Raw genomic sequence first — 180827 nt, 5'->3', positions numbered from 1 at the left:
GCCCCTCCGGATCCGCGCCCGACAGCGTGTAGTAGTCGGTGTGGCAGATGCCCGTCGCCTTCACCTCGATCAGCACTTCGCCCGCGCGCGGCCCTTCCAGATCGACTTCCTCGATCGTCAGCGGGGCCCCGGCTTTCCACGCAATCGCGGCTTTCGTCTTCATCGTGTGACTCCTATCAAGTGTGTCGGCCTGAGTTAGCGCTTTAGCGCTTACTCAGGCCCCATGCTTCGCGGTCGGCCTGAGTTAGCCCTTTAGTGCTTACTCAGGTCCCATGCTTCGCGGTCGGGCCCGAGTTGGCGCTTTTGCGCCTGTCGACCGGAGTGAGTGCTTTAGCACTCGCTCCGGCCCCGCGCAAAGCGCGCTCGGGCTCCATGCAAAGCTGAACTGGCCGCGCCGCGCATCGTAGCGCGCAGCACGGCGAAAGAAAAACGTGCTCGCCATGATGGCCGATCGCCGCGCGCGCCGCGTGCGGGAAACGGCCGTCGGGTTGCCTGCATGCGTCATCGATGACGCAAAACGACAAGTGCCCGAGTTTAAAGATCTGTCACGAACCACGCATCCGTTCGCGCGTACAGATCGACGAACCGCGCGTAGCGCCCCGCCAGCGCGCGGTCGCCTGATGGCGCGGCGGCCGGCGAAGCGGCGGGCGCCAGCGTGCGCAGTTCGTCCTCTCGCCAGTGACCGATCGCGACGCCACCCAGCAGCGCCGCGCCGCGAGTCGCCGCATTCGGGCAGTCAACGGCGTCGAGCGACGCGTCGAGCGCGTCCGCGAGCAACTGGCGCCAGCGCGGATCGACCGAACCGCCGCCGGCGAGCCGCAGCGATGCAACCGGCACACGCGCGGCGGTCTCGGGTTCCGCCAGTCCCGACGCGCTGTCGGACCCCGATCCCGAACGGGAAGCAGCGAACCTCGGATCGCCCGCTGCACGCGCGGCCGACGCGTCGCCGCCGCCGGACAGATCGACCGCCCCCGGATGATTGGATCCCGGATGGCCATACCCCGGATGGCCGGATCCCAGATCGCCGTACCCCGGATGGTCGGCCCCCAGATGGCCGTACTCCGGATGGTCGGCCCCCCGATGGCCAGCCCCCCGAATCGCATCGAGCCCCGCGCGCAACGCAAATGCAACACCTTCGAACGCCGCGCGCATCATCGCACCGCGCGTGTCGCCGAGCCCGAGACCAAGCCAGCCGCCGCGCGCATCCGGATTCATCCACGGCGAGCGTTCGCCGGTCAGGTACGGCAGAAAGCACAGCCGTTCCGAAGCGGGCTGCGCGAACGCGTCGTCGTACGCGGCCGGCCAGTTCGCGTAGCCGAGCCAGCCGCGCACGGCTTCGAGCGCGAGCCCGACGTTCTGCATCGCCGCCATCGTGTAGTACCCGTCGCCTGCCGCCGCGCGGTAGCGATGCAGGCCGCGCCGCGTGGCCGGCAGACGGTCCGCGAGCACGACGATCTGCCCGCCGCTGCCGGTCGTCAGCAGGGCGTCGCCATCCGCGACGAGGCCGCTGCCGAGCGCCGCACACGCGGTGTCGGCCGCGCCAGTGGCAAGCGGCACGCCGGCCGGCAGGCCGAGCGCGGCGGCCGCGGCGGCGCCGATCACGCCGCACTGCGCGCCCGACGCGCGCACCGGCGCGAACAGCGCGTGCGGCAGGCCGAATGCATCGAGCCGCTCGGTGTCCCATGCGCCGTCCGGCGTCGCGAGCGCGGTCGCGCACGCATCGCTCGGATCGGCCGCGACGTCGCCGCCCAGCGCGATGCGCAGCCAGTCCTTCGGCTGCACGGCCCAGCGCGCAGCGCGCAACGCCGCCGGTTCGTGCGCGGCGACCCAGCGCAGCAGCGGGCCCGCCATCCCAGGCGCGACAGGGTTCGACGCGTCGGGCCAGTCGCGCGGGTCGGCATCGCGGATCGCGCGTGTATCGGGCCAAAGCAGCGCCGGCCGCACGGGATGGCCGGCCGCGTCGATCAGCACGACGCCGTGCATTTGTCCGGAGAAACCGATCGCCCGCACCTGCGCGCGCTCGTCCGCAGGCAGCCGCGCGGCCGCGCGCACGAGCGCCTGCCACCAGGTGTCCGGCGCGATTTCCGCCCAGCCCGGCTGCGGCGACGACAACGCATAAGGTTCGCTCGCGACCGAGCGTTCGACGCCGTCGGCATCGAGCGTGACGAGTTTCACCGAGCCGGTGCCGAGATCGATTCCGAGCAAGCGCATGACGAAGCGACGATACGAAGTAAAGGAGTCTGATGATAGCGGGATCGGCCGTCGCGCCCCATTAATTCCGATCACGACATTAACGATGACGACGGCCGGCGCCAACGCGGTTGCACATGCCGTCGAAAATCCGCGTTCGCGGGTTAACCCGTTGCGATTTTCCGCGACCCGAAATGCCCATTATTCCCGAAGTGCGATACACACCATAAGGCCGCCTATATTTGACAGGGGGGCCGACGCTATTTTGGAGGGCTATAAAACCGGGAAACGTCACTCCTGCGGCAGATCCCCGATGCACGACACCCTTCAGCATGCCGAATTGGCATATCGAACCTGCAAAGAACGGAATAGAACCCAGTGCTCTTGTTGGGAGGTGGCATTACGCATAACTTCGTACCACCCTGAAAACAAGATCATGGAGTGAGACAGATGCAATCGAACACGGTCCATCCGTGCGATGAAGTGTTGCCGACCGGCAAGCTTGTAACGCTTGGTCTTCAGCACGTCCTCGTCATGTACGCCGGCGCGGTCGCCGTGCCGCTCATCGTTGGCGGCGCGCTCAAGCTGCCGAAAGACCAGATCGCGTTCCTGATCAGCGCCGATCTGTTTTCATGCGGCATCGCCACGCTGATCCAGACGCTCGGCCTGTGGATCTTCGGCATCCGCCTGCCCGTGATCATGGGCTGCACGTTCGCGGCGGTCGGCCCGATGGTCGCGATCGGCACGAACCCCGGCCTCGGCATTCTCGACATCTTCGGCTCGACGATCGCGGCCGGCATCATCGGCATCGTGCTCGCGCCGATGATCGGCAAGCTGCTGCGCTTCTTCCCGCCGGTCGTCGTCGGCACGGTGATCTCGGTGATTGGCCTGTCGCTGATGGAGGTCGGGATCAACTGGGCCGCGGGCGGCGTCGGCAATCCCGAATACGGCAACCCCGTATACCTCGGCCTGTCGCTGCTCGTGCTCACGCTGATCCTGCTGATCAACAAGTTCGGCCGCGGCTTCATCGCGAACATCTCGGTGCTGCTCGGCATCGTCGCGGGCTTCGCGATCGCGTTCGCCATCGGCCGCGTGAACACGGACGGCGTCGCTGTCGCGCCGTGGGTCGGGTTCGTGATGCCGTTCCACTTCGGATTCCCGCATTTCGATCCGCTGTCGATCGCGACGATGGTCACGGTGATGTTCGTCACGTTCATCGAATCGACCGGGATGTTCCTGGCGGTCGGCGACATGGTCGAGCGTCCGGTCGACCAGCAGACGCTCGTGCGCGGCCTGCGCGTCGACGGCCTCGGCACGCTGATCGGCGGCATCTTCAACTCGTTCCCGCATACGTCGTTCTCGCAGAACGTCGGCCTGATCGGCGTGACGGGCGTGAAGAGCCGCTACGTCTGCGCGACGGGCGGCGTGATCCTGGTGCTGCTCGGCCTGTTCCCGAAGATGGCGCAGGTCGTCGCGTCGGTGCCGCCGTTCGTGCTCGGCGGCGCGGGGATCGTGATGTTCGGGATGGTCGCCGCGAACGGCGTGAAGGTGCTGTCGAAGGTCGACTTCGTGAACAACCATCACAACCTGTTCATCGTCGCCGTGAGCATCGGCATGGGCCTCGTGCCGGTCGTGTCGCCGCACTTCTTCTCGAAGCTGCCCGCCGCGCTCGCACCGATCCTGCACAGCGGCATCCTGCTTGCGTCGGTCACGGCCGTGATCCTGAACATCGTGTTCAACGGCGTGAAGGGCGAGAAGGAGGCGAAGTGCGACATCCGCCGCGCCGGCCACGATTTTGACGGGCGGCCGGTCGACATGCACTGATCACTGACGCGCGCATCGCGCCGCTTGACGGTGCTTCGTTCGATCGATGAAAACGCCACGGGCATCCCGTGGCGTTTTTCGTTGTGTGCGCCCGGCGTGACGTTCGGCATCGAACCGGCGGTCATGCAAACGACGGCATCACGTTGCGTGGACAACGAATTCGCGACGATGCGCGCGCAAAAAGAAAAACGCCACGAACTTTCGTCCGTGGCGTTGTTGCTTGCCGTGCATGGCGTGCGTGCCGCGTGACATCCCGCGCGCCCGACACCAGCAGGATCGACGCCGACGGTCGACGACCGTGGCGGTGATCCGTCGCGCTTACCCGTTCGTCGCAGCGGCCGACGCCGGCGCAGGCGCCGCCGCCTTGTCGTAGTCGACCGGCTGATCGGCCGGACGCGGCGTCTCGCCGGCCCGCTCGATCCAGCCGCCGCCCAGTGCGCGGTACAGGTCGACAAGGTTGGTCCAGCGCGCGAGCCGCGCGTTGATCAACGTCTGCTGCGCCGAGTACAGGTCGGTCTGCGCGGTCAGCACCGACAGGTAGCTGTCGACGCCGTTCTTGTAACGCAGGTCCGACAGGTCGAAGCGGCGCTGCTGTGCGTGCTCGTTGCGCTCGAGCGCGGCGATCTGCTGGTCGTACGTGCCGCGCGCGGCGAGCCCGTCCGACACTTCGCGGAACGCCGACTGGATCGCCTTCTCGTAGTTCGCGATCTCGATGCGCTTCTGCACATTCGCGAGATTCAGGTTCGCGATGTTCTGCCCGCCCTCGAAGATCGGCATCGTGATCTGCGGCGCGAACGACCACGCCGCGGTGCCGGCCTTGAACAGCCCTCCGAGCGTCGGGCTCGCGGTGCCGAACGCGCCCGTCAGCGAGATGCGCGGGAAGAACGCCGCGCGCGCGGCGCCGATGTTCGCGTTCGCGGCCAGCAGGGTCTGCTCGGCCTGCATGATGTCCGGACGGCGCGTCAGCAGATCCGACGGCAGGCCCGCCGGCACGTCGGCCAGCACGTTCTGCCCGTCGAGCGGCAGGCCCGGCGGCAGATCGTCCGGCAGCGGCTCCCCGATCAGCAGCGTCAGCGCGTTCACGGCCTGCGCGCGGGCTCGCGCCTGCGCCTGCTGGTTCGCGAGCGCCGTCTCGACGACCGTCTGCGCCTGGCGCAAATCGAGTTCCGTGCCGGTGCCGTTGTCGAACTGCAGCTTCGTCAGGTCGTACGACGCCTGCGCGGTCTTCAGCGTGTTTTCCGTGACCTTCAGCAGGTCGTCGGTCGACAGCAGCGTCAGGTACTGGTCCGCGACTTGCGACACGAGCGAGATTTCCGTCGCCTGGCGCGCATACGAGGTTGCGAGGTACTGCGCGAGCGCCTGATCTTTCAGGCTCTGCACGCGGCCGAACAGGTCGAGCTCCCACGACGCCGACAGCCCGACGTTGTAGGTGCGCGAGATGTACGGCGCGTTGAACTGCGAAACACTCTGCGGCACGCGCTGGATGCTGCCGCTGCCGGTGGCGTCGAGCGTCGGGAACAGGCCCGCGCGCGTGATCTGGTATTGCGCGCGCGACGCCTCGATGTTCAGCACCGCGACCCGCAGATTGCGGTTGTTCTTCAGCGCGATCTCGATCAGCCGCTGCAGGCGCGGATCGACGAAGAATTCACGCCAGCCGATGTCGGTCGCCGCCTGGCCGTTCGCGCTGCGCGCGCCGGCCGCGGTGGCCGGCTGCGTCGCATAGACGCCGCCCGACGGGAACGCACCCGCGACGGGCGCATCGGGCCGCTTGTAATGCGGCGCCATCGTGCAGCCCGTGGCGAAGAGCGCGGCGGCCAGTGCGACCGCGATTGCAGTCAAAGCATGTTTTTGCATCATCACTGCCCCTTCTTGTCGTCGTCGCCGTGGTCGCCCTTTTCCGCCTGATGCAGGTGATCCTGCGCAAGACGCAGCGCCTCGTCGACGTCTTCCTTCTCGCCGCTGAAGATCGCGCGGATCTTCACGAAGAACATCGGGATCATGAAGATCGCGAGGAACGTCGCCGTGATCATCCCGCCGATCACGCCCGTGCCGATCGCGTGCTGGCTCGCCGAACCCGCGCCGTTGCTGACCGCGAGCGGCATCACGCCGAGAATGAACGCGAGCGACGTCATCAGGATCGGACGCAGCCGCAGGCGCGCCGCTTCCAGCGCGGCCTCGATCGGCCCCATCTTCTCCGTTTGCTGCAGTTCGCGCGCGAACTCGACGATCAGAATCGCGTTCTTCGCGGACAGACCCACCGTCGTCAGCAGGCCGACCTGGAAGAACACGTCGTTCTCGAGGCCGCGCATCGTTGCCGCGAGCAGCGCGCCGATCACGCCGAGCGGCACCACCATGATCACCGAGAACGGAATCGACCAGCTTTCATACAGCGCCGCGAGACACAGGAACACGACGAGGATCGAGATCGCATACAGGATCGGCGCCTGCGAACCCGACTGGATTTCCTGGTACGACAGGCCCGTCCACGAATAGCCGACGCCGGCCGGCAGCTTCTTCGCGATCGTTTCCATCGCGGCCATCGCCTGGCCGGTCGACTTGCCCGGTGCGGCCTGGCCCTGGATTTCCATTGCCGAGATACCGTTGTAGCGCTCGAGCTTCGGCGAACCGTAGGTCCAGCGGCCGGTCGCGAACGCGCCGAACGGCACCATCCCGCCCGAGCCGTTGCGCACATACCAGATGTTCAGGTCTTCCGGCGTCATGCGGAACGGCGCGTCGGCCTGCACATACACCTTCTTGATCCGGCCATCGACGTCGAGGAAGTTGTTCACGTACTTCGACGCCCAAGCAATCGAGAACGTCTGGTCGATCGCATCAGCCGTCACGCCGAGCGCGTTTGCCTTCTCGCGGTCGATATCCACCTTGTACTGCGGCGTGTCGTTCAGGCCGTTCGGACGCACGCCCTGCAGCGTCGGATCCTTCGCCGCCATCCCGAGCAGCTGGTTACGTGCCGCCATCAGCGCATCGTGGCCGACCCCCGCGTTGTCCGTCAGCTCGAAGTCGAAGCCGGCGGCAGTGCCGAGTTCAGGAATCGACGGCGGATTGAACGGAATAACGATCGCGTCCTTGTAGCGCGAGTAGCGGCCGAACATCCGGCCGATCAACGCCTGGACCTTCTGGTTCGCATGCTGACGCTGCGCGTAGTCCTTCAGGCGGACGAACACGAGGCCCGAGTTCTGGCCGCGGCCCGCGAAGCTGAAGCCGTTCACCGTGAACGCGGATTCGACGATGTCCTTCTCGTCGTTCAGCAGGTAGTTCGAGATGTTCTCGAGCGTCCTGCCGGTGGTTTCCTGCGTCGAGCCGGACGGCGTCTGCACGATCACGAACATCAGGCCCTGGTCTTCATCCGGCAGGAACGACTTCGGCAGGCGCACGAACAGCAGGCCGACCGCGACGATCACGACCAGGTAGATGATGAGCCAGCGGCCCGAACGCTTGATCACGTGGTGCACGCCGACGTGATACTTGTCGCGGCTCTGGTTGAACGTGCGGTTGAACCAGCCGAAGAAGCCTTTCTTCTCTTCGTGGTGCCCCTGCGGGATCGGCTTCAGGATCGTCGCGCACAGTGCCGGCGTCAGAATCAACGCGACGAGCACCGACAGCACCATCGCCGACACGATCGTCAGCGAGAACTGACGATAGATCGCGCCGACCGAGCCGCCCGAGAACGCCACCGGCACGAACACCGCCGACAGCACGAGCGCGACGCCGACGAGTGCACCGGTGATCTGGCCCATCGCCTTCTTCGTCGCCTCCTTGGGCGACAAGCCTTCCTCGGCCATCACCCGCTCGACGTTCTCCACGACCACGATCGCATCGTCCACCAGCAGACCGATCGCGAGCACGAGACCGAACATCGACAGCGTGTTGATCGAGAAGCCCACGAGCGACATGATCGCGAACGTGCCGAGCAGCACGACCGGCACCGCGATCGTCGGGATGATCGTCGCCCGCAGGTTCTGCAGGAACAGATACATCACGAGGAACACGAGCACGATCCCTTCGAGCAGCGTCTTGACCACTTCCTCGATCGACAGGCGCACGAACGGCGTCGTGTCATACGGATACGAAACGACCAGGCCGTGCGGGTAGTACTTCGACAGCTCGTCGATCTTCGCGCGCACCGCCTTCGCGGTCGCGAGCGCGTTCGCGTTGGTCGCGAGCTGGATACCCAGCGCGGCGGACGGACGGCCGTTGAACTTCGTGTCGAAGTTGTAGTTCTCGCCGCCGAGGCCGATCTTCGCGACGTCCTTCAGGCGCACCTGCGAGCCGTCCTGGTTGACCTTCAGCAGGATGTTGCCGAACTGCTCGGGCGTCTGCAGCAGCGTCGACTCGGTGATCGTCGCCTGCAGCACGGTGCCCGGCACGGCCGGCGTGCCGCCGATCTGGCCGCCCGCGATCTGCACGTTCTGCGCGCTGATCGCCGACGAGACGTCCGACGGCGTGAGGCCGTAGTTGTTCAGTCGGGTCGGGTCGAGCCAGATCCGCATCGCATACTGCGAGCCGAACAGCGTGACGGTGCCGACGCCGTTGAGCCGGCTGATCGGATCCTTCACGTGCGACGCCACGTAGTTCGCGAGGTCGTACTTGTTCATGCTGCCGTCTTCGGACGTGAAGGCGAGCACCAGCAGGAAGCTGCTGCTCGACTTCGTCACCGACAGGCCGAGCTGCTGCACGACCTGCGGCAGAATCGGCGTCGCGAGCGACAGCTTGTTCTGCACCTGGACCTGCGCGATGTCGGCGTTGGTGCCCGGCGCGAACGTCAGCGTGATCGTCGCCGTGCCCGAGTCGTCACTCGTCGACGACATGTACAGGAAGTTGTCGAGGCCGCTCATCTGCTGCTCGATCACCTGCGTCACCGTGTCTTCCACCGTCTTCGCGGAAGCGCCCGGGTAGTTCGCGCTGATCTGGATCGATGGCGGCGCGATCGTCGGATACTGCGCGATCGGCAGCGTGAAGATCGCCGCGACGCCGGCCAGCATCAGGATGATGGCGATCACCCATGCAAAAATCGGGCGATCGATAAAAAACTTTGCCATGAAACAGGCTCCCTGTTATTGCGCGCCCGACGCAGCGGCGGACGAAGCCGCGGTGGCGCTTGCAGGCGCGGCACCCGATGCGGCGGCATTCGATGCGGCAGCGGGCGCACCCGACGACGCTTCAGCGGACGATCCCGCAGCCGGAGCACCCGACGCGGCGCCAGGCGCCGCCGCGAGCGTCGCCGGCACGGTCTTCACGGTCGCGCCCGGACGCACCTTGTCGATCCCTTGCACGATCACGCGGTCGCCCGCCTGCAGCCCGCCTTCGACCACCCAGTTCTGGCCCTGCATGCCGGTCGTCGTCAGCTGGCGCGGCGCGACCTTGTTGTCCGCCCCGACCACCATCGCCACCGCCTGACCCTTCTGGTCATGCGTGACGCCGATCTGCGGCACCAGGAACGCGTTCTCGTTCACGCCTTCCTCGATCCGTGCGCGCACGAACATCCCCGGCAGCAGCACGCGGCCCGCGTTCGGGAAGATCGCGCGGATCGTCACCGAGCCCGTCGCCTGATCGACCGTCACGTCCGAGAACTGCAGCTTGCCCGGCTCCGAATACGTCTTGCCGTCTTCCAGGATCAGCGACACTTTCGCCGCACCCGGGCCGCTCGTCTTGATCCGGCCGCTCTTCACGTCCTGGCGCAGCTTCAGCCCGTCGAGGCTCGATTGCGTCAGGTCCACATAGACCGGGTCGAGCTGCTGCACGGTCGACATCAGCGTCGCCTGGCTCGCCTGCACGTAGGCGCCCGGCGTGACCTGCGAGATGCCGACGCGGCCCGTGATCGGCGAGACGACGTCCGTGTAGCCGAGGTTGATCTGCGCGGTGTCGACCGCTGCCTTGCCGGCGGCGACGTCCGCCGCGGCCTGCCCTTGCGTGGCCACCGCGTTGTCGTAGTCCTGCTTGCTGACCGCGTTCGCGGCGACGAGCACCTTGTAGCGCGCCACGAGCGCGTTCTGCGTCGCGAGGTTCGCCTGCGCCTTCGCGAGCGTCGCCTTCGCGCTGTTCAGCGCCGCGATGTACGGCGCCGGATCGATCTTGTAGAGCCGTTGGCCGGCCTTGACGTCGCTGCCCTCGGTGAATTCGCGGCGCAGCACGATGCCGTCGACCCGCGCGCGCACCTGCGCGACGAGGAATGCATTGGTGCGGCCCGGCAGTTCGGTGAACACCGGTACGGTTTGCGGCTGGACGGTGACGACGCCGACTTCCGGCGTTTGCGGCGGCGGCGCCGCATCTTTTTTCCCGCACGCGGCCAGGAAAACGGCAGCCGTCGCGACAGTGATTAAGCGGTATGGAACCCGTTCGACGCGCATGGAGCGACCTCTGTGTGTAACCAATGGAATGAGTGCAGCGCCCGACAGGAGCGCAACACGGATGCGCCTCACGGCGCAGATCGAACACCTGAATTACTGGACTGCTAGATACAGCAAGCGGCACGAAACCTCCGTGCCGACGAGACGCCGCGAACTGCGGACAGGAACTTTGGCGGGAATCAGCAGAGTGGGATATTAACTGATTGCCACATTGGTCATTCGATCGTAGGGTGGCATTGTATATACATTCACGAATGTATGTAAAATGCCCCTCTCGCTGTCAGGACCGCCAAGTCTTACGAATTGTTACCAGCCGCAAGAATAGCCCGTTTGCGCGGCTGCGGCGAGGGTGCAAACCTTATTGTTCCGTCCCACTGATCGATCCATTCAGGCCTGCACATGGTCAGACGCACCAAGGAGGAAGCGCTTGCGACACGCAACAGCATCCTCGACGCCGCCGAACACGTCTTTTTTGAGAAAGGCGTGTCGCATACTTCGCTCGCCGACATCGCGCACCACGCCGGCGTCACGCGCGGCGCGATCTACTGGCATTTCGCGAACAAGGCCGAACTGTTCGACGCAATGTTCGACCGCGTCTTCCTGCCGATCGACGAGCTGAAGACGATGCCCGCCGACGCGCCGGGCGGCAATCCGCTCGACAAGATCCGCAAGATCCTGATCTGGTGCCTGCTGGGCGTGCAGCGCGACTCGCAGCTGCGCCGCGTGTTCAGCATCCTGTTCATGAAGTGCGAATACGTCGCGGACATGGAGCCGCTGCTGCAGCGCAACCGCGCCGGGATGAGCGAGGCGCTGCACGCGATCGACGCCGATCTCGCGGTGGCCGTGCGGCAGAAGCTGCTGCCCGAGCGGCTCGACACCTGGCGCGCGACGCTGATGCTGCATACGCTCGTCAGCGGTTTCGTGCGCGACATGCTGATGCTGCCCGGCGAAATCGACGCGGAACGGCACGCGGAAAAGCTCGTCGACGGCTGTTTCGACATGCTGCGGTACAGCCCGGCGATGCTGAAGGACGAGGATTGATCGAACCGCCGCCGGGCCGCCGCCGACAGCGGCCGGGGCCGGGGCCGGGGCCGGACGGACGTTCAGCCGCCGTTGAACCAGCGTGCCGCGTAGAGCAGCAACGCGACGAACACGATCATCGCCGCCCATGCCCACACGGGCAACGGGCCCGACCCGCGATGAGGGAGCGCGCTGGCCGCGCGCCCGGTCAGCGCGCTGCCGAGATGCTGCAACGATGAACGCTTCATCGCACCCGCCAGCGACGCGGGCCGCAGGAACACGTACTGGCGCCGCTGCGGGCTCGTGCGCGCACGGTTCGGCGCGAGACCGTGCTTGGCCTGCACGACCGCGCAGAATTCGCTGAAGAAATCGTCGGCCCATTCGCGCAGCGCGTTCTCGATCTGCCGCACCGGCAGTTCGGCAAGCGGCCCGGTCGCCGTCGCCCACACCACGTACTCGATGCGGGTGGCGTCCGCATCGTCCGACTCGGGAAACAGCACGAGCTCGATCTGGCCACGCAGCGCGCCGATGCCGTCCGCGCGCGCCTTGAAGCTCAGGACCCGGCGCGGCTGCCCTTCCGCATCGCCCTGCTCGCCCGCGACATGCGCACGTACGTCGTAGCGCGCCCGCAGCGGACCGAGCGGCACCGTCAGCGCCAGCGCGTACTCGCCGTGCGCGAGCAACGCGAACGATTCGCAATGGTCGAAGCTCGCGCGCAACAGCGCGATGTCCTCCAGCGCCTCCGTGACGACCGACGGCGCAAGCGGAATGCGTAATGCGTCGTTCAGTTCCATGATGCCTCCCCGATGAACGCTCGCCGCATCAGGACGTTTCGACCAGACTGTCGACCCGTGCGGCGTCGAAGGCGACATAGCGCGCGAGCGCCCTTGCCCCCTCCTCCGGTTCCTCGTAACTCCATGCGGCGTTTTCGATGACGCCGTCTTCCGTCTGCAAATCGAAGTAGCTCGCGTAACCCTTGATGCCGCCGACGGCCGTCGAGGCCGACCGCACGAGCCGACGCATGTTGACGTCGGTGCGGGGCAGGTAATGGACGTCCGGCATGCCGGCCTCGCGCACGGTCAGCGCGCCGACGGAATCGGCGTACGTAATCCCCCGATGGATCACGCGCACGCGATGGCGGTTCGGCACGATTTCGAAGCGAGGATCGGCTGGATCGGACATCGTTCTCCCCTGCGGACGGCCCGGCAGGCTGGCCAGGGCGGGCACCACAAACGAAAAAGCCACGGCACGAGCGCCGTGGCTTTCCATTATGGGCGAAAGTCGCACGAATTGCGCGACCGCGGCTATCGCCGCACGATATCGATTATTTCGCGCTCCACGTGAATGCCTGCTTCGTGCCGCCCTTCGCGCCGACCGTCACGTCGTGCGCCTCGTCCTTGCCTTGGTACGACGCATTCACCGTATAGCGGCCCGGCGGCAGTTTCACGAGCATGTACGGCCCGTGCGCGTCGGTCTTCAGCACTTCGGTGCCCTTCGCGTCGGTAATCCGCACGTGAACGTCGGCGACGAATTCGCCGCCCGCGCCCGTGAAGCGCAACGCGAGCGGCCACGCCGATTCGTTGCGCTGGAATGCGGTCGACTCGTCCTGTCCGATGCCGCCCGACACGAAGGTGACGTCGCCCTGTTGATGTGCGGCGGGCAAGCCGTCCGACTGCGCGTACGCGCCGGTTGCGCCGGCCGCGATGCCGGCGGCCAGCGCCGCGGCGATCGCGAATCGGGACAGTCTGCGTGGATGTTGCATGGCTCTCTCCTCTTGGGTCGGAAGCGATGCCGGGCACCACGGTGCGCGAAGCGGACGGCGCCGCCGCGCCCGGCCTGAGGCCTGTTCGCGCCGGCAAGGTGCCGAAAGGCGCTGGAAAGCGCCGGTCAGCTCAGGTCGACCGGCACGAAGATCTGCGCATTATCGCGCTGGATCAGCAGCGCCAGGCTGTTGCCGGCGTTCTTCACCGCGTCGCGCAGCTGCTCGGGGCTCGTGACCGGCCGGCCGTTCACCGCGAGGATCACGTCGCCCGGCTGGATGCCCGCGCTCGCCGCAGGGCCGCCGGCCTGCTGCACGATCAGCCCGTGCGACAGCTGCGTTGCATTGCGCTCCTGCGGCGTGAGCGGCCGCACCGCGACGCCGAGACGCCCCTGCTCGACCGGACCGCCATCGTTCGACGCGACCTTGGCGTCCGTCATCGAGCCGAGCGTCACGCTGACCGTCTTCTTCGACTTGTCGCGCCAGATCTGCAGCTCGGCCTTCGAGCCGGGCTTCAGGCCCGCGATCTGCGACGGCAGCGTCGTCGAATCGGCGACGGGCGAACCGTTGACCGACAGAATCACGTCGCCCGGCTGCAGGCCCGACTTCGCGGCCGGGCCGCTCGGGTCGACCGAGCTGACGAGCGCGCCGTCCGGCTTCGGCAGCCCGAACGAGCTGGCCAGCGTCTGGTTCAGCCCCTGCACCGCGACGCCGAGGCGGCCGCGGCTCACGTGGCCGGTCTTCACGAGCTCGTCCTTGACCTTGATCGCCTCGTTGATCGGGATCGCGAACGACAGCCCCTGGAAGCCACCCGTCTGCGAATAGATCATCGAGTTGATGCCGATCACCTCGCCCTTCAGGTTGAACAGCGGCCCGCCCGAGTTGCCGGGGTTCACCGGCACGTCGGTCTGGATGAACGGCGTGTAGTTCTCGTCGGGCAGCGCACGCGACTTCGCGCTGATGATGCCGGAGGTCACCGTGTTGTCGAAGCCGTACGGCGAGCCGATCGCGACCACCCACTGGCCGACCTTGCTCTGCGCCGGATCGCCGATCTTCACCGTCGGCAGCCCGCTCGCGTCGATCTTCAGCACCGCGACGTCGGACTGCTTGTCGGCGCCGACGACCTTCGCCTTGTATTCGCGCTTGTCGGTCAGCTTCACGGTCACGACGTTCGCGCCGTCGATCACGTGCGCGTTGGTGAGGATGTAGCCGTCCGGGCTGATGACGAACCCCGAGCCGAGGCTCGCGCTCGGCTGGTCGTCCGGCTGCGCGTCACCGCCCATGCCCGGCACCTGGCCGTAGAAGTGCTTGAAGAACTGGTAGAACGGGTCGCTGGGGTCGACCGGCAGCTGCGGCACGCGCCGCGACACCTGCTTCACCACGTGCTTCGCGCTGATGTTCACGACCGCCGGGCCATAGGTCTCCACCAGACCGGAGAAGTCCGGGATGCCGGTTTTCGCGGCCGCTTCGGCCGGCATCAGCGCGGCCGCCTGCGCGGGCGAGATGATCTGCGGATCGGCATGCCGGGTGCCCGCGACATAGCCGGCGGACAGCGCGGCCGCCACGGCGACCGCAACGGCACCGCGCGCAAGGAATCGGGTGTTCATCGTAGGACCTCCTCTTTCGTTACAACGCAGCGTAACGGCACTGACTTAAAGGAGGCTTAATCGGCCTCGAGCGGGGACCAAGCAGGGCCTGACCCGCTTGATCGGCCCGTTTGCACGGCATCGACGCGCCGGCCTGCGGCCGGCGCCCGCCACCCGGGGATCGATCCGGGATCCCCGGCCAGCCGGCCTCAGACGGCCGCGGGCGCCTCCACCGGCACCTCGGCGTCGCGGAACACGACGCTGACGAGCAGGCCGCCCGCCGCCGCGTCGCCGAGCGACACCGTCGCGCCCTGCTGCATCGCGACCCGCTTGACGATCGCGAGCCCGAGCCCGCTGCCCGACACGTCGGTGCGGGCGCGCGCGGCGCTGTCCCGGTAGAAGCGGTCGAACACGCGCTCGCGCTCGTCGGCCGGGATGCCCGGCCCGCTGTCGCCGATCTGCACGCATGCGCGGCCGGCCGCATCGCGCGCGAGCGACACGTCGATGCGGCCGCCGTCCGGCGTGTACTTGACCGCGTTGTCGAGCAGGTTGCCGAACATCACGCGCAGCGCGGCGACGTCGGCGACGACCTTTGCCGGCTGCGCATCTTCGAAGCCGAGGTCGATGTGGCGCCGCTGCGCGAGCGGCGCGTGCGCGGCCACGCACTCGACAAGCAGCGCCTGCAGGTCGATCGCCTCGCGCACGGTGCCGCCGTCCGGCTCCGCGCGGGCCAGCGCGAGCAGTTGCTCGGCAAGGCGCGTCGCGCGTGTCACGCCGTCCTGCAGGTCGACGAGCGCCTCGCGGCGCGCGTCGTCGTCCCGTGCACGGGCGACGAGCTGCGCCTGGATCTGCACGGCCGCGAGCGGCGTGCGCAGTTCGTGCGCGGCATCGGCGACGAACGCCTTCTGCGTGTCGAGCGCGGCCGACAGCCGCGCAAGCAGCCGGTTCAGCGCCTGCACGAGCGGCTGCACCTCGAGCGGCAGTGGCGAATCGGGCAGCGGATCGAGCGCCTCGGGCTGGCGCGCCTCGACCGCGCGGGTCACGCGGCGCAGCGGCGCGAGCCCGCGCCCGACGATCATCCACACGGCCGCGCCGAGGAACGGCAGCAGCACGATCAGCGGCCACAGCGTGCGCAGCGCGACGTTCGCCGCGAGCCGGTTGCGCACCGACACCGGCTGCGCGAGCTGCACGACGTTGTCGCCGACGATCGCGCCGTACACGCGCCATTCGCCGCGGTCGGTGCGCTCGGTCGAGAAGCCGAGCTCGGCGCGCGGCGCGATCGGCGCGCGCGGATGCGAGAAGTACATGAGCACGCCGTTGCGGTTCCAGATCTGGATCACGATGCCTTCGTCGCCGTTGGTGCGCGAGCCGAACACCTGCGAAAACGGCTCGGACGGCAGCGCCGCGGCAATTTCCTGCAGCTGGTAGTCGAACAGCTCGTTCGCCTCGGCGAGCGCCTGCCGGTAGATCAGCCAGCCGGCGAGACCGACGCCCGCGACGACGATCGCCAGCAGCCAGATCAGCAATTGATGACGGATCGACCTCACGCGTCAGCTTTCCTTGACGACCATGTAGCCGAGCCCGCGCACGTTGCGGATCAGGTCCGAGCCGAGCTTCTTGCGCAGCGCGTGGATATAGACCTCGACCGTGTTGCTGCCGATCTCCTCGCCCCAGCCGTACATCTTCTCCTCCAGCTGGCTCTTCGACAGCACCGCGCCCGGCCGCGCGAGCAGCGCTTCGAGCAGCGCGAACTCGCGCGCCGACAGCGCGACGGGCGCGCCGTCGAGCGTCACCTGGTGCGAAGCGGGATCGAGCGTCAGCGCGCCGTGGCGGATCAGCGACTCGCTGCGCCCCGCCTGGCGGCGGATCAGCGCGCGCATCCGCGCGCCCAGTTCGTCGAGGTCGAACGGCTTGACGAGGTAGTCGTCGGCGCCCGCGTCGAGGCCCTTCACGCGATCGGCAACCGCATCGCGCGCGGTGACGATCAGCACCGGCAGCGCCAGCCCGCGCGCGCGCAGCGTGCGCAGCACGTCGATGCCGTCGCGCTTCGGCAACCCGAGGTCGAGCAGCAGCAGGTCGTACGTTTCGCCGCCGAGCGCGGTGAGCGCCGCGTCGCCGTCCTGCACCCAGTCGACAGCGAAACCGTCCGAGCGCAGCGCCTTGCGCACGCCTTCGGCGATCATCCGGTCGTCTTCGACAAGCAATATCCGCATCTGGGTCGGCATCCATGGGACGAGTGAAACATGCCGACCATTGTAGCGCCGCGCATCGCGCACGCGGCACGTGGGTGGCACATGGGCGGCGCGCGGGGGCATGCGGGCGGCACGCGGACGACAAAGCGCGGGCCGAGCGGACGTGAGCGGGACGGCCGGCCCGGGGAACCCGCCCGCCCGGCCACGCTGAAGACGATTTCGTCGGACCGGTGCGCACTTGTCTCTACAATGTGCGCTTTGGCGCCGCGCGCGGCTTGCCCGTACCCCCGCTTTTCCGTATTCGTCCATGCCGATTTTCGCCCTTTCCGCCCGGCTCGCGCCGCGCGCCCGCCTCTGCGCGCGTGCAGCCGCCGTCCTCGCCACCTGCACCGCCCTCACCTTCGCGCCGCCCGCGCAAGCCCGCAAGAAGCCGCACCAGGCACCGCACAAAACGGCCGTCGTGTCTCCCGCCGCGCGCGCGGCCGGCCTGCCGCCGTCCGTGCTCGTCGCGCTGCAGCGCGCGAAGGTGCCCGCATCGGCGATGAGCGTCGTCGTCGAGCGGGTCGGCGATCCGGAGCCGCTCGTCGCATGGAACGCAAGCCGCCCGATGCTGCCCGCGTCGACGATGAAGCTCGTCACCACGTATTCGGGCCTGTCGATCCTCGGCCCCGACTTCCGCTGGCGCACGACCGCGTATGCGGACGGCCCGGTCGACCCGGACGGCACGCTGCAGGGCAACCTCTACGTGAAGGGCACGGGCGACCCGAAGCTCGTGCCCGAGGAGCTGATCGACCTCGTCGACAAGATCCGCAAGGCCGGCATCAAGCGCGTGAACGGCGGCCTCGTGCTCGACAAGACCTACTTCGCGGCGTCGACGCGCGACCTGCCGGCGTTCGACGACGATACGAGCGCGCCGTACAACGTCGGCCCGGACCCGCTGCTGTACGCATTCAAGGCGGTGTCGTTCACGGTGACACCCGGCGACGACGGCAAGGTCGCGGTCGACGTGCTGCCGCCGCTCGCGAACCTGTCGATCGACAACCAGCTTTACGAGGGCAGCGGCTCGTGCGGCGCGGCGGCGTCGGCCGCGCGCCCGACGCTGACGGCGGGCGACGGCATGCTGACCGCGTCGTTCGCGGGCGACGTCCCGCTGCGCTGCGGCGCACGCACGACGAACCTCGCGATCCTCGACCACACGACGTTCTTCGCGCGCGGCTTCCTCGCGCTGTGGCAGCAGGACGGCGGCACCATCGCGGGCCCGGTCAGCGAAGGCAAGGTGCCGACGACCGCGCGGCCGCTCGCCGTGCACCAGAGCCCCGTGCTCGGCAGCATCGTCTACGACATCAACAAGTTCAGCAACAACGTGATGGCGCGCAACCTGTTCCTGACGATCGGCGCGGTGACCGGCAAGCCGCCCGCGACGCCCGACCAGTCGAGCCGCGCGATCCGCGCATTCCTGCAGAAGAGCGGCATCGCGATGCCGGAGCTCGTGCTCGACAACGGCTCCGGGCTGTCGCGCGACGAGCACGTAAGCGCGCAGTCGCTCGCCGCGCTGCTGCAGGCCGCGAACGCGAGCCCGGTCGCACAGGCGTTCATCGATTCGCTGCCGATCGCCGGCATCGACGGGACGATGAAGAACCGGCTCACCAACGCAGGCGTGCTCGGCAACGCGCACATCAAGACCGGCACGCTGCGCGACGTGCGCGCGATCGCGGGCTACGTCGCAGGCGCGGACGGCCAGAGCTACGTCGTCGTCAGCTTCATCAACGACGAACACGCGGAAGCCGCGCGCGTCGCGCACGACAGCCTGCTCGAATGGGTGTACGCGGGCGCGCACTGACCTGAGGCGGTCGCACGCGACCGGACTCCCCCAAAAAACAGGGCCGCACCGCGCAACCCCGCGCGGCGCGGCTTCGGTAGAAACCCTGTCCTCAGAGGGAACCCTCTACGCTCCCCCCTCGCCTAGCGCGACCCGATTGCGTAGGCTGTTGGCCTGACCAATATTGAAAATCGGGCCGAACGCCCGGCCTCGAGGCTTGCAGGGGAAAGGAGGAGACACGCCCATGCGATTCGACGTCGAATTGCTACTGCTCGCGCTGGCGCCCGTCTTCCTGCTCTGCATCGGCTGGGAAGCCTGGCACCTCGCCCGCACCCGTCCGCAGGACGCCGTCTACGGCTGGCGCGACACGCTGTGCAACGCGGCGCTCGCGCTGATGCACCAGGGCGCGGACAAGCTCGCATGGCTGTTCGTCATTCCCGTGTATGCGTACTGTTACCGGCATTTCCGCCTGTTCACCTGGCAGGACGGCTGGCTGTCGTTCGCCGTACTGTTCGTCGGGCAGGACCTGCTCTACTATGTGTTCCATCGCGCGAGCCATCGCGTGCGCTGGCTGTGGGCCGCACACGTCGTGCACCACTCGTCCGAGCGGATGAACTTCTCGACCGCGTTTCGCCAGAGCCTGATGTACCCGGTCGCGGGCATGTGGCTGTTCTGGCTGCCGCTCGCGTTCCTCGGCTTCCCGTCGCAGCAGATCGTCGGCATCGTGCTGATCAACCTCGCGTTCCAGTTCTTCGTCCACACGCAGGCGTTCGGCAAGCTCGGCTGGCTCGAATACGTGTTCAACACGCCGTCGATCCACCGTGCGCACCATGCGCGCAACGCGCGCTACATCGACCGCAATTACGCAGGCGTGCTCGTGATCTGGGATCGCCTGTTCGGCAGCTATGTCGAGGAGACCGCGGACGATCCGCCGCAATACGGGATCGTCGAGCGGCTCGGCTCGAACAATCCGCTCGTCGCGACGTTCCACGAATGGGGGTCGATGGCCGCCGATGCGTGGCGCGTCGCGGGGTGGCGCAACAAGCTGCGGGCGGTTTTCGGTCCGCCCGAATGGGCGAGCGCCTATCATGCACGGATCGCCGATGCCGTGCTGGACGATCCGCGAGCCGCGGCCCCGATGGCCGCGAACCGGGGCAAATAGAACCATTTCAGCCAACGGCCGCCGCGTGACCCGAACCTGAGCGGGCGCGGCAGATGACAGACATCAGGCCATATCTACGAGGAGATCGATCCATGCAACAACAACGACGCGCACCGTCCCGCACCCGCCACCGCCTGCTGCGCACCGCGCAACTCGCGATCGCCGGCGCCGCGTTCGCGCTGCTCGCCGCATGCGGCGGCGGCGACGACAACAACAGCAGCGCGTCCAGTACGCCGCCGTCCGGCGTGAAGATGCAGATCGTGTCGTTCGGCGACAGCCTGTCCGACGCCGGCACGTATTCGCAGATCCTGCTCGGCTTCGGCGGCGGCCGCTTCACGACCAACCCGGGCCAGGTCTGGCCGCAGCTCGTCGCGACCTATTACGGCGACACGCTGCAGCCGGCCAACCAGGGCGGCTTCGGCGTGCCGCTGCAGGCAACGGGCGGCCTCGGCTACGCGCAGGGCGGCGCGCGCGTCACGCAGCAGCCGGGCATCGGCCACGCGGACGCAAGCGTGCCGAACTCGGATTATGCGCAAGCCACGACGATGCCGATCGCCGACCAGCTCAAGCAGTACCTGACGCAGCACGGCAGCTTCAACGCAGGCCAGATCGTGCTGCTCAACGGTGGCGCGAACGACATCTTCTATCAGGCGCAGGTCGCGCAGGCACAAGGCAACACGCCAGCCGCGCAGCTCGCGGCGGCCCAGGCGATCGGGCTCGCCGCGCAGCAGTACGCAGGCATCGTCCAGCAGATCGTCGCGGCGGGCGGCACGCACGTGTTCGTGTCGAACATGCCGGACATCGGCGGCACGCCGCTCGCGGTCTCGAGCGGTACGCAGGCCACCTTCACGCAGTTGTCGGGGCTGTTCAACCAGACGCTCGTCGCGGCGCTGCAGGCGCTCAAGGTCGACACGACCAAGTACGTGCTGATGGACGTTTTCACGTGGCAGGACGGCATCACGGCCAATTACCAGGCGAACGGCTTCACCGTGTCGAATACGGGCACCGCGTGCAACCTGCAGGCGATGATCAACGCGGCGAAGGCGTTCGGCGCGCCGATGCCGTCGGCATTCGGTTCGTCGCTGTTCTGCTCCCCGCAGACCTACACGACGGCGAACGCGGACCAGACCTACATGTTCGCCGACACGGTGCACCCGTCGACGCACTTGGGTCAGTTGACCGCACAGTTCGTCGAGAAGCAGATCGCGGCGACCGGCGTCGGCAAGTAAGCTCCGCGTCCGGTCCGCGCAGCTGCTGCGGACCGGACGACAGACGCTTCGCGCCTGCGAACGCAAACGAAAACGAAAACGCCCGACCGGGTTCACCGGTCGGGTGTTTGTGTTTCCGGGTGTCCGATCCTGACTTGCCGTGCGCTACGCGTTCGCCGGCCAGCGCAGACAAGTGACGACCCACGGCATCGCAACGTGTGTCGCTACCGCGATCACCCCTGCGCTTCGAACGCCGCCGCCGCGCGGCCGAGGCGATCGTTGACCGCGATCCATTCGACGGTATCCGGCAGCTTCTCGACAAGGATCCGCGCGACGTCCGCGCGGTCGAGCGTGCGCAGCATCCCGTACAGATCGCGCGCATAGGCCTGCGGATCTTCCGGCGCAGCGACGAAGTACACGCCGGCGGCCTGTGCCCAGCGGCCCGCGCGCGATGCGCGGGCGACGAGCGCGACCCGCTCGCCCGCCGCCTGCGCGGCCGCGAGCAGCGGCTCCAGTGCGTCGAACGGCAGCAGCGCGAGCGGCGTGCGCGGCGCGTAATGCGCCTTCAGCGTGCCCGACGCGCGCGGCGCGGTGGCGTCGCTGCCGTCCGGCAGCCGCGGCGCGCGGCCGAGCACGTCGGCGATCTGCTGCGGCGTCACGTGGCCGGGGCGCAGCAGCGCCGGGAAGCCGCGCGACAGGTCGAGGATCGTCGATTCGATGCCGACTTCCGACGGCCCGCCGTCGAGCACGTGCACCGTGTCGCCGAATTCGTCGCGCACGTGCTGCGCAGTCGTCGGGCTCACGTGCCCGAAGCGGTTCGCGGACGGCGCGGCGACCCCGCCGTGCCCGCCGCGCAGCGCGCTGAACGCGGCCAGCAGCGCCTGCGCGACCGGATGCGACGGACAGCGCAGGCCGACCGAGTCCTGCCCGCCGCTCACCGCGTCCGGAATGCGCGGATGGCGCTTCAGGATCAGCGTCAGCGGGCCGGGCCAGAACGCATCGATCAGCTTCTGCGCATCGTCGGGCAATTGCTCGACCCAGTAGCCGGGATCGCCGCCCGGCGGAAGGTGCACGATCACCGGATGATTCGCCGGCCGGCCTTTCGCCGCGTAGATGCGCGCGACGGCGTCGGGATTCGCCGCGTCGCCGCCGAGCCCGTAGACGGTTTCGGTCGGAAACGCGACGAGCTGCCCCGCATCGAGCAGCGCGGCGGCTGCGTCGATCTGCTCGCGCGTCACGGACTTCGGAAGGTCGGTGGACATCGGCACGGCTCTCAGTCGAGCGGCACGCGCAGCAGCTGTGCGCATGCGGTGGCCGCGCCGAGCGCTTCGTCGCGCGTCGCGGCCGTGAAGTTCACGTGACCCATCTTGCGGCCGACGCGTGCGTCCTCCTTGCCGTACAGGTGCAGATGCGCGGCCGGCATCGCCGCGACCTCGTCCCACGGCGGCGTGACGGAAGCATTCGCGCCGCCGTCCGGGAACCACACGTCGCCGAGGATGTTCAGCATCGCGGCCGGCGAATGCTGGCGCGGGTTGCCGAGCGGCATGCGCGTCATCGCGCGCACCTGCTGCTCGAACTGGCTCGTTGCGCACGCATCGACCGTGTAGTGGCCGGAATTGTGCGGGCGCGGCGCCATCTCGTTCGCGACGAACGAGCCATCTTCGAGCACGAAAAATTCGACGCACAGCACGCCGACGTAGCCAAGCGTGTCGGCGATCCGCACCGCGGCCTGCTGCGCCTTTTCGACGAGCGTCGCGTCCGCGGCCGGCGCGGGGACGACCGTCAGCGACAGGATGCCGTTGTGGTGGGTGTTCTGCGCAAGCGGGAACGCGGCCGAACGGCCGTCGGCGCCGCGCGCGATCAGCGCCGACACCTCGTACTTCAGCGGCAGGCGCTTTTCGAGCACGCACGCCACGCCGCCGAGCGCCGCGTGCGCATCGCGCGCCTCCTGCGCGGTGCGCACCCGCACCTGCCCCTTGCCGTCGTAGCCGAGGCGCGCGGTCTTCAGGATGCCCGGCAACACCGCGTCGAGCGCGGCATCGTCGAGCGCGACGAGCGCCGCCGCCGATTCGATCACGACGTGCGGCGCGACCGGCACGCCGGACGCCTCGATGAACCGCTTCTCCGCGATCCGGTCCTGCGCGACCGCGACGCAGCGGCCGGCCGGCGCGACGAACGTCGAGCGCGCGAGGAAATCGAGGCTTGCGGCCGGGACGTTCTCGAACTCGGTCGACACCGCATCGCACAGCTCCGCCAGTTCGGCGAGCGCGGCTTCGTCGTCGTACGCCGCGCGCAGGTGACGATCGGCGACCGCGCCGGCGGGGCTCGTCGGATCGGGATCGAGCACGGCGACGCGATAGCCCATCGATTGCGCGGCGAAGCAGAACATGCGGCCGAGCTGGCCGCCGCCGACCATGCCCAGCCAGGCGCCAGGCAGGATCGGGGAAGTGGATTCAGGAGTGGTCATGTCAGTGGTCGGTCACGGCGGGCGTCGCGCCCGCCGCAGTGAGGACAATGCGGATCGACGGTCCTAAGCTCGGCGGCCGTTTCCCGGGCCGCGCGTTCGGGGAAGGGAGCACCACCGGGAGGCCGACCGCGGCGGCCGCCCCGGATGGGGCCGTCCCATCATTCCAGCGGCGGCAGCACCATCGCGTGCGCTGCTTCGTTCTGGCGCACGCGGAACGCGGCGAGCCGGTTCGCGTAATCGACCGACGTGCCGGACAGGATCGATACCGCGAACAGCGCCGCGTTCGCCGCGCCGGCCTCGCCGATCGCGAAGGTCGCGACGGGCACGCCCTTCGGCATCTGCACGATCGAGTGCAGCGAATCGACGCCCTTCAGGTACTTGCTCGCGACCGGCACGCCGAGCACGGGCACCGTCGTCTTCGCGGCGAGCATGCCGGGCAGGTGCGCGGCGCCGCCCGCGCCCGCGATGATCGCGCGCAGGCCGCGCTCGCGCGCCTTCTCCGCATAGTCGAACATCTCGTCGGGCATCCGGTGCGCGGACACGACCTTCGCCTCGTACGGCACGCCGAACTCCTGCAGGATAGCCACGGCGTGTTTCATCACGTCCCAGTCGGAACTCGAACCCATCAGCACGCCGACGAGCGGCGCGCTGTGCGTGTGGGCGGTCTGGACTTCACTCATTTCGTGTTCCCGTGGATGCTCAGGCGAGCGGCTGGCCGGTGATGCGCTCGAGCGCTTCCTGGTACTTCGCGGCCGTCTTCTCGACGACGTCGGCCGGCAGCGCCGGCGCCGGCGCGGTCTTGCCCCACGGCTGCGCCTCGAGCCAGTCGCGCACGAACTGCTTGTCGAACGACGGCGGGTTGGTGCCGACCTGGTACTGGTCGGCCGGCCAGAAGCGCGACGAATCGGCCGTCAGCACTTCGTCCATCAGGTACAGCTTGCCGTGGTTGTCGAGGCCGAATTCGAATTTCGTGTCGGCGATGATGATGCCGCGCGTCGCCGCGTAGTCGGCCGCTTCCTTGTACAGCTTGATCGAGATGTCGCGGATCGTCGCAGCCAGCTCGGTGCCGATGCGGCGCTCGGTTTCCTCGAACGTGATGTTCTCGTCGTGCTCGCCCATCTCGGCCTTCGCGGCCGGCGTGAAGATCGGCTCGGGCAGCTTCTCTGCGTTCTGCAGGCCTTCCGGCAGCTTGACGCCGCACACGGCGCCCGACGCCTGGTATTCCTTCCAGCCGCTGCCGGCCAGGTAGCCGCGCACGACGGCCTCGATCATGATCGGCTCGAGGCGCTTGACCACCACGCCGCGGCCCTTGACCTGCTCGACCTCGTCGGCCGCGACGACCGCTTCCGGCGCGTCGCCCGTCAGGTGGTTCGGCACGATGTGCGCGAGCTTGTCGAACCAGAAGTTTGCCATCTGGTTCAGCACGCGGCCCTTGTTCGGAATCGGCTCGCCCATGATCACGTCGAAAGCCGACAGGCGGTCGGTCGTGACGATCAGGAGCTTGTCGTTGCCGACCGCGTAGTTGTCGCGGACCTTGCCGCGACCGAGGAGCGGCAGCGAGCGGAGCGTGGATTCGTAGAGGGTAGACATCGTCTTTTCGCAGATAAGGAGCCAAACAAAAAGGGAAACGCCGTTCCCCGCGGCTGGCGGGAACGGCGGCCTTGCGATACTTCGGCGGCCGGCCGGGCGGCAAGGCCCGGGCGGCGCCGGCCGGCCCTTTTTCGGCCGGCGGGACGGTCACGACCGGCGGACATCCGCCGGCCAGCTGCCCCGGATCGTACTACAGTCTCAGCGCACGACTTGCGCGAGCTCGCCGGCCTTGTACTTCTCGGCGATCTTGTCGAGCGAAACCGGCTTGATCTTCGCGGCCTGGCCTTCGCAGCCGAATGCGAGGTAGCGGTCGACGCAAACCTTCTTCGCCGCTTCGCGCGCGGGCTTCAGGTAGTCGCGCGGATCGAACTTGCCCGGGTTTTCGAACAGGTAGCGGCGGATCGCACCGGTGATCGCGAGACGCAGGTCGGTGTCGATGTTGATCTTGCGCACGCCGTGCTTGATGCCTTCCTGGATTTCCTCGACCGGCACGCCGTAGGTTTCCTTCATGTCGCCGCCGAACTGGCGGATTTCTTCCAGCAGCTCCTGCGGCACCGACGACGAGCCGTGCATCACGAGGTGCGTGTTCGGAATGCGCGCGTGGATTTCCTTGATGCGCTGGATCGACAGGATGTCGCCCGTCGGCTTCTTCGAGAACTTGTACGCGCCGTGCGACGTGCCGATCGCGATCGCGAGCGCATCGCACTGCGTGAGCTTCACGAAGTCGGCGGCCTGCTCCGGATCGGTCAGCAGCTGCTCGCGGGTCATCGTGCCCTCGGCGCCGTGGCCGTCTTCCTTGTCGCCCTTCATCGTCTCGAGCGAGCCGAGCACGCCGAGTTCCGCCTCGACCGTCACGCCGATCGAGTGTGCCATCTCGACGACCTTGCGCGACACGTCGACGTTGTACTCGTACGACGCAACCGTCTTGCCGTCCGCCTCGAGCGAACCGTCCATCATCACGCTGGTGAAGCCGCTGCGGATCGCCGCCATGCAGACCGCCGGCGACTGGCCGTGATCCTGGTGCATCACGACCGGGATGTGCGGGTACGACTCGACCGCCGCTTCGATCAGGTGCCGCAGGAACGGCTCGCCCGCGTACTTACGCGCGCCGGCCGACGCCTGCATGATCACGGGTGCGCCGACCTGGTCCGCCGCCGCCATGATCGCCTGGACCTGTTCCAGGTTGTTCACGTTGAAGGCCGGCAGGCCGTAGCCGTGCTCTGCCGCGTGGTCCAGCAATTGACGCATTGATACGAGAGGCATTGTGGAACTCCTTGGAATGAAAACCGGTGCGCCCTGTGCGCCGGCACGGCCCGCGCCCGGGCCCGTGGAACCCTGGGGCAGACCGGCGCGGCCGGGCGTCGAATAGCGGCATTTTATCGCGAAGCGCCTCCGATTCCGACCGCCCGGCGGCGCTCACTCGCATTTTGTTACGTTCGCACGGCACAATACGGACAAAATAAAGAAAAAAACCGCGCGGGGAATCGACCCCGTGCGGTTTTCAGCAAAAAACAGTACCCGATCGGATCGGGCCGCCAGCCGACTCAGTAATGCTCGCCGACCCGGACGATCTTCAGCGTGTTGGTGCCGCCCGCCTGCCCCATCGGCTCGCCGACGGTCAGCACGACCATGTCGCCGCGCGCGACGAGCCCGCGCTGGACGATCAGCTCGATTGCCTGCTGCAGCGCCGCGTCGCGGTCGCTGTTGAAGTCGACGTGCAGCGGCGTGACGTTGCGGAACAGCGACATCGCGCGCTCGCTGCCGACCCGCGGCGTCAGCGCGAAGATCGGCACGTGCGTGTAGTGGCGCGACATCCACAGCGCGGTCGCGCCCGATTCGGTCAGCGCGACGATCGCCTTCGCACCGAGGTGGTACGCGGTGAACAGCGCGCCCATCGCGATCGACTGGTCGATCCGCGTGAACGTGCGGTCGAGGAAATCCTTGTCGAGCTCGACGTGCTCGGACTTCTCGGCCTCGACGCAGACGGCCGCCATCGCCTCGATCGTCACCACCGGGAACTTGCCGGCAGCCGTCTCGGCCGACAGCATCACCGCGTCGGTGCCATCGAGCACCGCGTTCGCGACGTCCGACACTTCCGCGCGGGTCGGCACCGGCGCGTGGATCATCGATTCCATCATCTGCGTCGCGGTGATCACGAGCTTGTTCGACTCGCGCGCCATCCGGATCATGCGCTTCTGCAGCGCCGGCACGGCCGCGTTGCCGACCTCCACCGCGAGGTCGCCGCGCGCGACCATGATACCGTCGGACGCGTCGAGGATGCTCTGCAGCGCCGGGATCGCCTCCGCGCGCTCGATCTTCGCGATCATCTTCGGCTTGATGCCGTACGGCGCGCCCGCGATGTTCGCGAGCTGGCGCGCCATTTCCATGTCGGTTGCGTTCTTCGGGAACGACACCGCGACCAGGTCCGCGCCGAGCGACATCGCGGTGCGGATGTCCTCCATGTCCTTCGCGGTCAGCGCGGGCGCCGACAGCCCGCCGCCCTGCCGGTTGATCCCCTTGTTGTTCGACAGCTCGCCACCCACCTTGACGGTCGTGTGGATCTCCTCGCCGAGCACGCGCTCGACAGTCAGCACGATCAGGCCGTCGTTCAGCAGCAGCACGTCGCCCGGCTTCAGGTCGCGCGGCAGCTCCTTGTAGTCGAGGCCGACGCGATCGTCGTTGCCGAGCTCGCAGCCCGCATCGAGGATGAACGGCTGGCCCGGCACGAGCGTCGTCTTGCCGTTCTCGAACTTGCCGACGCGAATCTTCGGGCCCTGGAGGTCGGCCATGATCGCGATCTCGCGCCCGATCTTGCGGGCGGCCTCGCGTACCATCTCGGCGCGCTGGCGGTGATCATCGGCGGTGCCGTGCGAAAAATTGAGCCGCACGACGTCGAGGCCCGCCTGCATCATCTGCAGCAGAATCTCCGGCGAACTGGAAGCCGGGCCGATCGTGGCGACTATCTTGGTGGCGCGCTGCATGAAACTCCTCATCTGGATCAAGGTGGATGCGCTGGGTGAAACGCTGCGAGAGCCGGATGCGGCAGGCCCAGCGGCGGCCGCTCCGGGGGGCGCGCCGGTGCTTGCGCCCGGCGTCGCTTTGTTCTGAATCTCGTGTTGCAGCACGGCTGCGTCGCCAGCAGCCGCCGGTGCGCGCGGGGCTGTGTTCGCCCGCGCGGGCGCGCGTTTGCGCTTGCCCGCGCCGGCCGTCGGCTCCGCTTTCGCGGAGCGCGCGGCCTTCGTCACCCCTGCGCGCGCCGCCACGCTCAGGCCGCCCGCGTTTCCAGCACTTCCACCGCCGGCAGCTTCTTCCCTTCGAGGAACTCGAGGAAGGCGCCGCCGCCCGTCGAGATGTAGCTGACCTGGTCGTGGATGCCGTACTTCGCGATGGCCGCGAGCGTGTCGCCGCCGCCCGCGATCGAGAACGCGGACGATTTGGCGATCGCGTCCGCGAGCGTCTTGGTGCCGTTGCCGAACTGGTCGAACTCGAACACGCCGACCGGGCCGTTCCACACGACCGTGCCGGCCTTCTCGAGCTGGCTCGCGAGCGCCTTGGCCGTCTCGGGCCCGATGTCGAGGATCATGTCATCGGCTTCGATGTCGGCGACCTTCTTCACGGTCGCGGCGGCCGTCGGCGAGAATTCCTTCGCGGTGACGACGTCGGTCGGGATCGGCACCGACGCGCCGCGCTTGCGCGCTTCGTCGATGATCGCCTTCGCCTCGCCGACGAGGTCGGCTTCCGCGAGCGACTTGCCGATCGGCAGGCCCGCCGCGAGCATGAACGTGTTCGCGATGCCGCCGCCGACGATCAGCTGGTCGACCTTCTCCGCGAGCGACTTGAGGATCGTCAGCTTGGTCGACACCTTCGAGCCGGCGACGATCGCCACCAGCGGGCGCGCCGGGTTGCCGAGCGCCTTGCCGAGCGCGTCGAGTTCAGCGGCGAGCAGCGGGCCCGCGCACGCGACCGGCGCGTACTTCGCGATGCCGTGGGTCGTCGCTTCCGCGCGGTGCGCGGTGCCGAACGCGTCGTTCACGTACACGTCGCAGAGCTTCGCCATCTTCTGCGCGAGCTCGTCCGAGTTCTTCTTCTCGCCCTTGTTCACGCGGCAGTTCTCGAGCAGCACGACCTGGCCCGGCGCGACGCTCACGCCGTTCTCGACCCAGTTCGCGACGAGCGGCACGTCGCGGCCGAGCAGCTCGGCGAGGCGCTTCGCGACCGGCGCGAGCGAATCTTCCGGCTTGAACTCGCCTTCGGTCGGGCGGCCGAGGTGCGACGTGACCATCACCGCCGCGCCGGCGTCGAGCGCGGCCTGGATGGCCGGCACCGACGCGCGCACGCGGGTGTCTTCGGTGATGTTGCCGTGGTCATCCTGCGGGACGTTCAGGTCAGCGCGGATGAAAACGCGTTTGCCGGCGAGCTGGCCCGCGGCGATCAGGTCGGTAAGACGCTTGACTTGGCTCATGTTGGACAGATTGAAGTAGTGGATGGGGAAAGGGGGATGACGCAACACGTGCGCGGGCTGCCGCGGGGGCGCCGGGTGCGGGCCGTGGCTGGCGGTTCCGCATGACGCGCACGGGTAAAAAATCTGGAACGGGCATTCTAGCCGATCCGTCCGGCCGACTGCCCGCGCGGCGGCGAATTCCGCCTATTTGGGATGGCGTGGATTACCGCGATGCAACAATGGCCTGTTTTCATGTCAGGCGATCAGCCGCAGCACGGTAAATACGACCATTCCGACGACGATCGTGCCGAGCATGCTGCGCCGCCACATGAACCAGCCGAAGCCGGCGAGCGCCGCATAGAACTGATGATTGGCGAGCGAGAACGACAGCCCGGCCGGGGTTTCGAGCACGTCGGGCAGCACGACGGCGGCGAGTGCCGCCGCGGGCGCGTAGCGCAGCGCGCGTTGCACGCGCTCGGGCAGCACGGTGCGCTCGCCGCCGATCAGGAACAGCGCGCGCGTGACGGCCGTGACGACCGTCATCCCGACGATGACGATCCAGATGGCTGCGGCGCTCATTCGACCTCCTTCTGCTGCACGGTCTCGGTGCGGATGCGCCGCCAGTCGGCCCGCTCGACGAAGAAGTCGGCGGTGCAGCCGGCCGCGAGCGCGGCCAGCACGGCAAGCGGCAGCGCGAGCCGGTACGGCAGGTCGAACGCGACCAGCGATACGACGCCGGCCACCGCGACGGCGGCGAGCGTCGAGCGGTTCGCGACCGCCGATACCATGATCGGGATCAGCGCGAGCGTGCCGGCGAGTTCGAGCCCCCAGCTCACGGGAAAGAAGCTCGCGAGCAGGATTCCGGCGAGCGACGACACCTGCCACGACAGCCAGCTCGACAGCGCCATCCCCCAGAAATACGCCTCCTTGCCGGGCACGTGGCCGTTCGCGAAGCCCTGTTTCTGGAACAGCAGGTAGATCACGTCGCCGTTGAAGTAGCCGATCGCGAGGCGCCGCCACAGCGGCAGGTAGGAGAAATGGGGCGCGAGCCCGGCGCTGAAGATCACGAAGCGCGTGTTGACCATCGCGGCCGTGAGCAGCACGGTCCAGATCGGCAGCTTCGCCGCAAGGAGCGGCAGCACCGCGAGCTGCGACGAGCCCGCGTAGACGAGGAGCGACATCGCGCTCGCCTGCCCGATCGTCATCACCGACTTGCTCATCGCGATGCCGGTGACGAGCCCCCAGGACAGGATGGCCATCAGCGTGGGTGAATAATCGCGGGCGCCCTGGATCAGCGCGAAGCGGTCGGTGGCGGACAATCGAGCGAGCATGGGAAAGCGCCGCGGCGGGCGGATTGCCGGGGCGCCGGCGCCTCCTGCCGGCCTGCCCCGTCGTCATTGGAATCGGTGCCGGACGATTATAGCCCTGCCCCCTCGCCGACCGACCGGGATGTCGCCAAAAGACGCTAAAATATGCGTCTTTCCGGCTCAACGCTGCACACAACCGCACCGACAGGAGAATCCTATGTCAATGGCCGACCGCGACGGCAAGATCTGGATGGACGGCAAGCTGATCGACTGGCGCGATGCCAAGATCCACGTGCTGACCCATACGCTGCACTACGGCATGGGCGTCTTCGAAGGCGTGCGCGCATACAAGACGGCCGACGGCAGCACCGCGATCTTCCGCCTGCACGAACACACGAAGCGCCTGCTGAACTCCGCGAAGATCTTCCAGATGGACGTGCCGTTCGACCAGGAAACGCTCGAAGGCGCGCAGCGCGACGTCGTGCGCGAGAACAAGCTCGAGTCGTGCTACCTGCGCCCGATCATCTGGGTCGGTTCGGAAAAGCTCGGCGTGTCCGCGAAGGGCAACACGATCCACGTCGCGATCGCCGCGTGGCCGTGGGGCGCGTACCTCGGCGAGGAAGGCCTCGCGAAGGGCATCCGCGTGAAGACGTCGTCGTTCACGCGTCACCACGTGAACGTGTCGATGGTGCGCGCGAAGGCGTCGGGCTGGTACGTGAACTCGATCCTCGCGAACCAGGAAGCGACGGCCGACGGCTACGACGAGGCACTGCTGCTCGACGTCGACGGCTACGTGTCGGAAGGCTCGGGCGAGAACTTCTTCCTCGTGAACCGCGGCAAGCTGTTCACGCCGGACCTGTCGTCGTGCCTCGACGGCATCACGCGCGACACGATCATCACGCTCGCGAAGGATGCCGGCATCGAGGTGATCGAGAAGCGCATCACGCGCGACGAGGTCTACACGGCCGACGAGGCGTTCTTCACCGGCACCGCCGCTGAAGTCACGCCGATCCGCGAGCTCGACAACCGGACGATCGGCAGCGGCGTGCGCGGCCCGGTCACGGAAAAGCTGCAATCGGCGTTTTTCGATATCGTGTCGGGCAAGAACCCGAAGTACGCGCACTGGCTGACGAAGATCTGAGCGCGCGCCACACGCGAATGCCCCACAAAAGAGTGAACAAGAGAAAGACTCATGAGTGAAATCAAGGAAATGCCGCTGGTCGAGCTGACGGCCAAGGATCTTCCCGCCTACTGCCCGAACCCGGCGATGGCCCGCTGGAGCGCGCACCCGCGCGTCTTCATCGACGTGTCGCACGGCGAGGCGCGCTGCCCGTACTGCGGCACGCGCTACAAGCTGCGCGACGGCGAAGTCGTCAAGGGCCACTGAGCCCGGGTGGCCTGGCCTCGCGCGGATCGACCCGCGCGGCCCGGCTGACCGGACCATCGTCCTGCATGGCGGCGCGGCCGGCTGACCGGCGCGCTGCCGTTTCCCATTCTGGCAACCCGAACGCGGCGCCTGTGCGCCGTGTTTCATTACGACATCGGAAATCGACCTGATGCGTCGAGCGCTGGTTATCGCACCGAACTGGATCGGTGACGCATTGATGGCGCAGCCGCTCTTTGCGCTGCTGAAGAAACTCCATCCCCGCATCGCGATCGATGCCGTCGCGCCCTCATGGGTCGCGCCGGTGCTCGAGCGCATGCCGGAGATCCACGATGTCTACGCGACCGACCTCGCACACGGCAAGCTGCAGTTGCTGCGCCGCTGGCAGCTCGCGAGCGACCTGCGCGACAACGGCTACGACGCGGCCTACGTGCTGCCGAATTCGCTGAAGTCCGCGGTGATCCCGTGGCTCGCGAACATCCCGCTGCGAATCGGCTACACGGGCGAGCACCGCTATGGGCTGTTGAACGTGCGGCATGCGAATCCGGACAAGGCGCACGGCGAACGTCCGCCGATGACGGGCCACTACGCGGCACTGGCGTACGCGCCGGGCGCGAAGCTGCCCGAGTCGATGAAAACCCTGCCCCCGCCGCGCCTCGACGCCGACCTGAATGAAACGGCGCGCGTGTCCGCACGTTTCAATCTCGATACACGAATGCCGCTCGTCGTGTTCTGCCCGGGCGCCGAATACGGCCCGGCGAAGCGCTGGCCGCCCGAGCATTTCGCGTCGCTCGCGAAGATCGTCCATCAGTCTTTCCCGTATACGCAGATCGTCGCGCTCGGCTCGCAGAAGGACGCCGCTGCCGCGCAGGCGATCGCCGAGCACGCGCCGCACGTGCGCAACCTGTGCGGGCAGACATCGCTGTCCGAAGCGTGCGCGCTGATCGCGCGCGCGAACGCGGTCGTCACCAACGATTCGGGGCTGATGCACGTCGCCGCCGCGCTGCGCCGGCCGCTCGTCGCGCTGTACGGATCGACGGATCCGCGTCACACCCCTCCGCTGTCGGAGCTGGCGAAGGTACAATGGTTGCATCTCGAATGCAGTCCCTGCTTCGAGCGCGAGTGCCCGCTCGGCCACCTGAAGTGCCTGCGCGAACTCGGCCCGGAGCAGGTATTCGGCGATTTGCGCGGCATGCTCGTCGGGCAGCGCTGACCCTTTCCGGCAGCGTCGCACGACGCGCGCCGGGCAATCCGATTCACCGGTGTGCGGCGGCCTGTTGGCCGCCGTGCTGAATACGGCGCGCGACGCGCGCGAGAGACAAACCCGATGCCACGTTTTGCCCGCCTCTTCGAAGCCGCTGCCGATACGCTCAACGCCTACTACCAGGCCGTCGCGGATGCCAATCTCGACGCGCTGATGGCGCTGTGGATCGACGAGGATTTCGCCAGCTGCATCTGGGCGGACGGCGCGCATCTGCATGGCCTCGACCAGATCCGCAGCGGGCTCGGCGCACGGCTGTCCACGCAGCCCGTGACGATCGAGCCGCTCGACATCCGTGTTTACGACAGTCTCGGCACCGTCGTCTACACGATTGCCGAAGCGCATCAGCAGGCCGATCTCACTGCCGAGCCCGACATGGTGTTCGCGACGTACGTGATGATTCACGAACGCGGCGAATGGCGCATCGCGCACATCCATGCGAGCCCGATTCCCGAACAGGCGGCCGGGCAGTTCGCCGCCAAGATCCGCCACGGGCAAGGCCCGCTGCATTGAATGATTTGACGAAGACGCGGGGCGATCATGAGTACGGCTTCTCCGCCCACATCGCTTGCCGGGGCTCACGCCCCTGACGACGACACACTGCGCTATCGCGCACCCTACTGGCTGCCGAACAGCCATGTGCAAACCATCGTGCCGGCGCTGTTCGCGCGACGACCGGTCGTCGCCTACCGGCGGGAGCGATGGGAAACGCCCGACCACGACTTCATCGATCTCGACTGGATCGCGCATCTCGACAGCGCGGCACCGCCGCCCGACGCGCCGCTGTTCGTGCTGTTCCACGGCCTCGAAGGCAGTTCCGGCTCGCACTACGCGCTCGCGCTGATGGCCGCCGCGCGCGCGAAGGGCTGGCACGGCGTCGTCCCGCACTTCCGCAGCTGCAGCGGCGAGATGAATCGCAAGCCGCGCTTCTATCACCTCGCCGATAGCGCCGAGGTCGACTGGATCCTCAGGCGCCTTGCCGCGCAGCATCGCGGGCCGCTCGTCGTGGCCGGCGTGTCGCTCGGCGGCAACGTGCTGTTGCGCTGGCTCGGCGAGCACCGCAGCGACACGTCGATCGTGCGCGCCGCCGCCGCGATCTCGACGCCGCTCGACGTGCACGCGGGCGGCCGCGCGCTGTCGCAGGGCTTCGCGATGATCTACACGCGCAGCTTCCTGAAGACGCTCAAGCGCAAGGCGCTCGTGAAACTCGAGCAGTTTCCGGGCCTGTTCGATCGCGAAGCGATGCTGAAGGCCGTGACGATGCACGACTTCGACGACATCGTCACCGCGCCGCTGCACGGCTTCGCCGACGCGAACGACTACTGGACGAAGGCGACGACCCGCCCGCTGCTGCCCGCGATCGATGTGCCCACGCTGATCCTCAACGCCCGCAACGACCCGTTCCTGCCCGCGTCGGCGCTGCCCGGCCCGGCGGACGTGTCGCCCGCCGTCGAGCTCGACCAGCCCGCGGACGGCGGCCATGCGGGATTCATGACCGGGCCGTTCCCCGGCCGGCTCGACTGGCTGTCGGTGCGCGTGTTCGGTTACTGCTCCAAATTCGTCGACCATGGATGACATCGTCAAACAGGCGCTCGCCAAGTGGCCGAACGTGCCGCACTGCACCGGCTGGCTGCTGCTCGACCGGCGCGGCGACTGGCGCCTGCGCGACGACGCCGCGCAGGCCGCCGGCGAGCTCGGCTCGCCGATCCGCCACACCGCGCTGATCGCGTTCATCAACCGCAATTACGAAGCCGACGAGCACGGCCAGTGGTTCTTCCAAAACGGGCCGCAGCGCGTATACGTCGAACTCGCGTATACGCCGTGGGTCGTGCGGCTCGCCGAACGCGACGGGCGCCTCACGCTCGCCGACCACGCCGGCCAGCCGTTCGAGCCGCACGAAGCGTGGCTCGACGATGCGGGCGGCGTGCTGTTTCGCGACACCGGCACGACACCGCGCGTGGCCGTGCTGCACGACCACGACCTCGGGCTGTTCGCCGACCACGCGGATCTCGACGCGTCGCCGCCCGTGCTGCAGTGGCGCGACGGACGGGTGCTGCCGCTGCTCGACATCGCGCATGCCGACGTGCCCGCACGCTTCGGCTTCGTCGCGAGCCCGGCCGCGCACACCCTCGCGGCCACGCGCGACGCGCACTGACTCGGCCGCCGGCCGCGCCGGCGTCCGGTATCCGCGACGTGCGGCGGCTGGCCCGACCGTCGTGCGGCAGGTGCAAGCCGTGCCCGCGCGCGAGCGGCCGTCAGCTCCGGCCGTTCTTGTCGTCCTCGCGCTCTTCCTTGTAGCGCGCCTCGAATTCGAGCAGGCGCGCGTTGATCATCGACTGGTCGTAGAACGACACGTCCTTCGCGTCGCGCGCTTCCTTCAGCTGGCGGATGGCCGACGGCCACGCGCCGTCGAGCGCGAACTTCTCCGCCAGCGCGCGGCGCCGCGCGGGCACGTCGCCCATCCCGTCGCTCGCCTTCGCGAGGTAATCCCACCAGTCCGGTTGCTCCGGATCGGCCTTCGTCTGCGTGCGGGCCAGCGTCTGCGCGTCCGCGAAGCGGCGCGCGGCCAGCAGCGCCTGAAGGTGCGCGACGATCGCCGCGTGCGACGCGGGCCAGCGCCGCTGCGCGAGCGCCGCGAGCCGCACCGCGTCGTCGGTCCGGCCTGCGCGGCGCGCGAGGTCCACGGCCAGCACGTCGAGGCTCGGCGAGCTCGTCGCGGAGTCTTCGTCACGACGCGCCCGCGCGTCGAACGCGGCGCGCGCCGCCGCGAGCGCCTGGCCCGCCGCGTCGTACAGGCCGACCAGCGTATCCGCGAGCGCGATCCCATACCAGTTCGCCGCGACGTTCGGCGCGGTGCGGTCGTCGATCTCGAGCTGCATCCGGCGCGCCTCGGCCGCGATGTCGGTCGGCGCGCGATTCTGCAGGATCCTCAGCCGTGCGCGCACGAAGCCGTATTCCGGCGACTGGCGCGGCTGGCGGTACGGCGCGCGCCGCGCGCGGTCCTCCATGTCGGCGATCCGCTCGCCTGTCAGCGGGTGGGTGCGCGCATAGGCCGGCACGCCCGCGTCGCCCATCGACGCCCGCTCGAGCCGCTCGAAGAAGCCCGGCATCCCGTACGGGTCGTAGCCCGCGCCCGCGAGCAGCTGGAAGCCGACGCGATCGGCCTCGCGCTCCGCCGTGCGCGAGAAGCGCAGCTGGTTGTCGACGGCGTACGCCTGCCCGCCCAGCGCGATCGCGCTGCCGAGGTCGCCGCTGCGCGCGAGCACGCCGGCCAGCACGCCGAGCAGCATCGTCGCGAGCGCCGTGTAGCCGGTCTTCTCGCTCGCGCCGATCATCCGCGCGATATGCCGCTGCAGCACGTGGCCCATCTCGTGGCCGACGACCGACGCAAGCTCGGATTCCGTCTGCGTCGTGACGACGAGCCCGCTGTTGATGCCGATGAAACCGCCCGGCATCGAGAACGCGTTGATCTGCGGGTCGCGCACCGGGAACAGGTCGAAGTCCGGCATGTAGCCGCCGATGAAGCGCGCGGCCGCCGCGGCCGCAAGCCGCTCGGCCATCGCGTTCAGGTAGTCGCGCACGAGCCAGTCGTCGAGATAGTCGGGATCGCGCCGAACCTCGCGCATCACGCGCTCGCCGAGCTTGCGCTCGGCCTGCGGCGTGAGCGCGCCGCCGGAGCCGTCGCCGAGATCGGGCAGCTGCAGCGCCCTCAGCGGCGCACGCAGGCTCGGCGCCGCGCTCGACGCGCCGTCGTTGCCGGAGAACCGGCTCTCGGCGCCGCCATACGTGCCGAACACGCCGGGTGCAATGCCGGACGGCACGGTGGAGATCGACGGGGAGCCGGCAGGCGCCGCCTCGAGCGGCGCAGCAGCCGTGCGTTGCGCGAAACCGCCGGACGGCAGCGCGAGCGCAACCGACAGCACAGCAGCAAGCAACTGTTTGACACGCATGGCAGGATGATCGCGACGCCGTCCCGCGCGCAGCGCACGCATCGCGGCGATTGGTATGAATATCGTGGCCATTGTACCGGCGACGTTCCGGCTGTCCCGCACGGATCGATCATGATCTGCGCTCCGCCGCCGCGAACGCCACTGCTATGATAGGCGCCCGTTAAAGCCATGCATGCGACCGAACCGAGCGCCGAAGCGCCGGGTTCGATCGACAGGAGCACGACATGTCAGGACTGACCCACTTCGATGCCGCCGGCCACGCGCACATGGTCGACGTCGGCGGCAAGCAGGAAACGCAGCGCATCGCCATCGCGCGCGGCACGATCCGCATGCTGCCGGCAACGTTCGAACTGATTCGCGACGGCAAGGCGAAAAAAGGCGACGTGCTCGGCGTCGCGCGGATCGCGGCGATCCAGGGCGCCAAGCGCACCGCCGACCTGATCCCGCTGTGCCATCCGCTCGCGCTGACCCGCGTCGCCGTCGATTTCGAGCTCGACGACACGCTGCCGGGCGTGCGCTGCGTCGCGCAGGTCGAGACGTTCGGGCGCACGGGCGTCGAGATGGAAGCGCTCACCGCGGTGCAGGTCGGGCTGCTGACCGTGTACGACATGTGCAAGGCGGTGGATCGCGGGATGGTGATCACCGACGTGAGCGTCCGGGAAAAACGCGGCGGGAAGTCGGGTGACTGGAAGGCCGAGGACACCGACGCGCAACCGCAGTAACGGCCTCAACCCGCATCGAGATCGGGTTGACCGGCAAGTCAGGGCGAAACGTCGGGAAACGTTACGCCTTGATTTGCCAGCAACCCAACGGCTTCACGCTGCTCGCGTTGCGCGACGCGCCGGAGCCGACCTGTCGCGGCGCCAACCGGACGGCAAAGCACTGAGCGTCACTGGCTGCGGCGAGGCTCGAACACGAACGGCTGCGTCAGCAGCAACGGATTCGCGGCGGTCCCCGTCTGCGTGCAGGTTGCCCGGGACATCGCGTCGATCGCGGCGCGATCCGCTACGGCATTGCGGCTGCTTGTCGTCACCGTGACGTTCTGCGCGTCGCCCGACGTCGTCATCAATGCCCGCACGAGCACCGTCGCGGGACGTGTGAGCGGCTTCGCGGTATTCGGATAGACGGCGCGCGGAATGCGGCACGTCAGGCTGCTTTCCTGCGACGACGACAACATTGCGCAACCGGCGAACAGTGCGGCAACAGCGGGCAGGATCAGATAGGTCGAGCGAATAGCCATGGTCGAAGGTCGTTATTCGGCGTTCCGTCAGGACGCGCATCGACGAAAGGACGCGCGCGGAATACGGACGCTTGCGCGCATTGTGCACGCCCTTCCCCGGTGACGGCGGCGATTTGACAGTGCTTGACGGTGAATGCGCGGCCGGCCGCACGGAATCCGTACGATACGCGACGTAATCGCCGCCGCCGGCCCGGTGTCTGGCGTCTGCGGCATGCGTCGGCGCAGGCCATGGCGGCCCGCGCGGATCACTCCCGGTCGTCGCGAACCGGCTCGGCGATCATTGCGGACCGCGATGGCCCGGGTGAGTCACTCCGCGTCGTCGTCGTCGTCCGATTCGTCGAGCGCGTCTGCCGACACTTCTCCGTACTTCGCGACCACGGCCGCCTTGAACGCCTTCAGCGACGGCTGCTCGTCGCACAGCTTGTACAGCGCTGCGAGCTGCTGCGGCCAGTCCTTCAGCTCCTTCGCGAACACGGCGAGGCGTGCGACCGTATCGAGCGCGTCGGCTTCGCGGCCGTCCAGCGCCTGCAGCACCGCATAGCGGCGCAGCACCGTTTCACCGGGCAACAGCGCGATCGCGCGCTCGTGCGCGGCGAGCTTCGCCGGCAGCCCGTCGTGCGAGATCGTGAGCAGCGTCGCCGCGCCATAGTCGCCCCACGCACCGAACAGCATCGACGGCGCGTCGCGATACTGCGCGGCCGGATTGCTGCCGTAATACAGCACTTCCGCGCGCTGGTAATCGCGCAGCACCGGCAGCATCGCGACGAGCCCGCCGAACGACAGCAGCGCGAACAGCCCGAACGCCGCACCGCCCGCCGGCACGATGCGCAGCGGCTTCACTTCGAGCAGGCCGATCACGAACATCGCCGGCAGCAGGAAGAACATGTACTGCTGCGGATACTCGACGAGCGCATGCATCAGCAGGATGCCGATCAGCGCGAAGCCGAACACGCGCACGCTCGACTGCGGCGCGCGCAGCGCGCGCACGAACCAGAGCACGAGCGCGACGACCAGCACGCCGAGGCCGATCGCGCCGGACTTCGCGAGCAGGTCGATGAAGATGTCGTGCGAATTGTTCGCGATCTCGACGCCGCCGAGCGTGCGGGCGAGCGCGAGCTGATGCGACGGGAATTCGCCCCAGCCGACGCCGAGCACCGGATGCTCGCGGAACATCGCGAGCCCGTATTTCCACAGCGCGAGACGCGGCGCGATCTGTCCGGCGTCGCGCATCCGGTCGGCCGCCGACTCCGCGAGATTCAGGTGGAAATGCACGTTCGCCCAGCGCACGCCGCCGTTCACCGCAACGAACACGGCGACGAGCAAGACCGGCATCAGCCACGCACGCGCATTGCCCGGCACGCCCGGTTCGCGGCGCGCTTCGACCCGTGCCATCCAGAAGCCGGCGACCACCATTACCGCAACCTGCAGCCACGGCCCGCGCGACACGGTCAGCGCGAGCCCCGTGGACAGCACGACGGACAACGCGAGCCACGCCCACACCGCGAGGCGGCGTGTCTGCACGAGATACAACGCGCCGGCCAGCGCGAACGCGATATAGGTCGCCAGATGGTTCGCCTGCGCCATGTTGCCGTACGGCCGGCGCTCCACCGCGATGTTGTACACCACGACGAACGGCGACAGCGCCGATTCGAGCCGGAACAGCTGAACGATCTGGCAGAACACGGCGAACACGCCACCGATCAGCAGCGCGCCCGCCATCATCCGCGCGACCGATTCCGCGAGCCCCTCGCGCGCGAGCACGTAGCCCGCCTGCATCGCGACCAGCGCCGCGCCGAGATAGCCGATGGCCAGCCAGTTCATCGACGGCACCCGCAGCGGCATCAGCGCGATCTGCACGAACAGCACCGCGGCGAAGCCGAGCGGCGCGACGAACGCGGCCGGCGCGGCGAACGGCGCCGCCTGACGGCCCGTCCGCGCGAGCAGGACCACCGTCGCGCCGAGCAGCAGATACAGCACCAGCGCGGAAAACTCGGAATAGAAGGTCGGGATCGGGTACGTGTGATTCGTGATCGCGTAGGGCACGATCAACGCGACAGCCAGCGCGACGAGCGGCAACGAGCGGGAAAAAGAAGAAGGCATGAGCAAACCGGATGTCAGCAACCGGCGCACTATACAAAACTTTGCCCGCTCTGTGCGGCGCATGCGCGCCGGACGTGCCACCGCAGCGCGATGTGACCGGCCCGGCAAGCCGGGCGGCAGCCGCAACGGCCACCCCGCCGCCCACCTGCCGCCCGGCCCTGCTCATCCGGCTTTTCGCCCGCTATACCCGCTATACGCGCTATACCCGCTAGACCCGCTATGCCCGCCATTCGCCCGCGTTCATCCGCGTTCACCCGCTAGGCGCGGCACTCGGCCGGTGCGTACTTCGCCGGCAGCGTCGCGCCGTCGGTCGGCACCGGCCCGGCCCCGGGCGCCGGCAGCGATGACGCCGACTTGCCCGCCGCAAAGCACTCCCACGTGATCGCACCAGCCTGCGTCGCCCCCTTCTTGAGCGCCACGCGCGCGGTCGGCGAGTCGGCCTTGTCAGGCGCTGACGGCACCAGCACGAGCGTGTTCGTGCCGGCGGCTGCGACGCGCGCGCTAAAGGCGACCGAAATCTGGCCCGTGTCGTCGTCGATCCGCACCGACTCGACGTTGCGGGTCGCAGCCGGCGCGCTGTAGCCGCCGCCGAGCCCCGCGCCGCTCGCCGCGTTGTCCGCGACCGCAAGCCGCGCGGACGACGCGAGCGCGAGCCCTTCGCCGACCCGCGAACGCGCGAGGTAATCCTGGTACGCGGGAATCGCATACGCGGCGACGACGCCGACGATCGCGAGCACGATCATCAACTCGATCAGCGTGAATCCGCACGGGCGCCAGCGCGGCGGGCGGCGCGTTCGCTGCAGGTCGGCGGCGAAACGGCGGAACAGGGATATGGAAAAGGCTTCGAACATGACAGGCTCCGGAAACGAAAAACGCCTGCCGGAAAGGCAGGCGCTTCGATCGTAGCCAGCGGGCCGCGCGGCCGGCAGTCGGCCGGATGGCCAACGCGTCGATGTATCAGTGCGAGCCGGAGGCCCCCGATGCACGGTGGCGCTTTTTCAGCGCAGTGCCGGCCGCCACGACGAGCAGCGCGCCGGCGACGCTCGCGCCGTAGATCGCGGCCGGCGTGTCGAGCAGCGGCCAGCGGTCGCCGGCCGGGTCGTTCACCATCAGCCCGCCCGCGATCCAGCCGAGCAGGCCCGCACCGAACGTGACGACGATCGGAAAACGATCGAGCAGCTTCAGCACCAGCGTGCTGCCCCACACGATGATCGGCACGCTGACGACGAGCCCGAAGATCACGAGCGTGAGCCGGTGTGCGGGATCGGCCTGCTCCGCGGCGCCGGCGATCGCGATCACGTTGTCGAGGCTCATCACCGCATCGGCGATCACGATCGTCTTCACGGCCGCCCACAGCTTGTCGGCCGGCTTGATGTCGTCGTGCGCGTCGGTAGCAGGCGCCATCAGCTTGATGCCGATCCACAGCAGCAGCACGCCGCCCGCGAACTTCAGGAACGGCACGCCGAGCAGCACGACCGCGAACACGATCAGCACGACCCGCAGCATGATCGCGCCAGCGGTGCCCCAGATCACGCCGCGCAGGCGCTGGCTTGCCGGCAGGTTGCGGCACGCGAGCGCGATCACGACCGCGTTGTCGCCGCCGAGCAGGATGTCGATCACGACGATCTGGAACACGGCCCCCCAGTGGAGCGACGTCAGGTATTCGAGCATGGGCGGGAGCAGGCAGGAGAATCGGCCCGCCGGACGCGGGTACGGATTCGGGTACGGGCGCGGATACGCGGCCCCACGCATGATGCGCGCCGAGTCTTACGAAAATATTGCGCGAGCATAACAAAAAACGCCGGCTGGGCCGGCGTTTTCTGCAGGACGAACCCAGGCGGAATTTACAGCGCCTTCTTCAGCAGGCGCCCCATTTCCGACGGGTTGCGCGTGACGGTGATGCCGCACGCCTCCATGATTTCCAGCTTCGCTTCGGCCGTATCCGCACCGCCCGAGATCAGCGCGCCGGCGTGGCCCATGCGCTTGCCCGGGGGCGCCGTGACGCCCGCGATGAAGCCGACGACCGGCTTCTTCATGTTGTCCTTGATCCACTGAGCGGCGTTGGCTTCGTCCGGACCACCGATTTCGCCGATCATCACGACCGCATCCGTATCCGGATCGTCGTTGAACATCTTCATCACGTCGATGTGCTTCAGACCGTTGATCGGGTCGCCGCCGATGCCGACTGCCGACGACTGGCCGAGGCCGAGTGCCGTCAGCTGAGCAACCGCTTCATACGTCAGCGTGCCCGAACGCGACACGACGCCGATGCGGCCCTTGCGGTGGATGTGACCCGGCATGATGCCGATCTTCAGCTCGTCCGGCGTGATCGTGCCCGGGCAGTTCGGCCCGAGCAGCAGCGTCTTGCGGCCTTCGCGGCGCATGCGGTCCTTCACTTCGATCATGTCGCGGACGGGAATGCCTTCCGTGATGCAGATCGCGAGATCCAGATCGGCTTCGACCGCTTCCCAGATCGCAGCAGCTGCGCCTGCCGGCGGAACGTAGATGACCGACACGGTCGCGCCGGTTTCTTCCTTCGCTTCCTTGACGCTTGCGTAGATCGGAATGCCTTCGAAATCTTCGCCGGCCTTCTTCGGGTTCACGCCCGCGACGAATGCTTCGCGGCCGTTTGCGTATTCACGGCAGGCGCGCGTATGGAACTGACCGGTCTTGCCGGTAATGCCCTGCGTGATGACCTTCGTGTCCTTGTTGATCAGAATCGACATGTATTTTGACCTCTGTTCGATTGGCGTCGCGTGCAAGCCGCGCCGCCATGCGTGTTCAATAGCGCGCTTACTTGCCTTCGGCAGCCGCGACGACCTTCTGCGCAGCCTCTTCCATGCTGTCAGCCGAGATGATCGGCAGGCCCGAATCGGCCAGCATCTTCTTGCCGAGGTCTTCGTTCGTGCCCTTCATGCGCACGACGAGCGGCACGTTCAGGTTCACGGCCTTCGAACCGGCGATCACGCCTTCCGCGATCACGTCGCAGCGCATGATGCCGCCGAAGATGTTCACGAGGATCGCCTTCAGGTCCGGGTTCTTCAGCATCAGCTTGAACGCTTCGGTGACCTTCTCGGTCGTCGCGCCACCGCCGACGTCCAGGAAGTTCGCCGGCTCGCCGCCGAACAGCTTGATCGTGTCCATCGTCGCCATCGCGAGGCCCGCGCCGTTCACGAGACAGCCGATGTTGCCGTCGAGCGAGATGTACGCGAGGTCGAACTTCGACGCTTCGATTTCAGCCGGATCTTCTTCGTCCAGATCGCGGTATGCGACGATTTCCGGATGGCGGAACAGCGCGTTCGAGTCGAAGTTGAACTTCGCGTCGAGTGCGATGACCTTGCCGTCGCCGGAGACGTTCAGCGGGTTGATTTCAGCCAGCGACGCGTCGGTTTCCCAGAATGCCTTGTACAGGCCTTGCAGGATGGCACGCGCTTGCGGAATCGAAGCAGCCGGCACGCCGATCTTCGCGGCGAGGTCGTCGGCCTGGGCGTCGAGCAGGCCGGTCGACGGCTCGACGATGACCTTGTGGATCAGTTCCGGGTGCTTTTCGGCAACTTCTTCGATGTCCATGCCGCCTTCGCTCGAACCCATCAGAACGATCTTTTGCGACACGCGATCAACGACGAGACTGACATACAGTTCCTGCTTGATGTCGGCGCCTTCTTCGATCATCAGACGGTTGACCTTCTGGCCTTCCGGACCGGTCTGGTGGGTGACGAGCTGCATGCCGAGGATCTGGTTCGCGTATTCGCGAACCTGCTCGATCGACTTCGCCACCTTCACGCCGCCGCCCTTACCACGGCCACCCGCGTGAATCTGAGCCTTCACGACCCAAACCGGGCCGCCGAGCTCTTCTGCCACCTTGACGGCCTCGTCAACCGAGAACGCCGGCTTGCCGCGCGGTACCGCGACTCCGAATTTCCGCAGGATTTCCTTACCCTGGTACTCGTGAATCTTCATGCGTGATTCCCTTCAGTCTGAGAGTTGGATGAAAAGTCGCTTAAGACGCTTCTTCGAATGATTTCCGTTCATTCCTTCGTGCCATCCCGGACGGGCATGTCCCGGACGGGCATGTCCCGGACGGGCATGTCCGGCTCCAGCCGACTCGCGCCATACCAGCGCGGGTAGAACTGCTGCACCACGTCGCCGTCGAACCGCAGCGCCTGGCAGCGGCCGAGCTGGAACGGCGGCTCCGCCTGCGCGCCGTCATGATCCGGCCCTTCGCCGCCCTCCTCCCGCACGTTCCACACGTCGCCGGCGAACGCCTGGATCGCCGCCGTCGGCAGCACGGCGCACAGCTCGGTGAGATGGGAACAGCCCGCGACACCGGACAGAAGCCGGGTCGCATCGCGGCGGAAATTGCGGAAGAGATTGAGCCCGACGAGGGCCCGGTAGGCGGGATTGGCGGATTGGCAATGACCGGGATATGGCACCCATTCCGACGACGACTCGGCGTCGACGACATTGAGGTCACGATCGATGGTCACGCGCAGCCAGAGTTCGTGGATCGGCAGGCCGTTGGGCCGGATGCCCGACGCAAGCGCGACGTCGCGCGGCTTGTGATCGGTCAGGCAGGCTTCGATGTCCCACAAGCCGTCGCCGCGCTCGTAGGCTTCCGCTCGGATTGCGCGTCGATGTCGCAACTGACGGGGCACGGGCTCGGATAGCGGCATGCTGGAGGTTGAGGCCGAAGAGGAAAACCCGTGGATTTTAGCATATTGAGTATTTGAGACAGCCTGACGCGACGACGGGTATTCCCGCCTGTCAGGATGCGGTTGCGTTGCAGCAAAATCGCGCGTTGCGCGCGCACCCGGTGCGGTCAGTCGTCGCCGAACAATTCGTCGCCGCACTTGAGCAACTTCACGATGGTCGCGCTCGAGAAGCCGCGCGCCGCGAGGAAGCGCGCCTGCTTCGCGCGCTCGGCGGGCGTTTGCGGCAGTGCACCGAATTTCTTGCGCCAGACCGCCTGCGCACGTGCCCATTCGGTCTCGCGCAGCTGTGCATTCACCTCTTCGACGAGCGCGTCGCCGACCGCGTGGCGCTTCAGCTCGTTGACGATCCGTGCGGCACCGACGCGCGACGCGCGGCGATGCACGAGGCTCTCGGCGAAGCGCGCGTCGGACAGCCAGCCGTCCTGTTCCAGCGCGTCGAGCACCGGCTCGACGGATTCGTCCTCGCCGGCGTACGGCGCGAGCTTGCGCGCGAGTTCGGCGCGGCTGTATTCGCGCCGGGACAGGTAGCCGAGCGCGCGACCCTTCAGCGAACGGGCGGGCTTCGACGATGACGATGATGACGCGCGCGCAGATGCGCCGGTCTCCGCATCGGCAGCGGCGCCGGACGATCGGCGCGTGCGACGCGGGTTCTGGCTCGTGCGGGTATAGACGTCTTCCGGAGCCGCGGCAGACGCCGCCGCAGACGCGCGATCGCGCGGGAAGCCGATGCCGGACACGCGACGGCGCGCCCGGTCGTGTGCATCGAACGATTCGTCGTTATCGAACGGATCGTCCGGTGCGCTCACCTGAAACGAAACGAGGGCATCGTCGGATACCCTCGTCGCGGTGCGGCTCGCGGGATGCGCTGCGGGCCGCCGGCTGGCGCCGGAGGACACGGCACGCCGCCCGGAGCCGCCCGGCGCATCGCGCGCGTCGTGCTCCGCCGGCTTGCCCGTGTCATCCCGGCGCCTGACCATCACTCTTCTTCGTCCATCGCCTCGGCTTCGTTATCCGCGCCTTGCGGCATCGCGGCGACGCCGAGCGATTCGCGAATGCGGTTCTCGATCTCGCGTGCGATTTCCGGATTCTCGCGCAGGAATTCACGCGCGTTGTCCTTGCCCTGACCGATCTTCTCGCCGTTGTAGCTGTACCAGGCGCCCGCCTTGTCGACGATCTTCGCCTGCACGCCGAGATCGATGATCTCGCCCTGACGCGAAATGCCTTCGCCATACAGGATGTCGAAGATCGCTTCGCGGAACGGCGGCGACACCTTGTTCTTCACGACCTTCACGCGGGTTTCGTTGCCGATCACCTCGTCGTTCTTCTTGATCGAGCCGATCCGGCGGATGTCGAGACGCACCGACGAATAGAACTTCAGCGCGTTGCCGCCCGTCGTGGTTTCCGGGTTGCCGAACATCACGCCGATCTTCATCCGGATCTGGTTGATGAAGATCACGAGGCAGTTCGTGCGCTTGATCGTGCCCGTCAGCTTGCGCAGCGCCTGCGACATCAGGCGGGCCTGCAGGCCCGGCAGCGAATCGCCCATCTCGCCTTCGATTTCGGCCTTCGGCACGAGCGCCGCGACCGAGTCGATGACGATCATGTCGATCGAGCCCGAGCGCACCAGCGCGTCGGTGATTTCCAGCGCCTGCTCGCCGGTGTCCGGCTGCGAGATCAGCAGCTCCGGCACGTTGACGCCGAGCTTGGCCGCGTACTGGACGTCGAGCGCGTGCTCGGCGTCGATGAACGCCGCGGTGCCGCCGAGCTTCTGCAGCTCGGCAATGACCTGCAGCGTGAGCGTGGTCTTGCCTGACGATTCCGGACCGTAGATCTCGACCACCCGGCCGCGCGGCAGGCCGCCGACGCCGAGTGCGATATCAAGGCCCAGCGAGCCCGTGGACACGACCTGGATGTCCTCGGCCGCCTCGCCGTCGCCCATGCGCATGATCGACCCTTTGCCGAACTGCTTCTCGATCTGCGCGAGCGCGGCGGCCAGCGCCTTGCTCTTCTCGGCAGTCAGCCCGGAGCCTTTCTTGCTATCTTCCATGAATCGTCCTTTGCTATGATGAGCAGCGTCTGATATAGGCGCGCCGGTTTTCAAGCCGCTGCGCACGAATGCAGACACTGTATAAAAAAACAGTGTTTTATGCAAGCCCGCGATGTGGGCCGCACAACACACGAACCCCTTCGGAGACAGCCGCGCCGGCGCAAGCGCCCTGCCGGCCCCCGGTTACGCAACATGCGAATTCTCATCGCCGAAGATGACAGCATACTCGCGGACGGCCTCACCCGGTCACTCCGCCAGTCGGGCTATGCCGTCGACCACGTGAAGAACGGCGTCGAGGCCGACACGGCCCTGTCGATGCAGGCGTTCGACCTGCTGATCCTCGATCTCGGCCTGCCGAAGCTGTCCGGCCTCGAGGTCCTGAAGCGCCTGCGCGCGCGCAACTCCAACCTGCCCGTGCTGATCCTGACCGCCGCCGACAGCGTCGACGAGCGCGTGAAGGGTCTCGACCTCGGCGCCGACGACTACATGGCCAAGCCGTTCGCGCTCAACGAGCTCGAAGCGCGCGTGCGCGCGCTGACCCGGCGCGGCGCGGGCGGCGGCCCGACCGTCGTGCGCCACGGCTCGCTGGCGTTCGACCAGGTCGGCCGCATCGCGTACGCGAACGACCGCGTGCTCGACCTGTCCGCGCGCGAGCTCGGCCTGCTCGAGGTGCTGCTGCAGCGGATCGGCCGGCTCGTGTCGAAGGAACAGCTCGTCGACCACCTGTGCGAATGGGGCGAGGAAGTCAGCAACAACGCGATCGAAGTCTACGTGCACCGCTTGCGCAAGAAGATCGAGCCGAGCGGCGTGCGAATCGCGACCGTGCGCGGCCTCGGCTACTGCCTCGAGAAAACCGCCCCCGCGCCGGACCCGGCGGCGTCCCAGCCCGCGGCCGCCGGCACGCCGCGCTGACGGCCGGCCGTCGCCGCCATGGCCACGCCGGTCCACTCCCGCCATTCGGTCGGCGAGCCCGCGTCCGCCGCCGACGACGCGCGCGATGCGCGCTATGAAAACCCGTTCGCGCCGCCCGACGAAACCGACACCCCCGAAACCGCGCGCCCGCGTTCGCTGTTCGGCGAGATCCTCGACTGGATGCTCGCGCCGCTGCTGCTGCTGTGGCCGATGAGCATCGCCGTCACGTATCTCGTCGCGAAGACGATCGCAAACGGCCCGTTCGACCGCGCGCTGGAGACCAACGCCTACGTGCTCGCGCGGCAGATCCATCCCGTCAACGGCGTCGCCGAGCTGTCGCTGCCGCAGGCGACGCGCGACTTCCTGCGCGCGGACAACGTCGACAGCGTCTATTTCCAGGTGCTCGGCACGCGCGGCGAGCTGGTCGCGGGCGAGGCCGACCTGCCGCTGCCGCGCGACGAGGACCGGCCGCCGCCGGGCGTCGTCGTGTTCCGCGACGACCTGCTGCGCGGCAACGACGTGCGCGTCGCCTATACGACCGTCGCGCTGCCGCAGGCGAGCGGCACGCAGCCGGTGCTCGTGCAGGTCGGCGAGACGCTCGACAAGCGCAACGCACTCGCGAACGACATCATCAAGGGCGTGATCCTGCCGCAGTTCGTGATTCTGCCGCTCGCGATCCTGCTCGTGTGGTTCGGGCTGTCGCGCGGGCTCGCGCCGCTCAACGCGCTGCAGGCGCACATCCGCGCGCGGCGCCCCGACGACCTGTCGCCGGTCGAGGCGCAGCGCGCGCCGCCGGAGATCGAGCCGCTCGTCACGTCGTTCAACGACCTGCTCGCACGCCTGGAACAGAACATGGCGCTGCAGAAGCGCTTCATCGCCGACGCCGCACACCAGATGAAGACGCCGCTCGCCGGGCTGCGCACGCAGGCCGAGTTCGCGCTGCGCCATGAAGTGTCCGCGGACGTGCAGCGCTCGCTCGAACAGATCGCGACGAGCTCCGAGCAGGCCGCGCGGCTCGTCACGCAGCTGCTCGCGCTCGCGCGCGCCGAGAACCGCGCGAGCGGGCTGATGTTCGAGCCCGTCGACGTCGCGCCGCTTGCGCGGCGCGCGGTGCGCGACTGGGTGCAGGCCGCGCTCGCGAAGCGGATGGACCTCGGCTACGAAGGCCCGGACGACGGCGTGCCGCTCGATGTCGACGGCAACCCGCTGATGCTGCGCGAGATGCTCGGCAACCTGATCGACAACGCGATCCGCTACACGCCCGACGGCGGGCGCGTCACCGTGCGCGTGCGCGCGGATCGGGCGGCGCGGCTTGCATACGTCGAGGTCGAGGACACCGGCCCCGGCATCCCGGCCGCCGAGCGCGAGCGCGTGCTCGAGCGCTTCTACCGGATTCTCGGCCGCGAAGGCGACGGCAGCGGCCTCGGGCTCGCGATCGTGCGCGAGATCGTCGCACAGCACGGCGGCACGCTGACGCTCGACGATCACGTGTACCAGGCGATGCCGCGTCTAGCGGGCACGCTCGTGCGCGTGACGCTTCCGTTGCACGAACCCGCTCCGGAGTAACCCTGACGTGCGCCGCAGCATCGCGTCGCGACGGCGCGAATTGCGCGCATTTGCGCACCGTTCGGACAGCGATCGCGACGCGAAGCCCGCCATTCACCGCGGGTTAACATGGAACGATTTTGTCCGCGCGAGTCAGTGCGCCGTAAGTTTGCCCGCCAATAATCGTCGACAGGTTCGCCCCCAAGGCGGCCGTACATCAATATCAAGAGACTTGGAGACGATTCATGGCAACGTTAGGCGGGCAAATTGCGCACGCGCCGATGACGGGCGAAGAGAAGAAGGTGATCTTCGCGTCGTCGCTCGGGACCGTGTTCGAGTGGTATGACTTCTACCTGGCCGGTTCCCTCGCGGCCTACATCAGCAAGACCTTCTTCTCCGGCGTCAACCCGACGGCCGCGTTCATCTTCACGCTGCTCGGCTTCGCCGCCGGCTTCGCGGTGCGTCCGTTCGGCGCGATCGTGTTCGGCCGGCTCGGCGACCTCGTCGGACGCAAGCACACGTTCCTCGTGACGATCGTGATCATGGGCATCTCGACGTTCGTGGTCGGCTTCCTGCCCGGCTATGCGTCGATCGGCATCGCAGCACCCGTGACCTTCATCGCGATGCGGCTCTTGCAGGGCCTCGCGCTCGGCGGCGAATACGGCGGCGCGGCGACCTACGTCGCCGAACACGCACCGGCGCACCGGCGCGGCTTCTACACCGCATGGATCCAGACGACCGCGACGCTCGGCCTGTTCCTGTCGCTGCTCGTGATCCTCGGCGTGCGCACCTCCATCGGCGAGGAAGCGTTCGGCACCTGGGGCTGGCGCGTGCCGTTCGTCGCGTCCATCCTGCTGCTCGCGGTGTCGGTGTGGATCCGGCTGCAGCTGAACGAATCGCCGGTGTTCCTGCGCATCAAGGCTGAAGGCAAGACGTCGAAGGCGCCGCTGACCGAAGCGTTCGGCCAGTGGAAGAACCTGAAGATCGTGATCCTCGCGCTCGTCGGCCTGACGGCCGGCCAGGCCGTCGTGTGGTACACGGGCCAGTTCTATGCGCTGTTCTTCCTCACGCAGACGCTGAAGGTCGACGGCGCCAGCGCGAACATCCTGATCGCGATCGCGCTGCTGATCGGCACGCCGTTCTTCCTGTTCTTCGGCTCGCTGTCGGACAAGATCGGCCGCAAGCCGATCATCCTCGCGGGCTGCCTGATCGCCGCGCTGACCTACTTCCCGCTGTTCAAGGCGCTCACCCACTACGCGAATCCGCAACTCGAGCTCGCGACGCAGAAGGCGCCGATCACCGTCGTCGCCGATCCGGGCAGCTGCTCGTTCCAGTTCAACCCGGTGGGCACGTCGAAGTTCACGAGCTCGTGCGACATCGCGAAGAGCGCGCTCGCGAAGGCCGGCCTGAACTATGAAAACGTCGCGGCGCCGGCGGGCACGGCCGCGCAGATCAAGGTCGGCGACACCGTGATCGACACGTATGACGGCAAGGCGGCCGACGCGAAGGCAAAGGGTGCCGCGTTCGACAAGACGCTCGCGACCACGCTGAAGGCGGCCGGCTACCCGGCGAAGGCCGATCCGGCGCAGCTCAACTGGCCGATGACGATCGTGATCCTGACGATCCTCGTGATCTACGTGACGATGGTCTACGGCCCGATCGCCGCGATGCTGGTCGAGATGTTCCCGACGCGGATCCGCTACACGTCGATGTCGCTGCCGTATCACATCGGCAACGGCTGGTTCGGCGGGTTCCTGCCGGCGACTGCGTTCGCGATCGTCGCGGCGAAGGGCGATATCTATTCCGGGCTGTGGTATCCGATCGTGATCGCGCTGGTCACGTTCGTGATCGGGCTGCTGTTCGTCAAGGAGACGAAGGACTCGAATATCTACGCGCAGGATTGACGTAGCGGGTGCCGGGCGGCGGTGGACGCCGCCTTTCGGGCGCCGGGCCGGGTGGCGGACATGGGATGCAGGCACCCGGCCCAGCCCCCTCCCGGCAGGCTCGGAACGGGGTGCCTGCAACTTTTTTCGAGAAATATGAAAAAAGGTGTTGACACCCCAAAGGGACATCAGCATAATTCAAGTCTTCGGCGAATTAGCTCAGTCGGTTAGAGCGACGGAATCATAATCCGCAGGTCCGGGGTTCGAATCCCTGATTCGCCACCAAATGCGAAACCCCTGCAGGTCTTTGACCTGCAGGGGTTTTTCATTTCTGCTCTGCGTTTTTCCGCGAATCCTGTTCATTTACCGCCGCTCTGGCGGCGCAAGCGCAGCCAGCTCATCGGGCGTCCCGCCCTGCATCACCGCCTCGCTCACCAGCCGATCGACTGCCGCTGCCAGCGTAACGCGCGAGTGCATCGCCACCACGTACACCCCCTGCACACTCCGGCACCGACCAACGAGCGGCACGCGCGCGCGCCGACTCGCGAGATGATAGCGACCGATGCCCTGAAGATGCCCGCCCCACCACCACGATTTCATCTGCCGCACCCGTCACGCCGGCGCCTCATTTTCGTCGTTACGCCGCCACCGACCCGCGACTCACGTCGCTCGCATGCGCCTGCAACCTGCGACGCCAGTCCTCCCCGCCCTCCATCGCCGGCGTCGACTCGAACAGCTCCGCGATCCAGTCGGCGAACACGCGCACCTTCGCGGACAAATGCCGGTTGTGCGGATAGACGATCGAAATCGGCTTCGGCTTCGGGTTGCAGCCCGGCAGCACCTCCAGCAGCGAGCCGTCGAGCAGATGCGGCAACACCATGAACAGTGTCGGCTGGATCATCCCGAAACCCTCGAGGCCGCAAGTCACATAGGCGTCCGAATCGTTGACCGTGACGGTCGACTTCAGCCTGATCTCGACCGGCTTGCCGTCGATCACGAACACCCAGGGTATCGGCCGCGCGCCGTGGCTCGACCGGAAATTCACCGCGAGGTGCTCGGCGAGATCGGCGATCTCGTGCGGATCGCCGTGACGCTTCAGGTAATCGGGTGACGCGCAGGTCACGCGCTTGAGCATCCCGATCCGCCGCGCGACCATCGACGAATCCTCGAGCGGCCCGACCCGGATCATGCAGTCAATGCCCTCCTCGACCGGATCCACCGGCCGGTCGGACAGCCCGAGATCGAGCGTGATGTCCGGATAGCGCTGCCGGAACACCGGCAGTGCCGGAATCACGAGCCGCCGCCCGAGCGCGTTCGGCATGTGCACGCGCAGCACGCCGCTCGGCTTGCGGTTGCCGGTCTGGAAGCTCGCGTCGGTTTCCGCGATCTCCGCAATGATCTTCACGCAATGTTCGTAGTACGCGGCGCCTTCCGGCGTCAGCGACAGGCGCCGCGTCGTCCGGTGCATCAGCCGCACGCCGAGCAGCGCCTCGAGATTCTGGATGATGGTCGTCACCGACGCGCGCGGCATCCCGAGCGTGTCCGCGGCGCGCGTGAAGCTGTTCGCGTCCACCACGCGGGTGAAAACTTCCATTGCCTGGATACGGTCCATGCTATCCCCCTTCGAATCGCCAACAGGACAGGATAGAGCGCGCGGAAGGGCCGGCACAAGCCCCGCCCCATTGTTCAACTCCGCCGAATAGTCGAACGCTTCGCAGTCGAAAACGACAGCAATTCGTCCAGCCGGCGAGCATCCGCTTCCCGGCCGTTACACGCGGCGCCGGCCATGCGCACCGGTTTGATGCACGCGCGGCGCAGCGCGACCGGATTCGATGCGTCGCGTCGCAGGCACTCGGGCGCGCCGCAGCACCGTAGCGGATCACGCACGTCGCACGCCAAGCGCCGCTCAGCCCGCAAACCGCTCCCGGTACGCCTGCGGCGATACGCCCAGCATCCGCACGAAACTGCGCCGCAGCGTCTCCTCGGAACCGAACCCGCAGCGGGCGGCGATCCGTTTGAGCGGCCACGACGTCTCACCGAGCAGGCGCTGCGCAGCCTCGATCCGGATCTGCTCGACGGCGCGTGCGGGGGTGCGCCCGGTTTCGGCGCGATAGTGGCGCACGAAGCTGCGCTCGCTCATCCGCACGCGCTCGGCCAACGCAGGCACCGACAGATCCGCGTTCAGATGCTCGGTGATCCACGCATGCAGGTCGCCGAAGCGGTCGTCCGTGCGCTGCATCGACAGCGCCGCGCTGAATTGCGCCTGGCCGCCCGGACGCTTCAGGAACACGACGAGCTCGCGCGCGACGTCGAGCGCGATCGCGCGCCCGAGATCCTCCTCGACGAGCGCAAGCGCGAGATCGATCCCCGCCGTCACGCCGGCCGACGTCCACAGCGCCCCCTCGCGGATGAAGATCGGATCGGCTTCCACGCGGACCTTCGGATAGCGCGACGCAAGTTCATCGCAGCGCGTCCAGTGCGTGACCGCGCGGCGGCCGTCGAGCAGGCCGGCCTCGGCCAACAGGAACGCGCCGGTGCAGACCGATGCGACGCGCCGCGCCCGCTCGGCCTGCAGCCGGACCCAGCGGACCAGCCGCGGATCGCGCGACGCCGCATGCACGCCTTTGCCGCCGGCGACAATCACCGTATCGGGATGCCGCCCGGCCGAGCGCAGCGAATCGGCAACCACGACGAGTCCCGCCGACGTCGCGACCGGGCCCGCGTCGGCGGCCACGACGCGCGGCGCGTACGGTGCGGCCCGCCCGCGCTCGCGCGCGAGCTCGTTGACGGACGCGAACACCTGCAACGGCCCGGATACGTCCAGCAGTTGCGCGCCGGGAAACGCCAGCACCAGGATCGAACGCGGTTGGTCGGACATGTCGATTGGCTGAAAACGTGGGTGATATGGCAATTTCGCCAAACACTACCTGCCTAGAATCGATCTGTCCAATGCGCGTCGGCGACGGCGCTTCACCATCGTTTCGGGGATTTCACATGACTCTGCATATCGGCTTTCTCGTGTTTCCGGGCGTCCAGCAACTCGACCTGACGGGGCCGCACGACGTGCTCGCGTCGCTGCCGGATGCGGCCGTGCATCTGGTATGGAAGACGCGCGAGCCGGTCGCGTCGAGCAGCGGGCTCCTGCTGACGCCGACCCGCACGTTCGCCGATTGCCCGCCGCTCGACGTCATCTGCATTCCGGGCGGCAGCGGGATCACGGACCTGCTGCTCGATCCGGACACGATCGCGTTCGTGCGGGAGCGCTCGGCCACCGCCCGCTACGTGACGTCCGTCTGCACCGGCGCGCTGCTGCTCGGCGTGGCGGGCCTGCTGCGCGGCCGACGCGCGACGACCCACTGGGCATTCCATGCGCTGCTCGAGCCGCTCGGTGCGGTGCCGGTTCACGCGCGCGTCGTGCGCGACGGCAACCTGATCACCGGCGGCGGCGTGACGGCCGGCATCGACTTCGCGCTGACGATCGCGGCCGAGCTGGCCGGCGACGACGAAGCGCAGGCGATCCAGCTCGAGCTCGAATACGCGCCCGCGCCGCCGTTCGAATCGGGCTCGCCCGACACCGCGCCGGAACGGATCGTGAAGCGGGTCACGGAACAATCGGCGGCCGGCCTCGCGAGACGCCGGCACGCGATCGAGCAGGCGGTCGCCGCCGCGAACCGGTAGGCGGCACGTGCGGTTCGCGAAGTGCGGCAGCAAACGTTCGACAGGCTGGTGACCGAGCAAACAGCCGCTGCCGCGAATCCGCAGGCGATAGGTCCAGCGCCTGCGCGAAACGGCGCGGGCCTCATTCCGGTTGCGGCCTGCGTCGACGAACGCGCCGCAAACGACCGTCGCCGCGGTCTACATCCGTTCATCGAGACTCGACCATGAAGATCATCCGCAGCACCGCGTTCACCGCGGATCGCCCGTGGGGCGCGCTGGACATCGCCAACCTGCACGGCATCACGGTCCGCCTGCACTGGACCGACCAGCCGTACCGATGGCACGTGAACGACGGCGACGAAGTGTTCGCCGTGCTCGACGGCCGCGTCGACATGCACTACCGCGAAGCGGGCGTCGAACGTTCGGTGCTGCTCGCGGCCGGCGACGTGTTTCATGCGCCGGCAGGCACCGAGCACGTCGCGCACCCGGTCGGCGAAGCGCGCATTCTCGTCGTCGAAACCGAAGGGAGCGTCTAGCGCGCGGCAAGCCGGAGCGGCGGCGGCCACCGCAGTTTCTTGCGCACCGCCCGCTCGCGCCTCACGGCGCCGCGCGCACCGGCGCGATGCACGCCACCTGACGCGTGCCGCTCACGCGACGAGCGCAACGCACAGCGCCGCGCCGCACAGGTACGTGCCGAGCGCGCCGACGAAGCGCGCGGGGTTCGGCTTCGCCATCGTCGGCCACGCGAGCAGGCCGATCACGAGCAGGCACCGGCAGACGGTCGCGGCGACGATCAGCGACACGACCGCGCTCGAAGGCGCGTGCGCGCCATGGTAGAGAAACAGCAGTGCGAGGAACGGCGCGTATTCGGCCGTGTTGCCGTGCGCGCGCACGATCTTGTGCAGCAGGTTCGTCGGATCGGATGCGCAGCCGGACCCGGTGGTTTCACGAAACCGCGTGACCGAAACGGCAAGCCCGAGCCCGAACAGCAGCAGCCCGAGAATCGCTGCGCAGACGAGTGCGATGGGGTTCATGTGTATGGGATACCGGGCTGGAGTGAAAGGCGCTGCAACCTTCGGCGATCCTACTCGCGGCAGCCCCGTTCCGCCAGCCACACTGCGCTGGCGACATGCGACGCATGACCTCGGCATGACCGTCGCGCGGCCATCGCAGGTGAGACGGCACGCACCGCGGATCCGGTTGTGCACACATCGGCCGCGCGCATTTGTCGTGCCCGCGACCGGCGTCGACCATGCGAGCGACGTGCCGATCACACCGACGACACATCTCGATACACAAAAACAGACCGGACAACGGCGATATTTCGCTGCCTGTTTGCCGCACGGCCTGCGGGCCGGTAAAAACGCCGTGAGCCGCGGCAACCGCGCGGCTGCGATCGCCGCGCGCGCGACGATCGACGGGCGGCCGGGTTTCTTTTGCATGACAAATCGCGATACTCGGCGAGCGCGGCGGGAATGACTGGAGGAGCGCGCTCGCCGGCTTGACGGTGCATCGCACAAAATCACCCGAATCGTCGCCAGGACGCGCCATCAGCCGCTTCCGATCCGGCACGATTTGCGTGCATGTCGCACCGCTTGGCACCGAATGGCCGACGTGCCGCGCGCACTGGCGATTCCGGGACAACCGTTGCCATGCCTGTTTCGAATGCGACCGCCCAAACCCGCGTGCCACGGGTACGGAATGTGCGGTGCATGCGCCACGCCGGTGCAGGCTTGCCGTGCGCGTTTGCGCATCGCGCGCGACACGGGGAAACGCGCGTTGCGCGGTTGCATCTCCATGTCGAACCGTCCTTGGCAGCACGCGGTTGAGGACTAAACTAATCCTTAATGGGGTGCGGCCGGAGCCCGCCCCCCTGCAGGGAGACGCCGCCATGAATCGGCCGTTGAATCGCAATCTGCCACGCGTGACCGGTGCCGCATCGGTCTGGACGTGGATCAAATGGTCGCTGGTCGCCACGCTGCTGATCGCGATCGCGATCGTTGCACGGCTCGTGCAGGTCGAAATCGAGACCTCGCGGCTGCAGGCCCGCTATTTGTCGGAACTGACCCGCGACGTCGGCTATACGGTCGAGGCCGGTGCGAGCGACCACATCCGCTTTCCCGCCAACGGCCCGTACGACGTACGGTTCGGCTACGCGATGATTCCGGCGTTCCAGCAGCGGCTGCTCGCGCGCGGCTTCGTCGTCAGCAAACAGGCGCGCGATTCCGAGCGGATGCTGTCGCTCGCCGAACGCGGGCTGTTCCTGCCTTACGAAGAGAAAGACCAGACGGGCCTGATGCTGTTCGATTCGACGGGCGCGCCGCTCTTTGCCACCACGTTCCCGCAGCGCGTCTACCGCGACTTCGACGCGATCCCGCCCGTCGTCGCGAATTCGCTGCTGTTCATCGAGGACCGCTACCTGCTCGACGCGAACCAGCCGAACCGCAACCCGGCGATCGACTGGGGCCGCTTCGGCCGTGCGATCGCCGACCAGGGCCTGCACGTGATCAACCGTCATCAGGCGCGCCCAGGCGGCAGCACGCTCGCGACGCAGATCGAGAAATTCCGCCACTCGCCCGACGGCCGCACGGCGACGCCGCCCGAGAAGCTGCGGCAGATCGCGTCGGCGTCCGTGCGCGCATACCTGAACGGCCCGCAAACGATGGCCGCCCGCAGGGAGATCGTCGTCCACTACCTGAACTCGGTGCCGCTCGCGGCCCGGCCGCACATCGGCGAAATCACCGGCATCGGCGACGGGCTCGCCGCGTGGTACGGCCGCGACTTCAACGACGTGAATCGCATCCTGTCGGCGCCGACGACGGCCGAGAACATCGACGAACAGGGCGTCGCATTCCGCGAAGTGCTGTCGCTGACGATCGCGCAGCGCGCGCCGTCGTATTTCCTGAACAGCGGCTACCCGACGCTGCAGCGGCTGACCGACAGCTACCTGCGGCTGCTCTCGACCGGCGGCGTGATCTCGCCCGCGCTGCGCGATGCTTCGCTCGCCGCGCACATCGACCGCGCGAAGCCGCCCGAAGCCGCACGCGTGCAGTCGTTCGTGTCGCGCAAGGCCGTCACGTCCGCGCGCGCGTCGCTGCTCGCCGCGCTCGGCATCACCGATGTGTACCAGCTCGACCAGTTCGACCTGCAGGCGACGAGCACGCTCGACAACAGCGTGCAGCAGGCGGTCGCCGAACGGCTTGCCGAGGCGTCGACGCGTGCCGGCGCGCAGGCCGCGGGCCTGTACGGCTTCGAGATGCTCGCGCCGAAGGACGACCCGTCGCACCTGACCTACAGCTTCACGCTGTATGAACGGCGCAATGGCGCGAACGTGCTGCGCGTGCAGACCGACAGCGTGAACGAGCCGTTCGACATCAACCGCGGCGGACGCATCAACCTCGGCTCGACCGCGAAGCTGCGCACGCTCGTCACGTACCTGCAGATCGTGTCCGACCTGCATGCGCGCTACGGCATGCTGTCGAAGGCCGAACTCGCGCACGTGAAGCCCGACCCGATGGACGGGCTGTCGCTGTGGGCGCTCGACTACCTGTCGCATACGCAGGACCGCTCGCTGCAGGCGATGCTCGACGCGGCCGTCGAGCGCAAGTACTCGGCGAGCCCTGACGTGTTCTACACGGGCGGCGGCGCGCAGGTGTTCAGCAACTTCGAGAAGTCGGACAACCACCGCATCCTGACGCTGCACCAGGCGTTCGCGCACTCGGTCAACCTCGTGTTCGTGCGGCTGATGCGCGACATCGTCCACTACGAGATGATCCAGACATCCGGTCCGTCGACGTCGTGGCTCGACGATCCCGAGCAGCGCAGCCATTATCTGCAGCAATTCGTCGACGGCGAAAGCAAGGTCTACGTGAAGCGCTTCTACACGCGCTACGCAGGCAAGCCCGGGGACGACGCGCTCGCGCTGATGCTGAAGGACGTGCGCAAGTCGCCACCGAAGATCGCGACCGTGCTGCGCAGCGTCGCGCCGCACGAATCGCTCGCGTGGTTCGACGCGCAGATGCGCGTGCAACTGAAGGGCACGCCGGCCGCGACGCTGTCTGACGACGATCTCGCGGCGCTCTACGCGAAGTACGCGATCGACCGCTTCAACCTGAACGACCGCGGCTACATCGCGAGTGTTCACCCGCTCGCGCTGTGGACGCTCAACTACCTGCGCGCGCATCCGGACGCGCCGCTCGACGAGGTTGAACGAGCGAGCCACGACGCGCGCTTCTATACGTACACGTGGCTGTACAAGACCCGCTATCACGGCACGCAGGACCGGCGGATCCGCCGCATGGTCGAGCTGCGCGCGTATGCGGCGATCAGCAAGTCGTGGCGTGCGCTCGGCTATCCGTTCGCGGAGGTCACGCCGTCGTATGCGGCCGCGATCGGCGCCTCGGGCGACCAGCCGGACGCGCTCGCGAAGCTGATCGGCCTGATCGCGAACGGCGGCGACAAGGCGCCGACCGAGACGATCACGCGGCTCGACTTCGCGAAGGGCACGCCGTATGAAACGCGCTTCGTGCGCGCGGCCGCGCAGCCGCAGCCGACGCTGTCGCCGGAAATCGTCAGCGTTGCGCACCGGCTGCTGCGCGACGTCGTGCTCACCGGCACCGGCAAGCGGCTCGCCGACGGGATGACGCTGCCCGACGGCAAGACGCTCGAGGTGTATGGCAAGACCGGCACCGGCGACCAGCGCTTCAACGTCTATGCGCGCGGCGCGCGGCTGATCGAGTCGCGCAAGGTGAACCGCAGCGGCACGTTCGTGTTCGTGCTCGGCGACCGCTTCTTCGGCGTCCTGACTGCTACGGCACACGAGCCGTACGCGGCGCGCTACGACTTCACGAGCGCGATGGCCGTGCAGCTGCTGAAATCGATGGCGCCGGCGCTCGCGCCGCTGATCGAGCGGCCGGCCGCGGTCGGCCCGCAAGCCGAGGTGGCTGCGCCGTCTGCAGCCCGCGAGTCCCATCCGTCGTGACCCGGGCGGCACGCCGCAAGCGTGCCGCTTTGCATGCGGGGCGCTTGCGTGCCTTTGCGCCCCCTGAGCTTCGCTGCGCCGCCTGCCGGCGATCGGCGGTCAGTGCGAACGCCCGTCGTAATGCGTGACCGGCAACGCGTCGATGTCGACGTCCTCGAGGCAGCGCACGTTGATCGCGGCCATCTTGTTGCCCTTCGGATCGGTGCCCTCGCCGAACGTATGGATCCCGCAGCGCTTGCAGAAGCGATGCTGGATCACGTGCTTGTTGAACGTGTAGGTCGCGAGATTGTCTTCGGGCGTCATCAGGTACAGGTTCGCGCGCGGCACGAACCACATCAGCGCGCCCTTGCGCTGGCAAATCGAACAATTGCACGCCATCACGCCGTTCAGTTCGCCGTCCACCTCGAACTGCACGTCGCCGCAATGACAGCTTCCTCGGTAAAGCATGGTCGTCTCCTGGTCTGGCCCGCTTGATGCAGCACCGCATCGACGGGCATGCGTGAAGCGGTTACGATGCTGCGCTTACAGTAGCCTGCCGGCGACGCGCCTGCAACGTCGGCCCTCCATACCCATACCCACAATCAAGGAGACTGCCATGCTCGAACTCCGCCCCGGCTGCGAATGCTGCGACAAGGACCTGCCGCCCGATTCCGCCGATGCGCGAATTTGCACCTTTGAGTGCACGTTTTGCGCGACCTGCGCGGACGATGTGCTGAAAGGCCAGTGCCCGAACTGCGGCGGCGAACTCGTCACGCGCCCGCGCCGGCCGGCGAAGCTGCTCGCGAAGTACCCGGCGTCGACCCAGCGCGTCGTCAAACCGGGCGGCTGCGCGGCCGCATGATTGCGCGTGCGGGCGCCGTGCCCGGCGCCCTTCCTGACGCCCTTCCTGACGCCCGTCCTGACGTCCATTCAAACCACGCTTTCGCACGGCGCCTTCAAACTACACCCTCGCTCGGCGCTTTCGGGTTGCCCCGTCAGCCCACCTCGATCCGCGCGCGCGTGACGGCGAGCAGCGCCGCCATCGCGCGGCGCGCGCCGTCCGCGTCGCGCGCGCGGATCGCGTCGCACACGGCCAGATGCTCGGCAAGCGACGCGTTGAACACGTCCGCGCGCCGCGCATTCAGGTGCAGCTGCGCTTCGAGCGTGCGATCGATCAGCGCGCCGAGCGGCACCAGCAGCTCGTTGCCGCCCGCCTCGAGCACGCTCAGGTGGAACCGCAAATCGGCACGCACCCATTCGTCGACGTTGCGCGCGTCGGCCATCGCGCGCGCGGCCGCATCTATCCCGTCGAACGTCTGTGGCGTATGCGCCTGTGCGGCCAGCGCCGCCGCGTGCGGCTCGACCATCTCGCGCATCTCCTGCAGCTTCAACGCGAACGCGAGCGGCGGCGCGACGCGCGCGTACCAGTCGAGCAGGTCCGCGTCGAGCAGGTTCCACGCGCGCCTTGGCCGCACCCGCGTGCCGACCTTCGGCCGCGATTCGACGAGCCCCTTCGACGTCAGCGTGCGCAGCGCTTCGCGCAGCACCGTGCGGCTCACGCCGAACATCTCCATCAGGTCGGGCTCCCTCGGCAGCAGCGATTCGGGCGGATAGTCGCCGCGCAGGATCGCCGTCGCAAGCCGGAACGCCGTTTGTCCATGCAGGTCGTGTTGAATGGTGGTTCTCCCGGAACGCGGGCTCCTTGGCTCTGCATCGAGGCCGGACCGCCCACTATCTGCACAATAGTGCTATTAATACTATTTTTTGATCGCGTCCACTAGGATAGCCGCAAGGCCTTCCCCTGGAGACACGCGTCATGAAGATCACCCGCCTCGAAACCTTCGTCGTCCCGCCGCGCTGGCTGTTCCTCAAGATCGAAACCGACGAGGGCATCGTCGGCTGGGGCGAGCCGGTCGTCGAGGGCCGCGCGCACACGGTCGAAGCTGCCGTGCACGAGCTTGCCGACTACCTCGTCGGCAAGGATCCGCGCCTGATCGAGGATCACTGGCAGGTGATGTACCGCGCGGGCTTCTATCGCGGCGGCCCGATCACGATGAGCGCGATCGCGGGCATCGACCAGGCCCTTTGGGACATCTTGGGCAAGCATCACGGCGTGCCCGTCCATGCGTTGCTCGGCGGCCAGGTGCGCGACCGCATCAAGGTGTATTCGTGGATCGGCGGCGACCGGCCGAGCGACGTCGCGAACAACGCGCGCGCGGTCGTCGAGCGCGGCTTCAAGGCCGTCAAGATGAACGGCTCCGAGGAGCTGCAGATCGTCGATACCTACGACAAGGTCGAGCAGGTGATCGCGAACGTCGCGGCGGTGCGCGATGCGGTCGGGCCACACGTCGGCATCGGCGTCGATTTCCACGGCCGCGTGCACAAGCCGATGGCGAAGGTGCTCGCGAAGGAGCTCGACCCGTACAAGCTGATGTTCATCGAGGAGCCCGTGCTGTCGGAGAACGCCGAGGCACTGCGCGACATCGTCAACCAGACCAGCACGCCGATCGCGCTCGGCGAGCGGCTGTACTCGCGCTGGGACTTCAAGCACATCCTCGCAGGCGGCTACGTCGACATCATCCAGCCGGACGCATCGCACGCGGGCGGCATCACCGAATGCCGGAAGATCGCGACGCTCGCGGAAAGTTACGACGTCGCGCTCGCGCTGCATTGCCCGCTCGGGCCGATCGCGCTCGCCGCGTGCCTGCAGCTCGATGCGGTCAGCTACAACGCGTTCATCCAGGAACAGAGCCTCGGGATCCACTACAACCAGGGCAACGACCTGCTCGACTACCTGCGCAACCCCGAGGTGTTCCGCTACGAGGACGGCTTCGTCGCGATCCCGCAAGGCCCGGGCCTCGGCATCGACGTCAACGAGGAGAAGGTGCGCGAGATGGCGAAGACCGGCCACCGCTGGCGCAACCCGGTGTGGCGTCACGCGGACGGCAGCGTCGCCGAGTGGTGAACTTGATGCCGGCCGGACGCGGCGCGCGCGGCGTTCGTTCGCACGACGCGTTCGTCCGCGAGGTTCCGGCAAGCCGGCAACGTCGCGGCACCCGGCACGGCACCGGCCGCCTCGCGCCCGGCGCCATCGGCGGCACGGCCCCGATGGCGAGACGCCGGGCCTGGCGTCAGGAAACGTCCTCTCGACGCTTCACATCCGGCCGAGCGCGACGAAGCCCGGCACGCTGAACGACAGCACCGATGCCGCTACGATCACGCCGATCATCGTCAGCGCTTCGAGATGCAGGATGTTGCGGAACGTGTGCGCATCCTCGGTCGACGCGGTGCGGCGCAGGCGCGGCAGCGCGGAGAGGCGGTTCAGCCCGCCGAGCACCAGCGCGAGCGCGACGAGCATCAGCTTCAGCAGCAACACGCGGCCCCAGGTGCTGCCGTCGAGCGGCGCGAGCGAGCCGCCGAGCCCGCGCTCCGCATTGAGCGCGCCGGTCGCAAGCACGAACACGACCGCGACGATCGACATCTGCGACAGCCTTTGCCCGACGCGGATCAGCGCACCGCGCGCAACCGACGAGCCGAGCGCCGGCAGCACCGCGAGCCCACCCGCCAGCACGAGGCCGCCCCACACGGCGGTGACGAGCAGATGCACCGTCTGCACACCGACTGCCGCCGACAGCAGCCCCGTGTCGGCCGCATGCCCGATCGACGCCTTGCCGGCCGCGACGACGATCACCGCGAGCCATAGCAGCGCATAGGCGAGCGGGCCGTCCGGCCGCAGCAGCGCGACGATCGCGAGCAGCACCGCGCCGCCGAACGCGACACACCACGCGAACCCGACGTGGGTTTGCGCAAGCACGGTCGGGATCGCGCCGAAGGCGCCCGCGAACCCCGCGCCGCTCATCGTCGCGGCTTCGTAGACGAGCCAGCCGAGATCCGCGAGCACGAGTGCCGCGGCCGCCGCCGCGAGCGAATGTTGCGCGCGCAGCCATGCGGGATGCGACGGCGCGATGACCGGCCGCGCGCCGTCCTTCGCGAGCCATCCCTTGAGCAGCGCCGAGCCGACCGCCATCGCGAACGCGGCGTCCATCAATGCGGCGAGCGCCACCTGCCCGATCCACAAGCTGTCGATCCTCATTGCGCGCCCCCTTCGCAGCGGCCGCCACGGGACGGCAGGCCGGCGGCGCGGCGATGGAACGGACAGGAAGAATCGGGCAACGGCACGGTAGAAAACGTCATCGATGAATCCGGAAACAGGAGAAATGACACGATCTGCGGCGGAGGCGGCGCCGCGCGACCCGCGAGTGTACGGTCTTCGATGGGCAAAGCGCACGCGGGTTCACGGCGGCTTTATCGGGCGCGCGTCAAATTGTCGCAAGTCGGATACAGGCATGAACCTATGTCCATTTGTCAAATAGCCGTCATTACCCATCGATGATAGAATGCCGCGTCGCAGCAGCCCGGCTGTCCTGCCGTCATGCCGAGCCGATCGTAGCCCGGACAGGTCCCCGACGAATAAACATGGAGTCTCGTGTGTCTTCAAGACGCCTCTTCCGTCCGTTGCTCGCCGTTCTGATGATCGGTGGCGCGGGCCTCATGAGCACTGCCCAAGCGCAGACCAAGCCCACGGAGCAAGCCCAGGCCCAACAGGCGCCGCTCAAGGCACCCGATACCATGGCCGAGCGCGTGCGCGGCTGTACGGCCTGCCATGGCGTCCACGGCCAGGGTACGGACAACGATTACTTCCCGCGTCTCGCCGGCAAGCCGGCCGAGTACTTGTACAACCAGCTCGTCAACTTCCGTGACGGCCGGCGCAAGTACCCGCCGATGAACTATCTGCTGACGTACCTGAACGACGACTACCTGCGCGAGATCGCCGAGCACTTCTCGGCCGAGCGTCCGCCGTACCCGGCGCCGGCGAAGCCATCGCTGCCGGCAGCGACCCTCGCGCGCGGCAAGCAGCTCGTCACGCAGGGCGATCCGTCGCGCAAGCTGCCGGCCTGCGTGGCCTGCCACGGCGCGACGCTGACCGGCATGCAGCCGGCGATCCCGGGTCTCGTCGGCCTGCACGCCGACTACCTGAGCGCGCAGCTCGGCGCATGGCGTTCCGGCAACCGCCACGCGAAGGCGCCGGACTGCATGCACGACATCGCGTCGAAGCTTTCCGACGAAGACGTGACCGCCGTGACGGCATGGCTCGCCGCCCAACCGGCGCCCGCCAACCCCGTGCCGGCCCCGGCCCGCTCGATGAAGACTCCGCTCGCCTGCGGCAGCGAACCGCAATAAGGCAAGGGAGACACACGACATGAAACGCAAGTCCCTGTTTGCACTCTCGGCTGTCGCGATCGTCGCGGCAGCGGCTCTCGTGCCGGTCCTGTGGCCGGGCAACGACACCCTGCACGGCAACGCCGCCGTCGCGGCCACGCCGGCCGACCAGGCCGCGCTGATCAAGAAGGGCGAATACCTCGCGCGCGTCGGCGACTGTATCGCGTGCCACACCGTGCGCGGCGGCAAGCCGTTCGCGGGCGGCCTGCCGATGGCGACGCCGTTCGGCACGATGTACACGCCGAACATCACGCCGGACGACCAGGCCGGCATCGGCAAGTGGACGTCGGACGACTTCTACCGCGCGATGCACACGGGCCGCTCGAAGGACGGCAGCCTGCTCTACCCGGGCTTCCCGTTCGCGAGCTACACGAAGGTCACGCGCGCGGATTCGGACGCGATCTACGCGTACCTGCGCTCGGTTGCGCCGGTATCGGTGCCGAGCCGTCCGCACGAACTGAAGTTCCCGTTCAACAACCGCAACCTGCTGATCGGCTGGCGCACGCTGTTCTTCAAGGAAGGCGAGTACAAGCCGGATCCGACCAAGTCGGTCGAATGGAACCGCGGCGCGTATCTGGTCGAAGGCCTCGGCCACTGCTCGATGTGCCACACGTCGATCAACATGATGGGCGGCCCGGTGAGCTCGTCGGCGTTCGCAGGCGGCCTGATCCCGCTGCAGAACTGGTATGCGCCGTCGCTGACGAACGACAAGGAACTCGGCCTCGGCGACTGGCACGTGCAGGAGCTGTCCGACCTGCTGCAAGCCGGCGTGGCGAACAAGGGCGCGGTGTTCGGCCCGATGGCGGACGTGGTTCACAACAGCCTGCAGTACATGAGCGACGACGATACGCGCGCGATGTCGACGTACCTGAAGTCGATCCCGCAGAAGGCTGAAGCGCCGAAGAACATGCAGTACGAGCCGTCGAAGCAGTTCGGCAACACGCTGTTCGACCAGGGCAAGAAGATCTACGCGGACAACTGCGCGACCTGTCACGCCGCCAACGGCGAAGGCAAGCCGCCGGCGTATCCGCCGCTCGCGCAGAACCGTTCGATCATGATGGAATCGGCCGTGAACCCGATCCGCATGGTGCTGAACGGCGGCTATCCGCCGAGCACGCACAAGAATCCGCGTCCGTACGGGATGCCGCCGTTCGCGCAGTCGCTGTCGAACCAGGAAGTCGCGGCGGTCGTCACGTACATCCGCGCGTCGTGGGGCAACAACGGTGCGCCGATCTCGCCGCAACAGGTGAGCGACCTGCGTTCCGCGCCGCTTGACTAAATAACGCGTGACGCAAACGGGGCGCGGCTGCGGGAAACCGCGGCCGCGCCCTTTTGTCTTTTTGCGACGCTTTCCCCGCGCGGGCCGCGCGATGCGTCGCCGATCATAAAACTCAAGAGCCGTATCTATGTCTTTCGAATCTCTCGGCCTGGCCGAACCGCTCGTCAAGGCGGTCAATGAGCTTGGCTACACGTCGCCCACCCCGATCCAGCAACAGGCGATCCCCGCCGTGCTCGGCGGCGGCGACCTGCTCGCCGGCGCGCAGACCGGCACCGGCAAGACCGCCGGCTTCACGCTGCCGATCCTGCAGCGCCTGCATACGTTCTACGCGGAGCACCACAACGCGAAGCGCGCGGTGCGTGCGCTGATCCTCACGCCGACGCGCGAACTCGCCGCCCAGGTCGAGGAAAGCGTGCGCGCGTACAGCAAGTACCTGAAGCTGCGCTCGACCGTGATGTTCGGCGGCGTCAGCATCAATCCGCAGATCGATGCGCTCAAGCGCGGCGTCGACATCGTCGTCGCGACGCCAGGCCGCCTGCTCGACCACATGCAGCAGAAGACGATCGACCTGTCGCAACTCGACATCCTCGTGCTCGACGAAGCCGACCGGATGCTCGACATGGGCTTCATCCACGACATCAAGCGCGTGCTCGCGAAGCTGCCGCCGCGCCGCCAGAACCTGCTGTTCTCGGCGACCTTCTCCGACGAGATCAAGACGCTCGCCGACAACCTGCTCGACTCGCCGGCGCTGATCGAGGTCGCGCGCCGCAACACGACCGCCGAGACCGTCGCGCAGAAGATCCACCCGGTCGACCGCGACCGCAAGCGCGAACTGCTCACGCACCTCGTCCGCGAGCACAACTGGTTCCAGGTGCTCGTGTTCACGCGTACGAAGCACGGCGCGAACCGGCTCGCCGAGCAACTGACGAAGGACGGCATCAGCGCGATGGCGATCCACGGCAACAAGAGCCAGTCGGCGCGCACGCGCGCGCTGTCGGAGTTCAAGAACAGCACGCTGCAGGTGCTTGTTGCCACCGACATCGCCGCGCGCGGGATCGACATCGACCAGTTGCCGCACGTCGTCAACTTCGACCTGCCGAACGTGCCGGAAGACTACGTGCACCGGATCGGCCGCACGGGCCGCGCGGGTGCGACGGGCGAAGCCGTGTCGCTCGTGTGCGTGGACGAAAAGCAGTTGCTGCGCGACATCGAGCGGCTGATCAAGCGCGAGATTCCGCAGGAAGTGATTGCGGGCTTCGAGCCCGATCCGAATGCGAAGCCGGAGCCGATCCAGCAGCGCCGCGGCCAGCAGCCGCGCGGTGGCGGTGGCGGTGGTGGTGGTGGCGGCAACCGTGCGCCGCGCGCCGGCGGGTCAGGCCAGCCGGCCGCGAAGCGCGACGGCGGCGCGCCGAAAGCGGCTCAGCCCAAGGCGGCTCAGCCGAAGGCCGCGAAGCCCCGCAACTCGGGTAGCGCGGGTGGCGGTGGCGGCGCACGCCCGGCAGCCGGCAACGCGGCACGCCCGGCCAGCGGCAATGCCGCGCATGCGAACCGCAACCGTTCGTCGCGCAGCGGCCAGCGCGGTCACTGAAGCCGCGCGGCTGCGTGCCGCAGGTGCTCGACCTGGCGCTGCCAGCGAGCGAGCACCGCGGCGCGCGCCTCCTCCCCTTCCAGCCCGAACGTGATGCCCGTCGCCAGACGCGCATAGCCGACGCGCTGCGCATCGCCGTGCGCGATCGTCGCCGCGAATCCCGCGAGCCCGCCGAAGTCGCCTTCGAGCGGCTCGATCTCCAGTTGAGCCTGATGGAACGCGCCGTCGGCGACGAGGGTCAGCGCGGCCTTGCGCCGCTGCGCGAGCGCGCGCGCCGCACGCGACTGCGGCCACAGCGCGAGCAGCAGCACGCGTGCATCGCGCGCGTAGATTTCCCCGACGCTCAACAGCGTCGTGCGCAGCTGGCCGTCGTCGGTCGCGACGATCAGCGACACCGCGACATCGGCCTTGCGGTCGAGCGCGGTGCCGTCGAACAGCGATACGACGGCAGGCGGCCACGCGTCGAACGTCCATTGCTCGAGTGCGTGGCGATGCGAATCGGTCATGGTGGTGCGGCCTCGTGGAACGGCGGATGATGCGCAGCGGACCGCGGGTGCGGCGCGCTCGCAGGACGCGCTTCAGCGGCGGAACATCAACGGAAGAACACGTGCTGCGTGAGCTTCACGAGCGGGTAATGGACGCCCGGCTGGATCTTCGCGGGCAGGTCGAGCGGCTTCAGCAGCATCTTCACGCACATGTCCGCGGACAGGTTGTGCCGCACGAGCGCGTTGATGCGCGCGGCGCGCGCGCGATTGTATTCGGTGTCGCCGATGCGGCCCGGGTAGCGCATCGCGAACACGTGGCGCAGCGCGATCTCCGAATCCTCGTTCTTGATCTCCATCACGCGGCGCATCAGCGCGCCGAGCACCGCGAGCCGGCCGTTGCCTTCGAGCTGGTTGTACTTCTTGAAATATTTGAAGAAGTGCTTGTAGTGGCGCACTTCGTCCGTGCGGATGTTGTCGGTGATTTCCTTCAGCACGGGCTCGTCCGAGCACTCGTTGATCGCGCGATAGAGCGTGGCCGTGCCCGTCTCGACGACGCAGCGCGCGACCATCTCGAGCGCGCGGGTCTTCTCGAACGCGTCGACCGAGCAGGTCTTCGAATACTCGTCGAAGAAGTTCGCGAACGCGGTGTCCCAATCGAACTCGGGCCACACGTGCGCGACATAGGCCTTCAGCGCGCGGCCGTGCTGCAACTCTTCGTGCTCCCATGCATTGTTGAGCCACGCCGACACTTCCGGATCGTCGTTGAAGAACTCGCTCAGGTTGCTCGTGTAGAGATCCGAACCGCTTTCGATGAACGACGCCGCGCACAGCAGCAGCAGCAAATCCTCGTTCGCGGCGGCGCGTTGACGATCGATTCGGGTCAGGTCGATGTCCTCGATTCGCCACGGCATGACATGCATGGTTTCAGTCTGCATGGTGTTGCGCTCCCAGGCGCCCCATCCGTCAACCGCCCCACGCAAGCGGCGTGGGCTGCGGCCGTCTCGAATGCGGCTTGTTGCTTGACGTTGTAAGAATCGGTCCGGCCGAACCATTCTTGCATCTTAGCCGGACTTTGATGTTCATGCTTCAGAGCACTGACCATACCTGACAGGCGCAGTTCCGCATCTCAAATTGCCGTTCGTTAGACGAGTCATTCAAACGCGGACAGCACAGACAAAACGGGCGGCCGTGCGGCCGCCCGTCGGGCATGCAACTGGAAGCGAACCGTCAGAAACCGGCCGCCAGACCGTCGCGCCGGCTGTCGCTCGCCGCCACGTAGCCGTGCTCGGGATCGGTGCGATCGAGCCGCCACACAAACTGGCCGGAGCCGAAATCCATGTAAGGATCGTCGATCGACTTGATCGTATGGCCGCGCGCGGCGAGCGCGTCGACCGTCGCGCGATCCATGCTCGATTCGACGTCGAGCGTGAAGTCGCGGTTGACCTTCCAGCGCGGCGCGTCGCACGCAGCCTGCGGCTGCTGGCCATGACCGAGCATCCGCACGATGGTCTGCAGATGGCCTTGCGGCTGCATGTCGCCGCCCATCACGCCGAAGCTCATCACGGCCTCGGTGCGGCCGTCGATCTGCTCGGTGACGAACGCCGGAATGATCGTGTGGAACGGGCGCTTGCCACCCGCGACGACGTTCGGCGACGCAGGGTCCATCGAGAAGCCGTGCCCGCGGTTCTGCAGCGCGATCCCCGCGCCCGGCACGACGAGACCGGAGCCGAAGCCCATGTAGTTCGACTGGATGAAGCTCACCATCATCCCGCGCTCGTCGGCCGCCGACAGATAGATCGTGCCGCCCGAATGCGGCCGGCCCGCGGCGAAGTGCGTTGCGCGCGCGGGGTCGATCAGCTTCGCGCGCGCGGCGAGGTAGCAGTCGTCGAGCATCTGCGCGGGCGTCACGTCCATCGCGCGCGGGTCGGCTACGTAGCGGTAGACGTCCGCGAACGCGAGCTTCATCGCCTCGATCTGCAGGTGCTGCGATTCCGGCGAATCGACCGGCCATTCGGCGGCACCCGCATGCTCGGCGATGCCGAGCGCGATCAGTGCGGCGATGCCCTGCCCGTTCGGCGGGATCTCGTGAATCGTGCGGCCGCGAAAGCGCTTGCCGATCGGCTCGACCCATTCCGGACGGTACGCGCGCAGGTCCGCTTCGGTCAGCGCGCCGCCGCCATCGCGCGCGAACGCGGCGATCCGCTCGGCGAGTTCGCCCTCGTAGAAGGCGCGCGCGCCGTCCTTCGCGAGCGTGCGCAGCGTCTGCGCATGCCCGGGCAGGCACACGCGCTCGCCGACCTCGGGCGCGCGGCCGCGCGGCATGAAGGTATCGGCGAAGCCCGGCAGTCCTTGCAGCTCGGGCACCGCGGCTGCCCACTTGTGCGCGACGATCGGCGGCACCGCATAGCCGCGCTCGGCGATCTCGATCGCGGGCTCGAGCAGGTCGGCGAACGGCAGCGAGCCGAAATTCGCGTGCAGCGCCTCCCAGCCTGCGACGACGCCCGGCACGGTAACGGTGTCCCAGCCGCGCGTCGGCTTGCGCGCGAAGCCGTGCGCATCCTCGCCGTGACGCTTGCGGAAGTAGTCGACGTTCCACGCTGCCGGCGCGACGCCCGATGCATTCAACCCATGCAGCTTCGCACCGTCCCAGACGAGCGCAAACGCATCGCCGCCGAGCCCGCACGACACGGGCTCGACGACGGTGATCGCGGCCGCGGCGGCCAGTGCCGCGTCGACCGCGTTGCCGCCTTTCCACAGCATCCGCAAGCCTGCCTGCGCGGCCAGCGGATGCGACGTCGACACGACATTGCGCGCGAACACGGGGATGCGCGTCGTCGGATACGGGTTGTGCCAGTTGAAGCCGGTCATCGATTCCACCTCGTCGGAAACGGGTTGAGCGGGGTTGCGCGCGAACGCGGACAATCCGCCATTGCAGCGCGATCGGCGCGATCACGCAAATTCATTTGTCACATGAATCCATGCGCAGTCCGCATGAATTGTGCGGCCGCCCCGACCGGCCATGTCCAGCCACGCCCGGCACGCCGGCCGAACGCCCTTACAATACCGGCTCCGTCTTCACGACTTCGCCGACGACATGACCCGAGACCCCCGCCTCACCCTCAACGCGCGCCAGCAGGAACTGCTCGAATGGGTGCAGCGCGACGGCTTCGTGACCGTCGACGATCTCGCCGCGCACTTCGCGGTGACGCCGCAGACGATCCGCCGCGACGTCAACTGGCTCGCCGACCTGAACCTGCTGCGCCGCTACCACGGCGGCGCGAGCCTGCCGACGAGTTCGGAGAACGTGTCGTACACCGCGCGGCAGCGGATGTTCCACGACGAGAAGCGGCGCATCGCGGCACTCGCCGCGTCGCACATCCCCGACCAGGCGTCGCTGTTCATCAACCTCGGCACGACGACCGAGGAAGTCGCGCGCGCGCTGAACCGCCATCACGGGCTGCACGTGATCACGAACAACCTGAACGTCGCGTCGATGATGAGCGGCTACCCGGACTGCGAGGTGCTGATCACGGGCGGCATCGTGCGACCGTGGGACAAGGGGATCGTCGGCGAGCTCGCGATCGACTTCATCCGCCAGTTCAAGGTCGACTACGCGATCATCGGCACGTCGGCGATCGAGACCGACGGCACGCTGCGCGACTTCGACACCCGCGAAGTGCGGGTGGCCGAGGCGATCATGCAGCATGCGCGCACCGTCTACCTCGTGGCCGACCACTCGAAGGTCGGCCGGCCGGCGCTCGTGCGCCAGGGCCACCTGAGCCAGGTGCACGCGCTCTTCACCGACAAGCCGCTGCCGCCCGAAATGGCAGAGACGGTCGCCGCCGCAGGCACCCAGGTGTACGTCGCGGAGTAAGGAAGCTGTTTCCACGATGCTGCGCCGCACCCAAAACCTCAAGTGAAATCAAGAAGTTGGCGGCACGGCAAGACCGCTTCCGGAACACACGGCTGTCAAACGGAAAATTAATGGGGCGCGATTTGGCGTTGCCCGCGCGCTCGACTAGACTCCAGTTCCCCGGCCCGTTTGCCCGCCGCGCTCGTGCCACAGTGCAGGCGTGACGCAGGACCGGCGAATACAGCTTTCCCCCCAAGCCATACCCCGCGGGGTATCACGCACCGGTCTTCCGGCCGGACGCGTGGGCATTCCGATTGCCATGGAGAGAACGATGCTGAGTCCGCATGAATTCGCCACGCTACTGCTTGTGAAGGATGCTCCCGATCAGGCCGACATGGAACGCGATGAACTCGACGCGCTGCTCGAACAGCAGCTCGTCCGCCTGGAAGGCCTCGGATCGGGACGCAAATACTGCGTCACCGAGACGGGCGACGCGGCGCTGCGCTCCATCAAATACCGCTTTTCCTGACCTGACCGCGCCGGCCGCCTCACGGCCGCGCGCACCGATTCCCGCCTCGTTCGTTCGACGACGTTTAGCGCCTGCTCACGCTAATTGCAGGCTTGCGCCGGCGTTAACCGCCGCGCAGCGTCGGGTCGACGGCTGCGCGCCAGCTGACCGCCTGCGCGCGCGCATCGTTGAAATACGCGACCCAGCCGGCCCGCGCCGGCGCGTTCGGCGCCGCATAGCGCGTCGAGAGTTCGTTTACGAACGTGCAGTAGTTCGGCTCCGACAGCCCACGGTACCGTTTCGCGACATACGCGTCGTACATCGCCGAATAGACGGGCTGCGCGTCCGCGCCCCAGTCGCGCGCCGTGCCGCCGCACGACGTCTGCAGATCCGCGAATGACGGCGCACGCCAGTTGCCCCCGAGCGGCGGCGTGCCGCTGCACCCGGCCAGCATGACGGCCAGCGCGCCGGCCCACATCCCAATACGCATGATTCACCTCGCGAAACGGTCGATGCCAGGGCCTGTTCTCGCTAATTACGGGCTTGCGCTGGCCGCCAGAAGGGCCGAGCGCAAGGATTGCGACGAAGCGAATACTCAACGTATTCGCAAGGAGCATGACGCGGCGATCGGCCCTTCTGGCGGCCAGCCCCACACAGGAATTTTTTAATCACGGGAACGTACCTTGCCGGCCGCATTGCGGCGTCGCGCGTCACTTGTTTGGCGCGGCCAAACGGCGCTCCTTGCTCCTTGCACTGCAGCCGGCAAGGTACGTTCGCAAGCCCGTTATTAGCGAGAACAGGCCCTAGTATCGTCCGGGATCGCGCGCCGCGCCACCCGCCCTCTTTTTCGAACTTTACTTTTTCGAATCCGTTCGTTAAATTTCGAATTCGAACATTTTGTGTTCGCTCATTTCCCTCAGACGATAAGGACTGCAGTGACCCAACCGAATCGCTACGATCTGCTCGTCGTCGGCGGCGGCATCAATGGCGCGGGCATCGCGCGCGATGCAGCCGGCCGCGGCCTGTCGGTGCTCCTGTGCGAACAGGACGACCTCGCGTCGCACACGTCGTCGGCCAGCACGAAGCTGATTCACGGCGGCCTGCGCTATCTCGAGTACAAGGAATTCGGGCTCGTGCGCAAGGCGCTGCAGGAACGCGAGACGCTGCTGCGCGCGGCGCCGCACATCATGTGGCCGCTGCGCTTCGTGATGCCGCACATGCCGAACCTGCGGCCGGCGTGGCTGATCCGCATCGGCCTGTTCCTTTACGATCACCTCGCGAAGCGCGAGCTGCTGCCCGGCTCGCGCGGCATCGACATGCGCCGCCATCCGGCCGGCGCGCCGCTGATCGACTCGATCAAGCGCGGCTTCGTGTATTCCGACGGCTGGGTCGACGACGCGCGCCTCGTCGTGCTGAACGCGCTCGACGCGAAGGAGCGCGGCGCCGACATCCTGACGCGCACGAAACTCGTGTCCGCCGAGCGGACCGGCAACGAATGGGAAGCGCGGCTCCAGCAGGCCGACGGCTCGATTCGCGTCGTGCACGCCCGCGCGATCGCGAATGCGGCCGGCCCGTGGGTCGGCGACGTGCTGCACGGCGCGCTCGGCCGCGGCGCGCAGCATAGCGTGCGGCTCGTGAAAGGCAGCCACATCATCACGCGCCGCCTGTTCGACCACGACCACGCGTACATCTTCCAGAACCCGGACAAGCGGATCATCTTCGCGATTCCGTACGAGCGCGACTTCACGCTGATCGGCACGACCGACGTCGAATACACGAACGATCCGGCCAAGGTCGCGATCGACCGCGACGAGACGCAATACCTGTGCGACTCGATCAACCGCTACTTCAAGCGCAAGATCGCGCCGGCCGACGTCCACTGGACGTATTCGGGCGTGCGCCCGCTGCTCGAGGACGAGAACGCGGCGAGCGCGTCGGCCGTCACGCGCGACTATCGGCTCGAGATGGACAACGGCGCCGGTGCGCCGCTGCTGTCGGTGTTCGGCGGCAAGATCACGACGTTCCGCAAGCTCGCCGAGGAAGCCGGCGACATGCTGTGCCGTGCGCTCGGCCGTGATGCGGTGCCGTGGACCGCCGGCGCGCCGCTGCCGGGCGGCGACATCGCCAATGCGAAATTCGACGCGTTCGCCGAGCAGTTCGCGAAGCGTCATCCATGGCTGCCGGCCGCGCTCGCGCGCCGCTATGCGCGTGCGTACGGCACGCGAGCCGAACGCGTGGTCGGCAATGCGACGTCGCTCGCCGAGCTCGGCGCGGCGGTCGCGCCGGGCATCCACGAAGCCGAACTGCGCTACCTGCGGGACGTCGAATGGGCGACCTGCGCGCAGGACGTGCTGTGGCGCCGCTCGAAGCTCGGCCTGCACGTCGCGCCGGGCACGCTCGACGCGGTGACGGCCGCGCTCGACGCGTGGTTCGCCGCATGGTTTTCCGCCAGGCACGCGCATCACGCCTGACCGATTCACGACTCACCCAGACGCGCCGCCTTCGTGCGGCGCGCATCACAACTAAGCCAATCACGGATGGAGATGAGAGACATGCAGGATCAGTACATCCTCGCGCTCGACCAGGGCACGACGAGCTCCCGCGCGATGCTGTTCGATCGCCAGGGCAACATCGTGTCGATCGCGCAGAAAGAATTCGAGCAGATCTACCCGCAACCGGGCTGGGTCGAACACGACCCGCAGGAAATCTGGTCGACGCAGGCCGGCGTCGCCGCCGAAGCCGTCACCCGCACGGGCCTGAACGGCACGTCGATCGCCGCGATCGGCATCACCAACCAGCGCGAGACGACGATCGTCTGGGATCGCGAGACGGGCCAGCCCGTCTACAACGCGATCGTCTGGCAGGACCGCCGCACCGCCGACTTCTGCGACACGCTGAAGGCGCAGGGCCTCGAGGCGAAGGTGCGCGCGAAGACGGGCCTGCCGATCGATGCGTACTTCTCCGCGACCAAGATCCGCTGGATCCTCGACAACGTGCCCGGCGCGCGCGACAAGGCGCGGCGGGGCAAGCTCGCGTTCGGCACCGTCGACAGCTGGCTGGTGTGGAACTTCACGAAGCATGAGCTGCACGTGACCGACGTGACCAACGCGTCGCGCACGATGCTGTTCAACATCCATACGCGCCAGTGGGACGACGAGCTGCTCGAGCTGCTCGACATCCCGCGCAGCATGCTGCCGGAAGTGAAGGCGTCGTCGGAAATCTACGGCTACACGAAGACGACCGTGTTCGCGTCGAAGATCCCGCTCGCGGGCATCGCGGGCGACCAGCAGGCCGCCCTGTTCGGCCAGATGTGCACGACGTCGGGGATGGTGAAGAACACCTACGGCACCGGCTGCTTCCTGATGATGAACACCGGCGCCAAGCCGATCGAATCGAAGAACAACCTCGTGACGACGATCGCGTGGCAGATCGGCGACGACGTGCAGTACGCGCTCGAAGGCAGCATCTTCATCGCGGGCGCGGTCGTGCAGTGGCTGCGCGACGGCATGGGCATCATCAAGAGCGCGGCGGAAATCGAGGCGCTCGCGGAGAGCGTGCCGCATACCGACGGCGTCTATCTCGTTCCCGCGTTCGCGGGCCTCGGCGCACCGCACTGGAACGCCCGCGCGCGCGGCTCGCTGTTCGGCGTCACGCGCGGCACGACGTCCGCGCACCTTGCGCGCGCTGCGCTCGACGCGATCGCCTACCAGTCGCTCGACGTGCTCGCGGCGATGGAGGCCGACTCCGGCATCAGCATCGGCGAGCTGCGCGTCGACGGCGGCGCGAGCGCGAACAACCTGCTGATGCAGTTCCAGGCGGACCTGCTCGGCGTCGACGCGGTGCGTCCGCAGATCACCGAGACGACCGCGCTCGGCGCGGCGTACCTCGCGGGTCTCGCGATCGGCTACTGGAAGAACCTCGACGAACTGCGCAGCCAGTGGCAGCTCGACCGCCGCTTCTCGCCGCAAATGCCGAAGGAGCAGGTCGAACGCTGCATGTCCGGCTGGCAGCGCGCGGTGCGCGCCGCGAAGGCGTGGGCCGACGACACCCAGTAACCGTTCGACATCCGAAGCGAATACAACAACACCGGCGGACCGCGCGACGCGCGAGTCCGCCGCGACATACGAGAGACAACCATGTCACCTTATTTCGCAGAATTCATCGGCACCGCGATCCTCGTGCTGCTCGGCAACGGCGCGGTTGCGAACGTGCTCCTCGCCAAGACCAAGGGCCGGGGCGCAGACCTGATCGTGATCGTGTGGGGCTGGGCGATGGCCGTATTCGTCGCCGTCTACGTGACCGCGTCTTTCAGCGGCGCGCACCTGAACCCGATCGTGACGATCAGCCTCGCGCTCGCGGGCAAGTTCGCGTGGTCGAAAGTCGGCGGCTACATCCTCGCGCAGATGCTCGGCGGGATGGCGGGCGCGCTGCTCGTGTGGCTCGCGTATCGCCAGCACTTCGCGAAGGAGGCCGATCCGGACCTGAAGCTCGCGGTGTTCTGCACGGCGCCCGCGATCCGCAGCGTCCGGCACAACGTGCTGACCGAGGCGATCTGCACGTTCGTGCTGATCCTCGGCGTGCTGTATCTCGCGTCGCCGCAGGTCGGCCTCGGCGCGCTCGACGCGCTGCCCGTCGGCCTGCTCGTGCTCGGCATCGGCATCTCGCTCGGCGGCCCGACCGGCTACGCGATGAGCCCCGCGCGCGACCTCGCGCCGCGCCTCATGCACGCGCTGCTGCCGATTCCCGGCAAGCGTGACAGCGACTGGCGCTATGCGTGGATTCCGGTGGTCGGCCCGCTGATCGGCGGCTCGCTCGCGGCCGTGCTTTATCTGCAGCTGCACGTGCCGCACTGACGCGGCCCGTCGCACCATCGACGCAATACAGCCCGTGTGCCGGAAGGCCGCGGGCTGTTTTTCATGGTGAGTGCGCGCTAGCCGCCGGTGGAGATCGAGGTCGAGGTCTGACGGCGGAAACGACTGCGGCGGGCAGCGCGAGCCGCCCGCCACTGCGGGTTCACCGCACGATCGCGCGGAGGGTGCGCCGCCGTTGGCGGCGCGTGCATGAAAGCACGTATCATGGCGGCAATCAGGCGTCGCCGACGCCCCGCTTCTTCACCATCATGCTCGATCACCTCATCTGCGACTGCGACGGCGTGCTCGTCGACAGCGAAGTCATCGCCGACCGCGTGCTGCTCGACACGCTGTCCGCCACGTTCCCGCACATCGATTTCGAAGCCGCCGCGAAAACCGCGTTCGGCCAGCAGACGTCGCGCTTCCTCGCGGGGCTCGAAACGCGCTATGGGATCACGATGCCCGACAACTTCATCGAGACGATCGAACACAACATCGAGGTGGGTCTCGCGCAGTCGCTCGCACCGATCACCGGCGTACGCGATGCGCTGCTGAAGGTGAGCCTGCCTGCGGCGGTCGTGTCGAACAGCCGCCTCGTGCGCGTGCGCAGCTCGCTGAAGCGCGCGGCGCTCACCGAAATCTTCGGCGACCGCGTGTTCAGCTCCGAGCAGGTCGCACGGCCGAAGCCCTACCCGGACGTCTACCTGCATGCGGCGAGCACGCTCGGCGTCGAACCCGGGCGCTGCATCGTCGTCGAGGACAGTATTTCGGGCCTGAACGCCGCGCGCGCGGCCGGGATGAAGACGATCGCGTTCGTCGGCGCGAGCCACATCCCCGACAACTACGCGGATGCGCTGCGCGCGATGGGCATCACGCGGATCATGCGCAACATGGACGAACTGCCGTCGCTCGTCGCCGCCGGCATGCGCGGCGAATTCGGCGACGTACAGTCCTAGCGCCCGGTCAGGCCGGTTCGCAGCTCCGCTCTCGCGCGGTCGCGAGCGCCTCGCGGAATTCGACCAGCTCCGCGATCGTCAGCATCGGCAGGCCATGCTGTTGCGCGAAACGCGCGACGTCGTCGCCGCGCGTCATCGTGCCATCCGGATTCATCAGCTCGCACAGCACGCCGGCCGGCTTCAGCCCCGCGAGGATCGTCAGGTCGACGGTCCCTTCGGTGTGGCCGCGGCGCGCGAGCACGCCGCCCGGCTGCGCGCGCAGCGGGAACACGTGCCCGGGGCGGACGATGTCGTGCGGCGTCGCGTCGTCGGCGATCGCCGCGCGGATCGTCGTCACGCGGTCGGCCGCCGACACGCCCGTATGCACGCCTTCGCGCGCCTCGATCGACACGGTGAACGCGGTGCCGTTGCGGCTCTCGTTGGTCTGCACCATCGGCGGCAGCGCGAGCGCGCGCACCTTGTCGTCGGTCAGGCACAGGCACACGATCCCGCTGCATTCGCGGATCAGCAGCGCCATCGTTTCCGGCGTGATCCGCTCGGCGGCGACGATCAGGTCGGCCTCGTTCTCGCGGTCGTGATCGTCCTGCAGCACGACCGCGCGGCCTGCGCGCAATGCGTCGAGCGCGGCGGCAATGCGCGGCGGCACCGGTTCGGAATCGAGCAACGGGAGATCGGCAAAGGCGTCGGCGGGCGCCGACGAACGGGACGTGTAAGACGTAAAGGACATGTGAAACGCTCCTCGCAAAACGATATGGGCGAAAAACGTTTCAGGGCATTGCAAACAGACAGAACGACAACCCGCTTCGCACGCACGGCGAAGCGGCCCTGACGGACATGACTATCTGCACATCTTCTCTCATCCGGACTGTGACCGTCGGCTCTGGCATTCGACCAGATCTGCTGACCCCGCGCAGGCTGCGCGGGCGCTCGCGGGCTCGCCGGCTTACGCCAGCCTACCGCCGGTGGGGAATTTCGCCCCGCCCTGAAGACGCACTGATTGCCGGGAAAACCGGCCGGCAAAGCATACAACAGCTGCGCGCGCGGCGCAGCGAACAACACCTATAACCCTACTGAAGAAGCCGTCTAACGAAATCGTCCGAACGGACTGGCTGCGGCTGGCCGGCGCATGCATCCATCGGGAATCCGCCGTCGCCGGCGGCCACTGAGTCGGCCAGTTCGCGGGCCGACTCAGTAGCAGGCTCAGTAGCCGATTCCGGGGCCGCGCGGACCGCACCGGCCCGCCGCATTTCGTCCACGGAATCACGCCGATAACGGACCCTGGCCCGCCACGCGCGCCGCCTCCGGCACGAGCCAGCGGGGCGGCACCTCGGGGCTCACCGTCACACGGAACGCGCGCGCTTCGCTGTCTCCCGGATTGCGCAGGCTGTACGGCTGGTCGGCGTCGAACACGATCGCGTCGCCCGTCGCGAGCAACTGGCGGCGGTCGTGCACGCTCACCTCGAGCGTGCCCTCGCTGACGACGAGGTTGACCGTCGTGCCCGGCGCGCGGCGCGCACCGGGCTCCGTGTGCAGCGGCGCGATTCGCAGCTCGTGAAACTCGGCCGCGGCCGGCTCGGCTTCCGGATAAAGCGCGCGCGCCGAGAAGCGTCCGCCCGAGCTGACGACGCGCGCCGAGCGGTCGGCCGCGAGATGCTCGAAGCCGTTCACTGCGTGGCGGCGCAGGAACGCGGCGACCGACACTTTCAGCGCGGCGGCGATCTTGCACAGCACCTTGATCGACGGCACGCTGCGCGCGGATTCGATCTGCGCGAGCATCGCGCGCGACACGCCGGACAGCCGCGCGAGCGCATCGAGCGACAGCTGCCGCTCGGCGCGCAGCCGCGCGAGATTGACGCCGACGACCCGCTCGAGGACGTCGAACGACGCTTGCGCCCGGACGTCGGCCGCGTCGCCGGACTCGAAGGAAGACACATCGCGCACGAGCGCCAGGGGTGAAGACATTGCATTGCCTCCGGGCCGCGACGCGGCCCTGCGAATGGGTTGGAGCCGGATGGGAATCGAGGTTGCGCATCGATCGAGCGCGTGTCGAGACCGTATCACCGGGCCCCATGCGGGCAAACGAAGTTATCTTCACACCGTTATCAGCATCGCGGAGGAATGCGTTTCTGCGGGGTCCGAACCCGGGCGGCCGGCGCCGCCCGCAGGGCCGCCGCAACCGGCCAGCCGTCCGGGGCGGCACGAAAAGCTATAATGAAAAGCTTTCCCGACGGCTTCTTCTTCGCGTGCACCGAGTGCACGCACCGGCCCGCTGCGCGGCCCGGACGACGGCCGTCCCGATTCACCCTAGACGACGCCCCCAGGTCAACCACTGCGAACGGCGAATCCCCATGACCAAGAAAGTTTACGTAAAGACCTTCGGCTGCCAGATGAACGAGTACGACTCGGACAAGATGGTGGACGTGCTCAATGCCGCCGAAGGCCTCGAAAAGACCGACTCCCCCGAGGACGCGGACATCATCCTGTTCAACACCTGCTCGGTGCGCGAGAAAGCGCAGGAGAAGGTGTTCTCCGACCTCGGTCGCGTGCGCGAGCTGAAGGAAGCGAAGCCCGACCTGCTGATCGGTGTCGGCGGCTGCGTCGCGAGCCAGGAAGGCGCGTCGATCGTATCGCGCGCACCGTACGTCGACCTCGTGTTCGGCCCGCAGACGCTGCACCGCCTGCCGCAGATGATCGACCAGCGCCGATCGAGCGGCCGCGCGCAGGTCGACATCACGTTCCCCGAAATCGAGAAGTTCGACCATCTGCCGCCCGCGCGCGTCGAGGGTCCGAGCGCGTTCGTGTCGATCATGGAAGGCTGCTCGAAGTACTGCAGCTACTGCGTGGTGCCGTACACGCGCGGCGATGAGGTGTCGCGCCCGCTCGACGACGTGCTGACCGAAGTGGCCGGCCTCGCCGACCAGGGCGTGCGCGAAGTCACGCTGCTCGGCCAGAACGTGAACGCCTACCGGGGCGCGCTGACGGCGGGCTCGACCGAGATTGCCGATTTCGCGACGCTGATCGAATACGTGGCCGACATCCCCGGCATCGAGCGGATCCGCTTTACGACGTCGCACCCGAAGGAATTCACGCAGCGCCTGATCGACATGTACGCGAAGGTGCCGAAGCTCGTGAGCCATCTGCACCTGCCGGTCCAGCACGGCTCCGACCGGATCCTGATGGCGATGAAGCGCGGCTATACGGTGCTCGAGTACAAGTCGGTGATCCGCAAGCTGCGCGCGATCCGCCCCGACCTGTCGCTGTCGACCGACCTGATCGTCGGCTTCCCCGGCGAGACCGAGGCCGACTTCGACAAGATGATGGCGCTCGTGCACGAGATGAGCTACGACACGAGCTTCTCGTTCATCTACAGCCCGCGCCCCGGCACGCCGGCCGCGAACCTGCACGACGACACGCCGCGCGAGCTCAAGCTCAAACGCCTGCAACATCTGCAGGCGACGATCGAGGAGAACGTCGCACGCATCAGCCAGTCGATGGTCGGCAAGGTCGAGCGCATCCTCGTCGAGGGGCCGTCGCGCAAGGACCCGAACGAACTCGCGGGCCGCACCGAGAACAACCGGGTCGTGAATTTCCCGGCGCCGCTCGCGTCGCACCCGCGCCTGATCGGCCAGATGATCGACGTGAAGATCAATCACGCGTATCCGCACTCGCTGCGCGGCGAACTCGTGCTCGCGCACGACGACGCAAGCACGGCCACGCACTGACCTCCCAGAGGAGCCCGACGCCACTTTGAAAACCGCCCAAGCACTGGAATTCACCGCGCCGCGCGACGACAACGCGCGCCTCGCGAATCTCTGCGGCCCGCTCGACGAGAACCTGCGGCAGATCGAACAGGCGCTCGACGTCACGATGCAGCGGCGCGGCCACCGGATCACGATCCGCGGGCGCGGCGCCAAGCTCGCGCTCACCGCGCTCGAAAACTTCTACAACCGCGCACGCGATCCGCTGTCGGTCGACGACATCCAGCTCGCGCTCGTCGAGGTGCGTCACACGGGCGGCAACGGCCGCGTCGAAGACACGCTCGACGTGCGGTTCCGCGGCGACCCCGACCATCCGTTCGACGAGCCCGTGATGCGCGTCGACGACGAAGAGCTCGACGAACCCGCCCCGAAGCTCTACACGCGCCGCGCCGACCTGCGCGGCCGCACGCCCGCGCAGCGCGAGTACCTGAAGCAGATCCTGTCGCACGACGTCACGTTCGGGATCGGCCCGGCCGGCACCGGCAAGACCTATCTCGCGGTCGCGTGCGCGGTCGACGCGCTCGAGCGCGACCAGGTCAAGCGCATCGTGCTGACGCGCCCGGCCGTGGAAGCCGGCGAGCGGCTCGGCTTCCTGCCGGGCGACCTCGCGCAGAAGGTCGATCCGTACCTGCGGCCGCTGTACGACGCGCTGTATGACCTGCTCGGCTTCGACAAGACCGCGAAGATGTTCGAGCGCCAGATGATCGAGATCGCGCCGCTCGCGTACATGCGCGGCCGCACGCTGAACCACGCGTTCATCATCCTCGACGAGGCGCAGAACACGACGCCCGAGCAGATGAAGATGTTCCTCACGCGGATCGGCTTCGGCTCGAAGGCGGTCGTCACCGGCGACACGAGCCAGGTCGACCTGCCGCGCGCGCAAAAGAGCGGGCTGATCGAGGCGCAGCAGGTGCTCGGCGGCGTGCGCGGGATCGCGCTCACGCGCTTCACGAGCGTCGACGTGGTCCGCCATCCGCTCGTCGCGCGGATCGTCGAGGCGTACGACGAGTTCCACGCGCAGCACCAGGACGCGTGACGCCCCCCGAGCTCCCCACGCCATCCCGGCCCGGCCCGCCCGACAGCGCGCCGGGCTTTTTTTCGTCCGATCCCACCCGAATTCGACGGGCATCGTGCCGCACCGTCCAATTCGGGTGGGATCGGCCGTTTGGTGTATGCTCATCGCGTTCCAATTGCCTGCCGCGTCATGAAATCGTCCCGCTCCCGCAAGTCCGCCCGCGCCGAAAAGGCGACGTCCGAAACGCTCCGTCTTTCGCTGTTCGACGCGAAGGGCAAGGTCAAGTCAGTCGATGCGCAGGGGCTGCGGATCGATTTTCCCGACGGCCGCAGCCTGATGTTCGACCTGTCCGGCAGCTCCGGTGAAGCCGCCGTCGCGATCGTCGCGCAGCACGCCGATCCGGCGATGCGTGCGAAGCTCGCGCTGCAGCCCGAGCACTACGACAGCGTGACGTTGCACGTCGGCGCCGAGCCCGCGCCGCGCGACGTCGGCCTCGACGGCGAAGCGATCCGCGAACCCGAGCTCGACCTCGCCGTCCAGTACGGCGACGAGATCACCGGCGACGTGCGCAAGGCGTGCCCCAAGCGCAAGCTGATCGCCGAGTGGATCGCGCCCGCGCTGTTCGCCGACGCGCAGCTGACCGTGCGCTTCGTCGGCGACGCGGAAGGCCGCACGCTGAACGACAGCTACCGCCACAAGGACTACCCGACCAACGTGCTCACCTTCGCGTACGACGACGCGCCGGACGGCACCGTAATCGGCGACCTCGTGCTGTGCTGCCCGGTCGTCGAGAAGGAAGCGCGCGAGCAGGGCAAGCCGCTCGACGCACACTACGCGCACCTGCTCGTGCACGGCGCACTGCACGCGCAGGGCTACGACCATGAGACGAGCGACGAGGACGCCGCCGAAATGGAAGCGCTCGAAGTCGACATCCTCGCGAAACTCGGCTTCCCGAACCCGTACCGGTAAGCTGCTCCCCCTTCCCCCGATGCGCGACGCCGCCACGATCCTGCCCGCGTACCCGCCATCGCTCGGCGCCGGGCGGCTGCTGACGGAAGACGAGCTCGCGGCGTCGCTCGCGCACACGATGCGCGACTGGGACGGGCAGCAGGATCTGTGGCTGTTCGGCTATGGGTCGCTGATCTGGAACCCCGGCCTGCCGACCGTCGACGCGGTGCGCGGCAAGGTGCACGGCTATCATCGCGGCCTTTATCTGTGGTCGCGCGTGAACCGCGGCACACCGGAGCAGCCGGGCCTCGTGCTGGCGCTCGATCGCGGCGGCTCGTGCAGCGGCATCGCGTTCCGGCTTGCCGGCCCGACCGCGCAGCCGCACCTCGAGACGCTGTGGAAACGCGAGATGCCGATGGGTTCGTACCGGCCCGCGTGGCTGCCGTGCTCGCTCGAGAACGGCGAACGTGTGAACGCGCTCGCGTTCGTGATGCGCCGCGACGTGCCGACCTACACGGGCAAGCTGCCCGATCGCGTCGTGAAGGAAGTGTTCGGCTGCGCATGCGGGCGCTATGGCACGACGCTCGACTACGTGAGCCGCACGGTCGACGCGCTGCGCGCAAGCGGCATCCCGGATCGCGCGCTGGAAGCGCTGCTCGCGCGCTGCCGGTGACGCCCGCGCCGCATTCCCCCATCCTTTCGGCGGGCCTGCTGCGCTGGACGCAAACGAACGCACCCCGACGCAAACCGCTGCATTCCGATCTCCAAAGGACGCCAGACATGAAGCTGCCCGCTTGGCTGCGCCGCAGGACCGCCTTGTCGATCCTGCTCCTCGTCACGGGCCTGTCGCTGTCCGGCTGCGGCGTGCTCGGCTGCGGCGGCGCTGCGTCGAACGGGGTAGCCGCCGGCGGCTGCTCGGCCGGCGTGCGGTTCTGAGCGCGGCCGCGTTTGCCGCGCGTCGCGGCGAATCGTCGCGGCGCGCCGCCCGGCGTCCGCCCGTCCGCCCGTCCGCCCGTCCGACCGTCCGACCGTCCGACCGTCCCACCGTCCCACCGTCCGACTGTCCCACCGGCCAATCTGCCAACCGGCCAACCGGCCAACCGGCCGGGCCCGGATTTTGACCGCCGCTGCCCTGCCGCGCCTTTCTGCGATAGGATGGAAACCGAAGGACGGCTCGGCGCCCTCGCCCGCCTGTCCCCAAGCGGGGCCTGCACGGCCGCCGCCCCGGCCGTCCGGCCGGGGTGACACGGCCGTGCCATGCCCTTGGTGTATCCTTGCCTACTCCGTGACAGCGCGCTCCGATGTGAACCGGGCGCACCACCATGAACGATTCGTATCCCAGTCGAAAGCCAACCGACAAACCGCAAGAAAAGCGCTCGTTGCTCGAGCGCCTGACCGACTTCATTTCGCCCGAGCCCGAATCTCGCGGCGAGCTGCTGGAAATCCTCCAGGACGCCCACGAACGCAACCTGATCGACGCCGATTCGCTGTCGATGATCGAGGGCGTCTTCCAGGTCTCCGACCTGTGCGCGCGCGACATCATGGTGCCGCGCGCGCAGATGGACGCGATCAACATCGCCGACAAGCCCGAGGATTTCATCCCGTTCGTTCTCGAGAAGGCGCACTCGCGCTACCCCGTCTACGAAGACAACCGCGACAACGTGATCGGCGTACTGCTCGCGAAGGATCTGCTGCGCTTCTACGCGGAAGACGAGTTCGACGTGCGCGGGATGCTGCGTCCGGTCGTGTTCATTCCGGAATCGAAGCGCCTGAACGTGCTGCTGCACGACTTCCGGGTCAACCGTAACCACCTGGCGATCGTCGTCGACGAATACGGCGGCGTCGCGGGCCTGATCACGATCGAGGACGTGCTCGAGCAGATCGTCGGCGACATCGAGGACGAATACGATTTCGACGAGGAAGCCGGCAACATCATCGCGGCGCCTGACGGCCGCTACCGTGTACGCGCGCTGACGGAAATCGAACAGTTCAACGAGACGTTCGGCACCGATTTCTCCGACGACGAGGTCGACACGATCGGCGGCCTGATCACGCACCATTTCGGGCGCGTGCCGCACCGTGGCGAGAAGCTGCAGCTCGGCAACCTCGTGTTCGAGATCCAGCGCGGCGATGCGCGCCAGGTCCACGTGCTGCTCGTGCGCCGCAGCCCGCTCACGAGCCGCCGGGCGCAGACGTCGCACGAGGACTGACCGCCTCGCCGCCTGGCGGCGTCCCCCACGCTGCCCGGCGGCGCCCTTTCAACCCGTTCAACCGCCTCGCCCACTCCCGCTTCACATGGACGATCCGATCCCGTCCCGCCCGGCAGGCGGCCTTCTCGCGCCGGCGCCCGGCCTCACGCTGCCGCGCTGGCACTACCCGGCCGCGCTGCTCGCCGGCGCGGCCAATACCTTCACCTTCGCGCCGACGCCGCACGGCGGCTGGCTGCAGCTCGTCGTATTCGTCTGGTTTTTCGCGCAGCTCACGCGCACCGCGAGCTGGAAGAGCGCCGCGCTGACGGGTGGCGCGTTCGGCTTCGGCAACTTCATCACCGGCATCTGGTGGCTGTACATCAGCATGCACGTGTACGGCGAAATGGCCGCGCCGCTTGCCGGCGGCGCGCTGGTGCTGTTCTCGCTGTACCTGTCGCTGTACCCGGCGTTCTCGGCCGGGCTGTGGTCGTTCTGCGCGGGCCATGCGTGGCACCGGCGCACGCCCGACCCGCGGCCGTTCTCGCCGACCTGGCACGGCGCGTTCGCCTTCGCGAGCGCGTGGGCGCTCGGCGAATGGCTGCGCGGCACGGTCTTCACCGGCTTTCCGTGGCTCGCGAGCGGCTATCCGCAGGTCGACGGCCCGTTCGCGGGATTCGCTGCGATCGTCGGCGTGTACGGGATCGGCTGGGTGCTCGCGCTGTTCGCCGCACTCGTCGTGCAGGCGCTGGCCGCCACGCGGCCGTCGCCCGCGCACGCGGGCGGTGCCGGCAACGCTGGCAACGCCGGCGGCAATGCGCGCGTGCGCATCGCGGCGCCGGCCGGCGTCGCCGTCGCGCTGGTCGCGGCCGGCCTCGCGCTGTCGCAGGCCACCTGGACCGTGCCCGCGAACGCGCCGCTCACGGTCCGGCTGCTGCAGGGCAACGTGAAGCAGGACATCAAGTTCGAGCAGGAAGGCATCGACGCGGCGATCAAGATGTACCAGCAGATGATCGTCGAGAAGCCCGCCGACCTGATCGTCACGCCGGAAACGGCGATCGCGGTGATGATCCAGGAGCTGCCCGAGCCGTTCGCCGTCGCGATCCGCAAGTTCAGCGACACGACGGGCTCGGCCGTGCTGTTCGGCGCGGTCGGTGCGTCGGTGACCGAAGACGGGCGCTATGTCGACTACACGAACAGCCTGTACGGCGTGACGCCGAACTCGCGCGACATTTACCACTACGACAAGCACCACCTCGTGCCTTTCGGCGAATTCATCCCGTGGGGCTTCCGCTGGTTCGTCGACCTGATGAAGATGCCGCTCGGCGATTTCGCGCGCGGCGCGCCGGTGCAGAAGCCGTTCCTCGTGCGCAACCAGCCGGTGATGGCCGACATCTGCTACGAGGACATCTTCGGCGAGGAAATCGCCGCGACGATCCGCGACAATCCGCAGCCGCCCGGCGTGCTCGTCAACGTTACCAACCTCGCGTGGTTCGGCGACACGATCGCGCTCGACCAGCACCTGCAGATCGCGCGGATGCGTGCGCTCGAGACGGGCCGGCCGATGCTGCGCGCGACCAACACCGGGATGACGGCCGCGATCGACGCGCACGGCCGCGTGCTCGGCCAGCTCAAGCCGTTCACGATCGGCTCGCTCGACGTGCGCATCGAAGGTACGAGCGGCTTCACGCCCTATGTGACGAGCGGCAACGCCGCCGTGCTCGCGGTGTCGTTCATCCTGCTCGCGTTCGGGTTCACGTTCGGGCCGGGGCTGCGGCGACGCAACGGGCAGCAGAAGTAAGCGGTATCGGCGGCCCGTCTCCCGGCCGCCTGATGTGGCGCACGGACGAGCGCCCCAGTCGTCGCCTTGACGCTGCCGTGCACGCGGCGCACGGTTTTTCCAGTGCAGCTTCCCAGGCTACGGCGCCCGGCACCGCTGCCTGCTCGATCCGACGCTGCAAATCCCTTGCAACCTCGTCCATCACCGCCCCCCTGCGCGAACACCGGCTGCCGATACAACGTCGCGCTCGGATACCACGGACTGCCGCGCCGCTCGAGCAGCCACCGCCAGTGCGGGTTCACGTCGAGCAGCACCCACGTCGGCGCGCCGCGTGCGCAGTACGTTACGCGCATCCTAGCGGCGGTTCGACACCCCCTTCGACCCCGTTCCGGCCGCATCGCCGCGCCGATCCGGTAAAATTACGCGTTTCAGCACACTAACAAGCCGCGCCGCCGCGCGAGCCGCCCCCCGGTCACCGCCCGGGATGCCGCCCGCAACGGAGCGCCCGCGCCACGAAGGCTCTTCATGCTTACGTTTCAGCAAATCATCCTGACGCTGCAGTCCTACTGGGACAAGCAGGGTTGCGCTCTGCTCCAGCCCATCGACATGGAAGTCGGCGCAGGCACGTCGCACGTCCACACGTTCCTGCGCGCGGTCGGCCCCGAGCCGTGGCGCGCCGCGTACGTGCAACCGTCGCGCCGCCCGAAGGACGGCCGCTACGGCGAAAACCCGAACCGCCTGCAGCACTACTACCAGTACCAGGTCGTGCTCAAGCCGGCGCCGGAGAACATTCTCGATCTCTACCTCGGCTCGCTGGAAGCGCTCGGCTTCGACCTGAAGCAGAACGACGTGCGCTTCGTCGAGGACGACTGGGAGAACCCGACGCTCGGCGCATGGGGCCTCGGCTGGGAAGTGTGGCTGAACGGCATGGAAGTGACGCAGTTCACGTACTTCCAGCAGGTCGGCGGCCTCGACTGCAAGCCGGTGCTCGGCGAAATCACGTACGGCCTCGAGCGTCTCGCGATGTACCTGCAGAAGGTCGAGAACGTCTACGACCTGATCTGGACGGAATGGGAAGAGCAGGGCCCGGACGGCCCCGAGCTGCGCCGCCTGACCTACGGCGACGTGTACCACCAGAACGAGGTCGAGCAGTCGACCTACAACTTCGAGCACGCGAACGTCGACCTGCTGTTCACGTTCTTCAACAGCTATGAAGCGGAAGCGAAGCGGATGATCGACGCGCAGCTCGCGCTGCCCGCTTACGAACTCGTGCTGAAGGCCGGCCACACGTTCAACCTGCTCGACGCGCGCGGCGCGATCTCGGTGACCGAGCGCGCGGCGTACATCGGCCGCATCCGCGCACTGTCGCGCCTCGTCGCGCAGGCGTACTACGAATCGCGCGAAAAGCTCGGCTTCCCGATGCTCGGCAACCCGCCGGGCGTGCCGGGCCTCACCACCGATGCCCAGGAAGCCGCACAGCCGGCCTGGGTGCCGCCGCTGAAGGTCGAACGCAAGATCGATCAGGACTGACGAGACGAGATTTCCTCACATCATGACGCACAATCATCCCGCCCCCCTGCTCGTCGAACTGCTGACCGAAGAGCTGCCGCCGAAGGCCCTCGCGCGCCTCGGCGACGCATTCGCCGAAGGCCTCGCGCAACGCCTCGCGGCGCGCGACCTGATCGAAGGCGAGCTTGTTTTCGAACGCTATGCGACGCCGCGCCGCCTCGCCGTCGTCGTGCAGAACGTGCGCGCCGTCGCACCGGAAAAGCAGGTCCGTGAAAAGGTGCTGCCGGTGTCGGTCGCACTCGACGCCGAAGGCAAGCCCACCGCCCCGCTCGCGAAGAAGCTCGCGGCGCTCGGCCACCCGAACCTGTCGATCGCCGATCTCGAGCGCGCGCAGGACGGCAAGGCCGAAGCGTTCTTCGTCAACTACGCGGCAGCCGGCGCGACGCTCGCCGACGGCCTGCAGGCCGCGCTCGACGAAACCCTCGCGAAGCTGCCGATCCCGAAGGTCATGACCTACCAGCGCCCGGACGGCACCGACGTGCAGTTCGTGCGGCCGGTGCATCGCCTGACCGCGCTGCACGACGCGACCATCGTGCCCGTCACCGCGTTCGGCATCGACGCCGGCGACACGACGCTCGGCCACCGCTTCCTGTCCGACGGCCTCGTCGCGATCTCGCACGCGGGCGCCTATGCGGCCACGCTGCGCGACAAGGGCCGCGTGATCGCGCACTTCGGCGATCGCAAGGACACGATTCGCACGCAGCTGAACGAACATGCGAACGGCGACACGGTCGTGATGCCCGAGGCGCTGCTCGACGAAGTGACGTCGCTCGTCGAATGGCCGGTCGTCTATCCGTGCCGTTTCGAAGACGAATTCCTGCAGGTGCCGCAGGAATGCCTGATCCTGACGATGCAGACCAACCAGAAGTATTTCGCGCTGACCGACGTCACCGGCAAGCTGCGCTCGCGCTTCCTGATCGTGTCGAACATCGAGACGAAGACGCCGGGCGAGATCATCGAAGGCAACGAGCGCGTCGTGCGCCCGCGTCTGGCCGACGCGAAGTTCTTCTTCGAGCAGGACAAGAAGAAGCCGCTCGCCGACCGCGTGCCGCTGCTCGCGAACGTCGTCTATCACAACAAGCTCGGCTCGGCGCTCGCACGCGTCGAGCGCCTCGAAGCGCTGGCCGGCGAGATCGCACCCGAGATCGGCGCCGACGTCGCGCACGCGAAGCGCGCCGCGCGTCTCGCGAAGGCCGACCTGCTGACCGACATGGTCGGCGAGTTCCCCGAGCTGCAGGGCACGATGGGCACGTACTACGCGCGCCACGACGGCGAGCCGGACGACGTCGCGATCGCGTGCACCGAACACTACCAGCCGCGCTTCTCCGGCGACACGCTGCCGACAACACCCGTGTCGACCGCGGTCGCGCTCGCCGACAAGCTCGAGACGATCGTCGGCATCTGGGGCATCGGCCTCGCACCGACGGGCGAGAAGGATCCGTTCGCGCTGCGCCGTCACGCGCTCGGCGTGCTGCGCGTGCTGCTCGAGAAGCAGTTGCCGCTCGATCTCGTGTCGCTGCTGCGCATTGCGTACGCGCGCTTCGCGAACGTGCCGGAAGTCGCCGAATCGACCGACGCGATCTTCGCGTTCTTCATGGACCGCCTGCGCGGCCTGCTGCGCGAACGCGGCTACACGGCGGGCGAAGTCGACGCGGTGCTGAGCCTGAACCCGACGCGCCTCGACGACATCGTCGCGCGCCTTGACGCGGTGCGCGAATTCACGCGCCTCGCGGAAGCCGAAGCGCTCGCGGCCGCGAACAAGCGGATCTCGAACATCCTGAAGAAGTCGGAAAGCAGCGCGAACGGCACGGTGCAGCCGACGCTGTTCGTCGAAGCGGCCGAGAAGGCGCTGCACGAACAGCTCGCGACCGTGACGCCGCGCGTGCAGTCGCAGCTCGAGGCCCGGGCGTACACGGGCGCGCTGTCGGCGCTCGCGGCGCTGCGTGCGCCGGTCGATGCGTTCTTCGACGACGTGATGGTCAATGTCGAGGATCCCGCGCTGCGGGCGAACCGCCTCGCGCTGCTCGCCGCGCTGCACCAGCAGATGAACTGCGTCGCGGACATCTCGAAGCTCGCCGCATAAGGGCCGCACGATGCCGACCGCTCCCATCAGGAAGCTCGTCGTCCTTGACCGGGACGGCGTGATCAACGTCGATTCCGACGCGTTCGTCAAGACGCCCGACGAGTGGATCCCGCTGCCCGGCAGCCTCGAGGCGATCGCCCGGCTCAACCACGCGGGGTATCGCGTGGTGGTCGCGACCAACCAGTCGGGCATCGGCCGCGGCCTGTTCGACATGGCCACGCTGAACGAGATGCATCTGAAGATGCACCGCGCGGCGGCGGCGGTCGGCGCGCGCATCGACGCGGTGTTCTTCTGCCCGCACACGGCGGAAGACCACTGCGACTGCCGCAAGCCGAAGCCCGGCATGATGCAGATGATCGCCGAGCGCTTCGAGATCGATCCCGATCACACGCCGGTCGTCGGCGATTCGCTGCGCGACCTGCAGGCAGGCGTCGCGCTCGGCTTCCAGCCGCATCTCGTGCTGACCGGCAAGGGCAGGAAGACGCTCGCCGCGGGCAACCTTCCGCCCGGCACGAAGGTGCACGACGACCTGCGTGCGTTTGCGCTCGACTTCCTTTCACAAGAACACGAGTGATGCGGCCGCCGCGCGCATCCTCCCTTACGCCAGACACACGCCGATGCGCTTTGTCCGCTCCCTGCTGCTGCTGATCTATTTCGTCCTGTACACGGTGCCGTACGCGACCGCGTGCTTCATCGCGTTCCCGTTCCTGCGCCCCGACGCACGCTACTGGATGGCGGCCGGCTGGTGCAAGTCCACGTTGTGGGTCGTGCGCTGGCTGAACGGCATCCGCTACCGGATCGAGGGCATCGAGAACCTGCCCGACGGCCCGGCCGTGCTGCTGTCGAAGCACCAGTCCGCATGGGAAACGCTCGCGTTCCCCGCGCTGATGCCGAGGCCGCTCTGCTACGTGTTCAAGCGCGAGCTGCTGTACGTGCCGTTCTTCGGTTGGGCGCTCGGGATGCTGCACATGGTCCATATCAACCGCAAGGAAGGCAAGAACGCATTCGTCTCGGTGATCCGCCAGGGCAAGAAGCGGCTCGAGGAAGGCGCGTGGGTGATCATGTTCCCGGAAGGCACGCGCACGCCGGTCGGCAAGCAGGGCAAGTACAAGACGGGCGGCGCGCGCTTCGCGATCGAGACCGGCGCGCAGGTCGTGCCGATCGCGCACAACGCGGGCCATGTGTGGCCGCGCAATTCGTTCACGAAATACCCGGGCGTCGTCACCGTGTCGATCGGCAAGCCGATCGACACCCAGGGCCGCACGCCCGACGCCGTGAACTCCCAGGTCGAAGCATGGATCGAAGCGGAAATGCGTCGCATCGATCCGGACGCGTACCGCGCGTCCGGCGGTGCGGAAAAGCGCAATGCCGCACGTGTCTGATTCTCCCCGGTTGCATCTGTTGTTGCGTACGACAAGACGAAGCGAATTGATGAAGAAGCGTCCGCGGCCACGACCCGCCGTCGTGGCCCTCGATCATCGCCAGCTGGATCTGCCGCTCTTCGACGGGCCGGCCGCCGCGCCGTCCTCGCCCGCCGACGCACCCACGGCGCCCTCCACACCCGCCGCGCCGCAGGCGCCGCGCGACACGGCACCGGCTCCGTCGGTGCCCGCCCCCGATCCTGCACCCCACCGCTCGCGCGTGCGCACGTTCGCGCTCGACAGCCGCGTGCTCGAATACCGGCTGAAGCGTTCCGCGCGCCGCACGATCGGCTTCACGATCGACGGCAGCGGGCTCACGATCACCGCGCCGCGCTGGGTCACGCTCGCCGACATCGAAGCGGCGATCGCCGAGAAACAGCGCTGGATCTTCGCGAAACTCGCGGAATGGAAGACGCGCACCGAGCAGCGCGCGCTGCCGCAGATCGACTGGCGCGACGGCGCGCAACTCCCGTATCTCGGCAAGACGGTGACGATCGCGCTCGGCGCGGGCGCCGTCGGGTTCGACGGCGACGCGCAGCGGCTCGCGCTGCCGCTGCCCGCGCAAGCGGACGCGCAGCAGATCAAGGACCGCGTGCAAGGCTGGCTGCAGGGCGAGGCGAAGCGGATCTTCGGCGAACGTCTCGCGTTCTATGCGGACAAGCTCGGCGTCACGTATTCGATGTACGCGCTGTCGTCGGCCGCGACGCGCTGGGGCAGCTGCTCGAGCGACGGCAAGATCCGCCTGAACTGGCGGCTGATCCATTTCCCGATGTCGATCGTCGACTACGTCGTCGCGCACGAGCTGTCGCACCTGCGCGAGATGAACCACAGCCCGCGCTTCTGGCAGACGGTCGAATCGATCTTTCCGGAATTCCGCGAAGCACGGCACACGCTCAAGCATCATCCGCCCGAGCTGCTGCCGGCGCTGTAGTTGCTGCGCCGTAGTTGCTACGTTGTATTAACTGCTGTCGCTGCAAAAAACACAACGGGCGGCGCGGGATTCCCCGTGCCGCCCGTTTCACGCTGCGCGGCATGCATCGCGCGCCGCGGCTCGCTCATCCGGCGCTCAGTGCGCCTTCTTCTGGATGAACTCGATCTTGTAGCCGTCCGGATCCTCGACGAACGCGATCACGGTCGTGCCGTGCTTCATCGGGCCCGCTTCGCGCGTGACCTTGCCGCCCTGCGCCTTGATGCGCTCGCAGGCCGCGTACGCATCGTCGACTTCCAGCGCCAGATGGCCGAAGCCCGTGCCAAGATCGTAGGACGCGGTATCCCAGTTGTGGGTCAGCTCGATCACCGTGCCCTTGCTTTCCTCTTCGTAGCCGACGAACGCGAGCGTGAACCTGCCTTCCGGATAATCGTCGCGACGCAGCAGCTTCATGCCGAGCAATTCGGTGTAGAACTTGATCGAGCGGTCGAGATCGCCGACTCGCAGCATCGTATGCAGCATACGCATGGCTTGTACTCCTTGTGGGGACTTTCCGGAACCGGAAACTCTACCAGAGTCGGGGGAACCTCGCAGGCGGCGGCCCGGCGCGGACGCCGATACGGAGCATCTGGCCGCAGCGCCGGAATGCGCATGCGCCAACCGCCGTGCGTTGCAGCGAAAGCGCCTGCAATCGACAAAAAATGCATGCACCGATTCCCGCACAAATCGCGGCGCATTGATTATCTCGTATTTATAAAAAGCGATAATCGATGCAATAGAAATATAGAAATTCTATCAATGTAAGCGCCCTGTTAGATTCCCGCTTCAACTTGGCATATCGAGGAATCCACTCATGGCAACTTATCGTCTCCCTATTCCATTGAGTCGTCTGATCGTCGCCGCGTCCGTCCTGGGCGCATTCGCGGCTCACGCGTCGACGCTCACGCGCGACAACGGCGCACCGGTGGGTGACAACCAGAATTCGCAGACGGCTGGCGCGAACGGGCCGGTTCTGCTCCAGGACGGTTATCTGATCCAGAAGCTGCAGCGCTTCGATCGCGAGCGCATTCCCGAGCGCGTCGTTCATGCCCGCGGCACCGGCGCATATGGTGTGTTTGTCGCAACGCGCGACATCTCTGGCCTCACGACGGCGAAGGTGTTCGCGCCCGGCACGCAAACGCCGGTATTCGTGCGCTTCTCCAGCGTGATTCACGGCGGGACGTCGCCGGAAACGCTGCGCGACCCGCGCGGCTTCGCGACCAAGTTCTACACGTCGGAAGGCAACTGGGACCTGGTCGGCAACAACCTGCCGGTCTTCTTCATTCGCGACGCGATCAAGTTCCCGGACATGGTCCATTCGCTCAAGCCCGCGCCGAACACGAACATTCAGGATCCGGGCCGCTTCTTCGATTTCTTCTCGCATCAGCCGGAAGCGACGCACATGCTCACGCGTCTCTTTTCCGACTCGGGCACGCCCGCGACATATCGGGAAATGGACGGCAATAGCGTGCACGCGTACAAATTCGTCAACGCGAAACGCGACGTCGTCTACGTCAAATTCCACTGGAAAAGCCTGCAGGGCCAGAAGAACCTGACCGCACAACAGGCGGAATCGATTCAGGGCAAGGACTTCAATCACATGTCCCGCGATCTGATCGCGGCGATCGACGCAGGGCGATTCCCGCAATGGGACCTGTACGTTCAAGTGCTGAAACCCGATCAGTTCGACGGCTTCCCGTTCGATCCGCTGGACGCGACGAAGGTGTGGACCGGCGTGCCCGAAACGAAGATCGGCACCATGACGCTCAACAAGAATCCTGACAACGTGTTCCAGGAAACGGAGCAAGCGGCGTTCGCGCCGTCGAATCTCGTGCCGGGCATCGAGCCTTCCGAGGATCGGTTGCTGCAAGGCCGTCTCTTCGCCTACGCGGACACGCAGCTCCATCGCGTCGGAACGAATGCGCTGCAATTGCCGGTGAACCACCCGCGCGTTTCGGTTGCAAACGTCAACCAGGACGGTGCGATGAACGGCGGCCATACCCGTGGCGGCGTGAACTATGAGCCGAGCCAGCAGGCCACGCTGACGGCAGACCCGACGTTCCCGGCCAGTCGCCTGCCACTCGCCGGCACGACGCAACAGGCCCGGATCGCGAAGACGCTCAACTTCCGGCAGGCAGGAGAGTTCTACCGTTCGCTGACGGCCGGCGAACGCGCCAACCTCGCAGGCAACCTGGCCGCCGACCTGAAGCAGGTCAAGAACGACGACGTCAAATACACGATGCTGTCGTACTTCCAGAAAGCAGACGCGGAATACGGGCGTCAAGTCACCGCCGCGCTCGGTGCCGACCAGCGTCGCGTCGACGCGCTGACCGCCAAGCTCGCCGACTGACGCTAAACGATGCGGCGCCGTGCGCGCCGCATCGAATCCTCGTCGCGTCTCCCGGCCGTGCAATACGGGCCGCGCCGGCCGAACAACGGCGCGGCCCGCATCGCGAATCGCGTCGCACGGCGGCATGCCGATCGTGTACCATCATCCGGCCCTGGCCTCGGATATTCGTTCGACGGCCGGCGTTCCCGATTCCGGCAACGCTGCACGACACGCGACTTGCGGCGTGCTCGCCAGTCCGCTCACTCAGCCAGACCGCCGTGCAAAACCTCCGTTTCGAACGCGCCGATCCCGCGCCCCGCCCAACCCCGCTGCCATCCCGCCGCTCGAGCGAGGCATGCCGATGAGCGTAGTCGCCCACGCGCGGCGCGCGCTCGATGCGCGCGCGGTCGGATTGATGCTGCTGCTGTGCGCGATCTGGGGCTTCCAGCAGGTCGCGATCAAGAGCACGAACGCGGCGATCCCGCCGATGTTCCAGGCCGGCCTGCGCTCGCTGATCGCAGCGCTCCTGTTGTGGGGCTGGGCCCGCGCGCGCGGCACGGTGCTCTTCCGCGCCGACGGCACGTTCGGCCCCGGGCTCGCGGCCGGCGCGCTGTTCGCCGGCGAATTCATCTGCGTGTTCTTCGGCCTGACGCTGACGAGCGCGTCGCACATGGCGATCTTCCTGTACACGGCGCCGTGCTTCACCGCGCTCGGCCTGCACCTGTTCGCGCCGGGCGAACGCCTGAAGCGCGTCCAGTGGACCGGCGTCGCGCTCGCGTTCGCCGGCATCGCGCTCGCGTTCGCCGACGGCTTCCTGAAGCCGCCGGCCCCCGGCGCGTCGGTGCTCGCGGGGCTCGCCGGCGATGCGCTCGGCATCCTCGGCGGCGCGATGTGGGCCGCGACGACCGTCGTCGTGCGGTCGACGTCCCTCCAGCACGCAAGCGCGAGCAAGACGCTGTTCTACCAGCTCGCGGTGTCGGCCGTCGTGCTGCTCGCGCTCGCCGCGCTGCTCGGCCAGGTATCGTTCGCGCACGTGACGCCCGTTGCGATCGCGAGCCTCGCGTACCAGTCGGTGATCGTCGCGTTCGTCAGCTACCTGTCGTGGTTCTGGTTGCTGACCCGCTACATCGCGTCGCGGCTGTCGGTATTCACGTTCCTGTCGCCGCTGTTCGGCGTGGCGTTCGGCGTGCTGCTGCTCGGCGAATCGGTCGGCTGGCGCTTCATGTCGGCCGCCGCGCTCGTGCTGGCCGGCATCGGGCTCGTCAACGCACCCGGGCGCAAGCGGACATGACGCATGCCGGCGCGCACAGCCTGCGCGTGCGCCGAATGCCTGCGCGCCCGCCCCTCGCGCCGCGCCGCGCCACGCGCGAAACCCGTGCCTGCGCCGCACATCCGCACACGCACATCCGCACACGCTCATCCGGCCGCACGGCCGCAGAAACGAAAAAGGCTGCCCCTCAGGACAGCCCTCGATGCGCGGCGAGCAATCCGGCGTCAACGCCGCAACAGCGGCGCGCGCGTCACTCCGCCTGGCGAGCCGCGGCCAGCGCTTGCGCGACGCCGACATACTCGGCCACGCTCACGTCTTCCGCCCGGCGTGCGAGATCGAAGCCGAGCGCGTCGAAATCGATCGTGTCGCGATACTCGCCGAGCGTGTTGCGCAGCATCTTGCGGCGCTGCGAGAACGCGGCCGTGACGACTTCGCCGAGCAGCACGGGATTGACGTCCGGCAGTTCGTGCGGCTCGTACGGGATCATCCGCACGATCGCCGAATCGACTTTCGGCGGCGGCTGGAACGATTCGGGCGGCACGTCGATCAGCTTGTCCATCACGTAGCGGTACTGCAGCATCACCGACAGGCGCGAGAACGCCTTCGTGCCCGGCTCGGCGACCATCCGCTCGACGACTTCGTTCTGCAGCATGAAATGCTGGTCGACGACCACGTCGGCGAACGTCATAAGGTGAAACAGCAGCGGACTCGAAATGTTGTACGGCAGGTTGCCGACGATGCGCAGCGTCGGCTTGTCGCCGGGCACCGCGAGCGTGCGGAAGTCGAACGCAAGCGCGTCGCCCGCATGAAGTTCGAGCAGCGGGCCGAAACGCTGCTGCAGCCGGCCGATCAGGTCCCGGTCGAGCTCGACCGCATGCAGCGGCGATTCGGGCGTCGCAAGACGTTCGATCAGCGGCCCGGTCAGCGCGCCGAGGCCCGGCCCGATCTCGACCATCCGCTGGCCGCGCGCCGGACCGATCGCCGAGACGATCGAGTCGATCACGCCGTGATCGACGAGGAAGTTCTGCCCGAAGCGCTTGCGCGCGAAATGGCCCTGGTGCTGTCTGCTGTTCGACATCGACTGAAAAAAACGAAAAAACGCGATGAAAGGAGTCGTCAGGCCGCGCGGCGATGGCGTGCCATCGTGACGGCCGTGTCGAGCGCGGCGACCATGCTGCCCGGATCGGCGCGGCCGGTGCCGGCGAGGTCGAGCGCGGTGCCGTGATCGACCGACGTGCGGATGATCGGCAGGCCGAGCGTGACGTTGATGCCCTCGCCGAACGTCGCGTACTTGAGCACCGGCAGACCCTGATCGTGGAACATCGCGAGCACGCAGTCCGCATCGGCGAGGTAGCGCGGCTGGAACAGCGTGTCGGCCGGATACGGGCCGCGCGCGTCGATGCCCTGCGCGTTCGCGCGCGCAAGCGCAGGCGCGATCACGTCGATTTCCTCGCGGCCGAGATAACCGTTCTCGCCGGCGTGCGGGTTCAGGCCCGTCACGAGAATGCGCGGCGCGGCAAGCCCGAAGTCGCGCCGCAGGTCGTGATCGACGATCGCGAGCGTCTCGAGCAGCCCGTCGACCGTCAGCGCGGCCGACACGTCCTTCAGTGGCAGGTGCGTGGTCGCGAGCGCGACGCGCAGCGGCTTCTCGCCGGTGCCGGCCAGCATCATCACGACGCGCGGCGTGCCGGTGCGCTCCGCCAGGTATTCGGTATGGCCGGTGAACGGAACGCCCGCGTCATTGATCGTGCTCTTCTGCAGCGGCGCGGTGACGATCGCATCGAATGCGCGCGCGAGCGCGCCGTCGATCGCCGCGTCGAGCAGCCCGAGCACGTAGCGGCCGTTCGCCGCGTTCAGCTCGCCCGCGCGCGCGGGCGCGGCGAGCGCGTGGTGTTCGACTGCAACCTGCCCGCCGGCGGCAAGCGCCGCCCAGTCCGCACCGACTGCCGCCGCCCGCTCGGCGAGCAGCGCCGCGTCGCCGAGCACGGTAAAGCGCGCATCGGGCCAGCGCTGGCCGGCGTCGCGCAGCGCCTGCACGGTCAGCTCCGGGCCGACGCCCGCGGGCTCGCCGGTCGTGATCGCGATATGCAACGTGGGCAGCACGGGCGTCGTCATCGGCGGCTCGCTCAGTTTTGCTGGCCGAAGCCGCCGATCTTGTACTGCACGTACGACGAATCGCGCAGCTCGCGCAGCCAGTCGGCATACGCCTGCTCGGCCTTGCGCTGGCCGATCGCCTGACGCGCGATGTCCATCTGCTGCTGCACCGAGCCTTCCGCGTCGCGGCGGGCCAGCACCTGGATCAGGTGGTAGCCGTACTCGGTGCGCACCGGGGTGCTGACCTGGCCGTCCTGCAGGTTGTTCATCGCACGCTCGAATTCCGGCACGGTCTCGCCCGGGCTGATCCAGCCGAGATCGCCGCCCTGCGACGCGGAACCGTCCTGCGAATAGGTGCGGGCGAACTTCGCGAAGTCGCCGCCGGCCGCGACCTGGTTGCGGATGTCGAGCAGCTGCTGGCGCGCCTGGCCTTCGGACTTGCCTTCGCCGACGCGCAGCAGGATGTGGCGCACGTGGGTCTGCACGATCTTCGGCGCGGCGGCCGACGTGCCCTGGCTCTGGCGCCGGTCGACGAGGCGCACGATCTCGAAGCCGTCAGGCACGCGGATCACCGTCGGATTGACCTGGCCCGGGCGCAGCTTCGACGCGGCGTCGACGACTTCGGACGGCAACGCGCCCGGCGCCTTGAAGCCGAGATCGCCGCCCTTCTTCGCGTCGTTCGCCTCCGAGTTGTTCTTCGCGAGCCGCTCGAAATCGCCGCCCGACAGCGCCTGCTTCAGCAGCGCATCGGCCTTCGCCTGCGCGGCCTCGATGTCCTGCTGCGGCGCGTTGGTCGGCGCCTTGATGAAGATGTGCTGGAAGCGCAGGTCCTGCTGCTGCGACGCGTTCGGCCCGCGCTGGCTCGCGATGTAGTTCGCGACCTCGGCGTCCGACACGGTGATCTTGCCGTCGACCTCGCGCTCGCGCAGCTTCGACAGCGTCAGCTCGGTGCGTGCGTCGCTCGTGAAGATGCTCCAGGGCACGCCTTGCGCCTCGAGCCGCGAGCGGTACTGGTCGAGCGTCATGCCGTTCGCCTGCGCGAGCCGCTGCAGCGTCGTCTGCACCTGCGCGTCATCGACGCGGATCCCGTCGTCCTTGGCCTTCTGCACCTGGATGCGCTCGAGCACCATCTGGTTCAGCACCTGCGCGCGCAGCTGGTCGAGCGCCGGCACCGGCGCGTTCTGCTGCTGCAGCCGGCGCGAGATCAGGCCGACGCGCTGGTCGAGTTCGCGGCCCGTGATCACGTCGTTGTTGACGACCGCGACGACTTCGTCGGTGAGCTGCGCGCCTTGCGAACCGAGCGCCTGCGCCGCAGCCGGCGCGGCGGCGAGCAGCGCGGCGGACGCGGCGAGGCTGGACACGACTGCCGCGAAGCGAAGGGTTTTCTTCATTGCCACTGATACTCCATTGAAATCGGGCTCATCCGGTGCGGGCGCCTTCTCTGCGCCCCGGCGTTACTCGTAGTTGCTGAAGCGGGACAACGGCGGCGGTGCGGGCGGCAGCGGCGTGTAGCCCGCCACCCCGGCGCGGAACGCGGCGACGAGGCCGTTGTCGACGCTCGACAGCCCCTTCAGCGTGAGCTGCGCCATGAACCGCGTCGCGGAATTCTGCTGTCCCGACGAGTTCACACCGTTCGCGTACCGCTGGATACCGACCCCGAGTGCCCAGCAATCCGCGTCGTATTGTAAGCCGAGCAGGCCGTCGACCACCCGATCGGCGGCGATGTCGTAGTTGAAGCGGCCGATCGCATACAGCCGGCGAGTCAGCGGCCATTGCGCGGAGATCAGGAACTGGTTGATCGGCTGGCCGTCGAGCGTCGTGTTCGCGCGCGTGTAGCGGTAGCCGACGTTGATCACCTTGCGCACGTCGGGGCTGTAGCCGAAGCCGATGCTCGACTTCACGAGCTGGTTGTTGTTCTGGTTGTACTGGAACGCGGTTTCCGACTGGAAACCGGCGCCCAGCTTGAGCGCGGCGCCCGCGATCAGGTCCGAGTGGCGAGCCTGCGACGCGGCCTGCCCCGAGTTCAGCGTCACACGCTGGTCCGCGAAGTAATACTGCTGCGCGATCACGAAGCGCGCGCGCTCGTCGCCGGTGCGCGGATCGATGAAGCGCGACGTCAGCCCGGCCGTGATGCGGTTCGCATCGGCGATCCGGTCGTTGCCGACGAACGTGTTCGGCTGGTAGATCTCCGCGAGCCCGAAGTCCGATTCCGCGGTGTCGAACAGCGGCGCGCTCGACTGGTCGCGGTAGGGCGTGTACACGTAGTACAGGCGCGGCTCGAGCGTCTGGATGAAATCCTGGCCGAACAGGTGCACCGAGCGGTCGAAGATCAGGCCCGAGTCGAAGCTCACGGTCGGGATCGACTCGGTGAAGCGCTTCGGGTTGTTCGGCGTGCTCGACGACAGGTGGCTCAGGTCGTACGACGCGAAGTGGTACTGGACCTTCGGCACCACGAAGTAGCCGGGGCCGTAGACGCCGTACGCGATGTACGGGTTGAAGACGATCCGGTCGCCTTCCGTCGAATCGGCCGTCGTGATGCGAAAGCGCGAATAGTCGGCTTCCGCGCCGAAGTCGAAGCCGCCGACGTTGTACTTCGTGTACTTCACGTTCAACTGCGGCTCGCGGCTGTACGGCGCGATCGATGGCGGCAGCGTCTGCCAGTGCTGGTAGCGCCCGAGCACCGACCATGGGCCGTTGTTGTACGTCAGGCCCGCTTCCTGCTGATACAGCGTCTGCGTGCCGTTGACGAACTGGTTCATCGACCCAAGGTCTTCCGGGAACGTGTTGTCCGAGACCTTGTTGTAGTAGACGTAGCCGCCGAAGCCGTTGCCGAAGTTCTGCTGGTGCTGCCAGTAGATCGCGTAGCGGTCGCGTTTCGCGAGCGCGTCGTGCGGCAGGTAATTGGCCGTAAACGTGCCCGAATACGTCGGCGACAGATAACGGAACGTCGCCTCGGTCTGCACCCCGCGCTTCGAGATGATGCGCGGCGTGATCGTCAGGTCGCGATTCGGCGCGATGTTGAAGTAGTACGGCAGCGACAGCTCGAACCCGTTGTTCGAGTTCATCGAGAACGTCGGCGGCAGCAGGCCGCTGCGCCGTTCGCCCGACAGCGGGAACGTGAGCCACGGGCTCGCGAAGATCGGCACGCCCTGGAAGAACAGCACGCCGTTGCGGGCCGTGCCTTCGTCGGCGCCGGTGTCGAAATCGAAGCGGCTGCCCTTGATGTACCACGCCGGGTCCGTCGCGCACTGGCACGCGGTGTAGGTGCCGTTGATGAACACCGAGCGCTCGCTGTCGAGCAGGTCGACGCGCTCCGCGCTGCCCGAGCCGCCCGTCACGTTGAAGTGGTACTTCGGCGCCGTCATGAAGCCCTGGTTCGCCTCGACCTTCAGGTGCGCCTCGGGGCCCGCGAACGACGTGCCGCTGTTGACCACCCTGACCTGGCCGTACGCGTCGGCCATGTCCGTGTCCTGGTCGTAGTGGATCGCGTCGCCCTTCACGACCGCGTCGCCGCGGCGGATCTCGGCGGAGCCCTTCGCGGCCAGGTCCTGGTCGGCCGTGCCGCTCGTGTGGTCGGCAATCACGAAGGTGGCCGGCTTCGAGCCCTCCTTCAGCGGGTGCTCGTCGAGCTGGGGCGCGAGACGCAGATCCCACGGCGAGTCGAGCGGCTGCGGCTGCGCGGCTGCGCCCGCCAGCTGCGCGTGCGACACGGCCGGCACGAGGCCGGGCACGGCCAGGAGCGCGAGCGCGAGCCGCCGTTTGCGCGGCGCCCCGTCACCGGGGAAAACATTCGGGAATAGCGGTTTGGGCGGCATCTATCGTTTGGCGAATCGCCCCTCGTCAACCCGTGCCTTCGCGCATCGCGGCCCGCGCAATCGGACCGTGACTGCGGCGAAGCGCAAACCAGGGAAGGCGATCGGGCGAACGGCGCGACAGGCGGCGGGCCTGCGCGGCGGAAGCTGACGCGGGGCGCGTCAAAAAAGTCGTGGGGTATTATATGGCAAGACGTTCCCCCCTCCCCCGAGTTTCATGACGCCCCCATCTGCCGCATCTCACGCCGACGCCCGCATTGACGTCCGCCTCGAAGCACTCACCGCCTGGCTGAGCCCGCTCGCCGAGCGCTTTGCGCTCGATCTCGCCACCCTTGCGCCTGCGTCCTCGGACGCCAGCTTCCGCCGCTACTTCCGCGTCGCCTCGGCGTCGCAGCCCGGCGGCTCGCTGATTGCCGTCGACGCGCCGCCGCCCGAGAAGTGCCGGGAGTTCGTCCAGGTCGCCCGGCTCCTCGCCGACGCGGGTGTCCACGTACCGCAGGTGCTGGCCCACGATTTCGATGCCGGCTTCATGCTCGTGACGGATCTCGGCCGGACGTCGTACATCTCGGTGCTCGACCCCGCCGACCCGCTCGCCGCGCGGCCGCTGATGCGCGCCGCGCTCGACGCGCTGATCCGCTTCCAGCTGAGCTCGGCGCCCGGCGTGCTGCCGCCGTTCGACGAGGCGTTCCTGCGCCGCGAGATGGAACTGATGCCAGAGTGGTACATCGGCCGGCACCTTGGCCAGACGGTCAGCGACGCGATGCGCGGCACGCTCGAGCGCACGTTCGCGCTGCTGATCGCGAGCGCCCGCGCGCAGCCGCAGGGCTTCATGCTGCGCGACTTCATGCCGCGCAACCTGATGGTCTGCGAGCCGAACCCGGGCGTGCTCGACTTCCAGGACGCAGTCGTTGGACCGCTGACCTACGACGTCGTGTCGCTGCTGCGCGACGCGTTCATCAGCTGGGACGAGGAATTCGAGCTCGACTGCTTCGCGTACTACTGGGAGAAGGCGAAGAAGGCCGGCCTGCCGGTCGATCCCGATTTCGGCGAGTTCTACCGCCAGCTCGAATGGATGGGCCTGCAGCGCCACATCAAGATCCTCGGCCTGTTCGCGCGGATCAACTACCGCGACGGCAAGCCGCATTACCTTGCGGACCTGCCGCGCTTCCTGACCTACGCGCGCAAGGTCGCGCTCCGCTACCGCCCGCTCGCACCGTTCGCGAAGCTGCTTGACGAGCTCGAAGGCAAGGCGGCCGACGTCGGCTATACGTTCTGAACGTTCTGAAGATGAGTGCAACCCTCACCACGGCGATGATCTTCGCCGCCGGGCGCGGCGAACGGATGCGCCCGCTCACCGACACTTGCCCGAAACCGCTGCTCGAAGCGGGCGGCAAGCCGCTGATCGTGTGGCAGATCGAGCGGCTCGCTCAGGCGGGCATCGACACGATCGTGATCAACCATGCATGGCTCGGCGACGTGCTCGAAGCCGCGCTCGGCGACGGCGCGCGCTGGGGCGTGCGGCTCGTCTATTCGGCCGAAGGCGAAGCGCTCGAAACGGCCGGCGGGATCGCGCAGGCGCTGCCGCTCATCGAACGCGACGGCCGGCCGACGGTCTTCGTCGCGGTGGCCGGCGACGTGTTCTGCGAATTCGACTACCGGACGCTCGCCGCGCACGCGGCGCGGATGGCGGCGCTCGACGCGCCCGCGATGCATCTCGTGATGGTGCCGAACCCGCCGTTTCACCCGGCGGGCGACTTCGTGCTGGACAACGGCCGGCTGTCGCTCGACGGCGCCGCGCGGGTCACGTTCGGCAGCATCGGCCTGTACGACACGCGGATGTTCCGCGACCTCGCGCCCGGCACGCGGCGCGCGCTGACGCCGTACTTCCGCGCAACGATCGAAGCCGGCCGCGCAAGCGGCGAACTGTACGAAGGGATCTGGGAAAACGTCGGCACGCCTGCGCAGCTCGGCGAGCTGGACGCCCGGCTGCGCGGCGCGCGCTGAGCGCAAACCGGCGGCGTACGCGCGCCGCTCGCTGACGCGCTGTCGCCCGCCCGATTCCACCTCGCGGCGGGGACGCCGGCCGGGCGCCCTGACGGAGCGGCCGCCCGGCCACCGCGCTCAGACCTCCTCGGCCTCCTCGCCGCCCGCCGCCGCGCGCTGCTGCTGCAGCGCCCACATCTGCGCATACAGCCCGTCCGCGCGCACGAGTGCGTCGTGCGTGCCGCGCTCGACGATCCGCCCGTGATCCATCACGAGGATTTGCTGCGCATGCACGACCGTCGACAGCCGGTGCGCGATCACGAGCGTCGTGCGATGCCGCGCGATCTGGTCGAGCTCGTGCTGGATCGCGCGCTCCGAGCGCGAATCGAGCGCCGACGTCGCCTCGTCGAACAGCAGGATCGGCGGGTTCTTCAGCAGCGTGCGCGCGATCGCGACGCGCTGCTTCTCGCCGCCCGACAGCTTGAGGCCGCGCTCGCCGACCGGCGTGTCATACCCCTTCGGCAGGCTGTCGATGAACTCGTGGATGTGCGCGGCGCGCGCGGCCGCGATCACCTCGTCGCGGGACGCCGTCGGCCGCCCGTACGCGATGTTGTAGTAGATCGAATCGTTGAACAGCACGGTGTCCTGCGGCACGATGCCGATCGATGCGCGCAGCGAATCCTGCGTGACGTCGCGGATGTCCTGCCCGTCGATGCGGATCGCGCCGCCCGCCTGCCGGTCGAGATCGTAGAAGCGGAACAGCAGGCGCGACAGCGTCGACTTGCCCGAGCCGCTGTGGCCGACCACCGCGGTCGTCGTGCCCGCGTCGATCGTGAACGTCACGTCGTGCAGGATCGGCCGCGACGCTTCGTACGCGAAATTCACGTGCTCGAAACGCACCTGCGCGCCCGCGACGGCGAGCGGCGGCGCATCGGGGGCGTCCGCGACTTCCTTCGGCGCCGACAGCAGCCCGAACATCCGGTCCATGTCGGTGAGGCTCTGCTTCAGCTCGCGATACACGACGCCGAGGAAGTTCAGCGGAATGTAGAGCTGCAGCATGAACGTGTTGATCAGCACGAGATCGCCGAGCGTCAGCTTGCCGGCGAGCACGCCCTGCGTCGCGCGCCACAGGATGAACACGAGCCCGGTGCCGATGATCGCCTGCTGGCCGAAATTGAGCACCGACAGCGAGTTCTGCGAACGGATCGCGGCCTTGCGGTAGCGCCGCAGGTTCTCATCGTAGCGCTGCGCCTCCCAGTCCTCGTTGCCGAAATACTTGACCGTCTCGTAGTTGATCAGCGAATCGATCGCGCGGGAATTCGCGCGCGAATCGAGCTCGTTCATCGTGCGGCGGAAGTGCGTGCGCCAGTTCGTGACCTTCACGGTGAACACGATGTACGTGACCAGCGCGGCGAACGTCACGTACGCGTAGAACGCTTCGTACTTGACGACGAAGAAGCCGAGCACGAGGCCGACTTCGACGAGCGTCGGCAGGATGCTGTACAGCGAGTACGAGATCAGCTGCTGGATGCCGCGCGTGCCGCGCTCGATGTCGCGCGACATGCCGCCCGTCTGCCGTTCGAGGTGGAACCGCAGCGACAGCCCGTGCAGGTGCCGGAACACCTGCAGCGCGAGCCGGCGCACCGCGCTTTCCGTCACTTTCGAGAACAGGATCTCGCGCAGCTCGGTGAACATCGACGTCGACAGCCGCACGAGCGCATATGCGACGACGAGCAGCCCGACGCCGCCCGCGAGGATGATCCCGGCCGACTGATCGGCGCGGCCGAGCGCGGTCAGATGCTGGACCGACGCGAGATGGTCGACGATCCGCTTCATCACGACCGGCACGCCGAGGTTCGCGACCTTCGCGCCGATCAGGCAGCCGAGCGCGAGCGCCACGCGCCATTTGTAGGTCGCGAGGTACGGCAGCAGCGAGCGGATGGTCTGCCAGTCGTTGCGGGGCCCGGTGTGAAGCGGCGCGGGCTCGCCGGAAGCGGGAAATCGGCGCATGGGGAACAGGTCGGCAGCGGTGCTGGCCGGACGTCTCGACGGCCGGTGCGCCCGCTTTCTCGTACAATTTGCGAACGTTGTATTGTCGCAGAAGCCGGTTCGCGCCGCTGTCCGTGGCCTCGCCGGCCGCCCGCGCGGACCGGTGCGTTTATTACAGGATGAAAGCCTCCACCATGACCGACACCCCGCTCGCCCTTCAAAAACAACCCGCGCTGCGCGTCGTGCCGCAGCCGTCCGATGCCAACGTCCACGGCGACGTGTTCGGCGGCTGGATCATGTCCCAGGTCGACATCGCCGGCTCGATTCCCGCGAGCCAGCGCGCGAACGGCCGGGTCGCGACCGTCGCGGTCAATTCGTTCGTGTTCAAGCAGCCGGTGTTCGTCGGCGACCTGCTGAGCTTCTACGCTACCGTCACGCGCACCGGCAACACGTCGGTCACGGTCGACGTCGAGGTCTATGCGCAGCGCATGCGCCTCGCCGGCGAAGTCGTGAAGGTGACCGAAGCGACGCTCACCTACGTCGCGACCGGCCCGGACCGCAAGCCGCGGCCGCTCCCGCCGCTCGAGTGACGCCTGCGCGGGCCCGACGCGGCCCGCAACCGTTCGGCGGCCGGGCCGCCGCCGCAGGCACGCCGCCGAATGCCCGGCACGGGTGCCGCATCAGTGCGTGGCCGTCAGCCCGAATTCCCGCATCGCCGGCACGAAATCGTGGTTCAGCTTCGGCTTGCGGGACAGTTTCACCAGCACGTAGCGCTGGAACGGCGCGAGCCGCTGCCATTGCGCGACATCGGGCGCCGGCAGCCCCGCCAGCAAGCTCTGCTGCACCAGCGCGTCCGGCACCCGCTCGGTGCTGCGCCAGGTCGGCCGGTCGTCCGGCTGGAACCAGCTCGGTTCGAGATCGGCGTGCGTGCGCAGCATCTCGAACAGCGCATGGTCGAAATTGGGTTCGATCGCGGTGTCCTCGTCGGCCGGAAAGCGCGCGAGCAGCTTGCGATCCTCGAGCGGCAGCAGTTGCCACTGCTCGAGCGAGATCCGCAAGCCGAAGCGGTCGAGATTGAAGCGCACGATCATCGGGATGTACGTGAAATTTTCCGACGATTCGCGTTCGAAATTGAAAAGCAACGGTGCGTCGCTGAGTCCCATGGTCGTTACCTTGGCGGATGCCGGCGCGGCCGGCCTGCCTGAGGTATTTTAGAACCTCTGCGTGCGCACGGCGGCGCGATCGTCGTCCGCCCCCCGCACGCGCGTCAACCCAACGGGAGTCTCGGTGAATCCGACCCAAACAGACCAACTGCGAGACGAACGGCGAGACGAACTGCACGCCGAGCCGCGCGGCGCTGTCGACCTGGCCGTGCGCCGCACGCGCGGCGGCGCCGTCGAAGCCGCCATCGACCACGTCGGCCAGGAATGGCCGGTCGCGCTCGTCTTCAACGGCATCTCGCACGCGGTGATGATGTGCACGCCGCGCGACCTCGAGGCGTTCGCGGTCGGCTTTGCGATATCGGAAGGAATCGTCGCGCGCGGCAGCGACATCAAGGACATCGAGGTGGTGCTGCACGCCGACGCGCCGCTGCCGCACGCCGAGGTCCACCTGGAAGTCGTGCAGCAGGCGTTCGCCGCGCTGAAGGACAAGCGGCGCGCGCTCGCCGGGCGCACCGGCTGCGGCGTATGCGGGATCGAAAGCATCGACCTGCTCGACCTGGCGCCGGAACGCGTGCCCGACACGGGTTTCCTCGCCCGCCTCGCGCCCGGCGCGCTCGCACGCGCCGCCCGCGAGTTGCCGGCCCATCAGGCGCTGACGAAGCTGACGGGCGGCCTGCACGCGGCCGCATGGTGCGACGCAACAGGCGCGATTCGCCTGGCGTTCGAAGATGTCGGCCGCCACAACGCGCTCGACAAGCTGATCGGCTCGCTCGTGCTTGCGCGCGCGGACACGACCGACGGCTTCGTGTTCCTGTCGAGCCGCGCGAGCTACGAGCTGGTCCGCAAGGCCGCGCGCGTCGGCATGCCGATGGTCGCGACGATCTCGGCGCCGTCGTCGCTCGCGATCGCGATCGCGCAGCAGGCCGGCCTGCGGCTCGTCAGCTTCTGCCGCGAATCGGGTTACGTCGATTACGGCACCGTGTGAGCACTCGCGGCGGGCACCGTGCCCGCCGGTTCGCGAGCGGCGGCCGGCAGTTCGTCGTCGGCGGCGGGCGGGAGCGATTCGCACGCCGCTTCGCTCGTCCGGTTGCCGAGATAGTCCGTCCACAGCTTGCGGTCGGTGTCGTAGAGCTTGCAGCGGCGGGCCGTATCGAAATACCAGCGCCAGCTGAAGCGCTGCACGACGATCCGCCCGGGCAGCATGTCCTCCAGCTTCGCCTGCGCGGGCTTGAGCCGGTATAGCGGCACGCTCATGTCGACGTGATGGGCCGTGTGCTCCATGATGTGGTGCAGCAGGCCGCCGATGCCGAGCGGAAACGTCAGGTGCAGCGTGGTCGACACGAACGGCGCGGCATTCGACCATTCGGCCCGGTTCGCGTGCCACGCAATGCGCGGATCGGTGTGGTGAACGTACACGACGAACCCGATCATCGAGCACCAGAACAGGAACGGCACGAGCACGGCGGTCGCGAGCAGCAGCGCGACGGGCTGCTGCGTTGCGATCGCCACCCGGACGACGGCGGCGATCCACACCAGCGCGAAGCCGGTCACGAGCAGGCAGTCGCGCCGGAATACGGGCCGCGACGCGCCGATATAGGTGCGGGTCGGGAAATACATCCGCAGCCACCAGATCTCGACGAGATAGTAGAGCCCCGGCGCCCAGCCGCTCCGGTAGATGCGATCCAGCAAGCGGCGCGCCGGCGACAGCGCGGCGAATTCCGCCGGCGTATGGGGCGCCCATACGAAGTCGAAGCCCTTCAGGTTCGTGTAGCCGTGGTGCACGACGTTGTGCCCGACTTCCCACATGCTGTACGGCGTCAGCGACGGCAGGAAGGCGATGCGCCCGAGCCAGCGGTTCAGCCGGCGATCGGGCGTCAGGCTCTGGTGGCACGCGTCGTGCCCGATGATGAAGAGCCGCCCGGTGATGAAACCGGCGGCCATCCCGCAGACGATCTTGCCGACGATCGACGGAACCAGCAGCGCGCCGGCGAACGCCGCGAACAGCAGCAGGTAGTCGAGCACGAGCAGCAGGATCGGGCGCACGATCTCGCGCGTGGCGAACGGCACGAGCCACGCGCGGATGACCTTGCGATGCGGAATGGGTTCGCCGGGACGAACCGGCGTCTGGGAATCGTTGTTGACCATGATGCAGAAAGGCGCGCGACCCGCACGCCCGAAAGGAAAGGAGCCGTGCGGCAGGCACGGCGCAGAGGGGCGGGCCGACCCGCGGCCCTGATCCGGTTACCGCGACATCATGTTCATGCTGACGTTGTGCATCACCCACAGCGTCCCGACGATCAGGATCAACGCGGTGAGCACCGTATAGCTGAACGCCATCACGTTCCAGCGCTGGCTGGACGACGCGTTCATGTGCAGGAAGCACACGAGATGCACGACGATCTGCGCGAACGCGAGCACGGCGAGCGCAATGATTGCCGCCTTCGGCGCCAGCACGCCGCCCATCACGAGGCCGAACGACGCGGCCGTCAGCAGCACCGACAGCACGAAGCCAACGATGTAGCCGCCGGCCGTGCCGTGCGCTTCATCGTGGTGAATGAGTTCCGAATGGGCCATTTAGATCACGCTCGCGAGATAAACGAAGGAAAACACGCAGATCCAGACGATGTCGAGGAAGTGCCAGAACAGGCTCAGGCAGGCGAGGCGCCGGAAGTCGCGTTCCGTCATGCCGGGGCCGCGCGCGATCTGCACGACGAGCACGACCATCCACAACAGGCCGACCGCCACGTGCAGCCCGTGCGTGCCGACGAGCGCGAAGAACGCCGACAGGAACGCGCTGCGCTGCGGGCCCGCGCCTTCCGCGATCAGGTGCGAGAACTCGCGCAGCTCCATCGCGAGAAACGCGGCGCCGAGCACGAACGTCACCGCGAGCCAGACGAACACGGTGCCGCGCCGGCGACGCTGTGCGCCGAGCATCGCGAAACCGTACGTGATGCTGGAGAGCAGCAGCGCGGCGGTCTCGAGCGCGACGCCCGGAATGTCGAACAGGTCCTTCGCGCTCGGGCCGCCCGCGAACTGGTGGCCGAGCACCGCGAACGTCGCGAACAGCGACGCGAAGATCACGCAGTCGGTCATCAGGTACAGCCAGAAGCCGAATACCGAATGCGACGGCGGATGGTGGTGTGCCGCCGGATGAGGGGCAGCGCCCGCGAGAGATTGATACGACATCAGTTCGCCTCCAGTTCGGCTTGCGGCGACGGCGTGGTCATCCGCACGCCCGCGCGTTGTTCCTCGATCTTGCGGACGGTATCCGCCGGGATGTAATAGCCGTCGTTGTCCTGTGCGCTGTACAGCACCACCGTCGCGACGATGCCGACGAGCGAAGCGATCGCGAGCCACCAGATGTGCCAGACGAGCGCAAAGCCGAGCAGCAGGCTGAAGAGGCCGACGAAGAAGCCCGCGCTCGTGTTCGACGGCATGTGGATGTCCTGGTACCGGACGTTCTTGCCGAGGCCCAGCCCGAGACCCTTCGCCTTCCGGTACGCAAGCTCGTCGAGCTCATGCACGTTCGGGATCACCGCGAAGTTGTAGACGGCGGGCGGCGACGACGTTGCCCATTCGAGCGTGCGGCCGTTCCACGGGTCGCCCGTTGCGTCGCGATACTGCGGCTGGTTGCGATTGCGCCAGCCGACCCACACCGATGCGACCTGGAACACCACGCCGAGCGCGATCAGCGCCACGCCGAATGCGGCGACGATCAGCCACGGATGCCACGCCGGGTTGTCGTAGTGGTTCAGGCGCCGCGTCATGCCCATGAAGCCGAGCACGTAGAGCGGCACGAACGCGACGTAGAAGCCGGTGAGCCAGCACCAGAACGCGCGCTTGCCTTGCTTCTCGTCGAGCTTGAAGCCGAACACCTTCGGGAACCAGAAATGGACGCCCGCGAAATAGCCGAACACAACACCGCCGATGATCGTGTTATGGAAGTGCGCGATCAGGAACAGGCTGTTGTGCAGCACGAAGTCCGCGCCGGGAATCGCCAGCATCACGCCCGTCATGCCGCCGAGCGTGAACGTCACCATGAAGCCGATCGTCCACAGTACCGGCACCGTGAACTCGACACGACCGCGGTACATCGTGAACAGCCAGTTGAAGATCTTCACGCCGGTCGGAATCGCGATGACCATCGTCATGATCCCGAAGAACGCGTTGACGTCGGCGCCCGAGCCCATCGTGAAGAAGTGATGCAGCCACACGAGGAACGCCAGCACCATGATCGCGCACGATGCGTACACCATCGTCTTGTAGCCGAACAGCGGCTTCTTCGCGAACGTCGCGATGACTTCCGAATAGATGCCGAACGCAGGCAGCACGAGGATGTACACCTCCGGATGCCCCCACGCCCAGATCAGGTTCAGGTACAGCATCGCGTTGCCGCCCGCATCGTTCGTGAAGAAATGCATGTCGAGGTAGCGGTCGAGGCCGAGCAGCGCGAGCGCGACCGTCAGGATCGGGAACGTGGCCATGATCAGCACGTTCGAGCACAGCGCCGTCCACGTGAACACCGGCATCTTCATCAGCGTCATGCCCGGCGCGCGCATCTTGATGATCGTCACGAAGAAGTTGATCGACGTGATCAGCGTGCCGACGCCGGAGATCTGCAGCGCCCACAGGTAGTAGTCGACGCCGACGCCCGGGCTGAACTGCAGCTCGGACAGCGGCGGATACGCGAGCCAGCCCACCTGCGCGAATTCGCCGATCACGAGCGAGATGTTCATCAGGATCGCGGCGACCGCCGTCATCCAGAAACTCAGCGAGTTCAGGAACGGGAACGCGACGTCGCGCGCGCCGATCTGCAGCGGCACGATCAGGTTGAAGAACGCGACCAGCAGCGCCATCGCCATGAAGAAGATCATGATCACGCCGTGCGCGGTGAAGACCTGGTCGTAGTGATGCGGCGGCAGGTAGCCGGGGCCGTTATATGCGAGCGCGAGCTGCAGGCGCATCATCACCGCGTCCGCGAAGCCACGCAGCAGCATCAGCACGGCGACGATCAGGTACATCACGCCGATCTTCTTGTGGTCGACCGACGTCAGCCATTCGCTCCACAGCCATTTCCATCGACGGGTGACCGTCAGCGCGGCGACGATGCCCAGCACGACGAGCCCCATGAAGGCGCTCGCCCCCATGATGATGGGCTGGTCGAACGGGATCGCCGAAAGTGTCAGTTTGCCGAACATGCGTTACCCCTTCGTCGTGCAGGCGGCGTCCTTCGGGTCGAGGACGTGGCCGTTGTTGTACTTCGCGATGATGTTGTGAAAGAGCTTCGGATCGACCGACGAGAAGTAGCGCACGGGCGCCTTCTCGCTCGGCTGCGCGACCGTGCCGTATGCCGTCATGTCGAGCCGGTCCGACGATGCCTTCACCTTCTGCACCCACGCGTCGAACTGCTCGCGCGGCTCGGCGAGCGTGCGGAACTTCATGTCGGAGAAGCCGCGGCCGCTGTAGTTGGCGGATACGCCCGCGTAGTTGCCCGCCTCGTCGGCGATCAGGTGCAGGCGCGTCTGCATGCCGGCCATCGCGTAGACCTGGCTGCCGAGCTGCGGGATGAAGAACGAGTTCATCACCGAGTCCGACGTGATGCGGAAATTCACCGGCGTGCCGACCGGAATCGCGAGCTGGTTGACCGACGCGATGCCGAGCTCCGGATAGATGAACAGCCACTTCCAGTCGAGCGCGACGACTTCGACGTCGATCGGCTTGACCGACGATTCGAGCGGCTTGTACGGGTCGAGCTCGTGCGTGGTCCGCCACGTGAGGATGCCGAGGAACAGGATGATCAGCGTCGGCACGGTCCAGATCACGACCTCGATCGCGGCCGAGTGCGACCAGTTCGGTGCATACGTCGCGCTGCGGTTCGATGCGCGATAGCGCCACGCGAAGTACAGCGTGAGCAGGATTACCGGCACGACGACGATCAGCATCGTCCACGTTGCCGTCGCGATCAGCGATTTCTCCGCGACGCCCACCGCGCCCTTCGGATCGAGCACGTGAAGGTCGCTGCATCCGGCGAGTGCCGCCAGCAGCCCGATGACGGGCGCCGCACGCGCTCCGCCGGTGATTCGTCCGATCATTGTTCGTTCGCCTGATTGTCGTTGAGAAGAACTGCTGGTCGCGCGCCGCCATCGCGCGACGCATCCCGGCCGCGGCGACCTGTGCGCGAACTGTACGGAAAGTTGCGGCAGTGCAACTTGATGATGGACAAACTTCGCCGATTTGAGCTGAAACCGCCCCAAGCGGGGCAGGATGCCGTCACCCGCGATTGCCCGCGGCGGCCTATGGAGCAACGGATCCGGGGCCGTCGCTCAAGTCCCGCAGATAGCCGGCGGCGATGGCGGAACGGGGAACATGACGGCGTTGCACCGCGGCATGAAAGGCGCCGGCAATCGGCATCGCGCGACGCCAGCGTCGACACCGACGCGCGTGGCGAGTGCGGTCACGGCCACAGAACGGCGCGGGATGCAGCAGATGCAGGAGAACGCGGAACGCCACGCGAACGCGTAGCGACGCATGGTCGAGCCGACGCGTCGAATGACGCGTCGGCCGTGAAACCCGAATGAAAGCCGCGCGCTTGGCGGCTCGCGGGTGCGCGCGTTGCCGCCTCGGACGGCGAAGAAAACCGAGGCGGTAATGCGCTTTTGCCGGGCGTCAGTCGAACTGACGGAAATCCGGCTTGCGCTTCTCGAAGAACGCCGTCATCGCCTCGCGCGCTTCCGGCGCGCGCAGCATCGCGGCGAAATGCGTCGCTTCTTCGGCCATCCGCGCGGCGACGGCAATGCCGCCCGCATCCTTCAGCAGCGCCTTCGTCACGCGCAGCGACGAAGCCGGCAGCGCCGCGAGCTTCGCCGCCTGCTTCGCCGCGAATGCGTCGAGCTCGGCGGCCGGCAGCACGCGATTGACGATGCCGATCCGGTGCGCTTCCAGCGCGTCGAAGGCCTCGCCGAGCAGCAGCTTCTCGGCCGCGACCTGATGGCCGGCCAGACGCGGCAGCAGCACGCTCGACCCGGCTTCCGGGCACAGCCCGAGCTGCGCGAACGGCAGCGAGAACGTCGCGGTTTCGGCCGCGTAGACGAGATCGCAGTGCAGCAGCATCGTCACGCCGACGCCGATCGCGATGCCCGGCACCGCGGCGACGATCGGCTTTTGCGCGCTGCTGATCCGCGCGAGAAACTGGAACACGGACGCGGTCTCGTCCTTCGGCGGCGATTTCAGGAAGTCCTCGAGATCGTTCCCCGCGCTGAAGTTGCCGTCGCTGCCGCGCAGCAGGATCGCGCGGACCGCCTTGTCCTCCTGGGCCTCGCCGAGCGCGTCGGCCATCGTCTGGTACATCGCCGCCGTCAGCGCGTTCTTCTTCGCCGGGCGCGCGATCGTGATCGTCAGCACGCCATCGGCGCGTTCCACCTGGATATCCGTCACAACCGTCTCCTTTGACTTTCCTCTATCGGAATGAAAAAACGGTGCGCGAGCTCGTGGCCCGCGCACCGTCGCCGTTACCGTCCCGCCCCGCTTACAGGCGTTCGATGATGCCGGCGGCGCCCATGCCGGTGCCGACGCACATCGTCACCATCCCGTACTTCAGGTTGCGGCGGCGCAGGCCGTGCACGACGGTCGCCGCGCGGATCGCGCCGGTCGCGCCGAGCGGATGGCCGAGCGCGATCGCGCCGCCCATCGGGTTGACCTTCGACGGGTCGAGGCCGAGATCGCGGATCACCGCCAGCGACTGCGCGGCGAACGCCTCGTTCAACTCGATCCAGTCGAGATCGTCCTGCTTCAGGCCGGCGGCCTTCAGCGCGGCCGGAATCGCTTCCTTCGGGCCGATGCCCATGATTTCCGGCGGCACGCCGCGCACCGCGAAGCTCACGAAGCGCGCGAGCGGCGTCAGGTTGAACTGCTTGAGCACCTTCTCCGACACGACGAGCAACGCACCAGCGCCATCCGACGTCTGCGAGCTGTTGCCGGCCGTCACCGAGCCCTTGTTCGCGAACACCGCGCGCAGCTTCGCGAGGCCTTCGAGCGACGTTTCCGCGCGCGGGCCTTCGTCGAGCGCGATCTCGCGCGTCTTCACGTCCACCGCGCCGGTCGCGAGGTTCGGGAAGCGCTCGGTGAGCGTGTACGGCGCGATCTCGTCCTTGAACTCGCCGGCCTGCTGCGCGGCGAGCGCCTTCCGGTGCGACTCGACCGAGAACGCGTCCTGGTCTTCGCGGCTCACCTTCCACTGGTCGGCAACACGCTCGGCGGTCAGGCCCATCCCGTACGCGATGCCGAAGTCTTCGTTGCGATCGAAGATGTGCGGCGACATCGACGGCTTGTTGCCCATCATCGGCACCATGCTCATCGATTCGCAGCCGCCTGCGAGCAGCGCGTCCGATTCGCCGACGCGGATGCGGTCCGCCGCCATCGCGAGCGCGGTGATGCCCGATGCGCAGAAGCGGTTGACCGTCACGCCGCCGACCGTCTGCGGCAGGCCCGCGAGCAGCGCGCCCATCCGCGCGACGTTCAGGCCCTGCTCGGCTTCCGGAATCGCGCAGCCGATGATCGCGTCCTCGATCAGCTTCGTGTCGAGTCCGGGCACCTGCGCGACCGCCGACTTGATCGCGTGGACGAGCAGTTCGTCCGGGCGCGTGTTCTTGAACACACCGCGCGGGGCCTTGCCGATCGGGGTACGGCTGGCGGCGACGATGTATGCGTCTTGCAATTGTTTGCTCATTTCAGACTCCTGTGTCGACCGGAGCGAGCGCTTTGGCGCTTGCTCCGGTCCCATGCCCTGGCGGTCGACCGGAGCGAGCGCTTTGGCGCCGACTCCGGTCCCATGCAAAGTTGTCCGCTCGCTCAGTTACGCACCGGCTTGCCGGTTTGCAACATGCCCATGATCCGTTCCTGCGTCTTCTGCGTGCCGAGCAGCTCGACGAACGCGCGGCGTTCGAGCGCCAGCAGCCATTCCTCGTCGACGAGGCTGCCCGCCTCGACGTCGCCGCCGCACACCGCTTCCGCGATGCGGCTCGCGATCAGGAAATCGTGGTCGCTGATGAAGCGGCCGTCGCGCATGTTGACGAGCGATGCCTTGATCGTCGCGATCGCCGAACGCCCCGCGACCGGCACGTCCTTCGCCTTCAGCGGTGCGCGGTAGCCCGTGTCGGCGAGCGCGCGCGCTTCCTTCTTCGCGGTGTCGAGCAGCTCGAACACGTTGAAGACGATCGTGTCGGACGGCTTCACGTAGCCCATCGCGCGCGCATCGTGCGCCGACGCCGAGACCTTCGCCATCGCCGCGTTCTCGAACGACTTCGTGACGAACTTCAGGATGTCGGTGGTCGCGTTCGCGGCATTCGCCGCGTCAGCCGCGCGCAGCGCCGCTTCCTTCAGGCCGCCGCCGGCCGGCACGAGACCGACGCCCACTTCGACGAGGCCGACGTAGCTCTCGACGTGCACGACGCGCTTCGCGCTGTGCAGCATCAGCTCGCACCCGCCGCCGAGCGCGATGCCCGACACGGCCGCGACGACCGGCACGTTCGCGTACTTCACGCGCATCATCCCGTCCTGGAACTTCTTCACGAACGGCTCGATGCCCGCAGCTCCCCCCATCATGAACGCCGGCATCGCCTCTTCGAGGTTCGCGCCCGCCGAGAACGGGCCGCCCGGCGCGCCGAGCTTCAGCGACGTCGGCTGCCAGATCACGACACCCTTGTAGTCCTTCTCCGCGAGCTCGATCGCCTGCACGAGGCCGTCGATCACGCCCGGGCCGATCGTGTTCATCTTCGACTTGAACGACACGATCACGACATCGTCCTCGCCTGCGCGGTCGTCGACCCATGCACGCACCGAGTCGGTCTCGAGCAGCGTCTTGCCGTAGGTCTTCGGATCGGCTCCCGCTTCACCGAGCAGCGGAGCGCGGAATACCTGCTTCTCGTAGACGGCGAGGTCCGAACGCGGCACGAAGCGCTGCGACGCCGGCGCCCACGAGCCTTCGGCCGTGTGCACGCCGCCCTTCTCGGCGACCGCGCCTTCGAGCACCCACGACGGCAGCGGCACGTTCGCGAGCGCCTTGCCCTCAGCGATGTCTTCCTGCACCCACTCGGCAACCTGCTTCCAGCCGGCGGCCTGCCAGCCTTCGAACGGGCCTTCGTTCCAGCCGAAGCCCCAGCGGATCGCGAGGTCGACGTCGCGCGCGTTGTCGGCGATCGACTCGAGATGCACGCCGATGTAGTGGAACACGTCGCGGAAGATCGACCACAGGAACTGCGCGTGCGGATGGTTCGTGTCACGCAGCAGCTTCAGGCGCTCGGCCGGCGGACGCTTCAGGATGCGGGCGACGGTCTCGTCCGCCTTCGCGCCCGAGTCGACGTAGGTGCCCGTCTTCGCGTCGAGCACCTTGATCGCCTTGCCTTCCTTCTTGTAGAAGCCGCCGCCCGTCTTCTGGCCGAGCGCGCCCTGCTTCACCAGCTCGGCGAGCACGGCAGGCGTCTGGTAGACCGGGAAGAACGGATCGTCGGCGAGGTTGTCCTGCATCGTCTTGATCACGTGCGCCATCGTGTCGAGGCCGACCACGTCCGCGGTGCGGAACGTCGCCGACTTCGCGCGGCCGAGGCGGCTGCCCGTCAGGTCGTCGACTTCGTCGAAGCGCAGGCCGAACTTCGCGGCCTCGGTGATCACCGCGAGGATCGAGAAGATGCCGACGCGGTTCGCGATGAAGTTCGGCGTGTCCTTCGCGCGCACGACGCCCTTGCCGACGACGCTCGTCAGGAACGTCTCGAGCTGGTCGAGGATTTCCGGACGCGTATGCGCGGTCGGGATCAGCTCGACGAGGTGCATGTAGCGCGGCGGGTTGAAGAAGTGCACGCCGCAGAAGCGCGCCTTCAGCTCGTCCGAGAAACCTTCGGACAGCTTCGTGATCGACAGGCCCGACGTGTTGGTCGCGAAGATCGCGTTCGGCGCGATGTGCGGCGCGACCTTCTTGTACAGGTCGTGCTTCCAGTCCATCCGCTCGGCGATCGCCTCGATCACGACGTCACACTCGGCGAGCTTCGCGATGTCGTCCTCGTAGTTCGCCGCTTCGAGGTATTTCGCGTCTTCCTTCACGCCGAACGGCGCGGGCGACAGCTTCTTCAGGTTCTCGATCGCCTTCAGCGCGATCGCGTTCTTCGGGCCTTCCTTGGCCGGCAGGTCGAACAGCAGCACGGGCACGCGCGCGTTGACGAGATGCGCGGCGATCTGCGCGCCCATCACGCCGGCGCCCAGCACGGCCACCTTGCGAATGATGAAATTGCTCACGGGATGTCTCCGGATGATGCCGAGTAGCGCGGGAAGTGACGGCTACGCGGCGAAGTGAGTACCAGGAACCGTACCGGCCGGGCGGCACGCGGCGCATGCCGCCCGGCGTCACATCAGAACAGCGATTCGTCGACTTCCATCATCGTCTTCGAGCCGGCGCGCGCGGCGCGGATCGTCGACGCCGTCTCGGGCAGCAGACGCGCGAAATAGAAGCGTGCGGTCGCGAGCTTCGACTTGTAGAATGGGTCGCCCGACGCTTCCTTGTCGAGCGCGAGGCGCGCCATGCGGGCCCAGAAGTACGAGAACACGAGGTGGCCGACGGTGCGCAGGTACGGCACGGCAGCCGCCCCCACTTCGTCGGGGTTCTGCATCGCCTTCATGCCGATTTCCATCGTCAGCTTCTGCACCTTGTCGCCGATGTCCGCGAGCGGGTTGACGAACTCGCCCATCTCCGGCCTCACGCCTTCCGCCTCGACGAAGTCCGACACGAGCTTGCCGAACTTCTTCAGCTTCGCGCCCATGTCGCCGAGCACCTTGCGGCCCAGCAGGTCGAGCGACTGGATCGAGTTCGTGCCTTCGTAGATCATGTTGATCCGCGCGTCGCGCACGTACTGCTCCATGCCCCACTCGGAGATGAAGCCGTGACCGCCGTAGATCTGCATCGCGTGGTTCGTGCACTCGAATGCGTTGTCGGTCAGGAACGCCTTGATGATCGGCGTGAGCAGCGCGACGAGGTCGGCTGCTTCCTTGCGCGCCGCTTCATCGGCATGCGACAGCTCCTTGTCGATCTGCAGTGCCGACCAGTACGTGAACGCGCGCGCGCCTTCCGCGTAGGCCTTCTGCGTGAGCAGCATGCGGCGCACGTCCGGATGCACGATGATCGGGTCGGCCGGCTTGTCCGGTGCCTTCGGGCCCGTCAGCGAGCGCATCTGCAGGCGCTCCTTCGCGTACGTCAGCGAGTTCTGGTAAGCGACTTCCGTGAGGCCGAGGCCCTGCATGCCGACGCCGAGGCGCGCGGCGTTCATCATCACGAACATCGCGTTGAGGCCCTTGTTCGGCTCGCCGACCATCCAGCCCTTCGCGTTGTCGAGGTTCATCACGCAGGTCGAGTTGCCGTGGATGCCCATCTTGTGCTCGATCGAGCCGCACTTGATGCCGTTGCGCTCGCCCGGCTCGCCCGCTGCGTCGGGGATGAACTTCGGCACGATGAACAGCGAGATCCCCTTCGTGCCTTGCGGCGCGTCCGGCAGACGCGCGAGCACGAGGTGGACGATGTTCTTCGACATGTCGTGCTCGCCGCTCGAGATGAAGATCTTCGTGCCGCTGATCGAGTACGAGCCGTCGCCGTTCGGTTCGGCCTTGGTGCGCAGGATGCCGAGGTCGGTGCCGCAGTGCGGCTCGGTCAGGCACATCGTGCCCGTCCATTCGCCCGACACGAGCTTCGGCAGATATTGCTTCTGGAGTTCCGGCGCGCCGTGCGCGTGCAGGCATTCGTAGGCGCCGTGCGACAGGCCCGGATACATCGTCCATGCCTGGTTCGCCGAGTTCAGCATTTCGTAGAGCGCGTTGTTCACGAACGCGGGCAGGCCCTGGCCGCCGTAATCCGGATCGCAGCCGAGTGCCGGCCAGCCGGCCTCGACGTATTGCTGGTACGCCTCCTTGAAGCCGGTCGGGGTCTTCACGACGCCGTCGCCGACGTACGTGCAGCCTTCACGGTCGCCGACCTGGTTCAGCGGGAACAGCACCTCGGAGCAGAACTTGCCCGCTTCTTCGAGGACCTGGTTGATCGTGTCGGCGTCGAGGTCCGCGTGCCGCGGCATTTGCTTGACCTCGGCTTCGACGTTCAGAAGCTCGTGCAACACGAATTGCATGTCGCGCAGCGGCGCGGCGTACTGTCCCATGACTCTCTCCAAAGGTGGGCAAAACGGCTCGAGCTCCTGGCGGGCGGATCACGCGCCGCTAACGGCTCTCGCTCTGATACGAAACGATCGTCTTTTCCAGCGCGGCCCACGTGAGGCGCACGGCGTCCGGCGAGTGCAGGAAGCGCGCGTCGTGATGCAGGCCGAGCGTGAAGCTGTACAGTTCGAAGAGCATCAGGTCCGGATCGGTATCCGCACGCAGGTGCCCTTCGTCCATCGCCTGCGAAATGGCGCGCAGCAACGCGGCACGCCAGGCGGTCACGCTCGCGATCAACTGCTCGCGCACGGAGCTGTCCGGCCGGTCGTCGTACTCGACGGCGCCGCTGATGTAGATGCACCCAGTCGTCACCTCCTGGATGCGCTTCTCGATCCAGCGCGCCAGCATCGCCCGCAGACGCGGCAGACCGCGCGGCTCGCGCAGGCTCGGAAAGAACACCTCGTTTTCGAAACGATGGTGATACTCGCGCACGACTTCCACCTGCAAGTCCTCGCGCGATCCGAAGTGCGCGAACACGCCGCTCTTGCTCATCTGCATGCGCTCGGCCAGAAGGCCGATCGTCAGCCCCTCCAGCCCGTCACGGCTGGCGAGGTCCAAAGCAGCTTCGAGTATCGCGGCACGCGTCTGTTCGCCTTTTCGCATAGCTTTCTCTGTCACCGTTCGGGGGTTCGAATAAAATCGAACGGCCGTACTATTATTGAGTGCGACCGTCCGCGAAACAAGGAAATTATTAGAAACCGGTGTCTAACCGAGCCGCTATTTTGCGCGATTCCGGGCTGGCCGGAGCGGCTTTTCCGCACGAACGTGCGGACAGTTTTTGAAGCGAACGCTTAGTTATGAAGCGAACGCTTAGTCGTAGCTGCCGACCGTCAGCGCCTTCATCACGGTGCGATAGGTCGTATAGGCGAGCCAGTTCAGCACGCGTTCCACCAGCGGGCGCGCCGCGTAGCGCGCCGGGTCGATCTCGCGGCCGTCGGCGAACGCTGCGGCGATCGCGTCGCGCAGCTGGTGCGTCACCGCGTCGTGCCGCACCAGCACGACATTGGCCTCATTGTTCAGCATCAGGCTCAGCGCGTCCAGATTCGACGAGCCGACCGTCGCCCAATTGTCGTCGATCACGGCCACCTTGCCGTGCAGCATCGTCTTGTCGTATTCCGCCACGCGCACGCCGGCGCGCAGCAGCGCGTGATAGAGGAACGGCACCGCGGTATCGAGCGCCGCGAATTCCTTGCGGCCGATCAGGATCCGCACGTCGACGCCGCGTCGGGCGGCGCCCGTCAGCGCGCGGCGCAGCTTGCGGCCCGGCATGAAGTACGGATTCGCGAGCAGGATCTGCTGCCGCGCCTGGCCGATCGCCGCGAGGTACGCCTTCTCGATCGCGCGGCGATTCACGACGTTGTCGCGCGCGACGAACGCGACGCTCGGCTCGGTCACGATCCGCAGCGCGCCGGCCTTGATCCAGCGGTGGCTGCGTATCCAGCGGCGGAACATGTCGGGAAACGCGTCGCCGCCGGCAAGCCCCGCCGCGTACTGTGCGTATGGCTTGTGGCCGAACTGGATCCGATGCCATTGCAGCTCGAACGCGGCGTGCACGTCGGAGACGACGGGCCCCGTCATCTCGACGCTGAAATCCCAGCGCGGGCAGTCGAGCGTCGCGCCGTTCTGCGCGTAGTCGTCGACGATGTTGATGCCGCCGCAGAACGCGTGCTCGCGATCGACGACCGCAAGCTTGCGGTGCGTGCGCGAGAAGCCGAAGCGGCCGAACAGGTAGCGGTTGTAGATGCAGTGCTCGACGCCTGCCGCCGCCCACGTATCGAACAGCGGCAGGCGCGCGGTGCCGATGCCGTCGGTGATCACGCGCACGCGCACGCCGCGCTGCGCGGCGCGCATCAGCGCATCGGACACGGGCCGTCCGGCCGCATCGTCGCAAAAGATGTAGGTTTCGAGCATCACGTGCTCGCGTGCGGCGTCGATCCGTTCGATCAACGCGCCGAAAAACGCCTCGCCGCCTTCGCACAGCCGGACCGTATTGCCGGACGTGAACGCGAGCCGCGACGCGGAGCCCCGCTCCTGCAGGAACATCTGCCGCAACTGCGCGAAGCGCTTGCGGGCGTCCGCATTCATGCGGAGGATCGGGGGGGCCGGCCAACCGGGGTCCGGCCTCCCGGGGTCCGGCCGTCCGGCGCCGCGCGACCGGGCGACGGGCCTGCCAGCGCCACGCGAGCGGGCAATTGCAGGATCGCCTCGGCGTTCGACGGCGAGAAGCAGCGCGCGGCCGCCTCGAGATACGGGAGCCACGCATGGTCGACGTGCTCGCGCGGCGCGAGCGTCACATCGACGCGGCGCGGCACGCAGAGGCCGAACCAGTGCTCGGTATTGCGCGTGACGCCCGGCGCGTAGCGATGCAGGTATTGCGGATAGATGCTGTATTCGATCTGGTGATGCCAGTCGACAAGCGCGCCGGCCGGCACCTCCGGCGTGCCGACCACGATGCCCGTTTCCTCGGCCACTTCGCGCGCGGCCGTAATCGCAAGCGGCTCGTCGAGCGTGTCCTTCGACCCGGTGACCGACTGCCAGAAATCGGCCTGGTCGGCACGCTTGATCACCAGTACGTCGAGTTCGGGTGTGTAGATCACGACGAGAACGGATTCGGGAATTTTCGGCGGCTTCGTCATCTTTGTTTCATACGGCGCGGGGCCGCGCGTCGCGCGCCCCTCTCAAGGCGCGCCGGCCGTGCGGCGGTGCTGCGACTGTACCGCAAAAAGCGAAACAGGCGCACGAAGGCGCCTGTTTCGTTGCACGCCGCGCGTGTCGCCACGCACGGCGTCGTGCCTGAAAGCGCGTTACGCCTTCGGCTGCTCCGGCTGACGCAGACGGATGTGCAGCTCGCGGAGCTGACGCTCGTCGACCGGGCTCGGCGCCTGCGTGAGCAGACACTGCGCACGCTGGGTCTTCGGGAACGCGATCACGTCGCGGATCGAATCGGCACCGGCCATCATCGTGACGATGCGGTCGAGACCGAATGCGATACCGCCGTGCGGCGGCGCGCCGTACTGCAGCGCGTCCAGCAGGAAGCCGAACTTCAGCTGTGCCTCTTCCGCGCCGATCTTCAGCGCGCGGAACACCTTGCTCTGCACTTCCTCGCGGTGGATACGCACCGAGCCGCCGCCGATTTCCCAGCCGTTCAGCACCATGTCGTATGCCTTCGCGAGGCAGCGGCCCGGATCCGTCTCGAGGTACTCGAGATGCTCGTCCTTCGGGCTCGTGAACGGGTGGTGCGCAGCGACGTAGCGCGCATCTTCGTCGTCGTATTCGAACATCGGGAAGTCGACGACCCACAGCGGCTTCCAGCCCGCCTCGACGAGGCCGTTCGCCTTGCCGAACTCCGAGTGGCCGATCTTCAGGCGCAGCGCGCCGAGGCTGTCGTTGACGACCTTCGCGCGGTCCGCCGCGAAGAAGATGATGTCGCCGTCTTCCGCGCCCGTGCGCTCGAGGATCGCCGCGATCGACGCGTCGTGCAGGTTCTTGACGATCGGGCTCTGCAGGCCGTCACGGCCCTTCGCCTTCTCGTTGACCTTGATCCATGCGAGGCCCTTCGCGCCGTAGATGCGCACGAATTCCGTGTAGCCGTCGATGTCGCCGCGCGACAGCTCGGCGCCCTTCGGCACGCGCAGCGCCGCGACGCGGCCGTCCTTCGCGTTGGCCGGCGTGCTGAACACCTTGAAGTCGACGTCCTTCATCGCGTCGGTCAGCTCGGTGAATTCGAGCTTCACGCGCAAGTCCGGCTTGTCCGAGCCGAAACGCGCCATCGCTTCCGAGTACGGCATCACCGGGAACGTCGCATCCAGCTCGACGTCGATCGTCGTCTTGAAGATGTGACGGATCATGTCCTCGAACAGGTCGCGGATTTCCTGCTCGCCGAGGAACGACGTCTCGCAGTCGATCTGCGTGAATTCCGGCTGACGGTCGGCGCGCAGGTCCTCGTCGCGGAAGCACTTGGTGATCTGGTAGTAGCGGTCGAAGTTCGCGACCATCAGCAGCTGCTTGAACAGCTGCGGCGACTGCGGCAGCGCGAAGAACTGGCCCGCGTTCACGCGCGACGGCACGAGATAGTCGCGCGCGCCTTCCGGCGTGCTCTTCGTCAGCATCGGCGTTTCGATGTCGATGAAGCCCTGCTCGTCGAGGTACTTGCGTGCCTCGATCGCGACGCGGTAGCGCAGGCGCAGGTTGTGCTGCATCTGCGGACGGCGCAGGTCGAGCACGCGGTGCGTGAGGCGCGTCGTTTCCGACAGGTTGTCGTCGTCGAGCTGGAACGGCGGCGTGACCGACGCGTTCAGCACGGTCAGCTCGTGGCACAGCACCTCGATCTTGCCGCTCTTCAGGCCCGCGTTGACGGTGCCTTCCGGACGGTTGCGCACGAGGCCCTTCACCTGGACGCAGAACTCGTTGCGCACGCCTTCGGCGGTCGCGAACATCTCCGCGCGGTCCGGATCGCACACGACCTGCACGAGGCCTTCACGATCGCGCAGGTCGATGAAGATCACACCGCCATGGTCGCGGCGGCGCTGCACCCAGCCGCACAGCGACACGGTTTGGCCCAGCAGGTGTTCGGTCACGAGACCGCAGTATTCAGTTCGCATCGACATGATGTTTGCTTTCGTTCAGTTTGATCAACGGGCGCCGCAACGCGCGGCCCGGGCAATGATTTACAGCGGCGGCTCGACGGGGCGGCGGGCGGGCGCCGGGGCCGGCGCCGGGGGCGCCACCACGCCCATCGAGACGATGTACTTCAGCGCGGCATCGACCGACATGTCGAGTTCGATGACTTCGCTCTTCGGCAGCATCAGGAAGAAGCCGGACGTCGGGTTCGGCGTCGTCGGGATGTACACGCTCACGTATTCTTCCGTCAGATGATTGAGCACGTCGCCGCCGGGCGTGCCGGTCAGGAACGCGATCGTATACGAGCCGCGGCGCGGGTACTCGATCAGGAGCGCCTTGCGGAACGCATTGCCGCTGCTCGACAGCAGCGTGTCCGACACCTGCTTGACGCTCGTGTAGATCGGCCCGACCACCGGGATGTGACGCACGACCGCGTTCCACCACGTGACGAGCTTCTGGCCGATGAAGTTCCGCGTCGCGAGCCCGACGACGAAGATGAACGCGAGCGTCAGCACCGCGCCGATCCCCGGCAGGTGGAAGCCGAGCATCCGCTCGGGCTGCCACGATTCCGGCAGCAGGAGCAGCGTCTGGTCCATCGTGCCGATGATGAGACCGAGCACCCACAGCGTGATCGCGAGCGGGACGAGAACCAGCAGGCCGGTCAGAAACACCGATTTCAGGGTCGTCTTTTTCATCATCTGCCGTCAATGTGCCGCGCCAGTGGCGCGGCGTGAGCGCGGCCCGGCCGGGCCGCGACAGTCAACTGGTCGCAGCGGGCGCGGCCGGCGCGGGCGTGGCCGTCGGTGCGGCGCTCGCCGCACCGTCCGACGCTGGTGCCGCCGCCGCAGCCGGCGCCGCCGCATCGTCCGACGACGACGCGGACGCAGTAGCCGGCGCGCTGGTGCCGCCCGAGCCGCCGCGGAAATCGGTGACATACCAACCCGATCCCTTCAGCTGAAAGCCCGCAGCGGTGACCTGCTTGCGAAATGCATCCTTCCCGCATTCGGGACACTGCGACAGCGGCGCGTCGCTCATCTTCTGGAGCACATCCTTCGCGAAACCGCACGCTTCGCATCGATAGGCGTAGATCGGCATGATATTTTTCCCGCGGAAACTGGAAACAGCTTGCAAAACCTTGAATTATAGCCGAAACCCCGGCGCGCCCCGGCAACCGCCGCGACGTGCCCGCGTCAATGGCGGCGCCACGTAAGCCAGCGCTCGCGCCCTTCGAATACGGGCAGCGAATCGGTCACGGGCAGATCCTCGATCAGCTCGAAGTGCGGCCCGAGCAGCGCGTCGAGTTCCGCGCGGTCGATGCCGAACGGCGGCCCCTTCGGTTTATCCATCACGAAGAAGTAGCCGGCGAGCAGCGCGCCTGCGGGCAGCAGCCCGGCCATCTTCGCCGCGTAATCGGCGCGCCGGGCAGGCGGAAGCGCGCACAGGAATGCGCGCTCGTACACCCACTGCACGTCGAACGGCGGCTGGTACGCGAAGAAATCGGCCTGCTCGACCACGCCCGCGTGCGCACCGAGCTGCGCCTTCGCGGCCGCGACCGCCTGCGCGGCAAAATCGATCGCGCGCACGGGCCAGCCGGCCTGCGCGAGCCACCCTGCTTCCTGCGCGCTGCCGCAGCCGGGAATCAGCACCGCGCATGCGTCGCGCCGGCTCGCGAACGCGCGAAAGCCGTCGGGCACGCCGCCGAATTCCCACGGCGTCACGCCGCGCGCGAAACGTTCATCCCAGAATGACGCGTCGCCCGGGTCGCGCGTCGAAAAGTCCGCAGCGCCCGGCGCGGCCGGTGCGTTCTCGCGGGTCGGGTCGGACATCGCCATGCCTCCTTGGTTTCCGTCAGGCGCCGTAAGCCAGCGCGAGCAGCACGCGCGCGACGAGCGCGCCGACGCCCACGGCCAGGCCGAAGATCAGCAGCGCCTGCAGCAGCCGGTTGGTGCGCTTCTGCTCGACCAGGATCTGCCGCATCAGGTCTTCGCTCGCGGCGCGCGGCGCATCGTGGCGCGCGGCAATTGCGTGATGGATCAGACGCGGCAGCTGCGGCAGCGTCTTGCTCCATTGCGGCGCCTCGACCTTGAAGCGCTCGTACCAGCCGCGCAGGCCGATCTGCTCGGTCATCCAGCGCTCGAGATACGGCTTCGCGGTCTTCCACAGGTCGAGTTCCGGATCGAGCGAGCGGCCGAGCCCCTCGACGTTCAGCATCGTCTTCTGCAGCAGCACGAGCTGCGGCTGGATCTCGACGTTGAAGCGGCGCGACGTCGAGAACAGGCGCATCAGCACCTGGCCGAGCGAGATGTCCTTCAGCGCGCGGTCGAAATACGGCTCGCATACCGCGCGGATCGCGCTTTCGAGCTCCTCGACTCGCGTATCCGGCGGCACCCAGCCCGATTCGAGGTGGAGCGTCGCGACGCGATGGTAGTCGCGCTTGAAGAACGCAAGGAAGTTCTGCGCGAGGTAGTTCTTGTCGAAGTCGGACAGCGCGCCGACGATCCCGAAATCGAGCGCGACATAGCGGCCGAAGGTGCTCGGGTCGAGGCTCACCTGAATGTTGCCGGGGTGCATGTCCGCATGGAAGAAGCCGTCGCGGAACACCTGCGTGAAGAAGATCTCGACGCCTTCGCGCGCGAGCTTCTTGATGTCGACGCCCGCCGTGCGCAGCGTCTCGACCTGGCTGATCGGCACGCCGGACATGCGCTCCATCACGAGCACGGTCGACGTCGAGAAATCCCAGAACATCTCCGGCACGAGCAGCAGGTCGAGGCCCGCGAAGTTGCGGCGCAGCTGGCTGCCGTTGGCCGCCTCGCGCATCAGGTCCAGCTCGTCGTGCAGGTACTTGTCGAATTCGGCGACGACTTCGCGCGGCTTCAGGCGCCGGCCGTCGGCCCACACGCGCTCGGTCCATGTCGCGATGTCGCGCATCAGCGCGAGATCGGAATCGATCACGCCCAGCATGTTCGGACGCAGCACCTTCACCGCGACCGCCTTGCCCGCGTGCGCGCCGAGCTTGAGTTTTGCGAAATGCACCTGCGCGATCGACGCGCTCGCGACCGGTTCGCGCTCGAATTCGTCGAACAGCTCGTCGACCGGCGCGCCGAGCGACTTCTCGACGATCGAGATCGCGACCGACGAATCGAACGGCGGCACCTGGTCCTGCAGCTTCGCAAGCTCGTTCGCGAAATCGACCGACAGCAGGTCGCGGCGCGTCGACAGCACCTGGCCGAACTTCACGAAGATCGGGCCCAGGCTCTCGAGCGCGCGGCGCAGCCGCACCGCGGGCGGATCGGAATAGCGGCGGCCGATCGTCGTGATGCGCAGCAGCAGCCTCACGCGCCGGTCGTCGATCCGGGACAGCATCACCTCGTCGAGGCCGAAGCGGATGACGGTGTAGAGAATCTTGATGAAACGGAAAATACGCATGCCCGGCGGCCCTCAGTGCGTGCCGCGCGGGCTGCCGCCCGTGCGCACGCCGTTTTTTTGTTCGAGTCGCTCGACCCGCTTCTCGACCCGGGCGAGCGCATCCCGCGCACGCGCCAGTTCGGCATCGAAGTCCGCGAGCGATGCGCGCCGGACGACTTGCGGATTCTCGTCGAGCCAATACTCGGCGAGCGAATCGAGCACATTGCGGCCGGTGCGGCGCGCGCGCGCGCCGGCGTCGCGCACGACCGTCGCGATCCGGTGCGCCGCCGCGTCGCCGACCAGCTTCGCGAGATCTTCTTCCGGTTCCCAGCGCAGATGCTCGGCGAGCTTCGCGATCTGCGTCGCGAACTCCGCGTCGCCCTCGATCTTCACGTGCTTCATCACGGCCGCCTGCCCGCCCTGCAGGAACGTGGCGACCGTGTCGCCCGCGAGCGCGATCGATACGTCGACCTGTTGCGCGTCCTGCGCGTCGACTGCGCAAAGATAGCCGTCCGGCTGCACCAGCAGCGTGAGCGTCACGGGTGGCACGTCGAGTCGGGCGGTCTTGCCCGCATAGGGAATCAGGCGGTCACGCGCCCAGGATTCACGCGCGAGCAGATGATTGACAGCAGCTGCAAAAGGCTTGGCGGCAAAGGTCATCGGGCTGGGAAAGAAAAAACCCGCGCGGGCCGGACGCCCACGCGGGTTTCTATTGTAACGTCGGATCGGCTGTGGCCCGTGTCCGACCGCTCGCCCGAGCGGCAAGCGGTCGCAGCGGGGTCGCCAAGGGGCGGCTCGGCCGGGGGCCGCGCCGCCGCCCGGCGCTCAATGCGTATTGAGCTGCTGGATACCCGCGAGCAACCAGCCCTGACCGCCCGACTTCGTCAGGTTCCAGACTTCATCGAACGGCGCGGCCGGCGCACTCGCCGATTCGCGGATCAGGCCGTGGAAGCGGACGCTCGCCGACTGCTCGATGCCGCGGTCCTCGATCGCGTAAAGCTCGGCGTCGAGCTGCACGACGTCGGTCTGGTTCGCTTCGTTGCCGCGCGAATCGAGGTCGATCTTGATCTCGGCGAACATTTCCGGCGTCGTGAACTCGCGGATGTCGGCCAGGTTGCCCTGGTCCCACGCGGCCTGCAGCCGCACGAAGGAGACCTTCGCGCTGCGCAGGAACGCTTCGGTGTCGAAGCCGGCCGGCACCTGCAGCGGCGCTGCTGCAGCACCTGCCACCGCCGCTGCCGCGCCTGCCGTCGCCGCGCCGCCGCCGAACACGCCCTGCGCCTCGTTCGCATAGCTGCTGCCGTTGCCGGGCTGGAACGACGGGCCTTGCGCGTAGCCGCCCGACGCCGACGCCGAGCTGCCCACCGAGTACGTTGGCTCGTTCGTGCGGCGGCGGTTCATGATCTTGCGGATCACCCAGATGCCGACCATCGCGAGCAGCGCGATCACGATCAGGTTCGACATCATCCCGGCGAACGCCTCGCCGAGGCCGAAGTGCGACAGCAGTGCCGCGATGCCGAGACCGGCCGCGAGACCGGCGATCGGCCCGAGCCAGCGCGAGCGGTTGGGTGCGGCCGGCGCCGGGGCGGCCGGATTCGCGCGCTGCGCCTGCGCCGGTGCAGCCTGCTGCATCGGCTGCTGCGCGGGCGGCGTGGCCTGACGCTGCGTGACGGTGGAGGACTGGCGGCCGATGCTGCGCCCGCCGCCCATCCGCCTGGCTTCCGCGTCGAGCGATGCGAACGTGCCGGCCGTCAGCAGGCCGACCATCAGCAGCGTGCCGAGCCGTCGAGCCCACGGCTTGGACGGCTTGCTACGGTTGAACAACGAACGCGATTGGGACATCAGCATCTCCAGATGTAAGGCAAACGTATGGAAAGAACCCCTTAGTACTTGGTTCCGAGATGTAACGCTACCACGCCACCTGACAAATTGTAATATTTGACGGCATCGAGGCCCGCTTGCTCCATCATCGTCTTCAGCGTGTCCTGATCGGGATGCATCCGGATAGATTCAGCAAGATACCGGTAACTGTCGGCATCTTTCGCGAACTTGTCGCCAAGCCACGGTAATACTTTGAAAGAATACAGATCGTACGCTTTTTTCAGCGGCTCCCAGACCTTCGAGAATTCGAGCACCATCACGCGCCCGCCCGGCTTCGTGACGCGGCGCATCTCGGCAATCGCGGCGTCCTTGTGGGTCATGTTGCGCAGCCCGAACGCGACCGTGACCACGTCGAAGTAGTTGTCCGGAAACGGAATTTTCTCGGCGTCGCACAGCAGCGACGGCGTCACGATGCCCTTGTCGAGCAGGCGGTCGCGGCCGACCCGCAGCATCGATTCGTTGATGTCCGTGTGCCAGACCTCGCCCGTCGGCCCGGCAGCCTTCGCGAACGCCTTGGTCAGGTCGCCCGTGCCGGCCGCGATGTCGAGCACCTTGTAGCCGGGGCGCACATTCGCCTGCGCGATCGTGAACGCCTTCCACGCGCGGTGCATGCCCGCCGACATCAGGTCGTTCATCAGATCGTAGTTGCTCGCGACCGAATGGAACACGCCCGCCACTTTCTTCGCTTTTTCGTTTTCCTCGACGCTATCGAAGCCGAAGTGGGTTTTGCTCATCGCGTTGATCCTCAGTAAAAGGCAAGACGGCGCCGAGAGCCGGCGCCGTCGTTCAGTGGCAGTGGCCGTGCGGCGTGCCCGCCGCCGGCATCGGGGCATCGCGATCGACGCCCGCCGCCTTCAGTTTGTCGAAATAGTCGCGCCATAGCGCATCCTGGTGCGTCGCCAGCTCGTACAGCAGGTCCCACGAGTAGATGCCGGTCGAATGGCCGTCGGAGAAGGTCGGCTGCAGCGCGTAGTTGCCGACGCCCTCGAGCGCGGTGATCGACACGTCGCGCTTGCCGGTCTGCAGGGTTTCCTGCCCGGGCCCGTGGCCGCGCACCTCGGCCGACGGAGAATAGACGCGCATCAGCTCGAACGGGATCCGGTAGTTCTCGCCGTTCGGGTACTGCAATTCGAGCACGCGCGACACCGCGTGCACGACGACGCCCGACGGAATCGGGGTCGTGGAAGTCAAACCGCTCATGGCTGCCTCGAATCGGTCAGTCGTTCAATCTCTTCGCGCACCACGTTGTGCAGCAGCGACGCCTGCGCGGCGCGCTGGCGCAACAGCGCCTCGGACACGCTGCGCTGCCGCGGCGCCCATACGGGCTGCGGGAAATGCGCGTCGTTCGAGAAGCGCGGGATCACGTGCCAGTGCACGTGCGGCACCATGTTGCCGAGGCTCGCGAGGTTCACCTTGTTCGGCTGCATCACGCGCCGCACCGCGCGCTCGACCGCGCAGACGACGTCCATCACGCGGGCGCGCTCGGCGTCGCCGAGATCGGAGAACTCGGCGACGTGCGCGCCCCAGATCACCCGGCAGAAGCCCGGGTAGTCGTGCTCGCCCGTCGCGAGGACGACGCGCAGCGCATCGTCCCGCCACAGCAGCTCGCCACCGTCTTCACGGCAAAACACGCATTCCATTGTCGCTCCCCTGTGTCGACGAGCGTCAGCGCTTCAGCGCTGACCCTCATCCCATGCATGGGACCGGAGCTGGCGCTTCGGCGCCTGCCCCGGTCCCATGCATGGCTAGTCGTGCAGTCAAGCCCGCATTAGACCAGCACGCGCTCGATCCCGCCATTGTTTGCGTGTGCGACATAGTCGGCCATCCAGTTCTCGCCGAGCACCTGGCGCGCGATCTCGACGACGACGTAGTCGGCCTCGATGTTCGCGTCCTCGTTGTAGCGCGACAGGCCCTGCAGGCACGACGGGCAGCTCGTCAGGATCTTCACGTCCGCGCCGCCATTCCCGGCCGGCGCCGGCGCGTCGCCCGCGACGACCGGAATGCTGCGCAGTTTCGCCGCACCCTTGCGGATCTCCTCTTCCTTGCGGAAGCGGACCTGCGTCGAAATGTCCGGACGCGTGACCGCGAGCGTGCCCGATTCGCCGCAGCAGCGCTCGTTCTTCTCGATCCTGTAGCCGTCCTTCTCCGCGCCCATCAGCTCGTTGACGAGCTTGACCGGGTCCATCGTCTTGATCGGCGTGTGGCACGGGTCGTGATACATGTAGCGCGTGCCCTTCACGCCGTCGAGCTTCATCCCCTTCTCGAGCAGGAACTCGTGGATGTCGATGATCCGGCAGCCCGGGAAGATCTTGTCGAATTCGTAGCCTGCGAGCTGGTCGTAGCAGGTGCCGCACGACACGACCACCGTCTTGATGTCGAGGTAGTTCAGCGTGTTCGCGACGCGGTGGAACAGCACGCGGTTGTCGGTGACGATCTTCTCGGCCTTGTCGTACTGGCCGGAGCCGCGCTGCGGATAGCCGCAGCACAGGTAGCCCGGCGGCAGCACGGTCTGCACGCCGGCTTCCCACAGCATCGCCTGCGTCGCGAGACCGACCTGCGAGAACAGGCGCTCGGAGCCGCAGCCCGGGAAGTAGAACACCGCTTCCGAATCGACGGTCGTCGTCTTCGGATCGCGGATGATCGGCACGATCTTGTTGTCCTCGATGTCGAGCAGCGCGCGCGCCGTCTTCTTCGGCAGGTTGCCCGGCATCTTCTTGTTGACGAAGTGGATCACCTGCTCGACGACGGGCGGCTTGCCGGTGGTCGCGGGCGGGTGCTGCGTCTGCTTCGTCACGACCTTCTTCAGCATGTCGTTCGCGAAACGCTGCACCTTGTAGCCGGCGCCCATCATCACGCTGCGCGCGACGTTGATCGTCTGCGGATTGGTCGCGTTCAGGAAGAACATGCCCGCCGCATTGCCGGCGTTGAATTTCTTCTTGCCCATCTTGCGCAACAGGTTGCGCATGTTCATCGTCACGTCGCCGAAGTCGATCTTCACCGGGCACGGCGTCGCGCACTTGTGGCACACCGTGCAGTGGTCGGCCACGTCGTTGAACTCGTCCCAGTGCTTGATCGACACGCCGCGGCGGGTCTGTTCCTCGTACAGGAACGCCTCGATCAGCAGCGACGTCGCGAGGATCTTGTTGCGCGGGCTGTACAGCAGGTTCGCGCGCGGCACGTGGGTCGCGCACACCGGCTTGCACTTGCCGCAGCGCAGGCAGTCCTTCACCGAATCGGCGATCGCGCCGATGTCGGACTGCTGCATGATCAGCGATTCGTAGCCCATCAGCCCGAAGCTCGGCGTGTACGCGTTGCGCAGGTCCGCGCCGTCGAGCAGCTTGCCCTTGTTGAAACGGCCGTTCGGATCGACGCGCTGCTTGTACGCGCGGAAATCGGCCATTTCGTCGTCGGTCAGGAACTCGAGCTTCGTGATGCCGATCCCGTGCTCGCCGGAGATCACGCCGTCGAGCGAGCGCGCAAGCGTCATGATGCGCGCGACCGCCGCGTGGGCGTCCTGCAGCATCTCGTAGTTGTCGGAGTTGACCGGCAGGTTCGTGTGGACGTTGCCGTCGCCCGCGTGCATGTGCAGCGCGACGAACACGCGGCCGCGCAGCACCTGCTTGTGGATCGCCTGCGCCTCGTCGAGGATCGGCTTGAATGCGCCGCCGTTGAAGATCGCACGCAGCTCCGCGCGGATCTCCTGCTTCCACGAGATCCGCACCGTGCGGTCCTGCGTGACGTGGAACACGTTCACGCCCGGCTGCGCGTCGACGCGATCCGCGAACTTCTCGGCAAGCGCCTCGTAGCCGAGCTGCACGAGGTAGTGCTGCGCCTCGCGCAGCGGCTGGTCGAGCCGGTCGCGCACGAATTCCCAGCGCGCGCGCACGCGCTTGAGCAATTCCAGCGCCTGCTGCACGCGGTCTTCCAGCAGCTCGGCGCTCGGGATCTCGTTCGCGTCGTCGGTCTTGCCGAGCGGCAGGTTGCCGTTCGTGAAGAACGCTTCCAGCGCGTCGACGAGCTGCAGCTTGTTCTTCAGCGACAGCTCGATGTTGATCCGCTCGATGCCGTCGGTGTACTCGCCCATCCGGTTCAGCGGGATGACGACGTCCTCGTTGATCTTGAACGCGTTCGTGTGCTTCGCGATCGCGGCCGTGCGGCTGCGGTCGAGCCAGAAGCGCTTGCGCGCCTCGGCGCTCACCGCGACGAAGCCTTCGCCGCTCTTGCCGTTCGCCATGCGCACGACTTCGGACGTCGCGTGCGCGACCGCGTCCGCGTCGTCGCCGACGATGTCGCCGATCAGCACCATCTTCGGGAACGCGTTGCGCTTGCTCTTCGTCGCATAGCCGACCGCGCGCAGGTAGCGCTCGTCGAGGTGCTCGAGGCCCGCGAGGATCGCGCCGCCCTGCTTCGACGTCTCGAACAGGTAGTCCTTGATCTCGACGATGCTCGGGATCGCCTCGCGCGCCTGGCCGAAGAACTCGAGGCAGACGGTGCGCGTGTGCGCTGGCATCTTGTGCAGCACCCAGCGCGCGGACGTGATGAGCCCGTCGCAGCCTTCCTTCTGCACGCCCGGCAGGCCGGCGAGGAACTTGTCGGTGACGTCCTTGCCGAGGCCTTCCTTGCGGAACCGGCGGCCTTCGATCTCGAGCATCTCGCTCTTCAGCAGCTTCTCGCCCGGCGCATACGCGCCGTCGAACCACTTCAGCTCGAAACGCGCGACCGGGATGTCGTGGATCTTGCCCTGGTTGTGCTCGTGGCGCGTGACTTCGAGCCAGTTGCCGTCCGGGTCGACCATCCGCCACCAGGCCAGGTTGTCGAGCGCGGTGCCCCACAGCACGGCCTTCTTGCCGCCCGCGTTCATCGCGACGTTGCCGCCGATGCAGGACGCGTCGAGCGACGTCGGGTCGACCGCGAACACGTAGCCGGCCGCTTCGGCCGCCTCGGTCACGCGGCGCGTGACGACGCCCGCGCCGGAGAAGATCGTCGGCACCTTGTGCGCGACGCCCGGCAGCTCGGTCAGCTCGACCGCGCCGAGCTGCTCGAGCTTCTCGGTGTTGATCACCGCCGAGAACGGCGTGAGCGGCACCGCGCCGCCCGTGTAGCCGGTGCCGCCGCCGCGCGGGATCACCGTCAGGCCGAGCTCGAAGCAGGCCTTCACGAGGCCGGCGATCTCGGCTTCGGTGTCCGGGGTCAGCACGACGAACGGGTATTCGACGCGCCAGTCGGTCGCGTCGGTCACGTGGGACACGCGCGACAGCCCGTCGAAGCGGATGTTGTCCTTCTGCGTGCAGCGGCCGAGCGCCTTGGTCGCACGTCGGCGCAGCTCGGCCATCTTGTCGAATTCGTCGGCGAACTCGTTGACGGCACGCTGCGCGGCAGCCTCGAGCGCCCCGACGCGCGCGGCGCGCTCGCGGGCCGTTTCGTCGTCCTGGTGTTCGGTCAGGTCGGCGCGGCGACGCTTCTCGATCTCGCCCAGGCGGTGGTTCAGCGCCTCGATCAGCAGCGCGCGGCGCTTCGGGTTGTCGAGCAGGTCGTCCTGCAGGTACGGGTTGCGGCGCACGACCCAGATGTCGCCCAGCACCTCGTACAGCATCCGGGCCGAGCGGCCCGTGCGGCGCTCGGCGCGAAGCTCGTCGAGCACGGCCCAGGCTTCCTCGCCGAGCAGGCGGATCACGATCTCGCGGTCGGAGAACGAGGTGTAGTTGTACGGAATCTCACGCAGACGGGGCGCGGGGTCGGCGGCGACAGCGGCGGCCGCGCCATGCGGATCGAAAACTTGTGGTGCGTTCATGTTCGGACGACTCGGAGGGCCGATACACCGGACAGGGGCGTCGGCAAGCGCGTGGGCGCTATCTTGGGGAAATCTGTTCTGTTACCAGGAACGCATCTGCTCTGCGTGGGACCGAAGCGCGCGCTGAAGCGCAACTCCGCGTCGACACCTGGCGGCACTCGGAGCCGTCAGCACGATCGTGCGCGGCGCGCATGCCGTTCCGCCGCGGGGCTGGCTGCGCGCGGCGACGGCTTCAATGGGGCGATCCGAGGGTGCCTCTGCATCTTCCGATCCTTGATTCAAAACGGAATTCTAACCCATGATCGGGCATCGCGTGAGGCCTCGGACGCGTTGTGGGGATATCGCCGGAAGGCCCGCCGGCCGGGGCCCGAAGCGGTTTCGGGCCCTCATTCGCCGTCCGGCCGGTCGGTAACTGGCCGGTTAAGCGCACCGGGCGGGCTCGCGCGGCGCGCATCCGCAACCCCGGCAGCTGCGGCAACGCCGGAAACCGCGGCAGCCGCGGCAGCCGCCGCGACCGCCGCGACCGGCCGTCCGCGGCGCGTCCCGCATCCCGCGCGACGCACAGGCCGTGCCCGGAAGCGGTGCAGGCGCTATTATTGATGTTTTGCGTCCTACCCCGCACTGCACGCGAGCGTCCATGGCATCCCACGATTATCTGAAGAAAATCCTCACCGCGCGCGTCTACGACGTCGCGATCGAGACGGAACTCGAACCCGCCCGCAACCTGTCGGCCCGGCTGCGCAACCCCGTGTACCTGAAGCGCGAGGACAACCAGCCGGTGTTCTCGTTCAAGCTGCGCGGCGCGTACAACAAGATGGCGCACATTCCGGCCGACGCGCTCGCGCGCGGCGTGATTACGGCATCGGCGGGCAACCACGCGCAGGGCGTCGCGTTCTCGGCGGCGCGCATGGGCATCAAGGCGGTGATCGTCGTGCCGGTCACGACGCCGCAGGTGAAGGTCGACGCGGTGCGCGCGCACGGCGGCCCGTCGGTCGAGGTGATCCAGGCCGGCGAATCGTACAGCGATGCGTACGCGCATGCGGTCAAGGTGCAGGAAGAGCGCGACCTCACGTTTGTCCACCCGTTCGACGATCCGTACGTGATCGCGGGCCAGGGCACCGTCGCGATGGAAATCCTGCGCCAGCACCAGGGCCCGATCCACGCGATCTTCGTGCCGATCGGCGGCGGCGGACTCGCCGCGGGCATCGTCGCGTACGTGAAAGCCGTGCGCCCGGAGATCAAGGTGTTCGGCGTGCAGACCGAGGATTCGTGCGCGATGGCGCAGTCGATCGACGCCGGCCGCCGCGTCGAGCTGACCGAGGTCGGCCTGTTCGCGGACGGCACCGCGGTGAAGCTCGTCGGCGAGGAAACCTTCCGGCTCTGCAGCGAACACCTCGATGGCGTCCTGACGGTCAACACCGACGCGCTGTGCGCGGCGATCAAGGACGTGTTCCAGGACACGCGCAGCGTGCTCGAACCGTCCGGCGCGCTGGCGGTCGCGGGCGCGAAGCTCTACGCGGAACGCGAAGGGATCGAGAACCAGACGCTCGTCGCGATCACGTCCGGCGCGAACATGAACTTTGACCGGATGCGCTTCGTCGCCGAGCGCGCCGAGGTCGGTGAGGCCCGCGAAGCGGTGTTCGCGGTGACGATCCCCGAGGAGCGCGGCAGCTTCAAGCGCTTCTGCTCGCTCGTCGGCGAGCGCAACGTCACCGAGTTCAACTACCGGATCGCCGATGCGCAGGCCGCGCACATCTTCGTCGGCGTGCAGATCAAGCGCCGCGGCGAATCCGCGGAAATCGCCGCGAACTTCGAGTCGCACGGCTTCCAGTCCGTCGACCTGACGCACGACGAGCTGTCGAAGGAGCACATCCGCTACATGGTCGGCGGTCGCTCGCCGCTCGCGCTCGACGAGCGGCTGTTCCGCTTCGAATTCCCGGAGCGCCCGGGCGCGCTGATGAAGTTCCTGTCGTCGATGGCGCCCGACTGGAACATCAGCCTGTTCCACTACCGCAACCAGGGCGCGGACTACAGCTCGATCCTCGTCGGTCTGCAGGTGCCGCCCGCCGACCATGCGGAGTTCGAACGCTTCCTCGCAGCGCTCGGCTATCCGTATGTCGAAGAAAGCGCCAATCCGGCCTATCGCCTGTTCCTGTCGTAACCGTCACGCACCATGAATCCCGAACACTCTCCGCTCGGCAAGGCGACCGTCTACGCGACGCAGTACGACGCGTCGCTGCTGTTCCCGATCCCGCGCACCGGCGCGCGCGAGCAGATCGGCATCACGTCCCCGCTGCCGTTCTTCGGCACCGACATCTGGAACGCGTACGAGCTGTCGTGGCTCAATGCGCGCGGCAAGCCGCAGGTCGCGGTCGCGACGTTCTACGTGCCGGCCGAATCGCCGAACATCGTCGAATCGAAGTCGTTCAAGCTGTATCTCGGCTCGTTCGCGCAGACGAAGTTCGATTCCGTCGACGCCGTGCGCGACGCGCTGAAGCGCGACGTGTCGGCCGCGTGCGGCGCGAGCGTCGCCGTGCAGCTCGTGTCGCCGCACGACTTCCGCAAGCTCGAGATGGACGAGCTCGACGGGCTGTCGCTCGACCGGCTCGACCTCGATACCGACATCTACGAACCCGATCCGTCGCTGCTCACCGCCGCGCACGACGAGGCGCCGGTCGAGGAGACGCTCGTGTCCGACCTGCTGAAGTCGAACTGCCCGGTCACGGGCCAGCCCGACTGGGGCAGCGTGCAGATCCACTACGTCGGGCCGCAGATCGACCATGCGGGGCTGTTGCGCTACCTCATCTCGTTCCGCAATCACACGGGCTTTCACGAGCAGTGCGTCGAGCGCATCTTCGTCGACATCCTGCATGCGTGCAAACCGGTGAAGCTCGCGGTGTATGCGCGTTATACGCGGCGCGGCGGGCTCGATATCAATCCGTTTCGCACGAACTACAACCAGCCGATGCCGGATAACGCGCGCACCGCGCGGCAGTAACGCGGCGCAGCCGTTCGCTGGCGCCCGGAAACACGACACCTCGACCGGCTCACGCCGATCGGGGTGTCTTTTCATGCGACAGACGCGCTTGTCGCGTAACTTCGGGGTAACGTCGGGCGTTACTTCGCCGGCGCCTTGTACGCGATGCAGTCGACCTCGACCTTGCAGTCGATCACCATGCTCGACTGCACGCACGCACGTGCCGGCGGATGCTCGCCGAAGTACGAGATGAACACCTTGTTGAACGACGCGAAATCGCGCGCATCGTCGAGCCACACGCCGCAGCGCACGACGTGCTCGAGGCCGTAGCCGGCTTCCTTCAGGATCGCGATCACGTTCTCGATCGTTTGCTTCGACTGCGTGACGATCCCGCCTTCGACCACTTCGCCGTTCACCATCGGCGTCTGGCCCGACACGTACAGCCAGCCGTCGGCTTCGACCGCACGCGCAAACGGCATCACCTGGCCGCCCGTGCCCTTCGCTTCGCCTACGCCATATCGCTTCATCGTTTCACTCCTTGTTTTGTCGACCAGGGTCAGCGCGTCGGCGCTTGCCCTGGCCCCATGCAACGCTCGGTTGCGGATGCGCGCGCCGGCAGCGGCGCGCGCGGAAGACAGAAACAACAGCCGCGTTCGGACTCAGAACGCAGCTTCGGCACTCGCCTGCGCGCGTGCGCCGCGCGCGACGAAGCCGCCCGCGCGTTCGCCGGTCGGCTGGCCGTCTCGGTAGGTCAGCACGCCGTTGACCCACACCGCGTCGATGCCGTGCGCGGGCTGCTGCGGCTTGTCGAACGTCGCCGCATCGATCACGCGGTCGGGGTCGAACAGCACGAGATCGGCGTGGTAGCCGACGTGTACTTCGCCGCGCCCTGCGAGGCCGAAGCGGCGCGCGGACAGCGACGTCATCTTGCGGATCGCCTCCTCGAGCGGCAGCAGGCCCGTGTCGCGCGCGTAGTGCCCGAGCACGCGCGGGAACGCGCCCCACAGCCGCGGGTGCGGCAGCGGATCGTTCGGCAGGCCATCCGAGCCGACCATCGTCGCCGGATGCGACAGGATCCGGCGCACGTCGTCCTCGGACATGTTGTGGTACACGGCGCCGGCCGGCCGGATCCGCTGCGCGGCTTCCTGCTCGGTGACGCCCCACTCGGCCGCGATCGTCTTCAGCAGCTTGCCCGCGACTTCCGGGTGCGGCTCCGACCACGTGATCGTGATGTCAATGTCGCCCGTCACCTGCTTGAGGTCGAGCGTCGACGAGCTGCGGCTGTACGGATAGCAGTCGCAGCCGACCGGCTGGTAGCGGCGCGCGCCCTCGAGCGACGCGAGCACCTCGGTGCTGCGGCCCCAGTTCGACGGGCCCGCGCATTTCAGGTGCGAGATCACGACCGGCACCTTCGCGTGGCGGCCGACGCGGTACGCCTCGTCCATCGCATCGAGGATCGCGTCGAACTCGGTGCGCATGTGCGTCGTATACAGCGCGCCCGCGTTCGCGAGCGGCTCGGCGAGCGCCATCACCTCTTCGGCCGGCGCCGCGAACGCGGAGCCGTATGCGAGGCCCGACGACAGCCCGAGCGCGCCGTGCGCGAGCGCTTCCTCGAGCTGCGCGCGCATGCCGGCGATTTCGGCATCGGTCGCCGCGCGGTCGAGGCGGTCCATCTGGTTGTTGCGCAGCGCGGTGTGGCCGACGAGCGCGGCGACGTTGACCGCCGGCCGCGCGTGGTTCACCGCCGCAACGTAGTCGGCGAAAGTCGGGTACTGGAACGCGCCGCGCTCGCCGAGCAGGTTCATCGGGTCCGGCGGGTCGCCTGCCAGCGTGACCGGCGACGCGCTGATCCCGCAATTGCCGACGATCACGGTCGTCACGCCCTGCGTGATCTTCGGCAGCATCTGCGGCGAGCGGATCACGTGGGTGTCGTCGTGCGTGTGCACGTCGACGAAGCCCGGCGCGAGCGCACGGCCGTTCGCTTCGACGATCTCCTCGGCCAGCCAGTTCGACAGGTTGCCGATCGCCGCGATCATGCCGTTGCGGATCGCGACGTCGCGCGTGACGGGCGGCGTGCCGGTGCCGTCGTACAGCAGCGCGCCGACGATCAGCGTATCGGCAGCTTCGGGATGCGAATGCATGGTCAGTCTCCTAGCGGTTGACGGTCTCCGCCGCCGCGGTGCGCATCGAGCGCATGCTTGATCCGGCGCAGCGATTCCCGGCACCCGTCGCCGAGCCGCAGCGCGACGCCGGTGACGAGCACGTCGATGGCCATCATCATCGCGTAGCGCGATGTCGACGGTTTGAAAATGAAATCGGTCTCGAATGCGACGACCGGAATCAGGTGGTCGGCGAGCTGCGCAAGCGGCGACGCCGGCGCGGTGACGGCGATCACCGTCGCGCCGTAGCGCTTCGCGAGCGCGCAGCTGTCGAGCAGCTCGGGCATGCGCCCGCTCACCGACAGCGCGACGACGACGTCATCGTTCGACAGCGTCGCCGACACCATCCGCTGCAGCACGCTGTCCTGGTAGCTCGCGACCGGCCGGCCGAAGCGCACGAGACGGAAGCGCAGCTCGTCGGCGAGCGCGGTCGACCCGCCGCCCTGCCCGTACACGTAGATCATCTTCGCGCCTGCGAGCCGATCGGCGGCCGCGTCGAATGACGTCTGGCGCAGCAGCTGATGGTTATGCGCGAGCGCCACCTGGATTTCGTCGTAGACCATCGACGCGGGGTTCGCGTCGCCCGCGCGCGCGGCATCCGACGGCGCGAGGAAACGCTGGCCGACGGCCGCCGCCTGCGCGACGAGCAGCTTCAGTTCGCGCACGTCGCGGCAGCCGACTGCCTTCGCGAAGCGCGTGACCGTCGCGACGCTCACCTCCGCGTCGCGCGCGAGCGTGCCGATGCTCGCGTGCGCGGCGCGCACGAGATCCGCGAGGATGAACGCGGCCACCTTGCGCTCGGCGTCACGCAGCTCGGGCGCGCATTCAGCGATCCGGGCGACGATGTCGACGGCCGGCGGCGTGGCGGCGAGCTCGGCAGCCGGCGGGACAGAAGACGGGGCGGCGGGCGTATTCATCTGCTGAATGGGTTGTGACGCAGGTTGCAGCACGCGTTGCGGCGCACCATGTTACTAAATAACATTACCGTGCCGATGCTACTTTCTGTACCATCTGCATGTCAACTTCGGTGCAATACATATCCAGGATGGAGCGGGATGACATGAAAGTTACAAACTATCAGGATGCAACGATCGATCCGTTCGGCAAGGGCCTCGGCAATCTGCCGAGCGCGAGCGTGCCGCTCGCGGACGCGGGCCGCCTCGAGTGGAACCTGCTCGCGGAAGACGTCAGCCTGCCGGCCGCGGTGCTGTACGAGGATCGCATCGAGCACAACCTGAAATGGATGCAGGCGTTCGTCCAGCAGTACGGCGTCAAGTTCGCGCCGCACGGCAAGACGACGATGGCGCCGCAGCTGTTCCGCCGCCAGCTCGACGCCGGCGCGTGGGGCATCACGCTCGCGACCGCGCACCAGACGCAGGCTGCGTATCACGGCGGCGTGCGGCGCGTGCTGCTCGCAAACCAGCTGGTCGGCCGTCACAACATGTCGATCATCGCGGCACTGCTCGCGGATCCTGAATTCGAATTCTTCTGCCTCGTCGATTCCGTCGAGGGCATCGACCAGCTCGGCCGCTTCTTCGGCGACGCAAAGAAGCCGCTCAACGTGCTGCTCGAGCTCGGCGTACCGGGCGGCCGCGCCGGCGTGCGCGACGACGCGCAGCGCGAAGCGGTGCTCGCCGCGCTCGCGCGCTACCCGGACACGCTGAAGCTCGCCGGGATCGAACTGTACGAAGGCGTGCTGAAGGAAGAAGGCGAGATCCGCGCGTTCCTGCAGCACGCGGTCGCACTGACGCGCGAACTCGCTGCCGCCGGGCGCTTCGCGCGCACGCCGGCGATCCTGTCGGGCGCGGGGTCGGCATGGTACGACGTGGTGGCGGAGGAGTTCGCGAAGGCGTCCGATGCGGGCTTCGCGGAGGTGGTGCTGCGTCCGGGCTGCTACCTGACGCACGACGTCGGCATCTACAAGAAGGCGCAGACGGACGTGTTCGCGCGCAACCCGATCGCGCGCAAGATGGGCGAAGGCCTGCTGCCCGCGCTGCAGCTGTGGGCGTACGTGCAGTCGATTCCGGAGCCGGACCGCGCGATCGTCGCGCTCGGCAAGCGCGACTCGGCGTTCGACGCGGGCCTGCCGGAGCCGGCCCGCCATTTCCGCCCGGGCCGCGACACCGCGCCGCGCGACGTCGCCGCCAGCGAAGGCTGGGCGATCACCGGCCTGATGGACCAGCACGCGTACCTGCAGATCCCGCCCGGCGCGGACCTGAAGGTCGGCGACATGGTCGCGTTCGACATCTCGCACCCGTGCCTGACGTTCGACAAGTGGCGCCAGCTGCTCGTCCTCGATCCGCAGTTCCGCGTGAAGGAAGTGATCGAGACGTTCTTCTGACCTGAGGCGGCCGCCCGACGCCCGGCGCTCGCTCACGCCGGCAACGGGCGCACCGGCCGCACAGCGACCACGAAACGGCCGTCCCGCAACGGGGCGGCCGCCGTCACACCGGCGTCGATTCGTCGGAGTACACTGCGCTTTCGTCCTGACCCACCCTTCAACTTTGCATCGGACCCGCGCATGCGCTGAAGCGCCGACTCGGGTCGACACGGGAGAAAGCCATGGCCGCGAAGAAGATCCTGTTCCTGACCGGCGATTTCGCCGAAGACTACGAAACGATGGTGCCGTTCCAGGCACTTCAGGCCGTCGGCCATCACGTCGACGCGGTCTGCCCCGGCAAACGGGCGGGCGACAAGATCAAGACCGCGATCCACGACTTCGAGGGCGACCAGACCTACACCGAGAAACCGGGCCACCAGTTCACGCTGAATGCGGCGTTCGACGACGTCGACGCGGCGCGCTACGACGCGCTCGCGATCGCGGGCGGCCGCGCACCCGAATACCTGCGTCTCGATCCGAAGGTGATCGCGCTCGTGCGCGCGTTCGCGGCAGCGGGCAAGCCGATCGCGGCAATCTGCCATGCGGCGCAGCTGCTCGTGGCCGCCGACGTGATTCGCGGCAAGCGCATCTCGGCCTATCCGGCCTGCGCGCCCGAAGTGAAGCTCGCGGGCGGCGAATATGCGGACATTCCGGTCGACGCGGCCGTCACCGACGCGCCGTTCGTCACCGCACCCGCGTGGCCCGCGCATCCGGCGTGGCTCGCGCAGTTCCTCGCGTTGCTCGGCACGCGCATCGAGCTGTAACGCGCATCGATGACGGTGGCGGGCCCGGGCGGCCCGCTTGCCGGGCGCGGAGGGTGAAGCCGGTGCAAGCAGCGGGCGCGACGATCGAAGCCTGACCGGCAACCGGCGATGCTTGACAACCCGATGTTCGAAGCCTGACCGGCAACCGGCGGTGCTTGACGACCCGCCCGGCCCGCTCAGGGCGCCGTCGGCTGCGTGCCGACTTCGGCGATCCGCGCCTCCAGCATCGCGAGCGCGCCCGACAGTGCGTTCAGCACGTCGTCCGGCAGCTGCGCCATCGTCTGGTCGAGAAACACCTTGCGGCGCGGCAGGCACGCGTCGAACGCCGCGTGGCCGGCGGCGGTCAGCGTCACGTTGGTCACGCGATTGTCGCGCGCGTCGGATGCGCGCTCGATCCAGCCGAGCGCGTCGAGCGCCTTGAGCTGGCGCGTGAGCGCGCCCGGATCGATCCGCAGCACTTCGACGAGCCGCTTCTGCGACGAGTGGCCATCCATCGAGCGAAGTGCGACCATGATGCGCCAGCGCGGCATCGGCTGGCCGACCTGCGCTTCGAACGCGGTCATGAACGCGCGATACGTGCGTCCGAATTGCTGCAAGATCGCGACGCGGTCCTGTTCTTCCATGCGCTGAATCTGTTCCTTCGATCGGTCAATCTGCCGCGACATGCGGTTCAAGCTTGCGCCGCAGCGCGATCGGCGGCACGCGGCGGCATTGCCACACCGACACCACGGCCACCACGGCCGCCACCGCGACGCCCAGGTGAATCGCGCTGACGAGCGATTCGCGGGCCGCCTCCAGCAGCAGCGCGCCATTATGCCCGGCGCGCGTGAGCTCCGCGACGAGTCCGCCTTGCGCCGCGCGGTCGATCAGGATCTGCGGATCGGCGAGCTGCGCATGCCATTGCAGCGCATGATCGGCCGCGAGCGCGTCGCGCACGCCGCCCGCGTACATCTGGTTGACGAGCGTGCCCGTCAGCGCGGTGCCGACCATCCCGCCGACCATCCGCAGCGACTGCAGCAGCGCGGTCGCGATGCCGAGATGCTCGCGCCCGGCGGTCTGCTGCGCGAACACCGTCAGGTTCGGCAGCACGAAGCCGAGGCCGACGCCGCCTGCGACCATCAGCGCCATGAGCATCCAGCGGGGCGTCGTGTGCGTCGACACCACGACGCCGACGCACGTGATCGCGAACAGCGCGAAGCCGACGTGCAGCATCGCGTTCGGGTTGCGGATGCGGGTGACGACGCGGCCGTTCATGATGCTGCCGATCGTGATGAACACGACGAGCGGCGTGATCACGAGCCCGGCTTCCTTCGGCGACATGCCGAACCCGCCCTGGAACAGCAGCGGCGCGTAGAACAGCAGCGAGAACATCGAGAAGCCGGCGAGGATCGCGAGCACGAACAGCGCGGACAGCGCGCGGTTGCCGAACATGTCGAACGGGAGGATCGGCTGCGCGCAGCGCTTCTCCCAGCGCCACAGCCCGATGCCGGCGGCGAGCGCGATCACGAGCAGCAGCGACGGCCAGCCGGCGATCCCGTGTTTCGGCAGCCATTCGACGAACAGCTGCAGCGCGCCGAGCGACAGCGCGATCAGGAGCGCGCCCGGCCAGTCGAGCCGCATCTTCTCCTTGTGCTCGACTTGCCGCAGGTGCGGCAGGTAGCGCCACACGAACAGCAGCGACAGCAGGCCGATCGGCAGGTTCACGTAGAACACCGAGCGCCAGCCGAACGACTGCGTCAGCACGCCGCCGAGCGACGGCCCGATCGCGTTCGCGATGCCGAACGCCGAGCTCATCAGCACCTGCCAGCGCAGCCGTACGACGGAATCGGGGAACAGGTCCGGAATGCACGCGAATGCGGTGCCGACCAGCATTCCGCCGCCGATGCCCTGCAGGCCGCGCGCGAGCACGAGGTACAGCATGTCGTTGGCCATTCCGCACAGCACCGACGCGCCGGTGAACAGCACGATCGACGCAATCACGAACGGCTTGCGCCCGTAATAGTCGCCGAGTCGCCCGAAGATCGGCACGGTGATCACCGAGCTCAGCAGGTAGGACGTCGCGACCCACGCATACAGGTCGAAACCTTTCAGTTCGGCGACGATGGTCGGCAGCGCGGTGCCGACGACGGTCTGGTCGAGCGCGACGAGCATCGTCACGAACGAGATGCCGATCATCGCGAGCAGCGATTCACGGAACGGCAGGACTTGCCCGCTCGAATGGTGGGCGGCGGTATGGATGGCCATTTTTTGTTGGCGCAACTTTTGACGTGTCAAACAATCTCAAAATTCTATCACGGGTGCGGTAACCTAGCTGGCGGCCGGCATTTCGGCCGAGGCTGCGAGGGAGAACGATGGAACCGATTTCAACCGGCGTTGCGACGACGCTCTCGGAAGACGACCGGGATGCGCTGCGGCGCGCGAAGCAGGTGCTGGAAAGCCCGTCGCTGACGCTGAAGCTGACGAGCCTGCTCGGTGCGCCGGTCGAGAAGATGATCGGCAGGCTGCCGGATTTCGCGACCGGCAAGATCAACGACGCGACCCAGCTCGCGCTGCGCAAGTGCCTGAACCTCGCGCTGCGCACGCTCGGCAAGCCGCCGGCCGCGGATGCCGACGCGCACGGGCACGGGCACGAGCACCAGCACGACAAGCCGAGCAACCTGCTGCACAAGCTCGCGGTCGCGACGACGGGCGCCGCGGGCGGCGCGTTCGGCTTCGTCGCGCTGCCGGTCGAATTGCCGGTGACGACGACGCTGATCTTCCGCTCGGTGTGCGACATCGCACGCAGCGAGGGCGAGGACCTGACCTCCGTCGACACGCAACTGCAATGCCTCGCCGTGCTCGGAATGGGCGGCAACCCGGACAAGCAGGAAGAGGAAGCCGATCTCGGCTACTTCGTGCTGCGCGGCGCGCTCGCGCAGGCGATCTCGAAGGCGTCGTCGGACATCACGACGAAGGGGATCGCCGCGCACAGCTCGGCCGCCGTGTTCAGGCTCGTGCAGACCGTCGCGTCGCGCTTTTCGGTGCAGGTGACCGAGCAGATGGCGGCCAAGTCGATCCCGGCGATCGGCGCGGTGCTCGGCGCGACCGTCAACACGCTGTTCATCGATCACTTCCAGCAGATGGCGCACGGCCACTTCACCGTGCGCCGGCTCGAGCGCAAGTACGGCGCCGCGGCCGTCGAGGCCGCCTATCAGGCGATCGACGCCTCGCCGGCGCGCTGAACGGCCCGCTCGACCGCCACGCGGCGCGGCGCCATCATCCGCAACTCGGTAAAGCGCCGCGCCCGCGCAGGATTGAGCACGGGACGCGTGGTCTCGGGGCGGTACCGCCAGCGCAGCAGCCAGCCGGCGAACTCGCTTTGCCGACTCATCGGACGCACGCCGGATCGCAGTGTGTCGACGGTACATGCGATCGCTCCCGTGCCGCTCGAACGGAGCCTCCGTATCAAACGGCTCAGCCGGCCGGCAGCACCTGCCCGCGGATCTCGCCGGACGGATGCTCCTTCGTGTGCAGGTTGAAGTACCACTTGCCGGCCATCAGGTCCGTCACCTGCGAATCGCTCAGCTCCTTCGAGCCCTTGATCGGGCTCGCGAGGCCGTCCTTCGGAATCGGCACCTGCACGCCGGCGTTCTGCCCGACGGGCGCCGGTCCGTGGAAATGCGCGGCGGTGGCCGGGCCGGTCAGGTTCTTGTAGGTGATCGACCATTGCAGCGTGTGACTCCCGGTGTCGTAGGTCGCATCGACGTTGCCCGAACCGTGGCTCGTGGTGGGCGGCACTTCGCTCGACGGCTGCAGGTTGGCGGACAGGCGTACCGTCTCGGCGGCGGCGCTGCCGGCGGCCAGCACGCCCGCGAGTAACGCGACCTGGAGGAAACGCAGCTTCGGCATGAGATCTCCTTTTACAACGTTGACAACGTTGACGACGTTGGACGCCCCCCCAGTTGGGGACGCATCGCCCATGTTAGTCGATCGCCGCCGATGGGGCAGCACGTTGGCCTTCCGGACCACGGCGAACGGCCGGTCGATCGGCATGCCCGGCGATGCACCGGCCGGTCGTTCATGCCAGCCTGACGCAACGAGGAATAGACCTTTGCAGCCGGACGCCTGAATCCGCGCGCGGCCTTTCGCTACACTTCGTCTCACAGTTGCTTGTTTCCTTCGTCCGAAGGAGTCTGCGAGTATTCACGCGGCCACCCGGCCGCGTTTTTTTTGCGTGGCGCGCGCGTCCGACGCGTCAGCTCCGGTAGCCGGGATCGATGCGGTCGACAATTCGCTGCAGCGCATCGAACGCATCCTGCCCTGCGCCATGCTTCGGATCGAAGTTCAGCGAATCGCGCACGGACGCCTCGAGCACCGGCGGCGCGATCGGCAGCGCGTCGCCGATCGCGTGCGTCGCGACCTGCACCTCGCATGCGCGATTGAGCAGCCACATCAGCGAGAACGTCCCGGCGAGCGTGCGGCCGATCGTGACGGGCCCGTGATTGCGCAGCAGCAGCACGGGGCGCCCGCCGGCGCTCGCGACGATGCGCCGGCCTTCGTCGAGATGCACGGTGATCCCCTCGAAGTCGTGATACGCGACCTTGCCGTACAGCTGCGCCGCATAGAAATTCGAGAACGACAGGCCGTCACGCGAACAGCACACGGCCATCGCGGGCGTCGTGTGCACGTGCATCACGCAGTGCGCATCGGGCAAGGCGGCATGAATCGCGCTGTGGAACGTGAAGCCGGCCGGATTGATCGGCCAGTCGGAATGTCCGATCACGTTGCCGTCGATGTCGATCTTGACGAGGTTCGACGCGCACACTTCGCTGTAGTGCAGGCCGAACGGATTGATCAGGAAATGCCCGTCGGCGTCCGGCACGCGCAGCGAGATGTGGTTGTAGATCAGCTCGGTCCAGCCGAGATGGTCGAAGATGCGGTACGCGGCCGCGAGCTGCACGCGTGCCTGCCACTCGGCCTCGGAAAAACGGGCAGGACGGGAAAACGGCTGGTTCGGTACATGATGCATGCGGGGCTCCGGTTGGGCGGGCGCGTGCGGGGCCGCGCCGCGGCGGCATCGCACGTCGTCTCCTGGCGCCGGCGGCCGTGCGCACCGGCGCATTGCGTAACGCCGCCGGGCGGGCCGCACGTCGCACGCGGCGGATCCGGCAGCACCATCACGATCCGACGATCGTTGTGCGCACAACCATATCACCATTCCGAGGCCGCAGGAATTGCGGCATCTGCCGATTCGTCCACGCAGCGGACAGGCGCGCGAGCCCGACGGCCGGGAAGCGGACCAACGTGCTGGCCGGCCGTTACCGCTCCGCCACGAGCGTCGAGACCGTGGACAGGCCCTTATAACTGGTCGCCGACCGGCATCAGCATGAGCACGCCGGTCAGCACGTTGCGCAGCAACCCTGCATGCGGATCGACGTGATAGGTGTGCGGCTCGCCGTCGTCGGTGCCGGTCCACACGAGTTCGGACGCGCCGGGCCCCGACGGTGCCGCGAGCTGCACGCGATAGCTTTCTTCCGGTTGCGTCACCCTTGCGAAGATCGTCGCGGCCTGCTGCGCGATCGCCGGGCTGTGGATCACGAGCGCGAGCTCGGTATTCAGGTGCGCGGAACGCGGATCGAGGTTCATCGAACCGATCACGAGGATCTTCCGGTCGATCACGTACGCCTTCGCATGCAGGCTCGCGCGCGAGCGCGAGCCGAACAGCCGCGGCCGCGGCCGGCCGGGCTGCGCCTTGAACTCGTAGAGCTCGACGCCGTGCTGCAGCAGCGGCACCCGGTACGGACCGTAGCCGGCCTGCACGGCCACCGCATCGGTCGCGGCCAGCGAGTTCGTCAGGATCGCGACGCGCACGCCGCGCGCGGTCGTGTCGCCTAGGATCTTCACGCCCGCGTCATGCGGCACGAAATACGGCGTGAACGCGAGAAATTCCTGCTGCGCGCCGCGTATCAGCTCGACGAGCCGCTGCATCGGCGGGCTCACGTAGCCATCGGTCGGCTGCGCGACCTTGTCCGGCGCGTCGGCCCTGAATTCGGCCGGCGCCCACACGAGCCCGAGCGCGTCGCGCGCGATCTGCTGCGCGAGCGGCGTCGCGTTCAGCGGCTTCGCGTTGTACGGCTCCGCGTTCTTGCGCCAGTGCGCGCGCAACTCGTCGCGCATCGCGTCGAGCTCCTTCGGATCGAACGTCTGATGGTTCAGCACGTGCAGCGGATAGCTGGCGCCGCTTGCCCAGTAGGTATCGAAGCTCGCGGAAATGTCGTGCGTGACGGGGCCGGCCGCGAGCACGTCGAGGTCGCGAAACTGCAGCGTCGGGCTTGCGCTGAAATACTCGTCGCCAAGATTGCGGCCGCCGACGATCGCGATCTGGTTGTCGGCGATCATCGCCTTGTTGTGCATCCGGCGCGTGAAGCTGCCGATCCGTGTAAAGAAATCGGTCGTGCGCTGCATCACGTCCTGCCGCGATGCGCCGAACGGATTGAACACGCGGATCTCGATGTTCGGGTGCGTGTTCAGCGCGGCCATCACGCGGTCGATGTCGCGGAAATTCAGGTCGTCGACCAGCATCCGCACGCGCACGCCGCGGTCGGCCGCGTACAGCGCGGCGGCGAGCAGCAGCTTGCCCGTCGTGTCTTCGGTCGCGACGTAGTACTGCATGTCGAGCGTCCTGGTCGCCGCGCGCGCGAGCGCGACGCGCATCTGCAGCGCCTCGGCGCCGTCCGCGAGCAGGCGGAAGCCCGAAGCGCCGGCGTGCGCGGCCTCCGGCGCCGCCAGCGCGTCGTGCAGTGGCGTCGCGGTGTCGGCTGGCAACGCATTCGAAACGGGGCGATCGAGCGTCGTGGCGGGGGGATGCGTCGCGCAGGCGGCGACGAGCATCAGCATCGCGCACACGGCGAGCGCGCGGGCGGCCGAGCGGCATGTGGCGCGCCACGACCGGGCGGCCGGCGCGCACCGGACGAAGGACGTGGGCACGGAGCTTCCTCGACAGGCGGATCAACGGGGCCGCACCCGCCGCGACACGCGGCTGACGGGCGGTTCCGGCCGATTCTAAGTGGCGTCGGATGACAGGGTCAATCGCGTGGCGGCCGTCGGGCGGGCCTGCCGACCGCCGCCCCGGGCGGCGCCAGCGCGACGCGTCGTGCCGATCGGGCGCGAGCGGCCGCCTGTCGTCCACGTGCCGGCGAGCCGGGCAAACCGCGCGCGGAAACGGCCGCCGCACACCACGTCGGCCACCGTGGTCCGACCAATCTCAGCCTGCGTCGCTGCGCTCGAAATGGCTGCGCACGTAGTCGATGTGCGTCTGCATCGCGGTGCGCGCCTCCTCGGGGCGGTGCGCGCAAATCGCGTCGCAGACGTTTCGGTGCTGCCGCAGCAACTGGTCCGCCGTGTCTTCATCGTGCTCGGTCATCCCCGCCGCGTTGATCGAGATGTGCTCGCGCAGCATGCCGAGCACGCTCGTATGCAGGTGCAGGAACATCGTGTTGTGCGACGCGAGCGCGATCGCCTCGTGCAGCTTCGAGTCGGTTGCGACCTCGACCGCCTTGTCGTCGTTCGCGTGCGCGGTTTCGAGTTCGCGCATCAGCGCGCGAATCCGGCGACGGTCGTTCGCGTCGGCGCGCAGCGCGGCGAAATAGGCGGTCGCGCCCTCCAGCACGCGGCGGAACTCGAGGATGTCGTCGCGCAGCGCCGGATGGTCGGCGACGAGCTGCCCCCACGGCGACGCGACGCCTGCGCGCAGCTGGTCCGTCACGTACACGCCCGCGCCGCGCCGGCTCTGCAGCAGCCCGCGCGCGACGAGCCGCTGCGTGGCCTCGCGAATCGTGTTGCGCGCGACGCCGTACTGCTGCGCAAGCACCCGCTCGGCCGGCAGGCGCGTGCCGGCCAGCCACGTGCCGTCGAGCAGCGCCGTCTCGATCTTGCGCATCACCACTTCGGTCCGGCCGCGGGCCGTCATCCCTGACATCGTCGGATCTCCAGAATGTCGGGCCGGTTCACGCTGACAGCGCGCGGCCCCGTGGCTTTGAAAACGCCTTTGCGGGGTTCGTCGTTATCAGCGTGCACAGGCTCCGGGTGCCGATTGGCCCAACCAATTTGAGCTGCGGCGCCGTCGCGGGAATTATGCAGCGAAATCGCCGTCCCGCGTGCCGGGCGTCGTCCCCCTGGAGCGAGACATGAACGAAAGGCAGTACCCTCCGGCCGCGCCCGCGGACGTCTACCTGTTCGCGACCTGCCTGGTCGACCTGTTCGTCCCCGACGCCGGACTCGACGCGGTGCGGCTCCTCGAGCGCGAGGGTCTGACCGTCCACTATCCGCGCGGCCAGAGCTGCTGCGGCCAGCCGGCGTACAGCAGCGGCAATCCCGACGAAGCGCGCCGCGTCGCGGCCGCGCAACTCGACCTGTTCGCCGCACCGTGGCCCGTGATCGTCCCGTCCGGGTCGTGCGCCGGGATGATGCGGCACCACTGGCCGGCGCTGTTCGCAGACGATCCCGTCAACGGCCCGAAGGCCCGCGCGATCGCCGAACGCGTGTACGAACTCGCCGAATTCCTCGTCCATGTGCTCCGCGTACGACTCGATGGCGTTGCTGCCTCCACCGCTTCCACACAGCCGGGCGAGCGCGTGGTCCTGCACACGTCGTGCGGCGCGCGCCGCGAAATGGGCACGCGCGCGCACGGCGTCGCGCTCGTCGATGCACTGCCCGGCGTGACCCGTATCGAACACGAACGCGAATCCGAATGCTGCGGCTTCGGCGGCACGTTCTCGCTGAAGCATCCCGACATCTCCGGCGCGATGGTGCGCGACAAGGTCGCGTCGGCCTGCGCGACCGGCTGCGACCGGCTCGTGTCGGCCGACTGCGGCTGCCTGCTGAACATCGGCCATGCGGCGGCGAAGGGCGGCGCGCCGCTGCCGGTCGAGCATCTGGCGAGCTTCCTGTGGCGCCGCACCGCCGGCGCCGCGTCGTTGCGCGGAGACGAACAATGAGCGCACGCGCCTCGATCCTCGCGCGGCTGCGCGCCGCCGCGCCGGCCGACGATGCAACGACGACACGCACGCGCAGTCCGCACCACGCCGCGGTGGCCGCCGCAGGATCCGCGACGCAAACGCCCGACACGTCCGACACGCACGGCAACCCGCCGGCCGGCGCCACGTCCGACCTGCACGCGCTCGACGCACGCATCGACAAGCACTACGCCGCGCGACGCGACGCGACTGCCGCCGACCCGCACACGCTCGCGCAGGCGATGCAGGCCGCGCTCGCCGCGTCGCACGCGGACGTCTGGTGCGCGGATGCCGCGTCGTGGCCCGCGCAACTCGCCGAGCGGCTCGCGGCGGCCGGCGTGCGCCGGCTGCTGCTCGATCCGGCCCGCGCCGAATCGGCGGCGCTCGCCCGCGCGCTGCCCGCCGCCGTCGCGACGGTGCCGTTCGACCGGCCGATCGACGCCTGGAAGGCCGAACTGTTCGACACGATCGACGCGGGCTTCACGGTCGCCCGTTCGGGCATCGCCGCGACCGGCACGCTCGTGCTCGCGCCCGACGCCGGCACGCCGCGCACCGTGTCGCTGGTACCGCCGCTGCACGTCGCGCTCGTCCACGCCCGCACGCTGCATGCGGATCTGCACGCGGCCGCGCACGCGGAGCGCTGGCACGCGGGCATGCCGACCAACCTCGTGCTGGTGTCGGGGCCGTCGAAGACTTCCGACATCCAGCAGACGCTCGCCTACGGCGCACACGGCCCGCGCCGCCTGTGGGTCGTGATCGTCACGGAATCCACCGACGCAGAAGGAACGCCGCAATGAGCGACCAGACCGTGCATTTCGTCGCCCCCCGCGACTTCAAGGCGCGTGCGCACGCGGCGCTCGACGATCCGAAGCTGCGCCGGAGCTTTCGCGGCGCGATGGACTTCCTGCAAGGCAAGCGTGCGGCCCAGTTCCCCGACGACACCGAGCTGCAGCAGCTGCGCGACCTCGGCGAAGCGGTGCGGCAGCACGCGCTCGCGCGGCTGCCCGCGCTGCTCGAGCAGCTCGAGGCGAAGCTGACCGAAGCCGGCGTGCACGTGCACTGGGCCGAAACCGCCGACGACGCGAACGCGATCGTGCTCGGCATCGCGCAAGCGAAGAAGGCGCGCCGCGTGATCAAGGGCAAGTCGATGGCGAGCGAGGAAATCGAGCTGAACCATTACCTCGCCGAACGCGGCGTCGACTGCATCGAATCCGACATGGGCGAATACATCGTCCAGCTCGCCGGCGAGAAGCCGTCGCACATCGTGATGCCGGCGATCCACAAGACGCGCGGCGACATCGCCGAACTGTTCGAGCGGCACATCCCGGGCGCGCAGTACACGGAAGACGTCGACGCGCTGATCCAGACGGGCCGGCGCGCGCTGCGCCAGGCGTTCGTCGACGCCGACATCGGCCTGTCGGGCGTGAACTTCGCGGCAGCCGACACGGGCACGCTGTGGCTCGTCGAGAATGAAGGCAACGGCCGCCTGTCGACGACGGTGCCCGACACGCACATCGCGATCATGGGCATCGAGAAGGTCGTCGCGAAGCTCGAGCACATCGTGCCGCTGTCGAGCCTGCTGACGCGCTCGGCCACCGGCCAGGCGATCACGACCTACTTCAACCTGATCTCGGGCCCGCGCCGCGACGGCGAGCGCGACGGCCCGCGCGACGTGCATCTCGTGCTGCTCGACAACGGCCGCACGCAGGCGTACGCGGACGAGCAACTGCGCGCGACGCTGCAATGCATCCGCTGCGGCGCGTGCATGAACCATTGCCCCGTCTACACGCGGATCGGCGGCCACGCGTACGGGACGACCTACCCGGGGCCGATCGGCAAGATCATCTCGCCGCACCTGCTCGGCCTCGACGCGACCGCCGACCTGCCGACCGCGTCGACGCTGTGCGGCGCATGCGGCGAAGTCTGTCCGGTGCGCATCCCGATCCCGCAGCTGCTGGTGCGGCTGCGCACCGAGGCGAACCGCAAGCCGGACGAGCCGGTCGCGCATCCGCTGCGCGGCCAGGGCGCGAACTACAACCGCGCGGAAGACCTCGTGTGGCGCTTCTGGTCCGGTGCGTTCGCGCACCCGCGCGCATACCGCGCGTTCCGCTGGGCCGCGACGCGCCTGCGTGCGCTCGCGCCCGCGAAGCAAATGGGCTGGACGCAGCACCGCACGCCGCTCGAACCGGCGCCGCGCAGCCTCGCCGACCTGCTGCGCGCACGCGGCCAGCCCGAATAGCCCACCCGCTTTCTGACCTGTACCGATACAGACATATGGAGGAGACAACCATGCAGGCCTGGCATCAGATCTACACCCCGCTCGGCAGCCTCGGGCTGTCGGCGCTCATCGCCGCGATCCCGATCATCTTCTTTTTCGTCGCGCTCGCCGGCTTGCGGATGAACGGACACGTCGCTGCCGCGATCACGCTGCTGCTGTCGCTCGGCGTCGCGATCCTCGCCTACCGGATGCCGGTGCCGCAGGCGCTCGCGGCAGCCGGCTTCGGCTTCGCGTACGGCATCTGGCCGATCGCGTGGATCATCGTCGCCGCGGTATTCCTGTACAAGATCGTCGTGAAGACCGGGCAGTTCGACATCATCCGCGCGTCGGTGCTGTCGATCACCGACGACCAGCGGCTGCAGATGCTGCTGATCGGCTTCTCGTTCGGCGCGTTCCTCGAAGGCGCGGCGGGCTTCGGCGCGCCGGTCGCGATCACCGCGGCGCTGCTCGTCGGCCTCGGCTTCCGGCCGCTGCACGCGGCCGGGCTGTGCCTGATCGCGAACACGGCGCCGGTCGCGTTCGGCGCGATGGGCATCCCGATCATCGTCGCCGGGCAGGTCACCGGCATCGACGCGTTCCACATCGGCGCGATGGCAGGCCGCCAGCTGCCGCTGCTGTCGCTCGCCGTGCCGTTCTGGCTCGTGTTCATGATGGACGGGCTGCGCGGCGTGCGGCAGACGTGGCCGGCCGCGCTCGTCGCCGGCGGCAGCTTCGCGATCACGCAGTACTTCACGTCGAACCACATCGGGCCCGAGCTGCCGGACATCACGTCGTCGCTCGTCAGCCTCGTCACGCTCGCCGCGTTCCTGAAGGTCTGGCAGCCGCGCAGCGCGAAACAAACGGCCGGCGGCACGGTCGCGTCGGGCGGCGGCACCGCGGCGCTCGCGGGCTTCGGCGGCGGCTTCGGCGGCGGCCAGTCGAGTAGCCGCCAGGCGTCGCCGTACACGCTCGCGCAGACGGTGCGCGCATGGTCGCCGTTCCTGATCCTGACGGGCGTCGTCACCGTCTGGAGCCTCGCGCCGTTCAAGGCGCTGTTCGGCCCGCACGGCGCGCTCGCCGCGACCGTGCTGAAGTTCAAGGTGCCGGCGCTCGACCAGCTCGTCGTGAAGACCGCGCCGATCGTCGCGACGCCGAAAGCGCTCGACGCGGTGCTGAAGATCGACCTGGTCTCGGCCGTCGGCAGCGCGATCCTCGTGACCGCGCTGATCTCGATGGTGCTGCTGCGGATGAAGCCGCGCGACGCGCTCGTCACGTTCGGTGAAACGCTGAAGGAACTCACGCGCCCGATCCTGTCGATCGGCTTCGTGCTCGCGTTCGCGTTCGTCGCGAACTATTCGGGGATGTCGTCGACGCTCGCGCTGCTGCTCGCCGGCACCGGCGCCGCGTTCCCGTTCTTCTCGCCGTTCCTCGGCTGGCTCGGCGTGTTCCTGACCGGCTCCGATACGTCGTCGAACGCGCTGTTCTGCTCGCTGCAGCAGGCGACCGCGCACCAGCTCGGCCTGCCGGAGACGCTCGTCGTCGCGGCGAACACGACGGGCGGCGTGACCGCGAAGATGATCTCGCCGCAGTCGATCGCGGTCGCATGCGCGGCGACGGGCCTCGTCGGCAAGGAGTCGGAGCTGTTCCGCTTCACGGTCCGGCACAGCATGTTGTTCGCGGTGATCGTCGGGCTGATCACGCTCGCGCAGGCGTACGTGCTGCCGGGGATGGTGCCGTAAGCGGCGCGCGCATGTCGATTGCGCACCGCGATGGTTCGCCACTCGGCGCGCGCCGCCGCGTACATGCGTCCAATGCGCCGCTCCCGCCGGCGCCTGAAAAAAGCCAAACCCCACGCGCCGAAACACGTGGGGTTTGGGTGACAGCCTGATGCGCCGGCCCGCCGGCGCTTTCTCGTTGCCGTCGGCGAAAATCCGCCGCCGCGATCAGCTACCCTTCGCGATGCGGGTCTCGATGTGCTGCGCGCGGCTCGTCGACGACGGATGCGAGCTCATCATCGAGCTCTGGCCGCCGTCCAGCTTCGCGAGCTTCTGGAACGCGGTCACGAGGCCCTTCTGGGTCATGCCCTTCTGCTTGAGCAGGTCGAACGAGTAGTCGTCCGCTGCGCTTTCCTGCGTCTGCGAGAACTGTGCGTTGATGAACTTCTCGGTGATGTCGCCGAGCTGCGAGTTCGTCAGCGCCGCGACGCCCGGCGACGCCGCGCCGGCCGCGGTGCGGGCCGCGCTCACCGCGTACGCGGTCTGCATCGCCTTCTTCGAGTGGCCGAGTGCGACGTGGCCCATCTCGTGGCCGATCACGCCGCGCAGCTCGTCGTCGTTCATCATGTCCATCAGGCCGCTGTACACGCGCACGCAGCCGTTACCCATCGCCCACGCGTTGACGTCCTTGGTCACGTAGACCTTGTAGTTGACCTTCTGGCCGTTCAGCGTCACGTCGCCGAAGCCCTTCATCACCTTCGTCAGGCGCTTCGAGTACGCGCTATTCGCCGGCGCGATCTTCGATTCGGCATCGCTCGCCTTGCACGAGTCGTTCGACAGCGCGACGATGTCGCTGTCCGACAGCGTCGCCGCCTTCAACATGCTCGTGCCCGCCGACGTCAGGCCGTTCACGTCGAGGTTCTGCACCCCGCCGCACGCGCTCAGCAGAAACGCCACTCCACTTGCCGCAACCGCTTTCTTCAACTGCATTTGTGACCCCTCGGTGGTTTTATTAGAAGCGGGGATTTTGCATAAGTCGGCAGAAAATTACCAGACGTTTACATGTAATGACATATCGATTACTGATCAGGATTGAATTAATGACGGAATTGACAACATATACGCGTTCAATCGCCGTCATGACGCGATCGTCAGAATGATGAAAAGTGTCAACACGGGCGAATTCATGCGTGCGGAGTCGCGCATCGCCCGTCAGGAACCACCCGGATGCGGGCCGGCGGCCGGTAACCGTACGTGCAACGTGTATTGCCCGGGGCTGTATTGAACCGCCGGGCACAACACCGTTACAGATTGAAAACGCGTCGCCGCAAATACAGCACGAATGCCGCGTTGATTAATGCGACGGCGCGCGTACCTATTCCGCCGCCTGCAGATCCGCAATCGCCGCCGCGAGAAACCGCGCCGCCTCACCGCCCGTGACGACGCGATGGTCGAACGTCAGGCTGAGCGGCAGGATCCGGTGCACGGCGGCCGCGCCGGCGACCGGCACGACACTGTCGTGGATGCGGCCCGCGCCGAGGATCGCGACCGTCGGCGGCACGACGACGGGCGCCGCGTACTTGCCGGCGATCATTCCGAAGTTCGACAGCGTGATCGTGTTGCCGCGCATTTCTTCCGGCGGAATCTTGCGCGCGCGGATGTCGTCGCGCATCCGGTCGAGGCCGGCGCGCAGATCCGCGGCGTCGCGATGCGCAACATCGCGCAGCACCGGCACGAACAGCCCGTCGGGCAGGTCGACCGCAATGCCGACGTCGATCTTCGCGAGCACGTGCCGCCGCCCCGTGTGCCCTTCGTACCACGCGTTGAGCCCGGGCTCCGCGCGGCAGCCGGCAACGAGCGCGCGGATCAGCCGGATCGTCACGTCGGTGCGCGGCGCCCACGCGTGGATGTCGGCGTCGTCGATCACCGTCGCCGCCGCGACCTCGCTCTGCGCGCGCGCCATGTTCTGCGCCATCGCGCGCCGCACGCCGCGCAGCACTTCCGCCGGCCCGACCTCGGCGAGCACCTTCGCGACACGCTGCACGTCCGCCGCGGTAATCACGCCGTCCGCGCCCGACGGCGTGACCATTGCGAGATCGACGTCGAGCTTGCGCGCGAGCGCGCGCACCGCGGGCATCGCCTTGATCGCGCCCGCGCCGCCGCCGATGCCGCCGCCCACCCCGCCACCGAGCACCGCCGGCGCTTCATGCACGACCTGCGCGCCGACTTCGACCTTGCCTACGACGGTGCCCGCGTCCGCGTCCGCGTCACCCCCCTCGCCTTCGAACGCGACGAGCGGCGCGCCGAGATGCACGATGTCGCCTGCCTGTCCGAACAGCTTCGCGATGCGGCCCGCCTGCGGCGACGGGATGTCGACGATCGCCTTCGCGGTCTCGACCGACAGCAGCGGCTGATCGGTCGCGACCGTGTCGCCCGTCTTCACGTGCCATTCGACGATTTCCGCTTCCTGCAGCCCTTCGCCGAGATCCGGCAGTTTGAAGATCTTCATGGTCACGACGCCTCCAGCGTCTTCCTGACCGCGCTGACGATCCGCTCCACGCTCGGCAGGTATTGGTTTTCAAGCCGGAACAGCGGCACGACGACGTCGTAGCCCGTCACGCGCTGCACCGGCGCGAGCAGCGAATACAGCCCGCGCTCGGCGATGGTCGCGGCGATTTCGGCGCCGAGGCCCGCGGTGCGCGGCGCCTCGTGCACGATCACGCAGCGGCCCGTCTTCGCGACCGACGCGAGGATCGTGTCGGTGTCGAGCGGCTTCAGCGTCGCGACGTCGATCACGTCGGCCATTACGCCCTCCTGCGCGAGCCGGTCGGCAGCCGCCTGCACTTCCTGCAGCGCCGCGCCCCAGCTCACGAGCGTGACGTCTGCGCCGTCGCGCAGCGTGAAGCAGGTATCGAGCGGCAGTGCTTCGCCGTCGTCCTCGACCGGCTGCCGGAACAGCCGGTACAGGCGCGTCGGCTCGAGGAAGATCACCGGGTCCGGATCGCGGATCGCGGCGAGCAGCAGCCCGTACGCGCGCGCGGGCGACGACGGCATCACGACGCGCAGCCCGGGGATATGCGCGAACAGCGCCTCCGGGCTTTCGGAGTGATGCTCGGGCGCGTGGATCCCGCCGCCGCACGGCGAGCGGATTACGAGCGGGCACGACAGCCGGCCGCGCGTGCGGTGCCGCAGCCGCGCCGCGTGATTGAGCACGTGGTCGATGACCGGATAGATGAAGCCCGTGAACTGGATCTCGGCGACGGGCCGCAGCCCCATCGCGGCCATCCCGATCGCGGCGCCGGCGATGCCCGTTTCCGCGAGCGGCGTGTCGATCACGCGCTCCGCGCCGAAGCGCGACTGCAGGTCGACGGTCGCACGGAACACGCCGCCGTTCACGCCGATGTCCTCGCCGAGCAGGACCACCGACGGATCGTTCGCGAGCTCGAATGCGAGCGCGCGATTGACCGCTTCGACCAGGTTCAGGTCAGCCATGATGGTTCCCCGCGACCGGCGCGAACGCGAGCGCCGTGTCGAGCTGTTCGCGCAGCGCCTGCGGCAGCGTCGCGTACAGGTGGTCGAACATCGCCGACGTGTCGGGCGGCGCAACCGCCAGATAGTCCTGCACGGCCGCCTCGACCTGCGCGTAGCACGACTTGCCGAGTTCGGTGTCCTGCGCCTTGTCCCACACGTTCATCCGCGTCAGATAGGTGCGCAGCCGGATCAGCGGTTCGCGCTCCCATTGCTGCGCGACCGTGTCGGCATCGCGGTAGCGCGTCGCGTCGTCGGCCGTCGTGTGATCGCCGAGCCGGTAGCTGAGTGCCTCGACGAGCGTCGGGCCGCCGCCGCGGCGCGCCTTGTCGAGCGCCTCCAGCATCACCTGGCGCACCGCGATCACGTCGTTGCCGTCGACTTGCCGGCCGTCGATGCCGGCCGCGATCGCCTTCTGCGCGAGCGTCTGCGCGGCGGTCTGCCGCGTGCGCGGCACCGAGATCGCCCACTGGTTGTCGTTGACGACGAGCACGAGCGGCGCCTGCCACGCGCCCGCGATGTTCATCGCCTCGTAGAAATCGCCTTTCGACGTGCCGCCGTCGCCGAAGATCGTCACCGCGACGCGCGGCTCGCGGCGCAGCGTGAACGCGTAGGCGGCGCCGGCCGCGTGGCACACCTGCGTGCCGATCGGCACGCAATTCGGGAAGTCGTGCCGCGCGGCCTGGAAATCGCTGCCGCGCTCGTCGCCGCCCCAGTACAGCAGGCTCTCCGCCATCGTGACGCCGCGCAGCAGTTGCGCCGCATGGTCGCGGTACGACGGAAACAGCACGTCGTCCGTCTGCATCGCGCTCGCGACGCCGACGCCGATCGCCTCCTGCCCGACCGACGACGCGAACGTGCCGAGCTTGCCGGTGCGCTGCAGCGCGACGGCCTTCGCGTCGAACGCGCGCGTCAGCACCATCGCGCGATAGAGCGGCAAGAGCGCCGCCGGATCCTGCGCGAAGGCGGGCAACGGCTGCACCGGCTCGCCGTCGGGCCCCAGATACTGCGTGTAGTCGACATGAAAACGCGCGACCGTGCTCATGACTCGCCTCCGTGAGGGTGCGAAGCCTGACGGGGCGTCCGTCGATGCGGCGCGGCTCGGTGAAGTGATGCCGCCGAAGCACGCGCATCCGGCCCGGCAACGGATCGCGTCGCCGGCGGGCGCGCCGCCGTTGCGGGGATCAGCACAAACGTATCGCCTGCGCATGCGTGATGCGCGATGCAATCGCGGTCTGCGACACGTCGCGTGCGCGACGCGGGCTGTCACCCCTTCCGGCCCTTTGACCGTCATTCAACCTTAGTCAGTAATCGGGTGAAAGCAAGTCGGGACTGTACGCACGCGCTGCAGGTTGCGCGGCGCGGCATGCGCGCGGGTACGCATGCGCACGGGATGCGTCGAATCCGCCGCACGTCGCGCATCCCGCGTCGCACATCGGGACGGATGCCGCGCTCCCGCGGGCGAACACGCCGCGTCACGCGACGCCGGATGGAAGGAAAAGAGCGCGCATGTCGAGAAATCGCCCTGCCGCACCGACGCACGCGTGCGCAGGCGAGGAATGGGCATGCGCGCAGGATCGCCGCTCGCGCGCTACATCTTCGCGATGATTTCGCCGACCTCGGCGCTCGTGAACGCGCGCAGCGTCTGCGTGCGGACATTGCCGGCCGAGCCGAGTGCGAAGCCGAACGCGGTGAGACTCTGCTCGTCCGGCGCTTCGATGATCGTGACGATATCGAATGCGCCGAGCGTCCAGAACACCTCCTTCATTTCGCAGCCGAAAGTCCGGGCCATTTCCGCGACCTGCCCCGCGCGCTGGCGGGTGCTCTTGATCGTGCGGATGCCCTGGTCCGTGAAGTTTGCGAGAACCACATAAGTCGCCATGACGATTCCCCCTGACGAATGAACGTTGTCGGGATTGCCTGCGCGCGAGCGGTTGCGCACACGCCATTGCGACGGCATCGCCGCAGCCGCGTCGCGCGCAACTGGATTCTAGGCATCGGAATGACGTCTGAACGACGATCTGGATCAACTGCGGTGAAGGTCAGGCCGCCTGCCCGCGACGCCGCATCAGCCGCCGCGCGACCAGCATCGGCAGCCGCAGCACGAAGCCGGCGACGAGCCGCAGATGCATCCACGTGAGCAGCACGTTGTCGCGGCCGTAATGGAAGTGCGACACGCCGCCCTCCTGCGCGCCGAAGTAGCGCACGGGCGCGTCGATGCGGAGCGGGCGCACGCCGGCCCAGCACATCCGCACGGCCGCTTCCGGATCGAAGTCGAAGCCGCGCATCCAGAGCTGGCGATGCATGATCGCGGCAAGCGGCGCGACCGGATACACGCGAAAGCCGAACAGCGAATCGCCAATGCCGGCCCACAGCGTCTCGACGTCGGCCCAGAGGTTCGACAGTCGCCGCCCCTGCACGCGCAACTGCGGTGCGTCCGCGTCGAACTTCGGCAGGCCGAGCACCATCGCATCGGGCGCCGCCTGCGACCTGGCCATGAACGCGGGAATCAGGTCGGCCGGATGCTGGCCGTCGGAATCCATCGTCAGCACGTGCGTGAAGCCGCACGCGGCGGCCGCGTCGAGCCCCGCGAGCACCGCGGCGCCCTTGCCGCGGTTTTCCGGCAGCACGATCACGCGCAGCCCCGGGTCGCCCTTGGCCATCGCCTGCAGGCGCTCGGTGCTGCCGTCGGTGCTGCCGTCGACGACGACCCACACCGGGTTCCACTGCGCGCGCGCGCTGCGCACGGTCGTATCGACCTTGACGCCCGGGTTGTAGCTCGGAATCAGCACGAGATGGGTGGACGAGGCGCGAGGCGTGGACATGGAAACGGCCGATTGCGGAGACGGTGATCCTGACAAAAGTTTATGACCTGCCGGCGACCGGCGGCAGGCTTCGTCGATGCCGCCCGTGCGCGGCGACGGTTCGCGGATCGTCAGGCCCGCGCGCTTCACGACAGCCGCTCCACCGCGTGCCCCGTGCTTGCCTCGATCTCGACCAGCAGGTCGGCGCGGCACACGTCCGCCTGTACGTACAGCGGCCGCACGTCGGGGCCGGCCGCGTCGCGCAGCGCGCGATCGATCGCGGCGAGCGCGGCCGCGTCGGCGGGCGCGCGCACGTAGACGCGGTAGGTCAGGTCGGCGAGCGCGAACGGGCCGTGCCCTTGCTGCGCGGCCTGCTCGAGCACGGCGGCGAGGTTCGCGATCGTTTCGCGCGTTTGCGCGACGACGTCGCCGTGGTGCACGGTGCGGTGCCCGACGATGCTCGCGGTGCCCGACACGAACAGCACCGGCGCGGCAGCGGCGCCCGTCCAGGCCGCCGCGCGCGCGAACGTCGGCGCGCGCGGGCCGTATTGCGCCGGATAGTGAAACGCGCTGACCTGGCGCGGATTCTCGACCGGATCGGCCGGCGTGCGGCTCGCGAGGAAATGGATCGCGAGCGGCGCGGCCGGTGGTCCGTCGCCGGACACCGGCACGACCGAGCCGAGCGCGCACGCTGCCGGCACGCCGCCCGTCAGCGGGCGGCGGCACGCGTCGAACGCGCGCTGGCGGCCGATATTGAACTGACGATAGCGCTCGATGCCGAACTGCTCCGCATTGATCGCCGGCAGGGTGTTCCAGATTCGCAGCGGATGCGGCATCCCGAGCGTGCCGAGCACGTCGAACAGCGCGCGATACGCGTCGTGCGTCGCGCGCTCGAGCGGCGTGCCGCCGTCCGGGTGCACGTCGTTCGTCTCCTGCACGACGATGCTGCCGAACACGAGCCCCGCCGCTTCGCTGTAGCGGTAATGCAGCGGGCCACGGCGCACGCTGCGCAGGTCGCGCGCGTCGCAGTGCCAGATTTCGCAGACGGCGGCGTCATCGCACGCCGAAGGCGCAGCACCGGGCAACGCAGGCGCGGCGCCGGGCGCGAGCAGCGTCATCTGCACCGGCGCGAGCGGCAGATCGGGGGCAGCGTCGGCCAGCGCCTGCGCGAGCGCATCGGCAGCGGTTGCGCCGATGCACACGGCGCCCAAGGCACCCGGAAATTCGCGCGCGAATGCGTCACCACGCGTGCCTGCATCGCGCAGCCATGCGAAGAGCCGCGCATCGCTCACCTGGACGAGCCCGAGCGCGCTTTGGCCGCCGTTCGTGAGCGGCGCGGCCGATTCGGCGGCGATCGATCGGGATGCGGCGGGTTCGGGCGCGGCCATTCCGGATGCAGCGGACGCGGTTGCCGCCAACCCGGGCGTGAACGGTTTTGGCGCGGACGACACGGATGACGGACGCCGTTCGGCGTCGACAGGATGCACTGACACTTCGATTTCCTCAGGATGCCGCGAAGTTCGACGACGTCGCGGTGCGATCGGCTGTCGCCGACAGGCGCGGCGTCATGCGAGCCCGCCGTTGACGGACAGCACCTGCCCCGTCACATAGGCCGCCGCATCGGACACCAGATACGCGACCATCGCCGCGACTTCGTCGGGACGGCCCGCGCGCTGCGCGGGCACGAGCTGCTTGATGCGCTCGGCGGGAAACGCGTGCTCGGCCATCGGCGATTCGATGATGCCGGGCGCGACCGCATTGACGGTGATGCCGCGCGACGCGAGCTCCAGCGACAGCGACTTCGTCGCGCCGATCAGCCCCGCTTTCGCGGCCGCGTAGTTGACCTGCCCGCGGTTGCCGGTCACGCCCGCAACCGATGCGATGTTGACGATCCGCCCGCGGCGCGTGCGGATCATCGGCAGCAACAGCGGCTGCGTGACATTGAAGAAGCCGTTGAGCGTCACGTCGATCACGCTGTGCCATTGCTGCCGCGACATGCCGGCCATCGGCGCGTCGTCGTGAATGCCCGCGTTGTTGACGAGGATCTGCACCGGCGCGTCGTCGACGAGCCGCGCCAGCGCGGCGCCCGTCATGTCGGCGTCGGTCACGTCGAACGCAATCGCGTGCGCGGCGCCGCCTGCCGCGACGATCCGCTGCGCGACCGCCTCCGCCTGCGCGAGATGGCGGTTCGCGTGCACCCACACTTCATGGCCGGCCTGCGCCAGTGCCGCGCAGATCGCCTGCCCGAGTGCACCGCTGCCGCCCGTCACGAGCGCTCGCATCGAATTGCTCCTCCCATGCGCGTTCCACGTTGATCGATGCGGCGGCGCAATGGCGCCCGCCGCTGCGTGCCGTCGTCATCGAGCGCGTGCCGCGACGGCGCGTCGTGCGTGCCGGACCGCGTCCGCGCGCTACGCCGTCACTTCGCGCGATGCGCGGCGACGTAGGCGGCAAGCGCGCCGAGCGTCGCAAAGATCTTCTGGTTGTCCGGATTGTCCGAGCGCAGCTCGAAGCCGTACTTCTTCGAGATCAGCAGCGCGATTTCCAGGATGTCGATAGAGTCGAGCCCGAAACCTTCCCCATACAGCGGGGTCTCGGCGGTCACTGCGTCGAGCGGGACGTCTTCGAGATTCAGTTCGCCGATGATCAGGGTGGCGAGCTCTTGTTCCAGTGCGTTCATCATGCGTGCAAGCAGGCACCTCACGGCATCGGTGGGCGCCCGGAAACGGCAGTCTCGCGCACGCGCGGCGCGTGCAAATTCTTCCGTCCCTCCGGCGTCTTCCGGCTACCCCGCCCGCGTTATTTGGGGATCGTTTGGTAAAAGTTACGCGGATTCTAGACGATGGGTATCGGGACGTATACGGCGAAAGGGTTACAGACGTCCGGGCACGCGGCGGCGCCCGTTTTGGGACGCGAACGCACGAGACGCTTGAGCCGCTTTGGATGGCTATGAATCGGCCCCGTGGAACCCTGCGTGCGGCGCCATACAATCGGTTACAAAACCCGCAGCCGACCGTCCGGAACACGCCCGGCCGGGGCCCTAAAATGTGCGTGCACGACAACCGGCCCGGACGTCCATTCCGGCCGCCATTCATCTGACGATTGACGGCCTGACGACCGCGTCCGGCCCCCGACCCGCTTTCACGTATCCAGCCATGCCGCGCCAGCCCGTTTGCCCCGTTCCGGTTTGCCCGCCCGCCCGTTGCCGCAATGCGGCCGCCGCGTGCGAGGGCCGGCTGCGCCGGGCGCCCGGAGGCCACCGATGAGCGCGCCGCAGCGCATCGCGCGCGGCGCCGTCGCGGTCGGCGCGGTGGTCGCGTACCAGGCCGGCGCGCACTACGCGGCCGCGACGCCCGGCGCGCACGGCTTCGGGCTCGCGATGGCGCTCGTGCCGCCGCTGCTGCTTGCGCTCGGCGCGGCGCTGCGCTCGCCGCGGCGCGCGTGGCTCGTCCCCGCCTGGACGCTCGCCGCCGCGGCGCTGTGGGCCGCGCGCGCGCCGCTCGCGCGCCATTTCGAATGGGGCCTGTATCTCGAGCACCTGAGCTTCAACCTCGCGATGGCGCTGCTGTTCGGCCGCACGCTCGCGGCGGGCCAGGTGCCGCTGTGCACGCGCTTCGCGGCGATGATCCACGGCACCGTCACGCCGGCCGTCGCGCGCTACACGCGGCAGATCACGGCCGCGTGGGCGCTGTTCTTCGTCGCGATCGCCGCCGTGTCGACGCTGATGTTCGCGACCGCGTCGATCGTCGCGTGGTCGACGTTCGCGAACTACCTGTCGCTGCCGCTCGTCGCCGTGATGTTCGCCGCAGAGCACGCGTGCCGGCGCTTCGCGCTGCCGCACGAGCCGCGGCCGCGCATGGTCGACGCGGTGCGCGCGTACCGCGCGACGACACAGGCCTCACAATGAATTCACGGCCTGCGCGGCGCCGCATCGCGGCCGCGCCGGCTTCCGTTTCCGTTTCTGCCGATTTATGCCGACTTACCCGCTGGTATTCCATTCGTCGCCGGACCAGACGATCGCCTGGTGCGACGGCACGCCCGTCACCGTGCGCGCGTTTCTCGCCGACGTCGCCCGCGTCGCCGCCGCGCTGCCCGCGGGCGGCCACGTGTTCAACGTGTGCCGCGACCGCTACCGCTTCACCGTCAGCCTGTGCGCGGCGCTCGTCGCCGGCAAGGTCAGCCTGCTGCCGTCGACGCACACGCCGGAAATGGTCCGCCAGCTCGCGACGTTCGCCCCCGACGCGTTCTGCCTGCACGATGCGCCCGACTGCGCGATCGACCTGCCGCGCTTCGCGTATCCGGACGCCGCGCGCGGCGACGATTCAGACGACGCACCGTTCGCGGTGCCGCAGATCGACGCAGCGCGGATCATGGCGTACGTGTTCACGTCCGGCTCGACCGGCGCGCCCGTGCCGCACCGCAAGACCTGGGGCTTCCTGGTCGGCTGCGTGCGCGCGGCGGCCGACCGCCTCGGGCTGCTCGACGGCCGCGCATTCACGCTGATCGGCACGGTGCCCGCGCAGCACATGTACGGTTTCGAGTCGACCGTGCTGCTCGCGCTGATCGGCGGGCTCGCGTTCAGCAACCGCCAGCCGTTCTACCCGGTCGACATCCGCGACGAACTGGCGGCGATCCCGCAGCCGCGGGTGCTCGTCACGTCGCCGATCCACCTGCGCGCGCTGCTGTCGGCCGGTCACGCGCTGCCGCGCGCGGCGCTCGTGCTGTCGGCGACCGCGCCGCTCGCGGAGAAGCTGGCGTGCGAAGCGGAGGCCGCGCTCGGCGCGCCGCTCGTCGAGATCTACGGCAGCACCGAGACCGGCCAGATCGCGACGCGCCGCACGTCGCAGGGCGCGACGTGGGAACTGTTTCCGGAAATCCGCCTCGACGCACGCGACAATCCGGACACCCCCGCCGACGACGACAGCGGGCCGACGGTCTGGGTGTCCGGCGGGCACGTCGAGACGCCCGTGCCGATGGGCGACGCGCTCGAACTGCTCGGCGACGGCCGCTTCCTGCTGCACGGCCGCAAGGCGGACCTCGTCAACATCGCCGGCAAGCGCACCTCGCTCGCGTACCTGAACCATCAGCTCAACGCGATTCCCGGTGTGGCGGACGGCGTGTTCTTCATGCCCGACGAAGCCGCGCCGGCGCCCGACGCCGCAGGCTTCGAACCGGTCACGCGCCTCGTCGCACTCGTCGTCGCGCCGACGCTCGCGGCGGCGGACCTGCAGCGCGCGCTGCGCGAGCGGATCGATCCGGCGTTCCTCCCGCGCCCGCTCGTGTTCGTCGACGCGCTGCCGCGCAACGAAACCGGCAAGCTGCCGCGCGACGTGCTCGCCGCGCTCGTCGCGCAGCACACGCATGCGGCCGGTGCCGGCAGTGGCGCCGGCACTGCTGCTACCGCCGCTACTGCCGCCACTGCTGCTACCGCCGTTACTGCCGTTACTGCCGTTACTGCCGTTACTGCCGTTACTGCCGTTACTGCCGTTACTGCCGCTACCGCCGCTACTGCCGCTAACGCCGCTACCGCCGCTACCGCCGCCATCGCGACGCCAGCGTCCGACCTCGATGCCCGCGATCCCGGCACGCTTGCATTCACGATCCCCGCCGATCACCCGGCGCTGCCCGGCCACTTCCCCGGCCATCCGATCGTGCCGGGCGTCGTGCTGCTCGACCATGCGATCCACGCGATCGGCGCGGCGCTGAACCGCCCGCTGCACACATGGCGGCTCGGCTCCGCGAAATTCCTGAGCCCGGTCGCGCCCGGCGAGCCACTCGATCTCGCGCTCGATGCAGCGGCAAGCGGCTCGATCCGCTTCACGGTGCGCGCCGGACGCCGCGACGTCGCAACCGGCGTGCTGTCCGTGCCGCCGGCCGCGCAGGACGCCGCACAGCCATGAAGCGCACCGCTTGGGCCGAACGCCAGGAACGCAGCAACGCCGGGTTGCTGCGCGCGATGACGTGGATCTCGCTGCGCTTCGGGCGCCGGCGCGCGCGCGTCGTGCTGCATCTGGTCGCCGCGTATTTCGTGCTGTTCTCGCCGGCCGCGTGCACGGCGTCGCGCGACTACCTGGGCCGCGTGCTCGGCCGCCCCGCACGCTGGCGCGACGTGTACCGGCACGTGTTCACGTTCGCGGCGACGATCCACGACCGCATCTACCTGATGAACGAACGCTTCGACCTGTTCGACATCCGCCTGCACGGCGAGACGCTCGTCGACGACGCGCTTGCCGGCGGCCGCGGCGCCTTCCTGATGGGCGCGCACCTCGGCAGCTTCGAGGTCGTGCGCGCGCTCGGCCGCACGCAACCGGACCTGCGCGTCGTCGTCACGATGTATGAAGAGAACGCGCGCAAGATCAACGCGACGCTCGCCGCCGTGAACCCCGCCGCGAAACCGGAAGTGATCAGCCTCGGGCAGGTCGATTCGATGCTGAAGGTGCGCGAGCGCCTCGACGCGAACTGCATGATCGGCATGCTCGCCGACCGCACGCTGCTCGACGACGCCGCCGCGTCGCTGCGGCGGCTGCCGTTGCTCGGCGCGCCAGCCGCGTTCCCGCTCGGGCCGCTGTACATGGCCGCGATGCTGCGGCGCCCGGTGATCTTCATGACGGGCCTCTATCGCGACGGCAACCGCTACGATGTGCACTTCGAGCCGCTCGCCGATTTCTCCGACGTGCGGCGCGATGCCCGCGCGGCGGCCGTCGACGCCGCGCTCGCACGCTACGTCGCGCTGCTCGACAAGTACTGCCGCGCGGCGCCGTACAACTGGTTCAACTATTTCGATTTCTGGCAGGGCGGCGAGGCCGCCGCCGCGCGCCGCGCCGATGCGCCGATGCGCGCGCCGACCTGTCCGCCACGAGGGACCTCTGACGCATGACCGCCGTTCACCGCCTTCGTCCCGTTCACCCACTCCGTCGCATCTCGCTTGCGTTCCCGCTCGTGCTGGGCCGCGCCGTCCGCACGCTCGCCATGGCCGCTGCAGCCGCCACGGTCGCGCTGGCCGCGCCCGCGCATGCGGCCGACACAGGTTCGACCTGGAACCTCGACCGGCTGATGGCCACGCTCGCGCAGCACAAGTCCGGGCACGCGACGTTCACCGAGACGAAGTACCTGTCGATCGCCGCGCAGCCGCTCGAATCGTCCGGCGAGCTCGTGTTCGTCGCGCCCGATCATCTCGAAAAGCACACGCTGAGCCCGAAGCCCGAACATCTCGTCGTCGACGGCGACATGCTGACCGTCGAGCGCAACAACCGCAAATACACGCTCGCGCTCGCGCGCTATCCGGAACTCGGCGCGTTCATCGACAGCATCCGCGCGACGCTCGCCGGCAACCGCTTCGCGCTGGAGCAGGTGTACAAGGTCGCGCTCACGGGGCGCGGCGACGACTGGACGCTGACGCTCACGCCGCTCGACACGCGGATGCTGAAGGTCGTCAGCACGATCACGCTCGACGGCACGCGCGACGTATTGCGCAGCGTCGCGATCCGCCAGGCCGACGGCGACCATTCGCTGATGCGGCTGCAACCCGTTCCGGCGAACTGATGAACGAACGCACCCGGCCCGCGCCCGTCGCCCGCGGCCTGCACGTGTTGCAGCGGCGTGCGGTGCTCGTGTGGCTGCTCGGCCTGCTCGCGTGCGGGTTCGCGATCGGCCGCGCGAGCTTCACGGCCGACCTGTCCGCGTTCCTGCCGCGCTCGCCGAGCGCCGGGCAGCGCGTGCTCGTCGACCAGTTGCGCGACGGCCTCGTGTCGCGGCTGATCCTCGTCGCGATCGACGGTGGCGATGCGGCGACGCGCGCGGCGCTGTCGCGGCGCATCGCCGGCACGCTGCGGGTGGACCCGCAGTTCGCGGCGGTCAACAACGGCGAAGCCGTCAACGATGCGCGCGACCAGCAGTTCGTGTTCGACCACCGCTACCTGCTGAGCCCGGCCGTGACGCCGCAGCGCTTCACCGCCGACGGCCTGCACGCGGCGCTCGGCGACAGCCTCGACCTGCTGGGCTCGTCCGCGGGGCTCGTCGCGAAGGCGATGCTGCCGCGCGATCCGACGGGTGAAGTCTCCGCGCTCGTCGGCCAGCTCGACAGCAGCGCGCAGCCGGCCGTGCGAGACGGCGTGTGGGCGTCGCGCGACGGCGCGCGCGCGGTGCTCGTCGCGCAGACGGCCGCCGCCGGTTCCGACACCGACGCGCAAGCGCGCGCGATCGACGCGGTGCGCAGCGCGTTCGCCGCCGCGACGCACGCAGTGCCGAACGCGGCCGCGTACACGCTCGCGATGACGGGCCCCGGCGTGTTCTCGGTCGACTCGCGCGACACGATCCGGCACGACGTCGAGCGGCTGTCGACGGCGAGCGTCGTGCTGATCGTCGCGCTGCTGCTGACGCTGTACCGCTCGCCGCGCACGCTCGCGCTCGGGCTGCTGCCGGTGCTGTCGGGTGTCGCGGCCGGGCTCGCGGCGGTCAGCGTCGCGTTCGGCACGGTCCACGGGCTGACGCTCGGCTTCGGCACGACGCTGATCGGCGAAGCGGTCGACTACTCGATCTACCTGTTCGTGCAATCGGCGCAGGCCGGATCGCGCGGCGCGGCGCGCCCGGCCGATGCGACGCGCGCGTGGGTCGCCGCATACTGGCCGACGATCCGGCTCGGCGTGCTGACGTCCGTGTGCGGTTTCGCGTCGATGCTGTTCTCCGGGTTCCCGGGCCTCGTGCAACTCGGGCTGTATTCGATCGCCGGGCTGACGGCCGCCGCGCTCGTCACGCGCTTCGTGCTGCCGCATCTGCGTGGCGGCCATGTCGCGATCCGCGACGTGTCGCGCATCGGCGCGGTGCTCGCGCGTGCGGCCGGCGCCGCGCCGCGGCTGCGCTGGCCGCTGGCGGCGCTCGTGGCCGCCGCGTGCGCGACGCTCGCGCTGCACGGCGACGGCCTGTGGAGCCGCGAGCTCGCCGCGCTGAGCCCGGTGCCCGCGCGCGCGCAGGCGCTCGACGCGCGGCTGCGCGCCGACGTCGGCGCGCCCGACGTGCGCTACCTCGTCGTGATTTCCGCGGCGACCGAACAGGCGGCACTCGAGGGCGCCGAGCAGGTCGCCGCGCAACTGCAACCGCTCGTCGACAGCGGCGCGCTCGCGGGCTTCGACAGCCCCGCGCGCTTCCTGCCGAGCGATGCGGCGCAACGCGCGCGGCAGGCGAGCCTGCCGGACGCGGACGTACTCGCCGCGCGGATGCGCGACGCCGTCGCGAACCAGCCGATCGCGGTGAAGCCCGACCTGTTTGCGCCGTTCATCGCCGATGCCGAAGCCGCGCGCCACGCGCCGCTGCTGACGCGCGCGGACCTGCGCGGCACGTCGATGGCGCTCGCCGTCGATGCGCTGCTGACGGAGCGCGCGGGCCGCTGGAGCGCGATGCTCGCGCTGCGTGCGCCGGACGCCGCACAACCCGCAAAGGGGCTCGACGCGGCGCCGATCCGCGCCGCCGTCGCGCACGCCGGCGTGCCCGACGCGCTCTTCGTCGACATGAAAGCCGAGGCCGACCGCCTGTACGTGAACTATGTGCACGAGGACATCCGGCTGTCGCTCGCGGGCTTCGCGGCGATCGCCGTGCTGCTGCTGATCGCGCTGCGCTCGCCGCGCCGCGTCGTGCGCGCGCTCGCGCCGCTCGTCGCGGCCGTGCTGGTCGTGGCCGCGGGCTTCGCGCTCGCCGGCGTGCAGCTGACGATCCTGCACCTGGTCGGGATGCTGCTGATCGTCGCGGTCGGTTCGAACTATGCGCTGTTCTTCTGCAAGCGCGGCGACGCGCAGCCCGTCACGCCGTACACGCTCGTGTCGCTGCTGATCGCGAACCTCGCGACGGTCGCCGGCTTCGGCCTGCTCGCGCTGTCGCGCGTGCCGCTCCTCGAAACCTTCGGGCTGACCGTCGGCCCCGGCGCGATCCTCGCGCTCGCGTTCGCGGCGATCCTCGCGCCAACGGCCGCCGCCGCGCCCGGCGATCGTCCGCACGGAGGCCGCGCATGAACGCACCGTCATCCGTTCCGTCGCCGCAGCCGCAGCCTGGCGACGCGCGCCGCTGGAAGCCGACGCCGCTGATCGCGGGCGCGGCCGCGCTGCATGCGGGCGCGGCCGCGGCCGTCGTCGCGCAGCCGGCCGCGTGGCCGTGGGCCGCCGGCAGCGTGGTCGCGTCGCATCTCGCGCTGACGGCGGCGGGCCTGTGGCCGAAGAGCGCGCTGCTCGGCCCGAACTGGACCCGCCTGCCGGCCGGCGCGGGCCGCCGGATCGCGCTGACGATCGACGACGGCCCGGACCCGGACGTCACGCCGCGCGTGCTCGACCTGCTCGACCGCTACGACGCGCGTGCGACATTCTTCTGCATCGGCGAGGTCGCACGCCGATACCCGCAGTGGATCGAAGCGATCGTCGCGCGTGGCCACGCGGTCGAGAACCACAGCCAGCGGCACCGGCATACGTTCTCGCTGTCGGGGCCCGCCGCATTGCGGCGCGAGATCGCGGCCGCGCAGCAGACGCTGACCGAGATCAGCGGCACGCGCCCGCTGTTCTTCCGCGCGCCCGCGGGCCTGCGCAATCCGTTTCTCGAACCCGTGCTGTGCGAACTCGGCCTGCAGCTCGCGAGCTGGACGCGGCGCGGGTTCGACACGCGCGCGCGCGACGCGGACACGGTCGCGCGCCGCCTGCTGCACGGGCTCGCGCCGCGCGACATCCTGCTCGTCCACGACGGCCATGCGGCGCGCGACGCGCGCGGCGAGCCGGTCGTGCTCGGCGTGCTGCCGGCGGTGCTGCGCGCGGCTGCCGACGCGCAATTGCGCTGGACGACGCTGCGCGCCGCGCTCGCGCCTGAACCGCCTGGAGCGACCGTCGGCCAGACGGCCGTCCAGGATCACCCGTTTGATAAAATTTGAGCACGATCGGCGCGCCGTCCAGCCCCGCTGCGGCGCCCGCTCCGGCCACCGGATTCGACCCTCGTGAAACCTCTGCTGCTCTCGCACTTCACCGCCACCAGCTGCATCGGCCGCGGCCTCGACGCGACTCTCGACGCGCTGCGCAACGCCCGCGGCGGCCTCGTGCCGTGCGACTTCGAGCGCGCGGACCTCGACACGTGGATCGGCGCCGTGCATGGCGTCGACGCGCAGCCCGTGCGCGCCGACGTCGCTGACTTCGAATGCCGCAACAACCGCCTCGCGCAGCTCGGCCTCATGCAAGACGGCTTCGGCGAGCGCGTCGCGGCGGCCGTGTCGCGCTACGGCGCGGCGCGCGTCGGCGTGTTCGTCGGCACGAGCACGGCCGGCATCCTCGAGACCGAGCGCGCCTACCAGCGCCGCGATCCGGCGAGCGGCGCGCTGCCCGCCGACTTCCGCTACGCGCACACGCACAACCCGTATTCGCCGGCCGCGTTCGTGCGCGCGTATTTCGCGCTGCGCGGCCCGGCGATGGCGATCTCGTCCGCGTGCTCGTCCGGCGCGAAGGTGTTCGGCTCCGCGCGCCGCATGCTCGAGGCGGGCCTGATCGACGCGGCCGTCGTCGGCGGCGTCGATTCGCTATGCCTGACGACCCTGTACGGCTTCAACTCGCTCGAACTGCTGTCGCGCCGGCCGTGCCGGCCGTTCGACGTCGCGCGCGACGGCATCTCGATCGGCGAGGCCGCGGCGTTCGCGCTCGTCGAGCGCGTCCCGGAGTCACCCGACGCGCTCGACGACGACGCGATCCTGCTGCTTGGTCTCGGCGAATCGAGCGACGCGCATCACATGTCGTCGCCGCATCCGGAAGGGCTCGGCGCGCGTGTCGCGATCGAGCAGGCGCTCGCATCGGCCGGCCTCGGCGCGGGCGACATCGACTACATCAACCTGCACGGCACCGCGACGCCGAGCAACGACGCGGCCGAGAGCCGCGCGGTCGATACGTTGTTCGACCGCAGCACGCCGTGCAGCTCGACGAAGGGCGCAACCGGGCACACGCTCGGCGCCGCGGGCGCGCTCGAAGCGGTCGTCGCCGCGCTCGCGCTGCGCGAGCAGTTCGTGCCGGCCGGCGTCAACACGACGCATCCCGATCCGGCGCTCGCGCTCGACTACGTGCTGGCGAGCCGCGATGCCCGTGTGCGCGCCGTCCTCACCAATTCGTTCGGCTTCGGCGGCACGAATTGCAGCCTGATTCTCGGCCGCGCGGACCGCGCGCGCCGCTGACCGACGCCATGAGACTCACCGCCTACATCGAAAGCATCGGCCTGGTCGGGCCGGGATTGAACGACTGGCCGCATGCGGCCGACGTGCTCGCGGGCCGCGCGGCCTACGTGCCGGCGCGCACCGTGCTGCCGCCGCCCGTCGGCCTGCCGTCGGCCGAGCGGCGCCGCACGGGCCCGGTCGTGCGCGTCGCGCTCGCGGCCGGCCACGAGGCCGTGGCCGCGAGCGGGCGCGATGCGGCAACGCTCGCGACCGTGTTCAGCGCGTCCGGCGGCGACGGCCAGAACTGCCACGCGATCTGCGAAACCCTCGCGAGCGACGATCGCCACCTGTCGCCGACGCGCTTTCACAATTCCGTGCACAACGCGCCGGCCGGCTACTGGAGCATCGCGACCCGCGCGATGGCGACGTCGAACGTGCTGTGCGCGTACGACGGCAGCTTTGCCGCCGGTCTGCTCGAATGCCTGTGCCAGGTCGCAGTCGATCGTGTGCCGAGCCTGCTGATCGCCTACGACACCGACTATCCGGAGCCGCTGCGCGCGGTGCGGCCGATCGTCGACGCGTTCGGCGTCGCGCTCGTGCTTGTGCCCGCGCTTGTGCCCGATCCGAGCGCGTCATCGCTCGCGCGCATCGACGTGCAACTCACCGAAACGCCCGCGACGACGCTCGCGTCGCCCGAACTCGAGGCGTTGCGCGCCGGCAATCCGGCCGCGCGTGCGCTGCCGCTGCTCGCCGCGCTCGCTGCGCGCCGTTCGGCCAGCGTCGTGCTCGACTATCTCGCGGATACAAGCGTGCAGGTCGACGTCGCGATGGCGGAACACATCGCGGAACTCATCGCGGAGCGCGCGCAATGACGGCCACGCCCCCGCTCACGCCGCCGCTCGACCATGCATGGATCGCCGCGCACATTCCGCACGCAGGCACGATGTGCGTGCTCGATACGGTGGACGCGTGGGACGACGTGCGGATCCGCTGCACGGCAACGAGCCACCGCGATCCGCACAACCCGCTGCGCTCGCACGGCCGGCTCGCGTCGGTCTGCGGGATCGAATACGCGGCGCAGGCGATGGCCGTGCACGGCGCACTGCTGGGCGCGCCGCAGGACCGCCCGCGCGTCGGCTACCTCGCGAGCGTGCGCAGCGTCGACGCGTTCGTCGATCGTCTCGACGCGCGCGATACATTGGACATGCCGCTGACCGTCGATGCCGAACGCCTGAGCGGCGACGCCAACTCCGTGCTGTACGGCTTCACGCTTCGCTGCGGCGAGCGCGTGCTGCTGACCGGCCGCGCCGCGGTGATGCTCGACGCATCGGCGGCCGGCGCGCTTCGTCCGCCGCCTGCCGGCCGTGCGGATCCTCGTTGAATACTTTTATGGGAATCAGGTCGTGAAAGGTCGTCAGTTCATTTGCACCGCGTTCATCCTTGCGCTGATCAGCCCGATCGCGCACGCGGATATGTCCGAAGTGAAGCAGGACATCAAGCGCGATTCGAAGGAAGCCGCGCACAAGACCGGCGAAGCCGCACGCAGCTTCGGCCATGCCACCGCCAGCGCCGCGAAGACGGTCGGCCACGGCATCGCGCATGCGTCGCGCGAAGGCTGGGACGCCACCAAGCGCACGACGAAGCGGGTCTTCCACAAGGACGGCAAGAGCGATTGATTGCGGACGACGGACTGCGTGCGCGGGACGTTCCCGCGCAAGTGAGCGGTGTCGCGCACGCCCGACCGCGCATCGGCGTCAGCGCCGGTGAATGACGACGGGGGGACGACGCGCCGGGCGGAAGCGGGATGCCGCACGGCGCATGCGCTGATCGTCACGCCGGTCACTCCGCCGCGCCACCCTGCCGCGACGCGGCAACCGTCATCGCCCGGCCGCCGCGCGCGCGACGATCCCGCCGCACGGCGCCGCACGCGGCGCGCTTGCCGTATGCCGCGAGCCAGCAGTCGCGATGATCGAAATCCCGCAGCAGGCGCGCACGGCGCCGCTCGAGCCAGTGGAGCACGATCGTCATCGTCAGCGCGACGGTCAGCGCCGATCCGCCGATCGCGAATCCCATCCAGGTTTCACCCATGCCGCCTCCGGAATGCGAGGCCGGCGCAACGCGCGTGCACGCTGCTCCGGCACTGGATACTGCGGGAGCACGGCCCGGGCGCGCACGAATGCCGCCCGGGCCGCCGCGCGTCAATGCATGTGCTGGCCGCCGTTGATCGCGATGTTGGAGCCCGTCACGAAGCCCGCCTCTTCCGAGCACAGGTACGCGACGAGGCCCGCGACTTCCTCGGGCTTGCCGAGGCGGCCGGCCGGGATCTGCGGCAGGATCTTCGTGTCGAGCACGTCCTGCGGGATCGCCGTCACCATCTTCGTCGCGAGGTAGCCCGGCGATACCGTGTTCA

The 180827-nt window shown here is 68.2% G+C and carries 161 protein-coding genes, 1 tRNA gene, 2 pseudogenes and 1 riboswitch (1 of these 165 cut by a window edge); of the genes and pseudogenes, 70 read left to right on the top strand and 94 right to left on the bottom strand.

The annotated features are described in order from the left end of the window. A pseudogene (locus ACV22Z_RS16120) lies at positions 1–163 on the bottom strand (alcohol dehydrogenase catalytic domain-containing protein); the annotation flags it as partial. 371 nt (positions 164–534) lie between these two features. Continuing rightward, positions 535–2211, bottom strand: coding sequence for a xylulokinase (locus tag ACV22Z_RS16115; RefSeq protein ID WP_448077281.1), 1677 nt, complete (start codon positions 2209–2211; stop codon positions 535–537). Positions 2212–2640: 429 nt separating this feature from the next. Between ACV22Z_RS16115 and ACV22Z_RS16110 the strand changes: the two genes are divergently transcribed. Further along, positions 2641–4014: a nucleobase:cation symporter-2 family protein gene (locus tag ACV22Z_RS16110; protein WP_448077280.1), complete on the top strand. Its 1374-nt coding sequence runs from the start codon at positions 2641–2643 to the stop codon at positions 4012–4014. 24 nt (positions 4015–4038) lie between these two features. Next, positions 4039–4263 (top strand): hypothetical protein, encoded by a 225-nt coding sequence (locus ACV22Z_RS16105; protein WP_448077279.1) that lies wholly within the window; start codon positions 4039–4041, stop codon positions 4261–4263. 69 nt (positions 4264–4332) lie between these two features. Here the strand turns inward: ACV22Z_RS16105 and ACV22Z_RS16100 are convergent, their stop codons facing one another. Genes ACV22Z_RS16100 through ACV22Z_RS16090 form a run of 3 tightly spaced genes read right to left on the bottom strand, consistent with a single transcriptional unit; the run spans position 4333 to position 10379 of the window. Further along, positions 4333–5871 carry an efflux transporter outer membrane subunit gene (locus ACV22Z_RS16100; RefSeq protein ID WP_448077278.1) on the bottom strand — a complete coding sequence of 513 codons (1539 nt, stop codon included), beginning with the start codon at positions 5869–5871 and terminating at the stop codon, positions 4333–4335. After that, complete coding sequence (locus ACV22Z_RS16095; protein WP_448077277.1) at positions 5871–9071, bottom strand: efflux RND transporter permease subunit; 3201 nt, start codon at positions 9069–9071, stop codon at positions 5871–5873. The genes ACV22Z_RS16100 and ACV22Z_RS16095 overlap by 1 nt, the downstream gene beginning before the upstream one ends. Before the next feature lie 15 nt (positions 9072–9086). Next, on the bottom strand, positions 9087–10379 hold the full coding sequence (locus tag ACV22Z_RS16090; protein WP_448077276.1) for an efflux RND transporter periplasmic adaptor subunit: 1293 nt from the start codon (positions 10377–10379) through the stop codon (positions 9087–9089). Between the two features lie 399 nt (positions 10380–10778). Between ACV22Z_RS16090 and ACV22Z_RS16085 the strand changes: the two genes are divergently transcribed. Next, positions 10779–11420 (top strand): TetR family transcriptional regulator, encoded by a 642-nt coding sequence (locus ACV22Z_RS16085; protein ID WP_448077275.1) that lies wholly within the window; start codon positions 10779–10781, stop codon positions 11418–11420. A gap of 62 nt (positions 11421–11482) precedes the next feature. Here the strand turns inward: ACV22Z_RS16085 and ACV22Z_RS16080 are convergent, their stop codons facing one another. From ACV22Z_RS16080 to ACV22Z_RS16055, 6 genes are all read right to left on the bottom strand, one after another. Next, on the bottom strand, positions 11483–12193 hold the full coding sequence (locus ACV22Z_RS16080; protein WP_448077274.1) for a CoxG family protein: 711 nt from the start codon (positions 12191–12193) through the stop codon (positions 11483–11485). Positions 12194–12221: 28 nt separating this feature from the next. Next, a complete protein-coding gene (locus ACV22Z_RS16075) occupies positions 12222–12581 on the bottom strand; it encodes a DUF427 domain-containing protein (protein WP_448077296.1) in 360 nt (119 codons plus the stop codon). A gap of 142 nt (positions 12582–12723) precedes the next feature. Then, positions 12724–13161, bottom strand: coding sequence for a carboxypeptidase regulatory-like domain-containing protein (locus tag ACV22Z_RS16070; RefSeq protein ID WP_448077273.1), 438 nt, complete (start codon positions 13159–13161; stop codon positions 12724–12726). Between the two features lie 125 nt (positions 13162–13286). Further along, the gene (locus tag ACV22Z_RS16065; protein WP_448077272.1) at positions 13287–14765 is read right to left on the bottom strand and encodes a DegQ family serine endoprotease; all 1479 of its coding nucleotides are present in this window, start codon (positions 14763–14765) and stop codon (positions 13287–13289) included. Between the two features lie 188 nt (positions 14766–14953). Continuing rightward, positions 14954–16291, bottom strand: a complete 1338-nt coding sequence (locus ACV22Z_RS16060; RefSeq protein WP_448077271.1) for an ATP-binding protein — start codon at positions 16289–16291, stop codon at positions 14954–14956. 3 nt (positions 16292–16294) lie between these two features. Then, a complete protein-coding gene (locus ACV22Z_RS16055; protein ID WP_021164091.1) occupies positions 16295–16957 on the bottom strand; it encodes a response regulator in 663 nt (220 codons plus the stop codon). Positions 16958–17243: 286 nt separating this feature from the next. Here ACV22Z_RS16055 and dacB point away from each other — a divergent pair, with 286 nt between their 5' ends. From dacB to ACV22Z_RS16040, 3 genes are all read left to right on the top strand, one after another. Further along, positions 17244–18776, top strand: coding sequence for a D-alanyl-D-alanine carboxypeptidase/D-alanyl-D-alanine endopeptidase (gene dacB, locus ACV22Z_RS16050; protein WP_448077270.1), 1533 nt, complete (start codon positions 17244–17246; stop codon positions 18774–18776). Between the two features lie 223 nt (positions 18777–18999). Beyond that, a complete protein-coding gene (locus ACV22Z_RS16045) occupies positions 19000–19917 on the top strand; it encodes a sterol desaturase family protein (RefSeq protein ID WP_448077269.1) in 918 nt (305 codons plus the stop codon). Positions 19918–20009: 92 nt separating this feature from the next. Continuing rightward, the gene (locus ACV22Z_RS16040) at positions 20010–21146 is read left to right on the top strand and encodes an SGNH/GDSL hydrolase family protein (protein ID WP_448077268.1); all 1137 of its coding nucleotides are present in this window, start codon (positions 20010–20012) and stop codon (positions 21144–21146) included. Between the two features lie 212 nt (positions 21147–21358). Here the strand turns inward: ACV22Z_RS16040 and ACV22Z_RS16035 are convergent, their stop codons facing one another. From ACV22Z_RS16035 to pyk, 6 genes are all read right to left on the bottom strand, one after another. Further along, positions 21359–22387 carry an L-threonylcarbamoyladenylate synthase gene (locus tag ACV22Z_RS16035; protein ID WP_448077267.1) on the bottom strand — a complete coding sequence of 343 codons (1029 nt, stop codon included), beginning with the start codon at positions 22385–22387 and terminating at the stop codon, positions 21359–21361. 11 nt (positions 22388–22398) lie between these two features. Beyond that, positions 22399–23592, bottom strand: coding sequence for a 5-(carboxyamino)imidazole ribonucleotide synthase (locus ACV22Z_RS16030; RefSeq protein ID WP_448077266.1), 1194 nt, complete (start codon positions 23590–23592; stop codon positions 22399–22401). A gap of 158 nt (positions 23593–23750) precedes the next feature. Further along, positions 23751–24272 (bottom strand): 5-(carboxyamino)imidazole ribonucleotide mutase, encoded by a 522-nt coding sequence (purE, locus tag ACV22Z_RS16025; RefSeq protein ID WP_006413303.1) that lies wholly within the window; start codon positions 24270–24272, stop codon positions 23751–23753. A 19-nt stretch (positions 24273–24291) separates the two neighbouring features. After that, complete coding sequence (locus ACV22Z_RS16020) at positions 24292–25182, bottom strand: phosphoribosylaminoimidazolesuccinocarboxamide synthase (protein WP_448077265.1); 891 nt, start codon at positions 25180–25182, stop codon at positions 24292–24294. Between the two features lie 198 nt (positions 25183–25380). Beyond that, positions 25381–26445, bottom strand: a complete 1065-nt coding sequence (gene fba, locus ACV22Z_RS16015) for a class II fructose-bisphosphate aldolase (RefSeq protein ID WP_084905231.1) — start codon at positions 26443–26445, stop codon at positions 25381–25383. A gap of 281 nt (positions 26446–26726) precedes the next feature. After that, a complete protein-coding gene (gene pyk / locus ACV22Z_RS16010) occupies positions 26727–28163 on the bottom strand; it encodes a pyruvate kinase (protein WP_448077264.1) in 1437 nt (478 codons plus the stop codon). Here pyk and ACV22Z_RS16005 point away from each other — a divergent pair. Beyond that, the gene (locus tag ACV22Z_RS16005; RefSeq protein ID WP_256250499.1) at positions 28162–28290 is read left to right on the top strand and encodes a hypothetical protein; all 129 of its coding nucleotides are present in this window, start codon (positions 28162–28164) and stop codon (positions 28288–28290) included. The genes pyk and ACV22Z_RS16005 overlap by 2 nt on opposite strands. Before the next feature lie 157 nt (positions 28291–28447). On the opposite strand, the gene ACV22Z_RS16000 is transcribed toward ACV22Z_RS16005, so the two are convergent. The 3 genes from ACV22Z_RS16000 to ACV22Z_RS15990 form a co-directional block, all read right to left on the bottom strand. Further along, entirely contained in the window at positions 28448–29644 is a 1197-nt protein-coding gene (locus tag ACV22Z_RS16000; RefSeq protein WP_448077263.1) for a phosphoglycerate kinase, read from the bottom strand. Between the two features lie 234 nt (positions 29645–29878). After that, entirely contained in the window at positions 29879–30202 is a 324-nt protein-coding gene (locus tag ACV22Z_RS15995) for an AzlD domain-containing protein (RefSeq protein WP_448077262.1), read from the bottom strand. Beyond that, on the bottom strand, positions 30199–30954 hold the full coding sequence (locus ACV22Z_RS15990) for an AzlC family ABC transporter permease (protein ID WP_448077261.1): 756 nt from the start codon (positions 30952–30954) through the stop codon (positions 30199–30201). The genes ACV22Z_RS15995 and ACV22Z_RS15990 overlap by 4 nt, the downstream gene beginning before the upstream one ends. A gap of 193 nt (positions 30955–31147) precedes the next feature. On the opposite strand from ACV22Z_RS15990, the gene ACV22Z_RS15985 reads away from it, so the two are divergent. The 6 genes from ACV22Z_RS15985 (at position 31148) to ACV22Z_RS15960 (ending at position 35730) form a co-directional block, all read left to right on the top strand. Further along, positions 31148–32071 carry a branched-chain amino acid transaminase gene (locus tag ACV22Z_RS15985; RefSeq protein ID WP_448077260.1) on the top strand — a complete coding sequence of 308 codons (924 nt, stop codon included), beginning with the start codon at positions 31148–31150 and terminating at the stop codon, positions 32069–32071. 51 nt (positions 32072–32122) lie between these two features. Continuing rightward, positions 32123–32317, top strand: coding sequence for a zinc-finger domain-containing protein (locus ACV22Z_RS15980; protein WP_006749970.1), 195 nt, complete (start codon positions 32123–32125; stop codon positions 32315–32317). Positions 32318–32486: 169 nt separating this feature from the next. Beyond that, positions 32487–33527: a lipopolysaccharide heptosyltransferase II gene (waaF, locus tag ACV22Z_RS15975; protein ID WP_124598202.1), complete on the top strand. Its 1041-nt coding sequence runs from the start codon at positions 32487–32489 to the stop codon at positions 33525–33527. Between the two features lie 114 nt (positions 33528–33641). Further along, positions 33642–34088 (top strand): nuclear transport factor 2 family protein, encoded by a 447-nt coding sequence (locus ACV22Z_RS15970; protein ID WP_448077259.1) that lies wholly within the window; start codon positions 33642–33644, stop codon positions 34086–34088. A gap of 27 nt (positions 34089–34115) precedes the next feature. Then, positions 34116–35150, top strand: a complete 1035-nt coding sequence (locus ACV22Z_RS15965) for a YheT family hydrolase (protein WP_448077258.1) — start codon at positions 34116–34118, stop codon at positions 35148–35150. Next, positions 35143–35730: a DUF2946 family protein gene (locus ACV22Z_RS15960; protein WP_448077257.1), complete on the top strand. Its 588-nt coding sequence runs from the start codon at positions 35143–35145 to the stop codon at positions 35728–35730. Before ACV22Z_RS15965 ends, ACV22Z_RS15960 begins: the two co-directional genes overlap by 8 nt. Before the next feature lie 100 nt (positions 35731–35830). On the opposite strand, the gene ACV22Z_RS15955 is transcribed toward ACV22Z_RS15960, so the two are convergent. Further along, the gene (locus ACV22Z_RS15955) at positions 35831–37525 is read right to left on the bottom strand and encodes a M48 family metalloprotease (RefSeq protein WP_448077256.1); all 1695 of its coding nucleotides are present in this window, start codon (positions 37523–37525) and stop codon (positions 35831–35833) included. 224 nt (positions 37526–37749) lie between these two features. On the opposite strand from ACV22Z_RS15955, the gene moaC reads away from it, so the two are divergent. Then, positions 37750–38247, top strand: coding sequence for a cyclic pyranopterin monophosphate synthase MoaC (gene moaC, locus ACV22Z_RS15950; protein ID WP_448077255.1), 498 nt, complete (start codon positions 37750–37752; stop codon positions 38245–38247). A 167-nt stretch (positions 38248–38414) separates the two neighbouring features. On the opposite strand, the gene ACV22Z_RS15945 is transcribed toward moaC, so the two are convergent. The 9 genes from ACV22Z_RS15945 to recA all read right to left on the bottom strand — a co-directional run bounded on the left by ACV22Z_RS15945 (position 38415) and on the right by recA (position 47624). Beyond that, positions 38415–38765 carry a TonB family protein gene (locus ACV22Z_RS15945; protein WP_448077254.1) on the bottom strand — a complete coding sequence of 117 codons (351 nt, stop codon included), beginning with the start codon at positions 38763–38765 and terminating at the stop codon, positions 38415–38417. Positions 38766–39071: 306 nt separating this feature from the next. Next, positions 39072–40865, bottom strand: a complete 1794-nt coding sequence (locus tag ACV22Z_RS15940) for a PglL family O-oligosaccharyltransferase (protein WP_448077253.1) — start codon at positions 40863–40865, stop codon at positions 39072–39074. Positions 40866–41122: 257 nt separating this feature from the next. Further along, complete coding sequence (locus tag ACV22Z_RS15935) at positions 41123–41716, bottom strand: pilin (RefSeq protein WP_448077252.1); 594 nt, start codon at positions 41714–41716, stop codon at positions 41123–41125. Positions 41717–41822: 106 nt separating this feature from the next. Continuing rightward, on the bottom strand, positions 41823–42536 hold the full coding sequence (locus tag ACV22Z_RS15930; protein ID WP_448077295.1) for a TerC family protein: 714 nt from the start codon (positions 42534–42536) through the stop codon (positions 41823–41825). 173 nt (positions 42537–42709) lie between these two features. Then, positions 42710–43591, bottom strand: coding sequence for a succinate--CoA ligase subunit alpha (gene sucD, locus ACV22Z_RS15925; protein ID WP_042586225.1), 882 nt, complete (start codon positions 43589–43591; stop codon positions 42710–42712). A 67-nt stretch (positions 43592–43658) separates the two neighbouring features. Then, positions 43659–44825 (bottom strand): ADP-forming succinate--CoA ligase subunit beta, encoded by a 1167-nt coding sequence (sucC, locus tag ACV22Z_RS15920; protein WP_017334083.1) that lies wholly within the window; start codon positions 44823–44825, stop codon positions 43659–43661. 68 nt (positions 44826–44893) lie between these two features. Next, positions 44894–45538, bottom strand: a complete 645-nt coding sequence (locus ACV22Z_RS15915) for a DUF2889 domain-containing protein (protein ID WP_448077251.1) — start codon at positions 45536–45538, stop codon at positions 44894–44896. 146 nt (positions 45539–45684) lie between these two features. Continuing rightward, positions 45685–46554: a recombination regulator RecX gene (recX, locus tag ACV22Z_RS15910; protein WP_448077250.1), complete on the bottom strand. Its 870-nt coding sequence runs from the start codon at positions 46552–46554 to the stop codon at positions 45685–45687. Continuing rightward, positions 46554–47624 (bottom strand): recombinase RecA, encoded by a 1071-nt coding sequence (gene recA, locus ACV22Z_RS15905; protein ID WP_448077249.1) that lies wholly within the window; start codon positions 47622–47624, stop codon positions 46554–46556. Before recA ends, recX begins: the two co-directional genes overlap by 1 nt. A gap of 192 nt (positions 47625–47816) precedes the next feature. Here recA and ACV22Z_RS15900 point away from each other — a divergent pair, with 192 nt between their 5' ends. The 4 genes from ACV22Z_RS15900 (at position 47817) to ACV22Z_RS15885 (ending at position 52249) form a co-directional block, all read left to right on the top strand. Next, complete coding sequence (locus ACV22Z_RS15900) at positions 47817–48536, top strand: response regulator (RefSeq protein ID WP_448077248.1); 720 nt, start codon at positions 47817–47819, stop codon at positions 48534–48536. Positions 48537–48554: 18 nt separating this feature from the next. Further along, on the top strand, positions 48555–50102 hold the full coding sequence (locus ACV22Z_RS15895; RefSeq protein ID WP_448077247.1) for a sensor histidine kinase N-terminal domain-containing protein: 1548 nt from the start codon (positions 48555–48557) through the stop codon (positions 50100–50102). Positions 50103–50326: 224 nt separating this feature from the next. Further along, entirely contained in the window at positions 50327–51985 is a 1659-nt protein-coding gene (locus ACV22Z_RS15890; protein WP_448077246.1) for an MFS transporter, read from the top strand. 187 nt (positions 51986–52172) lie between these two features. Next, positions 52173–52249: transfer RNA gene (locus ACV22Z_RS15885), tRNA-Met, on the top strand. Between the two features lie 78 nt (positions 52250–52327). Here the strand turns inward: ACV22Z_RS15885 and ACV22Z_RS15880 are convergent. The 3 genes from ACV22Z_RS15880 to ACV22Z_RS15870 all read right to left on the bottom strand — a co-directional run bounded on the left by ACV22Z_RS15880 (position 52328) and on the right by ACV22Z_RS15870 (position 54842). Further along, positions 52328–52564 carry a hypothetical protein gene (locus ACV22Z_RS15880; RefSeq protein WP_448077245.1) on the bottom strand — a complete coding sequence of 79 codons (237 nt, stop codon included), beginning with the start codon at positions 52562–52564 and terminating at the stop codon, positions 52328–52330. A gap of 37 nt (positions 52565–52601) precedes the next feature. Continuing rightward, entirely contained in the window at positions 52602–53576 is a 975-nt protein-coding gene (locus ACV22Z_RS15875; RefSeq protein ID WP_448077244.1) for a LysR family transcriptional regulator, read from the bottom strand. A gap of 294 nt (positions 53577–53870) precedes the next feature. Continuing rightward, a complete protein-coding gene (locus ACV22Z_RS15870; RefSeq protein WP_448077243.1) occupies positions 53871–54842 on the bottom strand; it encodes a GlxA family transcriptional regulator in 972 nt (323 codons plus the stop codon). Between the two features lie 116 nt (positions 54843–54958). Here ACV22Z_RS15870 and ACV22Z_RS15865 point away from each other — a divergent pair, with 116 nt between their 5' ends. Both ACV22Z_RS15865 and ACV22Z_RS15860 read left to right on the top strand, forming a co-directional pair. Continuing rightward, positions 54959–55642: a DJ-1/PfpI family protein gene (locus ACV22Z_RS15865; RefSeq protein ID WP_448077242.1), complete on the top strand. Its 684-nt coding sequence runs from the start codon at positions 54959–54961 to the stop codon at positions 55640–55642. A gap of 203 nt (positions 55643–55845) precedes the next feature. Then, on the top strand, positions 55846–56157 hold the full coding sequence (locus tag ACV22Z_RS15860) for a cupin domain-containing protein (RefSeq protein WP_448077241.1): 312 nt from the start codon (positions 55846–55848) through the stop codon (positions 56155–56157). Between the two features lie 111 nt (positions 56158–56268). Here the strand turns inward: ACV22Z_RS15860 and ACV22Z_RS15855 are convergent, their stop codons facing one another. Next, positions 56269–56655: an MAPEG family protein gene (locus tag ACV22Z_RS15855; protein ID WP_448077240.1), complete on the bottom strand. Its 387-nt coding sequence runs from the start codon at positions 56653–56655 to the stop codon at positions 56269–56271. A gap of 22 nt (positions 56656–56677) precedes the next feature. Here ACV22Z_RS15855 and ACV22Z_RS15850 point away from each other — a divergent pair, with 22 nt between their 5' ends. Both ACV22Z_RS15850 and ACV22Z_RS15845 read left to right on the top strand, forming a co-directional pair. Beyond that, positions 56678–57100 carry a hypothetical protein gene (locus tag ACV22Z_RS15850; RefSeq protein WP_448077239.1) on the top strand — a complete coding sequence of 141 codons (423 nt, stop codon included), beginning with the start codon at positions 56678–56680 and terminating at the stop codon, positions 57098–57100. A 412-nt stretch (positions 57101–57512) separates the two neighbouring features. Next, positions 57513–60602: a transglycosylase domain-containing protein gene (locus tag ACV22Z_RS15845; protein ID WP_448077238.1), complete on the top strand. Its 3090-nt coding sequence runs from the start codon at positions 57513–57515 to the stop codon at positions 60600–60602. Between the two features lie 99 nt (positions 60603–60701). Here ACV22Z_RS15845 and ACV22Z_RS15840 read toward each other — a convergent pair whose 3' ends face one another. Next, positions 60702–61049 (bottom strand): GFA family protein, encoded by a 348-nt coding sequence (locus ACV22Z_RS15840; RefSeq protein WP_448077237.1) that lies wholly within the window; start codon positions 61047–61049, stop codon positions 60702–60704. Positions 61050–61197: 148 nt separating this feature from the next. Here ACV22Z_RS15840 and ACV22Z_RS15835 point away from each other — a divergent pair, with 148 nt between their 5' ends. Next, positions 61198–61443 carry a DUF1272 domain-containing protein gene (locus ACV22Z_RS15835; protein WP_448077236.1) on the top strand — a complete coding sequence of 82 codons (246 nt, stop codon included), beginning with the start codon at positions 61198–61200 and terminating at the stop codon, positions 61441–61443. A gap of 133 nt (positions 61444–61576) precedes the next feature. On the opposite strand, the gene ACV22Z_RS15830 is transcribed toward ACV22Z_RS15835, so the two are convergent. After that, the gene (locus tag ACV22Z_RS15830; RefSeq protein ID WP_448077294.1) at positions 61577–62245 is read right to left on the bottom strand and encodes a FadR/GntR family transcriptional regulator; all 669 of its coding nucleotides are present in this window, start codon (positions 62243–62245) and stop codon (positions 61577–61579) included. A gap of 152 nt (positions 62246–62397) precedes the next feature. Here ACV22Z_RS15830 and dgoD point away from each other — a divergent pair, with 152 nt between their 5' ends. Beyond that, positions 62398–63546: a galactonate dehydratase gene (gene dgoD / locus ACV22Z_RS15825; protein WP_448077235.1), complete on the top strand. Its 1149-nt coding sequence runs from the start codon at positions 62398–62400 to the stop codon at positions 63544–63546. A 189-nt stretch (positions 63547–63735) separates the two neighbouring features. On the opposite strand, the gene ACV22Z_RS15820 is transcribed toward dgoD, so the two are convergent. After that, positions 63736–64674, bottom strand: coding sequence for a copper resistance D family protein (locus ACV22Z_RS15820; protein ID WP_448077234.1), 939 nt, complete (start codon positions 64672–64674; stop codon positions 63736–63738). A gap of 383 nt (positions 64675–65057) precedes the next feature. Here ACV22Z_RS15820 and ACV22Z_RS15815 point away from each other — a divergent pair, with 383 nt between their 5' ends. The 3 genes from ACV22Z_RS15815 to ACV22Z_RS15805 all read left to right on the top strand — a co-directional run bounded on the left by ACV22Z_RS15815 (position 65058) and on the right by ACV22Z_RS15805 (position 68728). After that, positions 65058–65822, top strand: a complete 765-nt coding sequence (locus tag ACV22Z_RS15815; protein ID WP_448077233.1) for a c-type cytochrome — start codon at positions 65058–65060, stop codon at positions 65820–65822. A 19-nt stretch (positions 65823–65841) separates the two neighbouring features. After that, on the top strand, positions 65842–67140 hold the full coding sequence (locus ACV22Z_RS15810; RefSeq protein WP_448077232.1) for a c-type cytochrome: 1299 nt from the start codon (positions 65842–65844) through the stop codon (positions 67138–67140). Positions 67141–67267: 127 nt separating this feature from the next. Further along, complete coding sequence (locus tag ACV22Z_RS15805; protein ID WP_448077231.1) at positions 67268–68728, top strand: DEAD/DEAH box helicase; 1461 nt, start codon at positions 67268–67270, stop codon at positions 68726–68728. On the opposite strand, the gene ACV22Z_RS15800 is transcribed toward ACV22Z_RS15805, so the two are convergent. The 3 genes from ACV22Z_RS15800 to ACV22Z_RS15790 all read right to left on the bottom strand — a co-directional run bounded on the left by ACV22Z_RS15800 (position 68722) and on the right by ACV22Z_RS15790 (position 72081). Beyond that, positions 68722–69234, bottom strand: a complete 513-nt coding sequence (locus tag ACV22Z_RS15800; protein WP_448077230.1) for a hypothetical protein — start codon at positions 69232–69234, stop codon at positions 68722–68724. The genes ACV22Z_RS15805 and ACV22Z_RS15800 overlap by 7 nt on opposite strands. An 86-nt stretch (positions 69235–69320) precedes the next feature. Further along, positions 69321–70148, bottom strand: coding sequence for a ferritin-like domain-containing protein (locus ACV22Z_RS15795; RefSeq protein WP_448077229.1), 828 nt, complete (start codon positions 70146–70148; stop codon positions 69321–69323). Between the two features lie 292 nt (positions 70149–70440). Continuing rightward, positions 70441–72081 carry a gamma-glutamyltransferase family protein gene (locus ACV22Z_RS15790; protein ID WP_448077228.1) on the bottom strand — a complete coding sequence of 547 codons (1641 nt, stop codon included), beginning with the start codon at positions 72079–72081 and terminating at the stop codon, positions 70441–70443. A 226-nt stretch (positions 72082–72307) separates the two neighbouring features. Here ACV22Z_RS15790 and ACV22Z_RS15785 point away from each other — a divergent pair, with 226 nt between their 5' ends. Together ACV22Z_RS15785 and ACV22Z_RS15780 are read left to right on the top strand one after the other, a co-directional pair. Continuing rightward, on the top strand, positions 72308–73087 hold the full coding sequence (locus tag ACV22Z_RS15785) for a DeoR/GlpR family DNA-binding transcription regulator (protein WP_017334115.1): 780 nt from the start codon (positions 72308–72310) through the stop codon (positions 73085–73087). A 310-nt stretch (positions 73088–73397) separates the two neighbouring features. After that, complete coding sequence (locus ACV22Z_RS15780) at positions 73398–73595, top strand: hypothetical protein (protein WP_448077227.1); 198 nt, start codon at positions 73398–73400, stop codon at positions 73593–73595. A gap of 103 nt (positions 73596–73698) precedes the next feature. Here ACV22Z_RS15780 and ACV22Z_RS15775 read toward each other — a convergent pair whose 3' ends face one another. Then, entirely contained in the window at positions 73699–74064 is a 366-nt protein-coding gene (locus ACV22Z_RS15775) for a hypothetical protein (protein WP_448077226.1), read from the bottom strand. A 445-nt stretch (positions 74065–74509) separates the two neighbouring features. Between ACV22Z_RS15775 and glpD the strand changes: the two genes are divergently transcribed. The 4 genes from glpD (at position 74510) to ACV22Z_RS15755 (ending at position 79380) form a co-directional block, all read left to right on the top strand. Continuing rightward, positions 74510–76045 (top strand): glycerol-3-phosphate dehydrogenase, encoded by a 1536-nt coding sequence (gene glpD / locus ACV22Z_RS15770; protein WP_448077225.1) that lies wholly within the window; start codon positions 74510–74512, stop codon positions 76043–76045. An 81-nt stretch (positions 76046–76126) separates the two neighbouring features. Continuing rightward, positions 76127–77629, top strand: coding sequence for a glycerol kinase GlpK (glpK, locus tag ACV22Z_RS15765; RefSeq protein WP_448077224.1), 1503 nt, complete (start codon positions 76127–76129; stop codon positions 77627–77629). 81 nt (positions 77630–77710) lie between these two features. Beyond that, on the top strand, positions 77711–78427 hold the full coding sequence (locus tag ACV22Z_RS15760) for an MIP/aquaporin family protein (protein WP_448077223.1): 717 nt from the start codon (positions 77711–77713) through the stop codon (positions 78425–78427). A 266-nt stretch (positions 78428–78693) separates the two neighbouring features. Then, complete coding sequence (locus ACV22Z_RS15755) at positions 78694–79380, top strand: HAD family hydrolase (protein WP_448077293.1); 687 nt, start codon at positions 78694–78696, stop codon at positions 79378–79380. Between the two features lie 7 nt (positions 79381–79387). Here the strand turns inward: ACV22Z_RS15755 and ribB are convergent, their stop codons facing one another. Beyond that, positions 79388–80107 carry a 3,4-dihydroxy-2-butanone-4-phosphate synthase gene (gene ribB / locus ACV22Z_RS15750; RefSeq protein ID WP_448077222.1) on the bottom strand — a complete coding sequence of 240 codons (720 nt, stop codon included), beginning with the start codon at positions 80105–80107 and terminating at the stop codon, positions 79388–79390. 117 nt (positions 80108–80224) lie between these two features. Then, a riboswitch (FMN riboswitch) is annotated at positions 80225–80374 on the bottom strand. A gap of 266 nt (positions 80375–80640) precedes the next feature. Next, positions 80641–81342, bottom strand: coding sequence for a helix-turn-helix domain-containing protein (locus tag ACV22Z_RS15745; RefSeq protein ID WP_448077221.1), 702 nt, complete (start codon positions 81340–81342; stop codon positions 80641–80643). Positions 81343–81728: 386 nt separating this feature from the next. Here ACV22Z_RS15745 and miaB point away from each other — a divergent pair, with 386 nt between their 5' ends. The 12 genes from miaB to ACV22Z_RS15685 all read left to right on the top strand — a co-directional run bounded on the left by miaB (position 81729) and on the right by ACV22Z_RS15685 (position 95071). Beyond that, positions 81729–83102 (top strand): tRNA (N6-isopentenyl adenosine(37)-C2)-methylthiotransferase MiaB, encoded by a 1374-nt coding sequence (miaB, locus tag ACV22Z_RS15740; RefSeq protein ID WP_448077220.1) that lies wholly within the window; start codon positions 81729–81731, stop codon positions 83100–83102. A gap of 25 nt (positions 83103–83127) precedes the next feature. Then, positions 83128–84174: a PhoH family protein gene (locus tag ACV22Z_RS15735; protein ID WP_448077219.1), complete on the top strand. Its 1047-nt coding sequence runs from the start codon at positions 83128–83130 to the stop codon at positions 84172–84174. 168 nt (positions 84175–84342) lie between these two features. Continuing rightward, a complete protein-coding gene (gene ybeY, locus ACV22Z_RS15730; protein WP_448077218.1) occupies positions 84343–85122 on the top strand; it encodes an rRNA maturation RNase YbeY in 780 nt (259 codons plus the stop codon). 19 nt (positions 85123–85141) lie between these two features. After that, positions 85142–85774 carry a gamma-glutamylcyclotransferase gene (locus ACV22Z_RS15725; RefSeq protein WP_448077217.1) on the top strand — a complete coding sequence of 211 codons (633 nt, stop codon included), beginning with the start codon at positions 85142–85144 and terminating at the stop codon, positions 85772–85774. A 107-nt stretch (positions 85775–85881) separates the two neighbouring features. After that, a complete protein-coding gene (locus ACV22Z_RS15720) occupies positions 85882–86037 on the top strand; it encodes a hypothetical protein (RefSeq protein WP_448077216.1) in 156 nt (51 codons plus the stop codon). A 386-nt stretch (positions 86038–86423) separates the two neighbouring features. Continuing rightward, on the top strand, positions 86424–87311 hold the full coding sequence (locus ACV22Z_RS15715) for an HlyC/CorC family transporter (RefSeq protein ID WP_448077215.1): 888 nt from the start codon (positions 86424–86426) through the stop codon (positions 87309–87311). Between the two features lie 85 nt (positions 87312–87396). Beyond that, positions 87397–89088, top strand: coding sequence for an apolipoprotein N-acyltransferase (gene lnt, locus ACV22Z_RS15710; protein WP_448077214.1), 1692 nt, complete (start codon positions 87397–87399; stop codon positions 89086–89088). Between the two features lie 504 nt (positions 89089–89592). Beyond that, positions 89593–90597: a glycine--tRNA ligase subunit alpha gene (gene glyQ, locus ACV22Z_RS15705; RefSeq protein WP_010090741.1), complete on the top strand. Its 1005-nt coding sequence runs from the start codon at positions 89593–89595 to the stop codon at positions 90595–90597. A 22-nt stretch (positions 90598–90619) separates the two neighbouring features. Further along, positions 90620–92719 (top strand): glycine--tRNA ligase subunit beta, encoded by a 2100-nt coding sequence (glyS, locus tag ACV22Z_RS15700; RefSeq protein ID WP_448077213.1) that lies wholly within the window; start codon positions 90620–90622, stop codon positions 92717–92719. A 10-nt stretch (positions 92720–92729) separates the two neighbouring features. Beyond that, positions 92730–93293: a D-glycero-beta-D-manno-heptose 1,7-bisphosphate 7-phosphatase gene (gmhB, locus tag ACV22Z_RS15695; protein WP_448077212.1), complete on the top strand. Its 564-nt coding sequence runs from the start codon at positions 92730–92732 to the stop codon at positions 93291–93293. A 43-nt stretch (positions 93294–93336) separates the two neighbouring features. Continuing rightward, on the top strand, positions 93337–94101 hold the full coding sequence (locus ACV22Z_RS15690) for a lysophospholipid acyltransferase family protein (RefSeq protein WP_448077211.1): 765 nt from the start codon (positions 93337–93339) through the stop codon (positions 94099–94101). A 49-nt stretch (positions 94102–94150) separates the two neighbouring features. After that, on the top strand, positions 94151–95071 hold the full coding sequence (locus ACV22Z_RS15685) for a M48 family metallopeptidase (RefSeq protein WP_448077210.1): 921 nt from the start codon (positions 94151–94153) through the stop codon (positions 95069–95071). Positions 95072–95206: 135 nt separating this feature from the next. Here the strand turns inward: ACV22Z_RS15685 and gloA are convergent, their stop codons facing one another. After that, a complete protein-coding gene (gene gloA / locus ACV22Z_RS15680; RefSeq protein ID WP_448077209.1) occupies positions 95207–95596 on the bottom strand; it encodes a lactoylglutathione lyase in 390 nt (129 codons plus the stop codon). A gap of 325 nt (positions 95597–95921) precedes the next feature. Here gloA and ACV22Z_RS15675 point away from each other — a divergent pair, with 325 nt between their 5' ends. Then, positions 95922–97457, top strand: a complete 1536-nt coding sequence (locus tag ACV22Z_RS15675; protein ID WP_448077208.1) for a catalase — start codon at positions 95922–95924, stop codon at positions 97455–97457. 334 nt (positions 97458–97791) lie between these two features. After that, the gene (locus tag ACV22Z_RS15670; protein WP_448077207.1) at positions 97792–98727 is read left to right on the top strand and encodes a DMT family transporter; all 936 of its coding nucleotides are present in this window, start codon (positions 97792–97794) and stop codon (positions 98725–98727) included. Positions 98728–98956: 229 nt separating this feature from the next. Here the strand turns inward: ACV22Z_RS15670 and rsmA are convergent, their stop codons facing one another. The 4 genes from rsmA to ACV22Z_RS15650 form a co-directional block, all read right to left on the bottom strand. Then, a complete protein-coding gene (gene rsmA / locus ACV22Z_RS15665; RefSeq protein ID WP_448077206.1) occupies positions 98957–99784 on the bottom strand; it encodes a 16S rRNA (adenine(1518)-N(6)/adenine(1519)-N(6))-dimethyltransferase RsmA in 828 nt (275 codons plus the stop codon). Positions 99785–99822: 38 nt separating this feature from the next. Next, complete coding sequence (pdxA, locus tag ACV22Z_RS15660; RefSeq protein WP_448077205.1) at positions 99823–100821, bottom strand: 4-hydroxythreonine-4-phosphate dehydrogenase PdxA; 999 nt, start codon at positions 100819–100821, stop codon at positions 99823–99825. Positions 100822–100832: 11 nt separating this feature from the next. Then, positions 100833–102191 carry a peptidylprolyl isomerase gene (locus tag ACV22Z_RS15655; protein WP_448077204.1) on the bottom strand — a complete coding sequence of 453 codons (1359 nt, stop codon included), beginning with the start codon at positions 102189–102191 and terminating at the stop codon, positions 100833–100835. 63 nt (positions 102192–102254) lie between these two features. Continuing rightward, on the bottom strand, positions 102255–104615 hold the full coding sequence (locus ACV22Z_RS15650; protein WP_448077203.1) for an LPS-assembly protein LptD: 2361 nt from the start codon (positions 104613–104615) through the stop codon (positions 102255–102257). Positions 104616–104829: 214 nt separating this feature from the next. Here ACV22Z_RS15650 and ACV22Z_RS15645 point away from each other — a divergent pair, with 214 nt between their 5' ends. After that, positions 104830–105888, top strand: coding sequence for an aminoglycoside phosphotransferase family protein (locus ACV22Z_RS15645; protein WP_448077202.1), 1059 nt, complete (start codon positions 104830–104832; stop codon positions 105886–105888). 11 nt (positions 105889–105899) lie between these two features. Continuing rightward, on the top strand, positions 105900–106616 hold the full coding sequence (gene murU, locus ACV22Z_RS15640; protein WP_448077201.1) for an N-acetylmuramate alpha-1-phosphate uridylyltransferase MurU: 717 nt from the start codon (positions 105900–105902) through the stop codon (positions 106614–106616). Positions 106617–106733: 117 nt separating this feature from the next. Here murU and ACV22Z_RS15635 read toward each other — a convergent pair whose 3' ends face one another. Then, a complete protein-coding gene (locus tag ACV22Z_RS15635) occupies positions 106734–108605 on the bottom strand; it encodes an ABCB family ABC transporter ATP-binding protein/permease (protein WP_448077200.1) in 1872 nt (623 codons plus the stop codon). Between the two features lie 173 nt (positions 108606–108778). On the opposite strand from ACV22Z_RS15635, the gene ACV22Z_RS15630 reads away from it, so the two are divergent. After that, the gene (locus ACV22Z_RS15630) at positions 108779–109174 is read left to right on the top strand and encodes an acyl-CoA thioesterase (protein ID WP_448077199.1); all 396 of its coding nucleotides are present in this window, start codon (positions 108779–108781) and stop codon (positions 109172–109174) included. A 90-nt stretch (positions 109175–109264) separates the two neighbouring features. Here ACV22Z_RS15630 and ACV22Z_RS15625 read toward each other — a convergent pair whose 3' ends face one another. Beyond that, positions 109265–109747, bottom strand: a complete 483-nt coding sequence (locus ACV22Z_RS15625; protein ID WP_448077198.1) for a nitrate reductase associated protein — start codon at positions 109745–109747, stop codon at positions 109265–109267. 124 nt (positions 109748–109871) lie between these two features. Between ACV22Z_RS15625 and fdhD the strand changes: the two genes are divergently transcribed. Beyond that, positions 109872–110732, top strand: a complete 861-nt coding sequence (fdhD, locus tag ACV22Z_RS15620) for a formate dehydrogenase accessory sulfurtransferase FdhD (RefSeq protein WP_448077197.1) — start codon at positions 109872–109874, stop codon at positions 110730–110732. On the opposite strand, the gene ACV22Z_RS15615 is transcribed toward fdhD, so the two are convergent. The 23 genes from ACV22Z_RS15615 to ACV22Z_RS15505 all read right to left on the bottom strand — a co-directional run bounded on the left by ACV22Z_RS15615 (position 110717) and on the right by ACV22Z_RS15505 (position 138683). Next, positions 110717–111892 (bottom strand): fatty acid desaturase, encoded by a 1176-nt coding sequence (locus ACV22Z_RS15615; protein WP_448077196.1) that lies wholly within the window; start codon positions 111890–111892, stop codon positions 110717–110719. The genes fdhD and ACV22Z_RS15615 overlap by 16 nt on opposite strands. A gap of 96 nt (positions 111893–111988) precedes the next feature. Further along, positions 111989–112321: a cytochrome o ubiquinol oxidase subunit IV gene (gene cyoD / locus ACV22Z_RS15610; RefSeq protein ID WP_448077195.1), complete on the bottom strand. Its 333-nt coding sequence runs from the start codon at positions 112319–112321 to the stop codon at positions 111989–111991. Beyond that, the gene (gene cyoC / locus ACV22Z_RS15605) at positions 112322–112933 is read right to left on the bottom strand and encodes a cytochrome o ubiquinol oxidase subunit III (protein WP_448077194.1); all 612 of its coding nucleotides are present in this window, start codon (positions 112931–112933) and stop codon (positions 112322–112324) included. Next, the gene (gene cyoB / locus ACV22Z_RS15600) at positions 112933–114945 is read right to left on the bottom strand and encodes a cytochrome o ubiquinol oxidase subunit I (RefSeq protein WP_448077193.1); all 2013 of its coding nucleotides are present in this window, start codon (positions 114943–114945) and stop codon (positions 112933–112935) included. The genes cyoC and cyoB overlap by 1 nt, the downstream gene beginning before the upstream one ends. Before the next feature lie 3 nt (positions 114946–114948). Further along, positions 114949–115839 carry a ubiquinol oxidase subunit II gene (cyoA, locus tag ACV22Z_RS15595; protein ID WP_448077192.1) on the bottom strand — a complete coding sequence of 297 codons (891 nt, stop codon included), beginning with the start codon at positions 115837–115839 and terminating at the stop codon, positions 114949–114951. Between the two features lie 574 nt (positions 115840–116413). Further along, positions 116414–117181: an enoyl-CoA hydratase gene (locus ACV22Z_RS15590; RefSeq protein WP_448077191.1), complete on the bottom strand. Its 768-nt coding sequence runs from the start codon at positions 117179–117181 to the stop codon at positions 116414–116416. A gap of 91 nt (positions 117182–117272) precedes the next feature. Next, positions 117273–118472: an acetyl-CoA C-acyltransferase gene (locus tag ACV22Z_RS15585; protein WP_448077190.1), complete on the bottom strand. Its 1200-nt coding sequence runs from the start codon at positions 118470–118472 to the stop codon at positions 117273–117275. A gap of 122 nt (positions 118473–118594) precedes the next feature. Then, positions 118595–121030, bottom strand: a complete 2436-nt coding sequence (locus ACV22Z_RS15580) for a 3-hydroxyacyl-CoA dehydrogenase/enoyl-CoA hydratase family protein (RefSeq protein WP_448077189.1) — start codon at positions 121028–121030, stop codon at positions 118595–118597. 113 nt (positions 121031–121143) lie between these two features. Next, on the bottom strand, positions 121144–122931 hold the full coding sequence (locus tag ACV22Z_RS15575; RefSeq protein ID WP_448077188.1) for an acyl-CoA dehydrogenase C-terminal domain-containing protein: 1788 nt from the start codon (positions 122929–122931) through the stop codon (positions 121144–121146). Positions 122932–122989: 58 nt separating this feature from the next. Then, a complete protein-coding gene (locus tag ACV22Z_RS15570) occupies positions 122990–123589 on the bottom strand; it encodes a TetR/AcrR family transcriptional regulator (protein WP_448077187.1) in 600 nt (199 codons plus the stop codon). Between the two features lie 207 nt (positions 123590–123796). Beyond that, a complete protein-coding gene (gene clsB / locus ACV22Z_RS15565; RefSeq protein WP_448077186.1) occupies positions 123797–125071 on the bottom strand; it encodes a cardiolipin synthase ClsB in 1275 nt (424 codons plus the stop codon). Beyond that, positions 125068–125622 (bottom strand): dihydroneopterin triphosphate diphosphatase, encoded by a 555-nt coding sequence (gene nudB / locus ACV22Z_RS15560; protein ID WP_448077185.1) that lies wholly within the window; start codon positions 125620–125622, stop codon positions 125068–125070. Before nudB ends, clsB begins: the two co-directional genes overlap by 4 nt. A gap of 168 nt (positions 125623–125790) precedes the next feature. Beyond that, positions 125791–127593 (bottom strand): aspartate--tRNA ligase, encoded by a 1803-nt coding sequence (gene aspS / locus ACV22Z_RS15555; RefSeq protein ID WP_448077184.1) that lies wholly within the window; start codon positions 127591–127593, stop codon positions 125791–125793. Between the two features lie 60 nt (positions 127594–127653). After that, positions 127654–128304, bottom strand: a complete 651-nt coding sequence (locus ACV22Z_RS15550) for a DUF502 domain-containing protein (RefSeq protein WP_011353157.1) — start codon at positions 128302–128304, stop codon at positions 127654–127656. A 61-nt stretch (positions 128305–128365) separates the two neighbouring features. Then, on the bottom strand, positions 128366–128701 hold the full coding sequence (locus tag ACV22Z_RS15545; RefSeq protein ID WP_448077183.1) for an FmdB family zinc ribbon protein: 336 nt from the start codon (positions 128699–128701) through the stop codon (positions 128366–128368). A 95-nt stretch (positions 128702–128796) separates the two neighbouring features. Then, positions 128797–129432 carry an SAM-dependent methyltransferase gene (locus tag ACV22Z_RS15540; protein WP_448077182.1) on the bottom strand — a complete coding sequence of 212 codons (636 nt, stop codon included), beginning with the start codon at positions 129430–129432 and terminating at the stop codon, positions 128797–128799. Between the two features lie 22 nt (positions 129433–129454). Then, positions 129455–131032 carry a ubiquinone biosynthesis regulatory protein kinase UbiB gene (gene ubiB / locus ACV22Z_RS15535; protein WP_448077181.1) on the bottom strand — a complete coding sequence of 526 codons (1578 nt, stop codon included), beginning with the start codon at positions 131030–131032 and terminating at the stop codon, positions 129455–129457. 12 nt (positions 131033–131044) lie between these two features. Further along, the gene (locus ACV22Z_RS15530; RefSeq protein ID WP_448077180.1) at positions 131045–131671 is read right to left on the bottom strand and encodes a ubiquinone biosynthesis accessory factor UbiJ; all 627 of its coding nucleotides are present in this window, start codon (positions 131669–131671) and stop codon (positions 131045–131047) included. A gap of 165 nt (positions 131672–131836) precedes the next feature. After that, positions 131837–132853, bottom strand: a complete 1017-nt coding sequence (locus ACV22Z_RS15525) for a Tim44 domain-containing protein (protein ID WP_448077179.1) — start codon at positions 132851–132853, stop codon at positions 131837–131839. Positions 132854–132894: 41 nt separating this feature from the next. Further along, positions 132895–133626 (bottom strand): bifunctional demethylmenaquinone methyltransferase/2-methoxy-6-polyprenyl-1,4-benzoquinol methylase UbiE, encoded by a 732-nt coding sequence (gene ubiE, locus ACV22Z_RS15520; protein ID WP_448077178.1) that lies wholly within the window; start codon positions 133624–133626, stop codon positions 132895–132897. A gap of 52 nt (positions 133627–133678) precedes the next feature. Beyond that, positions 133679–134092, bottom strand: coding sequence for a gamma-butyrobetaine hydroxylase-like domain-containing protein (locus ACV22Z_RS15515; RefSeq protein WP_448077177.1), 414 nt, complete (start codon positions 134090–134092; stop codon positions 133679–133681). Beyond that, positions 134089–134532 (bottom strand): HIT family protein, encoded by a 444-nt coding sequence (locus ACV22Z_RS15510; RefSeq protein WP_448077176.1) that lies wholly within the window; start codon positions 134530–134532, stop codon positions 134089–134091. The genes ACV22Z_RS15515 and ACV22Z_RS15510 overlap by 4 nt, the downstream gene beginning before the upstream one ends. Before the next feature lie 128 nt (positions 134533–134660). Then, positions 134661–138683, bottom strand: coding sequence for a DUF3683 domain-containing protein (locus tag ACV22Z_RS15505; RefSeq protein ID WP_448077175.1), 4023 nt, complete (start codon positions 138681–138683; stop codon positions 134661–134663). 637 nt (positions 138684–139320) lie between these two features. Between ACV22Z_RS15505 and ilvA the strand changes: the two genes are divergently transcribed. Continuing rightward, a complete protein-coding gene (ilvA, locus tag ACV22Z_RS15500) occupies positions 139321–140844 on the top strand; it encodes a threonine ammonia-lyase, biosynthetic (RefSeq protein ID WP_448077174.1) in 1524 nt (507 codons plus the stop codon). 12 nt (positions 140845–140856) lie between these two features. Then, positions 140857–141681 carry an NADPH-dependent 7-cyano-7-deazaguanine reductase QueF gene (queF, locus tag ACV22Z_RS15495; protein ID WP_448077173.1) on the top strand — a complete coding sequence of 275 codons (825 nt, stop codon included), beginning with the start codon at positions 140857–140859 and terminating at the stop codon, positions 141679–141681. Positions 141682–141800: 119 nt separating this feature from the next. On the opposite strand, the gene ACV22Z_RS15490 is transcribed toward queF, so the two are convergent. The 3 genes from ACV22Z_RS15490 to ACV22Z_RS15480 form a co-directional block, all read right to left on the bottom strand. Beyond that, complete coding sequence (locus ACV22Z_RS15490; RefSeq protein WP_011353171.1) at positions 141801–142187, bottom strand: RidA family protein; 387 nt, start codon at positions 142185–142187, stop codon at positions 141801–141803. Positions 142188–142319: 132 nt separating this feature from the next. Further along, positions 142320–143801, bottom strand: coding sequence for an N-acyl-D-amino-acid deacylase family protein (locus ACV22Z_RS15485; RefSeq protein WP_448077172.1), 1482 nt, complete (start codon positions 143799–143801; stop codon positions 142320–142322). A 2-nt stretch (positions 143802–143803) separates the two neighbouring features. Then, positions 143804–144736 (bottom strand): MurR/RpiR family transcriptional regulator, encoded by a 933-nt coding sequence (locus ACV22Z_RS15480; protein ID WP_448077171.1) that lies wholly within the window; start codon positions 144734–144736, stop codon positions 143804–143806. A 143-nt stretch (positions 144737–144879) separates the two neighbouring features. Here ACV22Z_RS15480 and ACV22Z_RS15475 point away from each other — a divergent pair, with 143 nt between their 5' ends. Then, positions 144880–146160, top strand: a complete 1281-nt coding sequence (locus tag ACV22Z_RS15475; protein ID WP_448077170.1) for an amino acid deaminase — start codon at positions 144880–144882, stop codon at positions 146158–146160. Between the two features lie 221 nt (positions 146161–146381). Further along, a complete protein-coding gene (locus ACV22Z_RS15470; RefSeq protein ID WP_448077169.1) occupies positions 146382–146963 on the top strand; it encodes a DJ-1/PfpI family protein in 582 nt (193 codons plus the stop codon). Positions 146964–147139: 176 nt separating this feature from the next. Here ACV22Z_RS15470 and ACV22Z_RS15465 read toward each other — a convergent pair whose 3' ends face one another. Together ACV22Z_RS15465 and ACV22Z_RS15460 are read right to left on the bottom strand one after the other, a co-directional pair. Further along, entirely contained in the window at positions 147140–147586 is a 447-nt protein-coding gene (locus ACV22Z_RS15465) for a MarR family winged helix-turn-helix transcriptional regulator (RefSeq protein ID WP_448077168.1), read from the bottom strand. Between the two features lie 25 nt (positions 147587–147611). Beyond that, the gene (locus tag ACV22Z_RS15460; RefSeq protein WP_448077167.1) at positions 147612–149207 is read right to left on the bottom strand and encodes an MDR family MFS transporter; all 1596 of its coding nucleotides are present in this window, start codon (positions 149205–149207) and stop codon (positions 147612–147614) included. Between the two features lie 107 nt (positions 149208–149314). Between ACV22Z_RS15460 and ACV22Z_RS15455 the strand changes: the two genes are divergently transcribed. Further along, complete coding sequence (locus ACV22Z_RS15455) at positions 149315–150184, top strand: EcsC family protein (RefSeq protein WP_448077166.1); 870 nt, start codon at positions 149315–149317, stop codon at positions 150182–150184. A gap of 20 nt (positions 150185–150204) precedes the next feature. Here ACV22Z_RS15455 and ACV22Z_RS15450 read toward each other — a convergent pair. The 5 genes and pseudogenes from ACV22Z_RS15450 to ACV22Z_RS15430 all read right to left on the bottom strand — a co-directional run. After that, a pseudogene (locus ACV22Z_RS15450) lies at positions 150205–150333 on the bottom strand (alpha/beta hydrolase); the annotation flags it as partial. 83 nt (positions 150334–150416) lie between these two features. After that, positions 150417–150851, bottom strand: coding sequence for a CHRD domain-containing protein (locus ACV22Z_RS15445; RefSeq protein ID WP_448077165.1), 435 nt, complete (start codon positions 150849–150851; stop codon positions 150417–150419). Positions 150852–151197: 346 nt separating this feature from the next. Continuing rightward, complete coding sequence (locus ACV22Z_RS15440) at positions 151198–151971, bottom strand: class II aldolase/adducin family protein (protein ID WP_448077164.1); 774 nt, start codon at positions 151969–151971, stop codon at positions 151198–151200. Positions 151972–152300: 329 nt separating this feature from the next. Further along, positions 152301–153929: a phospholipase D family protein gene (locus tag ACV22Z_RS15435; RefSeq protein WP_448077163.1), complete on the bottom strand. Its 1629-nt coding sequence runs from the start codon at positions 153927–153929 to the stop codon at positions 152301–152303. 277 nt (positions 153930–154206) lie between these two features. Continuing rightward, the gene (locus tag ACV22Z_RS15430) at positions 154207–154920 is read right to left on the bottom strand and encodes a FadR/GntR family transcriptional regulator (protein WP_448077162.1); all 714 of its coding nucleotides are present in this window, start codon (positions 154918–154920) and stop codon (positions 154207–154209) included. 208 nt (positions 154921–155128) lie between these two features. Between ACV22Z_RS15430 and ACV22Z_RS15425 the strand changes: the two genes are divergently transcribed. From ACV22Z_RS15425 to ACV22Z_RS15410, 4 genes are read left to right on the top strand one after another with little or no spacing between them, the layout of a single operon-like run. Continuing rightward, entirely contained in the window at positions 155129–155938 is an 810-nt protein-coding gene (locus ACV22Z_RS15425; protein ID WP_448077161.1) for a (Fe-S)-binding protein, read from the top strand. After that, positions 155935–156753, top strand: coding sequence for a LutC/YkgG family protein (locus ACV22Z_RS15420; RefSeq protein ID WP_448077160.1), 819 nt, complete (start codon positions 155935–155937; stop codon positions 156751–156753). The genes ACV22Z_RS15425 and ACV22Z_RS15420 overlap by 4 nt, the downstream gene beginning before the upstream one ends. Then, on the top strand, positions 156750–158195 hold the full coding sequence (locus ACV22Z_RS15415) for a LutB/LldF family L-lactate oxidation iron-sulfur protein (protein WP_448077159.1): 1446 nt from the start codon (positions 156750–156752) through the stop codon (positions 158193–158195). Before ACV22Z_RS15420 ends, ACV22Z_RS15415 begins: the two co-directional genes overlap by 4 nt. Before the next feature lie 50 nt (positions 158196–158245). Further along, positions 158246–159952, top strand: coding sequence for a lactate permease LctP family transporter (locus ACV22Z_RS15410; RefSeq protein ID WP_448077158.1), 1707 nt, complete (start codon positions 158246–158248; stop codon positions 159950–159952). A gap of 204 nt (positions 159953–160156) precedes the next feature. Here the strand turns inward: ACV22Z_RS15410 and loiP are convergent, their stop codons facing one another. The 9 genes from loiP to ACV22Z_RS15365 form a co-directional block, all read right to left on the bottom strand. Beyond that, positions 160157–160918, bottom strand: a complete 762-nt coding sequence (gene loiP / locus ACV22Z_RS15405; RefSeq protein WP_448077157.1) for a metalloprotease LoiP — start codon at positions 160916–160918, stop codon at positions 160157–160159. A gap of 385 nt (positions 160919–161303) precedes the next feature. Then, positions 161304–162437 carry a dihydrolipoamide acetyltransferase family protein gene (locus ACV22Z_RS15400; protein WP_448077156.1) on the bottom strand — a complete coding sequence of 378 codons (1134 nt, stop codon included), beginning with the start codon at positions 162435–162437 and terminating at the stop codon, positions 161304–161306. 2 nt (positions 162438–162439) lie between these two features. Further along, the gene (locus ACV22Z_RS15395) at positions 162440–163420 is read right to left on the bottom strand and encodes an alpha-ketoacid dehydrogenase subunit beta (RefSeq protein ID WP_448077155.1); all 981 of its coding nucleotides are present in this window, start codon (positions 163418–163420) and stop codon (positions 162440–162442) included. After that, the gene (gene pdhA / locus ACV22Z_RS15390; protein WP_448077154.1) at positions 163413–164501 is read right to left on the bottom strand and encodes a pyruvate dehydrogenase (acetyl-transferring) E1 component subunit alpha; all 1089 of its coding nucleotides are present in this window, start codon (positions 164499–164501) and stop codon (positions 163413–163415) included. The genes ACV22Z_RS15395 and pdhA overlap by 8 nt, the downstream gene beginning before the upstream one ends. A 546-nt stretch (positions 164502–165047) precedes the next feature. Beyond that, a complete protein-coding gene (locus ACV22Z_RS15385) occupies positions 165048–165338 on the bottom strand; it encodes a GYD domain-containing protein (RefSeq protein WP_448077153.1) in 291 nt (96 codons plus the stop codon). A 160-nt stretch (positions 165339–165498) separates the two neighbouring features. After that, entirely contained in the window at positions 165499–166281 is a 783-nt protein-coding gene (locus tag ACV22Z_RS15380) for a glycosyltransferase family 2 protein (RefSeq protein ID WP_448077152.1), read from the bottom strand. A gap of 125 nt (positions 166282–166406) precedes the next feature. Continuing rightward, positions 166407–167753 (bottom strand): chorismate transformation enzyme, FkbO/Hyg5 family, encoded by a 1347-nt coding sequence (locus ACV22Z_RS15375; protein ID WP_448077151.1) that lies wholly within the window; start codon positions 167751–167753, stop codon positions 166407–166409. Between the two features lie 72 nt (positions 167754–167825). Further along, positions 167826–168542 (bottom strand): 3-oxoacyl-ACP reductase FabG, encoded by a 717-nt coding sequence (gene fabG, locus ACV22Z_RS15370; RefSeq protein WP_448077150.1) that lies wholly within the window; start codon positions 168540–168542, stop codon positions 167826–167828. A gap of 137 nt (positions 168543–168679) precedes the next feature. After that, positions 168680–168943: a phosphopantetheine-binding protein gene (locus tag ACV22Z_RS15365; protein WP_448077149.1), complete on the bottom strand. Its 264-nt coding sequence runs from the start codon at positions 168941–168943 to the stop codon at positions 168680–168682. Positions 168944–169522: 579 nt separating this feature from the next. Here ACV22Z_RS15365 and ACV22Z_RS15360 point away from each other — a divergent pair. From ACV22Z_RS15360 to ACV22Z_RS15315, 10 genes are all read left to right on the top strand, one after another. Then, positions 169523–170167 (top strand): hypothetical protein, encoded by a 645-nt coding sequence (locus tag ACV22Z_RS15360; RefSeq protein ID WP_448077148.1) that lies wholly within the window; start codon positions 169523–169525, stop codon positions 170165–170167. Positions 170168–170231: 64 nt separating this feature from the next. Next, complete coding sequence (locus ACV22Z_RS15355; protein ID WP_448077147.1) at positions 170232–172160, top strand: AMP-binding protein; 1929 nt, start codon at positions 170232–170234, stop codon at positions 172158–172160. Further along, a complete protein-coding gene (locus tag ACV22Z_RS15350) occupies positions 172157–173137 on the top strand; it encodes an LpxL/LpxP family acyltransferase (RefSeq protein WP_448077146.1) in 981 nt (326 codons plus the stop codon). Before ACV22Z_RS15355 ends, ACV22Z_RS15350 begins: the two co-directional genes overlap by 4 nt. Continuing rightward, positions 173134–173802: an outer membrane lipoprotein carrier protein LolA gene (locus ACV22Z_RS15345; RefSeq protein ID WP_448077145.1), complete on the top strand. Its 669-nt coding sequence runs from the start codon at positions 173134–173136 to the stop codon at positions 173800–173802. The genes ACV22Z_RS15350 and ACV22Z_RS15345 overlap by 4 nt, the downstream gene beginning before the upstream one ends. Further along, entirely contained in the window at positions 173802–176261 is a 2460-nt protein-coding gene (locus ACV22Z_RS15340; protein WP_448077144.1) for an MMPL family transporter, read from the top strand. Before ACV22Z_RS15345 ends, ACV22Z_RS15340 begins: the two co-directional genes overlap by 1 nt. Next, positions 176258–177160, top strand: coding sequence for a polysaccharide deacetylase family protein (locus ACV22Z_RS15335; RefSeq protein WP_448077143.1), 903 nt, complete (start codon positions 176258–176260; stop codon positions 177158–177160). The genes ACV22Z_RS15340 and ACV22Z_RS15335 overlap by 4 nt, the downstream gene beginning before the upstream one ends. A 63-nt stretch (positions 177161–177223) precedes the next feature. Next, positions 177224–178438, top strand: a complete 1215-nt coding sequence (locus ACV22Z_RS15330) for a beta-ketoacyl-[acyl-carrier-protein] synthase family protein (protein ID WP_448077142.1) — start codon at positions 177224–177226, stop codon at positions 178436–178438. 8 nt (positions 178439–178446) lie between these two features. Further along, positions 178447–179289: a beta-ketoacyl synthase chain length factor gene (locus tag ACV22Z_RS15325; RefSeq protein ID WP_448077141.1), complete on the top strand. Its 843-nt coding sequence runs from the start codon at positions 178447–178449 to the stop codon at positions 179287–179289. Then, positions 179286–179798: a hotdog family protein gene (locus ACV22Z_RS15320; protein ID WP_448077140.1), complete on the top strand. Its 513-nt coding sequence runs from the start codon at positions 179286–179288 to the stop codon at positions 179796–179798. The genes ACV22Z_RS15325 and ACV22Z_RS15320 overlap by 4 nt, the downstream gene beginning before the upstream one ends. Before the next feature lie 22 nt (positions 179799–179820). Continuing rightward, positions 179821–180093, top strand: a complete 273-nt coding sequence (locus ACV22Z_RS15315) for a hypothetical protein (RefSeq protein WP_448077139.1) — start codon at positions 179821–179823, stop codon at positions 180091–180093. Positions 180094–180256: 163 nt separating this feature from the next. Here ACV22Z_RS15315 and ACV22Z_RS15310 read toward each other — a convergent pair whose 3' ends face one another. Together ACV22Z_RS15310 and phbB are read right to left on the bottom strand one after the other, a co-directional pair. Beyond that, positions 180257–180505, bottom strand: coding sequence for a hypothetical protein (locus ACV22Z_RS15310; protein ID WP_448077138.1), 249 nt, complete (start codon positions 180503–180505; stop codon positions 180257–180259). 110 nt (positions 180506–180615) lie between these two features. After that, positions 180616–180827, bottom strand: partial view of an acetoacetyl-CoA reductase gene (gene phbB, locus ACV22Z_RS15305; protein WP_448077137.1) — the final stretch only. 532 nt of this gene lie beyond the right edge of the window; only the last 212 of its 744 coding nucleotides appear in the window; its start codon lies beyond the right edge, outside the window; the stop codon is at positions 180616–180618.

The sequence above is a fragment of the Burkholderia sp. PU8-34 genome, from assembly GCF_053427725.1.
Note: the sequence above shows the minus strand (reverse complement) of the source record. Positions and strands in the feature narration are given on the sequence as shown.

What these genes read in the sequence shown, in the direction of transcription:
- ACV22Z_RS15615 (WP_448077196.1), bottom strand. Translation starts at nt 111,892, where the DNA reads ATGGTCAACAACGATTCCCAGACGCCGGTTCGTCCCGGCGAACCCATT.
- dgoD (WP_448077235.1), top strand. Translation starts at nt 62,398, where the DNA reads ATGAAGATCACCCGCCTCGAAACCTTCGTCGTCCCGCCGCGCTGGCTG.
- ACV22Z_RS16080 (WP_448077274.1), bottom strand. Translation starts at nt 12,193, where the DNA reads ATGGAACTGAACGACGCATTACGCATTCCGCTTGCGCCGTCGGTCGTC.
- ACV22Z_RS15880 (WP_448077245.1), bottom strand. Translation starts at nt 52,564, where the DNA reads ATGAAATCGTGGTGGTGGGGCGGGCATCTTCAGGGCATCGGTCGCTAT.
- ACV22Z_RS15485 (WP_448077172.1), bottom strand. Translation starts at nt 143,801, where the DNA reads ATGCATTCGCATCCCGAAGCTGCCGATACGCTGATCGTCGGCGCGCTG.
- ACV22Z_RS15410 (WP_448077158.1), top strand. Translation starts at nt 158,246, where the DNA reads ATGCAGGCCTGGCATCAGATCTACACCCCGCTCGGCAGCCTCGGGCTG.
- ACV22Z_RS16040 (WP_448077268.1), top strand. Translation starts at nt 20,010, where the DNA reads ATGCAACAACAACGACGCGCACCGTCCCGCACCCGCCACCGCCTGCTG.
- ACV22Z_RS15420 (WP_448077160.1), top strand. Translation starts at nt 155,935, where the DNA reads ATGAGCGCACGCGCCTCGATCCTCGCGCGGCTGCGCGCCGCCGCGCCG.
- ACV22Z_RS15990 (WP_448077261.1), bottom strand. Translation starts at nt 30,954, where the DNA reads ATGCTCGCTCGATTGTCCGCCACCGACCGCTTCGCGCTGATCCAGGGC.
- ACV22Z_RS15860 (WP_448077241.1), top strand. Translation starts at nt 55,846, where the DNA reads ATGAAGATCATCCGCAGCACCGCGTTCACCGCGGATCGCCCGTGGGGC.
- ilvA (WP_448077174.1), top strand. Translation starts at nt 139,321, where the DNA reads ATGGCATCCCACGATTATCTGAAGAAAATCCTCACCGCGCGCGTCTAC.
- waaF (WP_124598202.1), top strand. Translation starts at nt 32,487, where the DNA reads ATGCGTCGAGCGCTGGTTATCGCACCGAACTGGATCGGTGACGCATTG.
- ACV22Z_RS15415 (WP_448077159.1), top strand. Translation starts at nt 156,750, where the DNA reads ATGAGCGACCAGACCGTGCATTTCGTCGCCCCCCGCGACTTCAAGGCG.
- lnt (WP_448077214.1), top strand. Translation starts at nt 87,397, where the DNA reads ATGGACGATCCGATCCCGTCCCGCCCGGCAGGCGGCCTTCTCGCGCCG.
- ACV22Z_RS15350 (WP_448077146.1), top strand. Translation starts at nt 172,157, where the DNA reads ATGAAGCGCACCGCTTGGGCCGAACGCCAGGAACGCAGCAACGCCGGG.
- miaB (WP_448077220.1), top strand. Translation starts at nt 81,729, where the DNA reads ATGACCAAGAAAGTTTACGTAAAGACCTTCGGCTGCCAGATGAACGAG.
- ACV22Z_RS15365 (WP_448077149.1), bottom strand. Translation starts at nt 168,943, where the DNA reads ATGATGAACGCACTGGAACAAGAGCTCGCCACCCTGATCATCGGCGAA.
- ACV22Z_RS15480 (WP_448077171.1), bottom strand. Translation starts at nt 144,736, where the DNA reads ATGAATACGCCCGCCGCCCCGTCTTCTGTCCCGCCGGCTGCCGAGCTC.
- ACV22Z_RS15510 (WP_448077176.1), bottom strand. Translation starts at nt 134,532, where the DNA reads ATGGAATGCGTGTTTTGCCGTGAAGACGGTGGCGAGCTGCTGTGGCGG.
- ACV22Z_RS15995 (WP_448077262.1), bottom strand. Translation starts at nt 30,202, where the DNA reads ATGAGCGCCGCAGCCATCTGGATCGTCATCGTCGGGATGACGGTCGTC.
- ACV22Z_RS16000 (WP_448077263.1), bottom strand. Translation starts at nt 29,644, where the DNA reads ATGAGCCAAGTCAAGCGTCTTACCGACCTGATCGCCGCGGGCCAGCTC.
- ACV22Z_RS15865 (WP_448077242.1), top strand. Translation starts at nt 54,959, where the DNA reads ATGACTCTGCATATCGGCTTTCTCGTGTTTCCGGGCGTCCAGCAACTC.
- nudB (WP_448077185.1), bottom strand. Translation starts at nt 125,622, where the DNA reads ATGACGAAGCCGCCGAAAATTCCCGAATCCGTTCTCGTCGTGATCTAC.
- sucD (WP_042586225.1), bottom strand. Translation starts at nt 43,591, where the DNA reads ATGTCGATTCTGATCAACAAGGACACGAAGGTCATCACGCAGGGCATT.
- ACV22Z_RS15930 (WP_448077295.1), bottom strand. Translation starts at nt 42,536, where the DNA reads ATGCTCGAATACCTGACGTCGCTCCACTGGGGGGCCGTGTTCCAGATC.
- ACV22Z_RS15575 (WP_448077188.1), bottom strand. Translation starts at nt 122,931, where the DNA reads ATGGGACAGTACGCCGCGCCGCTGCGCGACATGCAATTCGTGTTGCAC.
- gloA (WP_448077209.1), bottom strand. Translation starts at nt 95,596, where the DNA reads ATGCGTATGCTGCATACGATGCTGCGAGTCGGCGATCTCGACCGCTCG.
- ACV22Z_RS15720 (WP_448077216.1), top strand. Translation starts at nt 85,882, where the DNA reads ATGAAGCTGCCCGCTTGGCTGCGCCGCAGGACCGCCTTGTCGATCCTG.
- recX (WP_448077250.1), bottom strand. Translation starts at nt 46,554, where the DNA reads ATGGTCAGGCGCCGGGATGACACGGGCAAGCCGGCGGAGCACGACGCG.
- queF (WP_448077173.1), top strand. Translation starts at nt 140,857, where the DNA reads ATGAATCCCGAACACTCTCCGCTCGGCAAGGCGACCGTCTACGCGACG.
- ACV22Z_RS15525 (WP_448077179.1), bottom strand. Translation starts at nt 132,853, where the DNA reads ATGTCCCAATCGCGTTCGTTGTTCAACCGTAGCAAGCCGTCCAAGCCG.
- ACV22Z_RS15935 (WP_448077252.1), bottom strand. Translation starts at nt 41,716, where the DNA reads ATGTTCGAAGCCTTTTCCATATCCCTGTTCCGCCGTTTCGCCGCCGAC.
- ACV22Z_RS15335 (WP_448077143.1), top strand. Translation starts at nt 176,258, where the DNA reads ATGAACGCACCGTCATCCGTTCCGTCGCCGCAGCCGCAGCCTGGCGAC.
- ACV22Z_RS15475 (WP_448077170.1), top strand. Translation starts at nt 144,880, where the DNA reads ATGAAAGTTACAAACTATCAGGATGCAACGATCGATCCGTTCGGCAAG.
- fba (WP_084905231.1), bottom strand. Translation starts at nt 26,445, where the DNA reads ATGCCTCTCGTATCAATGCGTCAATTGCTGGACCACGCGGCAGAGCAC.
- ACV22Z_RS15970 (WP_448077259.1), top strand. Translation starts at nt 33,642, where the DNA reads ATGCCACGTTTTGCCCGCCTCTTCGAAGCCGCTGCCGATACGCTCAAC.
- ACV22Z_RS16100 (WP_448077278.1), bottom strand. Translation starts at nt 5,871, where the DNA reads ATGATGCAAAAACATGCTTTGACTGCAATCGCGGTCGCACTGGCCGCC.
- cyoC (WP_448077194.1), bottom strand. Translation starts at nt 112,933, where the DNA reads ATGTCGTATCAATCTCTCGCGGGCGCTGCCCCTCATCCGGCGGCACAC.
- ACV22Z_RS15455 (WP_448077166.1), top strand. Translation starts at nt 149,315, where the DNA reads ATGGAACCGATTTCAACCGGCGTTGCGACGACGCTCTCGGAAGACGAC.
- ACV22Z_RS15800 (WP_448077230.1), bottom strand. Translation starts at nt 69,234, where the DNA reads ATGACCGATTCGCATCGCCACGCACTCGAGCAATGGACGTTCGACGCG.
- ACV22Z_RS15490 (WP_011353171.1), bottom strand. Translation starts at nt 142,187, where the DNA reads ATGAAGCGATATGGCGTAGGCGAAGCGAAGGGCACGGGCGGCCAGGTG.
- ACV22Z_RS15875 (WP_448077244.1), bottom strand. Translation starts at nt 53,576, where the DNA reads ATGGACCGTATCCAGGCAATGGAAGTTTTCACCCGCGTGGTGGACGCG.
- ACV22Z_RS15965 (WP_448077258.1), top strand. Translation starts at nt 34,116, where the DNA reads ATGAGTACGGCTTCTCCGCCCACATCGCTTGCCGGGGCTCACGCCCCT.
- ACV22Z_RS15400 (WP_448077156.1), bottom strand. Translation starts at nt 162,437, where the DNA reads ATGAAGATCTTCAAACTGCCGGATCTCGGCGAAGGGCTGCAGGAAGCG.
- ubiE (WP_448077178.1), bottom strand. Translation starts at nt 133,626, where the DNA reads ATGAGCAAAACCCACTTCGGCTTCGATAGCGTCGAGGAAAACGAAAAA.
- ACV22Z_RS15655 (WP_448077204.1), bottom strand. Translation starts at nt 102,191, where the DNA reads ATGAAGAAAACCCTTCGCTTCGCGGCAGTCGTGTCCAGCCTCGCCGCG.
- ACV22Z_RS15980 (WP_006749970.1), top strand. Translation starts at nt 32,123, where the DNA reads ATGAGTGAAATCAAGGAAATGCCGCTGGTCGAGCTGACGGCCAAGGAT.
- ACV22Z_RS15430 (WP_448077162.1), bottom strand. Translation starts at nt 154,920, where the DNA reads ATGTCAGGGATGACGGCCCGCGGCCGGACCGAAGTGGTGATGCGCAAG.
- ACV22Z_RS15820 (WP_448077234.1), bottom strand. Translation starts at nt 64,674, where the DNA reads ATGAGGATCGACAGCTTGTGGATCGGGCAGGTGGCGCTCGCCGCATTG.
- ACV22Z_RS15780 (WP_448077227.1), top strand. Translation starts at nt 73,398, where the DNA reads ATGCTGAGTCCGCATGAATTCGCCACGCTACTGCTTGTGAAGGATGCT.
- glyS (WP_448077213.1), top strand. Translation starts at nt 90,620, where the DNA reads ATGACGCACAATCATCCCGCCCCCCTGCTCGTCGAACTGCTGACCGAA.
- ACV22Z_RS15855 (WP_448077240.1), bottom strand. Translation starts at nt 56,655, where the DNA reads ATGAACCCCATCGCACTCGTCTGCGCAGCGATTCTCGGGCTGCTGCTG.
- ACV22Z_RS15325 (WP_448077141.1), top strand. Translation starts at nt 178,447, where the DNA reads ATGAGACTCACCGCCTACATCGAAAGCATCGGCCTGGTCGGGCCGGGA.
- ACV22Z_RS16030 (WP_448077266.1), bottom strand. Translation starts at nt 23,592, where the DNA reads ATGACCACTCCTGAATCCACTTCCCCGATCCTGCCTGGCGCCTGGCTG.
- ACV22Z_RS15840 (WP_448077237.1), bottom strand. Translation starts at nt 61,049, where the DNA reads ATGCTTTACCGAGGAAGCTGTCATTGCGGCGACGTGCAGTTCGAGGTG.
- ACV22Z_RS16020 (WP_448077265.1), bottom strand. Translation starts at nt 25,182, where the DNA reads ATGTCTACCCTCTACGAATCCACGCTCCGCTCGCTGCCGCTCCTCGGT.
- ACV22Z_RS15530 (WP_448077180.1), bottom strand. Translation starts at nt 131,671, where the DNA reads ATGACCTTTGCCGCCAAGCCTTTTGCAGCTGCTGTCAATCATCTGCTC.
- ACV22Z_RS15835 (WP_448077236.1), top strand. Translation starts at nt 61,198, where the DNA reads ATGCTCGAACTCCGCCCCGGCTGCGAATGCTGCGACAAGGACCTGCCG.
- ACV22Z_RS15945 (WP_448077254.1), bottom strand. Translation starts at nt 38,765, where the DNA reads ATGGCTATTCGCTCGACCTATCTGATCCTGCCCGCTGTTGCCGCACTG.
- ACV22Z_RS15545 (WP_448077183.1), bottom strand. Translation starts at nt 128,701, where the DNA reads ATGCCGATCTACGCCTATCGATGCGAAGCGTGCGGTTTCGCGAAGGAT.
- cyoB (WP_448077193.1), bottom strand. Translation starts at nt 114,945, where the DNA reads ATGTTCGGCAAACTGACACTTTCGGCGATCCCGTTCGACCAGCCCATC.
- ACV22Z_RS15635 (WP_448077200.1), bottom strand. Translation starts at nt 108,605, where the DNA reads ATGCGCCGATTTCCCGCTTCCGGCGAGCCCGCGCCGCTTCACACCGGG.
- sucC (WP_017334083.1), bottom strand. Translation starts at nt 44,825, where the DNA reads ATGAAGATTCACGAGTACCAGGGTAAGGAAATCCTGCGGAAATTCGGA.
- aspS (WP_448077184.1), bottom strand. Translation starts at nt 127,593, where the DNA reads ATGTCGATGCGAACTGAATACTGCGGTCTCGTGACCGAACACCTGCTG.
- rsmA (WP_448077206.1), bottom strand. Translation starts at nt 99,784, where the DNA reads ATGTCGAACAGCAGACAGCACCAGGGCCATTTCGCGCGCAAGCGCTTC.
- moaC (WP_448077255.1), top strand. Translation starts at nt 37,750, where the DNA reads ATGTCAGGACTGACCCACTTCGATGCCGCCGGCCACGCGCACATGGTC.
- ACV22Z_RS15805 (WP_448077231.1), top strand. Translation starts at nt 67,268, where the DNA reads ATGTCTTTCGAATCTCTCGGCCTGGCCGAACCGCTCGTCAAGGCGGTC.
- ACV22Z_RS16090 (WP_448077276.1), bottom strand. Translation starts at nt 10,379, where the DNA reads ATGCGCGTCGAACGGGTTCCATACCGCTTAATCACTGTCGCGACGGCT.
- ubiB (WP_448077181.1), bottom strand. Translation starts at nt 131,032, where the DNA reads ATGCGTATTTTCCGTTTCATCAAGATTCTCTACACCGTCATCCGCTTC.
- ACV22Z_RS15625 (WP_448077198.1), bottom strand. Translation starts at nt 109,747, where the DNA reads ATGGGACTCAGCGACGCACCGTTGCTTTTCAATTTCGAACGCGAATCG.
- ACV22Z_RS15445 (WP_448077165.1), bottom strand. Translation starts at nt 150,851, where the DNA reads ATGCCGAAGCTGCGTTTCCTCCAGGTCGCGTTACTCGCGGGCGTGCTG.
- ACV22Z_RS15360 (WP_448077148.1), top strand. Translation starts at nt 169,523, where the DNA reads ATGAGCGCGCCGCAGCGCATCGCGCGCGGCGCCGTCGCGGTCGGCGCG.
- ACV22Z_RS15755 (WP_448077293.1), top strand. Translation starts at nt 78,694, where the DNA reads ATGCTCGATCACCTCATCTGCGACTGCGACGGCGTGCTCGTCGACAGC.
- ACV22Z_RS15505 (WP_448077175.1), bottom strand. Translation starts at nt 138,683, where the DNA reads ATGAACGCACCACAAGTTTTCGATCCGCATGGCGCGGCCGCCGCTGTC.
- pyk (WP_448077264.1), bottom strand. Translation starts at nt 28,163, where the DNA reads ATGCAGCGCGCCACCAAGATAGTCGCCACGATCGGCCCGGCTTCCAGT.
- ACV22Z_RS15465 (WP_448077168.1), bottom strand. Translation starts at nt 147,586, where the DNA reads ATGGAAGAACAGGACCGCGTCGCGATCTTGCAGCAATTCGGACGCACG.
- ACV22Z_RS15900 (WP_448077248.1), top strand. Translation starts at nt 47,817, where the DNA reads ATGCGAATTCTCATCGCCGAAGATGACAGCATACTCGCGGACGGCCTC.
- ACV22Z_RS15745 (WP_448077221.1), bottom strand. Translation starts at nt 81,342, where the DNA reads ATGTCTTCACCCCTGGCGCTCGTGCGCGATGTGTCTTCCTTCGAGTCC.
- ACV22Z_RS15845 (WP_448077238.1), top strand. Translation starts at nt 57,513, where the DNA reads ATGAATCGGCCGTTGAATCGCAATCTGCCACGCGTGACCGGTGCCGCA.
- ACV22Z_RS15630 (WP_448077199.1), top strand. Translation starts at nt 108,779, where the DNA reads ATGACCGACACCCCGCTCGCCCTTCAAAAACAACCCGCGCTGCGCGTC.
- purE (WP_006413303.1), bottom strand. Translation starts at nt 24,272, where the DNA reads ATGAGTGAAGTCCAGACCGCCCACACGCACAGCGCGCCGCTCGTCGGC.
- ACV22Z_RS15395 (WP_448077155.1), bottom strand. Translation starts at nt 163,420, where the DNA reads ATGGCTGACCTGAACCTGGTCGAAGCGGTCAATCGCGCGCTCGCATTC.
- ACV22Z_RS15340 (WP_448077144.1), top strand. Translation starts at nt 173,802, where the DNA reads ATGAACGAACGCACCCGGCCCGCGCCCGTCGCCCGCGGCCTGCACGTG.
- ACV22Z_RS15790 (WP_448077228.1), bottom strand. Translation starts at nt 72,081, where the DNA reads ATGACCGGCTTCAACTGGCACAACCCGTATCCGACGACGCGCATCCCC.
- ACV22Z_RS15960 (WP_448077257.1), top strand. Translation starts at nt 35,143, where the DNA reads ATGGATGACATCGTCAAACAGGCGCTCGCCAAGTGGCCGAACGTGCCG.
- ACV22Z_RS15725 (WP_448077217.1), top strand. Translation starts at nt 85,142, where the DNA reads ATGCGCGACGCCGCCACGATCCTGCCCGCGTACCCGCCATCGCTCGGC.
- cyoD (WP_448077195.1), bottom strand. Translation starts at nt 112,321, where the DNA reads ATGGCCCATTCGGAACTCATTCACCACGATGAAGCGCACGGCACGGCC.
- ACV22Z_RS15650 (WP_448077203.1), bottom strand. Translation starts at nt 104,615, where the DNA reads ATGCCGCCCAAACCGCTATTCCCGAATGTTTTCCCCGGTGACGGGGCG.
- ACV22Z_RS16085 (WP_448077275.1), top strand. Translation starts at nt 10,779, where the DNA reads ATGGTCAGACGCACCAAGGAGGAAGCGCTTGCGACACGCAACAGCATC.
- ACV22Z_RS15985 (WP_448077260.1), top strand. Translation starts at nt 31,148, where the DNA reads ATGTCAATGGCCGACCGCGACGGCAAGATCTGGATGGACGGCAAGCTG.
- cyoA (WP_448077192.1), bottom strand. Translation starts at nt 115,839, where the DNA reads ATGATCGGACGAATCACCGGCGGAGCGCGTGCGGCGCCCGTCATCGGG.
- glyQ (WP_010090741.1), top strand. Translation starts at nt 89,593, where the DNA reads ATGCTTACGTTTCAGCAAATCATCCTGACGCTGCAGTCCTACTGGGAC.
- ACV22Z_RS15890 (WP_448077246.1), top strand. Translation starts at nt 50,327, where the DNA reads ATGGCAACGTTAGGCGGGCAAATTGCGCACGCGCCGATGACGGGCGAA.
- ACV22Z_RS16115 (WP_448077281.1), bottom strand. Translation starts at nt 2,211, where the DNA reads ATGCGCTTGCTCGGAATCGATCTCGGCACCGGCTCGGTGAAACTCGTC.
- ACV22Z_RS16055 (WP_021164091.1), bottom strand. Translation starts at nt 16,957, where the DNA reads ATGCGGATATTGCTTGTCGAAGACGACCGGATGATCGCCGAAGGCGTG.
- ACV22Z_RS15715 (WP_448077215.1), top strand. Translation starts at nt 86,424, where the DNA reads ATGAACGATTCGTATCCCAGTCGAAAGCCAACCGACAAACCGCAAGAA.
- ACV22Z_RS15760 (WP_448077223.1), top strand. Translation starts at nt 77,711, where the DNA reads ATGTCACCTTATTTCGCAGAATTCATCGGCACCGCGATCCTCGTGCTG.
- ACV22Z_RS15810 (WP_448077232.1), top strand. Translation starts at nt 65,842, where the DNA reads ATGAAACGCAAGTCCCTGTTTGCACTCTCGGCTGTCGCGATCGTCGCG.
- gmhB (WP_448077212.1), top strand. Translation starts at nt 92,730, where the DNA reads ATGCCGACCGCTCCCATCAGGAAGCTCGTCGTCCTTGACCGGGACGGC.
- ACV22Z_RS16110 (WP_448077280.1), top strand. Translation starts at nt 2,641, where the DNA reads ATGCAATCGAACACGGTCCATCCGTGCGATGAAGTGTTGCCGACCGGC.
- ACV22Z_RS15785 (WP_017334115.1), top strand. Translation starts at nt 72,308, where the DNA reads ATGACCCGAGACCCCCGCCTCACCCTCAACGCGCGCCAGCAGGAACTG.
- ACV22Z_RS15460 (WP_448077167.1), bottom strand. Translation starts at nt 149,207, where the DNA reads ATGGCCATCCATACCGCCGCCCACCATTCGAGCGGGCAAGTCCTGCCG.
- ACV22Z_RS15585 (WP_448077190.1), bottom strand. Translation starts at nt 118,472, where the DNA reads ATGAGCAAACAATTGCAAGACGCATACATCGTCGCCGCCAGCCGTACC.
- ACV22Z_RS15915 (WP_448077251.1), bottom strand. Translation starts at nt 45,538, where the DNA reads ATGCCGCTATCCGAGCCCGTGCCCCGTCAGTTGCGACATCGACGCGCA.
- ACV22Z_RS15940 (WP_448077253.1), bottom strand. Translation starts at nt 40,865, where the DNA reads ATGCCTTCTTCTTTTTCCCGCTCGTTGCCGCTCGTCGCGCTGGCTGTC.
- ACV22Z_RS15550 (WP_011353157.1), bottom strand. Translation starts at nt 128,304, where the DNA reads ATGATGAAAAAGACGACCCTGAAATCGGTGTTTCTGACCGGCCTGCTG.
- ACV22Z_RS15345 (WP_448077145.1), top strand. Translation starts at nt 173,134, where the DNA reads ATGACCGCCGTTCACCGCCTTCGTCCCGTTCACCCACTCCGTCGCATC.
- loiP (WP_448077157.1), bottom strand. Translation starts at nt 160,918, where the DNA reads ATGCAGTTGAAGAAAGCGGTTGCGGCAAGTGGAGTGGCGTTTCTGCTG.
- ACV22Z_RS15540 (WP_448077182.1), bottom strand. Translation starts at nt 129,432, where the DNA reads ATGTCCGACCCGACCCGCGAGAACGCACCGGCCGCGCCGGGCGCTGCG.
- ACV22Z_RS16075 (WP_448077296.1), bottom strand. Translation starts at nt 12,581, where the DNA reads ATGTCCGATCCAGCCGATCCTCGCTTCGAAATCGTGCCGAACCGCCAT.
- dacB (WP_448077270.1), top strand. Translation starts at nt 17,244, where the DNA reads ATGCCGATTTTCGCCCTTTCCGCCCGGCTCGCGCCGCGCGCCCGCCTC.
- ACV22Z_RS15775 (WP_448077226.1), bottom strand. Translation starts at nt 74,064, where the DNA reads ATGCGTATTGGGATGTGGGCCGGCGCGCTGGCCGTCATGCTGGCCGGG.
- ACV22Z_RS15470 (WP_448077169.1), top strand. Translation starts at nt 146,382, where the DNA reads ATGGCCGCGAAGAAGATCCTGTTCCTGACCGGCGATTTCGCCGAAGAC.
- ybeY (WP_448077218.1), top strand. Translation starts at nt 84,343, where the DNA reads ATGAAATCGTCCCGCTCCCGCAAGTCCGCCCGCGCCGAAAAGGCGACG.
- ACV22Z_RS15690 (WP_448077211.1), top strand. Translation starts at nt 93,337, where the DNA reads ATGCGCTTTGTCCGCTCCCTGCTGCTGCTGATCTATTTCGTCCTGTAC.
- ACV22Z_RS15645 (WP_448077202.1), top strand. Translation starts at nt 104,830, where the DNA reads ATGACGCCCCCATCTGCCGCATCTCACGCCGACGCCCGCATTGACGTC.
- murU (WP_448077201.1), top strand. Translation starts at nt 105,900, where the DNA reads ATGAGTGCAACCCTCACCACGGCGATGATCTTCGCCGCCGGGCGCGGC.
- ACV22Z_RS15815 (WP_448077233.1), top strand. Translation starts at nt 65,058, where the DNA reads ATGGAGTCTCGTGTGTCTTCAAGACGCCTCTTCCGTCCGTTGCTCGCC.
- recA (WP_448077249.1), bottom strand. Translation starts at nt 47,624, where the DNA reads ATGGAAGATAGCAAGAAAGGCTCCGGGCTGACTGCCGAGAAGAGCAAG.
- ACV22Z_RS16065 (WP_448077272.1), bottom strand. Translation starts at nt 14,765, where the DNA reads ATGAACACCCGATTCCTTGCGCGCGGTGCCGTTGCGGTCGCCGTGGCG.
- ACV22Z_RS15675 (WP_448077208.1), top strand. Translation starts at nt 95,922, where the DNA reads ATGGCAACTTATCGTCTCCCTATTCCATTGAGTCGTCTGATCGTCGCC.
- glpK (WP_448077224.1), top strand. Translation starts at nt 76,127, where the DNA reads ATGCAGGATCAGTACATCCTCGCGCTCGACCAGGGCACGACGAGCTCC.
- ACV22Z_RS15380 (WP_448077152.1), bottom strand. Translation starts at nt 166,281, where the DNA reads ATGTCCACGCCTCGCGCCTCGTCCACCCATCTCGTGCTGATTCCGAGC.
- ACV22Z_RS16095 (WP_448077277.1), bottom strand. Translation starts at nt 9,071, where the DNA reads ATGGCAAAGTTTTTTATCGATCGCCCGATTTTTGCATGGGTGATCGCC.
- ACV22Z_RS16035 (WP_448077267.1), bottom strand. Translation starts at nt 22,387, where the DNA reads ATGTCCACCGACCTTCCGAAGTCCGTGACGCGCGAGCAGATCGACGCA.
- ACV22Z_RS15795 (WP_448077229.1), bottom strand. Translation starts at nt 70,148, where the DNA reads ATGCAGACTGAAACCATGCATGTCATGCCGTGGCGAATCGAGGACATC.
- ACV22Z_RS15955 (WP_448077256.1), bottom strand. Translation starts at nt 37,525, where the DNA reads ATGCGTGTCAAACAGTTGCTTGCTGCTGTGCTGTCGGTTGCGCTCGCG.
- ACV22Z_RS15355 (WP_448077147.1), top strand. Translation starts at nt 170,232, where the DNA reads ATGCCGACTTACCCGCTGGTATTCCATTCGTCGCCGGACCAGACGATC.
- ACV22Z_RS15670 (WP_448077207.1), top strand. Translation starts at nt 97,792, where the DNA reads ATGCCGATGAGCGTAGTCGCCCACGCGCGGCGCGCGCTCGATGCGCGC.
- clsB (WP_448077186.1), bottom strand. Translation starts at nt 125,071, where the DNA reads ATGAATGCGGACGCCCGCAAGCGCTTCGCGCAGTTGCGGCAGATGTTC.
- ACV22Z_RS15320 (WP_448077140.1), top strand. Translation starts at nt 179,286, where the DNA reads ATGACGGCCACGCCCCCGCTCACGCCGCCGCTCGACCATGCATGGATC.
- ACV22Z_RS15895 (WP_448077247.1), top strand. Translation starts at nt 48,555, where the DNA reads ATGGCCACGCCGGTCCACTCCCGCCATTCGGTCGGCGAGCCCGCGTCC.
- ACV22Z_RS15685 (WP_448077210.1), top strand. Translation starts at nt 94,151, where the DNA reads ATGAAGAAGCGTCCGCGGCCACGACCCGCCGTCGTGGCCCTCGATCAT.
- ACV22Z_RS15570 (WP_448077187.1), bottom strand. Translation starts at nt 123,589, where the DNA reads ATGCGAAAAGGCGAACAGACGCGTGCCGCGATACTCGAAGCTGCTTTG.
- ribB (WP_448077222.1), bottom strand. Translation starts at nt 80,107, where the DNA reads ATGTCCTTTACGTCTTACACGTCCCGTTCGTCGGCGCCCGCCGACGCC.
- ACV22Z_RS15440 (WP_448077164.1), bottom strand. Translation starts at nt 151,971, where the DNA reads ATGCATCATGTACCGAACCAGCCGTTTTCCCGTCCTGCCCGTTTTTCC.
- ACV22Z_RS16045 (WP_448077269.1), top strand. Translation starts at nt 19,000, where the DNA reads ATGCGATTCGACGTCGAATTGCTACTGCTCGCGCTGGCGCCCGTCTTC.
- fabG (WP_448077150.1), bottom strand. Translation starts at nt 168,542, where the DNA reads ATGCGAGCGCTCGTGACGGGCGGCAGCGGTGCACTCGGGCAGGCGATC.
- pdxA (WP_448077205.1), bottom strand. Translation starts at nt 100,821, where the DNA reads ATGACGACGCCCGTGCTGCCCACGTTGCATATCGCGATCACGACCGGC.
- ACV22Z_RS15385 (WP_448077153.1), bottom strand. Translation starts at nt 165,338, where the DNA reads ATGGCGACTTATGTGGTTCTCGCAAACTTCACGGACCAGGGCATCCGC.
- ACV22Z_RS15515 (WP_448077177.1), bottom strand. Translation starts at nt 134,092, where the DNA reads ATGAGCGGTTTGACTTCCACGACCCCGATTCCGTCGGGCGTCGTCGTG.
- ACV22Z_RS16070 (WP_448077273.1), bottom strand. Translation starts at nt 13,161, where the DNA reads ATGCAACATCCACGCAGACTGTCCCGATTCGCGATCGCCGCGGCGCTG.
- ACV22Z_RS15870 (WP_448077243.1), bottom strand. Translation starts at nt 54,842, where the DNA reads ATGTCCGACCAACCGCGTTCGATCCTGGTGCTGGCGTTTCCCGGCGCG.
- ACV22Z_RS15310 (WP_448077138.1), bottom strand. Translation starts at nt 180,505, where the DNA reads ATGGGTGAAACCTGGATGGGATTCGCGATCGGCGGATCGGCGCTGACC.
- pdhA (WP_448077154.1), bottom strand. Translation starts at nt 164,501, where the DNA reads ATGAGCACGGTCGCGCGTTTTCATGTCGACTACACGCAGTATCTGGGG.
- ACV22Z_RS15425 (WP_448077161.1), top strand. Translation starts at nt 155,129, where the DNA reads ATGAACGAAAGGCAGTACCCTCCGGCCGCGCCCGCGGACGTCTACCTG.
- ACV22Z_RS16005 (WP_256250499.1), top strand. Translation starts at nt 28,162, where the DNA reads ATGAAACTCCTCATCTGGATCAAGGTGGATGCGCTGGGTGAAACGCTG.